Below are 230,686 nucleotides of genomic sequence, written 5' to 3'. Positions count from 1 at the left end.
ATTGATGTAAATGTGGAAAACAGCCTCGGTTCCACACCGATTATTTTAGCCTGTGAAAAAAACTCAGATCATCGTATTTTACAAACATTATTGGAAAAAAAGCCGTACCTGGGCCCGAACAAAAATGGTGAAACTGCACTTTCCCATAGCGTTAACAACAACAATCTGAAAACCACTGAAATATTAATATATAACGGCGCGGCACCTGTTGACACGATGCATAGTGATGGAAAGGACAGCATATTTTACCTTTCTTTCACAAATGCCTCCGATCAGATTAGTATTTTGTTATTGAGTTGTTTGACAGACATAAATCAAAAAATATCCAAAGCCGAGGCCCGTGTGCTGCATCTTGCTGCTTTAACAGGCAAAGATGACATCATTACTTACCTGATAGATAGGCGCAAAGCCTCTAAATCCTTGACCAATAAATACGGTTCCATGGCAGTTCATTATGCAGCGCATGCCAATAACGCAACAACATTGCGCAGATTAATCGATCATGGATGCACCCTGTTTGTAGGAAAAGGAAAAATAGAAAAAGACTTCTGGAAAAAGAAAATAATTAATGGTCGTCATACCCAAAAAATAGACTTTACCAGGGCAAATAAATCAAACGGAGAAGAATTATTTTATAAGGGTGGCACACCTTTGGAAATTTTTGAAGGTGATAAAGTACAGATGATAAACTATGAGGAGAAACATGGAATTAAAAACAAAGGAAAAGATACAAAAGCAACAACAATATTCCAGAAATTAGTACAAAAATTACAATTACTGCCTACAGAAAAACCTGAAACAACAACCGAAGTTGTTGCTTCCACAGACACTACACCAAGTGCGCTACCTGCACCTGAACAGCCTATACCGGGCACGGATCATTCTGGCTTTGCCAACACACATAGAAGTGGTGATGAAACAAACAGGAATCCTGAAAATATCGATCCGGACGACGTCTGCGGGGCATCAGCACTAGCAACTATAACGCAGGCACCACTTAGCCGTGACGATTTCAATATAACGTACTATGATGCGTGCGTGGCAGGTGATTTAGACACTATCAAACGCCTGAAACAAACTCAGCCCCAATTAATGATTGACTCTCTGAGAGATCCACATGATCCAGATGTATTAATTCATCCCTTGCTTCTGGCTGCCTTAAATAATCAGTGGGCAGTGTTAGAATTGCTTTGTAAGCTGGACGGTATTCATATTAACGCTCGCATGAGAAATGGTGATACCGCTCTTAGTCTGGCTGTTCGCATGAACAACCAGGACGCCATACTTTTTCTCTGCCAACAACCTGGCATTGATGTCAATGTGTCAGATTCCAAACGTAATACCCCTATTACTACTGCATGTGAGTTAAATTTGAACGATCAGGTTATAGATGCATTATTATCGAATCTGAAGCCGGGCCGGATTAGTTACGCACAAACCGCACTTTATTCCAGTGTTAAAAACAATAATATTAACACTACTGAAAAATTATTGAATGCTGGAGCCGTCTCGGACATACGTTGTAAATACGCAACACATTCTTTGCTTTATTTTTCTTTCACACATGCCAACGATGATATCAGTAAATTGTTATTGAAAAATATGTCCAACATAAATAAAACAATATCTGTTAATGGTACCTGCGCGCTTCATTTGATATGTTATCTGGGCAAACATACACTTATCTCGTACCTGATAAATGATCTTGGTGCGGCAAAATTCATAGAGACTAATCTACGTGCCAGGCCTGTCCATTATGCAGCGCACAAAAACAATCAAGAAACACTGATTGAATTAATCAAACACGGATGCACCTTGAAGGAAGGTCGGGGAAAAATAGAAGATGAGTTCTGGCCACAGAGCCAGGGAGCAATGTGCGCTGGGGGGAAATACATACCTCCAATAATAAATTATAAGAAATACAATAAATCAAATGGGGAGGATTTACACAGCCGTGGTGGTACACCTTCAGAATTTTATGGGAAAGGTATAAATGAGTTAAAAGATTTTGAGGTATCGCTGAATATAAACATAAAGGATGAAAAGAAGAAGGATCGAAAAAGAATGGAAGAAAAAAACATAATATAAAACAGGAAAAATAAGAAAAGCGTTAAAACACCGCACGACTGCATGGGTGCTGCTTAGGGTGGACATTAGGCTTATCCCTCCATTTTCAATGGCTTTTGAATGGAACCACGAAGGACACAAAGAGCACGAAGGAAATAAAATCTCTTCTTTGTGTTCTTCGTGTCCTTCGTGGTTCCATCTTTAACTGTGCAAAGAGAACTGATACTATCTACACTATCGTGCAATATTGGATCTATTGATCGCCATGCCACCCCCTGCTGCCGATATTGCCAGAATCATCGACAGCCAGTCTTGATGTATGGGGGAGCCCACCTGGCAGGTTCTCCTGGCACAAAGTGAAAAGCTGGCATAAAATCATTTTCGATGATTGCATTCAGCCCCCTTTTATGGTTTCTGCTAATTTTCCAATGCTCGTTTCCATAACCAATACCCTGAATCAACTGATATAAAATAGATTTAATTTGTGCATTCTCAAAAGCCCGTAAATCCCGGATATGGTGCATAATTAGCGCGCCTGTATTACGCCAACATGTTATGATTTTTTAATAAGATGCAATCACTCTTTATTGGGACTAAATAGTCACATTGAATAATCAAGAGCAAGGCACAAATGATACCAAAATATCACCCTGTTTTATTCCAGAGGCCATTATTGTCCGAAAGCACTGAAAACCTGGATGAGAAAATAACTGATTACGTTGCTTTCCCTAATGGTGATTTTAGAACACTGGCAGAAATTAAAATGGATCAACCTGTCAGCTACATCAAAATGAAAACCCAGTTTCTGACTGACATTGGCAAGCTAAAGCATTTGACACAGCGTTTAATCAGCAATGAATTTGATGATCAAATTGATACCTTTCACACAAAGATTGCAGAGGACCTGAAAAGTGATGATAAAAAACCTCACAGCCTGATATCGTTCAAGGATACACGCTATTATCTCCATAAAATAATTACTCGAACTGAGCGGTTTCTTGAGCTGGAAGCGAAAAATCCTGATGATGCTGATAAATTATCTTTAAATAGAGACAGTTTTTGCACTTTGTTTCATGAGATTCTTTCAGGGATAGACTATTGTCTTGGGGGCAATGGTACCCGCCTTCAAAGTGGATTTACCAGCATCGAGAACTCCCGTGACCCGCAAAAGGTTCTGTTGCAGATTCGACACGGGTTACTGGATTATGGCATTAAATTATTTCTGATAAATGAGCGTGCCAATGATAAGGATATATTTCGATTAGGGAATGAAGTACACACGCACAGTGAACTTTACAATTTAGTCTGTAAACAGTTTGGTTTGGAACCCCTTAAAGATTTTGGTCACAATGTCAATCTCAATGATAAGATAGAAATGATTAATCGACTTGAACTTATCCTGCCATCCCTGATGCCGGAGTTCGACATACTTAATAAACTGACAGATGTATTTTACCAGGACTTAGTATCCTCTTTAAAAAAGCGAAATAAAGAACACTGGCTAACCCGTCCTGTTTTTATCTCAGAATTGAAGGATGAAATTATTGATGGAATTAAAGAGGATTTTATAACCCCAATAAATCTTCGGTTCAAAACCAATAATAAAAACAGGCTCGGCCTATGGACAATCATCAAATCCTGCAGTGATGGGAGCTATGAATTTTCAGAGAGTCGGGAGCGATTTCAGGTATGGTTAATCGATAATTATTTAAATCATACTCCTGCCGCGAACGTACTCACTATGGTTGGTAAGAAAAATAAAGCACATTCTTCCCGGTTTTTTTCGAAGAAAAATAGAGATAACACACCACTTTTCTACATTGGCTCGAAGGATAATCTCTATTTTTGGGTTTTTAAATCAGAAACTCCTCTTATACAGTATGCCAACTGCAACCTGGAATGGAATAACCATCAAACACTGACTCTGAGTCATTTAACAACAGCTGATTTTTATAGCTTACCAAATGAAGTACGTTTCAATCTTTTTCAATTTGCTTTGAACAACTCCAATAAATCAAGTGATTTTTTTGAGTTTTTCTTTAATAAAATTGCAGCTGAAAAATGGGACAAAATGGTTGAATCTGCCCCTGAAATAAAGGAGATCATGTTCGAAAAATTTACTAAAATCATGAACGACGATAAAGCGGTCCTCCGGGGGTTAACCGATTATTTACCACACCTGCCCAAGGAATCCCTTAAAGAGTATGCCAGTAATTTCTTCACCGACTTATTACATCGGGCATTTAAACTGCAACAAGTTGGTGTCATTGACTTTTTACTAACACATGGTTTGCACAATAGTTCAACCAGGTTTATTAAAGCTGAATTCCAGAAAGTCTTGTTTTCAACATTACAGTCTGACTCAGAAAAATTTAAAATACTCTGCAAACATCCTGTTATTGACTTCAACTCAAAAAATGAACAAGGTCAAACGCTGTTAATGATAGCGGCAAAATATGGCAAAACAGAGCAGCTAAAACTATTTCTGGCAAAGAAAGGAAGTAAAGTGAATGTGCAGGACATGAATGGCTATACCGCACTCTCTCTGGCTGCAGCAAATGGGCAAATGGAGTGTCTGACGTTACTTCTGACCCGTGACGATATCAAACTGAATCTGGAGTCCAATGACGGTTGGACCGCATTAAAGCTCGCTGCAAAACACGGGCGAACTGACTGTCTGAAGATGCTTCTGAAACAGCAAAAAATTAATGTAGACCTGCGTTTCAAGAATAGCTGGACGCCATTAATGGCGGCAGCAAGATGCGGTCATGGGGACTGTGTAAAGGCATTGCTTGACCATGATGCGTCGTCGATCAATGAACAAAACAGGGAGGGTTATACGGCGTTGATGCTGGCGGTAATTAAAGGGGATGAACGTTGTGTCTCGTTATTATTCCAACTATCCGATAGTGGCATCAATACAACCAACACAAACGATAACACTGCATGGGTTCATCTGCGTAATATTTTTGGGGTAACGCTCGCAATGCTGGCGGCAAAATATGGCAATATTTATTGCCTGAAAGCAATTCTGGAGAAAAAAATCATTGATGTGGACGAGGTAGAAAATAACGGCAAAACTGCACTCATGCTGGCTGCGGCATTTGGGCAAACGGAGTGCCTGGAATTACTTCTGGCACAGGAAGGAATTGACGTTAACAAGCAGAAAAACAACCTCAAGACTGCTCTCATCATGGCGGCAAAACGTGGGCGAACGAAGTGCCTGAAAATACTTCTGGCACACCAAAAAATTGATGTGAATTGTCGGGCCAGACATGGTGTTACTGCACTCATGCTGGCTGCACAACTCGGGCATACCCAGAGCCTGATAGCACTTTTGAAACATAAAGACATCAAAGTGAATGCGCGGGACATCAGAGGCTGGACCGCATTAATGTACGCAGCAAGAAACGGGAAAACGGACTGTTTGCTGGCGCTTTTGAAAAAACAGGGAATTGACGCAAACCTGCCTGACATTAATGGCTGGACGCCATTAATGTCGGCAGCAAGAAATGGTCATGGGGACTGGGTTGAGGCGTTGCTTGTACATGACCCTTCGTCGATCAATGCCCGAAACAAAGATGGCGCTACGGCTTTGATGATGGCAGCAGATGGTGGGGATGAACGTTGTGCCATGTTATTACTCAAACAACCGAATATAGACATCAACACAACAGATAAATACGGTAAAACCGCATGGCAGTGTGCGCAGTCCAATAATGTAGCAGAGTGTCAACCATGGCAACAATTTCAACGGATCCTGGATGCAGTAATCAGTGGTAATTTGACATCACTGACTGAACTGCTGAATTTTGCCGGAGCATTGATCCATGTTCGTAATAAACAAGGGTTAACACTGGCAATGGTGGCCGCAAAAAATGGCCAGATTGATTGCCTCAAAGCAATTCTGGCGATGAACGTCATTAACGTGAACGAGAGGGATAAAACGGGCACAACTGCACTCATGCATGCTGCAGAATATGGGCAAACGAATTGTCTGGAAGAGCTTCTGAGAGAGGAAAAAATTGATCCGAATGCCCAGTCCAATACCGGTTGGACCGCATTAATGCACGCAGCAAGGAACGGGAAAACGGACTGTTTGCTGGCGCTTTTGAAAAAACAGGGAATTGACGCAAACTTGCCAGACATTGATGGCTGGACGCCATTAATGTCGGCAGCAAGATACGGTCATGGGGACTGTGTTGAGGCATTGCTTGTACATGACCCTTCGTCAATCAATACACAAAAGAATCACGGCTACACGGCTTTGATGCTGGCAGTATTTGCAGGCGAATCAGGTTGTATCAGGTGTTTACTTTCACATCCTGACATCAAAATTGATAGTAAAGTACTGGACCTGGCTAAACAGAAAAATGATTCGGAAAGTTATCAGCTAATGGTTAATCATAAGCCTGAATCCAGTTGAGTCTGTCTATGAAGATTTTGAGGCATCGCTGAATATAAACATGAAGGAAGAAGGACCAAAAAAGTATGGAAGAAAATCATAATATAAAACAGGAAAAATAAGACAAGCGTTAAAACGCCGCACGACTGCATAGATGCTGGATCAGTTGCCGGGAGTGACCGGTCATCTGGTCAGGCAATACGTTTTCATTTGATTAACTGATTATGACGGCAACACAAAACTCCCGGGAGGCTCTATACAAAGAGAACTGATATTATCTACACTATCGTACGATATTGGATCTATTGATTGCCATGCCAACCCCCGCTTCTCTGGAAATACAGGCATTTTTACAACACCTCTGGCTTGAACGAGGGCTCAGCAAAAATACCCGTGAAGCTTACCAACGGGACCTGCTGCTCTTCTCTGAGTGGCTGCAAAAGCACACACAAAACGTCGGCAAGCTATTACTCTCAGCCAGCGAGGAGGACCTTCGCCGGTTTCTGGGCTGGCGTTATGAGCAGGGTTATCACCCACGATCAACTGCCCGGCAAATCTCCAGCCTGAGAGCCTTCTACCGTTACCTGCTGCAATCTGAACAGATCACCACTGACATTACGGCCAATATTGACATGCCCCGCCAGGGCAAGGCATTGCCAAAAACATTGTCAGAAGAAGAGGTAGAGTCACTGCTCAGCAGCCCGGATACCGATACCGCCATTGGTCTTCGTGATCGTGCCATGCTTGAGATCCTCTATGCCTGCGGCCTGAGAATCTCAGAACTGGTCAACCTGAAGATGGACAATATTAATCTCAGACAGGGAGTGCTCCGCATTATCGGTAAAGGCCGGAAGGAACGGCTGGTCCCCATGGGCCAGAATGCCATTGCATGGCTGCAGCAATATATACGACAGGCAAGAGGTGATCTGCTGAACCAGTATGACAGCCGAACCCTGTTTCCGGGTCGTCAGGGGCGTCCAATGACCCGGCAGGCCTTCTGGCATCGGATCAAGCGCTACAATACGATTGCTGGTATCACCACCGACGTTTCTCCCCATGTCCTTCGACATGCTTTTGCCACCCACCTTCTAAACCATGGTGCAGATCTTCGAGTGGTCCAGCTGCTGCTTGGCCATAGCGATCTGTCCACCACCCAGATCTATACCCATATTGCCAACCACAGGCTGTCAGAACTGCTCCGTGAACATCATCCCAGGGGGTAATCTGGCCGTCTGTTCACTATTTTTTAGAACTCTCCACCCGATAACCGTGTCCAGGCGATACAACAGGAAGAAATAACGCTAGACTATCTTGTTTTAACCAGCGCTTCTCTCCAATGCTGGAACGGCTTGCCGATAGCCCCTGAGATGTCCGGGCTTATCTTGTGAATCTATAAAGGAATCAGTATGTCTAAATTCTCTGCGCTTCTGTTAACGGCCATGATGACCACAAGCGCTGGCTGGTCTGTGGCCGTCCATGCAGAGGCTTCCGGCAAGGACAGTGCCGTTCAGGGCCCCGAGACCCTGATTGAACGTCAGCTGAAAAAACTTGATGCCGCCGTTCCCATTGAGTCGATCACCAAAAGCCCGATGCCCGGCATCTACAAAGTGATGCTCAAAGGTGGCTTTGTGATCTACAGCAGCGAAAGCGGGCAGTATTTTATTAAAGGCGATCTGTTGGAAGTTCGCGGTAACCAGCTGGTTAACCTGACGGAAGAGGTGAAAAGCCAGCAAAACGCCAGGCTGCTGAAAGCCCTGAACAAAGAAGATATGGTGATTTTTGCACCGACAGGTGAAACCAAAGGTGTTGTGTATGCCTTCACGGATGTCGACTGTGGCTACTGCCGCAAACTGCACCGGGAAGTCGACCAGCTGAATGCGCTGGGTATTGAACTGCGCTATCTTGCCTTCCCCCGGGGTGGCCAGCAATCGCCAGTGCATGGCAAGATGACCGATGCCTGGTGTTCAGTAGACCGCAAACAGGCATTAACCGACCTGAAAACCGGCAAGTCCATCAGTGCAGAAATTCAAGGTGATAAGGCAGCGTGCAGTTCTGTCATTGATAACCACTACAACCTGGGTGTCCAGATGGGCATTAACGGCACTCCGGCCATGGTGTTGGAAAATGGTCAGGTTATTCCGGGCTATCGCCCTGCTGCCGATATTGCCAGAATCATCAACAGTCAGTCTTGATGTTTAGGGGAGCCTGTCTGGCAGGGTCTTTTGGCACAAACTGAACCCCTGCTTTGGCCATTACAGATAGATCATTTTCTTTGTCATTCCACCATCAACCACGATATTGGCACCGTTGATGAAGTCATTCTCTTCATGGGTCAGAAACAGACAGGTATTAACAATATCCCGTGGCTTACCCACTCTCCCCGATGGATGCTGACGGTGATCCTGCCCGGTCAGCTGATCATAATCTTCAGTTTGAATCCAGCCAGGACTGATGGCATTCACGGTAATGAACGTTTGTGCCAGCGATATGGCCAGCGTATTGGTCAGCGACACCAGGCCGCCTTTGGACGCGCCATAGGCCTCCCAGCCGGGTTCATTCTGGTGCCAGCGGGTAGACGCAATATTGATAATACGACCGTACTGCTTATCGCTATGGTGCCTGATAAACTCTCTGGCACAGTTAAAGCTGCCGCTCAGATTAACATCAATCACCCTGGAAAACTCGGCAGCAGTAAGTTCAGTCACCGGCTTATTAAACTGGCTTATGGCACCATTATTAATCAGGATATGTGCAGTGCCATATTGGCGAACAATGTTGTCAAAGGCTGCTTCAATCATCTCCGGTTTTCCCAGGTCAACGCTGTAGAAAGCCATATCACCCGTTGCCGGTTGATGCAGGTCGAAGCCAACCACAGTAGCCCCCTGCTCCCTGTAAGCCCTGGCAAGGGCATTGCCAATACCCTGACTGGCACCTGTGACAATAACGACTTTATCTGAGTACATACCGTGAGACATCCGTTATAAGTAGTTAAGAAAATGAAATCATATTTTCTGGCCAACTACTTAGATAGCTGAAAAGCTGGCATAAAATCATTTTCCAATGATAGCATTCAGCCCCCTTTTATGGTGCCTACTTATTTTCCAATGCACGTTTCCATTAATGAGCACCTTAAAAACTCTGGCCTGCGCGAAACTGCTCACAGATGTTGATCAGCAAAAGCAGCAACTGAGCACGGAGTCCATGATTGAAAAGGCATTACTGGTCACTTACTCACCGGTCACCGAACCCCGCGAGCGTGGAAATAATTCTATTAAATGATAACTCATTGAAAAAATCACTTATGATTTAGAGTGACTAAAATTTGTATATCCTCAAAAACCCGTACATCTTGAATATGCTTCATAATCAGTGTACCTGAATCACAAAAATTATGTTACGATTTTGTTTCATACCAGGCATGACTTTTTGACAAGATACAATTACGCTTTGTCAGGACTGAACTGTTACATTAAATAATCAATAGGAAACAACAAATGATATCAACGTATCACCCTATTTTATTTCGGAGGCCATTAATCTCAGAAAGTACTGAAAACCTGAATAAAGAAGCAACTGATTACGTTACCTTCCCTGCTGGAGATTTTAGAAAGCTGGAAGATGTTAAAATAAATGAACCTGTCATATACCTCGAAATGAAAACTCAGTTTATGGGTGACATTATCAATCTGAAGGCTTTGACACAGCGTATAATCAGCAATGAATTTGATGAGAAAATTGATACCTTTCACACAAAGATTTCAAATGATCTGAATGATGATGATAAAAAACCTGACAGCCTAGTATCATTCAAGGATACTCGTTATTATCTCCATAATATCATTCATCGAACTGAACGATTTCTTGAGCTGGAAGCAGAAAATCCTGATGATGCTGATAAATTGTCTTTCAACAGAGACAGCTTTTGCACTTTATTTTATGAGTTTCTCGAAGGGATAGACAATTGCCTTGGGGGCAATGGTGCCCGCATTCAAAGTGCATTTACCAGCATCGAGAACTCCCGCGACCCACAAAAGGTGCTATTGCAGATTCGACACGGGTTACTGGATTATTGCATCAAATCATTTCTAATAAAAGAGCGTGCCGGTAATGAGAATGCATTTTTAATAGGGGATGAAGTACACACGCACAGTGTACTTTACAATTTATTCTGTAATCGGTTTGATTTGCCCCCCCTTAAAGATTATGGTCACAATGTAAAGATCGATGATTTGACAGATATGATTGGACGACTTGAACTTATCCTGCCATCCCTGATGCCAGAGTTCAAAATACTCAATAAACTGACAGATGTGTTTTACCAGGACTTATTATCCTCTTTAAAAAAGCGAAATAAAGAAGACTGGCTAACCCGTCCTGTTCTCAGCTCAGAATTTAAGCATGAAATCACTGATGGAATTAAAGAGGATTTTATAACCCCAATAAATCTCAGGTTCAAAACCAGTGATAAAAGCGGGCTTAGCCTGGGTACAATCATCAAAACCTGCGATAATGGGAGCCATGAATTTTCAAAGAGTCGGGAGCGATTTCAGGTATGGTTAATCGATAATTATTTGAATCATACTCCTAGTGCGAACGTACTCACTATGATTGGCAAGAAAAATGACGAAGTTTCTTCCCGGTTTTTTTCGAAGAAACGTAAAGATACAGTTACAGATACAGATGAAGCACCATCTTCCTACATTGGCTCGAAGGATAATCTTTATTTTTGGGTCTTTAAATCAGAGACTCCTCTCATACAGAATGCCAACTGCAGCCTGGATTGGGATAACCATCAAACATTGACTCTGAGTCATTTAAAAACAGTTGATTTTGATAAATTACCCAATGAAGCACGTTTCAATCTTTTTCAATATGCTTTGAACAACGCCAACAAACCAAGTGATTTTTTTGAGTTTTTCCTTGATAAAACTGTATCGGAAAAATGGAACAAAACGGTTAAATCTGACCCTCAAATAAAGGAGATTATGTTAGAAAAAATCATTAATACCCTGAACGATGATGCAGCAGGGTCAACCGGCTTTTTACCGAATCTGCCTGCGAGATCTCTTAGAAAGTATGCCAATACTTTCTTCACCGACTTATTACACCGGGCATTTAAACTGAAACAGGCTGGCATCATTAACTTTTTACTAAAACATGGTTTACACAAGAGTTCAACCAGGTTTATTACGACTGAATTCAAGAAATTCTTGTTTTCAGCGGTACAGTCTGACTCAGAAAAATTTAAAACACTCTGTAAACACCCTGTTATTGACTTCAACTCAAAAAATAAAAAAGGTCAAACGCTGTTAATGATAGCTGCAAAATATGGAAAAACAGAGCACCTGAGGCTACTTCTGGCAAAGAAAGGAATTAAAGTGAACTTGCAGGACAAGATTGGCGATACCGCACTTATTCTGGCTGCAGAAAATGGGCGATTGGAGTGCCTGACAGCACTTCTGACAGAGCAAACAATTAATGTAGGCCTGCGTAACAAGAAGCACTGGACGCCATTATTGGTGGCAGCAAGATACGGCCATGGGGACTGCGTAGAGAAATTGTTTGACCATGGTGCGTCGTCGATCGATGAAAAAAACAAGGCAGGCTATACATCGTTGATGCTGGCGGTCATTGGAGGGAATGAACGCTGCGTCTCGTTTTTATTCCAGAAATTCGATAGCGGCAGCAATACAACCAATAAAAAAGATAACACTGCATGGGTTCATCTGCGTAATGGATTTGGGAAAACGCTGGTAATGCTGGCCGCAAAACATGGCAATATTTATTGCCTGAAAGCAATTCTGGAGAAAAAAATCATTGACGTGAACGAGGCAGATAATGACGGCAAAACTGCACTCATGCTTGCTGTAGAAAATGGGCAAACGGAGTGCCTGGAACTACTTCTGGAACAGGAAGGAATTGACGTTAACAAGCGGAACAATAAATACGAGTCGGCTCTCATCATGGCTGCAAAAAATGGGGACGAGGAGTCCCTGAAACTACTGCTGGCACACGAAAGTATTGATGTGAATGGTTATGCCAATTGGGGTGTTACTGCACTCATGCTGGCTGCACAAAACGGGCATACGGGCAGCCTGAAATTACTTTTGAAACATAAAAACATCAAACCGAATGAGTGGAGCATGACCGGTTATACCGCATTAATGTACGCAGCAACAAACGGTAATACGGACTGTTTGCTGGCGCTTCTGAAAATACCGGAAATTGACGCAAACCTGACTGACAGTCGTGGCTGGACGGCATTAATGCTGGCAGCAAAAAACGGTCATGGAGACTGTGTGGAGGCGTTGCTTCTGCATGATCCTTCGTCGATCAATGCACAACAAAAGGGATTCTATACGGCTTTGATGCTGGCAGCAGAAGGAAAGGATGAACGTTGTGCCACGTTATTACTCAAACAACCCAATATAGACATCAATGCAAGAAGTTTTTACTTTAAAACCGCATTGCAGATTGCGGAGGACAATAATTTAGCAGAGCGTCAACCATGGCAAAAATTTCAACAGATCCTGAATGCAACAAGCAGTGGTAATTTGACATTACTGACTGAACTGCTGAATTTTGCCAAAGCATTGATCCATGTTCGTAATACAAAAGGGTTAACACTGGCAATGGTGGCCGTAAAAAATGGCCAGATTGATTGCCTCAAAGCAATTCTGGCAATGAAAGTCCTTAAGGTGGACGAGAGGGATAATAATGGCAAAACTGCACTCATGCATGCTGCAGAAAAAGGGCAAACGCAGTGTCTGGAAGAGCTTCTGACACAGAAGGAAATCGACCCGAATGCGCAATCGAATGCAGGTCGGACGGCAATATTCTACGCAGCAAGTAATGGGCGATTGGACTGTCTGAAGGTGCTTCTGAAACACCCGGGAATTAAATCAGACCTGCCTGAAAATGATTCGGAAATTTCTCAGCTAATCGTTAATCATAAGCCAAATCCAAATGAGTCTGTCCTTCATCAGCAGGTCGATGTCCAATAATAAATAAGTAGATGACTAAGGAGCTGTCCTGAAATAACTTCGATATTTCTACAGACGCCACCCGCTACCCGCCGCCCGCTTCCCGAAAAGCTGGAACCACTTGTGCTTTGCGGGCAGCGGGTGGCAGGAAACGGGCGGCGGTATTTTCCCGGACTCAATAAAATTATGAAGTTATTCCGGGACAATTCCTTGATGAAATCCTATTTTCTGACACATCAGGGCTCCCCCCCCCGACTTCGGGTAACAAGCCGGAACTTATTTCCATGGTGATTGTTCTAAGCAATCTGACACCAATCAGGACAGATGACAAGTTACCATGCAACCACTTAATGCCGATGGTTACCCAGCCTTGCTACAAGCTGGTGCTGCTGGAACCTCAGGAACTTCGGATAAGGTAGACGACACCGCTTCACCCACATATGTAAAACAGATTCCCCGTAGCTCTGGCTCCGACGATCCGGGCGTATTCGGCAGCACCGGGTTACAGCCCCCCCATGATCATAATCGCTCTGTGAACGTGCAACCCGCAGTCAAGACGGACGGACTGACTGCAGGAACCGCTGACAGCAGTGATGCAGTCGTACACTGCACCGGCGCTACCAGCAGGGTTCCGCTGAATTGTGCAGTTGAGTGCGGGGATATCAAGATGGTGGCATGGCTGCTGCAAAATGGCACCGAGGTTGATGGCCGCAACGAAGGCTTGCGGAAGCAGCGTAAAGCCCGCAGATTCCCCGGCAGAGAGGGGTTCACCCCATTAACCCGGGCCGCCATGCATGGGTCAGTGGACATTGCGAGGTTACTGCTGAAGTCCGGGGCAGATGTTGACCACTGGGATGCCAAAGGCATGACACCACTGGCCACGGCTGCAGCCCGGGGTAACATTGAACTTATGCAGCTGTTGCTTGATTACCAGGCGGATATTAACGGCAATACCACAGGCTGGCGGACTCCCCTGACCCAGGCTGCCAGAATGGGGCAGGTCAAGGCGATAAGTCTGTTGCTGGCCCATGGGGCGGATATTAACAGCTTTGCCCGCAGAGGCGTAACGCCTCTGACTCAGGCTACCAAGAATGGCCATATCGAAAGCGTTCGACTGTTGCTGACTATGGGAGCCGACGCTGATAGTAATGATTCTGTATGGTGGCCGCCACTGTGCAGGGCAGCGAGCAAGGGAGATATTGAGATTGCCCGGCTACTGGTGAGTCATGGAGCCAACGTTAATTGTTTTTACGGCGGCTATTACAGGTCGGGTGCCCTTAGCGCAGCTGTCTGTTATAGCCATGTCGAGGTGGTGGAGCTGTTGCTGAAACATGGCGCACAGTGGCAAGGCCCGGCAAACGAGAGTGGTCTTCTTAGAATAGCTGTTGATAATGGTGACATCGAAACCGTAAAATTGTTGTTGAAGTATAATGCGGATAATGTTAACGGCAGTAGATTCAGTATCTATTCACCACTGCGAGGGGCAATCAATCGGGGATATATTGAGTTAGCCAAACTTCTGTTACAAGCCGGTGCTGATCCTGATTGCAATGCCCCAAGTAGTGGCCTTCTCCCCAGCCTTCTGGCCACAGCGGCTGATTTCGGACAAATTGAACTGGTTAAACTGCTGTTGCAATCCGGTGCCGATGCTCACAGCCTTACCTGCGGGGAACTTACGCCCTTAACGCTGGCGGCGTCGGCAGGGCATGACCAGGTCGTGCAGTTATTGTTGCTGCATCAGGCGGACGTTCATAGTCGTGCCAAGGGTAATGGTGCCCCCTTGACGCGGGCGGCAGCGGCAGGACATTACAAGGTGGTGCAGTTATTGTTGCAACATAAGGCGGATGTCCATAGTCATACCTCTGGTGATTGGACTCCTTTGACTCAGGCGGCGGATGCAGGACATGACCAGGTGGTGGAATTATTGTTGCAGCATAAGGCGGATGCTAATAGTCATTCCTCTGCCCGTGGTACTCCTTTATATCGGGCGGCTTATGCAGGACATGGCAAGGTGGTGGAATTATTGTTGCAGCATAAGGCGGATGCTAATAGTCATTCCTCTGCCCTTGGTACTCCTTTATATCAGGCGGCTTATGCAGGACATGACAAGGTGGTGGAATTATTGTTGCAGCATAAGGCGGATGTTCATGGTCATACCTCTGGTTATTTCACTCCTTTGACGAGGGCGGCTTTTGCAGGAAATTACCGGTTGGTGCTGTTGTTGTTGCGGCATAATGCGGATGTTCATAGTCATGGAGTTGGAGATGGTACTCCTCTGTTCTGGGCCAACCAGAGAGGATACTGGAAAATTGCTTTTGAACTGCTCTACTACGGAGCCTGTCCGGAAAGAAGCCAGGCTCCGCATGTTATCCACACAGTCACCCGGAAATTTGGCTACAACCCCCGGGAAACCCCTCTCAGTCTGGAAAGTTTGTGCAAGAGGCGTTTGGATGATGTGTTTGATAAACGAACAATATCTTCTTTGGATATGCCTTATTTATTGAAAAACGAACTAATTAAGGAAAAATTTTTCCCATAAACACGACACGCCATTACTCTGGCCCAATGCCTTACTAGGAGCCTGTCCGAGAATAGACTGCCCTACCGGCAACTGCTCCTGCGTTGCTCTAGCTCCTGCATCCATGCAGTCGTGCGGTGGCAGCAAATTGGTCTAAAATTTCGTTTTGTTCGGCAAATAGCCCCGCTATTCACCTCACAAAACGAAATTTTTATCCTCAATTTTCTGCCATCCTCGCTACGGGGTCGCCTAGACGGGCGCTATTCTCAGACAGCCTCCTAGACAGCAGTCTCATGGTTTGGACGAATCGGCAGAGGTACCAGCATTTTCTGCATTTTTATCCCCCCTTTGTCATTGTATCCCCTGAAGCGCTTCCGAATGACCACGGCAAATCCTCTTTTTGCAAGTACTCTTTTTGCCCGAGGTGATTTCAGGGTTTCCTGGGTTAATGTGCCGAGGCTCATAGGTATCCCCTTCAATTGCAGTCGTTGCACCTCTTGAGCGATGGCACCTTGTGTTTCCATACTTAATAAACTGAAACCCTGGCGACACTGCATCTTTTCCAGACGGGTCATCCCTGTTGGCACTCTGACTTGCCTGAGATCATGGAAGCTATTGTGGATGCCACGGGTAACCCCCTTTCGGCAATTAGTTTTGCAACCTTTATGGTCAGAGCTTTTACAGGTGTGAATGCCTGCACGGCTGGCAATATAGCGCCGGACATTATCGTCCAGATATTTTTCCATGTTCTTTAGTGGCAAGGGCGTCAGTTCAAATTTCTCGGTGATCGTTGCTTCATCAGGTTCAAGCTGGTAAGTCTGGACATAGGAATCCGGCCGACAGTCTTCACGCTTATTGCCAGTAACCTGTAGCAGATCAGCGGCACCGTGCATGGCGGCTTCCAGTTGCCGTTGAAAGTCGGGTTTCAGGGCAGGGTCATTGGTGAAATCTCTGGTTACCTGCGACGGCAGATCCAAAAGCGAGGCGTCAAAGTGGCCAGGCTGCTGACGGTCTTCGAAGGATCCCGGGAACGAGGCGTCAATCCCGGTGCATCGGATAAAATCCATACGGTCAGCAAAGCGCAGTACATGCAGATAACGCCGAACCGATGACGACAGACCCTGGTCGCTCTTGCCATGTACGTCATCTTCCTTGCGAGACAGTGCCTCGCCAATCTCCTTCAGACACTGTTGTGGATACTGCCCCTGAAGATCCCGTTTGAAATAGCCAGCCGCCCTGGCTTCTTCATCTCGCTTGGGGACATCTTCCGCTGCGGCGTCATGATAGATGATCGCCAGCGACAGCAGGTTCTTTTCAGATTCAGAGAAATGCATCTGATGGAATTTCTCCAGCAGCTCGATATACCACAACAGATTGTTCCGGGCCCGCAATACATGGCAGCAGTTGTGATCCGGCTTCCATACCCCAGGCAGTGTGCCACTGCCAAGGCATTTGATAACTCGCTCTGGACCGGGCCGTCGGTAATAGTGCTGTAATATTCTCAGAATGGTCTCTTCGTTATCTTTGGCATTGGGCAGAACCGGTGGCTGGCTGAAGGCGTCAACGATAAACTGCAACTCCGTTGGTTGCGTCAGGGATGCAGTCTGGGCAGACTGACAGCCGGTAAGGCCGAGAGACTTTTGCAGTTCGACGATTTCTTGTTGCCCTTTTTTGATATTTTCTGGCCACTGCTGATAAAAGGGCTCTTGATCTCGACGTTCCCAGAGTTCTTTAACCCAGTAAATATAATCATCTGCGCAAAGCGTTCCCAGGGATTTTTTAATGCTTTTGGCACTGGTGTTTGCTATTGATTTTCTCACAGCGCCAAGTGTTTGATCATCAGGTACACCATAATAAAACAGGGCTAATAAATTATCCTTAAAGTGCTTATAGCAATAATATCTCTGAAAAGGTTCCCGAAGTGTGACAATAAACACTTCCTGCAGTTGTGCTGCATTGAAACTCTGACAACGTTTATGAAACTGCAGCATAACAACCGGATGATTGAAAGAGCGGTGACCAATCAGAAAAGACATAGTAGACCATAAGTGACCCTTGTAGGGTATTCCCAATGCCTCAAAATGACAGCAAAGTCTTATTGAATAAAGTTGCCCCAGAACGTTCAGGCCGGTTTTCCAACTAATAGACAACACTCCGCGTCTGACCAGATCACTGGCTAATTGGAAAACTCTATTTTCCTCGTCAGCTGTCTCTCTTGAATCCTGGCGTTCATCATGATCATCCGACAACTTGTAATCATTTCTGTACCATAATATTTCAGCTGACTGGATCAGCAAATCAAGTATTGTCTGATATTCCCCCCGGTAAAAAAACTTTGTTTGAACAGGAGCATTCCGCTCTAATAATTTCCAAATCCGGCCTATTAATTCCCGTAAGTGTTCACGACTGAAGTCCGGGCTCTCTGCCAGTGTTATAATATCCTGAAATGGATGCTGCAGCGTTGGCAGATGGTGTTGATTGAGGGTTTTAGCTTTTAACGGCATAGGCAGAAGATTCAACATCCCCCTGAAGGCATCTTCAGAAATGTTATGGGATAACGCAAAATTACCAAGCTTGGCCTCATTAAGTGCTAAATGATCAGTACTGAGTTCATCCTCAAAATAAACCTCTGCTGAACCGCTTTGCTGGGAATAAACCATCCAGGGCAACGAATCAATGCCAAAAACCTCTTCTAACTGGTGTTTATCCTGCAAATGTTCGGTAATGCTGTTGCCAGTGGCCTCTTTTACCGTGAGATAGCACTTGATTTGTGATTTTATGTACCCGGTGGTTAGCCATTCTGGATAACATGTTAAATTTTCATTATCTTTTTCTTTGAATTCAGGCGGTTTGAATGTGCCTTTCCCGCGCAGCTGACCTGATGAAGATTGCTTATAAACAGTACAGAGCCGTGTAGCTCTCTCCTTCATTTTCTCCCGCAGTGAACTGTGGTCAGGAAGACATTTAACAGGCAGTTCGTCTGGCTTTAAGGCATTGTTCTGTAATCTGGATGTTCCGGCATTTTTCTTATAAACAGCCAGAGTACCGGGGTTTATAATGCCAACGGTGGCATGGTGCGATCTTAACATCAATGGCACATCTTCCATAATCAGGATGACGGGTCTTGGCGCTTTTGGTAACTCATCGTTATGATCAAGATAAGCCGACTCTTTTTTGAATCTTGCATGAGCTGATTCCCCGTGACACATCCAGATCTGTCGAGCACCCAACGTGCCTGCCTTGAAAGCACCCAGCAATTCCTGCTTTATCTGCTCTTTGCTACCCGGGGAATGACGAGTTTCATTGTTTGAATGTTTGCCTGGTTGCACCGGGCAACTCTCAGGGCTCTTAAACGATGCTGTTGAGAATGAATGTGCTGTATTGGGTAATGAATTCATGGTGATGATACATAGAATAATCAGAATGTCAGAGTGATGACGAAAGTGAGTTTATAACCGGCAATACCTGACCCAATTTTTTATCAAGAAAGTCCCTCTATTTCTGTAAAAACGCAGCCTTTGGAAAATCGTTGTTACTTTTCCTGTTAGACCACGGGAAACATTCCCTTGTTCAACTCCAGAGACTCTATTCCCGCTCTAATATCCTGACGCTGACTTTTCATTAATTGTTCACACAGTTTTTTATTACCTAACCAATATTCTCTAAAATTCATCACACACCTGATTTCATCTTCTCCTGTGCGATCAGTATTTGTCTGATTAAATGGTGATGACAAATCACTTATACGCTTAAAAATAATTTTCACTGAATTAATAATTTGTTTGTGCAGCATTTCAGCATAACCAAGGCGCTGCTCTCTCAGGCAGACATCTTCTTCCGGATTATGGCGAGGATCACTGCAAGAGTAGCCGGGAGAGGATAACCTGGGTAATCCGGCAGCGGGTTTCGAACCATAACGATACCAGCTTTCAGGCAGGCAACGAGCTTCATCAGCAAATGCCTGAGCCAGGTCATACAATTTGCTTATTTTAGTAAATGATTGCTCCGGTGTAATACCTTTAAATGTCATTTCATTTAAAAGAGAATTTAAATATTGTGACAACTCTTCTGCCCTGGGAGAGTTTTCCAGGTGAGGTCCGGCAGTATAATCAAACATTTCCTGACTTACCGGAATCGCTAATGGAATGGAGACCTGCCATTCACTTATGCGCTTGGCAATACGCTCTCCGAGATGGACATCCAGATGTTGAACAAAGTTATCTCTGGCTACTTCTACATTTCTGGCAACAGTGTCAGTAAAGGCTCTTATGGCAGAATATACGACACAGGTATCTTCCCGGTAACCTTCATACTGAAACCAGAACGCATCACTGCAGGATAGCCTTACACCTGAATCTGCCAGAACAATACTCATGACTGAGAAGCAACCATTTTCATATATAAAATATGTAGGTGATTCGACAGTGCTTTGTACCGAAAGGTTCAAAATTCTGAGAATATCCTGACAGAGATCATTGATGTTGACTCAATGACTGCACTTTTCAGGTATTAATGCAAAAAAGTAGAATGGATCTCTTATCCTATAATGTCGGATAAACAAAATATGGGAGTCAAATAAATGGCCGAGTCATTCTTCGAACAACAAAATGTGCTTGGACTGATACTGGAAACCTGCTGTAAGGACCCTGTTACCGGCTTTTTTCGGGACGGTTTCTGCCATACCCACCCCGATGACAAAGGGGGGCATTCGGTGTGTGCTCACATGACGGATGAATTTCTGCAATACTCGCTGTCCAGGGGCAATGACCTGATCACCCCCCGGGAGGAATGGGACTTTCCCGGGCTCAGGGCCGGTGACCGATGGTGCCTGTGTGCAACACGATGGCAAGAAGCATTGGCAAACAATGTAGCACCTCCTGTTTATGTCCGGGCGACCCATATCAATACACTGAAGGTGATTGAGCTGACTGTTTTGAAGCAATTTGCCATTGATATCAGCTAAGTCGCTGTCCTGAAATAACTTCGATATTTCTACAGATGCTACCCGCTACCCGCCGCCCGCTTCCCGAAAAGCTGGAACCTCTTATGCTTTTGCGGGCAGCGGGCAGCAGGCAGCAGGCAGCAGGCAGCGGTATTTTCCCGAACTCAATAAAATGATGAAGTTATTCCGGGACAATTCCTAAACGACGCTGGCGATCTCGCCTGGTTTCCTCAGCATTTTATCTATGTCGCCTATATGAGTTTCTTCATCTGCAATCAAACGGCGGGCATACTCTTCAACCACCACCAGTTTATCTTTCTCAGCAAGTTCCAATAGATCATAATAGTACTTGACCCCCTGCTTCTCAAAATCCAGAGATTCCATCAGGATGTCGTGAATATCATGTTTTGAGGTTTCCAAAAGCCCACCGATGCCAAGGGATGGGTGCTCGCCGAGATAAGTGATCATTTCTCCCGCTTCATAGGCATGATTCAGCGTTTCTGTTGCTGCTGAACGAAACCATCCAACAATGGGAATCCTGCTATAGCCAAACACCATAAAGCTGTAGTGACTGTATCGTACAACCCCTGCCAGCTCATGCTCCAGAATCTGGTTCAACTTGACCACTACGGCCTGATGCTCAGTGGACATAAACACCTCATCTCAAGGTTATATTTGAGCATGAAAGTATAGTCAGAATTATCAGTGAAACAGTCAGGATGATATTTCACCAATTCAAGAACCTAATAATCATTTTGAGGTCCAAGGCGATGTTTAAAGTCCAGCTGTTCAGGGTTTCATTCTGAAAGCAACCAGATCGACCTCCTCCCCCTCAAAGCCTGCTGGCCGGATTGACCAGGCAGCCGGTTCACGTCGGCCGCCCAACCACTCCGGAAGCACCTTTAACGGCAAAAAAGTCTCAAACCAGCCGTCTCAAAGTAAAGCCTCCATCCCGGATATAAGCAAACAGATTGAAGACAGCTTTTGGCAGAATAAACAGTTACAAAGTCATAAAATTACCACGGCTGACGTGCTTAAAGCCTATAGAAATGAAAGTTCGACGATAAGAAGCGGCTTCTTCCTGCAAAAGCTCTGCTTGAAGAACATTTTACACAACGATCGCAAAGTTACCCCGGATCAGGTCATTCAAGAGTATAGCCAGAAGCCTGATCGGCATAATAAGTACCAGGTAGCAATAGCCCGCTTCAGAGCGGAATGTTGCCTGAGAGTTTTGCCATTGCATGGCCAGCCGGTCACACCGGAGCAAGTGATCAGGGGTTATCAGGCAGTCAGGGCAACACTGGAGCTGGCGCGCTTTAAGGAAGAATGTTGCCTGAGAGGGCTTACTTTGAATGAACGACAAGTCACACCGGAAGCGGTAATCAGGGATTTTCAGGCAGTGGGAGCAACTCTTGAGCTGGCGCTCTTCAAAGCAGAGTGTTGCCTGAGAAACCTGGCGTTGAATGGCCAGCTGCTGACACCGGATGAGGTGGTGCAGGATTTCCCGGATAGTCCGGAGGGGCAACTCGGGCTAATGCGCTTTAAGGAAGACTGTTGCCTGAAGTGCCTGTCGTTGAATGGCCAGCAGGTCACACCGGATTCAGTGATTAAGGGGTATCAGACAGCCAGGAAACAACTGGAGCTGGCGCGTTTCAAGGAAGAATGCTGTCTGAGGGGGTTGCTGTTGAATGACCAGCAGGTCACACCGGATGCAGTGCTGAAAGATTATCAGACCGCCAAAGCGACACTGGAGCTGGCACGCTTCAAAGCGGAATGTTGCCTCAGGGGCTTGATTTTGCATGGTCAACAGGTCTCACCGGATTCAGTCGTTAAGGATTTTCAGGCCACCAGGGCAAGACTGGAGCTGGCTCGCTTTAAACAACAATGTTGTCTGAGGGGACTGCTGTTAAAAGGCCAGAAGGTCATACCGGATTCAGTGGTAAAGGATTTCCCGGACAGTCCAGAAGGCAAACTGGGAATAACGCGCTTCAAAGCGGAATGTTGCCTGAAAGGCCTGGTGTTGAATGGCCAGCAAATCTCACTGGAGGCGGTGATTAAGGACTTTCAGGAGAGTCAGGAGGACAAACTGGGGGTCGCACATTTCAAAGCAGAATGTTGCCTGAGGGGTCTGATGTTGAAGGGCCGACAGATCAAAGCGGAAACAGTGGTCAAGTGTTTTCCGGGCAGTCTGGAAGGCAAACTGGGGGCCGCACGTTTCCAAGCGGAATGTTGCCTGAGGGGGCTGATGTTGCATGGCCGACAGGTCACAGCGGATATGGTGGTCAAGTGTTTCCCGGGGAGTCCGGCAGGCAAACTGGGGATAGCGCGCTTCAAGGAACAATGTTGCCTGAGGGGCCTGGCATTAGATGGTCAGAACGTAACACCGGATGCGGTGGTTCAGCATTTCCTCGATAGTCCGGATCGCAAAATGGGGGTAGCCCGCTTCAAAGCGGAATGTTGTCTGAGAGGTTTGCCGTTAAATGGTCAGCAGGTCACACCGGAGGCCGTGGTTAACGATTATCAGGCCGCCAGGGCAACACTTGCGCTGGGACGTTTCAAAGCGGAATGCTGCCTGAGGGGGCTGCCGTTGAATGGCCAGCAGGTCACACCGGAGGCGGTGGTTAACGATTATCAGGCCGCCAACGCCACACTGGAGCTGACGCGCTTCAGAGAACAATGTTGTCTCAGGGGTATGTTGCTGAATGGCCAGCCGGTCAGACCAGAGGGCGTGGTTAAGGATTATGAGCGTGGTGGCTGGTTGCTCGAAAGAGCTATTTTTTATACTCAGCTGACATTGAGCGCCAGGGAATTGAATGGCCACTATCTGGATAGCCGGGAAGTATTGGCAGCGTTTAATGAAGCTCCCGGAGATTATTCTGCAAAGCAAGCCAGGTATCTGATTCAAAGGCTGAGGACAACTCAGCAATTCGATGAAACCAGCGAAACCCGGAGTACACTTCAAGAGGCCTGGCACATCTTAAACAATGTAATGGTCAAAGACGATGAGCATCATCGACTCCAATGTATAGTGAAGTTCATGGCCATGCAGCATGGGCTGCCAATTGATCATCAGAGTGTATCAGCAGAACAGGTATTACAATCCATCAACATGCTGCGGCGCTCATTTCAGAATTCACGACTGTATTTCTTCTTCCTGACATACTGTTATATCACGGGACAGTCCATTGATGGACGGAAGGTCACTAAGCATCAGGCCCTGGAGTGTCTTCAGAGCTTTCCAGCCGCAAGCAGGCTGCGCCACGCTTTAGACTGCTGGTTCGCACAATACTGCTGTGACGCCCGTACAATGGATGAGTTACTGTTCGATGGCCACAAGCACTCAGCTAACCGTGCCATTGTGGGTCAAACCCTGAAACAACGGTTAACAACAGGTGACACCGGCTTTTTGCCCAAGCAGGTTTCGCGGTTTACTGCGCTTACCCTGAAAACCCTGGAGATTATTCAGGAAATCAACGATTCTTATACCCATCCACCCATGCTGATTACCGGTTCTTACGCACGCTTTTTACAGAACCTCTGCTCATCATTTAATGATATTGACATTATCTGCACGCAGGAAGCCTCTGCCAGAACACTCTTTGACAGGCTGCTGGCACTGAACACCGACAGTGATTCTGAAATCCCCAAAAACATCATTATCTGGCCAATCCGGGGGTGTCGGGCGATTAAACTGCCACACGCCTACAATATTCAATTTAATGACGGTGATTTGGGGATGAAAGCCATGGTACTTCAGGTCAGCATCGACGCCAGAGCAGCCCATGAACAGGCCGTACAATTGCCCGTGCACGTTCCTGGCGTCAAAAGACCGGTATGGTGCCTGTCGTTTGCTGAAGAAACCCGATTACTGAACGATACGCTGGAATATCTCGCTAATAACCTTGACTTGCTGACAGAACAATTGCAAAAAGGATCGGAATACCTGCCACGAACCATTCTGTTTAATCTTCCTCAAAACCCTGAAGAGCGTATTTATGGTTTGTTTATGCGCTGCCTGCTGAGCCTGAATAAAGCCCGGCAGTTTATCGCTCTGCAAGAAGCCCAATCCAAACAATCTGACGGCCAGAACAATCACCTTCAGGAACATCGCCTGCCTGTGCTGACTGCAACGCTGCAAATAAAATTGACCTGCCATGCTTGCCGTAAGGATTTTGAACATAGAATTAACGACTGGCTGACGACAACACATCATGCTAATGATTATGAGCTCAAGAGGAAGGACTTTATCAAAACACTACTGGCAATAATAAATATTGAAAGAACTTATAAACCTGAAACAGTTAATCAGATTGAAAGCCATTAACCACACAATCAATCCTGTTTAACTCATCAGTTTTTATTTAATTTTTTTCAAATCACTCAATATCATCTAATAATTAATTTCAGTAATTACAGATGTTCATCTCAGAAAATAATTGATGAGTAAGGATCCAGTCGAGTTATGAATAATATTGGCAACGGTAGTTATACCTGCAACCCCGGTTCTGCAACAAATCAGCAGGATACCGGAGCAGTTGATGAATCCGCAAGAGCAATGCTGGGGCACCATAGTGTTGGTTATAATAATCCCCCTCAGACCCATTTACCCCATGCACCTTCACCCGAAGCTGAGACGGTTTTTAAATTTACAGATGTAGTGACTGGTGACACCCACATAGCAAAAGATTTTTCAGAGCTGTTAAGTTACGATCAACTGCTTTTAAAGCTAAGGGACTCTGCTGGTGAAATTTATGTCCACCATAGGAAGCCCGTAGAGGAAATCGCTAAAGATATTCGCTCAAATGATTATCTGAAGTGGTTACTATTATCAGTTAACAATATTGAGGAAATTCCTGTTGCCCGGGAAGCTTCACTTATTGCCGACAGGGATATATCTATTAGTGGTTTTGATGTGGAAGATAGCAGTGGATCTGATACGGACACAGCCCCTGAGAGACCATTTAACGAAGCGATGAGTAATCACACAAACAGGGCGCAGACATTTAACAATAGTAACTGGAGAAATGTAAGACGTTCGTCTGTTTTTTCCTCTGCTGTCTCTAATCAGGATATTTCTGCCAGCGGTTTTTATTCACTCAAAGATGGGGAGCTGGTGCGATGTTTTTCATGTGGTGGTTGTCTGCAAAACTGGAAGAGAGATGAAACGCCAGATGATTTACATGCCCAGAAGTTTCCAAAGTGCCAGTTTATCCGAAAGAAGTTAGGTGCTGAATTGGTTAATACCATTCAAGAGGCCCTTACCACTGAACAAAAAAATGTCGTAGCCATGACTATTCCCGGATCTCGACATTTATACAGTCAACCTATCGGTGGGCAGAGTAATCACCAAGTGGCAGGCTCCAGCGATGACTTAACACGTTTTCCTGCCTCTTCATCCTCCAGAACAGCCCGATCCAGAGCCCGGTCCAGGGCCCGATCTTGGGCCCGATCTTGGGCAGAAACATCCAGAACAGAAAGATCCAGGTCCAGGCACAGACCCGATGCCAGCTCAAGCTCAAGTTCCAGCTCTATATCGGGATACAGGTCTGACTCTAGTTCTGGTACTTCATCACCAGTATCCTGGCTTGATCAAGAGCATCCTGCACATTACAGAACATATAATCAACCTGCAGATATAAATCTGTCGCTTAACGAAGCCAAAGCAAGGCTGGTAAATATTTTCAGCCCAGTTCAAATACAGAAACTTCACATCCTTGAAGATAAGGTCAAAAGTGCAAACGGTTCAGAGCGTTTACACCTGGGTGATGTATACAAAGAAATACTCAATAATCTGCTGAAAAAACCAGAGCTCATTGGCGAGATTATCGGAATAATTGAAAGTATGTCATCCGAAGATTGCGAGGACCATACTGCGGAAGTTTGTGACCTGATAAAAGTAAGATTCAAGGCGGCAACACTGACGGAGGGTGTGTGTGATCAAGATAACAGCATTAACTGGTTTTCATTGCTTGGTAAAGCCAAACTACTTATTCATGAGGAACAACTGATCAGCGTCCTGGGCAGGCACAACCTCCTTGGAGGTAATGAATCCACTGAAATCAGAGCGTATGTAAAAAACCGGTTTGCGAGAGAAATTTGTGATTTTTCTGAAAATCATATTCAACAATATTTCCCAGAACAGGGCCGTAGTGTTGTCAATGCTATCAGGGGGCAATATGCAAGATTACAATATGATTTTATTCAGGCAATAAACAACAAAAGCCTGTTAAAAAATTATTTGATAAATTTATGCAAGGATGAAATATTTTTTTCGTTTATCAAATCCCATGATGAAGAATTATCACAATGGTTAGCAAAGGAAAATAGCAACTTTGATGGGTTAGTGGATCATTATGATCAAAACCATGCAGGGAGTACCAGTTCCAATGAATATACCTATGTCACCTCATTAAACAGGCTCAGGGAAACCAAGGATCTTGTTGATTCAGTGGCACTAAATCAGTTTTTTGAGTCAAAGATTGATGAACAATGGGATGCACTGGCTTATGCGACCCAACCGTCAACTTACTAGTATCTGATCTTTTGTAAACAACTGAATTATTGAAAGATTATTTATCATAGGAACCTTTCTAAAAAGAGGATGTCTTAATACATAATTCAATCATTCTATAATTCAATGTATTACTATCATCAATTACCCGATGTCGATATTGATCTTGATGGGCTTTTTGCAAGACCATCAGATCAACCGCTTCAGACAGGCACAAATGAACAACAGTCGACGTACCAGGGTATGTCTGTTAAAGCATCTATTGCACCGTTGCCTCTATATCATGATCAACCAGGTAAACAAGACAATAACACCGGCTCCGCTAACTTTTGGGATGGATATAACATTGCACCTCTAGCACATGTCAGTCCTTCAGACTTTTTCAGAACTGATATTACTGATGATCTGAAATCAGTTCTTGATATATATCTACCTTGTGATTCTGATAATGCACGCGCTAATGATCCGCTATCATCAATACCGGACATCCATCTTCTGTATCAGTTATGCTTGCCAGAGAATGAGCCTGAGACTGAGGAGCCAATACCATCGAGCTATTTGAATCCTGACTATCAATTGACTAATCCTCCTGTCGTACACCCCAGCCAACAAAGTCTACTAAATGTCACCGCAGCCAACCCGCTTAACCGGAACCAGACGTCAATGGATAACCATACACGACCGGCAGAAGCAACGGATGACGGTAACAGTTCAATAGTCAAGGGTAAAAAGAAGCGCTATCAGAGTAATCCCAATTACACAAAGCGCCAAAGGGAGCGCTACCAGAATAATCCAGATTATGCAGAGTACAAAAGGATGCTCCAAAGGGAACGCTACCGGAATGATCCCGATTATGCAGAGCGCCAAAAAAAACGGCGAAAGGAACGTTATAAAGATCCCGACTATGCAAGGCGCATGAGGGAGCGACATAACAATCAAGGAAGAAAACGCTACAGAAATAATCCAGCTTATGCAGAAAGTGAAAGGGAAAGGCAAAGAGTGATTAGAAAAAACAAATTAATTAAAGCTCCACAAACAAGCCACGAGTGCGAAGGAGCAAAGAAACTGTATGAACACTGACCAGGCAGAGGCTCTATCATGGATAGACTTTATTTTACTGGTCAGGTAAATACGACTCCTGATCACTTTTCGTATTTTCAAGGTGCTGCTTCTTCTGAACCTGGCACATCAGGTCGAGCCTTTTCCCGTGACGTTGAGGAAGCAGCCACTAGTCTCTATATTATGAGTAAAGACGGAACCACTGAAAACCACCTTCAGCAGCCTGCAATTCCTTTTCATAATCCGTTTGATGATCCCCGGTTTGAGAAAAGATCGATAGTCATCATTGATAACCTTACCAGGAAAGATCAGGTTCTTGATTTTTCCATTAGACGAAAACTCCAGAGTAGTGATCCCACATATATTTATGACATGGATTTACCTCAAACAGCCTCACAATGCTTATTATGTGTTGATAATAACCTTCATCAACCAGCCTACAATACTGATTGGGCGTTTGTTAATAATCATTTTATGCCAGCAACACCAGCGACAATCGTTCCACCTGCATTAGATAGGTCATTGCAAAGCGATACTGCTAACGCAGAGAGCAGAAGAGTGCGTACCAGTACGCGCGAAAGGGCGCGCTATCACAATAATCCTGCTTACGCAGAGAGCAAAAGACTGCGCAACAATGCGCGCGAAAGGGCGCGCTATCATAATGATCCTGCCTATGCTGCGCGCAAAAGAGAGTACAGCAGGATGTTCAGAAGGGAGCGCTTACAGAATAATCCTGCTCACGCAGAGAGCATAAGAGTGCGCAACAATGCACGCGAAAGGGAGCGCTATCAGAATGATCCTGTCTATGCCAGGCACAAAAACGAGCGCAACAAGCTGCGCAGAAGGATTCGCTTACAGAATGATCCTGCTTACGCAGAGCGCCTGAGAGAGCTTGACAGGGATCGCAAAAGAACTCGCTACCAGAATGATCCTGCTTACGCACAGCGCGAAAGAGAACGCAAAAGGGAGGTTCAGAGAAAATCCCGCTTACGCAAGAGAGTGAAAGAGAGTACCACAAGAATCGCTACCACAATGAGCCCGATTTTGCAGAGCGCCAGAGCCAGAGAAAGTGCCAAAGAAAACGCTATTGGCATACTCCCTCTTAACCCAGTCCCCTGGCACCATATACCCGGGACAGTCAAAATTACCATTTTCTAACTTGAACTTTGATGAGAAAGAATAGTCTTAAGGTGGTGTTCAATAATTCAATAGTTCGATGTACAGCCCTTCTTCTTATGCGTCAGCTCGATTAAATGCAGCCTGTGGTCATTTACTTTACCTTCATGATTCTACTTTTTCTGAATCAGCAGCAATAGGCAGGGCCTTCTGCCGTGATGTTACAGAGGCGTCTAATATTCTATCTGTTATGCGTGGCGGTCAAACTGCTGAAGACTATCTTAAGTATCCAGCTGTGCCTTTTTATAATCCCTGGTTTGAAAAAAAACCAGCAGTAATCGTTGCCAGCTGTCGTGATAAAAATCAATCAGTTGACTTAATACCTGGCAGTAAATTTCAAAATAAGGCTCCCCCCCCCTGCATACATTCCCGGTAATGAACGTTTTTCAATCCAGTCTCTTTTAGGTTTAAGGCAATCAACCAATCAAAGCATATCAGTTGTTAATAGCAGTCATCATCAATCTGAAGAAATTTCCACTCATGTTTACAACACACAAGTTCGTACCGCTACTATTTCCGGGTCGGTTGAAAAGGCTGAGATAAGTAAACCTCAACCAACTACACATTCAACTCAGGCTACCACTGAAGATATTTTTCTGTTGCCAAATAAACAGGCCAAAGCCAAATATGATCTTTCCAACAGAAGAATAAAATACGAAATGTCTGATAAAGGCAAGAAGACCCGGGCCAAATACCGTGCTTCAGATAAGGGTAAAAGAGTCAGTGCAAAAGCCAGGGCCAAATACGAAGCAACCGATAAGGGCAAAGCAGCCAGAGCAAAGGCCAGGGCCAATTACAAAGAATCCGGTAAAGGCAAGGAAGCCAGGGCCAAATACGAAGCATCCGAGAAAGGCAAGCAAGCCAGGGCCAAATACGAAGCATCCGAGAAAGGCAGGCAAACCAGGGCCAGGAGGGCCATCATTAACCACAATAGAGGCAAGGCAAAAAACAGGATAGCCCTGATCTGTGATCCAATAGCTCAATGGACAGAGCAAACCCGGGTACAAAATTTATTTCCGGATATTCCCGGGTAAGATGAGTTAACCCGTTAAATCTAGCTATCCACTCACTTGCTCATTGAGAAGTTTTTTAGTGGATATAATGTGATTATTATTAATAAATGTATTGACGGTGATAAACCTATGCAAGATTCCTCATTTATTGTTATAAGACAATTTATTAAAAGAGTGTGCAGCGAGACTTACAAAACTGCCATTATGGAAACTATGCCTTGATTCGGATTTCCGGGTTTAGCAGGCATACGATGGCAGCCTGGATTGCCCGGGATGCCTGTTTTTTTGATCCCAATTTTGGTGAATTCTATTTTTCAGATAAAAATGCTTTTATCAACTGGTTTCCATATTTTTTCTTGCATCACCTTACAGCCTTCCTTTTTTTGGTCTGGCTGAGAGCTATCAGAACTTATTTTATGCCCTGGGAGCCTGTCGGACTTAAGCGTCCGCCCAGGATTATGTTTTCGCCAAAAGCACCTGAACCTTTTTCTTATCGCAAGACTGAGGACCCAGAACCTGATATTGCCCTAACCGTATTCTGCCTGCGGATAGCACAGGGGCCTCAAGAAGATATCCCGGTATTTCGGCGTAACATTTTAAAGTCGTACAATTCATCAGCAAATAACCGTAATTGTACAAACTGTTTATTGTATTCTTTGTCTTCAGTTTATGCCAAAGGCTTCTACTGTTTACGCTGACATGTATGGTACATGACATATCATTGGTCATAACCTGCCTTCCCAGCAGTAATCCTCTGCCAAGAAGGTTGCTGGTCTTGTAACCCAGGCGCCAACACTGATCTTCATTTAACGTATAATGCGACAAATTCCCCCAACGCACTTTAACCGGCAGATTAAAGTAGAACGATAGCATCCTGCTCAGGTCGCCAATATAAGTGGTCTTTACTTTCAGAATCGAATGGAATCGTAATAAAGTAAGGTTAGTGAATACCCTGTCGGTGGATTGTGATAACCCGTTGATATCTAAAAAAGACCCGGGCCATTTGCCCAGTTGATGGATACGCTCAAGCATCATCGGCAGTGAAGCGTATTGATCTATTGAAAAGCGTTTTTCAAGAATTGTACGATTAAATAATTCAATAAAATTAAAAAGACTGGTTTTTTGTTGTTCAATGTAAACCTGTCGCAATGCATCTTGAAAGTAATGGGGCATAATGCCTTTGGGACCGGTCAGACAGGGAAGGTTTGCCATCACAACCGTCTCGTTGTCGGTGGCATTCAGGGCGAATACTTCCTGATCAGACTGATGCCCATACAAAGAGGTCACTATTTTTGGCAGCTTCCCATCGATAGCCAGCAATATCCTGAGAACCTGGCGAAACTCAAATCTTTCAGACTGTTTGAATAGCGTGCTTTGGATAGTGTCAGTCATCAGTCAGCACCGGGAAATTCAGGGTCTTTATGCCAGCATCAGAACCTGACTTTACATGCGCTATCATACGACTATGGGTACCCATTGGCCGCCAGAAATTGAGTACATGGCACAGCAGGTTTAACAACAGCGTTGCAGGAAAAGCGGTTAATTCCTGACGGTTCAGGGTTATATGAAAACAGCAGCCCTGACTGACAAAGTGGCGGTTGTCTATGATGGTGGGCCGAAGGTCATGTGACACTTCCAGCGACTCAATACTCCGCACTATTTGGCCTGAATTCCCCGAACCCGGCTGAATAAATAATTCAAGCAAGTGTTGTAATTTACTGGCCTCATTCCTGTGGATTCTGAAACTGCGTATATTCAGCTGCAGGGCTGAGAGCAAATCCCAGCTGGCTCCCGCAGACAGCAAACCATCCACATACACCCCGGAAGTATCATTCAACAAACGAATAGCGCAAGGCAAAGATACATTGATCCCTCTGACTTTAGCCGTAACCGGCAACTGGCTGGCCTGCGGGTCATAGCAAAGGCATTTTACTGCCAGCAATCTCCTGTCAGGATGATTATGCTGCCCTGTGTCTATGAACTGTAGATAGTCGGTGTCCTGATCACTGCTGAACTGCCAGCTCACGTCTGAACGGACCTGTGCAAAGCTGGAGTGAAACAACGCTGAAAGTTCAACAGGCTGTTCCGGCTCGGTGATATCGGTGACTGACAGTATTTCCCGTATCCGTGCATGATGGTGCAGTGGCCCCATGGATAGCGGCGTATCATGGGTTTCATGGTTGATTTTGACCGGATTGGTATAACCCTCAAACAGGTTAACCACTGGAGTACAGCCCAGCAGCAGATGATCCAGCCCGATATTATCGGTACTGTGCTCAATCTCATCATCCAGTAACCAGAGAATATCCAGTGTTGTACTGCGGATTTTTTCGGCATAACCGGTGAGATCGAGATGCAGAAAGCGGAAAAGTTCCGGTGCCTGAAAAAAATTCATCAACAGCAGATGGCTGTCGGAAAGACCGGGATCCGTTGGTAATATACGGCAATCGCCACCAAACATCGGCCAGGATAATCGCTCCACGGGTATGGCGATCACCTGCTGGTCAAAGCAGATCAGAATACGTTTCAATGAACTGACCAGGGTATCGAGAAACTCATCGGCCCTTAAAGCGTTCGGGTTGGCGTAAAACTCTATGCCCTGCCCAAGGTATTCTCCCAGGCCAGTGGACAAATCATTGCTGGCAATGGAAATCTTCAGGGCTGAACGTACCTCCGGTAATAACGCCATAACCTCTTCCGGAAATGGCGCTGAAAGGCTTTCAATGCCGTTTATATTGGCCGGTATCAGGTACTGGTTTCTGCAGGTTTGAAACTGGTATTTACCCTGTTTATCCGTAAGCTCAAAGAATGACCCTTGCTCAAGGGTTGTTGCTTCCTTTAATGTGCCAGTAGCAAAGGTCAGAATACCCAGTGCCGGTACCGGCTTGAGAAAATCCGAATAAAACAGCTGGTAAATCTGTTGACAAACGGACTCATAACCGTCGTCCAGGCGAATCTGAAGATCCGTACAGAGCCAGGCAACCCCCTCAAGAAGACGGGATATATCCGGATCTGATGGGTAACCCTCGTTCAAATCCAGTTGTCGTGCGGTCTCTGGCTGTTCACTGGCAAACGCCCGGAGCTTAACCCTGAGTTTGTGTAACTCCTGTTCGTAACGCCTGTTCTGCAGACTCAACTTATGTGTAGATGGCATGGGTAACTAACCCTGAATTGAATATTCTGCTGGTAACGATCGAACAGCGCCCCTTCGATAAAAAAGCTCAGTAGATTCTGTCCATAATCTACATGCACCGTTACCCAGTCCAGGCGTGGTTCAAAGATAAGAATGCGCTGCCAGAGCGTTTGCCGCAGGCGAAGGTTATCGATCAGGTGAGTCTGACAGCACGGTATGCCAAAACCGGCAAGGCCGGTTTGCCCGGGCCCGGATTCATTGCGGCCGGACAGCATTGAGTTTCCGGGAGGAGCCCGGGTTGATAACAGCGTCACTATGGTGTAGACGACAGCGCCACGGATACTGTCATGCTCATCAGGGGTGGTCATATTAATAAACTTTTCGAACATGATTACCTCCGCACTATCCGGCGGTGTGATGTGACAGAAAATCGTCAGACTCCGTTGACAGTTGCAAGTGAATTCTTAATGCATCCAGGGTAAATCCCGGCGGCAAGTGCGGGAGCAGTTCCAGCGTTGCCAGAAATACTCCCGGCTTGTCTTCTACCTCCTGAACCGGGACCCTGCCCATTTCAGAGGCGAAACCGCCAGCAGGGAAAGATCCCTGATTTCTGAGGGGCTGCAGTATTGGTCAAGCCACCGTTGCAGGTCATGGGCATACTCCACAACCTGATGGGTCGAGCCTACCCGCTCACGGGCTTTTACTTTCAGATAATGCCCAAAGCGACAGACAATCAGCAAAGGCGGCAGAAACTGGCAGTACTCCTTACCCGGGAGTACCCCGGCCATGGACATGGAAAAAAAACCCGTTCTATGGTCAAGCCAGCCACTACCCAGCGGCATGATGCCCAGTCTGGTGAAGGTCGATTCCACCGCTTCAGTCAGCCGGACTTCAGCCATGGTCCCCGGCTGATCGGGCAGTAGAGCCCCGCACCTGACCCCCTCCCCCCAGGCCTGCAAACCGGAAAACCAGCCATGCTCACCAAACTCCCTGACCACCAGGGCAAGTAGCGCATAACCACTATGACACCAGGCAGCCCCGGTGCGAGGTAGATAAACCTTGTCGTCAGCCCCCCGGTCACTGCCGGTAGTAAAGCGAGGCCAGGTAACGGCAAGAAAAACGGCAGACGCCTGTTCTCTGATGGCCCTGAACCCCTCATAATCGGCAAATGTACCCACCCTTTCCAACCTTGATGCACAACTGGATAGCGCAGGGTTGTCACATTGCCACTGGTTGCCCATGCCAATAACAACAGGACAGAGAGACAGTTCTCCCAACTCAGACAGTTTGCCGACAAGCTCTGCCTGCTCAGAGGGGATCTGGTTGAAAAACTCAAAACGATAGTCTGCCATCAACAAACCAAAAGGCTCCCCTCCCAGCATACATAGCCCTTCCCGGTACACCTTCTGATAGAGCAGGGTTTGTGACAGACTACCCGACGATTGCAGGTTATTGCGCAACTCGGCCTGAGATAAATCCATGACCTTGACTTTAGTGCCATCGCCATCCTGCTGTTGCCGGACCAGCCAGGACAAACCGGCCCAGGTTGCCTTGAGTTCTGTATAGGCGACAGAGTCAATAACGACCTGAACCTGGCAATGCAACAGATCATCAATCGCTGCAACCAGGCGCAGGATGTTGATTTCCAGTGTGCCCATATCAGTCATGGCTCTTTTCGTATCGCAGACTGCTGATTGCATAAATCAGGCTGGAATCCTCCTGTGGCAGGGCTTGGCAATATTTAGCCAGCAGTTTCCTGAAGGCATTGTATATCAAGGCCTTTGGCCAATTTTCATGGCAGAGCAATCTGTAACCCGAAAAGAACCAGCAGGTTTCATTACTGATGAGATCTGAGATTCGGCCTATATTCATGGTCAGTGCTGGCGATAGCTAATTATAGCCACCAAGGATAGTTCAGCAGTTCGGAATTCGAAAAGAGCCCATCGAAATTATTTCAGGACAATTCCCAAGGCCTGCCCATCCCCCCTTGATTCTATTCTCCCCGATTCTACTTGCAAAACTCTGAACTTTCTTATAAACGACATTGTTTGTGCATAAAGAAAGAGCTGGCCCTGATTTTTTTCTTTTTGAACACATTCAAATTTCAAGAACTGGCACTGATTTCTAAAAAAAAGCTCCTTTAATAGTAGGAGCTTCGGTTTTTTTTGGTAACGGGTATCAGTCAGGATTATTCCGGTTGTGATCGCTGATTAAAACGTTTGTCCATCTCAGCTACTTTATCAAGCCGTCCCAGTCTGTACCGAGTTCATTTATTTCACGGGCTGGTTCCTGCACAGGAACACTCTGCCTGTTCATTCGTTCCCGGATTCCCTTAATACCCTGTGATACCGAGTTGACCGCAGCGCTTGCCAGTTCTTTACCACGGGTAAATGGTTTCATCGCCAGCTCCTTACCACGCAACCCATCCTGGTAACCAGTAACCCATTGATAGGTTGAATAGCCGGCAATCCCCAATCCGCCCGCTGCCAGAAGGGAACCTGTGGTAATTCCCATCGTAGCGGCTGTTGTCGCTGTAGCGGCATTGCTGCCGTCCATGTCGGCAATCATTCCTTCATCGCCAACACTCTTGTGCCCGATGCCGTGGTGTACCCCGGTGTCGGCAACCATTCCTCCAACGCCAAGACTCCTTCGCCCGCGGTGGTGTGCCCCGGTGTCGGCACTGTCGACCGTGCTGTTCACTACCGTGGGGTTGTCAACTATTCCTCCATAGTTAACCTGCCCAGCCCCGAAGTCGGCGCGTGCATTTTTACCCGAGGTTTTGACCGTGCAGTACTCCGCCGTGGTGTTGACAACCGTTCCTCTATTGTTAACCTCCCCCCCCCCCCGATGCCAGCGTGTGCGTACTCACCCGAGGTGCTGACATGGCTATCTACCGCCCTGGTGTTGGCAACCTCTCCTCTATAGTCAACAAATCCCACCCCGATGGCGGCGTATGCTTCCGTTTCCGTGGTATTGACCGTGCAGCCCACCGCCTCGGTGTCGGCAACCTTTCCTCCATCGAAAACCACTCCCCCCCCGATGCCGGCGAAGGCATTTTTACCCGTGGTGTTGACCATGCTGTTCTCCGCCATGGTGTTGGCAACCGATCCGCTGGTGACAACCTTGCCCCCTCCGATGCCGGCGTATGCATTCTCACCCGCGGTTTTGACCGTGCAGCCCTGCGCTGCGGTGTTGCCAACCTTTCCTGTAACATACCCCCCCCCCCGATGCCGGCGTATGCCTGGTCTTCTGTGGTTTTGACCGTGCTGCCCACCGCCCTGGTGTTGCCAACCTTTCCTCCAAAGTAAACATTCCCCCCCCCCCGATACCGGCGTATGCACTCTCACCCGAGGTTTCCACCGTGCTATCCACCGCCGTGGTGTTGGCAACCGTTCCCAGATCGGAAACCTGGCCCCCTCCGATGCCGGCGTATGCATTGTCACCCGAGGTTTTGACCGTGCTATCTACCGCCGTGGTGTTGGCAACCGTTGCTTTAGCTTTAACCAGCCCTCCCCCGATGCCGGCGTATGCATTCTCACCCGAGGTATTGACCGTGCTGTTCTCCGCCGTGGTGTTGCCAACCATTCCTCCAGCGACAACGTTTCCACCCCCGATGCCCGCGTATGCATATTCACCCAGGGTTTTGACCGTGCTGTTCACCGCTTTGGTATTGGCAACCGTTCCTCTAACTTCCCCACCCCCAATGCCGGCGTAAACTTTGTCACCCGAGGTACTGACATGGCTATCTACCGCCTTGGTGTTGACAACCGTTCCTTCAATGTCAACCATCCCCCCTCCGATGCCGACGTATGCATTCTCACCCGAGGTATTGACCGTGCTGTTCCTCGCCGTGGTGTTGGCAACCGTTGCTTTAGCTTCAACCAGCCCGCCCCCGATGCCGGCGCATCCTCCAATGATACCCGAGGTTCTGACATGGCTATCTACCGCCCTGGTGTTAGCAACCGTGCCGCCAATATTAACCTCCCCCCGCCGATGCCGGCGTGTGCAGCGTTACCCGAGGTTGTGACATTGCTGTTCTCCGCCGTGGTGTTGGCAACCCTTCCTCCCGCTTTAACCTGCCCTCCCCCGATGGCGGCACCTGAAAGGACACCCGAGGTTTCGACCGTGCTGTTCACCGCCCTGGTATTGGCAACCGTTCCTTTAACCAGCCCGCCCCCGATGCCGGCGCATGCATTGACACCCGAGCTTGAGGTTTCGACCCTGCTGTTCACCGCCGTGGTGTTGGTAACCATCCCTTCAACCTGTCCTCCCCCAATGCCGGCGTATGCATATTCACCCAGGGTTTCGACCCTGCTGTCGACCGCCGTGGTACCGGCAACCTTTCCGCCAATATCAACCTGTCCTGCCCCGATGCCGGCATCTGACCCCCAACTCAAGGTCTTGACCGTGCTGTTCACCGCCAGGGTGTCGGTAACCGTCCCTTTAACCAGTCCCGCCCCGATGCCCGCCTCGGCACTGTATTGCGAGGTTTCGACCCTGCTGTTCACTGCGGTGGTGTCGGCAACCGTTCCTCCGACACCAACCCTTCCCGCCCCGATGCCGGCGTTTGAATACCAATCAGAGGTTTTGATCGTGCTGTTCACTGCGGTGGTGTTGGCAACCGTGCCGTCATCGAAAACCTCCCCCCCCCCGATGCCGGCGGGTGCATTCCTGCCCAAGGTTGAAATATGTGCATTTTCGGCCAGGATATCCCTGACTGTGCCATTAACTTTACAGGCCACCAGACCTGTGGGCCCCTCGGAGTTTATATGGGCACCGGTAAAGTGAAGCTTGCTAACGGTGCCTTGGTGCAGCTTTTTAACAAAACAGTCAGTCAGGTTGTCGATCCTGTGATAATCGCCATCGTACTCGCCGGTGAATGGGTCGGTATCACTGCCAATGGATTGATAGTCTTTAGTGACAACAATATCCGCTGTCTGTTGATAGGTACCGTCCAGTGGATAGGCGGGATGTCGGCCAATCTTGTCCAGGGTTTTTGCATCATTAATCTTTATGGGTGTTGGCACTGTGGCGGCATTTTCCGGGCAAGCATTACTGTTCGGAAAATCCAGCGCATCCAGAAATTCAGTTCTCGAAGAGCAATTGGCTGTTAACACACGTAGGTCTGCTTTTTGGCAAAGAAGCTGATCATTGGAGATAGATCCAGAATTCTCTTTAATGCCATTGACATAGCTGTTCACCGCCGTGGTGTTGGCAACCGTTCCTCTAACGTCTCCACCCCCGATGCCGGCGTCTGCATCTGTACCCGAGGTTTCGACCCTGCTGTTCACCGCCGTGGTGTTGGCAACCGTTCCTTCGACCCAAACAATCCCCCCCCCCGATGCCGGCGTCTGCATGTGTACCAGAGGTTGCGACCGTGCTGTTCACCGCCGTGGTGTTGGCAACCGTTCCTTCGTCCCAAACAACCCCCCCCCCCCCCCAATGCCGGCGAGTGCATTTTTACCCGAGGTTTCGACCCTGCTGTTCACCGCCGTGGTGTTGGCAACCGTTCCTTCGACCCAAACAATCCCCCCCCCCCGATGCCGGCGAGTGCATTTTCACCCGAGGTTTCGACCCTGCTGTTCACTGCCGTGGTGTTGGCAACCGTTCCAAAAACGACCCCCCCCCCCCGATGCCGGCGTGTACATTTTCACCCGAGGTTTCGACCTTGCTGTTCACTGCCGTGGTGTTGGCAACCGTTCCAAAAACGCTCCCCCCCCCGATGCCGGCGTGTGCATTTTCACCCGAGGTTTCGACCCTGCTGTTCACCGCCATGGTGTTGGCAACCGTTCCTTCGTCCCAAACAATCCCCCCCCCCGATGCCGGCATGTGCCAGGGTACCCGAGGTTTCGACCGTGCTGTTCACCGCCGTGGTGTTGGCAACCGTTCCTGAAACGTCCCCCCCCCCCCCGATGCCGGCGTCTGCAGCTGTACCCGAGGTTTTGACCGTGCTGTTCACCGCCTTGGTGTGGGCAACCATTCCTCTAACGTCTCCACCCCCGATGCCGGCGTCTGCATTTGTACCCGAGGTTTCGACCGTGCTGTTCACCGCCGTGGTGTTGGCAACCGTTCCTTCGACCCAAACAATCCCCCCCCCCCGATGCCGGCGAGTGCATTTTCACCCGAGGTTTCGACCCTGCTGTTCACCGCCGTGGTGTTGGCAACCGTTCCTTCGACCCAAACAATCCCCCCCCCCGATGCCGGCGAGTGCATTTGTACCCGAGGTTTCGACCGTGCTGTTCACTGCCGTGGTGTTGGCAACCGTTCCAAAAACGCTCCCCCCCCCCGATGCCGGCGTGTGCATTTTCACCCGAGGTTTCGACCCTGCTGTTCACTGCCGAGGTGTTGGCAACTGTTCCAAAAACGCCCCCTCCCCCGATGCCGGCGAGTGCATTTTCACCCGAGGTTGCGACCGTGCTGTTCACCGCCGTGGTGTTGGTAACCATTCCTCCACCGCCAACCAAGCCCGCCCCAATGCCGGCGTATGCATTGTCACCCGAAGTGGAAATATGCACATTCTCGGCCCAGATATCACTGACTGTGCCATTCGCAGTACAGGCTGCCACTCCGGTCGTCTTCGTTGAATTTATATGGGTATCAGTAAAGCCAAGGCGACTGATGTTGCCTTGTTTCAGAGTATCAACTAAACAGTCAGACAGGCCGCTGATGGTACGGCGCTGCCCATCGTACTCCCCGGTGAATGGATGGGTAGCATTGCCAATGGATTGATAGTCTTTAGTGACAACAATATCCGCTGTCTGTTGATAGGTACCGTCCAGTGGATAGTCGGGATGTCGGCCAATCTTGCTCAGGGTTTCTGTATCATTAATCTTTATGGGTGTTGATGCTGTAGCGGCTGTTGATGCTGTAGTGGGTGTTGACTCTTTAGCGGCTGTTGATACTGTAGCGTCTGTTGACGCTGAAGTGCCATTTACCGGGCAAGCATCATTATACGTAAAACCCGAATCCTGAAATTCAGTTCTGATAGAGCAATTGGCTGTTAACACTCGTGGGTCTGCATTTTGGCAACGAAGATGATAATCAGAGATAGAGGAATAATTCTGTGGTGCGCCATTGACCTTACTGTCCACCGCCGTGGTATAGGAAACGCTTCCTCCTTTATCAACTTGCCCCCCCCCCCGATGTCGGCAAGACCATCATAACCCCAGGCTCTGACATCACTGTCCACCGCCGTGGTATAGGAAACGCTTCCTCCTTTATCAACTTGCCCCCCCCCCGATGCCGGCGTTGGCTATATGGGTGGTTTCGACCGTGCAGTCCACCGCCGTGGTGTGTTCAACCTTTCCTGCTACTCTCCCCCCCCCGATGCCGGCGTTTGACTTATATCCATAGCTTTTGACCTTGCAATTCACTGCCGTGGTATGGTGAACGGTTCCTCCTTTGTCCACCCTCCCACCCCCGATGCCGACGTTTGAGTTGTCATATTCGCTTGTGACCGAGCAACCCACCGCCGTGATATTGGCAACACATCCTCCTTTTCTAACCACCGCCGCCCCGATGCCGACGTCATCATCTTTAAAAGACAAGGCCTTAATATGAATATTTTTGGCCCATATATCATTGACAATGCCTTTCTTCTCGACGTAACAGGCTGCTATCCCAGCTGCCCTTCGATTTATCTCGCCATCGGTAAAGCCAAGGTTACTGATTCTGCCTTCCAGAACGTAAACAAGACAGTCACTCAGGCCTTTGATGGTATTGCACCCCCCATCGTACTTACCGGTGAATGTAGGTATGCTGCCACGACCAATGGCTTTAAAGCCTCCAGAGATATCTATATCCCCCGTCTGATGGTATGTACCATTCATTGGAAAGTCATCAGACTGACCAATCATTCTCAGGTCTTTTGCATCCTTTATGGGAATTGAATCACCGGCACTGTCATTCGAATTGGCATACTGAAAAGAACTGGCCAGCGTGCCAAGTGCAAGCAATCCCTTGGCTCCCTGACTCCCTTGATAGCGGGCTGTGGATGGCTGTTGAAGGGATACATCTTTCGAGCCGGGTTCTTTTTCCTGAGCCTCTTCCCGGGTTTCTTTTGATGTCTGTGGTAATTCCGGTTTTGCATCCGGCCCGGGCAAACCGCTCCCGAACCAGGCATTGGCCATATCTTTCGCCATGAAAAGGATGGAACTCGACGGCACGATAGTTGTTGTGGCCAGTCGCAAAAGATCTTTCACTGCTTTGCGGGAATTGAAACTGAGGCAAGGGTCTTCCATTGGAATCAATGATTTCACAAATGCTTTAGAAACAGCAACGCCATGGCCGAGCCAGGAATATTCGGCACCATTCCCTGAACATTGGGAAGCGCTGTCGCAAATTGGTTGCTGAATTGATTGCTGAATGGGTTGCTGATTGAATTGCTGAATCATAAACAGGGCTCCTGATGTTGTAGTAGTGCATAACAGTACATTAGAAAGTGCACGAAAAATGACGACGCACTCCCTTGTTCGTTTATGCAGTGACGTAAAAGTTCCCGGGTTATGTTTTTTTTGGCTCTTTTCGGGTTACAGACTGCTCTGCAATGAAAATTGGCCAAAGGCCATGATATACGATGCCTTCAGGAAACTGCTGGCTAAATATTGCCAAGCCATGCCACAGGAGGATTCCAGCCTGATTTATGACATCAGCAGTCTGCAATACGAAAAGAGCCTGACTGTTTTTTCAGCTGGCTTCAGCCTGGTCGCTACGGAAATCATCAAACTCTCTCTCCATTTGCCTTGTCACTGCCTGTTGCCACTGACCGGTTGTCGTTTTGCCCTTAAGCTTCTGCAAACTCGCCCTTGCTATCTGGGAGACCAGCTCATCCTTTAATCGGGCATCACTGACCCGGTCGCCAAATATCTGCGGGAATTGTCTGCTGACCAGTGACTTGATGGTTGCGTAGCTGCTGAGAATTTCGGTGATACGTTGCTGATTGAACTGATGCAGTCTAACTGGCTTCGGTAGCGCCTTGCCCCTGGTGTTGATCAGTTGGGCCCGGTCACTGGCACTGGTGCGCACTGGCAATAGTGTTATCACCAGCTGATTGAGACGCTGGGCCTCATCCGGATGGGGCTCAATGCCCTGGCGCTGGATCAGTGCTGCTGTTTTTATCCGTTCCATGGCTTCTGCCGGTGCCTCAAACCGGGCGTTATACAGATGGGTAAACAGTTGCCAGGCTCTCTGATCAAGTTGGAAGGTTTGCCAATCGGGGGGCTGCCTGTCCGACGGTTGATCCGAGCCTGCCGGGATAGGCGATGGTGTCTGTGTAGCGACGGCAACATCGTCCTCCAACCGGGCCAGGGGTTCAGCATAATGGTCAAGCCCCAGATAATCGGGGCTGCTGGCCAACGACTTCAGCAGCTCCAGTTGCCTGGCCGGTGCCAGTTTCATAAAGCGGGACTGGGTTTGATGGTAACGACCGGAGGCCAGTCCTTTGACCAGTGGCATGTCGGTAGGTGGTGTGATCTTGATACTTTTACTAAACGACAGTCGCTGTTTGAAACGTGTAGCCAGTGAGGACCTGGTGCTGGCCTGTGAACCTTGCTCCAGCCCAAGCCATTGGCTGAATCGAGTGGCCCAGCTCTTCGGCTGGTGATTCTTCAGTTGTGCTACCTGGTCAATAATCTTTTTGGACAGATGTTGTGGTATATCGTCATTTATTGTCTGTTCAGCCAGTCGGCTTGCAGCCATAGCCTTTAACATGACACTCGCCAGTTGCCTGGTTGCACCGTGGTCGATGGTTTGGCCCGTTGATGGATCATAGAAAAGTGGTGTGCCAGGTGCCTGGCTAGTGCCGCGCAGGGAGCCGTCAGCCCGGAATATATTGTCAGGTTTCTGGTGTTGTATGCCCAATGTCGTTGAGGTGAGAACGCTTGATAGAAAGTTTTCCGTTGCCTTGCCAGCGGATGCTTCAGGCAGGGTCTGGATAATGGCCAGGTTAATCAGATCGTCCTGGTCGCACTGTGTATTGACCTTTTTATCCAGGGTGGCCAGATCGTTGGCCAGGGCCGTGAGTTCTGTCCGCAGTTGTCTGGCCAGAGCCAGGCTGTTAGTCAGCAGCTGCATACCCGGTGACTGGTCAAGTGAGGTGGCGTTCTTTCCTGGGGTTCCTGGTGCCATGGTGTGGTTAAGGTGTATGGGACGATCGCTGATTTTTGCAGCCAGCATGTTAGCCAGCGTCAGGTTGTCGGTGAGTGGATAGTTCGTCGGTGTTATGGCTCTTGAGGCAGTTTGGCTATTGCTGCTGGGGGTACTGGCTATGGCCGATGGTGTGCTGGTTTTGCCCGGGTCAGGCTGGACACTGGTCATGCCGTGGGATGGGGGAGTTGGAGCGGTATTACCTTGCAGTTTCCTGACAGGATTTATGTCGGGTTGCTGGATATTCTCAAGAAACAGGGCTTGCTCCTGTTGCAAGATACGGATTAATAACTGTTGGTTGTGGTGCCTGTGTTGCCGGTCAATGATATCACTGCTCAGTTTTTTCGCTTTCTCCGCTGGCTCAGGTTTTTCCTGTGGTCGGGAGTTCCCGGTTTCCGGCGTCGTCTGCTGTTCCTGGCCAGTTTTTCCATGCAGAATTTGGCTCAGGTCGTTCAAAAAACGATCAAAGCCGTCAGGATTGGCTGACTGTGGTTGCTCCTCTATGGCTTTGAGCAGATGATCTGTGTTCACGGAGGCCGTTGCAGGAGGGGTATAAACACCAGACGAAAGTCGTATGATGGCGGCACGGTCCAGAGGTTGCTGGTTGCTACAGCCCAGGTCTGACAGCATCTGCTGGCGTATATTGCTGAACGTGGCATACATTGTCCGGAACTCGGAAATGACCCTGTCGCTGATGATGGACTGGGGAGTACGGTGATTTTTTTCACTGATTGCAGCCGGGGTCAGATGCTTCATAAACTTGTGAGCATTTTCATAAATATTCAGGAACTTGTTGCTGAATTGTTGATTCAGTTGGTGCAATGATTCCCTCGGAAGAATCCCTTTTCCCAAACAGTCTAATGGTTGCCCCTCGGTTGCTGGTGCCTGGCGGACCTTGTTGCGGGTATCGGCATAGATTTTGGCCATGTTTTTATTGAATCGTGAATGGATCGTTTTGCATTTGTCTGTGAATGATTTGATGGATAGCCGTAGCCGTTGGTTGTTAACGGATTCCGTCTTTGGCAAAGGCGTAGCATTTGTTGTTGCCGTGGCCGTTGTGTTTTCGGTCGGGTTTGTACGATTGGAAATACTGGCGGTTTGCTCTTGCGGTGTGCTGACAGGTGTCGTTGTTGTGGTGGTGGTTGTCTTTTCGACTGCCGTGCCTGTTGATGCAGGCGTCAATGATGGAGAAGCTGCTGAGCTATCCGTGGAACCAGAAGTGACTGTCTGAGCGGTGGTGTCGTGGATTGTTAATGCTGCCTGACTTGATTGCCCGGCCTGTGCAGCGGTTGAGATGGTTGTTGAGGTTGGAGACGCCGTTGTGCTGTCAGAGATGCCAGGGTCACCTCCTGTTGCGGTGGTTGCAGATGATAATGCTGGTTGCCCGGTTGTCGATTGAAGTATTGCTGTTTTATCAATTGCCGCCTGAGTTATAGCGGTTGCTGGCGATTTTGTTGATGGAATTGTTTCTGTTGCCGTTGAAGTTTCTGTCAGCGGTGAAGCAGTCGTTGTGCTATCCGAAATGCCAGAAGTCATTGTTTGACTGGTGATATCAGACGTTGATCGTGCTTTTTCCTGAGTAATTGCCTGAGTAATTGATTGTCGCGTTGTTGTCTGTTCGGTTGTCATGCCTGTTGATGCAGGCGTCATTGATGAAGAAGCAGCTGAGCTATCCGTGGAACCAGAAGTGACTGTCTGAGAGGTGGTGTCGTGGATTGTTGTTGCTGCCTGACTTGATTGCCTGGCCTGTGCAGCGGTTGAGGTGGTTGTTGAGGTTGGAGACGCCGTTGTGCTGTCAGAGATGCCAGGGTCACCTCCTGTTACGGTGGTTACAGATGATAATGCTGGTTGCCCGGTTGTTGATTGAAGTATTGCTGTTTTATCAATTGTCGCCTGATTTGTAACAGCTGTTGGTGTTTTTGTGAATGGAGTTGTTCCTGTGGCCGTGGAAGTTTCTGTCAGCGGTGAAGCTGTAGTTGTGCTGCCCAAAATGGCAGAAGTCATTTTTTGACTTGTGGTATCAGATGTTGAACGTGTTTTTTCCTGAGTAGTTGCCTGAGTAATTGATTGTTGTGTTGTGGTCTGTTCGGCTGTCGTGCCTGTTGATGCAGGCGTCATTGATGGAGAAGCGGCTGAGCTATCTCTGGAACCAGAAATAACTGTCTGCTTGGCCGTGCCGAGGGGTGCTGATTGTTTTGATTGTCTGGCCTGTACAGCGGTTGATCCGTCTGTTGAGGTTGGTGAGGCCGTTGTGTGCTCAGATATACCCGAGTTGACTTCTGCCGTGATGGTTTCGGATGTTGCTGATGCTATTTGTTGGGCTATCGATGGATGTATTGATTTTTCATTAATTGTCGTCTGAGTTGTTGTGGCCGAAGCGGATGATGTTAATGATGAACCTGTTCCTGCGGGTGATGAGGCTTGTGCCAGCGTTGCAGCAGCCATCGTGTTATCTGGAATACCGGAAGTTCCTTGCAGTCCCGGGCTAACAGACGTTGATTGTGCTTTTTCCTGAGTTAATGATTGTTGCGCTGTTGTTTGTTCGGTAGCCGAGCCTGTTGATGCAGGCGTCAATGAAGCAGCTGAGCTATCTCTGAAACCAGAGGTAGCTGTCTGTGTGTTGGTGCCGAAGGTCGGTGTCGTAGTCTGGCTTAATTGTCTGATTGTTGCAGCGGTTGAGATGGTTGTTAAGGTTGGAGACGCCGTTGTGCTGTCAGAGATGCCAGGGTCACCTCCTGTTGCGGCGGTTGCAGATGATAATGCTGGTTGCCCGGTTGTTGATTGAAGTATTGCTGTTTTATCAATTGTCGCCTGATTTGTAACAGCTGTTGGTGTTTTTGTGAATGGAGTTGTTCCTGTGGCCGTGGAAGTTTCTGTCAGCGGTGAAGCTGTAGTTGTGCTGCCCAAAATGGCAGAAGTCATTTTTTGACTGGTGGTATCAGATGTTGAACGTGCTTTTTCCTGAGTAGTTGCCTGAGTAATTGATTGTTGTGTTGTCGTCTGTTCGGCTGTCGTGCCTGTTGATGCAGGCGTCATTGATGGAGAAGCGGCTGAGCTATCTCTGGAACCAGAAATAACTGTCTGCTTGGCCGTGCCGAGGGGTGCTGATTGTTTTGATTGTCTGGCCTGTGCAGCGGTTGATCCGTCTGTTGAGGTTGGTGAGGCCGTTGTGTGCTCAGATATACCCGAGTTGACTTCTGCCGTGATGGTTTCGGATGTTGCTGATGCTATTTGTCGGTCTGTCGATGGATGTATTGATTTTTCATTAATTGTCGTCTGAGTTGTTGTGGCCGAAGCGGATGATGTTAATGATGAACCTGTTCCTGCTCCTGCGGGTGATGAGGCTTGTGCCAGCGTTGCAGCAGCCATCGTGTTATCCGGAATACCGGAAGTTCCTTGCAGTCCCGGGCTAACAGACGTTGATTGTGCTTTTTCCTGAGTTAATGATTGTTGCGCTGTTGTTTGTTCAGTAGCTGAGCCTGTTGATGCAGGCGTCAATGATGGAGAAGCTGCTGAGCTTTTTCCGAAGCTGGAAGTAGCTGTCTGCGTGGTGGTCTCGAGGGTTGGTGTTGCCGCCTGGCTTGATTGCCTGGTTTGAGCAGCGGCTGACATTGTTGTTGAGGTTGGAGCAGCCGTTGTGCTATCCGTAAAACCGGAAGTTCCCTGTAGTCCTGTATTAGACTTTGATTGTGTTTTTTCTTGAGTTATTGATTGTTGCGCTGTTGTTTGTTCGGTAGCCGAGCCTGTTGATGCAGGCGTCAATGAAGCAGCTGAGCTATCTCTGAAACCAGAGGTAGCTGTCTGTGTGTTGGTGCCGAAGGTCGGTGTCGTAGTCTGGCTTAATTGTCTGGTTGTTGCAGCGGTTGAGATGGTTGTTGAGGTTGGAGACGCCGTTGTGCTGTCAGAGATGCCAGGGTCACCTCCTGTTGCGGCGGTTGCAGATGATAATGCTGCCTGCCCGGTTGTCGTTTTAAGTATTGCTGTTTTATCAATTGTCGCCTGAGTTATAGCGGTTGCTGGCGATTGTGTTGATTGAGTTGTTTCTGTGGGCGTTGAAGTTTCTGTCAGCGGTGAAGCAGTCGTTGTGCTATCCGAAATGCCAGAAGTCATTGTTTGACTGGTGATATCAGACGTTGATCGTGCTTTTTCCTGAGTAGTTGCCTGAGTAATTGATTGTCGCGTTGTGGTCTGTTCGGCTGTCGTGCCTGTTGATGCAGGCGTCATTGATGAAGAAGCAGCCGAGCTATCCGTGGAACCAGAAGTGACTGTCTGAGCGGTGGTGCCGTGGATTGTTGTTGCTGCCTGACTTGATTGCCTGGCCTGTGCAGCGGTTGAGATGGTTGCTGAGGTTGGAGACGCCGTTGTGCTGTCAGAGATGCCAGGGTCACCTCCTGTTGCAGTGGTTGCAGATGATAATGCTGCCTGCCCGGTTGTCGATTGAAGTATTGCGGTTTTATCAATTGTCGCCTGAGTTGTAGCGGTTGCTGTCAATTTTGTTGATTGAGTTGTTTCTGTGGCCGTTGACGTTTCTGTCAGCGGTGAAGCTATAGTTGTGCTGCCCGAAATGCCAGAAGTCATTTTTTGACTGGTGGTATCAGATGTTGAACGTGCTTTTTCCTGAGTAGTAATTGCCTGAGGAATTGATTGTTTTGTTGTGGTCTGTTCGGCCGTCGTGCCTGTTGATGCAGGCGTCATTGATGGAGAAGCGGCTGAGCTATCTCTGGAACCAGAAATAACTGACTGCTTGGCCGTGTCGGGGGGGGGCTGATTGTTTTGATTGCCTGGCCTGTGCAGCGGTTGATCCGTCTGTTGAGGTTGGTGAGGCCGTTGTGCTGTCAGGTATACCGGAGTTGACTTCTGCCGTGATGGTTTCGGATGTTGCTGATGCTATTTGTCGGGCTGTCGATGGATGTTTTGATTTTTCATTAATTGTCGTCTGAGTTGTTGTACCTGAAGCTGATGACGTCACTGATGGACTTGTTCCTATGACCGTTGAAGTTTCTGAAGGTGGTGACGCAGCAGTTGCGCCATTTAAAATATCAGAGGTACTTTTCTTCGCTTCCTGCGTGATAGCCTCAGGGGTTGAAGTGGCTATTGGTTGGTTTGTTGATTCAGCAGCCTGTGTTGTCGCTGGTGCAGAACTTGTAAAATCGGCGGCACTTTGGGAACTGTCATCATCTCCTGTCTTTGGGATAGTGCCAGCAGTATCAGTCTTACTGGTTGATGGCTCTGTGCTGGTTGATGGCTCTCTGGTTATTACAGTTGTTAATGTCCCTGTTGGTTGGTCAACACTGGTTGCATCGTCTGGAACAGTGGCAATACCTGCATTTATATTGTTGCTGTTTGCGGTGCTTGATGACGTCACTGGTTTGGTTGTTGGCTGTATCGTGGTGTGCTCTGCAGCGATTGCCTTTTTTATTGGTGGTTGGTTTGGTTTTGCTGTTGAGCCATGGGAGACTTGCTTTTCAGAGTGTTTTTTATGATTTTTTTCGATCGCTTTTTTTATGGCCTCGTACAACTTTTTAAGTGTTTTGGCTGCTTTATTTAACCCGACAACACCTGCTCCAATGCTTCCTCCAACTTCACCAGCTACTTCACCTGCTTCACTAGCTGCTCCAGCTGCTCCAGCTCCACCACCGCCTCCACCGCCACCAGTTTCACCATCAGTTTCAACAGGATCATTTTCGCCGTCTTCCAGTTTACAGCTGCCAACCGAGCGTGTGCATCTGGCGGCCTGCTTTCCTTTGCCAGCTTTCTTTCCAACCTTTTTAAGGGTTTTTTCCGCGACTTCTTCTCCAGTTTCTTCTCCGCCTTTTTCTCCAGCTTTCTCTCCAAATTCCTCCCCGAATTCCTCACCTGCGTTCTCACCTGCGTTTTGAGATAGCCGGTTAAAGATTCTGTCTGCAGCATCCTCGCCGACCTCAGTGGCCCTTGCCAGTTTTGACAGTAGTGACAGGCATCCGGGGGAGCAGTGGAATAAGAATGATCCTACTGCTAGTGCGGCAGTACCGCCGATCCCGCCACCGATTATCCCACCAATAGTACTACCGGATACACCGCTGCTGTCCTGGCTTTCGGATGCTCCATGGGCACCGCCGGGTTGGGCTGCACCGGCCTGCGCTCCAACGGCACTAGCGCCCGGCTCTGGGTCAAGCATGCGGAAGTCTCTTTCACCAGCCAGCTTGAACCGCTCTCCGTCAGTGATGGTGTCCAGGTTAGTGGTTGCCTGTGCCGCACCTTGTGGTTCTGATTGAGCATCGGCATCAGCGGTTTTTTTCGGGGCGGAGGGCAAGTGTTTGGCGATGTCATTCAGTGTGGTGACAACGTGGGCATTCATCAGCCTGATGTTGGTTGAGTATTCAGCTGCATTCGGATACATTTCCAGGGCGGTAAGGACTTCCCGCATCAGATAAACCATGGGCATTTGCTTAATTTCTGCCAGTGTTTCTGACTCTGATGATGACAGGGATTTCAGGTTGATGTGCAGACGTTTCCCGGTGGCAGCATTTTTGACGGTTTCAAGGTATTTTTTCGTCAGGGCTTTGATTCTTTCCTTGTCAAGTGCTTCGAGTTCGTAGGGGCGGTGGGTCATTATATCTTTAAGAGTTAGTGCTGAATCCTGGATCAGTTCAAGGTTTTCAAACTCAATGTTTTCAAACGGGCTCAGGATATCCCTGGTAAGAGGACAGAAACCTGTACCTGGAATGGGGACAGCATCTACCGTGGGGGGGGGCCAGTGGTATCTTATAATGATCGGAAAAACGCTCTAGTACCATTAGTATGTTCCTTTGTAGCTGATTCAGATCATTACCAGTAACCGTTATCACACCGACTTGAACATCCTGAACTGTGAGCCTGAAGACATTGTCGCTTTTGCTAAAAGCTAAGTAAAAGATATGATTAGAAGCAGGTGCAACCCCAAACTGGACCAATTCAGTACCAAGGCTGTCAACATCAACCTGGTGAAGCAGTTTCTTGATCAGATCACTTATTGAATTGAATCCGCGCGATGTGATTTCAAGCTCGTTATCTACTGCAACCCTCACTGTTTGTGCTTTTTTGTAGGCTTGGGCAATATATAAGCTGTCAGCATTCAGCCCCAATGAAGCTGGATGATTCTTTAGTGAAGATGGAGTCTTGAGATATAATACATCCTGCAAGGTTATTCTGATCTGGACTGGGAGCCGAGTATAACCGGTACCAAACAATATTGACTCTGCCAGACTAGTCAATGAAGTTGAGTACTTCCCATTTTGGCCTGCTATGGCTGTGGACAGTACATCCGCGAAACAATATCCCAGTTTCTTATCGTAAGCCAGGGCCAGGGCATCATGAGCAATCGCTTGATAAAAGATCTTATCCAAATCGACCAAGGCAGCTGCCTTATTGGCCAGTGATTGCAATTTATCCAGAGTGGCATCTAACGCTTTGAATTCTACTAAAAATTCATGATAAGGGTTGTTTGATTCGTAGCCTTCCAGGATATTCTTTATTTTGTTGTACAGTATATTAACCTTGAAGGTAATTTGGCCAGCTTGGTAGAAATCTTTGTCTTTGATAGCCTTGTCAATGTATTGGCTGTACTTTTCCAGCCCTGACTTAATCGTTTCTTTATTTTTCATCAATTCGAACATCTCTTCGAATTCTTTTAATTCAGGCTCCTTAGTGATGTTTTTACCTTCATACATAGCTTTGGTGAAGGTATCACGCATTTGCCTGAAGCCTTGGAAGAATTTTTTCATCTCTTTCTTCATTGGTTCTTCCTCAAATTCATCAAGCAGCCTTTCGAACTTAAATTTAATGCCCTTAATTTCCTCTTCTGTAAGTTCTCTTCTGGTTCTTTTTCTTTTCGTGTCATCCTGGTCATGGCTCGGGAGATAACTCTTTATTTGGTCAGCGAGCTGTTTCAGTTTATTGTCATAACGCCCGGCGACGGCAGGAAAGGATTTTTTAATAGCCCTGGTGAAGGAAGAAACAATGAGTACCAGATTGAATAATTCATACATTGTCACCCTTGCTTCAATAGCTGATATTAACTCGGACAAAGCAATCATTGGGTGTGGCCGCTGATTGTCACGGATGTGCGGCAATGGACCATCCGGGCGTTTACCGATGATTGTTTCGGGCTGCTGAGCTATCTCGGTGATATTCCCCCAGGAATTTTCGCCGGTTGCTATGGGCCTGTTTTGTTGGTAGTACTCCAGCTCGTCTCTCAGCGACGCCATTAACGTGATTTTCACACTTTTGGAAAGCAACTCCCCCAGTGGCGGCAGGGCAGTCGTCGGTGTAAGTGGACTTGTTGTGTTGGTCGCCTGAGTTGTGTTTACCGACTGGGCTGTAGCCGTTGCTGAACTGTCGTTAACCGTTGTATGTGTTGGTATTGAGGGGGTGAAAGTACTGGTATGGTCAGCAGTTGATAAGATGGGTGATGAGACCGTGCTGTCAGTGGTTGAGCCAGACGGTAGTCCTGTGGTTTGTGGGTTGACATCGGTGGTTGTGGAGTTTTCAGATAATGGTGTGAGTGGTTTGTTAGCAATGGAATTTGTCTCAATGCTATTGCTGTGATTTTTTTCAGGTGCAGGCTTAATGAAAAGTTTATCATGAGCACGATACTGTAGGTATTCAGTTAATTTCTTTTGCATATTTTCTATCTTGCCTTCCAGAACCTTGGTTTCTGCCTGGTTTTTATTAATCAGTTTCTGGAAATCTGGCTCGACACTTGTTCGATAAGATAGGAATTTCTTTTTGGTTGATTGTTCGGATAAATCTTTTTGAGTGGCATCAGCAGTGTAGGCATTCGGATAAGTAGCTGATGTTGGTGCTATCTGGTTATTCATTACCTGTTACCTTTGTATTAGTCAGTTGTTGTAGAACAATGTATTGGCCAGTGTCTTATGATTTTTACAGGCAGACTAACGGATAAGTCAGACGCTATTATTTTTTGTAATAATTCAGTTTCAAGTAAAGGCATATTGTTGTGATTTTGAACAGCTCTAAATAGTGAATGGTAAATTTCTATTAAACACTGGGAGATTAATATAGTCAGGGTTGTTAATCCGATTGAAAAAAAATAGTCTTATATTCGTCAGTTTTATTAAAAGACGATTCTCTCAAACTTTTCTATTGGGTTTGCCACAATTTGATACATCAGCTTTATTAACAAGCTGGTCTTTAGAATCATTACTAATATTTTTGATAACCATCAGGCGATGGTTTTCACTACTGTTTTGATTCTTCTTGCCAGCCCTTTCTTCAAACCCTCTATATCGACCTTCCAGGCAGGTAATATTGATGCGTAGCTGTGGAGTTTCATTCAGGAATATCTCAGGCGACAGAGTTTCAGGTGGTTCTGGAACCGTAGCTATGGAAAGTTATGGAAGCTTTTTTTTACGAAGAGGGTATGGCGGCCACGGTTCTCAGCGACGCAGTAAGCTCTTCCATTTGCAGCCAGGGCCTGAGATTGGCAACCACAAAATAACTGCCAGGCTTGCCTCTTTGTTCTACTACCGATACCTGCGACTCCCTGAGGGGGCATCTTGCCCTGGCTTCATTACCAATGGCATTGGGGTTAGTGTACTGGCCAATCCAGTTTTTCAGCTGCTTTTCAACGTCTTCAGCGGTCAAATTGGAACCGATATAATCACGTCCCATCACTTTCAGATAATGGGCAATCCGGCTGCAGGCCATAACATAGGGCAGCCGGGCGGATATTGCAGCATTGGCTGTGGTTTCCGGCTCAACAAAAGTCTGCGGTTTCTGGGCCGTTTGCGCGCCCAGAAATACGGCAAAGTTCTGCCCTTTATAATGCACCAACGGCAGGAAACCGAGGTCACTGAGCTCCTTCTCCCGTTCATCGGTAAGATTGACCTCGGCAGGACAATACTGAAGACGATCACCTGACAACGATTGATAGGTAAAGTTGGGCAGGTTCTCTACCCTGCCACCATTATCAACGCCACGAATGGCGGTACACCAGCCAAACTGGCTAAATGCCCTGGTCATATTCAACGCCAGTTCATAGGCGGCGTTGGTCCAGACAAAGTCCCGTTCATGGTCCAGTTGAACAATGCCTTCCTCGCTGCGGGTCAGCTCCTCAAAATTAAATCGGGTTGCCGGGTTGGTCTCGGCCCCGTAGGGGAGCCGGGCCAGTACACGGGGCATGGTCAAGGTAACAAAGCGGGCATCATCACAGCTTCTGAAAGCATTCCAGGCACCATAGAGTGGATCATCAAAACCTGTGGCCACAGGCCTGCCTTCTGCCAGGGCAACAAAAGAAGGTAATTCAAACATCCCGGAGGGGGCAGCCGCTATAAACGGACAGTGGCTGGCGGCGGCGACTTCCGCAAGATAACGGAGCAGCGTAATATCCTGATCGCTGTAGCTGAAATACATATCGCCCACCAGCAGGCCATAAGGCTCACCGCCGGCCGTACCGAACTCCTGCTGATAGAAGTTATTAAACAGTGGGCTGCGATCAACTGCGGGGGCATTCTCAAATTGCGTTAGCAACTCTTGCTGAGAAGCATCCAAGAGTTTTATCTTCAGGCTGGTACCGAGTTCTGAGTTACGTACCAGCTTTTTCAGGCCCAGCCAACTGCCCTCCAGACGGCGATACTCAGGATCTGCCATTACAGAAGACAGTTGACGTGAAACAAGGGCATCAATATTGGCAACCGCATCGTTGATGGTATGGGTCAGGTTACCCATCCACTTCAGGTGCCCTTCTCTGAATTGAATAACAAGATTGATGATTAGAGACTTCAGGTCATCCGCATTGCTCTGGCCCCGGTTTTCCTGAAGGGTTAATAAAACACCGTTGGCAAAAACATCCGGAAGATTTGTTTCTGTGAGGTTAGCTTCAACATCACTCATGACAGTCAACTACTCCTTACTAATATCCAGCTCATCGGCCAGTTTTTGCATCAAATCATTATTGCTGATCACTTGTCTCAGTGTTTTTTCCAGATCCCGACAGCGGTCCGACTTGCCAAGTAGCGACATCAACTGATTTCTGGCAGTAACCAGGTCATTCAGAACAGGCACCTGTTGTACGATATTGTCGGGCTCAAAATCTTCCATAGCACTAAAAGAGAGATCGCAGGCAATTGGGGCACCATCCTCTTCTAGTTTATTTTCTACTGAAAGACTGAGTTCAGGACCCAGCTTTGACATGATCAAATCAAAATTATCCTGATCTACCCGGATAAACTGGCGGTCTTCAATGGCATCTTTTCGATCATCAGGGCGGTGACCTGAGAGATCGGCAATAACCCCGACCACAAATGGCAGTTCACGGGTTTGGGTTGATCCACTCACATCAACATCGTATGTGATACTGACACGATTTTTATGAATACGTTTATGTTGGGAATTTTGAGGCATTTTTTTGATCCTCACCAATTTCAGGTAGTTTTTTGCAATGATTTCTATAAATTTTAACAACGGACACAGTTGATTAACTTGTTACAGTAGATTCTGCCGATGCTGATTTAACGTTATAAGTAATCAACCCGCCTGGTGTTAATTCACCACTGGCCGATTCAAACCAGTGTTTTATATGGAACATGCTATAGGTGATGTGATACTGGACCGTCGGTGTGCCATCATCACCGGACATACTGAAATAACTGAGCCGACTTTCCTCAAGGGTCACCTGCAGGTAGACTTCAGGCCCCTGATTTGCCACCCTTTCAGGCTTTGTGCCAATCAGAAATAACTTCTTTCCCTCACTTGAAGGTGCCAGTAACAGGGATAATATGTTTTCATAGGCTCCGCAGAGTGTTTTATTGAGCCTGAATTCGTGCATCATACAATTACCACTTTCCATATTACTGTGGTCGCCAACATCCATGCCTATTGATCGGGAAGCTCCCCAGCTGAACGACGATATGGCAAACCAGCCTTCCTTTGGCAAACCATCACCACCAGTGAATTTTTCCAATGTTGACGCCCCTTTTGGAGTTTGTCCGTCAATATTCATATAAAAAGTGGCCATGGTAGTTTTCCCGGGAATGTAGAAAATTGATAGTATGTAGCACCGGCTGTATTTAAAAAGGTCAGCCAGACATCCAACGGCTAAAGGCAGCTCTGCTAATACAAATAGCAGAAGACCTGGTTTTTCAATTTCTCATAAGATTAACCCTCGTTTTTTTCTCCAATTGACAGGGTATCAACCATACCGAGCCGCCGACTGATATCCTGATACAGTTCCTGCTGCTCACCGGTCATTTTTAAAAGCAGCTCAGGAAAACTGAGATCCAGCCAGTTCAACGCCGTTTCCAGTTGCCAGGAAACCGGGCTATGGGGTTCGGTCCGGCGAAAAAAGGTCAGCAGCTCCTGAATGGTGAGTCTGGCACTATCACGATTCAGGACTTTTGATGCCAAAGGTGAGACTGACATACTACCATCACACGTACTATCTGATGTTTGCAGACCGTCTGTGATTTCTTGCGCAACGGGCTGCGAGTCTGGAATACATTGATTGAGCACCAGAATGGCGTCATTAATAACCGATCTGATTTTCTCAAGATGTATTATTTGGCCAAAACGTTTGAAATGCCCCGGAAGCTTCTCCCATGATTCAGCAAGAGACTGGAGGCTATTCAATATTTCAGTAGAAAATCGGTCAGGTGTTTCATATCCCTGGCTAATTGCCTTAATGTCTTTCAAGGAGTGGTTATTCAATAGTTCCGTTTCCAGCAGGGGGGCCAAAAACAGCGGCTCTTTACTCTCATCTGAGATCATGGAAGCAAGGCGACCCAGAGATTCACAAAAAGACTCTTTAATATCGCTACTACAATCGGTGGGCACCTGTTCAAGACACAGATCAAGCAGAAGGAAAGAAAAGCTGAAAGACTGCCATGGTGATTCAAGAGTGTACAGGCCAGAATACGCCAGCCAGCCAAACCATTCCGGTGACCACAACGCATTGCTCTTCGTTTCACCTAACAGCCACTGATGACACTCCTGCCAGGCGCTGAACAGACTCTTTCTGAGGTTGATCGCGGCTTCAGCATCAGGCTCTTGCAACCAGGCCCTGGAAACCGAATTAGCCTCCGCAATCAATTTGCGGAGAAACCTGTATTGCTCAGTACCGTGTAACAGGGGGGGTACGAATGAATCTGCAAAGTGAGAACTAAGGGATAGATATAGATTCTCATTCAAAATAATCATAATCAAAGTACATCAGAGATAACTGTTTAACGGAATAACATATATTCCAGTTCAACAAAACCTTGAAGAAGTTTAGTTAGACGAACATTGAAGGCTATTTCCTTTCCAGCCGGACCGATTCAATCCGACAACTCAGAATCTAGATCAATTTCAAAAAAAACACTTAACTTTTTATGCTATATACAGCATTTATTAATTAGTTTTTTTTATTTTCATTTTTTAAAAAAATAACTAGGATCCCATGGCTAAATATTTCTGTATTAAAAAATATATAAGACAATGAAAATGAGAAAAAATGAATAGTAACTTTACACCAGACAATAGACGTCTTATCGCTGAAGATATTGCAGGAAACAAGTATATTGCCACAAAACTGCAAGTCAGTGAAAAACTGTGTGAACTGTTTACGGTTCGGGCAACGGTGTTCACCAGCGGAAGCTTTGATGAACACAGCTTTATTAACAAACCTTTAACTATCAGCTATAGATCGGGCTTTGAAACACAGCTAACAACACGTTTTATTGTCAATGGCTACGTAAAAGAGCTTTGCAAGTATTCAAGGGAACGAGGAGATACCTTATGGGAGATAGAACTATGCCCTTGGCTGTATAGACTCAGCACCAGAAAAAACTGTCGTATTTTTCAAAACATGAATGCCTACGAAATCATTGATCAGATCTGTTCTGAGTATGAATTCGATACATCGATCCGTTTTTCTGATTTCAATGATATCGAGTCTCGAACAATTTGCGTACAGTACCTGGAAACTGATCTTGAATTTTTGTCCCGACTCCTTAGTGAAGAGGGTAAGTGCTACTATTTTGCCCACGACTTTGGCAGCCATACCATGGTTGTTGGTTCCAACCATGAGGCCTTTACCCGGATCGATGAGCCGGTTGAATATGGCGAACAGGCCAGCGATAAAATCAAAAGCCTGCGAAGCTGCACTCCGGTTTTCCACACCCATTACAGCTGTAAAACTGTTGTCGCCGGTTATAACCGCGAGCAGGCCGAGGCCATCATCAGTTCTGCTGCCCAGGCCAAAACAGGCTCGGTTACAGCGCCTTCCACGGAGGCGATGCTCTGGGATTCCCGGGTTGATCAGAGATCAACTGCTGATCAGGCAGCCCTGAATTTTGCCAATCGTTTATCCAGCCATCGTCTTAGCTGTAAAAGTTCACAATCCGGGTTTCGTATTGGCACCAGGTTTGAAATCAGCTGTCATCCGGATTCTAGTCAGCAGGGAGAGTATTATATTGATCAAATCTCTCACCAGTTTCACTGCAACGTCAATGAACAGTCCAGGAATAAGCAAAAGGAGTATGAAAACACCTTTACCTGTATCAATATTGACTCCCCTTTTGTTCCCCCAGCCCTCAACAAAAACAGAATTCCAGGCATACAGACCGCCTTGGTTTCCGGGCCTGACAGCAAAGAAATTTATCATAATGACCAGGGTGATATAAAAGTCCGTTTTCATTGGGACAGTTCAGGAACGACAAAAGGCGATCAATGCTTCTGCTGGGTTCCAGTGGCTCAATCATTGGCAGGTTCTGGTTTCGGAAGTTTTATGTTGCCCCGTGTCGGACAGGAAGTGGTCGTCAGTTTTATTGATGGAGATCCCGATCAACCTGTAGTGGTAGGTTGTCTGTTTAATGGTCTCAATAAAAGACCTTACAGTGAAGGGCATTTTACCGGCTTCAAAACACTTTCTATGCCCAAGGGTGCTGAAGGTCACGAAGTCAGGCTGGATGATAGCAAAGATCAGGAGGAGTTTTACATAAGGAGCCAGAGAGACATGTTACTGGAAGTTGTCAACGATCTGGTCTCCTCTGTTGCGGGTAATCAGACAATGAATATTGAAAAGAGCCTGAAACTGGTATCCGGTGCTGACATCAATATTGCATCCGAGGCTAATGCCAGTTATTCCTCTGATTCTGACACCACTATCAAGGGACAGAAGATCAATATATCAGGCAGTTCAGGTATCACTCTGGCCTGTGGTAACAGTGAAATCAGTATCAGCCCTTCAGATGTCACCATAAAATCGCCCAGCATTGCTATCGAGGCGGATGTCTCAACAACAATAAATGGCAAGATGGTTAACATTAAAGGAGAACTGGCTGCCCTGCGTGGAGAGATGGTTGAAATAGCAGGGAAAATAGTGACGACCAGTGGTGATGCCTGTGTGAATTTAAAAAGCGACGGTGTGTTAATCATTAATGGCAAGTTAACAATGGTCAATTGAGATTATGAGTGCTTTGTTGTTCGATGACCTGACCAGACTTTTGCAGGTGTACAATTTTAATGAGCACCTTGTGCAGCAGGCACAAAAAGTAACAAGCCCGGATCAACTGCTGACCAGCCTGTTGACAGAACAGGCTTACAGTGACTCTGTCGTATTTCTGGCCCACTGTTTCAAGAAAGAATATTCCATCTCATGGGGTTACCTCTGTCTGGTGCATACGCCTGTCTTATGGAGCAGGCAAGAGGCAAATGTTCTTGAAGGAATAGATTCATGGTTAAAGACACCTGTGGAAAAGCACCGCCGGTCCCACGAAAAAGATTTACATCATCTTGGCGTAAAATCCCCGGTAGCCTGGCTGGGACAGGCAATATTCTGGAGTGGCGGCAGTATTACGCCTGAAGATGCGCCTGCTGTTGACCCCAGTCCTTCGTTGTTTCGCCAGGCGGTATCCGGAGCTGTGCAACTGGCGGCACTGGTCGAGGATGCCATGCATACCAGTACACTCTTCCCGCGATTTATCAACCTTGGGATCAAGCTGATTGGGGGTATGCATAAAGATGACTTACTCACTCTCTCGCCGGAGGACGATAATTTATGATGCCCGCCGCCCGTGTTCTTGATATGCACATGTGCCCGATGCAGAGCCCCGCAGTACCTCCAATTCCTCATGTGGGTGGGCCGGTGTTGCCAGCACCTTCGGTGCCCACTGTATTGATTGGTGGTATGCCTTCGGCTGGTGCCGGTCAGCAATGCCTGTGTGTTGGACCACCGGATTCCATCGTCGGCTGCAGCAAGTCGGTTCTGGTCAATAAAATGCCACAGGCCAGGATGGGCGATTCCACTGCGCACGGTGGGGTTATCGCCATGGGGTGTCCTACTGTTCTGATAGGGGCTTGAGTGTTGTGATCATGTTTCAACAGGGAGAAGAGATGATTAGATATGCCATGAAGATGCTGTTGATTTTGCTTTGTACAACACCTGTTGGTTGCTCCAGTGGATTAACATCAAGCGGGTTAACAGCGAAAGAAGCCATTACGATCAACATTACAGCCAGTGAAATATTAAACCCATATTTGGGCAATGAACAAAATCCCTTATTTATTCAGGTCGTTCAGCTCAAACAGATTGATCGCTTTCAATCACTGGATTTCATCTCTTTATACCAGGATATAGAAAATTCACTTGGGAAAGACCTTATCTACCTTGAACAATCTTTCCCAATAAAACCGGGAACCACTGTAACAAAATCCATTAAACCTGAAATGGGCACAAATTTTATCGGACTCCTTTATTTTTTCAGCAACTTTGAACAGGCGACTACCCGTCACTGGCTAGCAACCCAGCCCGGCAAGAAACAATGTTTTGATGTTTTCTTCAATAACAATAAAGGGGTTTTAGAACGCTGCAAATAAGCAGCACAATTGCTTGTATTTCACTTTATCGTTGGTATATGAGGGCTATTATAGTGAAACCCTATCCTGTGTGCTGGCTTGAAGGTGCTTTTATGACTCCCCAGCACTTTCAACAGCAAAACCGGTTTACCCAGTACCTGGCAGGACAGTATTTCCAATTGATGAACCCGGCCTGTTTTGGCTTCACGGCATTGGAAATTGACGTCGAATCGCTGAAATCCGGTAGATTCCGCATCAATTATGCCAGTGGCATATTGCCTGACTGCACCCCTTTCCTTCTGGACGAACCTTTAACCGCCACACCTTCATCAGCCACCAGCGATGCGATAGTGACTCTCGTCTTGCCAATAACCCGTGATGGCTGTTCTGAAGTTGGGGATTCAGCCCAGCATCGCTACCGGTTCCATGGGCAGTCTCTGGTTGACAGTGTCAACCCAAATGCCCCCGTCGCCCATGTCGATATGGCTCTGCCAAATTTCCAGTTAATGATTGGCAATGAGGCCATGGAAAGTTATGTGAGTCTTAATGTGGCCCGGATTTCTTATATTGATGGTAATGGTGCCATTTGCCTGGATAGCAGCTTTATTCCTTCTGCCATTAATTTGCAAATATCCCGGGTGGTCATGGATAAAGTCGAGCATCTTTTTAACAGAATCCAGCAGATGGCCAGTGCCGTTGCTTTCAGGATCAATAGTGGCAGGCAGTTTAAAAGCGAGCACATATTATTACAGGATCGTTTATGGAGCATGTATTTCAGTCAGTGGCAAGCACGTTTGGCCGTGATGATGACCCGCCCTCATCTGCTTCCCCGGGAGCTTTATCAAGAACTTTTTTCCATGGCCGGTGGACTATCCGGCCTGACAGGTTACGAAATTCCCAAACCCAAAACGCTCCATCAGGATTCATTGGGCGATGTGTTACCTGAAATATTTGAACAGCTTATCAATGCCATGGATGTTGTCTCCCGTGACACGGTCATGGAAGTCCCCCTGGATCACTCTGATTTTCCCATGGAGAGAATCCTCACCGCCGCTATTCCCGCAGCACTGGGCTCTAATGTCCAGTGCGTGCTTTCTTTTGACATTTCCGGTGCTGACTCCGGTTGGTTAATGGCGAATATACCGCGGTTTATTACAGTAGCCCCGCAGGACCGGATTCAATCTCTGTTAAAAGCCGCCATATCAGGACTCAAGCTGACGCCACTGGCCACGCCCCCCATTGAGTTATGTTTGCCGAATTGCCAGACTTTTGTCGTTGATCTCAGCGATCCGTTGATCAGGGACTGCTCTCACTTCGCCCTGCATTTTGATAAACAGCTGGGTGACCCGGAAGTCAGGTTATTCATGATTCAAACGCTTTGAGAAGAACCTTATATGTCTGATCCGGTCGCTAATCCTGAGAATAATAGTTCAACTTATGGCCAACTCCAATCACCGGGAGATGGGCTTGCCCCTGTAACAGGTATGATACCCGTTGATACCGGTAACCGTCTTGTAGACGGCGCATTACCACTGCTTACCCTGATCAATGGGATTCAGCGGCTTGAGCCACCGGAGAGTATTTCTGCCTTCTACCATAATATCCAACAGCAACTGCAAAACTACGAAAATGAGGTTCAGCATCCGGATACCCGACAAGCTCTGCTGATTCTGGCCGCGACGCTGGATGAACTCATTATGGCGACCTCCTGGGGAACCGGTTTCTGGCTTCAGGAAACCTTATGTAGCCGTTTATTCAATAGAAGGGATGCTGGTAGATATGTCTTCGAGATAATTGATGAGAGCCTCAAAGGGGCTGACCAACACATGGATCTGTTATTTCTCTCATTTCTCTGTTTCAAATCCGGCTTTAGTGGCCATTTCAATGAGGGCAGACAGGAAGAACTGAACTCACTACTGGTAAAACTCTACCACCTGTTTATCAAACAGGGTTTATTGCAAAAAATAAAGCTGGAGACCAGCAACATTCAACAGGAATTTCAGCCATTACGATCTTTCCCCTATCGACGAACACTGTTGTGTTTTCTGGGGGCATTGATGTTCCTGTTTATTATCGGTGGCATTTTAATCTATGAACAAAAAGATATTGCCATCATCACACTTGAAGATACCGAAAATGTAACAAATCAACCGACTGACGGTTACCAATTAACTACAAAGGACAAGGTTTATGAACTCTTATTTAATAAGAATAATTAAGCTAACGTGCTTAATTGTGGGAGTGGTGTCTTTATTTCCATTGGCTTTGCTGGCGTTGCTGCTGAAATGGATGGTCACACTTTACTGCCTGGTAGCTGTCAGTATTATTTTTCTTTGTACAGCATTCTGTTTTACCCTGCTTCAGAAACGCAGAGAACAGGATGAGCGTGCCACACAGAGCTATATATCGGCATTCATCAGCAAACATATTTCCCGTACTAATCGCTATCGCCGCCCATTATTCCTGGTCTTTTCTGATAACAACACTGCCCTGGATCAGCTTTTCCTGACCATGGGACTTGAGCTATTCATGCCACGAATTGCCGGGGAAAAGCTTATCGAGGGCTGGCACGGTAAAGACTGCCTGTTGCTCCATGTCAAAAAACTCAACGAACTGGCAGAAAGCAACCATTTCTGGAATACCATGCTTGCCATGGTCAAGAACAGACGACCACGACAGCCTTTTAATGGCATTCTGCTGGATTTACCACTGGCTACTCTCTCCATGAGCCCTGAAAAGCAGGAGGCCTACCTTGATTGTATCTGCCGATACAGCAATCAGGCGGCTGTAGCTGCACAGCAAAAGCTGCCAACCCTGTTCATGTTCTCCGGTATTCGCCAGTTACCCGGGTATGACAGCTTTTGTAAAAGCCTGCACAGGGATGAGCTTACCTGCTCGTTAGGCGCTATACGACCAGAAGACAGCACCGAAAAAATAGTTCTCTGGTTTAACTCATCCTGGCAAAAGCTGTTGCAACAGCTTTACTTCCGCCAGTCAGATTTCATTGGTCTGATATACAACACCCAACACGCAAACGACAGCCTGGAAATACTGTTTCAACTATCAACATTTGGCAGTCAGATTCAGCCGCTTATCGTCCGTTTTTCAGAAGACCCTGCTGACCAACAGGCTGGATGTTGCCGGCTATTTTATCTGCCCACCGAGCAATCCCGACGACAACAACCGTTATGACTGCGCAGCCACCTATTGTCACTCCCTGTTTTCTTCCGGTAACCGACAGAAGTTCGACACCATCAGTTCTGAGTATCACAGTTCATTCCTGCAGAATATTTTCCAACAGTTTCTGCTCCCTCTTGCCAACCGCGCTGGCATGAATAAAAAAGCACACTACTTTTATCGCTTTGTCGGCCTGAGTAGTTACGGCTTTTGTTGCCTGTTGCTGTGTCTTTCCGGTTGGTGGTTATATCGCAATTTCACGGCTGGAAAAGAGCTGACCAACCAGACCAGACAGGTACTGCTGGCTTACAAAGCCAACACTGATCTGCTGGTGCGAGACCGGGGCCGTATCAGCTCCTTGCCTGACACGCTGGCAAAGCTCAATTCTCTGGCAGACTTATTGACCGGGTACCAGCAAACACCCCGCATGTTAGTGGCCAGTCGTCGAAGTCTCCAACCGTTACAGGAAATGCTGAGGAGTTATTATTATCAACAGTTAAAGTTGAGACTGTCGCCTTATCTGATTACCGCGTTAGCCAAATCGCTGGACTTGCAGATTCAAAAAAGAAACACGGTGCCGGTTTTTGAAAATCTGCGGCTTTATATGATGCTATTTGACTCATCCCAAATGGTAACCCATGAATTAATCAACAACACCCTGCCTCTTCTGGCACAACCGGCGGGCTTAAACCAGCCGTTTACTGAACAACTTGAGCAGCGTCTGACAGATTACCTGACCCTGCCAGATTATATCCATTACCAGCCGGACCCTGCGTTAATACAGAGAGCACAAAAACAGCTACAAGGCATGACAGCCAGCATTTTGATCTACAATCGCCTGAAGGTATTGCCTGATTTCAAACAGTCCATTGCTATTGCCAACCTGATGGGACCTCATTTCAGTCATGTATTTGAAGTTAGTAATGCCCCCTCCTGCAGCAAATACCACCCGTTACTGTTCACATCCAACAGCTGGAACAATAAACAGTTACACCATGATGCACCACTGATCATCAACAGCATTCAGGATACCCTGAAAATACAGGGAGAATCTGCCCCGATCTCCACAGCATTAGCCGTGAACACCCTGGACTCAGTCAGAAAACTTTTTGCCCAGGAATACATTACTCACTGGCATCAGTTATTGAACTGCATACATATACGTCGATCGTCGACCATAAACGAGCTTACCGATATTGTCTCTTTGCTGGCGTTGCTGGGTGTTTCCCCATTAACCGATGTTCTGGGTGCCGTTAAAGAGCACACCAGGTTCCAGACAGCGGCAGAAACCAATGACCCCGGTAGTGAGGATGGTTTTAGCAGTGAAGGAAAGAATATTCTGCGGACCTATAACCAACTCGGTGGCTCCGCCGGTCATAATCAACTGCTGTCACTGGCATTTACGGATTATCACCGCCTGGTTGACGAAAACAGTAACGGGGAATTTTTCCGCAACCTGCACAAACACCTGGAAGAAATTCTTGAAAACCTGATCCACCTTCGCAGTGCTGATAACCCCACCGTGATTGCTTTCAAACAGGTTCGTCAGCTGCTTAACGGGCATCACCCGGTGCTGGCTCTTACCTTGCTGGCTGAAGGGCAGCCGGTGGCCGTCCGGCAATGGATTAAACAGCTGGTTTCACAATGGGGCAATGTCTATTTCCGGCTGGCTAAACAATATATAGAGAATCAGTGGTTAACCGAGTTGGTGTCCCCATGGCACCAGACCATTGTTGGCCGGTTCCCGGTTTATGGCAATGGCTCACTGCAAATAGAGCCTGATGCATTTCAAGCGGCTTTCGGCCCGGGAGGCTGGATAGATAATTTTTATTCGTCCTATCTGAAGCCTTTTCAAGTCAACGCCAATCGGCTTCAACTTTTAGAGCATCAGGATTTCCGCCTTAGCCCTGAACTACAGGTATTCTTTAACCATGCCCGGGTGATTAGACGCTTCTTTTTCAATGACACCGGGACCATGGCTGATAATTCAATCAATATTCGGGTATTTTCCTTAAGTTCAGATTCAACCCATTACCAGCTGGACGATGGGTACAAAAAAATAATTTACAATCATGGCCCATCGTTATGGCAGAAAAGTATTTATCGAATGAATGACGATGACCGAATACTGAGTTCATCATTCCATGATGTGACTCAACAGCAGGCAGCCAAAACCTACTCTGGCCCATGGGCGTGGCTCAGGTTCATTCGTGAATCGGCCGGGGAGAAAAATGGTGACACGGTTATCCTGCACCATAAACAGGATAATTATGAATCTTCAATAGAGCTTCAATCTGCTTCCAACAAAAATCTTGAAGCCCTGCTCTCCAGTTTTAAGCGTATTACCCTACCTAAAGCTGTTTTTGGTGTTTGATAATATTTTCAGCAAGCTCTTTATGCTTGACCAGGATAGGTCTGGCTCAGATCGTAGATACCGTGACAGAGATTTATCAGGACGTCGCAGAAGATGCACGAATGACTTGGGGCTGGGACTTTCACTGGCTAAAGCCGTAGCTGGTCTGCATCATGGCTCAATTGCCCTGAGTGACTGCATGCCCGGACTGGGAGTCAAGGTGTCCATACCGGTTAATGAATCATCTGCTGCTTTGCAGGCTGCGTAAGAAAGCTGTCGGTTGGATAACAGTTAATGTTATCCCCGAATCAGGGCAATGTTTTCCTGAATGGTTACAAGCCCCGGCATTACCGGGGGTGATCAACGATCATGATGAATCGGTTCATCACTAACCCGACAGGTCCTGTATACACTTCTGTGCTGATAACCAGGCTCCCTCAACCCTGCCACCCGCACACCAGGCACCAATGACCGCAAGCCGCTGACGTTCATCCAAAAGATAAGGTTGATCAAAGGTTACTGGCTTAATATTGGCATAGCGCCAGTAATGTCGATATTCTGCTGTTTTCTCAAGTCCGGTAGCCATTATTGTCTGCAGCCAGTTAAAACCTGTCTGACCAATGTCCACTGTCGTTTCTTTACCCTGTTGTTCAGACCACTCTGGCGAGAAATGCAACATCCAGACATCGTCAACATCCGGCGCTTTCCTGAAACCGGGTCGGCTGGATAACCGCGAAGCCCAGCGGACCGTTTCATCCCCAAAGATACCCTGCACATCTGCTGGAATTATCCCCCGGGTAGCAAGGCCTGCTGCCCAGCAGGGTTGATGGACGGCCTCAGGTACAAGAGCCATCACATCAGAACAGCTATCAAGCAGGGTACGGCTTTGCTCGGCAGGACTACTGACAATCAACCAGTCGAAGCCGGAAAAAGCGCACCATCGGCAGACAACAGCCGCCACCCTTCCCGTCTCTTTTCCACCTTCGAGATGTGACACTGGAAGTTAATGGCAATGTTGCTGCTCAAACAATAAACCAGCTGGTTCATTAATGGGGAACCAATGTAGCGCACCGTTTCATCCGGTGACGGTGTTAATGTTCCCCGTGCAACACAGTAGGGTGAAAAGTCCCAGACCTTTACAGCAGATGCTTGCAGCCAGAGCTCTACCTGTTTCTGAAACCCCGGATCCCTGGCGGTAAAGTACTGGGCACCTATATCCAGCTTGCCCCATGCTTCCCGTCGATTGGCTAAGCGCCCACCCAATCCGCGACTTTTCTCAAAAACAGTCACTTCATGCCCCAATTCCGCCAACAGACTTGCGGCCTTTATCCCGGAAAGTCCGGCTCCAATCAGTGCAACTTTCATGGGTATGCCTCGTTACTTATCATCCGGCCCTCTCAACGAAAAGTGAATGCCATGAATACCATTTCTTTCTGGCAAGCAGATTGCGGAAAAATTTGCAAAGTTGCAACCCACCTCTACGTGGAGGCCGCATAAATAGATGTAAAATGTACTGATAACGGTTCCCGAGGTGATCCGCGGGTTTGATGGTCATCAGAAAAGAGCAGCTGAGGGTACCGGATGACCCGGCTCGACCCTTGCTCAATGAATTGAAAATGAGGCAACCGGATTTAGTAACTCCAGACCAATAACAGAGATAACTGTCAATAAAGCATACCTGACGTAATTGTTAAGTCATAGTTAGTACCTGACCAGTCAAATAAACCAAACAACCTTTATTTATTCATTTTCCTCACCAACAATAAGATCACTTCATTCAAAAACATTTTATCCAGGTGTATATATGAAAAGTTTATTGATCATCGGTCTGGCATTTGGTCTGGCTGCCTGCTCTGATTCAAAGCAAAGAGAAGGCACGATTAACAGAGACAAAGAATCATCACCACTTTCTGAAAACCCCAGCCGGGAAAAGACCAAAAAGACAGAAGAAAATCGTTCATTTTCAAACACCTATACAGAACATAAAGCCAAACCTATATCCTATAAATCATCGAATTTTGCCACATCAGGTTCAGATATAAACGACCTTTCTTATAGCCTTGGCTATTACACCGTCAACCAAAATGACACTCTGATGAAAATTGCATTTGAGATATACGGTGATTATGAACAATGGATAGTCATTAAGAATGCCAATTCCGAAAAAATTGATCCTGAAAATGTAATAAAACAAGGAGTAACATTAACTTTTCCAGAACCAACGGATAAATTTGTTCAAAGCAAAAAAGGGGATCCATACCTGATAAAGCGTGGAGATACGTTAGCATCCATTGCCAGAAATACTTATGGTTCAAGCCGTCACTGGAAAGCCATCTGGAAGAACAACACGCGTTTGATAAAAGATCCGGATAAAATCTTTGCCGGATTCACAATATATTTGCCGGTTATCACCGACTAAACAGGCCTCGTCCCCATGTTCTGAAACAGGTCATTGACGTCACCATCAATGACCTCTCTGCCACTACCTCCCGCCTCCACATTCGTGAGAGGCTGAATTTTCAGGTTTTTACCTCACAACTGCTTATAGTTATAGCCAATTTTCATTCCTGATTAACACAAATACTAAATGAACTGTGTTTGATAAGAACTTTTACCAGAGAGAGAGGTCTTAAGAAGTAATTCAGCAATTCAATAATTCAATGAATTTCCAATATACGTCATCTTTATTCAACCCTGCTTTTTTTGATCTTTATACCAGATCATCAGGTTTAGAGCAGAATTTTCAATTTTACGGTGGCAGACAACAACCGGCGTACCATGGTATGTCTGTTCAGAGGGTGGATGATCCTTTTCCTGTTTACCTCAATCAATCAGCTATACATCATTATGGCGCTGGCTTTTCCGGGTTATTAAAGGAATATGAGATTGCACCTGTGGCATCAGCCAATCCAGCAGGCTCTTCCGGAATGGATATGTCTGAGATACCACCACCAGCTCTTGAGAAATATGCACCCCGGGATTATCGCAATCAACCCGTTAATGGTGCCCTGCCACCAATACCAAACATCCACTTTACTCTGCCGTTATTCCCAGTAAAAAGTTCGCCTGGGATCAGGGAACCAACACCAGCGCACCACTACAATCCATGTTACTGGCTAACTCGTCCTCCTGTCGTATTCTTTAATCCACAAGATTCAGGACCCGTTACTGTAGTTCGCTCGCTAAACCTGAACCAGGCAACTCAGACAGAAGAAATGACGGATGGTAGCTCTTCAATCATTGAGCACCAAAGGGTACCCCGCCAAGAGCCCACTTACGCAAAGCGCAAGTGTCCGTACTCAACGTATCGCTACCAGACTGATCACGAGTATGCAGCGCGCCAAAGGAAGCGCCAGAAGGAGCGCTACCATAATGATCCCGAATACGCAGAGCGCGTAAAGAAGCGTCAAAGAGATCGTTCACGGGAGCTTCTCAAAGATCCCGCTTACCGTGAACGCCAAAGGATCATCAACAAGAAGTACCGTATGAAACGCAAAAAAATAATAGAGAGTATGGCAGGAACCCAGTTTGCCCAGAACATCAAGGTTAACACAACCAGCCAATCCCCGGGATAACTTCCCATCAGTCCACTTTTCGGACCACCTTGAAGTTATCCCACGCTTGAGAAGTTGGCATCACTTCCAGAGTGTTGATATTGATATGCGCTGGCTGTTGAGCAATCCAGAAAATGATATCTGCAATGTCTTCCGGACGAAGTGGGTTAACTCCTTGATAAATACTGTCACTTTTCGCCTGATCCCCTTTAAAACGAACCAGTGAAAACTCGGTTTCACACATGCCTGGCTCAAGACTGGTCACACGTACGCCGCTGCCAGCCAGGTCACAGCGAAGATTACGGGAGAACTGGGCAACAAATGCCTTACTGCCTCCATAGACATGGCTACCAGGATACGCCCAGTTAGCAGCCACAGAAGCCAGGTTAATAATGGCAGCTTTGGGTTGTTCACGTAGAATGGGCAACAACTTATGGGTGACATTCACCAAACCGGTCACGTTGGTATCAATCATGGTATGCCAGTCTTCCAGGCTGGCTTCCCACGCAGGACCAGCACCCAGCGCAAGTCCGGCATTATTGACCAGAACCTCAATATTGCGAAATTCATCAGGCAGTGAATCCACCATGTCTGATACTGCACGGGCATCGCGAACGTCCAGAGTGACACTGTGAACCGGTACTTCAGGCGTCAACTCTTCCGCCAGTGCCAGCAGCCGTTCTGAACGGCGACCAGTGATTATCAGGGAGTGGCCATGTTGAGCAAATAACCGGGCACTGGCCAGACCAAAACCGGAGGTTGCTCCTGTGATCAAAACGGTGGGCAAACTCATTCTGCATAACTCCATTTCATTTCTTCAGTTGCAGTTTATCAGTTATCAAAGCATCACATAAAATGAAAAAGTTCTATGCCTTCCTGTATCATTGGGGTCATAAAAAATCACTTTGAGACACCCCACCTGCTTTTTAAATCTCAAGCCCTCACAAAATACGGCATCGCCACAGATCCTCCAACTTTTTGCCCCTCTGGCAAGCAGGAGTCCTACACATCGGTCTCGACCTTCACTGATGGCCCAGTCCAGGGGCGTAAAACCCATTGAATCGATGACATTGATATTCACCTCCGGGTTAGTGAGCAGCAACTTCAAGCTACCAGCCTGGCCCATTTGGGCAGCTGAACTCAGGGGGGTTTTGCCAAAATCATTTTTGGCATTGACAAGCACTTTGCTGTTTTTAAGTAACGCTTGCACACTAAGGGTCTTATCCCCTTCAGCAGCGACGTGCAACGGTGTTTCGCCGCAAGAATTGGAGGCGTTGACATTCACTTTACTGTGAGTGAGCAGTTCATCCAGGATATCGCTTCTGTTCTCTATGGCTGCCAGGTGCAGAGGCGTGTGGCCTACCTGCGCGATGGCATTGACATTCACCGCTTCAGTATTGAGCAGTACCCTCAGGCTTTTGACGCTTCCTCTTCTGGCAGCGCAGTGCAGGGGGGTTTCGTTGAGGGTATTAATGGCATTAACCCTTGCCCCGAACTCGATTAGTAGTTGCAGGCAGTCGCTGCTATCGGTATAAGCAGCCAGGTGAGCGGGCGTACCAAGGGAAAGACCGACGACATTGACATCCGCCTGGCAGTTAATCAGTCGTTGCGCGCAGCCGACGTTATCGTTTATGCAGGCCCGATGCAAGGGAGTGTAGCCGCTCTCATTAACGGCATTAACCTTTGCACCGAAATCAATCAGTAGTTGCAGGTAATCCGCTTTGCCCACGAAGGCGGTTATATGCAGGGGCGTTTGGCCCATCTCATTAGTAACGTTGACATTGACACCCGCCTCGCACAATCGTTTAAAGCCTGCATAATTTTCTGCCTCCAAAGCGATAAAAAGCAAGTGGCCATATTCATGTATGTTGCCAACACGATCACTGTTTATTGTCAGACTCTGTTCGAGGGCTTGCATATCTCCGGTGCGAAGGGCGCTTTCCAGTGCCGGGATACCAGACGATGGCCCGGATTGACGGGGAAGCGACGACCGGGGTTGCTGATGAGATTCGACACAGCCCCGTTGATTCAGTTTGGAGGGCTCCTGATCCGCGGTATGGTCAAGATGAAGCTGCCATCCATCCTGACCAGACATTTCGACCCGCGACCAGGAAGCACATTGCCCTGGTGGGGTGGAAACATCTTCGCTCTGGCGGATATTAAACGAAGGGTTGTTGATGTTAGTCCTGACACTCTCCATTTTCACACCTCTGTTCGCGATTCGCGGTTTGGTATGGGGGTCCTCTTGGACAACAAACAAAGGAGAAAATTCCATCATGATGAGTGACTTTACAGAGACAACATCAGCATGGGTTCTACTGCAGAAGCATGAGTAAGGGGCTTGTTGCAGTTAAGAAAAACCTATCTATAGTTACTCGAGCCTATTCAAAATAAGTAAGTTCTGTTGTGAATGATCGATACTCCATCTCCCGGGCCGCTGACCATTTAGGGGTATCCCCTCCTACTCTGCGTCGCTGGGAGGCTTGTGGAAAACTCGTGCCTGAGCTTACTGCCGGTGGACAACGACGTTACAGTGCCAGTCAGTTAATGACGCAACAGACTCCACAGGTACAGCGCAAAACGGTAGCTTACAGTCGGGTTTCCAGTCATGACCAGAAAAAAGACCTGGCGAAGGATGTTCTGGAGATTATCGCTGTGTTTTCTGCCCGCCTCTACGGCAGTCGCAAAAACCAGCAGCTGATGGAGAAATTGACCAAAGTTGTAGAGGATGCCGGGTAGCCATGAGCGAAAAAGCAGCCATGAGCGAAAAAGACTCGTTTCTGACTGACAGCCTGTCACTGACCTTTCAGACCCGCCTGAACGTCTCCACTGCTCAGAATGGCACCCTGTCTGCTATCGCCGGGCTGATGTCGTCCATCGAACGTGGGTTATATGTCCAATGGCGTAAGGGACAATCACTGGCTTCCCTGAAAAACAAGACCATTGCCCGCTACCAGATTCCTGCCCGGTACTTTAATGCAGCGAAAGCCAGCCTTGAGGGTAAGATTCGCTCAGTCATATCCAACCTGGCAAACAGTGAAGACAGTTATCAGCGTCGCATCAAGGCAAAGCATCGGCACATAGAGAAACAGACAAAGACACTGAACAAAGAAGAAAATCCTCAAAAACGCGCTCAACTGCGCTTTGGCCTGCACCAGTCTAAACGACGTCTGTCAACCTTAAAGGTTTGCCTGTTTCGTATACGGCAGAGGTTGAAAAGCAATGACCCTGCTATCTGCTTTGGCTCCAAAGTCCTGTTTAAAAAACAGTTCCTCCTGGAGAAAAACGGCTATTGTGGCCATAGCGAGTGGCAACAGGACTGGCAGGATGTCCGGCAATCACAGTTTTTTATCGTGGGCAGCAAGGATGAGTCCCATGGCTGCCAGCTGTGTGCCCTGACTCAAGCCAAAGACGGCACCCTATCTGCTCGTTTGCGAGTACCAGATGCTTTGGCCAGTGAACACGGCCAATACCTTGAGCTGACCAATATTCACTTTGCCTATGGCGGTGACACGATCAATGCAGCACTTCAAAACAACCGGCGACGGCAGACGTTGGGCTTGAAGGCAGGTCGGGCTCAATTTGGCGACCTTTATAAACACTATGGTCAGGCACTGTCCTTTCGGTTTGCCCGCGATGATAAGAAGGGGTGGAGGTTGCTGGTGACAACGGCAGCGATACGGGGTCGCCCGTGTACCTGCCCGGAAGCCGGTGCCATGGGGCTGGATATCAATTCCGACCACCTGGCCCTGGCGTTGATTGACCGCCATGGCAACCCGCTGAACAAATGGACCATTCCCTGTCACACCTTTGGCAAAACCTCAGAGCAACGTCAGGCGGTGATTGGTGATGCCTGCAAACAAGTGATTGAACTGGCAAAAAAGGCCGGAGTACCACTGGTGATGGAACACCTGTCGTTCCGGAAAAAGAAAGACGAGCTGGAAAAGAGTCACTCAGCCCGTTATGCCCGGATGCTGTCCGGACTGGCATACGACCAGATTCATAAGACACTGGTCAGTCGTGCGTACCGTGAAGGCGTGGAATTGGCCAGGGTCAACCCGGCTTACACGTCGGTAATAGGTCGAACAAAATTCAGTGGCCAGTATGGCCTGTCGGTGCACCATGGCGCAGCCGTGGATAGCCCGACGTTATTTCCGGTTTTCTGAGCGATTGCCCCCCAAGGATGGGGGAAATCCCACCAAGCGCCGGGAGCGCGACTGGGAGCCCCGTGGTCCCACTGCCTGGCTATGGGATGATAGGGCGGGCCATGTCGCCTTGCAGTTACCAGAGGATAACGGCAAGCACGTATGGACTCGCTGGGCGATTCTGCGCGGGAAACTGGCAACGGCTCTTGCAGAGCGACCAAAGCGATTGAAGCATCCACCGGCCTTGTCGGCGACGACAGGGCTGCGTGAGGGAGAGAGCGGTGTTGTTTTCGATGCGGCGCTCCCGTTTTAACTTTGGTCTGTCGGTGAGATTCCGACACGTGAATCGTCAGTAGTACTGCTCGGCTGGCGTCTTGCGAAAAATACTCAGGTTTAGATAACTTTGAATAGGTTTGAGTAAGTTTTTAGGAGCGGTGTTGCTATAAATATTGCCTATAAAAAAAGCCGGGCTCAAAGAGCACCGGCCTTTACTTCATTAAAGCCAGGGTTTAGCCACCGAAATCATCCAGCAGGATGTTTTCAGGCTCTACGCCCTGATCTTCCAGCATCTTAATAACAGCTGCGTTCATCATGGGTGGGCCACACATGTAGAACTCGCAATCTTCCGGAGCCGGATGATCCTTCAGGTAGTTATCAAACAGAACCTGATGGATAAAGCCGGTGTAGCCGGTCCAGTTATCTTCTGGCAGCGGATCGGACAGTGCCAGGTGCCAGCTGAAGTTCTCATTCTCTTCAGCCAGTTTGTCGAACTCTTCCACGTAGAAGGCTTCACGCAGGGAGCGGGCACCGTACCAGAAAGAGATCTTCCGGGTAGAAGACAGACGCTTCAGCTGGTCAAAGATGTGCGAACGCATGGGTGCCATACCCGCACCACCACCGACAAAGACCATTTCATTGTCGGTCTCTTTGGCGAAGAACTCACCAAAAGGTCCGTACACGGTCATCTTGTCGCCGGGCTTCAGGTTGAAGACGAACGAAGACATCTTGCCAGGCGCAAAATCAGTACCCGGAGGTGGTGAAGCAATACGGATATTGAACTTCAGCAGGCCTTTTTCTTCCGGATAGTTGGCCATGGAGTAGGCACGGATGGTCTCTTCATTCACCTTGGAAACGTACTGCCACTGGTTAAACTTATCCCAGTCACCACGGTACTCTTCGCCGATATCGAAGTTTTTGTACTCGACGGTATGAGGAGGACATTCCAGCTGGACGTAACCACCGGCACGGAATTTAACGTCTTCCCCTTCTGGCAGTTTCAGTACCAGTTCCTTGATGAAGGTGGCTACGTTGTCATTGGAAACAACTTCACATTCCCACTTCTTGACGCCGAAGAGTTCTTCTTCAACTTCAATTTCCATGTCCTGCTTAACCGCCACCTGGCAGGAAAGACGCCAGCCTTCCTTCTCTTCCCGCTTGGTGAAGTGAGAGCGCTCGGTTGGCAGCATTTCACCACCACCGGACAGCACCTTACACTTACACTGCGCGCAGGTACCACCGCCACCACAGGCGGAGGGCAGGAATACCCCGGCACCGGACAGGGTGTTGAGCAGCTTGCCACCGGCAGCCGTGGTTACGGCCTTGCCGGGATCTTCATTAATCCCGATGGTCACGTCACCCATACTCACCAGTTTCGAACGGGCGGCGAGGATAACCAACACCAGCGCCAGTACGATAATGGTAAACATGGCAACGCCATAGATAATATTTAAATCCATATCGTCCCAATCCCCCTTACAGCTGTACGCCAGAGAAAGACAGGAAGCCCAGGGACATCAAACCAACGGTAATGAAGGTAATGCCCAGACCTCTCAGCCCTGCAGGTACATCACTGTACTTGAGCTTTTCACGAATGCCCGCCAGTGCAGCAATAGCCAGAGCCCAGCCCACACCAGCACCGAAACCATAAACCACGGATTCACCGAGGTTGTAGTCACGCTGAACCATGAACAGTGACGCACCCATGATAGCGCAGTTTACGGTAATCAGTGGCAGAAACACGCCCAGCGCGTTGTACAGAGCAGGTACAAATTTATCCAGGAACATTTCCAGGATCTGTACCAGGGCAGCGATAACACCGATATAGGTGATCAGGCCCAGGAAACTCAGGTCAACACCGGCAACCAGCGCCCCGTCTTTCAGGATGTTCTGGTAAATGACATTGTTAATGGGCACGGTGATGGTCAGTACGGCAACCACCGCAACCCCCAGACCCAGAGCAGTTTTCACCTGCTTGGATACGGCCAGGAAGGTACACATCCCCAGGAAGAAAGCCAGCGCCATGTTTTCCACGAACACTGCTTTCACAAATAGCGAAATAAAATGTTCCATGACTTAGTGCGCCTCACTGAATTTGGTATTAGGTGCAATCTTGAATTCCACCTCTTCAACCTGGTCTGTCTTCCAGCTGCGAATCGCCCAGATCAGCAGACCGATCAGGAAGAAGGCACTGGGTGCCAGCAGCATCAGGCCATTGGGAACATACCAGCCACCGTTGTTTACGGTTGCGAAGATTTCCATACCAAACAGGTTGCCCGCACCAAACAGCTCACGGAAGAAAGCAACAATGATCAGCACACAGCCATAGCCCAGGCCGTTACCAAAGCCGTCCAGGGCTGACAGCGTTGGACCGTTCTTCATGGCGAAGGCTTCCGCACGACCCATGACGATACAGTTGGTAATGATCAGGCCAACGAATACCGACAACTGCTTGGAGATGTCGTAAGCGTAGGCTTTCAGGATCTGGTCAACCACAATGACCAGCGAGGCGATAACCGTCATCTGACAGATAATACGGATGCTGTTGGGAATGTGGTTACGGATCAGGGAAACCGCCAGGTTGGAACAGGTGGTTACCCCGATAACCGCCAGTGCCATGACCAGGCTGACCTGCATGCTGGTGGTGACCGCCAGCGCCGAACAGATACCCAGAATCTGCAGGGTAATAGGGTTATTCTTAACAACCGGTTCCAGCAGGATATCTTTGGTCTTCACAGACATTATGCATTCCCCGCTTTCAGATTATTCAGGAACAGTTTAAAACCGGCATCGGACAACCAGAACTTGATCAGGTTGCTGACCCCGTTGGCAGTCAACGTCGCGCCCGCCAGGCCATCAATCTGGTTTACCGCGCCCGGGTTGGTTGCATCAACGCCACCTTTGATGACGTGCAGCGCTACCTTGCCATCAACACTGTAGATTTCCTTGCCAACCCAGCGAGATTTCCAGACCGGGTTGCTGACTTCACCGCCCAGTCCGGGGGTTTCCGCCTGCTCAAAGAATCCGAAACCTTTCACGGTGTTCAGGTTGTTTTCCAGCGCCAGGAATCCGTACATGGTAGACCACAGGCCACGGCCATGAACCGGCAGGATCAGGGTCTGCATCTGGCCATCCTGCTCCACCAGGTAGACCTTGGCAATATCAGCCTGACGGGAAATACCGGCGATGTCAGCACTGCCCAGGGCTCTGGAAGTTTTGGCATCTTTGGCGGCAGTACGCTGATCGTACTGATCAACGGTCAGGCCATTGGCTTCATCAACAAACTTGCCGGTTTTCAGATCCACCAGCCGTGGTTGGATCTGCTGGTACAGCTCAGCAATTTCAGCGGGACTAAGCGCCCTGGCATCACTGCTCAGACCGGCGATATCCAGGATGTTACGCTGAACGTCCAGCTTGATGTTCCGGTCCTGAACCGGCTTCAGGAATACTGCTGCCATGGATACCAGCACCGAACAGATCAGTGACAGCACCACCGTGACCAGCAGCGTCTTTTTAATCGTATCGTTTCCCATCAGGCCCGAGCCTCCCGACGCTTGATATTGGCCTCTACCACAAAGTGGTCAATCAGCGGCGCAAACAGGTTGGCAAACAGAATGGCCAGCATCATCCCTTCCGGATACGCAGGGTTGACCACTCGAATCAGGACAACCATGACACCAATCAGCGCACCGTAGAACCAGCGTCCCTGGTTAGTCATGGACGCCGATACCGGATCCGTGGTCATGAAGATCAGACCGAAGGCAAATCCACCCAGGACCATGTGCCAGTACCAGGGCATATGGAACATGTAATTGGTGTCAGAACCGATCATGTTGAACAGGGTAGACAGGGCAATCATACCGATCATGGTACCCGCGACAATTCTCCAGGAAGCAATACCGGAAAACAGCAGAACCGCACCACCGATAAAGATAGCCAGTGTCGATGTCTCGCCCACAGAACCCTGCATCACGCCAACAAACGCTTGAATCCAGCTGATGGACTGTTGCAAGGCTTCCATACCGCCCTGCTGGGTAACGCTCAACATGGTGGCACCGGAGAAGCCGTCAGCCGCAGTCCATACCAGGTCACCGGAAATCTGCGCCGGATAAGCGAAGAACAGGAACGCACGCCCAGTCAGCGCCGGGTTCAGGAAGTTCTTGCCCGTACCGCCGAATACTTCCTTACCGATAACGACACCGAAGGAGATACCCAGGGCTACCTGCCAGAGCGGGATGGAGGGTGGCACAATCAGGGCAAACAGCACAGAGGTAACGAAGAAACCTTCATTCACTTCATGCTTACGGATAATGGCAAACAGCACTTCCCAGAAACCACCGACAAAGAAAGTGACTGCGTAGATGGGCAGAAAGTGAACAGCACCATAGATCAGGTTATCCAGGATACTGGCAGGATCATTACCGGCCAGCATGGCAATCAGCATACCGTGCCAGTCAGCCGGGACAGTGCCCAGACCATTGGCAATGGCCGTGTTTGCCTGATAACCCACGTTCCACATACCGAAGAACATGGCCGGGAAGGTACATAACCAGACCAGCCCCATCATGCGCTTCAGATCAACCGCATCACGCACGTGGCTGGTGTTATGGGTTTTGTCCAGCGGTGTATAGAACAGCGTGTCAGCGGCTTCATACAGCGCATAGAATTTTTCGTATTTACCGCCCTTGACAAAATGGGGTTCCATCGAGTCAAGGAGATTTCTTAATGGCTTCACTGATTACCCCTCCAGCTCAATACGGGTCAGGTTGTCACGCAGCAGGGGGCCGTACTCATACTTACCCGCACAAACGAATGTGCAGAGAGCCAGGTCTTCTTCTTCCAGCTCAAGGGCACCCAGTTTCTGAGCGGTCTCGGTGTCGCCGACAATAATGGCACGAAGCAGCTGAGTCGCCAGGATATCCAGAGGCATCATCTGCTCGTAGTTGCCTACGGGTACCATCGCACGCTCACCACCGTTTGTCGTTGTGGTGAAGTTAAACAGGCGGCTCTTGCTCAGGCCGGAGGTCATAACACGCAGAATGGAGAAGCGATCCACCATTGGGTTAACCCAGCCCAGGAACAGACGCTCGTCACTCTCTTCCAAAACGGAAACCTGATTATGGTAACGTCCCAGGTAAGCAAATGGACCGTTGGCTGTGCGACCGCCAAATACCGATCCAGAAATAATACGGTTGGTGGCAGGCTTCAGTTCACCGGCAGTGATTTCATCGGTAGAGGCACCCAGGCGGGTACGAACCAGGCGTGGCTTGTCAACCTGAGGCCCTGCCAGAGAGACAACACGATCCGTGAACAGCTTACCAGTGGTAAACAGTTTACCGACGGCAATAACATCCTGATAACCCACCTGCCAAACCGTTTTGGTGGCAGAAACCGGGTCCAGAAAGTGGATATGGGTACCTGGCAGGCCGGCGGGATGGGGGCCAGCAAACTCTTCGCTGTTGGCAATGCCCGCAGGAATGTTGGCACCCGGAGCCTTGCACAGGAAAATCTTGCCGCCACTGAGTTTACCCAGGATATTGATACCCTGTTCAAACGCCTCGGCCTGCTCCCTGATCACCACTTCCGGATTGGCAGCCAGCGGGTGAGTATCAATCGCCGTGATAAAGATGGACACCGGGCGGGTTCCCAATACGGGTACCTTGCTGAACGGACGGGTGCGCAGGGCAGTCCAGAGACCGGATTCATTCAGCAGCGCTTCCACCTGTTCAGCGGTCAGACCCGCCAGTTCTTCAGGTTTGAAGGCCGTGAAGGTCTCTTCTTCTTCCTGGCCATCGACATCGATCACCACGGATTGCAACACCCGTTTTTCACCACGGTTAATTGCTGAAACTGTACCGCCAGCCAATGCTGTGTACCGGATACCCGGTGTCTTTTTATCGGTAAAGAGCAGTTGCCCTTTCTTAACTCGATCTCCCACAGCAACCGCCATCGTAGGCTTCATACCTACATAATCAAAGCCAATCACGGCAACAGAGCGCACTGCCCTGCCTGCCGAGATACTTTGTTCAGGCGATCCTGAGATCGGGAGATCCAGCCCCTGTTTGATTTTGATCATACCTTTCGCCTAATCAATCAAGTTGAGGTCAGGAGTAACCCGTCTCTCCGGTGACCTGGAACTGTCGTAACGAATTAAGGAAGCAATGCTCATTGAGTCTTCCCTGACGAAAAACACAAAAAAACAAAGCTCCCGGTAACCAGAACACTGGCCGGGGCACTGCACACTATGGTCAGTAAACAACTTGAGAAAGGGGGAGCAAACACGCCGGGCAAGGCAAAACCCTGAGGCCGAAAGCATCAGGGTCAGGCAGCAGAAGCTGATAGCAACCCCCCTTTTTCAAGGTTACTGCTGCGCAGTTTTATTCCCGGAAAGCAATCTGGCAATCCGATCAGACACAGAAAAAACTCCGCTGAAAATCAGCCGAATTCTGATGGGCATCCAGATGGACAAGCATCGTAACTGTAGAACTTGTGTTCTTTATAATTAGCCGAAGCATGATCGGAAATTCCGTATCTGAGCCTAAATCCGCAACATCACCGATGAAAATGGTGACGCAATTATAAAGAGACTGGAGGTGATATGCCATACTGGCAGGGAGGATATTTTTACCAATACCTATAAGAAATAACCAACAAATACCCTAATCGCCAGAGTTTTTCTCGCTCTTCCCTGGCAGAGAAAACAGCGAGAAATCCCGGCCAACTCACCCTTCGATCATGCAAAACCTGATAAATAATTTTTCCTTTATAGTATTAAATTACACGACTATGGAATAACAATCAGCTTGCCCGGCTAAACAGCCGATAGAAATTGTCAGACGTTTTTTCTCCAAGCTCCTCAGGTGTCACTCCTTTCAGCTCAGCAATAAATCGTGCCACGTCAGCAACGAACCTTGGCTCATTCGACTTGCCCCGATGGGGGACCGGTGCCAGATAGGGAGAGTCTGTTTCAATCAGCAAACGATCCATAGGTAAATAGTCAACCACCGCCCGCAACGCAGAGGCATTGCGAAAGGTCACAATACCCGATATGGAAATGTAGTAATTCAGGTCCAATGCCGCTTTTGCCATCTCAAGAGACTCGGTAAAGCAGTGCAGTACCCCGGCAGACTCTCTGGAACCGTATTCACGGAGAAAGTCCAGAGTATCTTCCCGGGCATCGCGGGTATGCACCACCACCGGCAACGCCAGTTCTGCGGCCAGTTCAAGATGGTTAATAAAGGACTGCCGCTGAACCGCCTGAGCCCCTTCGGTGGTGGCGTAGTAGTAATCAAGCCCTGTTTCACCGATAGCAACCACTTTTTTATGGTTGGCCAGTGAGCGCACGGCGTCGATATCAGGCACAACCTCCTTGCAGTCCAGGGGATGAACGCCAACCGAGGCATAGACATCCTCATAGCGCTCCGCCAGTGATACTACTTCCGGACCATTGGCCAGATCGATGCCAATACAGAGCATACGATCCACACCCGCCGCCCTGGCTGCCTCTACTGCAAGGTCAAGATTCCCCTCATAAGCACTCAAATCAAGACGATCGAGATGACAATGGGAGTCAATAAACATTCTTCTCTCCTGAAAGCTCAACCATGACAAGGTTGAACTTTTCAATTCACCTCAGTTTGTCAAGCCTTACGTCAATACAAAAAAAACCACTGCGGCGATGCTGAAGCGATGACAAAAGCAACTTCGCGGCCCAGCATACGTTTTTTCCTGTTAAAGCATCAGAGCATTAGAATATCATAAACCCACTTCTGCTTTTCCCACGTTTTTTTAGGCAAGACTGAATTGTGAAAGTTAACTCCACATTATTGATTCTGCTGCTGATGATCATGTTTCCACAGATTGTCGAAACGATCTATAGCCCGGCGCTGGGATCTATTGTCGATGCTTTTTCAGTGAGCTCGGTCCAGGCCGCCCAGACTCTCTCTGTTTATTTTTCTTCTTTCGCAATAGGTGTTGCGGTTTGGGGCATCATTGCTGATAAATGGGGCAGAAGACCTTCAATGTTAGCCGGCCTATTGATTTATGGATTGGCAACTTGCATAGCAATGTTAACCGATAGTTTCACCATATTAATGTTTGCAAGAGCGATGAGTGCTTTTGGCATTGCTGTTGGTTCGGTGATCACACAAACCATGTTGCGGGATCTCTACACCGGAGTCGAACTGGGTAAAGTTTTCAGCCTTATCAGTATGGGAATTGCACTAAGTCGGATTATCGGCATGCTTTTTGGCGGGCAACTTACTCAAATGGGCGGTTATCAGTACGTTTTTGCTGCTTTGTCTTTTTCCGCATTCCTGTTATTTGTGCTGAATAGTGCGAAACTTCCCGAAACACGACCAGAAAGAGTAAAATCGGTAAACCTTGTGTTGCTTGCCAGGCGTCTCTATTCCGATTCACATATATGGCACTCAGCACTGCTGGTAGCACTATACAATGTTGCTCTGTTTTCTTATTACCAGCTTGGCAGCTTCACGTTTCATCAACTTGGCCGCAGTGTTGAGGAATTTGGCCACAGTGGTTTAATCCTGAGTATTGGAACCTTGCTGGGCAGCTACTTAAATAAAAGACTGCTGGAGAGAGATATTAGTCAGCATAAATTATTATGGCTGGCTAATGGCTTTCTTCTATTCGGTGCATTGGGTGTATACCTTTTAATTTCCACTATCTGGTTCCTGATACCAATGCTGCTGGTCGTCATGGCTTTTGGGATTGCCATGCCTAACGTTATAAGCTCAGCACTACAGCAATATCAGGATAATCTCGGTAGCGCTGGAGCACTTTTTGGCTTACTGTATTATCTGATCATCGGCAGTGGTTTGATGCTGGCAGGCATTGTTCAGGATCTTGGTCTGGTTTTGCCAGGAGTCGCTATCTTAATTTCGCTGGTGATGCTATCTCAAAGCCGAAGTTATTTTCATACATAATTGTGGCCGAAAGCGAATCGGCCATAAGCATTAATGAATCAAACAGGCTCTTGTAAAACGGGGCGGATCATAATAAGCCGCCTGCGTAAGACTACTCACAATGTGTTGGTATGGCGGTCCGAAGACAAGGCACCGGCGATATGCTTCTCAATTTTACTGCGGACACTGTCAGTCGGATCATTAAATTGAATACCGATCCCTGCCTGTCGGCCACCCTGGGCTCCCATTGGCGTCACCCAAACCACCTTCCCCGGCACAGGAATCTTCTCCGGCTCATCCATCAGCGTCAGACGAATAAACACGTCATCTCCGAGGTTGTAATGTTTGTGGGTTGGCACAAACAGTCCGCCGCCACTGATAAACGGCATATACGCTTCATAGAGTGATGCCGTGTCCCGTATGGTCAGAGACATCAGTCCCTGCATCCCTTTCCCCATGACAACCCTCTCCTTTTTTCCTGAATTCAAATTCTGAACGGGTTTGAAACCCGATTTATATCACCAGCTCAAGATAATCGCTGAACACACCTTCCATCAACATCTGACTGTTCAGGTTAGCGCCCTCAAGCAACTGCTGTCGCTGTTGCATGATCTTATCGCGCAATACCAGCAGATCAGCCGCTGCCACTTTGTTAGCCATATAGTCCAGCATTCTCATCAAATCACGATTCCGAACACAGCTTTCATCGGCCGCCAGTTTCAGTTTTACAGCATCATCCAGCCAGCTGCCCATCCAGGCCAGCAGTTCAACCAGGTTACCCGTATGCCACTCTTTCGCCATTTCTACAGGAGTCAGATTCCCCCGAAACAGTTCAGGCATAGCATTAAACAAACGTCCTCGAACTGCCAGCGTATCATGATCAAACATTGCCCTGGCGGTCATGGGCGAACCTGATGAAAGGGTCAACAACTGATCCACCACCAGAGGATCGGCAATATGATCCGATAACCAGGCTTTTGCCTGCGCAGTATCCGGCACAGTAAAAGACACCATCTGACAACGGCTGCGGATGGTCGGCAACATATCTCCGGAGCGGGCACTGACCAGAATAAAGAGAGTATCACCGCCGGGCTCTTCCAGACTTTTCAGCAATGCATTGGCGGCATTAACATTCATCGCTTCCGCCGGGTTAATAACGATGACCCTGCGCCCCCCCTGCTGAGCGGTTTTACGGGCAAACTCATTGACCTGACGAACCTGGTCAATCTTGATTGGCTTGCCTGTCGCCTCAGGCTGAACCACCAGCAGGTCAGGATGAGTTCCCGCCTTTACCAGCTCACAGCTCTTGCAATGACCACAGGCGTACTCACCACTGTTTTGATGACAAAGCACACGAGTGGCCAAAGCCCTGGCAAAATAACCCTTACCAACCCCAGGCACCCCCTTCAACAACAGGGCATGGGAAAGCAGGCCTGCCTGCATTCGCTGAACCAGTGGTTGCCACTGAGCCCCGTGCCAGGGTAACGGCTTTGACAAGAAGTGACCCACCATATCAGTTGATTCAGAACTCAATTAATCCAACCCTTATCCTTGGCCGTGGAGCTATTAACTCCCAAGCCGACGCTGCAAAGCCTTGATGATATGTGCTTCAACTTCTGGAATCGACTGACTGCCATCAATAACAACGTACTGATCAGGAAAACGCTCAGCCCTTGCCAGATAGACAGTGCGAACGCGGTGAAAGAACTCGATCGCTTCCTGCTCAATCCGATCCAGAGCCCCACCCTGCTCAATAGCCCGACCTTTCGCCCTTGCCAGGCCAAGTTCCGGCTCAATATCCAGAAGCAACGTCATATCGGGCCGGCGATCTCCCTGCACCAGCTGCTCCAGTACCGCGATACGCTGCTCATCGATACCACGACCACCACCCTGATAGGCATAAGTTGCATCGGTAAACCGGTCACAAACCACCACCTTGCCCTCAGCCAGTGCAGGTTCGACACGCTGACTGAGATTCTGGCTGCGCGCGGCAAAGACCATCAACAGTTCGGTAGTATCTGTCACCGTCTCTTGGTGTTCGGCCAGCACCAGGTTTCTCAGCTGTTCAGCCAATGGCGTGCCACCTGGCTCCCGGGTTTCTACAACATCATGGCCATTAGCCTTTAACCATTGCAGAACAACCCCTTTGGCGGTGGTTTTACCGGCACCTTCACAGCCTTCAATCGTCAGAAAAAAACCCATCAATCTCTCAATTTCATTAGTATTGCTATTGCACCGTAGAACGATAATCTTTCCGCCGTTCCGTAATCTGATACTTCCTGACGGCTCGATTGTGCTCAGCCAGCGTTTTGGAAAAGTGGTGAGTACCATCGCCACGGGCAACAAAATAAAGCGTTTCGCCATTGGACGGATTCAGTGCCGCCTGAATGGCCTCACGTCCAACCGTCGCTATCGGGGTTGGCGGCAGACCATGAATCACATAGGTGTTATAGGCGGTACGTTCCCGCAGCATACGACGATTCAATTCACCCTGGTAACGATCACCCATACCGTAGATAACGGTCGGATCGGTCTGCAGTCGCATCCTTTTTTCCAGACGTCGGATAAAAACACCGGCAATATCAGGCCGTTCTGATGGCACACCTGTCTCTTTCTCAATAATCGACGCCATAATCAAGGCTTCGTAGGGGGGATGTATACGGCAGGTTTTCGGCCTTTTGATCCCACTCATCCGCAAGCACGGATTGCAGCCTTTGATGGGCTCTTTGCAGAATTGACGCCACCGGCGTCCCCGCTTCAAAGCTGTAGGTATCCGCATAGAACAACCCTTCCAGGTTATCGGTCTGCGGCACATCCCCGGGCAACGCCCCCATCACCGCAGGCAGTTTGTTCAGCTCTACCGGAGCGGTCAGTTTCGGGTGGCTATTCAAGTCTGTGAGCAACTCTTTTAATGTCCAGCCTTCCACCAGGGTCGCGCTGAAGTAATGAACATCGCCAGTAACAAACTTGTGCAACAGCTGCCGATAGGTGGTACCGGGAGCAATCAGGTATTCCCCGGCATGAAGGTCCGCAGCAACCCCCTTGACCCGGGCAAAGACCTTAAACATATCAGGATATTGAATCAGCCGGTCTGCCGCCAGTCGCTGCACCACACGTCCCAGCGAGTCGCCCGTAACAATGACGAACCCGGCTTCACTGGTTACCGGCACCTGCTGATCACCATACCAGCGCAGACCATACCAGCCAGCTACAAGACCTGCCAGGACCAGAAACAGAGCCAACAGCAAACCACCGAACAGGGTCAGCAGCAACTTCCTAAGCATTGAATTCTTCCAGTACACAATCTCGAATTTGGACAGTCAGTGGGCCAATCTCCCACTCCCTTCCCTCGTATTCAATCACAGGCCAGACACCGTTGACACTGTTGCAGAGAAAGACTTCCGCAACATCCAGCCCCCGGGGTACGGACTGCTCTTTAACCGTCATCCCACGATGACGGGCAAACTCAATGATAAAATCGCGACAAACCCCCGCCACACCCTGGAATGACAGATCCGGAGTCACCAGGGCTCCTTCATGGGTCACAACAAACAGATTACTCATGGTGCCTTCAACCAGGTTGCCCGCAAAGTCACACAGCAGACCTTCGTCGTAAGCATCGCCCTGCCATTCACTTCTGGCCAGCACCTGCTCCAGACGATTCAGATGCTTCAGACCTGCCAGGTCACTTCGCCCAAGACGCATCTGACAAAGCTTTACCCGTGCCCCATGCACTCCGGGATCACGGGGCCTTGACGGCAGCGGGTGGAGTGACAGAATCCGACGCGAAGAGAGACAACCCTCTGGATTATAGCCGCGTCCACCGCTGCCCCGGGTGATCATAACCTTCAGCACACCGTCACCGGCCTGGTTATCCAACAGAAAGGCATCCACCTCTTCAAGCAATCGCTCAATATCCACGGCAATACCCAGCTGCTGGCAAGAGCGTTGCAGGCGATGCCAATGGTAGTCAGCCAGCGTTGGCTTACCACCGGCAATCCGAACCGTTTCAAATAAGCCATCCCCGTAGGCCAGCCCACGGTCTGAAACCGGCAGGACACTTTCAGGCACTCCATTCACCCAGACTGGATACTCACTCACCCGGAACCCCCTCTTAGCTGTCTAATCTGGAAAATGCCAGGGTTACATTGGTACCACCAAAGCCAAAAGAGTTGGAAAGCACATGATCCATCTGCATTTTCCTGGCATGGTGTGGCACATAATCAAGATCACAGCCTTCGCCGGGCTGATCCAGATTGATGGTCGGGGGAATCACACCTTCAACCAGGGATTTGATACTGAATACCGCTTCCACCGCCCCGGCAGCCCCCAGCAAATGACCGGTCATGGATTTGGTGGAACTGACCGCCAGACGCGCGGCGTGGGCACCAAACACCTGATGAATCGCCCGTGTTTCAGCCACATCCCCTGCCGGTGTGGACGTGCCGTGGGCATTAATATACGACACATTTTCAGGTGCCAGACCGGCATCTTCAAGGGCTGAAATCATGGCACGCGCAGCACCACGACCATCTTCTGGCGGCGACGTCATATGCCAGGCATCACCACTCATGCCAACACCACTGAGCTCAGCATATATCCTGGCGCCACGGTTAACCGCATGTTCGTACTCTTCCAGCACCAGAATACCGGCTCCATCGCCCAGGACAAAACCATCACGATCCACATCCCACGGGCGGCTGGCTTTTTCAGGCTCATGGTTACGGGTAGAGAGCGCACGGGCTGCGGCAAAACCGGTCATGCCCAGCGCAGACGACCCTTTTTCGGCACCACCCGCCACCATCAGATCGGCATCACCATAAGCAATGGTTCTTGCGGCAAGAGCAATGGCATGGCTGCCGGTAGCGCAGGCTGTAGAGGTGGCAAAGTTGGGTCCCTGGAGATTGTATTTCATGGAAACCCAGCCTGCCGCCATATTGACGATGGCAGCGGGAATAAAAAACGGGGATATTCGACGGGGGCCGCTGTTCAGCAGTGTAGAGTGGTTCTGTTCAATAGACGTCAAACCACCGATACCTGAGCCGATCGCCACACCATATCGGTGCGCACAGTGATCATCAATCACCAGGCCGGAGTCAGCCATGGCCTCGGCAGCAGCGGCTACACCGTATTGAATAAAGACATCCATTTTACGGGCATCTTTCTTATCGATAACACCGTCAGGATCAAAACCTTTGACCGCGCCACAGATAGATACACTGAAGCCTTCCGTATCAAGGTGGGAGATTGCCTCAATACCACTGCGCCCCGCTAACAGGGCAGACCAGCTGTCATGGACATTATTGCCCACCGGGGTTATTGCCCCCATGCCTGTTACAACAACCCTTCTACGCATTCGCTGCGATAACCATTCTGTATTTTTTTCTTCCGACAAGACTGACTCTCCTGCTGACCTGTCGTCCAGATTTAATGAACCGTCATTCACATCAAAGCATCGCCACAGCAGCCTGACTATGAAAAAACGACAACAACACGATGACAACGTCATCATGCAGCCAGCTTTTACCGCGATAGCGAGCAGACTGCCATAAACAACAAAAGCCGCAGACCATCGTCATGCGGCTTTCGAGTGACACAATTTGGAGATACTTTCGCTAAAGAAGATGTATCGAAAAAGCGTGTCACAAAGATACAGTTGTGCAAATCAAGGCAGAATCAGGAGTGTGCAACAACGTAGTCAATTGCTTCCTGAACAGTGGTGATTTTCTCAGCCTCTTCATCAGGAATCTCGGTTTCGAATTCCTCTTCCAACGCCATCACCAACTCAACAGTATCCAGAGAGTCCGCGCCAAGATCCTCTACGAATGACGCACTGTTAGTGACTTCGTCTTCCTTCACGCCAAGCTGTTCGCAAACAATCTTCTTAACGCGCTCTTCAATGGTGCTCATACCTTGTTGTGCTCCTATCGATATTCGGTGCAGCCTGAGGCTACAGGTGAACTAGTGTATATGGTCAATTATGGGAATTTCAAGCCAGTTCATGGAAAACCGGTGACTATCCACGCAAATTGACAACAGATTTAACAAAACCCCAAAACCTAACCCATCAGAACAGGGCTTGCCTCGCCCTGCTCATAACTACAGGTTCCGGCAAAGGAGGATTAATTCATGTACATGCCGCCATTGACATGCAAGGTCTCACCAGTGATATACCCGGCAGGCTCACTGACCAGAAATGCAACAGCAGCGGCAATTTCTTCCGGCTGACCCAACCGGGCCAGGGGAATCTGGCCAAGCAGGAAGGACTGCTGCTCTTCAGGCAGCGCCCTGGTCATATCGGTTTCGATAAAGCCCGGAGCAACGGTGTTCACGGTAATGCTTCTTGAACCGACTTCACGGGCCATCGCCCTGGTGAAGCCTTCAATACCGGCCTTGGCTGCCGCATAATTCGCCTGCCCCTGGTTACCCATGGAACCAACGACAGAGCTGATATTCACTATCCGCCCCCAGCGTGCTTTAGTCATGCCACGCAGGACAGCCTTACTCATCCGGAAGATGGAACTGAGATTGGTATCAATAACGTCATCCCACTCCTCCTCCTTCATGCGCATCAGGATATTATCACGGGTGATGCCGGCATTGTTGATCAGAATCAACGGTACGCCATATTCTGCGCAGATCACCTTGAGCACCGCCTGACATTCATCCGCTGAGGTTACGTTCAGGGCCATGCCCTGACCTTGAATGCCTTCCGCCTGCAAAGCGTCAGTAATGGCCGCCGCACCGGACTCAGACGTTGCCGTGCCAATCACAATGGCTCCGGCTTTCCCCAGGGCAAATGCTATGGCTTTGCCAATACCACGACTGGCACCGGTAACCAGGGCAACCTTCCCCTTCAGACCCGCTCCTGCAATGGACTGTTCCAGCTCTCTTTCAGCAGTCATTTCCCGCCTGTTCCTTATTGGTTAGCTTCTGCCAGCATCTGAGCCATAGCGTCAGCAGACTCCAGCGTAGCAATGGGCGCACGTCGTGCAATACGTTTATTCAGTCCAGCCAGTACTTTCCCGGGGCCGCATTCAGCAAACCGGCCAACACCAGCGGCCATCATGGTTTCCACAGACTCAACCCAGCGAACCGGACTGTACAGCTGCGCCACCAGATTCGCCTTAAGCTGAGCCGGATCAGAACAGACACTGGCAGAAACATTCTGCACCACCGGAATCACCGGCTCGATCAACTCAATATCGTCCAACGCTTTGTGGAGGCGCTCGGCAGCAGGCTTCATCAGGGCACAATGGGAAGGAACACTGACTGGCAGCTCAATCGCCCTTTTGGCACCCGCTGCTTTGGCAGACTCAATGGCACGTTTAACTGCAGCAACCTGACCGGCAATCACCACCTGACCGGGGGCATTGAAATTGACCGCCTCGACCACTTCATCACCTGCCGCCTTCTCACAGGCAGCCACCACATCCGCATCATCAAGGCCAATAATAGCAGCCATGGCTCCTGCACCGGAGGCAACTGCTTCCTGCATAAACAGTCCACGCAGACGAACCAGACTGACGGCGTCGGCAAAATTCATCGCGTCGGCACACACCAGGGCCGAATATTCACCCAGGCTGTGCCCGGCCATCATCGACGGCGCTTCACCCTGACGCTCACACCAGAGACGCCAGAGAGCGACGCTGGATACCAGCAGTGCAGGCTGGGTATTCTCCGTCTGATTCAGCACCTCAGCAGGCCCCTCAGAAACCATGTTCAGGAGATCAAAACCAAGCACCCCGGTGGCTTCAGCAAACGTTGCCTGCACCACTGGTTCGGAAAGATAGTCAGCCATCATGCCAACTTGTTGGGACCCTTGTCCTGGAAAGACAAAAGCAAGCTTATCCGTCATTGCAACCCGCTCTTTCGCTTGGCTCTCTTGTTACCGAGAGGCCTGAAATTCAATTGAATACGAAGCGAACCTCTCGGTACAACCGCACCAGTTAATGCAGTCAGCCCGGAGACCAGATACGCTTCCCAGTAAAAATCCGGGGCAATTATAGGAAAAATAGACAACAAGGTAAGTAAATTTATGTTTCCAATAACAAAAAAGAACCAAAAACGATTATAAGCACAGAATAATTAACACAAAATATTATAGATACCATTACCTGCAAATCCCGTAAAGCTTCCGACCTAGAGTTGCGATTGATCATTATTAGAGGCTCAGCCCTGAAAATAAGCTAAACAGGGCAGCTGCGATGATTCACTTGGCAACTTATTTATCCTGAGTATTCGCTCAGAAACGATCAGCGAAAAATTCCAGACAAACCGCATCGCCAAATAATGATAACAATGCCTTGCACACCATAGGCCTCAGAAAGGATTATGAACGTTCCAGCAACATCCGGTTTCGCGCCTGTCATTGAACATCATGATGTTACACACCCTTCAGCCAATAAAGCAGAAGCGCCAAAGGAATCAGTGAAGGGTGTTTTTGTTCAACGAACAATACCCGTCAGCCATATATGCTGCACCCCCGGCAATCCCCACCATCAGGAAAACGGCAGGCCTGTCACCTGCTATGAGATCTCCAGCCACCCGGCCAGCACCACAATGACCAATCCTCTCCAGGCTCCCGGGGTTCAGCAGACGCCGGGCTTACCATCATTTCTGGAATGGCTCAAAGAGAACCATACAGAAACACTCTATAACTGCCTTGCCCATCGACTGGCGAACAATACAACCTGTTTTACCGAGGCAATAGATCAGCTACCAGACCCGGAAAACCAACAGTCGGTTTTTGAGGCAGTAACCCTGTTGTTATTTCAGGGTCGGTGATTATGTCACCAACTATTTCGGATCATATCTTCCAGGGATGACTTTCAATCATCATTAACCCTCATAACGGAAAACCCAATGGACACTCAATCATATCCATCAACAACATCCACCATGATCAACGGCAATTCATTTCAGGCTTCATCACCCAACCGATTTGCTCCGCCAGCAAAAAGCCGGGAAAAAAATGGTAACTTCCAGTCCCACAACGTAGATATCCCTGCACCCGACAAAACAACCAAAAAAATTAATACCGCTTCCTCACCAGCCCCTGAAAACCCGGTAAATTTCGAAAACAACGAAGTTTGTCACGCAATCAGGGAGTTAATGGAACGAAAATTGAGGGGAGAAACATTATCCGGTAATGAAACCAGAATGGTTAAACTTGCCAAAGAATTATTAACCATCCATGAAGGTTTAAAATATATTCCTGAAGTCCTCCCCGCTAACGACACGTCAACGCCATATACCCATAAAACCGACCCGGCAGCGACCTCGCCACACCACACCACACCACCGCCATTGATAAAGCAGTGACTACCGATCAAACCAATACCTCTGTCGCGCCTGCTGATACGACGGAAAACCCCGAAGCCACAGCCACAACTGCAACCACAAAAAACGTCAGCACCACCAACACTGAACTGCCCCATGCTGTCCAATCCACATCTGCATTCACGCCGGGGACAGCCACAGAAACCGTAGCCACATCAACCTCAAACACAACGACCATATCAACCACCGCTGTCAGCCCAACCACGCCACTGCCATCATTGCAGGCGCTGGTAGCTGACAGTGTGGAGTTCACCCTGATGGCAGGGCTCAAGGAGAGCCTTCTGTCCTACCAGGCGCAACACCCAAAAGTGAATCTGGCCAAACTCATCTCAGGAATTGATCAAGAGTTAGACCTTCTTCAGGTTTTCAGCCTGCTGATCACCGCTACGGCTTTTACCAGAACCATCAAAAAATCCAATCCTTTCGCTGCCAAGCAATATGAAAAGATTATTAAGAACACCCTGACTGAACTGAAAAAAAACATTGACCCCACCCAAAGCCCCCATGCCAGGCATCGAAGATCTCCTCTATCGGAGATGGCAAAAATGTTGTTAAAGAGTCTTCATGAATTTGAAAAAGCACCAATGAATGATGAAATGAGAGTTTTTTTTAAAGGCTTTGAACAAGAACGTGGTCTTTTTACAGAACTCATGCGTACACTGCCAGAAACACTTGGAAGTGAATTCCAGGAACTGTTCAACCAGGTAAAATCTCCCGGGTCCATTCTGGTAGCGATGGACAAATATGAAAATACAATTAAGCCTCTACTGGATGCAGGAAAATTTGGTGAAGTTGGTAAATTAGCATTTAAGGTCAACGTTCTTTACAGCTATGGAAAGAAATTTGTCCAGTCCGGTGAATATACAAATAAAAAAACAATAGAAGATCCCTATCAAGATTTTTTGGATAAAATTGATAGATTCAAAAACCTCCATATTGATGGCCTTGAGGAGCTTGCTTTTGGTGCTGATGATATTTCAGCTTCAATTCCGCTGGATGAAATAGTTCGCTATGCCTACATATACGACCCTCTGCGCTTGCAACGACTGATAGAGCGAGATGGTGAAGGCATTTGTTACGGGGACACTGTCAGCCTGAGCATAGCAGATCTCTATGAAAAAATACCCAATTCACTGCTAAGCATGGCAGAAGGAATATTGTTCGGCAGCGATTACTCGAAATACGCCCTTGACGTAAAAAGAATCATACAACATCTCTCATTTTCCAACATTACCAAGGATGTACCCAATGAACTAAAAGCATTAGGACTGGCAGAGGACAGTGTTTGGGTACAAGATATGGTGACAATATTGAATTATGTCAGAAAGAACTTCCAACAAGGATATCAAACTCCCAATTTTAATTCCCTCAAAGACCTGATCAACCAATTAATACCTGATGACGACCTTGCCACTGATCTTATCCAATATTTTGTCAGACCAGAAGATTGTCACGTCACTTACTTTTCAATCAGGAAAACGCCATATCTATACAAGCTAACCGTTCATGATATAAATACCGGGCTAACAGTCGTTACCGGAATCACACTTCAAGAGCTGAAAGACGCAATACCCAAGGCTCTGAAAGCCTATGCCAAAACTTATAAAATACCGTTAACTTCTGCAACCGGAGAAACACTGGAAAATGTGGGCTTTACCAAAGTGACATCCCAGCGATTGGCTCCATTAGAAAACCTGGTACCATTTCCAGACTCGACATTAACGATTAAGGAAGTCCTGACTAATCCGGTTATGCAACTGCAGAAAATTGATGTAAAAAATACCGAGGAAATGATTAAGGACTACCTGCAGGAAGTTAACAAGGCGGAAAATCGCAAACGGCTCAAATTCCCCAAAAAGTCCCCAAAACATTCCCAGGCATCCGCTACACCTGAAAATGCCATCACAACCAAAGATCCGGCTATTTCACAAATGCGTGAGGTGCTGACCGTTCTGCTTAAAGATACCTCCGCCCCAGTGCCTGACAATATTAAAGAACTCAATGCCCACCTCGTTAAAGTACTCAACACTATCTCCAAACATCTGAATGACCCTAAACCTCAATCATCCCAAGGTGCCGACAGTAGCGGCAGCCAGGCATCGATGCCCGCCAATCCCAGCGCCAGTGATTTGATTAAACTGGGCATCAAGCATGACTTTCTTGAGCTACTGGAACCTGAGATCCAGGGCCTCGGCATTGAGGCTGTTGACCCGCAGCCAGGCCCCTCTGACCCGGCCCACAATCCTGCCCAACACCACAAACCCTTGAGAAAACTCAGCCCCGGAGAAAACGTCGGTGTTGGCTTTGGCGCTTTTGGACTGGCAGTTGGGGGGGCTCTGGGATTTTTCGAAAAGGCGTGTCCCGGCTGCCTGTCAGAAATGGCCAGTGAGTTCGGCACGAGGAATAGCGAGAGTGCTGCCGACAGGATAGCCAACGCCCTTAATCGAGGATCTCAACAGACAGGCGAGGAAACCGGGGAGGAACTCGGGGAGGAGGTTGAAAATAAAGTTGGAGACAATGCCCTTGAAGAGGCTGAAAAGAAAGCAGCAAAAAAACTGGCAAAAAAGGCCGCAAGAAAAGCTGCACAGAAAGCCGGTGAAAAAGCGGCAAAAGAGGCCGTTAGATGCCGACGTTCGCCCGGCAGCTGTAACCAGGTAGAAGGCGAAAGTGAAGGAGGCGAGACAGGAGGTGAAGTTGCAGGCGAGACAGGTGGTGAAGTTGCGGGTGGAGCCGGAGCAGGTGCTGGAGCAGGCGCTGGGGCGGCAAGTGTCGGCGACAGTGCCTCTGACGGGGCAGTCCTTGGTGGTGGTACTGTCATATTAAGTAAAGCAGGCAAGGTATTAGGAAAGTTGGTAAAGGCCATAGCAGACGGTATCAACAAACACAAAAACAAACACAAAAAAGATGCAAAACAGCCTGAAAGGCAAACCTCCCGAGGCTCAGCAGCAGGACCGGCAATCGCTGTAGGAGTCGCACAAGTTGTAGAAGACCTCGCGCAGCAGCTAACAACTGAACAGACGACGACACTGGCAAGCACCACTTCCACCACCGGACAGCAGCCATCTGCCCGCCGCTCTTCTACCAGGAGAGACACAACCAATTCTGCAACCACCCAATCATCCGCAGCAACAACTGAAAGTGCGGCCAAAGCAAGAGTTACAACTTCAGCAAGCATCACTGAAGAGAACACTACCAGACAACAGCCTTCTACCCACCAATCCTCTACTGAAGGTGATACAACCACTTCATCCCAGCCAACCACGACAACAACCAGAGATACGGCCAAAGCAGGAGCCACAAGACCGGCAAGCACCTCGGGTGGGACCGCCACCGGACAACAGGCCCATTCCTATCGATCAACTGATAGCGATACAACTACTTCAGCAACTACTTCAGCAACCACGCAATCAGCCACATCAACAACAAAAGATTCCACCAGTACCGCCACTACAACATCGTCTAGCACAACAGGGCAGCCCACCATCGGACAGACGTCATCTACTCATCAATCTGCCACTCAAAGTGAAACAACCACTTCTTCAATTACCCAGCCAGCCACTGCAACAACAGGCAGTATAACTAAAGCACGAGTTACAACATCGGCCAGCACCACAGATCCGTCCACTACAGGCCAGACGTCATCTGCCCATCGTTCTTTTACCGAGAGTGACACAACCACGTCATCAACTACCCGGCCAAACACGGCAGAAACTTCTGAAGGTGTGACCAAAGCAAGAGCCACAACATCACCAGGCACCACGGGTGAGACCACCACCAGACAGCAGGTCTCTTCCCATCAATCCACTGATAGCTATACAACCACTTCACCAACCACGCAATCAGCCATATCAACAACAAAGGAAACCACCAGCACCGGAACCACAACATCGGCAGGCACCAAAGGCCAGTCAACCACCGGACAGCAGGTATCTTCCCATCAATCCATTGATAGCGATACGACCACATCACCAACTACGCAATCAGCCATATCAACAATAAAGGAGACCTCCAGCACCGAAAACACAACATCGGCAGGCACCAAAGGCCAGTCAACCACGGAACAGCCGTCACCTACCCGTCGTTATTCTACCGAAAGTGACACAGCCACTTCATCAACTACCCAGCCAGCCACGACAACAAGTGAGGGTACGACCAAAGCAAAAGCCACAACGCCAGCAAACCCCACTGGAAAGACCATCAACGGCCAACGGTCATCTTCACATCACTCTTTCATAGAAAGTGACACAACCACTTCGCCAACTACCACTGAAAGGGCTGACAGCAAAGCCCCAACTTCAACCAACACCAACAGCAAGTCTCCCACTGAAAACAATACACAACAGCAGTCGCTGTTCCCCCGGCTGGTCAAGGCATTTTCTGACAGGAACGAACAGATAACAGGTCTGTTTAATAGCTCCATCAGCGAAACCTCTGAACAGGCCCTGGAGCGAATTCACCAGTTAACCACTGCCAATAAGGAAAAAAAGAGTATCCAGACCCGAGTTATTCTCGGAGATACCCTCAACGCCCTGAATGATGTATTTGCTAAGGGATTCCTGAATACTTACAAGCATGCCCACAGAACACTGAAGGCGTTACGTTCTGCTCCGGCGGATAATGACCATCAACTCCCGGCAGCCCGAACGATCATCACCGATGCCCTGACCAGTACCTTTCAGCAGATGTATGCCTCACTGAACGACCAGCGTCTGCAGTTATTTATTGATGCTGGCTATATCGATCCGGAAAAACTGAGCCGGAACGAAATTCTGAAACTCCGTGCAGCTGGTTCCGGCCCGGAAGGAAAAGAAACCCTGCACCCGACCAATTTGCTCAAGGCCATCAACGATGCTCAACAACAGGCATCATCGGATGCATCCAATAAGTTTGGCCAATTCCTTGCGGATCTCGCCATATTCCTGCAAGGCACCAGCAAAGTTGACGAATTGGAACAGCAGGAAAGAGAGTCCGGTACTACCAGCCCGATTTTGCAGTAAAGCAAAAATATTTGGTCGTCTATTGCAAAATTCGGCAGCAAAACGATCAGTAGCGATGTCGTCGGCAAACAGTCCTCCCCCTACAACCAAGAACTACTGTGGTCGGTTATGAAACAAGAGAAAGAACTGTTTATTAACGATGTTCAGGCTCTGCATAAGCGGGATAAAGGTCACTTTAAGGATGAAGTTTCGCCGAGTGAGGCAGGGCCTAATGTGCTGTATAATCCCCGCACCTTTCTTGACGTTGTCAAATGTCCGGATAACTATCGCATAGTGCTGGACAATGATAACGCTTCACCAAACCTGGGGACGTCTGAGCCAACCACTGAACCCCCTTTACACCACAGAAGAAAACGCAGAGATATTGACCAGCCCATACCACACTTAACCTCGTCGGCCACCCGGCAAACAGGCATGCTGGATAACATCAAAGAGGGACTTGGCAGGCTGCTTGGTTATATCGGGCCCATGTCGTCAGCACCAGTGGCGACCTCTTCCACACAGACAAGGATCACTGAACAGGCGACGTTCCATAATGGCAATAGCCGCTCCAATCAGGCACCCGGAGTAGCCAACAATCCCCAGTACAACGCCAACGCCAGCCTGACCCTGGCAACCCTGCTCGCCGCCAAACTCAATGGACGGAAATTACCGTCTGGCAAGGACACAGAACCCACTTCTGAGCGACAGGAGCTGCTGAGCCAGGCACCGGGCATGCAATTATTATCCGACAGCCTGGCAATAGCTCCGCAGCTGCACAGTGAAGTGGCTGCTTTTATCCATCACCTGAACAGCAATAGCGACCCGGTTGCCAGCCAGTGGAACCGGGATGATCTGGTCAATATGGCCATCCTTCTGGCCACACCGACAACACCAGCAAAAATACCGGCCAGGGTGACAGAGAACTTTTTACAGCAAGCGCTCACCTCATCGGCCATTGGTATACGCCATGAGCACCCGGATAATATCTTCAGTGCCGAGGGTATGGTCCGGGGGACAGGAACCAATAAGGGGCAGTCACAGTCGGTTTTCCATAACCAGGCAACGGGTGAAACAACCGCCAGGGGGCCCGCCATGGGGCTGGCACAAGCGATGTTGCAAGCGATGGCCAGCAATCGCCTGGCCGGTTATTCGGCGGACAACCAGTTACCTGACTCCCTGAGTCGACAGATCATCCAGCAAGCGGTTCAGTTGCAACAGCGACAGAACCAAAATAGTGCCATCCAACCCTGGAAGCTGACCGACCATAAAAATGACGTCACTGATATAAAGGGCATGATTGAGCAGCGATTAATTCCTGAGTCTGCCCGGCAACCGGAAAAAGCACTGCATAACCCATTGATTAATGCCCTCGCCAGGGGACAGTACGAACCCGGCAGACAACTGTTTATGCAGCACTCCCTGCAACATCAGCTGGCAATGGTGCATGAGCTGGCGGGACTGCCTGATTATCTGGGGGTGGATTATTTTGCCGAACAACTGGCGCAACTGGAGTCTGATCTGCAAAAAGCAACCAGCAGCAAAACCGCAGCCAATGACGAGATAACGGACCTTCAGTCGTTTGCCCTCAGCCAGAGAGCCTGGCAACTGTTCAACAACCTGTACGATGCCAAAGTTGCCGTGCCCAAAGAAGCCATGAACCGGGTAAAAATTCAGGCCATGATCAACCGCCGAGGTCTGATAGAACCCGGAGAAACCAGGCAGCTCCAGGAACTGGTGCTGGCTTTGCTGCCCCGACAGGCCAGTGCCAGTGATCATGCCAAACTGACCATCAAGGCGGATCAGGCCATCCCGTCACCGGCCAAACTCCATAAATACCAGCACGAACGGATTGCCAGCATCATCAGTAGTTATTCAGCCCTCAAGGCATTTGTTGCCAAACAGTTCCCACGGGTATTTGACCATGCACCTATTGATCCGGAGTTGAAGAATGAGCTGATCAACCAGATAGCACGGGTTAGCCTGTACGCATTAAAAGGGAAGATCACCGACGAGAGCTGGAAGGCTGTGGTCATGGAAATGCTAAAGCAGGAGTACAAAGAGTTTATTGAATGAGATATCTGTGGGATGGGAGTTGCAATACTCCCTTGTTTGTTAATCCGTAGAGGGTATCACTGAACGATACCCTTACTCCCCTCCCAGCATTAATTCTATCTCTTCTGCCAACCGCCCGGGAACATCGCTGTCCACTTCCCTGACGGCCTCACCGATAGCCCGGAAAAAACCTTCTTCATCGGAGTGTCCGTGACTTTTGACCACAATCCCCTGCAGCCCGAGAAAACTGGCACCATTGTATACTACCGGATCAATGCTTTTATAGATTTTGCGCATGACCGGCGCAATCAGCAGAGAGAAAGCGACGCCAGGAGCGTCTGCTGAAAAGCGGCAACCAGGCTGTCACGGATTAAACCGGCAACCCCCTCTCCGGTTTTCAGGGCAATATTGCCAACAAAACCGTCGCAGACCACCACATCCGCGCCACCGGCAAACACATCATTCCCTTCGATATAACCGATGTAGTTCAAACGACCATCTTCTTTCAATAGCCGATTTGCCAGCTTTACCTGTTCATTCCCTTTGATATCCTCAGTGCCGACGTTCAGCAACCCTATCCTCGGAGCAGTGATACCCCTGACAGTAGCGGCCAGCAAAGACCCCATCACGGCAAACTGGTAAAGACTGTTGGCAGAACAGTCCACATTGGCCCCCATATCCAGCAGCAGAACACTGCCACCGGCACAGGGAATAGCTCCGGCAATGGCGGGACGGTCAATCCCCACAAAGGTTTTCAGGGCAAATCGACCCATGGCCATCAGAGCACCCGTATTCCCCGAGCTGACACAGGCAGCCGCATGGCCGTCAGCCACCTGCTCAAGGGCAACCCACATGGAGCTGTCTTCTTTGGATCTCAGTGCAAAAGAGGGTTTTTCATCCATGCCGATGGTCTTGCCAGCATGAATAACCGTAAGACGGGACTGATCGAAAGCAATAGAAGAGAGATGACCGGTAATCAGCTGCTGATCACCTACCAGGGAAAGATGAAGATCCGGATAAGCATCCAGGGCTCGGAGGGCAGCCCGGATACGAGAACGGGGACTTTCGTCCCCGCTCATAACATCAAGCGCTATTCTCCGTCCTGGAGCTGCTGACCGTCCTGGCATGGTACGGCTCACTCGCCGACTTTACCTTCAAGCACTTTGCGGCCACGGTAGAAGCCGTCAGCAGTCATGTGGTGACGACGATGAGTTTCGCCGGAAGTCGCATCAACAGACAGCTGAGAAGCAGTCAGACTGTCGTGGGAACGGCGCATGTCACGCTTGGAACGGGTTTTACGGTTTTGCTGAACAGCCATGTGTCAACTCTCCTAAATTCTTTGCCTGGAACTCTATTTGGGTTCGGTAGTACTTTTATCCTGATCAGCTTTCAGACTAGCCAGAACACTGAACGGGTTACGACGCTTTTCTCTTCCGCTGCCCGGGCAGCGGAAGCCTCAGCCTCTTCATCAGATTCAGTAGTAAAGTTCTGCTGAACCTGGCAGGCTTCAGGCGGATGATAAGCCACGATAGGAAGGCTCAACAGAAGCTCTTCCTCCAACAGGGGCACTAACTCCATCGGCTCCTCCTGGAGCATCAGGGGTTCATAACCCTCTGGCAGGGACCGGGCCTGCTCATCGGTCAATACACCCATCAGGTTGAGGTCTGAACGCACGGGAAGTTCTGCTACATCAAGGCAGCGCTGACAAATCATGTTAAGATTCGCCTCAACATGCCCCTCAAGAACCACTCGGTGATCTTCGCTCATATAGAAATGAAGAAAGACCTTCACCTCGCCCTGATCGTCAGCGAGACTGGCCACCAGTCGATCAAACTGTTTAAGCGCCAGCGAACCTTCAAACTGTAACCCCTGACGCGCGAGTTTCCGCGGATCAACGGTTTTTGGTAATTGGCCTGATAACATAAGCGCGCAATCATAGGGCGATGCCCCTTTGCTGTCAAACATCCTTTTCAGGTGAGGTTTATCAGAATTTCAACTATTTCATGAATAACATGCCTGAAGACTGTATTTTTCACAACCTGCTGCCGGATGGCGCAGGCGGGTTTTACAAAAATTCGTAACCATGCATACTGTGCTCGACTATCCGCACCCTTTGCCCGCATCACCTGCACAACATAAAAGATGAATATATTGTTAGCCTCAGGCTCACCCTATCGAAAAAGCCTGCTTGAACGACTCAACCTGACCTTCAGCCAGGCCTCACCGGACATTGACGAAACTCCTGAACCCGGAGAGAGCGCCAGGGAGCTGGCTATCAGGCTTTCCCTGGAAAAGGCCCTGATACTGGCCGATCAGTATCCGGACACCCTGATTATTGCCTCCGACCAAACCGCCGCACTGGACAATCGAATTCTAGGCAAACCCGGAACCCGGGAACAAGCCATTCAACAGCTGTCCAGCTGCAGCGGCAGACAGGTGGTTTTCCACACCGGACTTTGTCTACTGAACACCGCGACAGCAGAGCATCAGCTGACCTGTGTGGATTACACCGTCTGGTTCCGAACACTGTCCAGCACACAGATTGCCTCCTATATAGATGCAGAGAGTCCGCTGGACTGCGCTGGCAGCTTCAAATGTGAAGGACTGGGCATAACCCTGTTCAAGAAAATGGCTGGCGATGACCCTGACAGTCTGGTTGGACTGCCACTGATCACCCTGACCACCATGCTGATGAATGAAGGGATTTACCCTTTGGGAAGGTAAATACACCGGGTCTTGCACAGCAGACCCGGTGATCAAATTACATTAACTGAAAACCATCACCCAGGGCTTCCACCAGGGTGGCGCTGACCCCAGCCCCAAAATCCCGGGCAAATTTTTCCAATGGTGAGAGGCGGAAGGTGTAATCAACAATATCCTCTTCACCCACCACTTCACGGGCCACATAACCGGCACTGCCCAGACCATCAATCAGCCCCAGTGTTTTGGCCTGTTCACCAGACCAGACCATACCTGAAAAGATATCCGATCGATCAGCCAGTCGATCACCCCGCCCGGTTTTTACCGCAGTAATAAACTGCTGGTGAATAGTATCCAGCGACGCTTGCCATTCGACCGCAGCTTCACGGTCCACGGACTGGAATGGATCAAGGAATGCCTTATTTTCACCGGAGGTATAGGTTCTGCGGGTAACCCCCAGTTTCTCCATCGCCCCGACAAAACCAAAACCAGAGGAAATAACACCGATAGACCCTACCAGACTGGCCTTGTCAGCGTAAATTTCATCAGCAGCAGCGGCAATGTAGTAGCCGCCAGACGCACCAATATCCATAATGACCGCGTAAAGAGGCGTATCCTTATGCCGTTCGCGCAGCCTGAGAATTTCATCATAGATATAGCCAGATTGAACAGGGCTACCACCCGGGCTGTTAATTCTCAAAATCACCGCTTTAGTGCCCGAATCCTCAAAGGCTGAACGCAATCCCGACACCACGACATCTGCATTTACATCGCCACCACCAATCTGGCCATCAATCTCCACCAGCGCCGTATGCTCACCGGTGCCATCACTGATCACTACATCATTGATATTGGTCGCGTTATAAATGACAGCAACGGAGAAAAACAACCAGCCAAAGGTCAGCAGTTTAAAAAATATACCCCATCGCCGGGAACGTTGCTGCTCCAGCAGCGCGCCTTTGGCCAGGGCATCCACCAGATCCCAGGCTCGATTACTGTCCAGGCTATCCTGCGCCTCAGACGAGGACTCCCGCCACTTGTCTTGCATAATCACCCCTTAAACAGGTTCACTCAAAAACGATCATATTTATCAATTCTTCGGTCCAGCATCCAGCCCTTGCAAAGCTGATATCACCTCAACCAGGTCGTCCGGCAAAGGTGCTTCAACCTTCAAGCGCTTACCATCCAGCAGGTCAAATTCGATACTGGCGGCATGCAGGAACAGCCTTTTAAGACCAAACTGCTTCTGGGACTGATTATCTGAATCCATACCGTATTTTTCATCCCCGGCAATGGGATGCCCCGCGTGCAGACAGTGAACCCGAATCTGATGGGTCCGCCCAGTGATGGGATAAGCCTCAACCAGGGTCATATTTGGAAAACGGTTCAGCACCCGAAACGCCGTTCGGGATTTTTTGCCATCCACATGCACCCGGACCATCCGCTCTCCTGAGCTCAGCACGTTCTTCAGCAGCGGCGCATTGACCAGCTGCTTTCTCGCTGGCCACTTGCCCACCACCAGCGCATGATACAGCTTTTCAACTTTTTCTTTCTGCTGCAACTGGTTATGCAGATGACGCAGCATACTGCGGCGCTTGGCAATCACCAGACAACCCGAGGTATCCCGGTCCAGGCGATGCACCAGTTCCAGCGTGCGGTTATCCGGCCGTAGCTGGCGAAGTGCTTCAATCACGCCATAAGACAGACCACTCCCGCCATGCACAGCAAGCCCGGACGGTTTGTTGATGATCAGCAGCAGATCATCTTCATAAAGAACCGCTTTTTCCAATTGAGCGATCACACTGTCAGCGGGCCTTACCGGAGCCACCCTTTCGGCCAGCCTGACCGGAGGAATACGAACAACATCGTTCAATTCAAGGCGATAATCTGCGCTTACCCGCTTTTTATTGACCCGTACCTCACCCTTGCGAACGATACGATACACCCTGGTCTTGGGCACACCTTTAAGAACCCGCAACAGAAAATTATCAACACGCTGACCCGCCGCATCTTCATCAATGGTCATAAAGTTAACATTTGCTTGTTTCAATCGTCTAACCACATATCTGTTTATGCCAAGTTGCCGCCCCGCAAGCTCTACCTTAACCGGTTGAGATAAAAAGACTTTCAGGGATTACCGCGATTTTCTTTCAGGCAATGTTATCAGCTTTGTGTCATTTGAAGCACTTACAGATTACTGATATAGTTGTGGCACTGCCTTGTAACTATCCGAAGAGGCAGTTCGATTTACGAAGTCTGAGCATGACCCGAAAGGGATAGCATCACTTAAATTCCGCTAACCGGGCCGAAAATAAACTGGAGCTACATTTACCCGATGAACAAGTCCGGGCCAGGTAACTCCGGGAATAGCCGCTCAGGCAGACATCATGGCAGATGAACCAGTTGCATCCCTCCCTGAGGGCATGAGTTCCTGCCATGGTGCTGAACGATTAAAGACCACGGCCACAGCCGTGATAGATAAACAGTGCCACCCAAGAACAGAGGTTGCGCTCCCGATACCAGGGATGAAGAACAGCGGACGGGTCATATGCTAGTGACAGGCTCAGTGATACCTGTAAACGTATCCACCACCAGCCAGAAGCGCCCGATCAACGCATCTCCCCACTATGCATCCGGTCAACATACGGATGCAGATTGCTATATCGTTACAGCCTTACCCTTGAATAAGCCCGGCTGTAAGTCTGATAGTTGGTTACCACCGACCACACCGCTCTCCTGCGGTTGTTGGCCTGTGTACACTCGGGTAGCACCGGAGAGTTTGTACAGAAGCTGAAGGAAACCAGTTGCACTGCCAGCCACCGCGAATACGTCAGGTGGCAGGCCGGGCGCTTCCGGAAAGACGATGGATTGCCCGTCAACCCAATGAATGCGCTGGATTTACCGAATGTCACGAACAACTTTTCGCCACCAACATCTGCTTAGGGTAGCCATTAGCAATTTGGTACTCTATGAAGAGAATGTTGATCAATGCAACCCAGCAAGAAGAGCTGAGGGTTGCACTCGTCGATGGGCAGCGCCTGTTCGATCTGGATATCGAATCCGGAGCCCGTGAACAGAAGAAAGCCAACATCTACAAAGCAAAAATCACCCGTGTCGAGCCCAGCCTGGAAGCCGCGTTTGTGGACTTTGGTGCAGAGCGACACGGCTTCCTGCCGTTAAAGAGATCTCCCGGGAATACTTCGTCGGCCATACTGGTGGTCGTCCCAACATCAAGGATGTCATCAAGGAAGGCACCGAGGTTATCGTTCAGGTCGATAAGGAAGAGCGTGGCAACAAAGGTGCCGCCCTGACCACACTGGTCAGCCTGGCTGGCCGCTACCTGGTGCTGATGCCCAATAACCCACGGGCCGGTGGCATCTCACGCCGTATTGAAGGCGATGAGCGCGCTGAACTGCGTGAGGCCATGAGCAAGCTGGACATCCCTGCCGAAATGGGCGTCATCGTTCGCACAGCCGGCCTTGGCCGTTCCACAGAAGACCTTCAGTGGGATCTGGACTATCTCCTGCAACTCTGGAACTCCATCAAGGATGCTGCCGATAAAAATCCCGCACCATTTTTGATCTACCAGGAAAGCAATGTCATTATCCGCGCTATCCGCGACTATCTGCGCCAGGATGTTGGTGAAGTACTGATCGACAAAACCCAGGTTTATCAAGAAGCCCTGGATTTTGTTAAACAGGTCATGCCCCAGTACCAGAACAAGATCAAGCTGTACAAAGACAGCGTCCCCCTGTTCAACCGCTTCCAGATTGAAAGCCAGATCGAGACCGCCTTTCAGCGTGAAGTCAAACTGCCATCCGGCGGCTCCATTGTTATTGACCCAACAGAAGCCCTGGTATCCATTGATATCAACTCCGCCCGTGCAACCCGTGGTGGCGATATCGAAGAAACCGCTTACAACACCAACCTCGAAGCGGCGGATGAGATTGCCCGCCAGCTGCGCCTGCGGGATATTGGTGGCCTGATTGTTATCGACTTCATCGATATGGGCAGCAACCGGAATCAGCGGGAAGTAGAGAACCGCATTCGTCAGGCGCTGTCGGTTGATCGTGCCCGCGTTCAAACCAGCCGTATCTCCCGCTTTGGCCTGCTGGAAATGTCCCGTCAGCGTCTGCGCCCATCACTGGGTGAAACCAGTGGCGTGGTCTGCCCTCGCTGCTCAGGCCAAGGCACGATTCGGGATATTGAGTCTCTGGCCCTGTCTATTCTGCGCCTGATGGAAGAAGAGGCCATGAAGGACAAGACGTGCGAAATTCGCGCACAGGTTCCTGTGCCGGTGGCGGCATTTCTGCTGAATGAAAAGCGCAAAATGATCGCCAAGATCGAGAAGCGCCATGATGCCCGCATCATTGTTATTCCAAATGCCAATCTGGAAACCCCTCATTATGATGTCCAGCGCCTCCGTGACGACAATCTTCAGGATCGTGAGAGCAGCTACGAAATCATCCTGGAGGGCGAAGACGCCAGCCCGGAAGAGCTGACCACAGCCACCAGGCCTCAGCCCAGACAACAGGCCGCCGTGCGCAATGTTGCCCCGGCACAGCCTGCACCGGCCATTAAAGCGCCTGAAGCAAAACCCGGGTTTATTGGCAGCCTGCTGAAGTCCATCAGCAGCCTCTTCAACCCGGAAAATGATGACGAAAAATCCGCTGGCCAGGACAAACCCACCCAGCAACGTCAACCGGCACGTCGTGACAGTCCAGCTGGCCAAAACAGGAAAAAGACCCGAACTGACTCCCAGCGCCGCGACAGGCAGGACAGCAACCGTCCTCAGAAAGAGCGCAAAAAGAGTCAGCAGGAACGTTCAGACAACCGCTCCGGCAGCCAGGAAAACCGCTTTGAAAGGCAGGAAAGACGCCAGCGTGACAAGCCGGAAGTAGCGGAACAACGGGAACCCAGACAGGAACGCCGCCAGGACCAGGAACCAGAACAAGGCTCCGGTGATCGTCGACGCCGCCCGAACTCTGCGCCCCGTCGTCGCAACAACCGACAGTCTCAGCGTCAGCAACAGAATGAACCGCAATTACAGCCACTGCTGCCTGAAAGCGCTAAAGGGGCAGTAAATGCGCCTGCTGTTCATGAAACTGCCGCACAGGAAAGCATTCCACAGGAAAAGCGTGCTGACAAAAAAGAGTCATTTGCCAGCATCGAGAAGCCTGAGCTGGAAAGCAGCAAAGCTGCCCCGGAAGCTCCCGCAGCTCCGGCCATGCCAATGGACAAGGCAGAGGAAACCAGCAAGGCTCCTGTCGAAGAGCAAGCCGTTGCCAACACCCCTGAAGCACCGGAAGAAGTGAGACCTCGTCGCTCCAGAAGAGTGAAGAATGACCCTCGCCGTCTCAGGGAAACTCAGCAGTCTGCGCCTCAGGAAGTCAGCGAACCTGAAATCCCTGCTGAGAGCAACTCACCAGCCTATCAACAGCCTTCTGTCGATAAAGAGCCAACAGTTGAGCTTGCAACAGCTGGAGATTCTGAAGCGCAACCGGAAAAATCAGAACAAGCCCCCGTTGAGACCAGCACTCAAGAACGCCAGGCCGACCTGCCCGTTGCCGCCGCAGAAGCAACAGCCGTTGAGCGGGAGAAGGTAACCCCACGCCCTCAGATGACAGAAATGGCAAAAGCCGTTGCCGCTTCCCATAATCTCGACAAGCCAGCGTTTGCAACCATGCCACCCGCTTTCGAGAAACCAGCCGTAGCGGAAGCACAGACTGTCGAGCCCAAGCCGACCATGACCGCCAATGAAGCTGAAGAGATGCTGAAGCAGGCATTAAATCAGTCTGATGAAGACAAGGCCGTTGTTCATGAAAACCAACAGGAGACGCCTGCTGAGGCTGCCCCGGCACCACAACCTTCAGCGACTGAGAGCAAAGTTGTAGAAGCACCACAAGCAACTTCTGATGATGAAACCGTTGAAAGGCCGCGTCGTCGTCGCAGCCGTGCTCACAACGACCCCCGGGCAAAGCGCCAGACTCAGCAGATCGAACTGCCTGTTGAGCCAGAAAGCGAAACTCAGGAAGCTCCGCAGGTGCGCACTGAAGAAAGCAACCTGTAATAAGGGTTGATACAGAACTGAACGGGGTGGTTTCCACCCCGTTTTTTTGCCTTGAAAAACCACCAGAAGGCTCTCCAGTCATAGCGATGGACAATAAATCTCCTCCGAACTCGCACCCACGCAAATTAAAAGAGCCACAACTCGCCACTGATGGAACTTTTATCAATTTCAGAAATCAAAACAAGGAGTAAAACATGTAACTAAAACAACCAAAACAGAGGGAAATTTATGAAAAACAACCTATTCAAGCAGTGGGTAATGGCCAGTTTACTGTGCATTCTATCCTGCTCTGCATTTTCAGACGTTGAATATTCAGGCATCGCTTTCAGCAACGTAGATATCCACGGGCAAGGCACTGAAGCCGACGTTAAACCCGGTGAAACTGTCGGCATCCATGCCCATTACAAATGGCTCTGGCCCCGGGAAGAAGCCAGCATTGTCCAGATTATTGTTGGTATTGATGGCATAGGTGCTCAAACAGCAATTGCCAATGCCATTGTCATTGATGGTCGATATCTTGATCCTCATTACAATGATATCACCGAGCAAGATGTAGACTTTTACATCGTTGCGCCCAACGAACCGGGCACTTACCAGATCCGCTTCCGCTATGCTCAGGCCTACGGTGCCGAGGAGGCCGTTGGAACATGGTGGTACGTTGATCAGGCTCCTACCGACGAAGCAACAATTGGCACTATTACTGTCCGTTAAACGATATGACACGCTAGTAGCCTGTCCGAGAATAGCGCCCGTAGCGAGGATTGCGAGAAATTGAGGATAAAAATTTCTGATTCTGAGGAGAATAGCGGGGCTATTTGACGAAGAAGCAGGAATTTTTAGACCAATTTATCGCAACCGCAGTAGGGCAGTCTATTCTCGGACAGGCTCCTAGTCAGGAGTCCCGGACAACTCATGGGACTTCTGATTGAAAACCTCCCGGAACCGGAATTTGCATCCTCAGATTCACAGGGGCGTTCTGTCATCATCCATATAAAGGCGCGGCTCTCTTTCCAGCTGAACCCCAAACTTTTCATTTACTTTCTGCTGAACCTGCCTGGAGAAAGACAGCACATCCCGACCAGTGGCCCCACCGTGATTCACCAGTACAAGTGCCTGTTTCTGGTAAGTCCCCACACAACCCTCCCGCACTCCTTTCAGCCCGGCCTGATCAATCAGCCAACCAGCGGCCAGTTTCCATTTCTGCCCAAGGGGATAAGCGACGATATTCGGATATTCCTGCTTCAGGCGATCCATCTCTGACGGTGATACCTCCGGGTTTTTGAAAAAGCTGCCAGCATTACCCACCTCAGATGGATCCGGCAACTTTTCCCGGCGAATATCACAAACAGCCCGACTGATATCCATTGCGGAAGGAGCCTGATCGCCCAGACGTCTGGCAAGCAGATCACCTAACTGGCCATAGCCCAGATTGGGTTTTAATGTTGCATCAAGATCCAGGGTCACAGCGATAATAATGTACTGATCACGCTTTTCCCTTTTAAATACCGAATCGCGATAACCAAAGCGGCAACTTTGTCGGTCAAAATACTCAACCTGCCCGGATTCCAGGTTCATCGCCTCCAGCGACACGAAAGAGTCCGTTAACTCAACACCGTAGGCACCAATATTCTGGATAGGCGCAGCGCCAACGTTACCCGGTATCAAAGAGAGGTTTTCCAGTCCATAGGCCTGATTATCCAGAGACCATAAAACAAACTCATGCCAGTTCTCTCCCGCCTCAGCCCTGACCCGAACGCAATCCTGATCACGACTCAACACGGTTTTTCCCTTGAGATTAACGTGCACAACCAGGGCATCAAGAAAATCACCCAGCACCACATTACTGCCACCGCCCAGGGGAATAACGGGCAACTGCTTTTCCCTGGCAAAAGCCAGTGCCGACTGCAATTCAGCAACCGTATTTGCCTCAGCGTAGTATCTGGCAGTAGACGGCAAACCCAGGGTATTTCTCTCAACCAGGGAATAGTTGTCGCAAATCTTAACCGGGAAGTTCATTAATAGTTGATTCAATAGAAATTGGAGACAAAACGGAGATGCTATTTATGGGTTTTCTGCAAATGATCCAGCAACGCAATCCCACCCAGCTCAACCAGATTAAGTACCCGCTCAAACCCTTCGTTACCACCGTAGTAAGGGTCCGGAACTTCAGTGACTGACAGGTCAGCAAAATCAAGAAAAAGCTTCAACTTACAGGCATGTTCCTGCGGGCAGATCTTTTGCAGGTTCTTCAGGTTCTCTCTGTCCATAGCCAGAATATAATCCTGCTCAACAAAATCAGCAGAGGTTACCTTGCGGGAGCGAATAAATGAAAGGTCATAACCGTGATCCGCCGCCTGCTGCATGGAACGGCTGTCTGGTAACCCGCCATCATGCCAGCCACTGGTGCCCGCTGAATCAACTCTGATACAGTCTGACAAGCCAGCTTCCGCCACTTGATGGGCAAACACACCATGGGCAGTGGGTGACCGACAGATATTTCCCAGGCAGACGAACAGTACTTTTGTCATTCTGTTTATGCTCTGACCGTGGTTTCATTGGGCTCAGGACTGTCCAGCTCCTGCTCTCTTTCAAGCAATGCACGAACTGCCAGCAGATCCTGCTCCGTATCGACACCATGGGGCGGCGTTGCCACCGCTTCAGCCACATGAATACGGTAGCCATGCCACATCAGTCGAAGCTGCTCAAGAGACTCCATGCTCTCAATCGGGCTGACACCCCAGTTCACATAATGATTCAGGAGTCCAACCCGATAGGCATAGATGCCAATGTGACGCTGAAAGCAGGCATCTGCCGACACTTTCTTTTCCTCCGTGGCAAAATCGTCCCGCGCCCAGGGAATGGGCGCACGACTGAAATAAAGCGCATACCCCCGGGCATCAGCAACCACCTTGACAATACCGGGATCAAAAATCTGCTCCACCCGGGTCAACGGGCTGGATAACGTAGCAGCCCCTGCCTCAGACGACAGCTGCAGATTTCTGGCCACCTGATTGATCACAGAGGGAGGGATAAGAGGTTCATCACCCTGCACATTGACAATGATTTCATCATCCTTCAGACCATAGATTCTGGCCACTTCCTGCAACCGGTCAGTGCCAGAAGGATGCCCCGGCAGCGTCATGCATACCTCTGCGCCAAAACCTTCAGCCACCTTCAGAATACGCTCATCATCCGTAGCAATGATGACCTTCCGGGCAGCACTGGCCAGTGCCCGCTCATAAACATGCTGCACCATAGGCTTGCCCGCAATATCCGCCAGTGGCTTGCCCGGCAAACGGCTGGAAGCAAATCGGGCAGGTATTACAACGGTGAAGTCAGAGCCTTCAGCCGATAAAGAGCCTTCAGCTGGGAGAGAGCCTTCAGCTGGGAGAGAGCCTTCAGCTGGGAGAGAGCCTTCAGCCGATAAAGAGCCTTCAGCCGATAAAAAGCCTTGTGCCATCAGGACGCCTCATCCAAACGTTCATCAACGGTCAATGTGCGCGCCTCACCTTCGAGCATGACAGGAATACCGTCACGAACCGGATAAGCAAGACCGCAGGGTCTGCAAACCAGTTCCTGACGCTCTTTATTTGGCCGCACCTCCCCTTTACACAGTGGACAGGCCAGAATTTCAAACAGCGTTTTATCCATCATTGTTCCTCAGCCATCAGCCAGCAAATACCGGCTTACGAGCTTCAATCATTGCTACCAGCTGCTCTATACATGAGTCCGATACACGGGTCGTCACCGGCAGATACCAGTGTCGGTGATCGGCAAAACCACTGCATTTAACGGCATCCTTGGCCGTCATAATTACCGGAAGATCGTCGTTAAAACAGATATCTTCCGGTGCAAATACGTGGTGATCAGGATAAGGATGACCAATAACATCGTATCCCAAAGCGCGCAGTGTATTAAAAAAACGCTCCGGATTACCAATTCCCGCAACACCATGAACCCTGGTTTTATCGGGAATTGGTTGCGAAATCCCCGTCATGCTGACCAGCGCCGAAGGTTCAAGGGAAAAACAGTACAGTTTCTCCCGCTCCAGCGTGGTCAGCCCAAGGGAACTTTCTACTTCCTCAGCCTTCGCTGACACAGAAGCATGGTTGGTGTTGACCAGAATCATATCCACCTGGCTCATTCTTTCCGGTGGTTCCCGAAGCGGGCCTGCGGGCAGACACAGTTGGTTGCCAAGCAACCGGTCACCATCGAGAACCAATACTTCAATATGCCGTTGCAGATTATAGTGCTGCAATCCATCATCTGCGATGATCAGATTGCAGTCTGTCTGATCACAGAGATAGCGGGCCGCCTTTACACGATCAACGTCAACAATCAAAGGGACATGCAGCTGTCGGGCGAGCATCACCGGCTCATCCCCTGCCTTTGCCGGGTCTGAATCCGGCCGGACCGACAGGGGCATACCTCTGGTTTTCGCACCAAACCCACGGCTGATAATCCCCGGCCGGTAGCCCCTTCGCTGAAACTCCCGTACGAGGGCAGCAACCAAAGGTGTTTTACCAGTCCCCCCGACCGAAATATTACCCACCACAATGACCGGCACAGGCGAAGACCACCGCGCCGTCTGCAGTAAACGTTGCTTTCTTCTCGCAGCCAGAAAGGAAAATAACCAACTAAGTGGCTTGAGACAGCGGGTCCAGCCACCGGCAGGAGCATACCAGGAGTCTGTGACCGACTGGCTGAAACGGGGCCAGAGCTTCACTGATCAGACTCGGTATCTTTTCGGGTGGTCATGCTCAGGTTGGTAAAACCCAGCTGCCCGGCAGCATCCATTGCCGTAACAACCGCCTGATAAGGCGTATTGGCGTCAGCGGTGATAATCAGGGGAATCTTGCTGTCTCCCTGGCTTACTTTACCCAGTGCCCGCTTGAGCGTATCCAGCTGACCATTGACCAGTCCCTGACCGTCAACGGCAAAATCTCCGGACTTGCTGATGATGATCTCAATCTGCTTTGGCTGCTGCTGCAACACCTCTCCGGAGGATTCCGGCAAGTCAATGGCCAGATGCGTCTCCTTGGTGAAGGTGGTTGAGACCATAAAGAAAATCAGCAGCAGGAATACCACATCAATCAGGGGCGTCAGATTGATCGACACCTCTTCCTGATTTATCTGTCGTCGGAAGTTCATCTTTTCCTGGCCTCACTGCCCAGGGATGAAGGGCCGTTAGCGGATGAAGAGCCCTTGCGATCACCCTGCAGCACTTCCACCAGCTTGATGGCATCCTGCTCCATGGCAACCACCAGTTCATCAATGCGCCGGGTAAAATAGCGGTGGAAAATCAGGGCCGGGATAGCCACGGTAAGACCGGCTGCAGTGGTAATGAGAGCCTTGGAAATCCCGCCAGCAAGTACACCGGCATTACCGGTACCTTCAACCATCAGCACAGTAAAGACATCAATCATACCGATCACGGTTCCCAGCAAACCCAACAGCGGAGTAATCGCGGCAATGGTCCCCAGGGTATTTAGATAACGTTCAAGGTCATGGATCACCTTGCCCGCCTGTTCTTCAATACTCTCCTTCATGATTTCCCGGCCACTGCGGGCATTGGTCAGACCGGCAGCCAGAATTTCTCCCAGGGGCGACCCGGCTTTCAGCTGGTCAAGCTTGCGATTGTCCAATCCATTACTTTTGATCCACCTCCATACTTGAGACAGGGTATTTTTCGGTGCAATGCGTGAGGGTCTCAACGTCCAGAGCCGCTCGAAGATGATTGCCATGGCAATGACTGAAGACAACAGGATAGGCACCATCAGCCAACCACCGGATTTCACCAGTTCGAACACAATAATCTTCCCTTATAATGACAAATTCATGATATCTGGCCCGGTTAATGTCAGGCATATCAGTTCCCGGCCAGTATGACTGTATCACAGAGATTAGCGCCATTTAAGCAGTAACTGATCGCTCTGGCAGAGCGTCAGCGCCACCAGTAACGGGTGTGTGTTTTGCGGTAGGCTGAAACAGTCATATCACCGCTACCGAGCGTAAAGGAAAGTGAGCCGTCCGCAGCGGTATTAAAAATTTTCGCCCCCGAACTTTGCGCACGGGCTAATGTTTCAGCGGCCGGATGACCGAAGCGATTGGCAAAGCCGGAGGAAAAAATAACTGCCCCGGGCTGAACCGCAGAGAGAAAGTCAGAACTACTGGAAAACCGGCTACCATGGTGAGCGGCCACCAGCACACTGGATTCAAGCTCAGTGCCCTGCTCGATTAACCGTTTCTCAACCCGTCCACTAATATCTCCGGGCAGTAAAAGACTGTCTGACTCTGCTGTCACTTTCAGGACACAGGATGCATCATTGCTGCGCCGATATTCACCACCGGCCAGCACCTGAAAATAAACCCCATCCCACTCCCAATGATCTCCGGATTGGCATTTCACCCACTCTTGCTCAAAACCGGGCAGCCTGGTACCACTGATAACCGGTACATTCGGGTATCTGGACAACAGGGATGGCAAACCACCTGAATGATCCTGATCACCATGAGAAATGATAATGCGATCAATTTGGGCCACACCGGATTTGGACAGCGCCGGAAGAATCACGCTCTCTGCCGCTGACAATTTTTCCGAGAATCGGTCACCAGTGTCGTATACCAGAAGGTGCTGACGTGTTCTGATCAATACAGACAACCCTTGCCCTACATCCAAAACAGTGACCTCAGCCTGACCTGCCGGTATCTCCGGTGTTTTCGGGAACAATGAAGGCATCAGCATCACCGGGGCAAGCCAGCGCAAACGCAGAGTTGCCGGAGCAATCAGCAGCAACATACCGGCCACAGCGAACAACAGGTTAAGCCAGGTCAGGGCCTGCTGTGGTGGAATAAGCACCATCAAACCGGACACCCAATGCAGCCCCCATTGAAACCCTGTCACCAGATAATCCAGCCCGGCCATAATGAAACCGGCAGCTTCAGGCAACACAAACTGCACAATGGCGCTGAACAGCAGCAAGGGAACGACCGCAATGCCAATTAATGGAATGGCCAGAAGATTCACCAGGGGAGACAGTGGTGATACCGGCTGACCATTAAACAGTAGCAAAGGCGTCAACAGGGCAAACACCAGCCATTGTGGCTTAAACAGGGTTACCGGCCAGCCAGTCCTCTCCTTTCGGCCAACCATACCGAACAGCAATGCGCCTGCGGCAATAAACGAGTACCAGAATCCATTGCTGGTTATGGCCAGAGGGTCAATGGCAAGCACTGCCGCCAAAGCCAACAACCAAAGTGTGGCGGGAGAGGCTCTGATACCCAGCAAGGGTGCCAGTAATGCAGCAAATGTCATCACCAGGGCCCGCTGCACCGGCACACTGAACCCGGCCAACAGGGCATAAAACAACGCAAACAGCATGCCTGTCAGCGCCTTGACCACGGGTAAGGGTACGCTCCGAAGTGGAATTCCCCCCAATCGCCCAACAATGGTGGCAAGGGAAAAGCCCAACCAGGCCATAAGACCGATATGCAGGCCGGAAATCACCATCAAATGGGTGGTTCCCGTCTCATTCAGCATCTGCCATTGCTGAGTGTTGATTGCGGTTTTATCACCCAGCAGCAGTGCCGAGAAGATCCCTCGGTTGTTATCAGATACCGAGGAGTGCAACCACTCTCTTAAAAGCGCCCTTACCTGATGAAGGCGATATATCCCGGTAACACTATTGTCGAGCAGTGATCCGGACTTCACATACCCCGTGGCCTGTATCCCCTGACGCAGCGCCCAGGCTTCATAATCGAACGCACCCGGACTTGAAAAACCATGGGGCTGTCGCAACCTGACCGTTAACTGCCAGGTCTCTCCAGCCTGAAAATCCGGCGGTTCATACCAGCTGAGCCTGACCTTTTTGGCATACAGAACAGCCCCTGCATGGCTGACTGCGAAATCAAAGCGCGCTGCCATGCCATTGATCACCGGCAGACTGGCAATCTTTCCTTCGATATTGATATCCCGCCCATGTATAGAGCCATCAAGGCGAGTGACAGCGTAATGCGATGCATACCATGAGCTGACAAGAGTACCCGCCAGCAGAGGCAGCAGCCACCAGCGGACCCGGGAAGCTCCGGCTGACGATAATCCCCACAGAAAAATAATGAACAGCGGCAGGCTGATCGACAGCAGTACTGACATGCCAAATGTCAACGAAACAAAACCACTGGCAAGTACGAAGATAAGTAATCCCCTTGCCGGTTTTATGGTCGTGTGCGTGTTATCCACGTAGTCTTGCCTACCATTTCAGTGCATAATCCAGGGCTTTACCTCATTCAAGGCACTGTTCTGCCCTGCCTTGAATGACCGCAATTGTGCTGTGGCATAATCAACCATTCTTTATTTAAAAAAGTGGCATGCTATGGCCGATGAAAATCAGCAAGCATAGATGAATTTCAGTCTGGAAAAGCCAATCCCAAATCGATTGAAGGCAACTGGCAAGACTTCCATACTGGAAAACTGGCAACCTCTGCAAACCATGAACTAAAGTCATAGCTCAGAGCATAATGAGTTGATGTCATGATAGCGGTAAGATAGTGAAAGGATATGGCGAAAAAACTGATTAAAAGGTATTTGCCGGAACCAAAAACCATCAAGGAACATCGCCACCTGCGGTTTCTGGGTTCTGCATTATATGATGCAAACCTGTGGCAACTGAATCGCCGCTCCGCTGCTGCCGCATTTTTTGTCGGCATATTTGTTGCGTTTATTCCCATGCCTTTCCAAATGATTCTGGCGGCATGTCTGGCCATTGTTTTCCGATGCAATCTGCCTCTTTCTGTGGCACTGGTCTGGATAACCAACCCATTGACCATGCCTGCCATATTCTATTTTACATACAAAATTGGCTGTTTTATCCTTCAGACACCGGTAAGTGAAGCTTCCTTTGAACTCACCGTACAAGGTCTGGGTGCCGGACTTGCCCGTGTGTGGAAGCCTCTTTATCTGGGATCGCTGGTATCAGGCGTTGTGCTCGGCTTTATCAGTTACCTGCTGATTCGGGCGGCCTGGCGCTGGAATGTTGTCATCCACTGGCGCCAGAGAAACAAACGTCGCTCCCGACCCGATCCTTTCAACTAACCGCTATTCAAAAGTCTCTAGAGATAACAGCCCCATGCAAAGAAGTTTTCAAAAACGCCAGCCAAAACTGGAAGGTCGTGGTCTGCTTGAAGCTATCAGCACCGATGGCCCTCACAGCGACTGGCTGGGGATGCCGGATTACTATATCCATACCCTGACGGTTGCTGGTGAGGATTACAAATACCTGTCGGCAGACAAGCAACTGGATGTCAACGTTGGTGATACGGTAGTCTTCAGATATCAGGAAGTCGGTAAGACTGAAAACAAGGAAAAGCGCATTGATAAGCGCTCCCTTGGTCTCTACATTGATCCAAGCCAATACCTTCAGGAAACGCCCTGAAGCCTGCCTGCCGGGCCGTCTGACCGGGTAAACCCTGCGTCCGGACGGCTGGTAACTGCCAGCAAAATCACTCTGAATTTGAATATCACCTCTGGCGCATCAAGCCCCTGGCTACCGGGCTATAAACCACTTTTGACTGGTTGACTGAAACCAATTTAAGCAACACGCGGAACTATATGACTCAAAAAGCAGACTAAGTGTTTATTGACGGTGTTTTATGAGTACCTGACAGCAGCAAATCCCTGACAATATAAAATTTCGAAATATCAATTTTAAAAAATAAAAATTCATAACATTTAAATCAATCTGTGGTTGACCAGATTTCCGATAAAAGTGACCATTAACCATGTTATTTAACAGAAAACACACAGGCAGCCATAAGCAAAAGCATACAGGCCCTCGTTATATTAAGTTGATTGCCAGGCTCGCCATTACCATTGCCGTTTTAACCACAAAAATGGCCTACTGCAACATTGAGCATCCGCAAAACAAAAGCCTGAGATACTCCGTCGCCAGGCATGCAGTCCCGATATTAACCGAGACGCTGTTTTCAATTGAGAGGCTTCATGAACAATCACCGATGCTGTCATGGGTGTTTAAAAGCAGCCTGCTACAGGCATTTCAGGCAGCATCGCGAATCAACAATCTGTATATCATCTCTTACCGGGATATCAAGGCACTTAACGATTATGCCAAAACCACTAAACACGGTTATTACGAGTTATCCTTCAAAGGCAAGAGAATTTATTTTATCGCTAATGCAGATATCGCCAATCAGATCATCGCTCTTGAAGGACAAGAGCACAACGTTCATACCCACAGAAGACTGCTGAGTGCGCAAAACTGGTTTCTGCTGGAAAACAATCCTGTAGCTGCAAGGGATATGCATCACCATAGCTATGGAAGCAAGCAGGCAGCACTCTTTCAGCAGGCGTTTGAAAGGCTGCAACAGTTGCCAGATACTTCTGTGTTATTAACAAACCAGCAAACCTCAGACTTCGTATATGGCGAGAAGGCTGCCGATCTGATCAGCAATCTGTTAACCCAGATATATTTTCAAATACTGTTTTCCAGTGTCTCTCCAGAATACCCCGTTAACAGAAACATTCAGCAGCAGGTTAATCAACATTATTACCCGATAAAGCGGCTTTACGACCAGCTTGAAGTGCATACCGGAAAATACGATTTAAAAGCCAATCACTTCATTCATGCCAACAGCTTATTTGCAAAAGATCACCCGTACACCAATATTCAAACATTAGAACAGTTTTACAAAGTGCTCTGTTATTTATATGACGAGCCCCTGATGCCGAGCATTCACTCTGGCAACCACCAGTCCACCAGAGAAACTGTGGCAACAAGAACAGTTGAGCTATTAAGAAAAAATAATGCAGCCGTGCTACCCGTATTTGCCCCCTCCCTGATTCAGGACCTTGAAGAGGTGTCACCAGAGGAAGCCATCAACATTATTTTCAATTTATTATCCTGGATTGATAATTCATTGAACATCAGCAATACAGCGACAAATTTTGTTATTCACATCGCTGAACATCATCAAAACCAGCACCTTATTGATATGCATCAGCTATTCGCTGATGAAGTCCACAACCTGCGCGCCCTGGCAACGCTGTTTCCCAGAAAAGTGAACCGCCCCTTCCGGGTAACAACCAGATCAGAAACAGAAAGCCACCAGATACATTTTCAACCGGATGATATGATACTGATAACCAACGCCATCAAAGGGCACGCCTTTGGCTATGAGCCCAGAAAATGCCCATCAAAGCCCTACAGTGTTTATATTCTTCCTGAGTTTCTCCAGTATTTTTTTGCGAATTATCACGCCCGATATGCTGCTCGCCCCAAGCTGATTCCAGACAGTACAAGCTGGTTCTGGAATAAGCTGAATGTTGCTCCACTAGTTCTGGAACCAACGTTTAATGCAACTGAACAGTAACTTTTCAGGCTGTCTCAGTCACTAACCATGCAAGCTAACCTGAGCCAGATCCATTAACTCACGATTAGCAACGGCAAACATGGCCAGGTCGGCCTGTGGCGCACTGCGTATATCGGCCAGCATATTCTGCCAGCGGGCTACCAGGGCATGGTTATCCATAATCCATTTATCGATGGTTTGCTCAATGGGTACGCCATCCTGCGCCATGGTGATGAGCCCTTCGGATAATTTACGCTGCTGCCAGCTCAGTTCATCCCTGGCGCTGTCCCGTGCCAGAGACTGCCAGTGATTAGTCACTTCCAGTTGCGACAGGGCATTACCATACCAGGTCAGCTCCAGGCGAGAACCTATGGTAAAGAAAGTCCTGATGGCCACCTCCAGGGGAACCCCGGTTTCGTCGGCTACCCTGATCACCGGCAACACACTCAACAGATAACGCTGCCCGGCAACCACCAGAGCCAGCGCCTGTGGAACGCCTTGTGCAACCATACTGTCAACGGCCTTGTCCAACTCTGCCTTTTCTTCTTCACCGAGGGATTCGGTAAAACAGGAGAGGAATTTCTCCACCCTGGGTCCATAATGTTCAACACACTCGGCCGGTATCAGATCCTGACGCTTCAGGCGGATAAACCAGCGGGTAGTTCGCCTCACCAGTTTGATCAATGCGCCCATCATCCGGTACTGCAATGCACTGGAAACCTTATGATCCAATTGCTCAATCATCATCCAGTAACGGGAAACATTAAACACATCACGACTGGCACTGAAGGCACGGGCGATCTCGGCCGATGACGCCCCCGTAGTCATCTGCAGCCGATAAACAAAAGTAATCCCCATCATATCAATCAGATGATTGGCAATCTGGGTAGAGGTAATCTCCTTGCGCAAGCGATGTTTTCTGATCTCCTCCGGGAAGCGGTCCACCAGAATCCGGGGAAAGGCACTGTATAATTCCCGGGTCAGATATCGATCATCAATCACCGTCGAGTTCAGTAACGCTTCTTTCAGGTCAGCTTTACTGTAGGAAATCAACAGAGACAGTTCCGGCCGGGTTAACCCCTGCCCATTAGCGGCCCGTTCGGCCATCGCTTCATTATCCGGCAAAAACTCAATGGTTCTGTCCAGCTTACCCCGTTCCTCAAGGTGCTGCATAAAACGACGATATTCGCCCATTCTTGAGGCAACGTCCGATTCAACTACAGAAATCGCCTGGGTCTGACGGTAGTTATTGGTCAATACCAGGGCGGCCACTTCATCGGTCATGCTTTCCAGCAGCTGGTTTCGCTGTTTAATGGTCATATCGCCATTGGCGACCATATCATTCAGCAGAATCTTGATATTGACCTCGTGATCAGAACAGTCAACGCCACCGGAATTATCGATAAAGTCGGTATTCAAGCCACCGCCCTGCAGCGCATATTCCATACGCCCCAGTTGACTCAGCCCAAGATTCCCCCCTTCCCCGACCACACTGGCCTGAACTTCACAACCATTAATTCTCAGTGGATCATTGGCCTTATCCCCCACGTCGCTGTGGGTTTCGTTCATTGACTTGATGTAGGTACCGATACCGCCATTCCATAACAGATCAACCGGGGCCCGTAACATACAGCGAATCAACTCATTGGGTGGCAGATGACTGGCGGTAATACCAAAGCGATCTTTCATTTCAGGACTGATGGCGATTGACTTTGCCTGGCGGGAAAAAACGCCCCCGCCCTCAGAAATAAGACTGGTGTCGTAGTCTGCCCAGCTGGAACGGGGCAATTCAAACAGACGACGGCGTTCGGCGAAACTCGGATAAACATCCGGATTGGGATCAACAAAAATATGCAGATGGTTGAATGCACCGATTAAAGCAATGGTTTCGGAGCACAGCATACCATTGCCAAAAACATCTCCGCCCATATCGCCAATACCAATGGTAGAGATCACATCCTGCTGGACATGTATCCCTTTTTCCCGGAAGTGCCTCTGCACCGAAACCCAGGCACCTCTGGCGGTAATCCCCATCTTCTTGTGGTCATAACCCACACTGCCCCCGGAAGCAAAGGCATCCCCCAGCCAGAAGTTGTAATCCTGTGCAATGCCGTTGGCGATATCGGAAAACGTTGCCGTGCCTTTATCAGCGGCCACCACCAGATAACTGTCACTGTCGTCATACATCACCACGCCATCCGGATGAACCACGTCACCTTCCACCAGGTTATCGGTGATATCCAGCAGTCCTCTGATAAAGGTTTTATAACAGCGTATCCCCCTCTGCCATTATCGCTTCCCGACTGCCATCAACCGGTAACTGTTTGGGCACAAAACCGCCTTTGGCACCAACGGGGACAATAAGGGCATTTTTCACCTGCTGGGCCTTGACCAGTCCAAGAATTTCCGTTCTGAAATCTTCCACCCGGTCAGACCAGCGCAAACCGCCACGGGCCACCTTGCCCCCTCTCAGGTGAACACCTTCGACAATGGGCGAGTAGACAAAAATTTCATACAGTGGCACCGGTTTGGGAATGTCCGGTATCTCCCTTGCCGCCATTTTCAGGGAGATATACGACTTGGCACTGCCTTCATCATCCTGCTGATAAAAGTTGGTTCGCTGTGTTGCCTTGATCACATCCTGATAACACCGGATAAGCTTGTCTTCACTCAACACTTCCACCTGATCAAGCCCATGGAGAATTTGCTGCTGAATATGCTGCTGGCGGGCAAGCCGCTGGGTTATGGACAGCTTCAGCATGGGGTTGAAGCGAACCTCAAACAACGCCACCAACAACCGGGCAATCTCAATGTTATTGCACAACGTTTCGGCAATATAAGTCTGACTGAAACCGACACGAATCTGCTTCATATAACGGGCATAAGCCCGAAGCATGGCAACCTGCCGCCAACTCAGGCCAGCAGATAATACCAGCCGGTTGAACCGGTCATTTTCCGCCTCCCCGAACCAGATTTTTTCAAACGCTTCCCGGAAGGTGGGACCTACTTTTTGCAGATCAATGGTAATTCGTGAATCGAAACTTAATTGAAAGTCATGGATCCAGATGGTGTCACCGGAAGCGGTGTTAATCAGGTAGGGATACTCACCGAGCACACGCAGACCCAGGTTTTCAATAATTGGAATCTGGTCAGCTAACGGCAGGGGCTCGATAAAATGGTACAGCTTCAGGTGAACCAGCCCGGCGGCATCGTCCAGTGACTGGTAAAATCCCATGGCCAGCGGCCGGTCATTGTCCATTTTTTCAAAATGGCGAATATCCGTCACCGCAGACTGAGGCTTGAACGCTTCCTGATAGGCGGCACTGAACCCATCGGAGAACCTTGCCAGCAGTTTATTCCCTCGCACCTCCCCAAAGGTTTCCAGCACCTCTGTCCTGAGGTCATCATTCCAGGATGATCCCGCGAGCATAATCTCCCGGGTAATCACGTCCAGGTTGTAATCAATCCGCCCTTTCAACTTGAACACGAAATGAACTCTGGCCAGGATCGACTCGGAAAAATAGGTGGTAAACTCGCTGTCTTCTGCCTCCAGCCGGTGACAGAGAATGTTTTCCACCCGCCGACGGAAGCGGGTACTGTAGATATCCCTTGGCACATAGACCAGCGCTGAACAGAATGGTCCGTAGGGGTCCTGGCGGATAAAGACTTTTATCTGTTTCCGCTCCTGCATTCGCAGGATTGACATCGCGGTCTGAAAAAGTTCGTCCTGACTGGTCTGAAACAGTTCATCCCTGGGGAAAATCTCCAGTATCTGCACCAGGTCTTTGCCATGATGGCTTTTGGGGTCCAGACCAGAGCGTTGCAGGATCGCCGACACCTTGTTACGGATATAGGGAATGGCGTAGGGCGTCTTGCGATACACCGGAGAGGTGTAGAGACCAACAATACGTGCCTCACCCACAATGCGCCCCTGCTCATCAAAGCGTCGCACAGTAATAAAGTCAGGATAGGCTGGCCGGTGAACACTGGAGCGGACAGAAGCTTTGGAGAAAGAGAGCCGCTCGGTCAGCTCAAACAGATCATGTTCGATAAAGGGCTCCAGTGACAGCTGACCGGGCTGACCTTCATTAACAGGTTTCAACAACCCAAACAGTGACTCCGACGGTCTTCTCAGACGACGACTGCCTTCATGTTCTGTGACAATCAGTTCCTCGTACCCCAGGAAAGTGAAATTATCATCCAGCAGCCATTCCAGAAAGGCCTGAACCTCATCGTCCTTTTTCAGCAAGCCACCCGGCATCGCCCCCGGCTCTCCGGCCATCGCCGCCAGCCTTTTCACCCGTCCGGTCATTTCATCGAAGTCATCGACAACACGACTGACATCTCTCAGCACCGCATTTAATTGGCTCTCCAGCTGGTCCAGTTGACTCTGGTCTTCACAACGGTCGATTTCGAGATAAACAAAGGCCTCCTGGCAAACAAATTCACCTTCACCCCGTTCATCCCCAAACTGCAAAGTCATGTCTGCGGCACGCCGGGAGTAGAAGACGCCATTGCGCAATAAATGAATGGTCGAGCCATAATCGTTCAGCTTCATCCTGAGCGAGTCCACTACAAAAGGCATATCCCGATGGAGGATTCGGATGACGGTATGGGTTGAGTGCCAGCCGTGCATGTTGTATTCCGGATTGATCACCTCAATGCGCGGCTGGCCCGGATTATGGTATTGAATAAACTTCCAGAATGAGTGAGTAGCGCCCAGCAGTTCCTGCCAGTTGCCGGATACCAGGTCCTCATGGGTATCCAGTGAGTAATACCGATAGACAAACTCATGAAAGCTGTCCAGCTGCTCTACCGGAATATGGGTAGCCAGATCACTGATCAGTTTATCCAGAGTTTCTTCACGCTCCTGACTATTTAACTGCCCCATCCCTGGCCTCTCCATTTTGAATAGATATCTGTTTAAAAATCCATGTACTAGACCATCGGCCTTGGCAAACCTATATTGAAGGGCGCTGTGGAAAATAAGATCTTTAAGCAGTTAACCGTAAAGCATTCGACAAGACACAGGGATGGGACTTATCAATAGCGCAAATGACTTGTAGAATTTCCAGACTGAAAAGTGGTGCCATGCACTCTCTTTAAAGACGCAGACAGATTGCCAGGTTGAAAAAAATGTCATCAAGCCACTGTTTTACCCAATTCAGTCAGCTGAAAAACTACCTCTCCAGCACCATCATTGGCCAGGAACATCTGGTTAACCGCCTGTTAACCACCCTGCTGGCTGACGGACACCTGCTGGTTGAAGGTGCGCCCGGCCTGGCCAAGACCAGAGCCGTTAAAGCACTGTCCGATGGCCTGGATGCCGATTTCCACAGAATCCAGTTTACCCCTGACCTGCTGCCTGCCGATGTCACCGGCACCGACATCTATCTGCCGGAAGATGGCAGCTTCCGGTTTCAGCCCGGCCCGATTTTTCACAACCTGATTCTGGCGGACGAGATCAACCGCGCACCGGCCAAAGTTCAGTCTTCATTATTGGAAGCCATGGCCGAGCGGCAGGTCAGTGTTGGCCAGAAAACCTACCCATTGCCTGAGGTCTTTATGGTGATGGCCACCCAGAACCCCATTGAACAGGAAGGCACTTACCCATTGCCGGAGGCCCAGCTGGATCGCTTTATCATGCATGTCCGGGTGGGCTATCCCGATGTGGCAGCAGAGCGGGCAATTCTGAAACTGGCCAGGGGCGAAGCCATGCAGACACCGGTTGAGCGCCCCCAATCCCCGCTTACCCGGGAAGAAATTCTGCAGGCTCGCCAGGCAGTGCTGGCCGTGCATATGGAGCCATCGGTTGAGGAATACATTGTTCAGTTAATTAATGCCAGCCGCCACCCGGAGCGTTACAGCGATCAACTCTCAGGATGGCTGGATTACGGTGCCAGCCCCAGGGGTACCATTGCCCTTGATCGCTGTGCCCGCGCTTATGCCTGGCTGGATGGCCGTGATTATGTCACCCCTGATGATGTCCAGGCGATCGCTCACGATGTGCTGCGCCATCGCCTGCTGTTGACCTTTGAAGCAGAAGCCGAGGGTAAGGATGCAGACCAGATCATCAACCAGCTATTAGACATCGTTCCCATCGCCTGAACTGATTCACACATGCATATAAAGGGCTATCAGAGACAAGCCATGAGTGGAGCCTACTGTACATTACAGAGCCTGGTTAATCTGCGGTTGTCGGCCAGGGACCTGCCTCTGTTTCGCCAGGGACGCAGCCAGCGGCAGATGCTGGGTAACGCCCGCTCCCCGTTCAAGGGCCGTGGTATCGACTTTGAAGAAGTCAGGGCCTATCAGTTCGGGGATGATATCCGTTCCATCGACTGGCGGGTCACGGCCCGGAGAATGAAGCCGCACACCAAAGTATTTCAGGAGGAGCGGGAGCGGCCGGTGATGATTTTGCTCGACCAGAGCCATGCCATGTTCTTTGGCAGCCAACTGAACTTCAAATCCGTCACTGCGGCGGAAATCTCCGCCCTGATTGCCTGGGCCACCCTTAACCATGGTGACCGGATTGGCGGTGTTATTTTCAATGAACATGAGCTGAATGAAACACGACCAAAGCGTTCCAGAAAAACCCTGATGCACTGGCTTAACCAGACGGAGCGGATGAACCAGAAACTCCGCCTTGCCTCCATAGCCAGTATGGATGCGGAACATGGGCTGGCCAGAACCCTCAGGCACACCCGGCGAGTGGCACACCCCGGCACCCAGATATTTCTGATCAGCGATTTCAGCCATGTTAATAAAGAGTCCGAACAGCATCTGGCTCAGCTGGCCCGGCACAATGAACTGATGGCGATCAAAGTGAACGACCCTCTGGAGCAACACCTGCCAACTCCGGATCAATACCGGATAACCGATGGCATGCACAATCTGTCGGTGAACACCGGCCACCCTCAGCTGCGCCAGCAGTTCCATCAGCAGTATCTGACGCACCATGAACAGCTGAAGCAGATGCTGGCACGGTATCGCATCCCGCTGCTGGAGATTAATTGTGCCACACCCTCCGCGCAGCAGTTGTTGGGGCTGTATGGTGTCAGGACGAACAACAGGGAGCTGGCTCAGTGAAGAGATATTTGGTGGTTAACGCCTGGTTTGAGCTTACGGCAGCACAGAGGACTTAGTTATGGACCTGCAAAATCCTCTGGACCAACTCCGCCCGAACCATCTCCCGGACCCTGTTGGATTATGGCCACCCGCCATTGGCTGGTGGCTTCTGGCGTTGATCGGTATTGCCCTGATGGTTCTGGTTACCGTCTATAGTTGGCGTCGCTGGCAGAAAAACCGTTATCGCTCTGAAGCACTGCTGCAAGCCAGAAAAATTCATGCTGACTATCAGGTTCACCAGTCGCTGCACAGACTGGCCAATGAATCCAATGAACTGTTAAAACGGTTAGCCTTGCACGCGTTTCCTGCAAACAAGGTTGCCGGGCTGAGTGGGGCTTCCTGGTGCCAGTTTCTGGCGGATACCGGTGATATGCCCGACTTCCTCAACCACAGCGCCTTCAATAACCACCGCTATAACCCGCAGACACCGCTAACGCCAACCCACGGCACTCCTGACGAGATGCCAGCAAACGTGTATAAACTCACCCGGCAATGGATAAAGAGACACCATGCTTGAGCTTGAATGGCCCTGGATACTGATTGCCCTGCCCTTACCTCTGCTGGTTTATCGATGGGTCAAACCAGCCAGCAGTAATAATGATGCCGCGCTGTATACCCCTTTTTATGGCAAGCTGTCGTCCATAGTGGGAGAACAACGGGCAGAACAGGAAACGCCTTCTGGCAAACGAATCATTCTACCCGGTGTGATCTGGCTACTGCTGCTTATTGCTGCCAGCAAACCGGTCTGGCTGGGAGACCCCGTTGAGATACAAGACAGTGGTCGTGACCTGATGATGGCCGTTGACCTCTCAGGCAGTATGGAGATCAAAGATATGGTGCTCAATGGCCGTCAGGTTGATCGGCTGAGCGCCACCAAAGCGGTGATGAATGACTTTATCCAGCGCCGCCGTGGCGACCGGCTTGGACTTATCCTGTTTGGCACCCAGGCCTATCTGCAAACGCCGCTGACCTTTGACCGGGAAACGGTCAAAACACTGATGAATGAGTCGGCTATCGGGATGGCGGGCAACAAGACAGCCATCGGCGATGCCCTGGGTCTTACCGTCAAGCATCTTCGTAAGCGCCCCGAAGACAGTCGGGTGCTTATCTTGCTGACCGATGGTGCCAACACCGCCGGAGAGATCTCGCCACTGCAGGCTGCCCAGATTGCCCGGGAAGAAGGCATCAAAATCTACGCCATCGGCCTCGGGGCTGAAGAGATGGTGGAACGCAGTTTCTTTGGCTCCCGCCGGGTTAATCCATCGGCGGACCTGGACGAGCAAACCTTACAGGAAATGGCAGAACTGACAGGCGGTCAGTACTTCCGGGCCCGCAACATTGATGAACTGAATAAGATTTATGCGCTGCTGGATCAGCTTGAACCTGTCGTTCAGGAAGAAGAGGTGTTTCGCCCCAGCAAGAACCTGTTTTTCTGGCCACTGGGGCTGGCGCTGCTGCTAAGCCTGATCCCGGCAATGATAAAGATCAATTTCTCCAGTGCTCTTAACCACTGGCAAGCTGACAAAGGGAAGGCTCACCATGATTGAATTTTTCTCTTTGTTTATAGATCAATTCCATTTTCTCAGACCACTCTGGCTGCTGATGCTACTGCCCTGCATCACCCTGGTGTTCCTGCTCTGGCGACAACATCGGGATCGGGGCAGCTGGTCTAAAGTCATTGCCCCTGCTCTCCTGCCCTGGTTATTGGCAGGAGAGCAGGGGCAACCGGCTCGCTGGCCGCTGATGCTGGTATTGACTGGCTGGGTGATCGCCTCTCTGGCCCTTGCCGGGCCTGCCTGGCAGAAGGAGCCGGTCCCTGTCAGTAAGCATCAACAGCCCTGGGTGGTTGCCGTTGATCTCTCCTATCACATGTACGCGGCGGATCTTTCCCCCAACCGCCTGACCCGGGTTCGGTTCAAGCTGCAGGATCTGTTTAACCAGCGCAGTGAAGGACTCTCTGCCCTGGTCGCCTACGCTGGTTCTGCCCATACCGTAGCGCCACTGACAGACGATAGTCGTACATTAAACAACCTGACCAAAGCCCTTGGCCCTGACATTATGCCCATACAGGGTAATGACCCTGTAGTAGCAGTGCGCCTGGCAAAACAGCTCCTGACTCAGGGCAGCAGTGAGTCCGGCGATATTTTGCTGGTTACGGGCTCCATGACCGCAGCACAGGCGGAGCAGATTTCCAGTCTGCTGCAGAACAGCGGTATCCGTTTATCCATTCTTGGTACCGGAACGGAACAGGGGGCACCGATTCCATTGCCTGATGGCGGTTATCTGAAAAATCAACAGGGAGCCATTGTCGTCCCTCAGCTGGAGCAATCCCGTCTGCAGTCACTGGCCCGGGCCAATGGCGGTGGATACCAGACCATGACCGTTGCAGCTACCGACCTGCAAGCCTTAATGCCAGCAGGCAACACCAATCCACTATTCAGTGAACAGATATTAACTGAGCGTGAGTTTGATCAGTGGTATGACGCCGGTTACTGGTTGGTATGGCTGCTATTACCGGCTGCCCTGCTGGGCTTTCGCCGTGGGTGGTTAGTACTGATCATGGTCTCCCTGTTGCCGGTCCCTCAGGATGCCATGGCATTGAGCTGGAATGACCTTTGGCAGACACGGGATCAGCAGGGGCAGAAGGCGCTTCAGGAGGGGAATCCGGAGCTGGCGGCCAGCCTGTTCAATGATCCGGCCTGGAAAGCGGAAGCCTTGTTCCGGAATCAACAGTTTGAGGAATCTGCAACAACCCTGAACTCTCCTGATGATCAAACGATTGAGCCAATATCAGCTTACAACCTGGGCAATGCACTGGCCAGGGCAGGCAAACTTCAGGAAGCCATTGACGCTTATGATCAGGCATTATCCCAACAACCCGATATGGAGGATGCCAGGTTCAATCGTCATCTGCTTGAACAGTTATTGCAGCAGCAGTCAGACCAATCGCAGCAAAATCAGGAAAACAACAGTCAGCAAAATAACACCCGACAAGAAAGTGGCCAGGGTGAAAATAGCCAACAGCAGTCCCGGAGCGATAATAACCAATCCAGAAACAACAACCGGGATGACGCTGCTCCTGAAAATGACCAGACAGGTGAAAACACCAGTGCGCAGGAATCTTCATCGCAACAGCGCCCGCAGAACAACCCCCCAGTTGATCAGAACCAGCAGCAAGATCAACAACACGCCCAATCTGAACCGTCTGAAGATAAGGACAGTACCAGTCCATCGCAACAATCCGCTCAGGCAGAAAAAAATAAAGTTGATGATAAGGCTCCGGAAACAACGGCCAGCGCTTCGGATGAAGGGAGGGATGAACAGCCACTTTCTCCCGAACAACAGGCTATTGAAAGCTGGTTGAGAACTATTCCTGATGACCCTGGTGGTTTATTACGCAGAAAGTTTCTGCATCAGCAACGCTCTTCGCAACAGCAAAACAGAACGGAGGAGGCATCATGGTAAATCGAAAGTCATTTTATTTGATGTTGACCGCATTGATCAGTCTTTCGGCTTCCATGGTGGCCAATGCCGCATTTACCGCCAGTGTTAACAGAACATCACTGGCCAGCCATGAAACCCTGGAACTCACCCTGCGCACGGATGAAAGTTCCAGTGACGCCCCGGACCTGAAACCCCTGGAGTGGAGTTTTGACATACTGGGCACCCGGCAACAGAACAAGACCAGTATCATTAACGGTAAAAGAGAGTTTACCCGCGACTGGGTGGTTACCCTGGCTCCGAAACAGCAGGGAACCCTGGTGATTCCCCCCCATCCAACTGGGTGACCGGCAATCTGAAGCGGTTACCATCACCGTCAACGATAACCGACCCGATGACCCGACAACGGATACCGGCCCAATCCTGATGAACGCCGAGGTCAGCAGTAACAGTATTTATGTCCAGCAGGAGCTGATCTTCACCCTGACCATTCTCTCCAGAGTCCAGCTGTATGATGATAACCGGCTGAGTGCCCTGGATATCAGTGATGCGTTGATTCAGCAGCTGGGGGAAACACGGAAACTGGATACTATTATTGAGGGTATTCGCTACCGGGGATTTGAGTTGAAGTACTCGATTCATCCCCAATCGGTGGGCGAAATAATCATACCATCACTGACCTTTACCGGGGTGGCGGCCGAGCCCCGGGATCCATTTGGCAGTTTCTTTTCCAGTGGTGGCAAACCCGTACTTGCCCGCTCCAGGGAGATGCAAATTGAGGTAAAACCCAGACCTGAAAACTACCCTGCCAGTGACACCTGGTTACCCGCGCGAAAGGTAACGATTCAGGAGCAATGGAGTCAGCCACCGGACAGTTTGCAGGTGGGGGATGCCATTACCCGAACCATTACCGTCAATGCCGACGGTCTCAGTGCCGCACAACTGCCGCCTATTCTGATGACTCAGCCAAAGGGAGTGAACAGCTACCCGGATAAATCCGGGACAGCAGACCGGGAAACGGCCAATGGTGTTCAAGGGCAGCGCACGGATTCCATAGCCATGATTCCAACCCGCCCCGGAAAAATCACATTGCCCGCGATTGAATACACCTGGTTTGATACAGCAAGTGGCGAGACTAAAACCTCCAGACTGCCTGCAACAGAGATAGAGGTATCCGCCGATCCAAACGCGAATGCCTTAACCGTGGCCTCCCCGACCACATTACCAACAGACCAGCCTGCTGAATGTCCGGATCTTGCAAGCGTTATCAATACAACACCGCTGGAGCCTGCCAGCATCTGGCAGACACCTGTCTTCTGGCAGTGGTTAACCGCTTTTTTTGCACTGTTATGGCTGGTGACCCTGGGGCTCTGGCGGTTCAAATCCGGTGCCGCAACAAAGTCAGATCAACCCATCACTAACATGGGTGGTCGTCATCAATCCGGGAAACACGCCTCTGAAGCAGCAGCATTCCGGCAACTGGAAGCTGCCTGCCTGCAGAACGATGTTCGGTTGACGCTGAGTGAACTGAAAAACTGGTGTCGCATATATCTTAACAACAACCTTAACAACAAGAACCGGACTTCATTGACCGACTGCCTCAACCAGCTTGGCTCACAGGAACTGAGCGAGATCTGCCACCAACTGTCCGCCAGTCTTTATCAAACTCAGGCAGGAGGGGCTGCCACAGCTGCTAAAGAAGAGCAGTTGACCGCATTGCTGGCAGTGTGCAAAAAGCTCAAAGGTACAAAGTCTGGTCGAAAAAAAGATCAGCTGCTCGGTGAGCTGTATCCCGAATAGATCCGCTTAACTTGCTGGGAGCATCCTCTCAGCAAATTCATTTTATGCCATTTTGCCCCTGCCCCAATACATTCTGCCTAACCGTCCAACAATAAATTGCCATCAGGCATATTTAGCAAAAGCCGTCGCTCCCGCCTGACCAACTGAAACTGATCGCAGTTAAAATGGAAATTTTTTCTATAATACAGTGTAAAAAAATCGGGATAAATTAATTAAGAGAACTTTTAGAATGCCATTGCCTCCTATGAACATTGATCAAAGGGTACATTATCCAGGGCTAAAAGTTTCAGGATTGCCTGTCACACCTCATGCCAAACGAGGCAATGAACAAAACCCGGTTCCATTAAATTGTGCAGCTTTGATACCCTGTCGCGCTAATCCATATCCTTTTCAAACTACAGATATTTCTGCAAGGGGCATCCTTCCCGTTTCACCAGTTCCAGTTCAATTTCTGGCGACAACCCAAATGACCGGTCAGCCGGTTGCTGCCGTATATTGTGGAAATCAGCCTGTCATTCCATTGCCGCAACAACAACCGATCAGTATGAACACACTGCCATGGCCAATAGAGCCAGACACTTACAATGCAGCATGCCAGCCATTTTCCGGGCAGAATTTCATGTCAGTACCTTCTGATCAAATGCCAGGCTGGCCACCTGCCTGCCCGGTTGAGAGCCTTACGCATGATAGAGCACTTCACCAGGGGTTTGAGAACAAAACTGCTCAGCCTGAGGCAACCATGGTGAAAGCGGCTAGAGAAAGAGCAATAACAACAAAGGCTAATCTGGATCCGGAAACAAACGAGTTCGTGCCAAAAACATTGCAATGTTCCGAGGAACAGGCATCCCGGAGCGATGACAGACAACCGGCAAACGCTTTTGCCAGCAGCAATGAAAAAGCATGCCCATCCCAACAGCTGCCGACAAAGGATGAAGTACCTGTGGGAGCTATACCACTCCCGCAGGTTACCGGTCCGGAATCTAATGAGGCCGTTGCTGAGTTAACGCCTGCAACAGCCCCGGATTACCCGAAAAGTCCCGGAACATATTTTTCAGTTCAACAAGTCCTGCAACTGGGGCACCCCGGGGCTCCCAGAAAAACACCCTGGGCACTCAGGCTGCTTTACCTGGAATGCTTCGATTTTCATCAGAAAATGCGCAACGATAATTGCTTTGATAAACAGGGGAACAGGATAAAGCTTTCCAGGAGCGAGTTAAAAAAACAACACAAGACACTACAAAACCAGCTGAGGGAAAATAACAGCACAGTAAAACTACCTCCGTTACATAAAATAAAAAAACTGCCATCGACTGATATACTTTTGACCAGGCCAACAAGTTATATTGATATTCACCCCCTGAGCAGTCAATTAAACCGTACCGCAGCTTCATTAGACCCGGATAAGTTTGTCAAGAGGGAAAAAGTAAGAAACAGTCTGGCCGCGCATTTGGCATTTTATAAGTGTTCCGGCAAAGAGATGAACCAGCTGAAAGAGATGGCCAAAACCAAAGAGGCAAGAGGGTACGTGGAAAAACTGGAAACAGATGATCTATGGAATCTGGATTTTACCACCATGTACTACTATCCCTATTTTGACCAAAAGGTTTTTACACTCAAAGCCCCATTCATCAGGTCGGCAGAGACGATTTACTGCCATCCACGTTTGTGCAGTCAACCGTTGCTACAACATGGAAAAAAACTGTTTGATATCAGTGAACAACAACAAGCCCTTAATGAAAGCCATGATAAACAATCAGCCGACATTATCAATACCATCATGTCATTAACAAAAACCCTGAGTATCAAGTTGAACCAACAGGTGGATAACAATACGCCTGCCAAGGCACCAGAAACTTTTTCCAGGCAGTGCATTCAGTGGCATATACAATTTACCTCTGATCTTGTTTACAAAATGATTAAATTGGGTGAGGAGAATACACTCGACATTGGAGAGGCTATTGCTTACTCAATGGATGCTCTGCTTGTGAGTATTAACAAACTGTCTGACTATTCTTCAAAATTTACCGATGAGTTCATAATGCTTACTGAATCACTGTGCCTCTTGCTGCAAAGTCACCCGCTTCAGCATTTACTGGTGCAACAGGACGCACAAGTACCGGGCGACGTTGCAAGGATTTGGCCTAAATATATAGAACAACTGGAAAGTACGACCCTGATGATTCTGGTAAAATCATTGCAGCACCCGGGGCTGTTAAACACCACCATGTGCCTCCTTAAAACGCTATCTGACCATGAAATATTCCGAACGGGACAAGCTGGCAATAACAAAATATCCATGATTCGATTAGCCAGAGTGGCAACAGAGATTACTAATAGTTTATTAACAACACTGACTAATAATTTCCCGGATGACCTTTCGACTCATAATCAATTTATACAACAGCTGAACAGTTGCTGTTCGACACTCAATCAAGTGCATAAAAAAGTCATTCAGAAATCCAACCTTGTTCACACTGAGTCACAAAATCTGGAAGCTTCTATAAAGGCTCTCCATGAAGCGTGTAAAATTCGATTCACTGAAATTGACAAGGTACGCCAGGATTATCTTAATGAATTTGAGAGTGAGAAAAACAGCAATCATGACATATTACGGGAAAATATAAAAAAAAGGGAGCGGGCAAAACAGAAACAGGAAATAAGAAACAAAAGAAAACAGCAGCTTCAACAGGAGATTACCAGAGTAAAATCTGAGCCACAGGAGAAAGAACAACCGGAATCAGATCATGCAAAGCTGGTTAATAGTATGAGTAAGCGACTGCAACTGTTTAATAAAAATCTTGAGTACGGTGAAAATTATGTTAACGAACTGACGACAGTCGATTCTGTGTTTCCTGAAATACAGCAATCCCCCGTATTGGCTGTCTGGGTTTATGGTGATCTTGCCTACAACCTATGTAATAAGTGTACGGATAAATTTAACCGGGCCACACTTTTTGTCGAGAAGTTCGACAAAATGAGAGCCTTCTGTGATGATGCTCTTAAGGAAGCTGCTCAACATCCATGGCAGTACGACGCCCAGTGGCTATATGATAGAAATCCAAATCAGCCAATTAGCATCAGCAGCATCAATTTCCTTACGCGGTTATCTGATCCAGAGCAGATTCAGGTCCTGATCAAACGTGCGTTCACCAGCGCTTCCCTGTATCAGTCAGCCCTTGATCGAGGCAGAGATGCCGCCCATCAACTGACTCAGGATATGATGGTCGGCCTGACAAATGAGGAAAATGATCTGCAAATGTATCACCTGCAGCAAAGGGTAGCGTTTATCATTGAAGAAATGAACGATGTAAAGCAGTACCTGCAAGACCTGCAACCGGTGCCTGACATATCCAATCTTTTAGCTACAAGAAAACAACTTTTTAAAACACTTAAAACAAAAGAGGTTACCAGTGTGCCAGACGGTGGCAAAGCAGATCAGGACAAAGAAGCAAAGAACACCGTTTATAAAGCACTGCTGAAGAAATCAAAAAGGGAGTGGAAAATTGACAGCTCAGTTTGTGATATGCGTAATTCTGCCGAACAGCAGCTTGAGCAAGTCATTAAAGGTTTTACAGAACTTAAAACACAGCTGGGAGTCGTACAATAATCTTTTTCAACTAACCAATATCCGAATTAATAGCCGTAGCCAATCTTTACAGTTGGCTGACGTAAATATCAGATTAGCGGTATCAGGGTTGAACTTTCATAATGAAGGAGTGGTCTCAGGGTGTAATTCAATGGTTCAGTAATGTAATGTACAGGTTTAGCCCGGACTCAACTATCTTTTATGGATCTCCTTGTTTACAGGGGTTGCAAAAAAATCCCTTACTATTACTGGCGGAGGTTTCAAGCTCACAACTCAGTGGGTTCGGTTATCCCGTACAGATACTTGAGCAGTCCCATTCTGGATATTTAAAACAACAAATACCGAATCAGGAGACACCCGGTTCTTCACGTGCTCTGAGTGTTTTTTCAACGTTCCATTTACCTCCCCCTGTACATTCAACAGTTACTTTTTCCCAGCCACCACCACGCTCCATTGCGGCAGTCAGTCCGTTGATCAGGTACACTCAACAACAGGCTCCTGCCAACACTGTTGAGTTTAAAGCAACTGAATCTTCCGGTTACGGCGAACTTCTGCCCCCCACTCCTGATCTGCCCCAGGCACTTAAGACACTAAAAGAGGTGAGTGAGTCCGATAAACGCAAGGCGACCAGAGCCAGATATGCCGCATCCGAAAAAGGCAGGAAGGCCATAGCCAGGGCCAAAGCTAAATATCAGGCATCCAATAAAGGCAAAGAGATCATGGCCAGGGCCAGGGCTAAATACATGGCATCCGATAAAGGCAAAGAGACCTTAGCCAAATACACCGCATCTGATAAACGCAAGACGTCAAAGGCCAAATATGCTGCATCCGAAAAAGGCAGGAAGGCCATAGCCAGGGCCAGGGCTAAATATCAGGCATCCAATAAAGGCAAAGAGATCATGGCCAGGGCCAAGGCTAAATACATGGCATCCGATAAAGGCAAAGAGACCATAGCCAAATACACCGCATCTGATAAACGCAAGACGTCATGGGCTAAATATGCTGCATCCGAAAAAGGCAGGAAGGCCATAGCCAGGGCCAGGGCTAAATACATGGCATCCGATAAAGGCAAAGAGGCCAGCGCCAGAAGGTGGGCCAAATTCGCTGCAAGTGATAAAGGTAAGGCAGACCAGGCCATAAGATATACAAGGACAATAACCTATCGATTGGCTAGAAAACAAGGCTTGAGTGAAGAGTTGGCGAGGGAAAAAGCAGAGCTGGCAGCTGAGGCAAAAAAAGCAGAATTAACATCAGTCCCCCCCCACTTTTCAGTCAACAGACTGAAGGAGCGTTACCAATCCGAAAGCGAAGTCCATCTGATGTAACGCCCTGTTCGTTATGTGAGTTTATTTACTCAACCAAATCTGTGAGATGGTTGGATTGGAATGCAGGCATGTTTCCCTAACCTTCAATTGCACATTAGAATTGGCGACAAATGCTGAAAGCACCATAGATCGGACGATATTGTTTGAAATCACCTCAGCCTGTGAATCATAATCATTGTATAAATCCACCTTTACCAAATCGCTTCGGCAACCATACGGACCAATAGTACGGTCAACTTTGAAGTAAAAAGTTCTGCTTCCCTGGGCATTGGCACCAATACTGATTATCTTCAATCCGGTTTCCGTACCGGCCACAACAGTCGTTGATAAAAGTGAAAACAATAGTCCAAGTACGCTAATTAATACTCGCATTTTTTTTCTCCTTTTCAGTCAACCTTATGGCCGCTATTCAGTGCCTGTGTAGTTGTCCCCATGATTTTACGTCCGAGTAAAATAGAAGGTCTGTATGGATGCAGTACCGCGGACAAGCCTGAAGGGTTATAGTCATCATCCACAGGTTTCTGGTGACCTGTGCCACCGGCATCGCCACAACTGTGATAACAGCAGGGGGTATGTATCCATACGTGGCTATTGCCATCTCCTGCCACGATTGCCACGATTGCCAGGACAGTTACCGCAGTGACAGCTACCCCGGAGAAGATCAATTCAGATCCATGTCTTGGCAGCTCATAGTACAGGCGTGAAATACAGTTGAACGTCTCTCGGGCGGGTTTGATGGTATATTCCAGCAGGCTTTTGTGTGGTTTTCCACGGATCGCATCTGTGGCCATTTTCCCAATACCATAGACAGCACCTCCGGTGGCAGCGAGCCCGGTAACAGCCACAGCGGTAACGTAATAGGCAGCAAAAACACCGCCATTTACCACCGTTGAGGCAATGCGAAATGGCATGGCACAAGCCTTACCAGCAGCTTTGCCGATACTTGACCATACGGAACGACGACTGCTTCCCTCCATGGCAGGAAATTGGGTCTGACTGACATTGGTCGAAACTGGAGCAACACCCGGATAGCTCATAAAACCACCTCCCTGTTGATATAAAAATTAAGGTAATGCTTTATCAGACCCGGAATTTACCAGGGTATTCAGTTTGATTGACTAACAAGACGGTTAGGCATAGTGTCATTCAGCCTGATTAAAATGCCTGAAAATAAATGTAAAGCACCATAAGCACCAGCTGGCGACAATAGAGACAACCAGCGCTGTGAATAACACACTCTGGAGAGTGATAGCCCGATTTGACTCTGGAAAAACCATCACCCTCGACAACAGAAAGGGCTGGCAACCTGATGCCATGCTTATCCGGCAGAAGAACCACATGGCTGAGGGCCAGAAACTTGGCCACATGTTTTCGGGTCTCAGCTGGCAAATCAAGGCTCCAGAAACCCGCATCTGAATATTCTCCCGACGCTTCAGCCTGAGCAATGCTTTGTTTCACCCGGTAAAGGCCAGCGTTATAAGCAGCAATGGTTAACATCCAGTCACTGGTTCTTTTATAGAGGTACTCAATATAGGTCAATGCGGCATCAGTGGCTTTTTCCAGGTCAGTTCTTTCATCACACTTTTTCGACACCTTAAGCCCGTAAGCCCTGGCTGTTCGGGGCATCAACTGCCACAGCCCCATCGCCCGTGCTGATGAACGGGCTTTGAGGTCAAGCTCGCTTTCGATCAGCGGTAGCAGGGCCAGCTCTGCCGGCAGACCTTTTTCCTGAATCTTCCTGTTCAAATAAAATTGATACACCAGGATTCGTTCGGACAGACGGTTAAAATAATATTGGGGAAATGCTTTCAGCTGCTCTTTGACCTTGGCATTGTGATAGTAGGCCATTAACCGAAAACCATGTCGTAACGACTGCCAGCCATCTTTTGGGTCTTGAATGCAGACCGGCCGGTAGGGCTTATCCATTTGACGCTTATCCGTCTCTGCCATGTCCCCCTGTCCATGGCATGGCACAGGAGAAAAGCCCATGAAGACAACAACAGCTGCCAACGCCAGAAAATACCAGCCCGTCCGACAACCCGCTAGAAATGGCCCGTTTTTTACTGCACTTGTATTGCACAAGGGTGTCTCAGGCTGCTTTCCAGACTGAATAAAAACGGTAGTACTAACAGCAGGCTCCAAGCGACGGCTCCAAAGCAAACAATGGCTAACGAAAAACTCTATAGATTGAAACCAGAGATTTAAACTGGGACAAAAAGACAAAGATCATAAAAATATATCGTATTTTACACCGGAAATTCGAAGCACGCTGTTAAAGACCGACCGACAGAATCCCCCCCAGACAACCTTTTACCCCCGGTAAACACTTGGTCAAATGGAATTGAATCGTGATTCGTGAAATTGATATTTTCATCTTCCTGCAATAATTGATGGCTCTTTCAATCAACGCCTCAATTGATAACTTAAGCAGACCAGCATAACGTCGCCCCATTACATTCAGAAAGAATTGATTTTGTATAAACCGGTAATGATATACCGTAAGGTAATAATGTGATTTTTTTGAAAAATTATTGTTATTTGGTTCAACTGGCGTAAAGGCTGTGCCATTATTGATAGGGTTTTTACTTTAATCCTGATACAGGCAAGATCATCCTGGCCAATACGGCATTTCTGGCCAAAAACAACGGAAACTGATATGAAGAAGGTTATTAAAATATCTGCTCTGGCAGCCGCTGTACTCTTGGCAGCAGGCTGTCAGGAAAGACCGCCCAGACTCCTGAAGTTGAGTTAAACACGGATGATCAGAAAGCCGCCTATGCCATTGGTGCCTCTGTTGGTAACTTTGCCAGTCAGACACTGAAGCAGCAGGATGAGCTGGGTGTTGTTCTCGACCGTGCGCTGGTTCAGCAGGGCTTGCTGGACGCCCTTGCCGATCAGGTCAAAATGAACGAGGAAGAAATGGGCGCAGCACTTCGGGCTCATGAGCAGAAGATGAACACCGTCGTTCAGGAGAACGCTACCAAAAAGCGTGAGGAGACCCGTCAAACCGGTGCCAAATACCTGGAAGATAATGCCGTTAAAGAAGGTGTTTCCGTGACTGAGTCCGGTCTGCAATATGAAGTTATCAAGCAGGGAGACGGCCCAAAACCAACCGCAGCGGATACTGTTACCGTTCATTACACCGGTACGCTGACTGATGGCACTGTCTTCGACAGCAGCAAGCAGAGAGGTCAGCCAGCAACGTTCCCCCTGGCAAACGTAATCAAGGGCTGGACTGAGGGTGTTGCCCTGATGTCTGTTGGCTCTGAATATCGCCTGACGATTCCCGCTGAGCTGGCTTACGGCGACCAGGAAGTTGGTTCCATTCCAGCAGGCTCCGTGCTGGTATTTGAGGTTGAGCTGATCAGCATTGAAGGCAAAGAAGAAGCCGCCAGCGAATAAACCACGAAATAAATCCTCAGGCTGGGTACAATAACGGGCAGTACGACGACTGCCCGTTGTTTTTGGTGAAATATGAACCTGATCTCAATTTTAGTACTTTTGTTTATCACCCTGTTTGTTGTGGTTAAGCTGACCGAGCGCCATGGCAAACCGCTGACTAATGAACAGCAGGGCAAGCTTGCCAAAATCGCCATGGTATTAATTTTTGTTATGTTAGTGGCGGCTCTGATCAAATCTCTGATGTGATCAAAATTGAAACAGCTCACCGATGATGACCATCAACAGCAATGCAGGGCTGACCCAGCGGATCAGGAGCTGCCAGGTTTTCAGGGATTTGCCCTGCATGCCCAACTGTTCAATCAGCACTTTTCTTTCCATGATATACCCGCAAAAATAAAGCACCAAAAGCCCAACGGCTGGCAGCATAACCTGGGTAGCAAAGGCGGTATAAAGGTCAAACAACGTTTTGCCATCAACAGCAACCTGCTGCCAGACACTGAAAGAGAGCCCGGGTATTAACCCGACCAGAAATATCATAACACCGGCTATGGTGGCTCCTGTGGCGCGCAAGCCTGAACACAGGCGACTCATCATCACCACCAGCGGCTCCGCCAGATTGACTGCCGATGTCCAAACCGCCATGACCAGAAGAAGAAAGAATAAGGGTAAAACCAGCGAGCCAAAGGGCATTTGAGCCAGGGCAACCGGCAGGGTGATAAACATCAGCCCGGGACCTTCCGCCACCGACAGCCCTTCACTGAATACCACGGCAAAGGTGGCAATACCGACCATCACCGCCACCAGCACATCAAGCAAGGCAACCACCAATACTGCCTTAACCACCGACTGCCTCTCCGGCATATAAGCCCCATAGGCCATCAGACAACAGGCACCAATGGCCAGGGTAAAAAAGGCATGGCCCATTGCCTCCAGCACCACACCGCCGCTGAGGGCCTCAAACCTGATCGCAAACAGGTAATCAAGGGCTGGCGCAAAACCACTGAACTGACTGGCATATATCAGTAGAACCACCAGAATCAGGTACATCAGGGGCATCAGCCAGTTATTCAACCGCTCAATGCCTTTGGAAATGGCTCGACCACTGATGGCCACAGTCATAACAATAAACAGACCGTGATATAAAACCACCTGCCAGGGTGATTCCAGCAGCTGTTGAAAATGTCTCGAAGTCGCTTGAATGCTGTTGGCTGAAAGTCCCCCCGAGAGCGACTGAAAGAAAAAGTGCAGCACCCAGCCGGACACCACACTGTAGAATGAGAGAATCATTGTGGCCGCCAGCGTCCCCATCCAGGCCAGCTTACTCCAGTGCCTGGTATGGCCAGCACTGACCGCCAGCTGGCGCAGACTGCTGGCGGGTGATGCCCGCCCTGCCCGGCCAACCACAACCTCGGCAACCATGACTGGCAACCCCAGCAACACCACAAAAATAATATACAGAAGGAAAAACAGGCTTCCTCCGTTTTCACCGGCTACATAAGGGAAACGCCAGATATTTCCCAAACCGATGGCAGCCCCGGCAATAGCAAAAATAAACGCACGATTGGAAGTGATTCTGTTTTCAGGTGGCATGGACTGTCCATTTTCTAATGGTATGTACTGACCAACAGGTCATTATCAGCATAGACGCAAACGCATACTTATATCATCGGATGGGCTCTGCAGGATTCCAGATCAGGCCTTCTGCGAATCAAATATTGATCCAGATCGATAAACACTCCCCATGGATGCGTCTATGATGGATGCTAAGAAGTAAAGTTCAATGATCCAGGGTCATTCCCGGAGGCATATATGAGAGGCATATATGAGAGGCATATATGAACAGTAGCGAAGTTTTTCATCTCGGCCTGAGCCAGAAGGTTCTGAATGGTGCCACACTGGCCATTGTCCCCGGTGATCCGGAGCGGGTCGAACGTATTGCTGCACTGATGGATAACCCGATCAAGCTGGCCAGCCTCCGGGAGTTCACCTCCTGGCGAGGGGAGCTGGAGGGTCAATCTGTCGTGGTTTGTTCAACCGGTATCGGTGGACCTTCCACATCTATTGCCATAGAAGAGCTGGCACAACTGGGTATCCGGACTTTTCTGAGAGTTGGTACCACGGGCGCCATCCAGCCCCATATCAATGTGGGCGATGTCATTATCACCACCGGTTCCGTCCGCATGGACGGTGCCAGCCGACATTTTGCCCCCATCAACTATCCTGCCGTTGCTGACTTTCAGTGTACCCGGGCACTGGTAGATACCGCTGAACAAGACGGGCTTAACTACTGGACTGGTATTACCGCCTCCAGCGACACCTTCTACCCCGGTCAGGAACGTTATGACACCTTCACCCAGCGGGTCAGAAAAGAGCTACAGGGCTCTATGGCAGAGTGGCAGTCGATGGGAGTGCTTAACTATGAAATGGAGTCTGCAACCCTTCTGACCATGTGTTCTGCCATGGGGCTTAAGGCCGGGTGCGTTGCCGGGGTCATTGTTAACCGTACCTGCAATGAAACGCCAGATACTGAAAAGCTGGCCAGTGTTGAGCCCAACGCGATTAACACCGTGATCGGGGCAGCCAGGAGGCTTCTGGGCAACACGGGCTGAATATTAAACCAGGCCCCGGATGGGCATGGCAATAAGATTGGGAATGATACAACGTTCCGGTGAGACTTCTTTGATACAATCGTTACCAACACCTTTATCCAACGGTCCTGTGGATCGATCCGGAGATGTGCCTCCGACAGATCAACCTCAGGCCAGCTGGAAGCGCTGGGCAGTGTGTATATTCCCAGCGGCTTCCACCCTTGTGTCCGCAGCATTTACCTTGAGTGCGATCTCTTCAGGATGCTTCGTCGCAGCAGCAGTTTTTGGCGTGCTTACCGTCATGTCTGCGGACTGTGCTGTCAATGCCTGTTCACCACACAATACCCTTTCTACCAATCCTTCTACATTTTCCCGTGGTATCGATAGACTGAGCCACCTACTCAGCTGTTTATCTGAAAGCACCTCCAACATTGTCTACAACCAGGGGTACGAAGTTGTCGATGTCCCCGGCGATGGCAACTGTTTTTTCCATGCTGCCCTTGTGTCATCCGTGCAACGCCCCGGCCGGGATGCTCACAGCTTACGTCAACAGGTGTATGAAGAAGCAAGAGAATGGCTACAGAATTACCAAAACAATCATTCACGTTTCAATGAAGACGAAAGCTGCCGGCCTTCTGTGCCGGAAGAAGACCTTTACTTCTATTTAACGAATGATTCTGATCACGACGGCATGACCGGTATGGACGCCATCAAATGTGATGGCAAATGGATGTATACAGTCATCGCCCCCCTGGTTGCCAGAGTGTTGCAAAAGCCAGTCATTACAGTAAATAACAAGGGCACCATTATGAGTGCTGTTGATGCTTATGGTTTCTACTTCCCCGTAACTGACGATCAGCTGAAAAACTTTGATTTAAATGGGATTGGCGACTTTGTATTACTTGAGAACACTGACAATAATCACTTCAGAGGCTGCAGAAAGCGCAACATCATGCCTGAAGCTCAATACAGGAGGGTATCCGAAGATACCATTCCCAAACCACCTGCCGGGCAGATTGCCTCACACGAACCCTTATTTGCCAAGAAAACCCTGAAGCATATCGTTGGCAACCCTTCCCCAGACCTGGCTTAATGTCTGAACGAGAGCTTGTGTAGAAACATCACTCGCCAGCGGCAGAGTATAGACCCTCTCCTGCCGGGCAATGACCTGCTGATCCTGCCCTTCCAGGGACCAGGCCACGTTCATCCGTAACTGCCGGTTCACCAGCGTTATGGACTGAACATCAACAAAGGCGACCACTTCCGGGCGTTTATTGCGGACCCAGGGGCCGGAGCTTATCCAAGTGCCGGAGTGAACCCGTTGACGCAGATTTTGCACCATAGCCTGTGTCAGCAGCTCTGGTAAGGGCTCCCCCCAGTGATCATTCGCAGAGGACTGTAAACGAACACCACCATCGCTCCAGGTAATTGTTTTCTTATCCAGCCAACCGGCAACAGTCACCGGAAAAACCCCCAGTGTAGCGGTGTCCGGCAGCACAGTCTGCTCCTGTGAAACCGTTGCTGCCACCAGCGTATAATCATGATAGTTGGGGTTCCTGGCGGAACAGCCCGAGAGCAATATGATCAGGAAAAAAGCCTTTGCAGCAGCGTTCTGACCCTTAACAAGGTTCAATATACGAAGGTAACGGCTCACCGTACGTCTCCTGACTGTCTACCAAAGATAATCGAATCGGGTTGGCGTTGCAGCAGGTCCGCCAGATCGTCCACCGCCCTGGAAGCACGACTGATGTCTTTTGAACTCTGCGTCAGCTGGTACATCAATGGTGAGTCTGGTGCCAGTGTCTCTTCCGCGGCGGACATGGTCTGCTGGAGTTGCAGCATGGTTTCATTCAACTGCTGCGTGGCACCAGGCAGATGGGTTTTCAGCAATGCGGCCACTTCCCCGGAATCCTGTGACATGGCAGCAAATTCTTTGCGAATGCCCGCCATGCTCGAGGTCATCTCATTGGACATCGCTGCCATACTGACAAATGCCTTATCAACATCATCAATCAGTTTGTTCAGGCGATTATCTCCGGTCAGCCGGGACAGATTATCAAGAACTTCCGTTAAGCTGCTGGCCATTTCCGCAATATTAATGCTCTCAAACCGTTCAATAAACTCTTCAAGGTTATTGGGCACCGTGGGAATCTGTGGATGCTCGGTGGCCACCGGCTGCATTTCCGGAAAAGAGTCAAAGAAATCCACTTCGATATACAGCAATCCGGTCAATACACTCTGCAGTCCAATCTGGGCACTGAGCCCCTGCTGCAGCAACTGTCCCAGCACATCATGGTCACTGCTTTTATCATGCTCACTGATGGCATCCGGGTACATATCAATGGTGACCACATTCAAGACCTTCTGGTGATTGTGATACAACCTGGTCTTGATACTGACTACTTCACCAATTTTCACACCGCGCAGAGTCACGGGAGCACCAACATTCAGGCCTTTGATCGAGCTGTCAAACAGGATCTGATAACGCTGGACAGCCTTCCTGGAAAAACCATCCGCATTAAGAAACAACACCAGGGCAAGCGTCATGGCGATGATCAGGATGACAAAAAGGCCAACGGATACTGACAAGGATTTTCTATTCATAGGCTTCTCTCGGAAAAGCGAGCCTCACTGATTGATTCATTCAGTCTTAATTCATTGAGTCGCTTTGTAAATTCCCCCATTCTTAACACTCACCTCTGGACAGGAACGACCTGACCAGATCGTGTTTACTGTGGTTAAGCATATAGTCGGGAGACCCGGTATCCAGCTGGGTTTTGCTGTTGGCATCGAGGTAGACCCCGTTGCTGCCAATGGCAAAAATACTGGCCAGCTCATGGGTGACAATCACGACCGTGGCACCGGTGGAATCTCTTAATTGCAGAATCAGGTCATCCAGTCGTCTGGCACTGAGAGGGTCCAGTCCAGCCGAGGGTTCATCAAAAAACAGGATATCCGGGTCCAGGGCAATGGCCCTGGCCAGCCCTGCACGCTTACACATACCACCACTGATCCGGGACGGGTAAAAGTCTTCAAAACCGGCCAAACCCACCAGCGCCAGTTTATAACGCACCATATCCTGAATATCTTTGCTGGACAGTGTCGTATACTGTGCCAGTGGCAGGGCAACATTCTCGGCCAGTGTCTTATCACTGAACAACGCGCCCCCCTGATAGGTAACACCCCAGCGTTTACGCATCGCCAACTGTTGCTCCGGGGATGCGGCAAAGTAACTCTGCCCGCCAAACAGGATATCGCCCTCTGCCGGCTGGTAGAGCCCAATCATATGTTTCAGGAGCGTGCTTTTACCGCAGCCACTGCCCCCCATAATGACAAACACATCACCTTTGTTGATCTGAAAATGCAGGTTGGACTGAATCAGGTTACTACCATACTTCATGGTCAAGCCGCGGGCTTCAATCACCACCTCCTGACCTTCCTGTTGCAGTTGCCCCATGCTCAAATTCCCAGGTGATAAAAAAGGATATTCAGCCCGGCATCGGCCACCACCAGATAAATAATGGCGGTCACTACCGCATTGGTCGTCGCCTGACCTACCGCAGCGGAGGAACGACCACAAGCCAGGCCGGCACGACACCCGGCCATGGCAATCATCAGGGCAAACAGAAAGCTCTTGGCAACGCCGGTCATGATATCACCAAAAGAGATCGCATCCTGGAGCTGGTACAGGTACATCAACCAGGTAATATCCATACTGGTAGCCACCAACCCACCCCCGAGCATGCCCAGAATATTACTGTACAGACAGAGCAGAGGAATGGTCAGAATCAGGGCCAGGGTTCTGGGCAACACCAGATAATCCATCGGTTTTATGCCCAGAGTTGTCAATGCATCAATCTCTTCATTAACCTGCATGGTGCCCAGCTGAGCGGCATAGGCGGCACCGGTTCGACCGGACATAATCACCGCCGTCATCAATGCTCCCATCTCACGCACCATGCCAACCCCCACCAGATTGGCGACATACACCTCGGCACCAAACTGGCGGAGCTGAACCACACCCAGGTAAGCAAGAATCATCCCGATCAGGACACTTTGCAGCGTGATAATCGGCAAGGCAGAAGGGCCGGATTGATGGCAAAAGCTGATAATATCTGACCAGCGGGCGGATCCTTTCCGGGACAACCAGCGACTCAGGGACAGTGCCAGTTCGCCAATAAACGCCAACAGCTCCATCGCCTCATCACCCAGGCGGGCAACCCGGTCGACCAGCCGATGCCACAGGGATGGGTTTCTGTCCGGCAGAGCCTTATTGGGCGGTACGGTATTGGCAAGCCTGAACAGATCTCTTACATCCTCAGGCAGGCCACTGAGATCAAGCTGGCAATGGGAAGGCTCCAGCATGCGCTGGCAGGCCAATAGCCAGGCCAGCAGTCTGGAGTCCCACGAGAAGTCATCACCGCTAATAAAGGCAACGGTTTTTAATTGATCATAATCCGGTAAAGCAGAAAGCTGATCCAGGGCGGGCAAAACACCACTAACCGTCCAACTGCCCTGAAGAGTGATCACAACCTTTGGGTCAGACACTTTATCAAAGGTCAGTGTCGCCTGGTTCATGCTGGTTGATGCCTTGAAAAAAGGGTCAATGATAACAGGAAAATACCAACAACAGGCAAGCATGAAAAACACTTACTGACTCACTGTTCTTTCACTACCTCTTACCAAAACGGCTAAAGTGGGAACTATCTACCAGATATGCTTTCTAACAGAGGGATTGTCCAGAAATAGTTAAGAAGATTTCTGAGTTTCAAAGTTACGTTCGTCCTGATTGCCGTGCTTGTCGAAACTATTTCAGGACAGTGCCCGAGGAGGCTATTCTCGGTCAGCCTCCCAGCTCCTACATTCTTGAAGTAACCTCAACCAGGTAATGTTCGCCATTATGAACCAGACATTGAGGGTGATTCACCCATGTGGGTCACAATATCTACAACCCCTGATCCCTACCACACGCTTGTTATGGTTAGGGCGTGAGACGGGGAGTATCGATCCACTCGAAACAAAACTATGTCCCGTTACCACCCTGCCATTGCCTCCCCCCACCTCTTCAGTGTGGACCCCTACCTCTTCAGAGGTAAAAAAAATGGGCACAGCAGCCTTTCATAACCCGCTTGCCGTTCCAGACTACAGTTCCAGACCTGAAGAAAACCCAATATGCGAAGCGTTACTGCAAATAGTGGAAGGCAGAAGGTATATTGATCCATCAGATTCCGATAAACCACCTGCTCCCAGCACTTTAAGGGGAGAGCCCATCTTTGCAAACACCACGCTCTCTGATGGGAAGGGAACTGGCAGGCAAAACGGCTCACTGACGCAAACCGCTTCCTTGTGCAAAAAGGAAAAATTGCAATCAGGTATCATCGTTGCTGGTAAGACGACTGCTGATCAGGCAACTTCAGCCAAAGCACTACCTGAGATACCTTCTGTTAACCACTATGCCATTATCAACACGCTCAGAGCATGGAACGGAAAAGTGATAACCGCTAACTTTGGATATATCAATAAAGAACTTAGCGCAGGTTTTGCCAGCTTTTGCCCCGGGGGAAGTAGACTGCGCATTCAGGTACACTTCAAAAAGGATTTATCAAACAGCGGATTACCGTTGCACACACTGCAAAAAAAGTACGCTATATCAGGTAATTTGTTATTTGATGACAACGCGATGGTAAAGAAAGTTATCTCAATGCCTGCCCGATGCTTTTTGGCAGAAGTGCAGCAGCATACTCCACCCAACCCCATTCATCTTGCTAAAAACAGCATAAAAATTTTTAAAAAAGATTCAACGAGACAACATTTACTACATATTCCCATCTTAACGAAAGGTCAGCAGAAAGTTTACAATACAATTACGTCGCTTTTTAACAAACTGCTCGATACCGATATTGTCAGCCTGAAAGGTACACCCAGAGCGAAATCCACACTTCAGGGGCAGGCATGCTGTCACCTGAAATCCGGCCAATTACTGTTTATCAGCTTTAAAATCCCTGCTACTGAAATAGACCAGAGCGTAGATCCATCGGTTTACCTGGAACAGGGTAAAATTCGTGGCAGATTGAGATACGACCCAAAATGGTTATTCTCGAAAATATCAAATAATTCAACAATACTTCACTCATCACATCCCGGCATCCTGCCAGATGAGAACAAGATTTTTTTTCCTGCCAACACCATTACATTGTATTTTGAAGATCCCTCCCGCTCGTCAACCTCTTAACGAGCAGTCCAGAAAACCGTGCGCCAGCCCGAACCACTCATCTGACCACGGGTAAAGCATTGCTACCAATAGCTCCGGGCACCAAGTGTGTTCCTGAACAGGAACACTCAGTTGAACATCCCGGCAATACTCAGCGTAATTTCCTTAATCTCCTGCACACTGGCAGGTACTACAAGAATGGTATCATCCCCCGCCACACACCCCATAATCCCACCTTTTACGCCAATAGAGTCCAGGAGCCTGGCGATCATCTGGGCAGCACCCGGGCTGGTTTTGATCACAATCATGGACTCATTATGGCTAACGTCTTCTACCAGATCTTTTACCGCAATACTGGAATCCATCTTGCCCAGCTCAGGAGGCAGGCAGTAAACCAGCTCATTCAATGCATTGCGCGCCCGGACCGCACCAAAACGGCTGAGCATGCGCGATACCTTGGACTGACTGATATTGTCAAACCCCTGCTCCTGCAGCAGAGTAACCATCTGGCCCTGGGAGCCGCAGCGCTCTTCTTTAAGCAACTGACGGAAAGAACGAACCAGGGCATCCTGTTTTTGGCTAGTCATAGTCGTCAAATAACCTTCCAGAAAAAATGCTGCTTTCAGGGTTATCCGTTATCGGAAAATTCTGAGTAAGGCAGCATTTTTAATCAATCATATATCCAAAAACCAGCACAACCTTCGATTTTCCACTTGCTGGATGTGTTCGCAGGGTGAGCGTTATAAATTGGCGACAATTATAGACTCTTACCTTTGCAATATGAATTTTTATTCATTTTTTTGTTGATTTTACCCAATCAGTGCTGGACAATTCAGCCATTAATTTCAACCGGCAATAAGAAGATTCAGGCAATGGGCATCGCAGTACAGAGCCTCAGCAAATCCTTTGGTGGCCATCAGGTACTGAGGGACATCAGCTTCAGCATCAGTAAAGGTGAAACAACGGTATTACTGGGTTCCAGCGGAGCAGGAAAGAGTACGCTATTACGCATGCTGAACCTTCTTGAGAGTCCGGATCAGGGCACTCTCAACATAGCCGATATGGAATTCAGTTTTCCACAAAAAAAGCACCAGAAACCATCATCCTCGACTGCATCAGCAAAAGCCTGCCAGCTGCGACGCAAAGTCGGCATGGTTTTCCAGCAGTATCATCTGTGGCCCCATATGACGGTTCTGGAGAACCTGGTGGAAGCCCCTGTTCAACAGGGTATGCCCAAAGCAGGGGCCAGAGACAAGGCCATGGGACTGCTGCAACGGATGGGGCTGGCGGATAAAGCCAACGCCTGGCCCGCTTCCCTGTCCGGTGGCCAGCAGCAGCGGGTAGCCATTGCCCGGGCGCTGATGCTCTCTCCGGAAGTATTATTGTTTGATGAACCCACCGCCGCACTGGACCCGGCCATTACCAATCAGGTGGTGGCCATTATCAACGAGCTGCAGGCGTCTGGCATTACCATGGTGGTGGTCACCCACGAAGTGGACTTTGCCCGGAAAATCGCCAGCCGCGTGGTCTATCTGGAAAACGGGGAAATTGTCGAGGAAGGGACTGCTGAACGATTCACCGCCCCACAAACCCGTGCATTTAAACGTTACCTGCAACATTAATTCAATCTCAACCAGCAACCCATTGCTTGCAAAAACCAGCTCTCATTAAGGAAAGCCCGATGAAAAAAACAATTGCCACTGTTGCCCTGGCCAGTACTGCCTTCGCCTCCCTGTCTTTTTCCGGGATAAGCCAGGCGCAGGACACCATTCGTTTTGGTATGGAGGCGACCTATCCTCCTTTCGAGTTCTTTAATGAACAGAATGAGCTGACGGGTTTTGACGTTGAACTGGCCAATGCCATTTGCGCCGAACTGGATGCCACCTGTGAGTTCAACAACCAGCCGTTTGACAGTTTGATCCCCGGCCTGAAATTCCGTCGCTTTGATGCCGTCATTTCCGGCATGGATATCACCCCGAAACGACTGGAACAGGTCGCCTTTACCCAGCCCTATTATGAAAACTCAGCCATCTTTGTGGCTGGCATCAACAGTGATGTTAAAGAAGCGAAAGATCTGAAGGGTAAAACCGTCGGAGTACAGAATGGCAGTACCCACCAGGCCTATCTGATCGACAAACTGGAAAAACAGGGCGTAAAAATCCGCCCATACGACAGCTATCAGAACGCCTTGCTGGATATGACCAATGGTCGGGTTGATGCCGTGTTTGCCGATACGGCGGTTGCCCGTGAGTGGCTGGTTCAGCAGGGCAAAGATCAATACCAGAGCGTGGGTGAAGAAGTGAAGGATGCCAATTACTTTGGCATCGGCATGGGCATCGCGGCCCGTCAAGGTGGCCCCCTGGTGGAAAAACTGAACACGGCGCTCTCTCAGGTAAAAGAGAGCGGTGTTTACCAGCAGCTGCATGCCAAGTATTTCAACTCTGCACAGGTGAGATAACTGTGGGCCTGACCGCTCTCTTCGCCAAAGCAACCGTGATGACCCTGGGCCTGGCCCTGTCATCACTGGTTCTGGGCCTGTTAATGGCCGTCGCTTTTTCCCTGGCTGAACTCAGCCGCTGCAAACCCCTTGCCCTCACCACCAGCACTCTGGTTGCCATATTGCGTGGGCTACCGGAAATCCTGGTGGTGTTTTTCGTCTACTTTGGCTCAACCCATGCCCTGTTCCTGCTCACGGATGAGTTTATTGAAGTCAGCCCGTTTGTTGCCGGTACCCTTGCCCTGTCGTTAATTTATTCGGCCTACGCCTCACAAACCCTGCGCGGCGCTTTTATGGCGGTCCCCAAAGGACAGACCGAAGCAGCGGTAGCACTGGGGATCAGCCGCAGCCATTGCTTTTTCCGCATTATCCTGCCACAAACCTGGCGTCATGCCCTGCCCGGTCTGGGTAACCAGTGGCTGGTACTGCTGAAAGATACGGCGCTGGTTGCCCTGATTGGTGTCAATGATTTACTGCTCCAGGCCAGGATGACCGCCGCCAGTACCTATGAACCATTTACCTGGTATGGTGTTGCCGCCCTGATTTACCTGGCGATTACCCTGGTCAGCCAGCATATACTGGAACGCATAAAATCCCGATCTAATCGACACCTGACGTCCAGTAACGGCGTGACAGAAATGCCCGTTGACAAACCAGTCAACCCTGGTGAGGCCACCGCATGAATATGGACTATTTACCCGAGCTGCTGAAGGGTCTTGGCACCACACTGGAACTGACCCTGGCCAGCCTGTTTACCGGGCTGGTGCTGGCCATCCTGTTCACTCTGGTGCTTGCCCTGAAAGTGAGGCCGCTGACCTGGCTGGTCAAACTGCAGATTCTGCTGTTTACCGGCACGCCACTGCTGATCCAGATATTTCTGATTTATTACGGTCCGGCTCAGTTTGATGCCATCAGAAACAGCGTTCTCTGGCCCTGGTTAAGCCAACCCTGGTTCTGCGCCATGCTGGCCCTGGCCCTGAACTCAGCCGCCTATTCTACCCTGCTGTTCAAGGGAGCCATTGATGCCGTGCCAAGCAGTGACCGGGAAGCCTGTATGGCGCTGGGCATGACCAACAGACAGGCACTGCTGCGGGTCATCCTGCCCCATGCCGTGCGCCGGGCACTGCCCGCCTATGGCAACGAGGTCATTCTGGTTATGAAAGGTTCGTCCCTGGCCAGTACCATTACCTTGATGGACTTAATGGGCTATGCGGCCAGACTGAACGCACAAACTTACGACACATTAACGGTGTTCACCATGGCTGGCCTGATCTATCTGGCCATGACGGGCGTTTTGACAGTACTGATCCGGTTTATGGAACACAAAGTTCTGGCGTTTAGCCGCTGATTCTTTGGGTAAAACGCCAATTCCGACCAAGCCTGTTTGATTTTTTTGCAGATCCCGGCCTGCTGGCTACACTTGTCGGTGGTCATCCAGGCTCAGGGAATACACGATTGGCGTGTTGCAGGTAAAATATTACGACAACGTCGCACAGCCTGGCTGATAACGTTCATTTATAAAATCGTCAGGCACACCGGATACATAATTGAGCAATGATCAAATTATTGAGCTGTCTGGTACCATTTATCGTTATCATCAGTCATGAGCTGTCCGCCGATGGCAATCAAACTGACATTGAAAGTCATATTGAAAACCAGATTGACAGCATCGACACCTTTTACGGAACCATATCGTTAAAGGCCATGGCAAATGATCAATCCCGGCTACTCTCTTCCCTTCTGGCCCACCCGGCAGTCAACAGGCTGAAACACATCAACCAGTACGGCCCCATACAGATGGTGGACTCACAGGGCAGTAACAATGAACCCTACTCCCGTTACGACCATTCTCTGGGTGTCTTCTATTTACTCAACCGTTTCGGTGCCCCCTTCCCGGAACAGATCAGCGGCCTGCTCCATGACCTGTCCCACAGCACCTTCAGCCATGTGTCTGACTACCTGTTTTCTGACAGTTCAGCAGGCAACCCGGACTATCACGATTCACAGTTCACCAACTTTATTGACAGGCACAGCATTACCCCGATCCTGAACAGACATCACCTGTCGCCTGAAACCGTCCACCCCAAAAAAAATCCCTCGTTTACCCGGCTGGAACGGCCACTGCCAGACCTTGCCGCTGACCGGCTTGATTATATAGTGCAGGGTGCTGCCAGACGGAAAAAGCTCACCAGTCAACAGGTCGAAGCTATCCTGGCAGACCTGTTCTTTGACCCGCTGTCGCAACACTGGTATTCCAACAGCCTGGAATCCGCGCGGCTGACCGCTGATGCCAGTATTGAATTGAACCGGCATATTTTTGTTACCGCCTGGGGAAGGGTTCTCTATCTCTGGACAGCCGATGCCCTGAAACAGCTGGTCAGGGCAGGAGAACTCGGGGCCGATGATCTGTTTTATACCATGGGTGACGATCAGGTCTGGCAGAAAATACACCAAAGCACCTTGCCCGGTGTACGCACATTAGCCGGGCAAATGTTGACCGCCTGGCATAAAGTGCATGAGGTTAGCCATCCCGGGGCAAATACCATAACGTTTGAAAATGTCCGCTGTCGTATTGTTGACCCAAGAGTGGCAACCATCAGTTCCGGCAATACCGTAACCAGTTGGCTGCGTGTTTCCGATATCGACCCTTCATTCAGGGACCGTTACCTTACCGAACTTAAGCGCTGCCAGCTTTTTTATGCTGAGGTCGTGCCATAATTGATGCTTATTCCATGTGTTTCTGCTCAGTGATTTCCGTGAACCGCTTGCCCAGGGACCGGGCAGATGCAATCCAGATGGCGAAGAAACAGAGGACAATCACCGCAACATAGGGCGCGATGGCAGACAGTGACCCCAGCATCACCATCAATATCTGCTGGATCAATGAACCCGTGGATTTTCCGGTGGGATTGCCAATAATATCCACTGCCGCCTTGCCCTTTACCTTCTGCTCAGGCGTCAGGGGGATATAACTCATCTCCTTGGTGGGGTCGAACAAGGCATATTTGGTCGATTTACTCAGAATATTCTGAATAGCCCCCAAAATCACCGTCAGCATTAACGGGGCAATCCCCAGGGAGAGTATCAGGCTTTCAGGCAACCAGTCCCGGAACAGGACAAAACAGAAAAACAGGGACCCGGTGACCAATAGTATGACCGGCGTACACAGCGCCGCGAATGTCCAGCCAAAATACCGGATCACATTATTAGTGAGAAACAGCATCATAAAGATCGTCACCAACCCGGTGCAGGTTGAAAACAGTCCCATAAACTGGTTGTAATTATTCGGGTCCGGAAACTGCATACGGAGCTGATTTTTCCAGGTAACCTCCACCATGTTGATGCACACCCCGTAGCTGATCACCAGCAGGGCAATGCACAGGAGATATCTGGAATGGATGATCATTTTCAGGCTGTCGCGCAGGGACAGGCTCAGTTTTTCATTGGCTGGCTCATGGGCACCCAGCTGATGGTATAAGCTGGGATCACTCAGGACGTAACGGTTCATCCACCAGTAAATCAAAATAATCAACGCCCCGCCCAGCGTCAGAACCCCGGTCATCAGATTAAGGGAATACCCCCAGGAATCCACACCTTCAGGCAGGTTCTCCCTGACCCCGGAGGCAATATAGACAAAATAACCTGCCGTGGGCAGCGCCAGATTGCCCATCATGCCAAACAGGGCATAAAACCGTTTTGACTCGGCAATGGTATTGATATGGTTGGCAAATCCCCAGAACAGCATCGACAGGCAGACACTGCCCCACAACTCCGACATGACATAAAACAGGGAGAAGGTCCAATTACGCATCACCGCAATCAACCCCTTGAACCCCGGTGGCAAAACACCTTGCAGATAGTCCGATGTATCATGAAAATGCAGGGTTTCGCGGTTGGGATAGAGCCAGAGCGCAAAGAAAACAAAGAACAGAACAAATGTGGTAATCACCAGGTAAAAAAGTGTATTCCTTCTGACCAGGTTACTCATGCGCGAATAAATCAGGGTGAACCCGATAGCAAAAGGGACATTAACCCAGAGCTTCAGAAATGGGATAATCTCGGCACCGGAACCGGCACCGGTGACCACCAGGGTATCTTTGGTATCCCTGAGAATCGTATAGTTAAAAAGAATAAGGTAGAACATCAAAATCATGGGGATCAGCTTTTTCAGCTCATGACTGTGAACCGGCCAGAACCGTTCCCGCCATTTGCTGAACTCAGGATCAGAACTCATTCAGAAACCTCCGAAACAAACAACGTCACCCCTTTTTAATACGGTAATACGGCCTAACAAAAGCCGAAGAAACAAACACGGAAGTCCACTATCAGTCTGAAAACCTGCTCATGAGCCAGATGCAGCCCATTACCGGAGGGGAGGCTGTCAAAGAGAATTGACTCCCTGACCTCTCTGTTCAACCCTGAAACAACAATAGAAAAATAATGGTTATTTCATTTAATTACCAGTTTCAAAAAAAGAACGAAATAAAAAACTTTATAAGTTGTTACATTCGGACAAACAAAACAACAAAACTCTAAATTCAGGAGAAAAAACTCCCAATGAATCATCGTTCGCTCTTATAAAAAAATCCCTTATAAAAAAAATCAAACCATAAATAACAAATATTTATCACTACCAGGCGCATTACAGCCTATTTTGATTGGTTAGATATTTATCACTCCGGTTTCTTATCTCAATGAAAACAGGTTATTGCTACTACCGTATTTTTCTTATATTTTTATGCCTGTTAATGGCAAGTCTTCTGCCATATTCCGGTACTAGCGTCTTTGCAGCGGTTCATCAGGCTGAAACTGACCGGCAGAAGCAAGCGCAGCAAAGCAAAAACGGGGAGGTCAGCCGTCTGGTGAACACGCTGAAAACGGCGGTTGCCTGGGGCCTGGTGCCATTAAGTTCAGAAATTGCCCTGAACATCAGCAAAAATTACTTAAAACAGCATAATTACACCTTTCTCCAAACCTTACTGAAAATCCACGGCAGTAATATCCGGCGCTCAACCAGCCAGCATCTGACCGACAATCTCAGCGCCCGGCTGGAGAGCCTCAGTTACAAAACGCTGTCGGACGAACATCTGAAAAAGCAGACCGATGATCTGCAAACCGATCTCCTGTTCCGTTCGCTGTTTACCTTTTCCATTCTCAGCATGAATGCCCAGAAAGCGAGAAAAACCTATTTCCGCCTGCAGGACATTCTGGACAACATCGCCTCCACCGCCAGACTCGCTTTGACTGATGGCGATTATGACCGGGCCAGTGCCATGATTGCCCTCGCCGTACAGACCATGGTTTACATTCACCCCGAAGCCCGGGCCAGTGACGGGGCTGACAGCATCAGCACCCATTTCAATTACCATATTGACTGGTCCGATATTCCGGAGTTTCGCAACGACATCCAGCGCCATCTCCGGACTATGGATCCACTGGTCCGGCGCTCAACATTGATTAACCTGCGTTACTGCGATCTCCTGAACCAGTGGCAGATCAGTTATCAGGACTGCAGCGACTTTGAAAACGGTGCCATAGAGGAACTGGAGGGCATGGCCATCATGGCCGAAAAGGGAACCAGGCCCGGGGTCATCCAGTCCGTTCTCAAGGGGGTTCCTGAGCACTACATCAGAAACGCCATTTTCATTATGGGGGTCTCTGTACCGGCGGTACTGCTCCATTTCCTGGACAAAAAGAAGACACCGGTTGTCTACACCGTGGTGGACCATTTTGCCAGGGTAACCGGTATGGCAACCACCAAAGCAAACATTGAACGGTTCTCCTCCAATTCCCGCCGCAGCCTGGAAAACTGGGGGGCCATTGATACCGGCAAAGGCAGTTCGACATCGCCCACCGGGGAATTCGCCAACCATTACTTCAACACTCTGCAAAAAAATGCCACCGCCATTCTGGCCGAACAGCCCAACTTTGCCCGCTCCAATGCCCAGCGCGCCCTGGAGGCCCTGGTGGTCAACCTGGCAGAAGCTTTCAACCTGCAGAGGGTCGATGACGACCAGGCCAGTGCCGGTTTGTTGGCCGCTGCGCTGGTTCAGCATTATCGGGAGAACGTTGAAGTTACCAATGATGACAGCCTGATCCGTTCTACCCTGCTGGCCTTCCGGCCACTGTATCATCAAGAACTGATTCCTGAAGTCGTGGCAGCCCTGGAAATACTGGAACCTGAATACAAAACAAGTTCAAAGGTGAGGCGTTGGTATCAGCAGCAACTGACCACCTGGTTCAGGCTTTCCTCCCCGGATGGCTCAGCACAGGATCTGCCGGAATTCCCCGACATACCATGGATCAGCCAGATTCCCCAAATGCCTTCCGGGAAACCACGGCCACGGGCCCCGAGCAAATCCTGGTATCAGAGCTACCTTCCGGACAAGGAAACCATATCCACGATCACCATCCAGGGTACTGCCCTGGGCTATTCAATACTGGTGGCCATCCTTGAGCCCCTGACTGTCAAGCGGCTAGTGGCTGGCAATCCTCCCTACTGGAATCTGGCGTCTTACTATCTGTTGACCTCCATGTTCGAATTTGGCCTGCGTTCCCTGGGTGAACCGGCCATTGTGCACCTGCAAACGGTGATCAAAAACGGGATTGGCAGCACCACGGGCATTCTGTCGTCAGAGGATAAACAAATCCAGGACGAGCTGGCCACCAAAGTCAATGCCCTTAATCGCAAGCTCAGCATTGAAGCCCAGACCAGCCGCTCATACCGTGCCACACTGGAAGGCCTGCTCACCCGTTACTGGAGCCTGTCCAGTCATCTGCTGGCTCACCCGGAACATTATCCACAGTCCCGGGCGGCGGCCACACTGGCCCTGGCTGCTTATACCCAGCGTTATTTTCACGCCGAATTTACGGAAGACAACCTGGTGATGAAAACCCTGGCAGTAGCACGACTGAAGCCAGCCTTTGAGATACTCAGGGAGCAGGGTGACATTGAACACTTTACCCGGCAGGTTTTCGCTGCCCTGAAAGCCCTGGATCCGGCATTCGCCAAACAGGACATCAGCAATATCTACCTGAAAATGCTGCAAGGCTGGGGCCTTAAACATGACATACAGACGACAGCCAAATCACAAGATGTGCTGGACACCTGGGCATCTTATGGTGATTACCTGCTGGCCGCCGTAGGATTCTCAACCCAGGCCATGGTGAAAGCACTGGTCCATGACGAAAAAACGGTGGATGTGATCAGCCAGTCGATGGCGCATTTTTTTGTCAATATTTTTGAATATGGCACTACTGACTCATTAAGAAAGAAGATTTATGCCTGGTCCCGGCTGAAGATGCTCAATGTCGTCTCCTTCTACCCGGAGGAAGAGATGATTGGTGTCAATTTTGCCAACCAGGAAATGACCGACTCTTTCGCCGCCAGAAATTCTATTTTGGCAAACCGGAACTGGATATGCGGACGCAACTGATCCAGATCATTACCTCTATCGCCAACAGCTATTATCAGGCAATCATAGCGATCGATGCTGACCGCCAGAGTGATAATGTGATCGATCAGGAAACGCTGGATAATGTGGAAAATCTGGTGGCCCTCACCGTTCTCCGGCTGGTTCTGTTTGCGCCGGACCTGGCAGCCGATGACCTGTATATCCTGCAATCGATCAGCATACTTTCCCTGCCCATCAGGGATGAGCTGCTTGCCATACGTGATCCAATCATTGCCAAAATAAAAACAGCCCTTGATGCACTGAAGGTTGATGACAAAAGCGTGATAGAAGACTGTAAGAATAAAGCTATATTGATTATCGATAACTGGCTTCAGCCGCCTTTGCAGAGTACCTTCACGGACATTGCAACTGAATAACACCTTGTTTTGCTGCGGTGCCCCTGCGGTCAGCCTGTTTTTTTGTTTGAGCCCCGGTTTTTCCTGACAAGCCACAACGAAAAAACGTAAGTTGTTTATTAAGTAGCTAACCACTTTCCATATTCGGCACTCTTACTTAAAAAATGGTTCACCCAATGTTCACCAGCGATCTGTCTACCGAATCAACTCTCAGCCCCAACATTACCCGGCATAGCCTGAATGGCCTGCCCATTCTGAAAATTCAGAGCCATGAATGTGAGGCGGCAATATCCCTCCACGGGGGCCATCTGCTGCAGTTCAAACCGACCGGGCATCAGGATGTTATCTGGCTCAGCAAGAAAGCAATCTTCTCACCAGGCAAAGCGATACGTGGTGGCGTTCCTGTCTGCTGGCCCTGGTTTGGCCCGGTCAGTGCGCCTTCACACGGGTTTGCCCGAATCAGCCCCTGGCAGTTGCTGGATCACGGGGAAAATGAACAGACCGTTACCATTCGCCTGAAACTCTGTACCTCCGAACAGACCCGAGAGATCTGGCCCCATGATTTCAGTGCCGTTCTCACCTTTACCCTGGGAGCAACCCTGCGCATAGACCTGGAAATGATCAACACCGGTGAGCGCCCCTGGCAATGGAGTGGTGCTTTGCACAGCTACTTCAATATAGCCGCAACCACCGAAACCTGGATTACCGGTGCCGGCACTTCCTACCTTGATAGCCTGCAAAATGGTCTGCCTTGCAACACCTCAGAAGCCCTGATCATCAATCAACCCATTGACCGGATTTATACCGCCCCGGATGCTACCATCGCCATCCATGACCGGGGTAATCAACGCATTATCCATGTTGTTAATGCCGGTCATAACTCCGCCGTTATCTGGAATCCATGGAAAGAAACCAGCAGAAATATGGGTGATATGAACGACGATGGTTATGAAACAATGGTTTGCGTTGAGGCAACCCGCTATGCGAAGGACCTGGCGTCGGGTGCATTGTTAATGCCCGGTGAAAAAAATATATTGAGCACTGAAATCAGTGTTACTTCTGATAAGTAACCATCCGAAAAGTGAAACCTTATTCAGAGTATTTCCCGGATTGAGCGCTATGTGGTTTCCGGCATTAAGGTATCGTGGGAACCGGTAGGCGATCAGGAGTCAGGGCAACGACCCACCGATAATAATTCTGCTTTTTTTGCATTTGCTGCTGACTCTCCTTTTTTCCTCGCTTCTTTTTCACTAAAGCCTTTTTTTAGCGCTACTCTATAGGCGTTTGACTTGGCATTTGATATGGCCCTGGTCACCTTGCCTTTAACAGTTGCGATGTATTTGGCATCGTTTTTGGCTCTGACCGCCTTGCCTATATCGGATGCGAAGTATTTAGCTCTGGTCGCCTTGCCTTTATCGGATGCGAGGTATTTGGCTCTGGTCGCCTTGCCTTTAACAGTTGCGGCGTATTTGGCATCTGTTTTGGTTCTGGCCGCCTGGCCTTTCCCGCACTCACAGTAAGCCTTTTGGGCAGCCCTTCCTTTCTCAGTCTCACGGTAAGTCTTCTTGGCAGACCTTCTTTTCCCTGGCGCAAAAGAACCCTTCATTTCATCGGTCTGCTGGTGAGCTACTGAGAGCGTGAGAGGCTGAGGTTCAACAGAACTGGACGATTCAGGCGCGTTAAACTCAGTGGTTTTCGTTGTAATTTGCTCATGTGTGTCCTTAATTAAAGGATCAATCATAGCAACGGGACGTGATGATGGCTGAGAAAAACTCAACAATGAATTGCTCAGGGAAAATTTTTGAACTATTGGCTGAACGTTTGTCAAGGTTAAATCTGTGCATGCAAAGTCGTCATAAACAGGTTCACGGAAAAAATCACAAGATAAAACCTGGTCAAGGTCTTCCAGATCCAGAAAAAGTTTAGGTAACACTGACTCATTTTCAGGGGATGGTAATAGAGAAATTGAAAAATCATCAAGCGAGCGAAGAGAAGATGGCATGCCCTGATTCATCGTACCCTCCCTTAAATATTCATAATCTAATGAATGACCTGTCTGGACAGAACAGCCCGTCACACCTGGCCATGAACTGGAAGAGCCAGAGGGTACTGAAGGTGATTCTGAAGGCTTCTGTAAACAGGAAGAAGCAGAAAAGAAGTTTGAACCAGCGTTACATCTGTCCATTGGATTATTTCATTATAGAATTATTGAAATACCGCTTGAGACTGTTCCTGGATGATAAAAGTTCCTCTTTGACCCCAAAAGTAGATTCAGTGTCAGCGATTTATAAAAAACAGATGACCAACTACCAAAATAAGCTCTCATTATGAAATAAACTTCTACAGGAGTTAAATATATGAACCCTATAATTGAGCTTGCATCCTGTACAAAAGCTGTAAGTGACATCGCACTACCATACAACCTTATCTTAGAAGCCAGGTTTAAAGGCTATAGGATAAGCGTTGTGCCCAAAGTATCCGACATATCATATATCCGGGAATATTTTCATTCCAAAAATCTAAAAGTCTCACCTATTAAAGGTGCGAAGAAAGCATTAAAAAAAACAGATATCACTAAAAATTTCAACAAAAGAGTTATTGAACTTATTGATATCAGTGCTGCCACTACAGCTGCTTATCTGTCATTTAAACTTAATCATGAATCAATATCTATTGAAATCTTATCGGTGAAAAAATCCTATCAAGGTAATGGACTTGGAAAGTTGTTGATGAAATCCATTATTGAAGTTGCTACGTCCAGGAAAGTCCCTGACATAGTCTTGAATAGTGACTACGATACTATTTCATTTTATGAGAAATTTGGCTTTGAAAAAGTTAAAACAGGAGAATCAGAACCACTGATGAAATTAGCAACACCTGTGCGAGATTATTTACGGCAACAGAGCCTGGAACACTATCATCTGATCTGCCTGGATAAGCAGTTATTATCACTAATTCCATATAAAAAGGTTTAAGAAAACCGACACTGGATCTTCATACACCTCATACTGCGCCAGATCGGACTTTGATCCCCACTGCCAGAATAACCGTCATAATGCACATTTCTTGATCCATCATGGAAATGTACTTTTTTATACCGCTGCCGCTGCCAGTATCATCTCTACTGCACTGTCCGACATGGCATCAATGGAGTTTCTATCCAGATAAATACCATCATTCAATAAGCGACTCATACCGTGCAACATGCTCCAGCTCACCTGGGCAAGGCGCAGACCATCCATATCTTTCGAAAACTTACCCTTGTCCTGCCAGCTGCGGATCAGATCAACATAGTGCTGAAAGCAGGCAAAAGAGGCCGCTCTCAGACTCTCGGTTGGTTCACCATTTTTCCAGACCGGACGACCGAACATCAGGTCATACTCCTCTGGATACTTCCAGGAAAGATCCAGATAGGCATGGACAAAAGCCTTTAACCAACCATTCATGCCCCCTGACTGCTCATGCATCTGTTGTGCAAAGTGTGCCTGCCACTTCTCAAACCCCTGCTCAGCGATGGCACAGAGCAGCGCATTCTTATCTTTAAAATGATGATAAGCCGCCGTTCTGGAGACCCCTACCCGCTCCGCCAGCGCGCGCATGGAAATGCCATCCACCCCCTGCTCCCCGATCATCCGGGTTGCCTCTTCAAGCAGCTCCTGGTGAAGGTTGCCGTGGTGGTAGGATTTTCTGCCAGTCATATATCGTTTAATGCCCGTGCGCTGTCTGATACAAAAGGGTGCAGTCCAGAGACAATACAAATTATCTTGACAGTGTCAAAATACCATTTTATCTTGACAGCGTCTAGCCCGGATATTTCATAAACGTGCTCCCGCTCTCGCTTGTCCTTTGTCGCTCTAAGGGAGTTTTGCTCGGTCGACCGTACTCCCCGGTACGGCGCTCCCTCACAAAATCCCTTAGAGCGACAAAATCCTGCGCGAGATTCGGGGCAGTTTATGAAATACCCGGGCTTGATGAGGCGTCGAATCACAAGAAGGATTATAAAAATGACTACCCCCTACCCACATCTTCTGGCACCGCTGGATCTGGGTTTCACTACACTGAAAAACCGGGTTTTGATGGGCTCCATGCATACTGGCCTGGAAGAACGACCCAACGGTTTTGAACGACTGGCGGCTTATTTTGCCGAACGCGCAGCCGGCGGTGTGGGACTCATTGTGACCGGCGGTATTGCGCCGAACCAGGAGAGCGGGGGTATGCCGGGTGCCTCCACCATGGAAACCATGAATGATGTAAAGCACCACCAGTTGGTGACAGGTGCCGTACATAAGGCTGGCGGAAAAATCTGTATGCAGATCCTGCATACCGGCCGTTATGCCTACCACCCAAAATGCATTGCTCCCAGTGCCATTCAGGCACCTATCAATCCTTTCACACCTAAAGAACTGACCTCCGAAGAGGTGGATGAGCAGATCGAGAGCTTTGTCCTCTCTGCGGCCCTGGCAAAAGAGGCAGGCTATGATGGCGTGGAAATCATGGGGTCTGAAGGGTACTTCATCAACCAGTTCATTGCCAATCGTACCAACCAGCGACAGGACGAATGGGGTGGAGAATACCGTCAGCGCATTCGCCTGCCGGTAGCCATGGTGAGACAGACCCGGGAAAGAGTAGGCCCGGACTTCATCATTATTTACCGCCTCTCCATGCTGGATCTGGTTGAAGGCGGCAGTAGCTGGGATGAAATTGTTGAACTGGCCAAAGAGATTGAGCAGGCGGGTGCCACCATTCTTAATACCGGCATTGGCTGGCACGAGGCCCGTGTCCCCACCATCGCGACAATGGTGCCAAGAGCGGCCTTTACCTGGGTAACGGCAAAAATTCGTAACGAAATTAGTATTCCGGTCATCACCTCCAACCGGATCAACATGCCGGAAACCGCAGAAGAAGTTCTGGCCCGCGGTGATGCCGACATGGTGTCCATGGCCCGCCCTATGCTGGCAGATGCCGAATGGGTGAACAAGGCGGCGGAAGGCAGAACCGATGAAATCAATACCTGCATTGGCTGTAACCAGGCCTGCCTTGATCATGTCTTTTATATGAAACCCGTCAGCTGTCTGGTAAACCCCAGAGCATGCCATGAAACCGAGCTGAACTATCTGCCAACCAGTAAACCCAAGAAGCTGGCCGTGGTGGGCGCAGGTCCTGCTGGCATGGCATTTGCCGCCACAGCCGCCTATCGTGGTCACAACGTCACACTGTATGATGCGGCAGACAAAATTGGTGGACAGTTCAATATCGCGAGAACCGTACCCGGCAAGGAAGAGTTTGAAGAGACCCTGCGCTACTTCAAACGACAGATCGAGTTGACCGGCGTCGAGCTGAAGCTCAACCACAGAGTAACGGCAGAAGAGTTGGAAAACAGTGACTTTGACGAAGTCATCGTCGCCACGGGTATCACCCCCAGAACTCTGGAGCTGGAAGGTATTGATCACGCCAAGGTGCTGAGTTATCTGGATGTGTTCAAAGGAGCACCTGTGGGCAACAAGGTAGCCGTTATCGGCGCTGGCGGTATCGGTTTTGATTTATGCGAACTGATTACCCAGGAAGGCCCATCCAGCAGCCTTGATATTCCAGCCTTTATGAAAGAGTGGGGCGTGGATATGACCCTGGAAAATCGCGGTGGCCTGCTGACCGAAAGTGAGCACCCAAAATCCTCCAGAGAAGTCTTTCTGCTGCAGAGGAAAAAGAGCAAGCCCGGTAAAAACCTCGGCAAAACCACCGGCTGGATTCACCGCTCATCACTGGCTAACCGGGGGGTGCGCATGGTTTCAGCCTGTGAGTACCATAAGGTGGATGATCAGGGTCTGCACCTGTCCATTGCCGGGGAGCCTCAGGTGCTGGATGTGGATAGCGTCGTTATCTGCGCAGGCCAGGAGCCCATGCGCGAACTCGCTGATAGCATCAGCAGCAAGACTGTGCACCTGATTGGCGGAGCGGATGTGGCTGCTGAGCTGGATGCCAAGCGGGCAATCAACCAGGGCTGCCGACTTGCCGCTGACATTTGATACTGCCACTTAACCAGTAAAGGGGGTTCGCCCCCCTTTATCATTCCGGCCTCAGGTAAACCTGGCCCGAATTGCATAAATATTGAATAATTTGTAGTGGGGAGGAACTTTTATAAAAAAGTGTGGTCTTAATCTGTAATTCTCTAATTTGATAATTCAATGGATCACTATAATAAATTACCGTCCTTCCATATTGCGTTTTCCGGACTCAATTTGAATTCGGTTCAACAAACGTACCAGCATGACAAAAATGAACAGCATTCCACCTATCAAGGTATCCCTGTCCAGACACTGACATATCCTTTTCCTGTTTATGTCAGACCAGAATCAACGGAATCTTCCGAGTCTGGTGAAGCTCTGCCCCTTCCCAATGAAGGGGCATGCACTTCTGGATTGGACAAAACGAGCAAAACCAAACACGCCGCACCCGATAAAAGCAAGGAAAGCAAAGACAAATGCATTGCAAAAGCCAGGCATAGGGCGGCCCAGGCCAGATACGCTGCATCCAAAAAAGGCCAGGCAAACAGAGCCAGATACCTTGCATCTGATAATTGTAAGGTGAGCCAGGCCAAATACACCGCATCCAAAAAAGGCAAGGCGGTGAGGGCCATATACAATGCATCCGATCAGGGCAAGGCAAGCAAGGCCAAATACGATGCATCCGAAAAGGGCCTGGCAACCATAGCCAGATACAATGCATCCGATAGTCGCAAGGCGAGCCAGGCCAAATACAGAGCATCCGAAAAGGGCCAGGCGGCCAAGGCCAGAAAACTGGCCAGATACGCCTTATCCAGGGAAAAAAGGATTTCCCAGTCGATAAAAAATAGCGGTCTTGAAATATATTTAAATGCTACAATTCCTCAATGCACAGTTCACCAATCATAAATGATGTTTCTTTTTGTCCGAGCACTTGCGATTCGATACGGTGGCAAGATTTAACTCCCAGCCCAGCTGCACCTTCAATTCATGAGCCAGGCATATCTGGTCATTCCGTGCAACCGGTATTTGATAACACCATTCCTTTATATCTTACCAAGGATACAACATACCAGATTATATTAACCCCTCAACGCTCTTTAACTGAATTTTCTATTTCTCATATTTCACCTGATATTGATGATTTATTTCCTGAATTATCACAGACCACTGACAATCAATTTTTATTTAATTCTGATAACAAACCTATCAATGAGGAATTGACAACCATTGATTCAACATCATTAAATCAATGCCAATTATCTCATAATTTAATATCTTCGAAACCACCCCCCTCCCTTAACCAATTAACCTATACAGGGGCTTACAAAAATATAATTTCAGACATGACAACATATGAAGTTTGGAGAATAAATAATAGAAAGAAATTAAATAGAACATCTGCAAAAAGAAGCCGAGACAATATAGTAAACCATATACAAGAAATGGAATCAAAGCTGAATTCACAACAAATCGCATCAATCAAGTCAATTTGTAGAAAAAACATCAACAACATTAAAGAATTTGATACAATTAGAGATTATCTTGAGCGCAACCAGAAAAACAACAAACTGGTAAAAAAACACGGCATTGAAAAATTATCCAATTTAATAATGGATACTAAAAGAATAACAATCAATTCAATTGACATAAAGGATTTAAATAGATTTAAACTTTTAAAAAGGAAGGCTAGAAATTTATACTCTTCAACAAAATCAAGACTTTTCAAATCTGAATACATAAAAAAATTGGAATCTGCTACTAAAGCCAATCCCACTCCCACCCCTGGATTTCAAACCCCAGGCTAAAAGAGCTGCCTGGTTTCATCCGTTAAATCCTTTCCCTCATAGATTCAATCACCAATAATCCGACGAGCACCATTCTTCATAATTGCAAATTGTCGAATTTTACATTACCACGGCTAATAAATATAGTTAAAATTTATTCTTATTTGATTTATAATCAGGTAAATTATTTAAGGAAGGAACTTTTATAAAAAGAGATGATCAAGGGTTACATTTCAATAATGCAATAATTCAATGACTTAATGGATATTCGTGCTCATTTCGTTCAGTCAAGTACAGTTTCAGGTAGCTTTCATAACTTACCTGGACCAGGCTCATCAGTCCAAGCCTATTCCCGTGATGTTAGAGAAGCTGACAATGTTCTGCGTACCATCCGTTGCCATGAAACCACTGGAGACGACCATCAGCAGACAGTGGTGCCTTTTCACAATCCATTTAATGATCCACGGTTTGAAAAAAGGTCAATAGTCATCGTTAACAGCCATACTAAAAAAGATCGACAACCTGACGTAACCGTTAGAAATAAAAGCTATGACAATCATTCTGGCACCTCATATGAGTTTGGCAATCAACCTTTTTCGATCCAGTCTATTTTAGGTTTAGAGCAGGCAGCTTCACAAAACCCACAGGTTTTGTATAACAATCTTCATCAACCTGCAGAAATTTTTAATACAACAGAACCAGTTATGATTATTCAACCTCAACTGGCAACGAACTCATCCAGTGCTTCCACGGTCAAAAGTACTCTTCAGGTGTCTGATGCCAGAGTTAAATGCGAAGCGTCCGATAAACGCAAGGAGGCCAAAGCCAGGGCTTCAGCTAAATACAGGGCATCCGAAAAATACAGGCAGGCCAGTGCCAGATTAGAAGCATCCCCTAAACGAAAGGCATACAAAGCCCAATACAACAGATCCGCTCAAGCCAAGAAGGCCAGAGCCAATTACGCAGCATCCCCTAGAGGCAAGGAGACCAGAGCCAGAGCCAGTGCTAAATACCAAGCATCCCGTAAAGGCAAGGAGACCAGAGCCAGAGCCAGAGCTAAATACGAAGCATCCCGTAAAGGCAAGGAGACCAGAGCCAGAGCCAGAGCCAAATACGAAGCATCCAATAAACACAAGGAGACCAGAATCAAAATAGATACAAGATCAAATCCATCTTTCCCTGAGTAACTGGTCAGCTTTCAAAGAGCTTTGCATTGCTATCAGGAATAGACGTAAAAAATTACTACTCCAGGTTGACATAAGTATTGAATGTGTATCAGGGATGAACTTTTATCACGAATATCAGTCTTAAGTTATAATTTAGTAATTTAATAATTCAATGAACTACTACAACAGCATACCTTCACACACCCCTGCTTTTTCTGGCTTTTATTTCGACTCTTTAAATTTAATAGAACAACCTTATCCTGTTGAACCACTGTCGATCTATCAAGGCAGGCCTGTTATCAGGCTGGACAATCCTTTTCCTGTTTACCATAGCCAATCAGCCGAGCTCCCGAATAATGAAAATTTTTTAAGATTATTGACTGAACATAATATTGACTTTCAATTAATTCATGACACGGCAAACCTCCTCAGAACTGATCTTGATGAGATACCCCAATCAGTTCTTGATGAATATGTACCATACCATCCTGCTTATGAAGGAACTAATATTCCACCATCATCAATAACAGAGGCATGCTTATCGGGGAGTGTGCCTGAAATCAGGGAGCCAACTACAATGAGCTATTGGAATCCAGATTATCAATTATTCAACCCCCAAGATTTTCAGCCTATTGCTGTAGTTAACACACCAAACCTGATCCAAACGACAATTGTCCCTCTCCAACAGACAGAAGAAATAACTGAGGGTAACGCTGCAATAATTAAGCACCAAACTGAACTTCGCGAAAAGGCTGCTTTCCAGCCCTATAATTTTCCTCCACGGCAGCACAACCGGGAAGACCCTGATTACGCCGAGTACCAAAAACTTCTCAATGGTCCCACTTGCATAGAGCACCAAAGGAGCCGTGACCAGAATGATCCGGCTTATGCTGCGCGCCAGAGGCAGGGCCAAAGGAGCCGCTATAAGACGATTCGCAAAGACCATTCTTTCCGTGAGCGTGAAAGGGAGCGTATAAGGCAGCTTCGCCGGAACCCTGAATACGCTGAACGCGAAAGGGTGCTCCGAAGCGAGCGCTACAATAATGATAAGGTTTATGCAGCCCGCGAAAGGGCACGCCAAAGGGCACAATACAAGAATGATCACGATTTTGCAGAACGCCGCAAGAAGAAACAAAGGGAGTATCAAAGGAAGCGCTACCATAATGATCCCGATTTTGCAGCATACAAAAGGGAGCGCCAAAGGAACTACCATAGAGCGCGCAAAGAAACAGCAAAAAAGGAAGTGTAACCAGGATAATCATTCTTACCCTGGTATCGCCCTGGGTGATTACCAGCTGCAGGTTAAACCTTCAAACAGTTACCCCCCTGCTGTGCATCAACGATAATACCGTTCAACCAATCAGAAAGGTCCGGGGGGATTTCTGAGTTGGTTTTCAAGGGCTCTAATGTGTAGACATGCCTGTCTTAATATCTGTAGTTTTGTTAATGATTTGCCAGCCGCTCCGGGAATTTTATTTTTAAGTGCCTCATAGGCATCGTTCATTCTACTGACACGTTGCCTTTCTCTAAGGCTAGCTATTCGCTTCTGCTGATCAATAGCGGCCTGCGCGCTTTCACTTGTGGTGAGATCAATATATTCCCCTTCCGTTGGTGTGAAATAAAGGTTCAGGTGATCAACTTGATGAACATAGAACTGTTTGAACGTTGTCTCTTTATTTGTATGATTGGCAGGATTTATTCCTACAGCGCCAGATGATTCATCTGGTGGCATCTGATCTGGCTGCATTGGTATTGTATTAATATGCATCTGATTTATTACCTTCTTCATTTTGAATAATGAATATAGCAAAAGTACTCACCAGCACCTTTTAAGCTCATGTTTATGGTGCCGTCCCGGCTTTGGTAAGTAGAAAGACGACACTTTACCAAAACTCAAGGCGCTGGCATGGTAACTTCAGAAACCTCAAAGTTATCGAAGTACGCTGTACGTGCATACGCTGTTTTCAGGAATAGGCCAATACGGCTTCTGTCTACTGCGAAGCCATAAGATGTCAGCTTCTGCATGCCATTACCATCCAACAGGTCATAGAAGAACGTGTACCTGTCAACCCCGGTGCCATTACCATTTTCAATCACTTCCATTCGCAGTTTGACCTTGCCAGTAGCATGGGCACTGACGTTAATAAGCGGGTTGTTGGTACCAAGGCCTTGAAGGTTAATAAGTCCATCACGGCCACTCCAATAGTCCAGGCCATAGGAAAATACCGGGTGTGCACCATCTTCATCCGCATAGACAGTAAGGCCTGCAATTTGACGATTTTGTGCGGTGTTCAGTTCGAGCTCTGTTTCCACTGCCCAGGACTCAGAGGCGGGTGCTGTAAAATAAGCAATAGGGCCATTGTTACGTGCCTTCCACATATCCGTGTTGCCCGTTGTGGTAATGTCGAGACGATCATTAACCAGCAATTCCCGCAAAAAGGGAAAAAATAAAGATTTTCCCTTAATTGTCTCATTACTTTTTTGGACACAAACAAAAAACTCAGCACAAAATCTGATCCATAGGTTAACTTAAATTCACTGAAGAAAATGGGTTATTATTTGGTAACTATGCCGTATCAGGGAATAAACTCCGGATGCTGATCATTTTCCGTTTTGGCTGTTCACTTGGTTTCACTCGCTTGCCTTTCGGTTTTGGTTCAGGTGTACCCTGCAAGATCAGCCCCTTCATGAATAACACCCAGGAACTAACCACAAAAATCTCAAAAAAATTCCTCTGCTTTTCCCAAAAAATCTTTTTCCGCTTGTTAGCCTTCAGCGCTTCATTAAATAATGGGCAGGAAAGCTCAACAATTTGATCAATCAGAAAGGCAAGAAACATCAGACAGGCAAAGTTGCTTGCCAGATTCTCTTCACCATGACCATAGTTATGCTCAAGACTGTAACCCAAATTCTTCAGTGTATTGAACGTTTCATTTTCAATTAACCACCGTGCGCGTCCTCCTCGCATGATTTTCATGCAACACATATGGTTGTGAATGGGCAGGCTGGTTACCCAGCTATTGCAGTACTTTATTTTTCCATCCGAATCCGTTTCCACATAGTCGACATAATTGACCATAAAATCAGGATGTGACTTATTGAGTGGAACATCGTTTACGTAGCGAAACGAATGCCGGTGACCCCGTTTGTCGGTATAAGTGAACCGACGGACTTTGCCTTCCCGGTCCAGATCATCAACGGCTTCCAGCAAAGCCTCATGATCACTGTCCTTGGCAACAGTGATAAAATTGTGACCATAAGACCGGATGAGTTTAAGGGTTGGCCCCTTGGAATAGAGACCATCTAAACCCAGTACCAATTTCAGGTGGTAGTGTTCCCTGGAGAGATCTTCCAGAATGCGTTCAAGGGCACGCACTTCACAGTCATTTTTGGAAGCATCTTTTTGTTGAGTAATAGGTTCTGGCATTAACGGCAGAACTGTTTTCAATCCTGGCTTTACAAGACAGATCGCGGATAACTGATGATAGAAAACAGTTGTTTTTTTAGGATTGTCGGCGTTTTTTGTGCAACAGTTTTTACAATTGATACTCTTTGACGTAAAAGTTTGTGTGCCATCAATGGGAGCCAGGTAGCCCTCTTTAAAATATTGAAAATGTTTCAATTTCCCACGACGCTGACAATAAGCAAAAAGGGCGAGAAACAGTGGTCGAATATGCTTTGTCTTAACGTGATCAATTATTGATCTCAGATAGGTATCACAGGGTATATTTTGAACATGATATAAACTCTTGGCGTTTTCCTTGATAGTGGGCTGTTCACGTTTGTCATCGCAGGCCAGTAACGATGGATTTTTGTTATGAAAAACAGCAAGGGCATACATAAACAAATCGGAAATGGAAAAATTTGATGAGCGCCCTTTTTGTGAGCGAGGATCGGGAATCTCTTGAACTTGTTCAAAGACAAGATCAATGAGGTCAGTAGTAACCGAATGATTATGAGAGGTAGGCATAGGATACTGTGTTGCTATTTTGCCAAAAGCATCATCTATTTTAGACTGCGTAGCTGAAATTGTCCTGTAAGCTTCCAGACCTTGGGAACAGCGGGCTTTCAGTCGTTGTGGGAATTACTGATCATTAACCTCATCGATGGTAATAGAAGCCAGTGAGCTATCAGGGATATCCGCAGATAAGCCAGAGTCGGTCAGCGTAGCGCCTGCAAAAGACGTCGAATGAGTAGTAAGCAGCGGCAGCCCCACAGTGTTGCCAATTGAAATGGTAAAGGTCTGTTCAGAAGAGTAGCCGTGCTCATCGGTTGCACTGGCAACGAGGCTGTATGAAGGTTTCAGGTCAAAGTCCAAAGCTGCTATTAGGGTCACAGTACCATCAGGGGCAACTGCGAAATGACTGAGTCCATCACCGCCCACTGCAGAATAGATGACGGTTGTGTCGCCACGGTTGGCATCCGTTGCAGTGAGCGTCGTAACGACAGTGTTGACCGCCGTATCCTCCATTACCAGAAAAGCATTGCTGGTGAATTTCGGAGCCTGCTCAACCTGGTAATTCAAGTCAAAGAACGTTTCCTGACCCCGGTCGTCGACAACCTTGAGGTTTATGGTCTGTGCGTCCGCATTCGTTACACCCTCATTAGAGTAAACCTGACCACTACCATGAACGTTCAAACCCGCTGAAAAGGCACCACCCCATGGCCCATAAGTACCAGTGGCGGTATTTTTCTGGAAGACGAGGAGTTCACCTCCCTCAGGATCGCTATAGTATTGGCTGAGATCAAAAGGTCCAAAGGGTTTACTTCCCTCAATCGTACCAAGGTCAATGGTTGACTGAGTGACCACCGGAGCCTGGTTGGTATGAGCCACATAGCCAGAAGCCACTTTTCGGAAGCTGGAGGTATCGCCCCGGTTACGGCTGGCGTCAGCCATAATGGCATCCACTCGCCAGAAAACCTGGTCGGTGTCGTTAACCGTCTGTACAACTTCAGTAGGGCTGCCTGTCCAGGCAGCTGCCAAGCCACTGTCCGGGTTATCAACATCCGTTTTGTTTGAACTGACAAAGAGTTCATAACCTGCCGCACCGTGCACGCTTGTCCAGTCAAATCGAACATCTCCCGCAGCAACAATACCGTTATAAGCAGGCGCAATCGGGACCGGTTGAGTCCGTTGATAATTGGCAGCAACCTGAGCGTCATTCAGGGCATAGTTAAAACTTTGAATCTCATCGATGAGACCGTTAAAGCCCTTGCCGAAAGTCAGACTGTTAAAGTTATAGGTATAGCCCACGTGGGGGGGCGGAATCGATGAGCTGACCATCGAAGAAGAGCTTGTTGATACCGCCATATTCATGGACCATGGTTACCTGATGCCAGGTCCCTGTTGCAATGTCTACAGCCCCTTCATTGGTGTATTTGGCGTCGATTTCATTCCATTCTATGGCACCGGCCAATTGTGAAGATGGCCAGTGCATTTTTATGCCAGTACCATGGTTGACGATATCAATGTTGAGTGACTCCTTATCATAAGAACCATGGAGTAAATTAACGTTAGAACTGATCGCCTGGGCGGAATTAAACCAAAAAGAGAGTGTCATGCTGTGATGGCGTGCAGAGGGTATTACATCATTGCCGATCACCAGGCCATGGGGGTCGATAGATGTGTCGTACGCCTTGCCACTGACGCCACCGGAAACGACCGCTGCCTCATTGACTGCCGCTTTCGCGCCACCAGAACCCAGTGTCTGTGATTGACCTGAAACAACATGGTCGAAGTCGATTAGACCATCGACGTGAGGTGTTCGTTTAAAGAAATTGAATTTCCGGGTTGTGGTATAACCACCGGTTTCCTTGATATAGATATGAGCGACTGACTGACCTTCATCAAGGTTCACGGCGGCAGTATTCGCTGTAGCAGTGACAGTGATCGTTTCACCTGCTGCCAGTGAAGCAGATGTCCTGTCAAGGCTTAACCACGGACTGTCTGCTTGAATTGACAGAGTCTGACTTACATCTGTGTTGTTGGTAATGTCGTATTCCTGATGTGGTAATTTGCCATTACCATCCCAGTCATAGACGACTTCCTGCGTCGGGCGGGCGATGATCGGGTACGTTGGCTTCATCGCCTGTGGAATCACCTGGACGGACGGATCGCCATTGAGTGTCCAGAGAATATCACTTCCTGTGAGACTCCGATGCCCATCACACATTCTATGCCAATGTGCCAGTCCCATAGGCTCACCTTTGGTGAAAATATCGAAGCGGCTATGACGGTAGAACGGTTCACCAATACCATTATTTTTGCCAAGTGACGCCACCGGGCGAGTCCCTCCCATGACACCAATGGATCCATAACGCAACTGTGAGGCACAAAGGTTATTGTCGAAACCAACTTCACAGGCTTCACAGGAGCCGATCTCGGATAAGTACGGGTGGACATTGTTACCATGGTTGCGTGAGAGATCGACACTGAGGCCGCCTTGTGTCCAGGTGGGTGTACCATGGCCACCGGTACGGATATAGCCAATATCGTAGTTGGTCAGGAAGTGGTCATTCTGCCACTGTTGGAAATCCGTCGGCACGTGACCATCGCCAACAACGCCTCCGCGAACCCGATACTCAACGCCTGCAAATTCGTAGAGAGCAGCATTGATATTCCAGGTTGTGTCGTTGATATCCGGTCTGTAGCGCCAGGTGGTATCGGCCTCGTTTTCGTAGTCGATAAACTTCTGCAAAATCGCATCCACATCACTGTACTTACCAAACTGACTGCCTTCACCCGCCACCTGGATACGCCCAACGAGGACACTCCACTGCCCTGAATGCCCTTTACCCCAATCGCCATTACTGTAGAGAACGCCATCGCCATCGGCATCAATCGTTTCATTCACCAGGTCCACGTAGTAATGGTCGGTAGCCGCTACCCCATAGGTATATTCGTACCAATCTTTAACTTCACCCGCATCGACTTTAGCTTGGCGTTCAAAGCGTGAGATACCGCCTTTGGCAATGGCCATCGGCACATCGCCCTGGTAAATATCGGGATCACCGACCATAAGGACATACAGAATATCCTTGCTCTGATAGTTATTACGCAGCCAGGTACGTATGTTATCCGCCGCATAGGCACCATGACCGCCACCGTGATCCTTTTCAGTGACAACATATACGGTAAAGCCGAGGGCTTCTTTATGGGCGATAAAGTCATTTAACTTTGTCAGATTTTTTCTAAGCTTCTCGGTGGTTACAATTGCATAACCTTTACGGTTAAGACGGACATCATCCACATCTTTCATTGGCGATGGCGTGTCGAAGTTACCATTGCCGGTATACCATTGGGCTCCGAGCATTAAAGGGGGCCTCTTCGTCTCCCATGTCTGGCCGAGGGGATTCCACCACCGCTGGATCGTGCCCGGAGTCAGGACGATACGATAAACTTCCATCAAACTGTCATTGTAGTCATCCAAACCTTGTAAAAATGCTTTGTGCTCTCCTTCGCCGGGCGTAGCCGTGCCCAATTTGATACTGGTTAAGTCGCCACTTGTCTGGGGTAGAGTGAATTGAAGGGTTTCCGGACCAATTTGTAACTGAACGCTCTTGCCTTCAGAGCTGGCAGGGACATTTCTGAGCAAAAGGTTTACATCGTAAGAAATGTTCTCCAGACCTTTGATTGTCCATTCTGCTTGAGAACCAGCGGAACTTCCGCTGAACAACAAGTACTTTGCGCTTGCTTCCCAGGTGATACCTGCCCCCAGTTTGGCGTCCCAGCCGCGCAGGGTGACCACACCTGCGGCGTTAGGCTGAGGGTTGCCTTTGGGAATATCTGCAAAAGTGAGCTGTAGGGATAGTAGAGATATCAATAGAACCAGCCACACCTGTCGTTTAGCCATTGTTTCTCGCAGGCTGGTAGCGGGGTCCCGGTAAATGTTGAAAGCCGGGGTCACGAAAGCTGGGGGCAGGTCTTTCATGGTTCACAACTCTGGTCGTTTACGGTGATAAGAGAAAAAGGCGGCAAAAAGAGGAGGCGGGAAACGGTGGCAGGTCTTTGCATAAAAGCAAAATTCAAGTCCTGCCTCAGAAACGTTCTTAGTATAACAAACAGAGTCACCCTCTGTTTGAATGATTAGGCTAAAAAGGGTGTTCCGGAACGTCAGCCGCACCCGGAAGCGTTCAAACTCCGGAGGCAGCTGGGATGATAAGTCGATTAAGCAGGATCAAAACAATCGGTTCAGCCCATCCAGGGCAGCAACACGGTAGGCTTCCGCCATGGTCGGATAGTTAAATGTGGTATTCAGGAAATAACGGAGTGAATTGGCCTTGCCCTCTTGCCGCATCACCGCCTGACCGATATGGATAATCTCCGAAGCCTGGTCACCAAAACAGTGAATGCCCAACACTTCCTGGGTATCCCGGTGGAAAAGAATCTTCAGCATGCCAACCACCTCGCCAGTGATTTGCGCCCTGGCCAGCCTGGAGAAAAACGCCTTGCCCACTTCATAGGGAATGGCATCTGCCGTCAGTTCTTCTTCGGTGCAACCCACCGAGCTGATTTCCGGGATGGTGTAGATTCCCGTAGGCACTTCATTGACAAAGTGCCAGTCCTCACTGTTACAGAGGTGTGCTGCCGCCGAGCGTCCCTGGTCATAAGCGGCACTGGCCAGACTGGGCCAGCCAATGACGTCACCCGCCGCATAAATATGGGGTAATGAGGTCTGATAGCTTTCATTAACACTTAACTGGCCACGGCCATCGGGCTTAAGGCCGATCATTTCCAGCCCCATTGCCTGGGTATTGCCTGTCCGGCCATTGGCCCAGAGCAACATGTCGGCCTTGAGTTTCTTGCCCGACTTGAGGTGCAGCACCACGCAATCATCCATGGTCTCAAGTTTCTGGAACTCTTCATTATGGCGAATAATGACGTTCATTTTGCGCAGCTGATAGCTCAGGGCATCGGAAATCTCTTTATCAAGAAACGACAACAGCCGCTCACGGGTATCAATCAAATCCACCAGCACGCCCAGACCAGAGAATATCGAGGCATATTCAGAGCCGATAACACCGGCACCGTAGATAATCATGCGTCGGGGCGTAGAGGACAGCTCCAGGATGGTATCGCTATCAAAAACCCTGGGATGGTGGAAGTCGACACCGGGTGGGTGGTAGGGACGGGACCCGGTGGCAATCAGAAAGTTGGACCCGAACAGACGTTCCGTATTCCCGCTGGGCTCAGTCACCTCCAGAGTGTGCTCATCAATAAAGACACCACGGCCAAAGTAGAGATCAATGCGATTCCGGGCATAGTACATGGTACGGGACTGCACCTGCTTCTGAATCACCGATTCCGCCCTTTTCAATACTTTGGGAAAGCTGAACCAGCGGGGATCACCAATCTCACGAAACATGGAGTTGGTATTGAAATCCATGATCTGTTTGACAGAGTGGCGCAGAGCCTTGGATGGAATCGTACCCAGATGAGTACAGCTGCCACCGACAAAGTTAAACTGCTCAACGACAGCGACCTTTTTACCAAGCTTGACGGCATTCATGGCCGCCCCCTCACCCGCAGGCCCCGACCCAAGGATGACCAAATCGTATTTACTGACACCCATTTATTCGATTCCCCCGGTTCCAAAACATTATCCGTTTATTCTTTTTTACAGCTTATACTTTGAGTGTCCAAAAGCTTTACACCAGAAGGCTGTCACTGGTGTCGACAACCAACAAAACACAAGCGTAACCAGAAACGATTACGCCTTTTCACTCTGATTTGCAGCCGTCGCGTCATAAAACAGGTCATCATTCACCTCGGAAAGAGGATCTGTTTTGTCGCCGCCGCCACAAATGACACAGCTGTCCTTCAGGCCAAGATTACTAAGGCCACCACAGGAGCCTTTAATCGGCTTATTGGCAAAAATCACACCCACTGCCATAGCCGCAATGAGTACCAGAAAAGTACAAAATGTAATCAGCATAATGGTCATGACTGATTCCTCCATTATTTACCATGAAAGGGTTCAGGTGATACACGGAACCTGTTTATAGAAGCGCTATTTCCCGCTCAAGGTGGTTCATGGCTGTTGAACCAGGTAAGGCTTAAAGGCCTCACTGGTTACCGTTGCAAATCCTTCATCCGTATAATAGGCAAAACGTGCCGCAATACCCAGCCTGTTCGCCAGTTCCAGTCCTTTCTCATCCCCCAGCACCATAAACATGGTGGCCAGGGCATCGGCTCGGGCCGAGGTATCGGCAATGACAGCCACTTCCGCTACCCGCTTGGCTTCAGGCCAGCCGGTAACGGGATTAATGGTATGTGAGTAACGCTTGCCATCGACTTCAAAAAAATTCAGATAATCACCAGAGGTTGCCAGTGCCTTGTCCAGAGGCTCAACCAATGCTGATACGCCGTTTTTTCCCATTTCAGGACCGATCACCGCCAATCGCCAGGGGGTGCCATTCGGCTTGACACCCTGAACCAGCACTTCGCCACCCACCTCTACCATAAAGTCATCAATACCCTGAGCCCTGAGAGCCGCTGCCGCCTGATCAACACCATAGCCCTTGGCGATGGAACTCAGATCAACAAACAACGCCTTTTCACGGGTCAGGGTTGAGCCTTCAGGATCCGCTTTCAGACTCTGATAACCAACCTTGGCCAGGGCTTCCTGAATAGCGGTTGCCTCGGGAATATGGCCCGGATACTGGTCCTCTATCCATTTAACAAACTCCGGAGCATTGGCCAGTGGGTGGGAGTCACTATCCTCGTGACTGTCGTTGACGGCAACCCATTGTGTCGGGCCAAAGCCCCACAGGTTCACCAGGGGGCCTACGGTAATATCGTAGGCTCCATCCGACAGATCAGAAATCGCCCTGGCTTGCTGAACCAGCTGAACAATATCACTGGACAGTTTAAATGGCTCCCCTATAGGGGCCCGGTTAAACTGCATCAGCTCAGAGTCAGGCTTATAGGTTGACATCCGTTGATCCACATCAGCCAGAGCATCCTGAACTACAGCAGACACATCCTTTACCGGATGACTGAACAGAGTCGCTACATAACTGACGTTATAGGTCGTTCCCATAACCTGTCCCTGAAAGCTATTCAGCCTGGGCCGCGTACTCAACACCAGAAATACCGCCACCAGCACAATGATGGCAGGTATCAATGATCGCTTCAGAGATCGGGAAAGCAAGTGGAGCTCCTAATAGATAGTGGTTCAATAGGGCGTGGGTCAATCTCAGGCAGTTCTCTTAACACCGTGCGGGCAAGGATAACTACCTTATGTCGGTGCGCTGGAAAAGATGCTCTGAGAAAGCTCCCGGCTGAAAGTCTGGCCGGATTCTAGCACCTGCCTGTGGGATAATCATCAGGGATTAAACGGAACGATTCGGGCTGTTACTTAGGAGGCTGACCAAGAATAGACTGCCCTACTGCGGTGGCAGCAAATTGGTCTAAAAATTCGCTTTTGTTCGGCAAATAGCCCCGCTATTCACCTCACAAAACCGAATTTTTATCCTCAATTTTCTGCCATCCTCGCTACGGGCGCTATTCTCGGTCAGCCTCCTAGTCTGCAAGATTCAAGGCCTGTAACTGTTTTTTTTTGGTTTCGCTATACTATTTAGCGCAATTAAAAAAAAGTTTTTTTATAAGCAGGGAAAGGGAATGGCGGGTTTAGAGGGAGTCAATCGGCAGAATCATGCGTCGCTGTTTGGTTCTGTCAAAAGTCGTATAAAAAAAATTGGAGCAGCTTTTAATCGTACCGTTGCTCCCAATAAGGCAACCAAACATATTCATCAACAAGCATCTGGCCGCCCCCCAAAAAATCTGTTCACATGCGTGGAGCAAAGACGGTTTCTCCACAAAATCATGTCAATCCAACCGCATCATCATCAAAATCCAAAAGAACTCAATTACCACAACGCCAGAAAGCATCCGGTGAAGGAGCTGCACTGTACAAAAATAAAAAGTACCGCCGCCTGGTTTCCAGGGAGCGGGTAACCGCTCAATTTCAGCAGCCCCAGCAGGTCTCCAGAGACATATTGAATGCAGCCTGGTCTGCTCATAATCAGGGTAAAACCCCCTGGGGAAAAAACCATGCACTACTGGTAAAAGGCGGTCAGCTTGGTCAGGTCAGCAACCATATTTCTCTGCACAGTCAAGCCATTAAGCAACCATTGGCAACCAACAAAGGTGAAATTGAGCAGCAGGGCAGGCAGGTCATTGATAATTTGCAGAAAGGTTTTAACGAGCTGAGCCAGCTGCTTAATCAGCAAGGCGGAATCATGCATCCAACAGAATTCCAACAACTGAACGGGTTATTGCGAACCTTTCACAATGAACAGAAGCTGATGCTTCAGGTTATGGATGATCCGGGAGTTGCCAGTGTTGCAGGCTCACTGGATCTGACTCAGGCTATGGAGCTTAAACGACTTGGATACGACCTGACGCCTACTATGGTCAAGCATTTCAGCTCCTTTAACGATAGCCAACTGATACGGGGGTCTGATCAAAATTTTGGTTCAGGTGCTATTCACTCAGTGACTAAACTCCAGTTTCAGACCAGCACCGGGGTGGTCGAAAAATCTTTAAAGGTGATGACCCTGTTGATCCTTGCCCATTTGATTCCATTACTGGCGCAAAAAACTATCTTGATAAAAGCAAACCAAGATTTGCCACACGCAACTTTGCAGCAGCAAAATTTGACAACCTGCTGGGAACCGGACTGATGCCTGAGATGGAGCTGACGGTGCACGACGGACAAGTCGGCGTACTGATGGATGTGGCCAAAGGTGTCAAGCCTTACGACCAAAGTACTAACCAATATAACTGGACCCCGGTTGAAGACGATAGCCAGCCTCAAAAAGCAGCAAAGATTCAGGAACAGCTCAACAGTGCAGAATGGCTTGATGGAATCTGTGCCCAGCAGGATCGTCATCCAGGCAACCTGTTTATCGATCCGGAAGACGGTAAGGTTACGCTGATTGATAATGACATGGGTTTCTACCCTGGCCTCCATCAGGTACGCACCCCTTCAAAGCCCGGAGGATTTCGCCGGTTTGCAGGAAGTACCGCAGGGTTACCTTCGGTGATTGATGCCAGAGTCTATGAGAAACTGATGTCAATCACCCCGGCGCAGATTCACCAGCAAATGGATGGATTGATAACCCGAGAGGAAGCAAAGTCTACGGTCAGCCGTGTGAAAGAACTGCAGAGCCATGCCTCCATGCTGGCAAGCAATGGCCGGGTTATTGAGAATTGGCAACAATGGAGAGATCCGTCCACAGGATTGAATGCTGCGCAATTCCAGCGCCACCATGCACCCGACAGCTATCTATTATCCGTCCAGGGACAATCACAAGGTTTATAGTTATGTTTGAGCACGAAGCGGGCCGTAACTGTTATCAATCGGCTGTTGCACTCCTGACCAGCGAGGGGCTGCCCTGTCCACCGTTACATCACAAATTTATCGGTAAACTTCAGCAAATCCCCCATTCACCGCTGTTCACGACAGCTCCATCCCTGCCCGACCCCTATCATTTCCAGTTCTATCTGAACCAGTTACTAACTGGTCAGTGCCCAAGCATGGTCGTCTTTGGCGTATCCGGTCATGGTTTTGCTTCCAGAGCAATGCACTACTACATGATTGATCAACACATTGCAGTGCTGTTTCAGGATGGTCTACCGGAAACGCCGGAAGGCTGGCAGGAAAAACAGATTGTGGACTATGACCTCACCAGCCAGCTTTACATTGCCTGTCAGGACTCTGTAGCAACCAATCATCTGGCATCCGATGAAAAGCTGGTTATCTGTCGTTCATTCTTTCAACCCGGACAGTGGGGTATCATCAAGCAGTCCGGAGAGAAAGTGAAATGGGAAATGGCCGCCAACCCACTGGAAGCAGCTGCTGACTGGCTAACTGGCAAACAGGTTTAATGTTCAGGTAAAAAATCACACTCCAGTGCATAACCGGTATCATATATGGTCCGCCCCAAAAGCTGGGGTCTTGCATCTTGAACTTCCTCCCAACATCGCCGCCCCATCAACCAACTGAGAAAGAAGCACTCCTCTCCCGCAGGCTGCTTTCTATAACTCATCAAGCAACTCATTTAAACGTGCTGGTAAGTCCATACTGCTGTGCAAAATAGACAGGACGTATAAAACTTCCGATTGCGCACCATCGGAGGATTTTACAAATACATAGTGCTTCTTATAACGCAAAAAACTGACGCCACTGATGATGCTCTCCGGTAGCGCTTTCAGTAGAGCGTGGTTTCTGGCGACGCTGGTTAAATATTGATGCAGTCCATCAATGTAAAGATCGGCCTGTTTTTCTCCCCAATGTTTATAGGTAAAGAGCCAGATTTCTTCCTGCTGAGCAATGGCTACCGGGTGAAAGCGGTAGAGTTCGCTCACTCATCACCTCCGGAATTGTTCAGTCTCTTTCTGGCTCTTGCCTTGATGTCATCAGCGTTGAATGATTGAAACTCGTCTTCCGGTGTATTCAAGATGGGCTCCAGATGCCCTTTTAACCATTTGGCCGACCGCTCTTGCTGGCGTTTGTCGTTGCGGATCAGGTCCCTCAGATAGTCGCTGGCGCTTGAGTATTCGCCTTGTTTAACCTGCTGGGCAACCCAGTCTCTGAGCTGGTCGGGTAATGAAATATTGAGTGTGGCCATAATTGTCTCCTTTATCATCTTATGACTGAATATTAGCAGATATTGGCAAAATTTGGCATTTTGGCAGGAGAGGACTTACATGCAACTTGTTACCATCACCATCAGCTCGCTGTGAAAATTTGTTCCTTATTGAAAACTTGTTTATTGATGTGAGAGGAAGGTATTGTTACGCTTGCCGTCAGGAATTCAGTGATCTGGTCAAAACCCGTTAATAACCCATTGATGCCTGGTTTCAGGCTGGTTTCTATTAATGGCTCTTATGACCATCTTTCTTTTTGATAAATAACAAAAAAATAGCCCTGAAAGCAGATATCACAAAAATATACCAACAAATGGAGTCATGGCGATGAGCTTAAGTATTCTCGATTTGTTCAAGATTGGTGTAGGGCCTTCCTCATCCCATACTGTGGGTCCAATGGTAGCCGCCAACCGCTTCCTTGACGCCCTGCTCCAACAGGGGCAGCTTGAGAATACCCGTCAGATTCGTATTGAGCTCTACGGTTCCCTGGCCATGACCGGTGCAGGCCATGCCACCGACACGGCCGTGATGCTGGGCCTTATGGGCGAAAAACCGGACCAGCTCGATCCTGACCAGGCTCCGGCATTGATCAACAATGTCCGCAGCACCGGTGAGTTGATACTTGCTGGCCAATATCCGATTCCTTTCGTTGAAGATCAACACCTTCACTTTTTGCATGGTCACTCCCTTGCCAAGCACCCTAACGGTATGACCCTGAGAGCCTTTGATGCAGCAGGCCTCGAGCTTTTTCATGACAATTATTACTCCGTGGGCGGAGGGTTCGTACTGAATGAAGAGGAAACCGAGCAGACGACTTCGGCAACGGACATTCAGGTCCCCTTTCCGTTCAATAACGCCCAGGACCTTCTGGATATCGGAGACAGAACCGGACTCTCCATCGGTGAAATTGTCCTGGAGAATGAACAACATCTGGGAAGATCTGACCAGATCCAACCAGCGTTGCTGAATATCTGGCGGGTAATGGACCGCTGCATCAACCGTGGCTGTGAGCAGACCGGGGTACTTCCTGGTGGTCTGAACGTCAATCGTCGTGCACATCAGCTGCACCAGGAACTGTTGAACCGCCCGGAAGACCAGCAGGATCACCTGGAAGTCATGGACTGGGTCAACCTGTTTGCCATCGCCGTCAATGAAGAGAACGCCGTTGGTGGTCGTGTCGTTACCGCGCCAACCAATGGTGCAGCCGGTGTTATTCCGGCGGTTCTTGCCTATTACGATCGTTTTGTTCCGGGTAGCAGTGAAGCGGGTATTGTGACCTTTCTGGCCACCGCTGCTGCCATTGGCATGCTCTATAAAAAGAACGCCTCAATCTCGGCCGCCGAAGTGGGTTGTCAGGGGGAAATCGGGGTGGCCTGTTCCATGGCGGCAGGCGCTCTGTGCGCCGTCATGGGCGGCAATAACCGCCAGATTGAAAATGCCGCTGAAATAGGCATGGAGCACAACCTGGGCCTGACCTGTGACCCGATAGCCGGTCTGGTACAGGTTCCCTGTATTGAGCGCAATACCATGGGCGCTGTCAAGGCCATCAATGCGGCCCGCCTGGCCCTGAAAGGTGACGGGCAGCACCGGGTATCCCTTGATGACGTCATTGAAACCATGCGTCAGACGGGGCTGGATATGCAGGATAAATACAAAGAGACTGCCACCGGTGGCTTGGCTGTTAATGTCGTGATGTGCTGAAACCCGAACCGAAAACAACATTTGTCTTTTATTTCCACTACTGACCTTTGTCTTTAACAACAAATCCGTCAGTTCAAAAAATTTTTATTAAAATAACGTAATAGTGACAACAGGACGACAACATGGCCGTTGAACACACTTCTACTCTGCCGACACTGGCAGAACTGGAACATAACGATGCCTTTACCCATCGTCACACAGGCTCTGACCAGCAAGAGCAGCAGGCCATGCTGGCAAGTCTCGGGCTTAAATCGCTGGCAGAGCTGATCAATGACACCGTTCCGGGCAGCATCCGGTTAAATCGGGAGTTAGCACTGCCTGCGGGAAAAACAGAGCAGCAGGCACTGGCCGGGCTCTATGACCTGGCCCGGCAAAATACAGTGAATAAGTCGTACATTGGCATGGGCTATTACAACACCGAAGTGCCCAATGTCATTCTGCGTAATCTGCTGGAAAACCCCGGCTGGTATACCGCCTATACCCCTTATCAGCCCGAAATCTCCCAGGGCCGGTTGGAAATGCTGCTGAACTTCCAGCAGATGGTTATGGACCTCACGGGTATGGAAGTTGCCAATGCCTCCCTTCTGGATGAAGCAACTGCCGCTGCCGAAGCCATGACCCTCTGCCTGCGCAGCGTGGGACGCAGCAAGGCGGCCTCACAAACATTCTTTGTGGCCGATGACGTGCACCCACAAACCATTGATGTGATGAAAACCCGTGCCGACTGGCTGGGCATCAACGTTATTGTTGGCAACCCCCATACCGAGCTGGGCAATCACGATGTATTTGGTGTGCAGCTTCAGTATCCGGGCACCTACGGTAACATCACAGATGTTGAGAGCATTGCCACCATGGCCCGGCAACAGGGTGCCATGGTTTCAGTAGCCACGGATCTGCTGGCCCTGACATTACTGAAATCCCCCGGGGAACTTGGCGCTGATATTGTTCTGGGTAACAGCCAGCGCTTTGGCGTGCCCATGGGCTTTGGCGGCCCCCACGCTGCCTTTTTTGCCACCACCGGTAAACTGAAACGCTCAATCCCCGGCCGGGTTATCGGGGTATCCAAAGACAGCCGTGGCAATACCGCCCTGCGTATGGCCATGCAGACCCGTGAGCAGCATATTCGCCGGGAAAAAGCCACCTCCAATATCTGTACCGCCCAGGCTCTGTTGGCCAACATGGCGGCCGCTTATGGGGTCTACCACGGTCCGGAAGGGTTAAAAACCATTGCAGAACGCGTACACCGCCTGACCCGAATCCTTCATCATGGACTCACTGAAATGGGTTTCCAGTGCAACCAAACCTTCTTTGATACCCTGACCTTCAAGGTAGGCAGTGAGCAGGAAACCATTATCCAGCGGGCGCTGAAATATGGTTGTAACCTGCGCCGAATCGGTTCTGACCGCCTGGGTGTCAGCCTTGATGAAACCACCCGCTCTGAAGACATTATTGAACTGTTCAATATCTTTATGGGTGACGGCAAAGAGCTGAATATTGCCTCCATTGACCGTCAGATCTCGGCCAATAACAGTCAGCTGTCTCATACCCGGAGCAGCATCGGACTCGCACCGGAACTGCGACGTTCAGACAGCATCCTGAGTCACCCGGTATTCAACAGCCATCACTCAGAAACCGATATGATGCGTTATCTGAAGCGTCTGGAAAACAGGGATTACTCACTGGTTCATGGCATGATTCCACTGGGTTCATGCACCATGAAGCTCAATGCTGCGGCAGAAATGCTGCCGGTTTCCTGGCCGGAATTTTCCAGTATTCACCCCTTCACCCCCAAAGACCAGGTGCCGGGTTACCTGACCATGATCCGACAACTGGAACAGGCTCTGGTGGAGATTACCGGTTATGACGCCATCTCCATGCAGCCAAACTCCGGAGCCCAGGGGGAATATACAGGCCTGCTGGCTATCCGTAATTATCAACGGGCAAACCGGCAGGAGCACCGCGATGTTTGCCTGATCCCCTCTTCCGCTCACGGCACCAATCCCGCTTCAGCGGCGATGCTCGGCATGAAAATTGTGATTGTCGCCTGTGATGATAGCGGTAACGTGGATGTCAATGACCTGAGAGCCAAAGCTGAAGAGTACAGTGACCGGCTCTGTGCCCTGATGGTCACCTACCCTTCCACCCACGGGGTCTACGAAGAAGAGATTCGCACCATCTGCCAGATCATTCATGATCATGGCGGCCAGGTCTATATGGACGGTGCCAATATGAACGCCATGGTTGGTGTCTCCCGCCCGGGCGATATCGGCTCCGATGTCTCCCATCTCAATCTGCACAAGACCTTTGCCATTCCCCACGGTGGTGGCGGTCCGGGTATGGGCCCCATTGGCGTCAAGAGCCATCTGGCCCCTTACCTGCCTAACCATTCGATAAGCCCGGTCGAAGGCCACAATGAAAGCATTGGCGCTGTATCTGCTGCGCCTTACGGCAGCGCATCCATACTTCCCATCAGCTGGATGTACATCACCATGCTCGGCAGCCGGGGTCTACGGGAGTCAACAGAGCTGGCCATCCTGCATGCCAACTACATGGCAAAACGGCTGGGTGATCATTACCCGATTCTCTACCAGGGCAGAAACAACCGCGTTGCCCACGAATGCATCCTTGATATTCGTCCAACCAAAGAAGCCTGCGGTATTACCGAGGAAGATATTGCCAAACGCCTGATGGATTATGGTTTCCACGCCCCGACCATGTCTTTCCCCGTGGCCGGGACCCTGATGATCGAGCCAACCGAGTCCGAATCCAGGGAAGAAATAGACCGCTTTATTGCTGCGATGATCTCAATCAAGCAGGAAATTGATCAGGTCGCCAACGGCACATGGCCAAAGGACAACAACCCTCTGGTCAACGCCCCCCATACCATGGCAGACCTGGCGGAAGATGAATGGCAACGCCCATACAGCAGGAAGGTCGCGGCGTTTCCATCAGCTGCCGGTCATAAGTCGAAATACTGGCCTGCGGCCAATCGCATCGACAACGTTTTTGGCGACCGCAATTTTATCTGTTCATGCCCCGGCATTGATAATTATCAATAAATGGAGATGAGGTATGTCTGAAGCGTCTTCTGAAAGCCTGAAAAGAACCCCGTTATATGGTCTTCATCTGGCCCGGGGAGCAAAAATAGTGCCTTTTGCCGGTTATGAAATGCCGGTGCAGTACCCATCCGGGGTTAAGAATGAGCATATCCATACACGCAGTAAGGCCGGGCTTTTTGATGTCTCCCATATGGGGCAGCTGAAACTGTCCGGTGAAGGGGCTGACTATTTCCTGGAATCCCTGGTGCCGGTTGATATTGCAGACCTTGCCATTGGCAGGCAGCGTTACGCCCTGTTTACCGATGAGGCTGGGGGTATCCTTGATGACCTGATGGTCACCCGTTACCACGACTGCCTCTACCTGGTGGTTAATGCGGCATGCAAGGCGCAGGATATTCAGCATATCCGGTCCAGACTGCCGGAAGGTATCAAGCTGGACGTTCTCGATGACCGGGCACTGCTTGCTCTTCAGGGACCCATGGCCGCAGAGGTTATGGCAAAGGTTGTTCCTGAGGTGGCTGAACTGGTCTTTATGGACTCCCGCCAGCTATCCATCGATGGGGCACCCTGTTTTATCAGCCGTTCCGGGTATACCGGGGAAGATGGCTTTGAGATTTCCATCCCGGAAAAAGACGCTGAACGCATCACCCGGCTACTGCTCGACCATCCGGAGGTTGAATTAATTGGTTTGGGTGCCAGAGACTCCCTCCGACTGGAATCGGGCCTCTGTCTCTACGGCCATGATATGGATGTCAATACCACCCCTATTGAAGCGAGCCTGATGTGGGCCATCAGTAAAAATCGTCGTCATGACGGTAAGCGGGCAGGCGGTTTCCCCGGAGCCGAAAAAATTCTGCAGCAGATTGAGACCCGACAGGTGGCCACCAAACGCATTGGTTTGGTTGGCAGTAGTCGAGCCCCGGTTCGTGAAGGGGCAGAACTGGTTGATGATCTCGGTCATCCTATTGGCCGGGTAACCTCCGGCACCTTTGGCCCAACGGTTGGGGCACCGGTTGCGATGGCTCTGATCAACGCTGATTATGCGGCATTGGGAACAGGAGTGTATGCACTGGTCAGAGGTAAAAAGTTGCCAATGACCGTCAGTAAAATGCCATTTATCGAACAGCGTTATTATCGGGGCTGATTGATATCTCATAATGATTGCCAACTGACATATGGCAGTTGGCAGCTTTGTTGATTTATTATCCCCTCTGGTTCCCATATCAATATCACCATCCTCATTTCTATCGTTAGCCAATGCAATGAGTATCACTAACCCTTGGTATTTAATAAAAAATCAATGAGATAGGTCTTTTCCGGGGTAGAAAGTTAATATTTATTACGAAATAATGCATAATCAACCTAAACAGAGTGTAATCAACAGCTAGCAAACCTACTGGCTGCGATATGCACTGATTCATTTAGACCACGACCACGCTCCTGACTCATTTATTTGCTGGGCAGGAAATTTGAGGTTTTTGAATCATACTTTCGTACATGGCTGAGTTTGAGGAGCCAGGGGCTTGTTATGAAGCAGTTTACAGCCGTAAAAAAGAGAGAGACCAGCCTGCGTCACTGGTTAACGTTTTTAATTCCATCACTGATGGGTCTGTTGCTATTTGTCACTCCGGTCAGTATTAATGATGAATTTACCATTCCTGTGGCCCTTCTGGCCGGCGGGTTAAAAGCGCTGCTCAAAGACCAGCTGACCACCATCATTACCATTATTGTGTGCTTTACCGGATGCATCACCATCATTACCAAGCTGTTTCAGCCACAAGCAATAATGACGCGCCCATTTCTTAACTCTCTGTTTGATATCACCCCACTCTGGTGCCTGGTAAGGGTTGCTGGCATGGTCTTTGTGCTTTCCAGCTTTTTCGAGTTTGGTCCGCAAGCCATCTGGTCAGGAGCCACTGGCGGCATGGTTTTGAATGACCTGATGCCGACCCTGTTCTCGGTCTTTATCTTTGCCGGACTTTTGCTGCCACTATTAATGAACTTTGGCTTGCTGGAGCTGCTGGGCACCCTGATGACACGCATAATGCGACCAGTATTCAACCTGCCCGGCCGTTCAGCTATTGACTGTATTGCCTCATGGCTGGGGGATGGCAGCGTTGGTATCCTGATGACCAGCAAGCAATATGAAACCTCCTATTATACTCAGCGTGAAGCTGCGGTGATCGGTACCACTTTCTCTGTTGTGTCAATTACCTTTTCACTGGTGGTGATTGCCCAGGTGGGTCTGGAACACATGTTTACCCGCTTCTACCTGACCGTCTGCTTTGCCGGGCTGGTTGCCGCTTTTATCGTCCCCAAGCTGCCTCCCCTGTCCAGAAAAAAAGACGTGTTCATCTGCGGCAAAACCCGCAGTGATGATGATGAAATTATTCCTCAGGGTACCAGTGCTTTTGCCTGGGGTCTGGAGCAGGCACTGGAGAAAGCCGCAAAAATCACCAATCCCATGAAGATCATTCAGGATGGTGGCAAGAACGCCATCGATATGGTGTTTGGGGTACTGCCAGTGGTGATGGGCATTGGTACCATTGCTCTGATCATTGCCGAATACACCCCGGTCTTCCAGTATCTGGGCATGCCTTTTCTGCCGCTGCTGGAGTGGTTGCAGATTCCTGAAGCCCAGGCGGCCTCAACCACCATGATGGTGGGCTTCACCGATATGTTCGTGCCCTCTATCCTGGCGGCATCCATTGACAATGATATGACCCGGTTTGTAATTGCGGCATTATCCCTGACTCAGCTGATTTACCTGTCTGAGGTGGGTGCTTTGCTCCTGGGAAGCAAGATTCCGGTCACCTTGTTTGAGCTATTTATTATTTTTATTCTAAGAACGCTGGTCACACTGCCCGTTATTGCCGGGATTGCCCACCTTATCTTCTGACATCGAAAAATGAGCCTCAGCCTACTGAGGCTCAGGTCCGAATCATTTAATCAGCCTGGCGACATCACGAAACTGTGGTGCGTCGGCAGATTTCATCAGTTCAAACAGCGCCATTTCAACGGTTGTCAGATCAGCCCCCAAGGCTGACATTTTATCCAGAGCCACCTCTTTGCTCTGTAATGTTCTTGATGAAACCCCATCAACCAGCACTTCTACCTCATAGCCTCCGGCAAGAAGGTCCATCGCCGTCTGATATACGCAGATATGGGTCTCTATGCCGGTCAACAACACCTGTCTGCCACCGGTCTGTTCCAGTGCTGACATAAAAGCAGGCTCACCACAGGCACTGAAGGATGTTTTTCTCACCGGGCTGAAGTCCGATAACTCATCAGCCAGTTCAGGAATGGTGCCCCCCAGCTTTTCCGGAACCTGCTCCAGCCAGATAATCGGCACATCAAGCAATCTGGCCCCTTTAACCATGGTCACAATATTATCAAAGAGTGACTCATGTTCATGCATCAGAGTGGCCAGCTTGCCCTGAACATCGACAACCACGAGCACTGTCGTATCAAGATTTAACATACCTGTTCCCCCTGCCACTTAGATCAATATTATTTTTTGAAACCAGGAGCCTGTCGGACTTAAGCGTCCGTAGCGAGGATTGCGAGAAATTGAGGATAAAAATTTCTGCTTCTGAGGAGAATAGCGGGGCTATTTGACGAAGAAGCAGGAATTTTTAGACCAATTTATCGCAACCGCAGTAGGACAGTCTTAAGTCCGACAGGCTCCTAGATAATAACCGGAGCCAGCAGAAAACCAAAAACCACACAAAGCAGGATGCAGATCACTCCAGGTACAAAGAAAGGATGATTAAACACCATCTTGCCGATACGGGTAGAACCTGTTTCATCCATCTCGACCGCTGCAAGCAAGGTAGGGTAAGTTGGCAAAACAAACAGGGCACTCACGGCAGCAAATGACGCAATAGCGGTCACCGGGTCAACAATCATCAGGGCGGCTGGCATCAGAGCCCGGGTCGTTGCGGCCTGGGAATACAGTAACATGGACGCCAGAAACAGTGCCAGGGCAAGCAGCCAGGGATAGTGATCAAGAATATCCCCGGCGGTCTCCTGAACATTCTCAAGATGGGCACCAACAAATGTATTACCCAGCCAGGCAACGCCCAAAACACAGATACATGCACTCATACCCGACTTGAAAGTCTGGGCATTCAGAATGTGATTGGTATCTATATGGGTAACCAGGGTAATCAGGCACGCTGCACTGAGCATAAAGGCAAAAATAGCGCTGTCTCTGGGCAGTACGGGATTGTCAATAACACCCACCTTATCGCTGACCAACGTCGCATATACCACCACCGCCAGGATGCTCAGGCCAAAAATCAGCACGGACATCCTTGCGCCGGGCTTTATTCGATTATCCACAACCTCTGCAGGTTGAATCAGCCCTTCAGAAAGCTTGTGCAGATACACTTCATCCTTGTGCAGTTCACAGCCAAGGTAATTACACACCAGCGACGTCAACATCACGGCAACAAATGTGGTAGGAATGCAAATCAGGAGCAGATCCAGATAATCAACACCAAAGGGTTCCAGCATACCGCTGAATACCACCACAGCTGCGGAGACCGGAGAGGCGGTAATGGCGACCTGAGAGGCAATCACCGAAATACTCAGAGGTCGGGATGGGCGAATACCATTCTCACGGGCAACAGCGGCAATAACCGGCAATGTTGAATAAGCCGTATGGCCTGTGCCAGCCAGCAACGTCATAAAGTAAGTGATAGCCGGAGCCAGGAACGTCACGTACTGCGGCCGCCTTCTAAGCAATTTATCCGCAATAAATACCAGATAATCCAGCCCGCCAGCGACCTGCATGGCTGCCACAGCACCAATGACAGACATGATGATAAGGATCACATCCACCGGAATGGTGCCAGGATTCATCCCAAGCCCCAGGGTAAGCACGACAACCCCGACAGCACCGGCAAAACCAATACCAATGCTGCCCAACCGGGCTCCCAGGAAAATAAATGCCAGAACAATGATCAACTGCAACCAGGTCATGCCAAATCCCCTGAGAAATTAATCTTAAGTCAATGGATAGATAATTTAAGATAGCCTGAAAACGGCAAAAGACGTTTCAACACCGGTCAGGTGATGCTCAGAATCAGAACCGAAACAACCATCAGGAGAGGCATTACAACTCGTCCGGGGGAGGGAACTTGATACTGTGCATGGTATCTTCAATGTCAGACTCCCACATTGAGGGAACCACCCAGGACGTCAGAAAAACAGTGGCCATCAGGCCGGCTGTGAGCGGGAAGTAATTATTAATACCAAACTGCCCCATCAGCAGATAAGAAACGGAAGGGGTACCAATAAATGCCAGCCCGGGCACGAACCAGGAAAACAACCTGCGCGTGGTGAAGGTAATGACCTCACTTTTAGAGCGAACGGATGCCTCCGCTGCCAGGCACAGGTTTTCGGTGTAAACCCGGAATGTGGTAACATTCGGTACCTGTTTGACCACCTTTTTACGCACCGTTCTGGTTCTCTCCCTGGGAGTCATTCTGTCACCCCGTGCCCCCCATACATAAGTGTCAGGATGCTGATAATAAATTTCGGTTTCATCTTCCTCTTCAACAACCTCAATATCTTTGCTGCCACCTTCGTGTAACATCACTTCACAATAATTCCAGGCGATGGGAACAGGCCCCATGGAAAAATACCCTTTCCTGTCCACCCTGATAATCTGACCACTTCTGAATGCACTGCGCTTTGATATGGTTTTATTCCAGTGATGCAGAAACGTTCGGTCAGACTCCTCATACCGACCTGTTCGTTGGAAAAAATCCGTCTCTTCAAATTCGACAACTTGATAGACGTCAGTTACCAGCTCCTTTGTTGCATAATAGAAATTGTACAGGGACGAAAACAGTGAATTTTCTTCATCCCATATCTCCAGCCTCGGCATAAAAGGTTTTACAACATCAATAACAATCAGTTCATTTTTGTGTTCCTCTGACATTTTGGTTCCCACTTCTGCCGTCTCTGCCCCGAGGCGTTCCACCAGAACGGGATTATTATGATATTTATTGTCGGTAATGCCCGGACTGCGCACCTCAGAGCCCAGTTTAAAATCAGCAACAACATTCTTTACAACCCAGCCATAAGGCACGCCTGCAATAGCATAAGGCCAGTTTGTAGTCCCGGTATCTTCATTCAAAATATTATCAAAGGTACCGAGCATGACACTGTCCATATACCTCATATAGTGTTTACCACGGCGCACCGGATCTAACACGTGATGGTTGAAGACATCCTGATACTCCGAAGCAAAGTTGATAAAAGGACGGATCAGGAGGTCCATCATCAGGTCATTAAACAGGTAGTTACTATTATCAATGATCGACATGTATAGAGAGGTTGCCTTCTTATTTCTGGATCGAATCAGATCCTGGTAATATTCACTGTCTGTATTTTGTTTCTCGGGTTCATTGCTGGCTTCATTTTCTTCAGCATCATCATCCAGATCTTCCACAGTTAAATCGTCTTCATCATCAAGATCTTCCTCAATTAAATCATCTTCACCATCCAGATCTTCCTCAATTAAATCATCTTCACCATCCAGATCTCCCTCAATTAAATCGTCTTCATCATCCTGATCTTCCTCAATTAAATCTTCATCATCCAGATACATTAATGATTCTGAGATATTTTCAGTATGCTCATCTACGCCGGCCGTGGTATTAATGGCCAGCAAACTGAACATAAGAACAATTAAAAATGAGAAATCATGAACAACTCGATTCTGCCTCATCATACTCCCCGGAAAGCATTTTATTCTTTTCAGGCATATCACCATTCAATAATGAAAGACAATTTCATCACTTAAAAAAAGATAAATAATGTAATCAAATCGTAATAATCCGATTCACAAAAATCTTCAGCCCTTATGGGACAACAAACACGTAAATTTGTTCCATTAAAAAGTCCAAAGGCCGAAAAATACTGAGACACCTGTGCTGGGTGCAAACATTGAGTGGACGACAGCAGTAGTTATGTGCGTGAAAAAAATTTGCTGATAGAATGTCCCGACACGTTTAATAACAAGGCAAGAGGTCGATGGAAGCCACTAATCTTACCCCGGCTCCAGTGTGGAGAAGAGCTGCGGCAATGTTGTACGATTCTCTGTTAATCCTGGCTCTGTTGTTTATGGCCGGTTTTATTAATCTGTTCATCCAGATACAGATTTTCGGTGATGAGCAACTGAAAACCATGACTGAAGAGGGCTACCAGCTTGGAGGCCCCTTTTCTACGCCGCCCTGCTGGTCATCATTTACGGCTTCTTTGGCTTTTTCTGGACCCGGTCAGGACAAACCCTTGGCATGCAGGCCTGGAGAATAAAAGTGGTCAGCAGCGACAATCATTTGATCAGCCCATGGCAAAGCGTGATCCGTTTTCTGATTGCCATTCCTGCTCTGTCGCTTGCGGGTATCGGGCTTCTCTGGGCACTGATCGATCATCAGCGGCGAAGCTGGCAGGACCTGGCATCGTCATCCAGAGTTATTCTTCTGGAAAAACCGGTAAAGAAAACCTGACAACAGTCTTCTAATATCTCAGTGCAGCTTCATAAATAAGAGGCACTGGATACACTACCAGCATTAATATTTACAGACGACTGTTCACTGCTGCCTGCCGCCCGATACACATATACCGAAACATTTATTGGTATTTTTACCTATCCGGCATTAAAATGAAACCATCGTCATTCACCGACGACGGTGTACCAACAAGACTATCGATGGCTTTTCATAGCAGATAGGCTTTCAGCAGGCAGTAAAAAGGGAGACTCCAGTATGAACACTTGGCTATTTGAACAGGTTGTATCTCAACTGGCGGAAGTCTTTCGTCGTTTATCAGGAAATCCGGAATCTTTCCACCACTCAGATCAACTGGAAGAGTGCAGGCTCTACTGCCCGGTCACACGAACCCCACAAAAGCCTGTAAGAAGAACTCCCGGGCACCCTTTCCAACTATAATCTCCATCCCCATCGTTCCCACGCTCTGCGTGGGAACGCATAAGGAAGCCTAAAGGATGCGAACAATCTCCGTTCACCCTGAGCGGAGTTAAAGGGTGATTGGCACAGCCTTTATTCAGGGCATGGAGCCTACGCCCTTTAACCCTTTATGCAGCCCGCCTTAACATCGCCGCACCCGCCAGCAGGCAGATGACGACTGGAATCATTACCGATAATACCGGCGGGAACCCGAATACCAGGCTGGATGGTCCCATCAGGTTCTGAACGATCATAAAGACAATGCCGGTGATCACCCCGGAGAAGATCCGCAACCCCATACTGACCGAACGCAAAGGACCAAAGACAAAAGAGATGCCGACAATAACCAGGGAGAGTATGGATAACGGCTGAAGCAGCTTGGTCCACAGTGCCAGATCATACTCTCCGGCATCCAGCCCCTGTGCTTTCAAGTACTTCGTATACGTGAGCAGGCCGGATATGGGTAATGCTTCAGGTTTGACCACCACCACTTTCAACAGTGTTGTTGTCAGGCTGGTATCCCAGGGTTCAACCAGACTCTGCTCAGTAATAAACTGCTCATTCTTACGACGTATGGTGGTGACATCCTCCAGCAGCCAATGATCACCCTGATAGATTCCCCGTTTGGCAAAAGCGCTTTCCTGAAGCTTCATCTCATCATCAAAAACATAACGACTCACGCCGTAAAGCACGCCGTTTGGCTCGACCGCATTGAAGTACATAAATTCACGGCCTTCACGATGCCAGAAGCCTTCTCCGGTGTATGTGCCATCAGCGGAGCGGGCTATCGCTTTTCTGGTCTCGCCAACCTGCTCGGCCATGGGGGCAGATATTCGCCAAGCATCAATCCGGTCATAATCATGACCAGGGTGGGCTTCATGACTGCCCCCAGAATACGCCACAGTGAAATACCAGCGGCCCTCATAACCACCAGCTCACTGCTGGACGCCATGGAGCCCAGCCCCATAAGGCAGCCAACCAGCGCCGACACGGGAATCAGCTCGTACAGTTTTTTGGGTATCATCAACAGGGTATACATCAAAGCGTCCAGCGACTGATAGTTGCCCCTGACATCATCCAGCTGCCCCAGAAAAGCAAACAACGCTTCCAGAAATACCAGAATCAGCAGGACAGTCACCGTTGCCCCCAGAACATTTCTGGATATATAACGATCCAGCTTACGCATTTCCAGCCCTCCGGCGCGCCAGCCAGAGTTTACCCGGCTCAACAAGGTACAACAGCAAAGCAATCAGCAAGAAAAGAATATGAATCGGCCACAGGCCAATATCCGGCGACAGTCGTCCATCCTCAACCGCGCCACGGCCACTCATTAACAAAGCCAGATACAGCAGATACAGCAATATTCCGGGCAACAGCTTCACATAACGCCCCTGTCTGGGATTGACCCGGGCCAGGGGCAATGCCATCAGCACCACGATGGGTATTAACAGTGGCAAAGAGATCCGCCATTGCAGCTCAGCACGATGGCCCGGGGTGTCGGACGCCAAAAGTGTCGCGGTTGGCAGGGCCTGCTCCTTGCTGATCTCTTTTCCGGAGCGGCGCTCTTCCATACGAAGGCCGTAATGTTCAAAGGCAATTTCCCGCAGAGGCAATGCACCGGGCGTCAGGTCATAGCGGTAACCATCATCCAATATCAGATAGCGCTGTCCACCCTCTGCTGCATTGACTTCAAGGTTTGCCGTTTGCGCCAGCAGCAAGGTCATCGAACCGGTGTTCTTGCTATCCCCGTTACGGTTGGCGATAAAAACCCTGTTCATCTGTTGCCGGTCGTCGGTTAACGTCTCTGCGTAGGTCACGCGCTGCCAGCCAAACTTCTGGAAACGTCCGGAAACCAGGGTATCAAACTCAGTCAGAGCGTCCTGCTCGACAAAAATGCTTTCAACTTTCTGTATTCCCCAGGGGGCAACCACCAGGCTTAACAGCGCAACCACCAGCATAACCCCGGCCGCAGGCACCATGGTTATGCCTAACAGTTGATGATGGCTGAGACCGCAGGCGCTGAGTACCGTCATTTCGTTATCAACATACAGCCTGCCATAGGCAAGAATAATGCCCAGGAAAAGCCCCAGGGGCAGTATCATGACCAGAAACTCCGGGATCCGGTAACCCATGATGGCAAAGAGAAAATCCGCTTTCAGCGTCCCGGTTGCCGCCTGTGCCAGATAGTTCACAAAGCGTCCACTCATGATAATGAGCAATACGACAGACGTCACTGCTAACATAACCTGCAGCATCTGTCTGGACAGGTAACGAAATATGATTAAAGGCATGCCTTGGTGAAATTCATCAAATCAAAACGAACAATTATACGTCAGTCGCCTTAAAAAACCGGTATAATCCCGGCCTGTCTGACAGAATCGTAGAATAAACATACAATTAACCCAATGACTTCTACGTTCTGATAGCCGTCTGGATAGTGCCTGAATATCCCATATCCGGACTAAAGCGTCTGGTTGAAATGGCTTAACCGTATTATTATCCATGAAATCGGATAACTTGTCCCCTTGGAGAGACCATGGAATTTGTTGTTAAGAGTGGTGCTGCAGAAAAACAGAAAACTGCCTGCCTTATTTTGGGCGTCCACAAGAAAACGCTTCCCCCCTCTGCGACAGCCTTAGACTCGTTAACCGAGGGGTATCTTGCCGACCTGCTCAAACGTGGCGATCTGGATTTCAAGCCCGGCCACTCACTGATGCTTCTGCACAGCCGACATGCGCCGGTTGAGCGTCTGCTGCTGCTGGCCATGGGTGAAAATGATAAGCCATTAACAGAAGCCGGGTTTAACAAACTGACGGTCAACCTGGCCAGCCAATTGAAATCGCTGAATGCCAGGGAAGCAAGCATTGCCATCGAAGATATCAACGTCGAGGGCAAGTCGCTGCACTGGATCACCCGTCAGTTGGTTGAAGCGATTGAATATGCGTTTTATCAGTTCAGCCAGTTTAAAAACGACACCGGCAAAAGCCCGGTTATGAAGAAGCTGACTCTGCTGGCGGACCGTAAAAATGCCGAAGAAGTGAAAGCCGGTCTGGCCCAGGGGCACGCCATTGGTAATGGTCGGAATGTGGCCCGAACCCTGGGCAACCTGCCAGGCAATATCTGCCATCCAACCTACCTTGCCGATGAAGCCAAAGCATTGGCGAAACAGCATGCCAAACTGACCACCAAGGTGCTCGATGAAAAACAGATGTCTGACCTTGGCATGAGTTCCCTGCTCTCCGTCAGTGCCGGTTCCGAACAGGAAGCCCGGTTGATCTGTATGGAGTTCAAAAATGGCAAACGCGGTGCCAAACCTCTCGTTCTGCTGGGTAAAGGGATCACCTTTGATACCGGTGGTATCTCCCTCAAACCCGGTGCCGCCATGGATGAAATGAAGTTTGATATGTGCGGTGCCGCCAGTGTATTCGGCGTCATGAATGCCATTATTGAGCTGGATCTGCCCATTAATGTTATTGGCATGGTGGCTGCGGCAGAAAACATGCCCAGCGGCAAGGCCACCCGCCCGGGGGATATCGTAACGTCCATGTCCGGCAAGACCATTGAAATTCTCAATACCGATGCCGAAGGTCGTCTGGTGCTTTGTGATGCCCTCACCTACGCAGAACGTTACAAGCCGGAAGCGGTGATCGATATTGCCACCCTGACGGGTGCCTGCGTCGTTGCCCTGGGCCATCACACCACCGGCCTGCTCAGTAATAATGAACCGCTGGCTGAAGAGCTGATCAGTGCCTCCAAAGAAGCCATGGACCGGGCATGGCAGCTGCCGATGGGTGAAGAGTATACTCGCCAGCTGGACAGCAACTTTGCCGATATGGCCAATATTGGAGGCCCTGCTGCGGGTACCATTACCGCTGCCTGCTTCCTGGCTAAATTTGCCGAAGCCTACCCCTGGGCGCACCTGGATATCGCCGGAACTGCCTGGCAATCAGGCAAGGAAAAAGGGGCTACCGGTCGTCCAGTGCCCATGCTGGTACAATACCTGCTGAATAAAATCTGATTGTTACCAGTACTGATGACAGGCCCTGAACGATCAGGGCCTTTTTGTTTGCTCAGATTAGTTTATGATTTCCCCATGACCAGAGTGACTTTCTACCTCCTTAACAGCAATCCTGACAATAACGGGCAAAACGAACAGCAGTTTGCCTGTCGCCTTATCGACAAAGCATGGCGTGGAGGCCTGCCCATGCATATCCATACAGCGGATGAAGGCAGCTGCCAGTCCATGGATCAACTGCTCTGGTCATGGCGTGAGGATAGCTTTCTTCCCCATGGGATTATTTCACCCATCCAGGGCAATACCCCGGAAAGTGTACTGTTGGCCAGAGAGTCTCCCATCACCCTGGGGTTTGACCACCCTGCCGTGGCGTCAAAGCGGTTGCTGATTAATCTCAGCCCTGAGGTTCCTCCATTCTTCAAAGACTTTGCCCGCGTTTGTGAAGTCGTGGTTCAGAACCCGGACCAGAAAGCGGTTTCCAGGGCGAAGTTCCGGGCCTATCGTCAGGCGGGTTTAGAGCCAGAAGTACACAATATGTAGTCCCTTTCCCCCATTGCCGCAGATACCGTTCACCCATAGTTTGTCTATCCTTTTTAATAAGAAAGCAGGCATACATCGCTTTCAAATAAAAATTCTCTAACCATTGAACGGTAAAATAATGATGAAAACATTGAACGCAATGCTGGTCAGTCTGGCGCTGGCTGTACCGGCCACCAGTCAGGCTATGGATATTTATGCTTTTGCCCGGGGTGGGGCGGCTTATACGGTGATTAAAGATACTGAGGCTGTCAATCCTTTCATTGCACTGTCTGGTGCACCCTCTGACAATAACCCTGCCACTTTCCAAGGCAGCATGGGGATAGCCAATCTGAATAACGATCACAGCGTTGCTGTTGGAGCATTTGGTGCCGGACTGGTATTTAGCCCTAATTTCCGTCTGGAGCTTGAAGGGTCTTATCAGAAAGAGTCAGACTATCAGATTGATGTTTCTCTGGGCTATCGGTTAACAGGAGGAGGCCCATTCAATGCGACACTTCTTGGTACCGCATATAACAACATCAGTATTGAATCTGAAGTATATATGCTTAAGGCCTATTTCGACCTGCCACTCAATAAACATGTAGTCCCCTACCTTATGGCTGGCGCAGGATATGCAAAAAACAAGGCATCCGGTGTACAGACCTTTTCAGCAAATGCGAACTGGAATGAAAAATGGGATGACCACAGCAGCAATGAAATAGCCTGGACAGTAGGTACAGGCGTTTCCTACATATTCAGTAAACACCTTGCCCTGGATCTTGGGGTAGAACATCGCAACCTCGGAGACTGGAAGCTGAAAAATCTGCCAGCTACTGGTGACGAGTCCCTCAAGGGCAAGCTGGAATCCACCACACTGCTGATGGGCTTGCGCTACCACTTCTAACTATCCCACGATGATATTTCTGCACAGGCCGCAGCAAGCTCCTGTGCAATACTACTCCCTTTAGAACATCTTCTTTAAGACAAGCCAGGCCAATAAAAGCCAAACTCCCGTCTATAATCATCGTGGCATGCTGAATTTCGGTCATCCCCGTAGTGCAATTTAAGAGGATTCCGCTAATATAGCGCGCTTTTTGGTACATCGGTCATAATCTTCAGGCAAAACACTGCGGGGAAGCGTATGATTGAGATGGCCCGAGTAGACTGAGAACCTGCTGTTCGATACAGAGGCTTTCTCACCGTAAACCATTTTCAAAATACAGTCCGCCGGTCCATCTCCGGCCTACGCACCGCCCGGGCGGTAACGTATAATGGCGGTCTGTCAGTCAGGCAAGGTTAGTAGTCAAATATGACGAGTTTCGTTTCTGGGCAACGCTGGATTAGTGATACTGAGACCGAACAGGGGCTGGGCACTGTGCTCACCTTTGACAGTCGAATGGTCACCCTGCTGTTTCCTGCCACCGGGGAAACCCGGCTTTACTCAATAAACAACTGCCCTCTGACCCGCGTTGAGTTCAACCCCGGAGATCGTGTCGAAAGCCACGAGGGCTGGATTATGCTGGTCACCGAGGTGATTGAGAAAGATGGCCTGCTGACCTACTGCGGAACCCTCCCTGACGGAGAAACACGACAGCTGCCAGAAGCCGAGCTGGGCAACCATATTCGCTTCAACAAGCCACAGGACCGGATGCTGGCGGGTCAGATTGACCAGAACAGCAACTTTACCCTGCGTTACAAGACACTCCAGTATAACTACGGTCTGCGCAAGTCCCCGATGCGTGGCCTGATTGGCCCACGCACCAGCCTGATTCCCCACCAGCTGCATATTGCCCGGGAGGTATCCCAGCGTCATGCGCCACGGGTTATGCTGGCCGACGAAGTGGGCATGGGTAAAACCATTGAAGCCGGCCTGATACTGCACCAGCAACTGATTACCGGCCGTGCCAGCCGGGTGCTGATTCTCTTGCCGGAAAGCCTGGTACACCAGTGGCTGGTGGAGATGCTGCGCCGTTTCAACCTGCGTTTCAGTGTCTTTGACGAAGAGCGCTGCCGCCAGTCTCCGGATGAAAACCCGTTCAATACCGAGCAGCTGATTATCAGCAGCATCGGCTTTCTCTGCCATGATGACGAGCGCCGCAAACAGGCATTGGAAGCAGACTTCGACCTGTTGATTGTGGATGAAGCCCATCACCTTATCTGGTCTGAAGAGGAGACCAATGCGGAATACCGCTGTGTTGAAGCGCTGTCCCTGCAGATTCCGGGACTCCTGCTGCTGACCGCGACGCCGGAGCAGATGGGTGCCAAAAGCCACTTTGCCCATCTGCGTCTGCTGGACCCGGACCGTTTCCATGATCTTGCCGCCTTTGCCGCCGAAGAAAGCCGTTATGAGCCGGTGGCAGAGGCGGTTCAGGAACTTTTGAACAATGACAATCAGAAACTCCCTGCCAAGGCAAGGGACCATCTGATCAGTTTCCTTGGAAAAGACAGCAAGTCGCTGATTGATATCCTTGACCAGGGTGATGAAGAGGCTCGAAACACGGCCCGAACCCAGCTGCTGCGCCGCCTGCTGGATCGTCATGGTACCGGCCGTGTGATGTTTCGTAATACCCGGGCAGCCGTTGGCGGATTCTCTGGTCGAGCAGCCCAGGGCTACCCCCAGGTGCTGCCGGAGCTGTACGAAATCGCCCTGGAAGAAGAGTCCAACTACCGCCATAACCTTTATCCGGAGCTGGCTTATCAGGCCCAGATCCGTGTCGATGATATGGATCCCTGGTGGAAAGTCGACCCCCGGGTAGACTGGCTGATAAACCTGCTGAAACTGCTGAAGAAAGAGAAAGTACTGGTTATCTGTGCCAATGCCAATACGGCACTGGACCTGGAAAATGCCCTGCGCATACTGTCCGGCATTCCGGCAGCGGTTTTCCACGAAAACATGAGCATTATTGAGCGGGATCGTGCTGCGGCCTTCTTTGCCGAAGGAGAGCATGGTGCCCAGGTACTGGTGTGTTCAGAAATTGGCAGTGAAGGCCGTAACTTCCAGTTCGCTCACCATCTGGTGCTGTTTGACCTGCCCGAACATCCCGACCTGCTGGAACAACGTATTGGCCGACTGGATCGTATTGGCCAGACTGAAGCCATCAAGATTCACGTGCCCTATCTCTCTGGTACCGGTCAGGAGGCACTGTTCCACTGGTACCAGCTGGGATTGAACGCCTTTGCCGATACCTGCCCTGCCGGTAGCATGGTGCAGATGCAACTGGGTGAAGCGCTGTTGCCTTATCTGCAACCGGGCAGCCAGGCCTCCACAGAAGCCATGGATACCCTGCTCAACCAGGCAGCCCAATTGAACCGGCAACAGATGGAGCACCTTCATAAAGGCAGAGACCGACTGCTGGAGCTGAACTCCCGGGGCCTGATCTCCAATGAAGATATGATCAACGACATCGAAGAGCAGGAACAGCCAAGACAGCTCAAGCGGTTTATGGAGAAGTTGTTCGAAGGCTTTGGTGTTGAGGCGGAAGACTATTCCAAACACTGTCTGGTGATTCGCCCGGGCAGCCACATGATCACCACCTTCCCCGGCCTGCCGGATGATGGCATGACCGTCACCTTTGACCGGGACATGGCACTGTCCAGAGAAGACATGCACTTCCTGACCTGGGAGCATCCCATCGTTGCCGAAGGCATGGATATGGTGCTGACCAGCGAGCTGGGGAATACCTCTGTGGCTTTGCTCAAAAACAAAGCCCTGAAGCCCGGCACCATGCTGCTGGAAGCGATTTACGTGGTAGAAACCAGCGCCGACCGAACTCTGCAGCTGGACCGCTACCTGCCAGCCACCCCGATTCGCTGTCTGATCGACCCGGGGTTCAATGACCTGTCCGAAAAAGTGGCGTTTGATACCCTGAACGCCCAGCTTCAGCCTTTGAAACGGGGTGTTGCCAAAAAACTGGTGAATGCCCAGCGGGCCCCCTTTCTGGCCATGCTGGATAAAGCCGAAGGGTATGCCAAAGATCGGGTACAACCCATTGTTAATCAGGCCTGCCAGAACCTGCTGACCGATGTCACTGAAGAGATCAAACGACTGGCGGCGCTTAAAGTCGTTAACCCGAACGTCCGTGGTGAAGAGATTGAATATCTGAAAAACCGCGCAGCCCTGGGGCATCAGGCACTGCAGAAAGCGGTTCTTCGACTGGATGCGCTACGAATCATGATTGCCGGTTAATATTTTTCTGTTGGCTTCTATCTGACTTTTTACTCAGTCTGAGGGTGCCGCCTGCCGCCCGCACAAACGTTTCCGGCTTTTCCGGTGGCGGGCAGCAATAGTCAACATTATTAAAAATGACAGCTCTTAGATGCTGTCTATTTCCACCAGTCTCTCAATTAACCGTACCCAGCCGGCTTTTTCATTTCTGCATACTTTTTGATAGTGTCGCAGAAGTCTTTTGTAATTTCTCCAAGAGGCTCATTGTGTGGGGTAAATTGATAATAATCAAATAACAGCTGCATTGTTTTCAGGAAAACTAACAAGTTATCACTGCCAATAAAATCTTTAAGAATACAATCACTCATGTGAGAACGAAAAGTTTCGCGCAATGCAGCACTATTAGATGAATATTGTAATAAAATATCAATCTTGTGATAATCTTTTTTTCCATCCTCATGCTGTAGTTTTTGTATTTCCTTCAGAAGGAAAATTGCATTTTCCTTCTCGCTGGAATTGTGATCAAGTCCTTCTGATTTATCAAGTAACGGATCAACCAATCCCTCACTAAGAATTTTAACTGAGTTGTGCCATGCATCCAGTTGCCGTTTCGTTTCCTCTGCAAACTCACTACCTCCATAAAATGTATCACAATCCTCGTTAGTCTTTTTGAGAATATCCTTTCCAAAATCATTCAATTTTGGTGAAAAGATGTTCAACTCCCTTTTTCTTACGGATGGAGGAAGTTCACTATCGTGATAATAGCCTATAAAAGCAGTTAGCCTGGCGTTAAAGTCATCTACCAAACTATTCAAATGAGTGATTAACTCAAAGCTTTTATGATTAGCAATCAGTTTCTCCATCGGACTTATCGTTACAGCCCTGGTCTCAGAGGAATTTTCAGCAAGGGTCGTCACCCCTCGTTCTCTAAAGGTTTTTTCTTGAAAGCTCGACATTTCATCAGGGAACTCATTATTTATAAATCTCAACATTCCTTGAATAGCTTCGCTGCATTTGCCTTTGTCAGACATCTTTAACGCCTTGACATTGTTTTGAAAGGCTTGAGAAACAGTAACAGTTACTAAAGCTGAGCTGTCAGACGCCGTCTGAACTGTGCGGATATTGGAGGCATACTGATTTCTGCCGGTAGTAGTTGCAGTATACATGTTAGTATTACCATATTTTTGTGAGTTAAAAGATATTCAGGATTGACCATAAGATGCAGTCATGCCGGATTTTTCTCTCAGGAAAAGACTGTCGGCGAATATGCTTTTTCAGTTGAGCCCAACACTTCATGGGCCTGACGTTCCGAATTACGGTTTCTGTTGCCAGATACTTCAGCCGTTCAAAGCAGGCCAGTACAGAACCTTCCAGGCTCCACGAATCCACTTCCTTCACCAGTTACTGAATTAATAATCGAACCCAGTCGGCTTCTTCATTGCTGCATATATTTGGATAGATTCACAGAGCTCATCTGTAATTTCACCAAGAGGCCCTTCGAATGGTATAAAATGATAATAATCAAATAACCGCTGCAGGGTTTTCTGGAATACCTTCAGGTTACCACTACCAATGAAATCCGTAAGAATTAAATCACTCAAGCGGGAACAAATATTTTCGCGCGGTACTTTTGTAGTTAAATATCTTAATATACCATCAATCTTGAAATAATCATTTTTCCCAACATCTTGCTTTAGACTTTGTATATCATGCAGAGTGGCAAGTGCTTTATCCTTCTCTCTGGAATTGTGATCGGGTCCCTCTGGATTATTAAATAACGGATCAAGCAGTCCATGAATAAGAATTTTTACCGAGTTATGCCATGCAACAAGTTTCCGCTGCGTTTCCACAACGACTTTACTATCCGCATGGCCTGCTTCACAATTTTGGTTCGTCCTTTTGTGAATATCCTTACCAAAATCTTCCAATTGTTTTGAAAACCTTCTCGAACTATGTTCTCTCAAGTATGAAGAAATTTCACTATCTTCTGAATAATTTATGAAATGTTTTAAATGAGTGTTAAATTCTTTCACCATACTATTCAAATCAGTAATTAATTCAGGGCAGTTATGATCAGCAACTAATTTTTCCAACGGTCTTATCGATACAGCCCCGGTCTCAGAGGAGTTTTCAGCAAGGGTTATCCTTCGTTTATCCAAGGTTTCTTGAAATTTCGGCAGTTCATTAGGGAACTGATCATGTATAAACATCAACGTTTCTTGAATAGTTTTGCTGCGTATTTCCTCAGACAACGACGTGATATGGGCTTTAAAGGATTGGGAAACGGCAGCAGTTATTAATGCTGAGCTGCCAGACGGCGGCTGGGCAGTGTGGGTAGATGAGGCAAACTTATAGTCGGTAGTTGCAGGAAACATGTTAGTGTTCTCATACTTTTATGAGTTAAAAGATATTAAGGAATGACCATAAGATACAGTCAATGCCGGACTTTTTCTCAGGAAAAGCCTGTCAATAACGTACTTAATTTTTCCACCCTGCCTGCTTTGAACAAGTGGCAGTGCCTGATTTAGTCAGACTCATTCCAAACGGAGATCAGTAATTATTTCATTACGATCTTTTTGACCAGCAGCCTTGGGATAAGTTCCAACTTTTCATACGATCAGTCAAAATACCTATGTGACTCAACCAATTCCCTCGTGATCAGGTTGCGAATTCCCTCTACAAACTTTACAAGGACTTTCTTGCCAGATGTATACCACCATACTGTCGTTAGCCCGTGTTTGTTTCCAGTATGGATGTTCAAATCACATGGCCCAACCCTTTTACCAACAGGCCGGGCAGTGGTTAAACTTTAAAAAATCAAGCTCTGCCCATGCGCATCAGAATTTCTTCTTTAGCCTGCAGACGCTCCAGCGCTTTCTGCTCTTCCTCTTTCTGACGCATCAGCTCATTAAACTCCATGCGCGCCTGCTGGGCCAACTCAGAAGCAGCCTGCCGCTTCTCATTGGCCTCAATGGCAACCCGGGTTAATCGCTCAACTTCCTCCAGCAATGGGGCAGGTGCATCCCCCAGATCAGACCCCGTTGCACCACGAGCCATAGCCTCCCGGCGAATCTGCTTTTTCAGTGCAGCCAGCGCTTCATGGGCCTGGCGCTCTGCAATTACGGCGTCTGTCGCCTGATCTTTCAGCTGTTCAAAGCGGGCCAGTGCAGAACCTTCCAGGCTCCATGGGTCCACTTCCGGCAGTTCTTCAATATTGATGGTGGGTTCTTCGTAGCCTTCCTGGCGGGAGATATCCAGCATGGTGGCTTTCACCGCAGAAATCATCAACATCACCGCAATCACCAGCAGCGGCAGACCACCGACAATTGCTGCCGTCTGCAAGGTGGCCAAACCACCCATAAACATCAGCACAGAAGGCATCAGTGACAAAGTGAAAGCCCAGAACAGGCGGTTCCAGCGCATGGGGTCTTCAGTCACATTAGTCTGGACAACTGACGCGAGAATAAAGGAGATGGAGTCAAAGGTAGTCGCAGTGAAGATAATACAGAGCAATGTGAACAATACGATAACCACGTAACTGAACGGCAGCTGTTCAAGCACACTGAATATAGCGGTTGTTGGGCCTTCAGTATTGAGAATACCCACAACATCCAGTTGACCGGAAAGCTGCAGGGACAGACCAAAGTTACCCAGTACGATAAAGTACACCGCACACCCCAGGGAGCCACAGAAAATCGCACCGCCGACCATCTGTTTAATGGTTCGCCCTTTGGAAATACGGGCTACGAACAGTCCCATACTGGGTGCATATACCAACCACCAGGCCCAGTAGAAGATGGTCCAGTCCTGAGGGAAGTGGGTATCTTCAAAGGTGCCATAACCACCGAAAGGTTCTGCCCAGGTGGCCATGACGAAGAAGTTGGACAGCATCCGCCCAATGGAGTCCAGACCCGTCTCCACCATAAACAGCGTAGGCCCCACCACCAGGACAAAAGCCAGCAGACCCAGGGCTCCCCAGAAGTTGATATTGCTCAACAGCTTGATACCACCGTCCATTCCCTTGTACGAGGAATAGGCGAACAGTGCCGTACACACCATCAATACCCCAATCTGGGTGCCATTGGTGGATGGAATACCGGTCAGGTAGGTAATGCCCTCATTGATCAAAGGTGCCGCCAGACCCAGCGTGGTGGCAGCACCACCGAGCAGGCCAAAAATAAACAGCACGTCAATCACCTTGCCCAGAGGTCCTTTACTGCGGGCTTCTCCCAGCACCGGCATCAGGGCAGCTGATACCTTCAGAACCGGGTTTTTGCGCACATGAAAAAAGTAGGCAATAGGAATGGCCGGAATCATGTAAATGCACCAGGCAACAGGCCCCCAGTGGAAGATACCGTAAGTGGCCGCCCAGCGAACCGCCTCTTCACTGCCCGAGGCCAGCTGAAAAGGCGGTGACTGATAATAGTAAGCCCACTCAATACAACCCCAGTAGAGAATACTGGCACCGATACCACCACAGAACAGCATGGCCGCCCAGGAGGTGGTCGAATACTCCGGCTGGTCATTGGCATCCCCCAGCTTGATCTGGCCAATATCGGAAAATACCACGTAGGCCATAAACACCACGGCGGCCAGGCCCAGGCCCAGGTAAAGCACCCCCATTGTGTCCGTCATAAAGGTTTTTGCGATGGCAATCCAGTGAGCGCCCTCATCCGGAAACAGTGCCAGCGGTATAACCACCGAGATCAACAAAATAACCGCACCAAAAAAGGTCGGCTTATCAACAAGCTTAAAATGCTCTTCCATAATCTTTGGTCTTCAATAATGAACAGCCGTTGCAGCTGCGAAAACAATAGTTATCAACTTTAAACAAAAAGGGACGTTAATTTTTTTGGCTACATGTTCATGGTAAACATCCTGCCTGATATGCCATTCAAACCGGTCATTTATGCACCGGAGTTTCCGAAGAGATAATAAGCATAAAGACCTACAAAATCTACGGAAATATCCATTATTGAGCATATTGGATAGTTTCTGACACTCGCCTCCTGTCGGGGAAAGAATCGGTCTATCCCAACAAGAGTACAACTGTTCAGCCTGGTAGTCTGCCTTACCGACAGTAATCTGGAATTATGTAATTATTTTATTATGTTCAGGGAACCCTCCTGTTTTTATTTTGTCCTACCAGATAAACAAGTAACGGTATGACTTATGATTCCTACCACTTCTTCTCTTACATCTTCGTTCATTGCCAGTACTGGCCAGTCGCCAACAGAGCCGAACCAGCCAGAATCTATCTCTGGTGATTCTGTTGAGCTAAAGCTGTCCTCTGATGATGATTTTTATCTTTTATATAGTGACAAGTATCAGCTTATGAAAAAAAACAAACAATTTCTTGCTCAACTGAGGACATTTTTGTTTGATCAAAATATGAGTAATGATGATAAAGTTATGAACTTACAGATGCTTTTTCCTCCAGTCGACCAGAGTGGGGATGATGTAAGTTTTGATCAATTACGTGAGAATATGGATTTACTTTTTCGCAATACTTTCAAGCAAGCTCAACAGCGAGCCATGAATTATGGCCTTAAGCCATAAATAAATTGTGACAAAAGAAATGACCATTGAACGACGGGTTCTATATGATCAGGGAAGTGCTGAAGGCTTTATTGAATATAAGAGCAGCGTCTATCCAGCTGCCGCCCTCTGCAAGAACACGGGAAACGCTATTTCTGACCAAGGGTATTCCGGACACTCAATCAGTGAGCATTCAGGGCCGTCAGCCCCGATAGAAGTCCGTCTCACCCTCAGGGCGATTTTTAAACCGCCGATGAAGCCACATATACTGCTCAGGATGCTTACGAATTTGCTGCTCGACAAACTGGTTAACCTGCAGCGCATCCTGAAAGTCGTCACCGGAAGGAATCCCTTCCAGGGCACAATGCAATTGAACCCGGTAGCCTTTGGCGTCAGCCAGCCGGGTCACCGTCATGGGAATCACTTTCGCCCTGCCCGCTTTGGCAAGGCGTGAGGTACTGGTAATAGTCGCTGCGGGAATACCGAAGAAAGGCACATAGAGTCCATTTTTGATGCCATAGTCCTGGTCAGGAGAGTACCAGACGGTTCTGCCCGACTTTAATGAGCGCAGCATGCCACGAACATCCTTCCTTCTCAGCAACTGGCTGCCGGGATCAAAACGGTGTCTTAAACGACGCTGAACGTATTCAAAGACCGGATTCCCATGCTCTCGATAGGTGGCATCCACGCTGTGGCGCTGGGTAATCAGGCGACCTGCCAGCTCTATGGTAGTGAAATGCATAACCATCAGGAGGGTGCCATCATCAGACTCCAGGTTTTCCAGGCCCTGATAAGAAACGATCTTATCCAACCTGTCGGCAGGCCACCACCAGGCGATGGTAACCTCCATGACACCAATGCCGACTGACTCAAAGTTTTCCTTCAGCAGTGCCTCTCTTTCAGCCTGGCTCAAGTCAGGAAAACACTTCTCCAGATTCACCCGGGCAACATGAACACGGTAACCCGCTACATGGTAAATGATACGTCCAAGCCATCGTCCCAGTTGGAGAAGCCAGCGATAAGGCAATAGCGAAGGAATAACGGTAAGCCCGATCACCAGCCAGGTAAGCCAGTACTTCGGGTGCAGATAGGCCCGGCGAAAGACGTCGTCTGCACGGGCATCAGCCTGCTTGTTAACATCAGGGTTTTGCGACATATAGGTTAATTCAATACTTGTATCTGAACGTTGAGTTCTCTACGCTACATTCTGTTGTATAAAAAGCTGACCATTTAATCTGCTGACTCTTGTCATACAAAGTCGTTATACAAAATCAGAGTTGTACTTTATGACCCTTCAACTGCAAACCGGTACTGCAGCTTTCAAGATGACCGGTGGTATTTATACACTGACTACTCTTGAATTGCATTCTACCAATCCTGCGGATATCACCAATCAGCTGGAGAACATGACGCGCAAGGCACCCAAGTTTTTCCAGCAGACACCTGTCATCATCGCCTTCGACCAACTCAGCCCGGAACAACCACCGATTGATCTTTACCAACTGCGCCATAGCCTGCAACAGTTTGGCCTGATCCTGATTGCTGTTCGCGGCGGCCAGGAAAGCCATAAACAGGACGCCATGATGGCAGGCATTCCCTGGCTCCCGTCACCAAGGCAACGGAACCGGTCAGAAGAAAATTCTGCTGCTCATGTGGAAAGCCATGTTGAAACCAATGTGGTCATCATGCAGAAATCCCACACCGCCAGTCCCGCTGCAGCAGAGAGTGCCAACCAGACGCAAACATCACCAGTCATTCATAAGACCACGCTTATAGAACATCCGATCCGCTCTGGTCAGCAGGTCTATGCCGAGGGCGATCTGGTCATTACCAGCCCGGTCAGTTCCGGTGCAGAACTTCTGGCCGCCGGTAATATACACGTCTATGGTCCATTACGCGGCCGGGCCCTGGCCGGGGTCAATGGTAATACTGACGCCCGTATTTTCTGTCTGCAGTTTGAAGCTGAACTCATTTCCATCAACGGTCAGTATAAAATGCCCTCAGCAGCCAGTAACAGTGATCCCCTTTGGGGCGGTAGTGTTATTGTATCCCTCGAGGCACAAAGCTTGCACATAAAGAAACTTTAAGAAATACTGGACAATAGTTCAGTTCTTGATTTATGACAGGATTTCACCTTGGCTCGTATTATTGTTGTGACTTCTGGAAAAGGTGGTGTTGGAAAAACCACCACCAGTGCTTCCATTGCAACAGGATTGGCTCTTAAAGGTCATCGGACAGTTGTCATTGACTTTGATGTAGGCCTCAGAAACCTGGATCTCCTGATGGGCTGCGAGCGTCGTGTCGTGTACGACTTTGTCAACGTAATTAACGGCGAGGCCGAGCTGCATCAGGCGCTGATCAGAGACAAGCGCACAGAAAACCTGTCCATTCTGCCAGCATCCCAAACCCGGGACAAAGAAGCCCTTACCCATGCAGGGGTCGAAAAAGTCCTGAACCAGCTGGCAAAAGACTTTGAATACATCATCTGTGACTCTCCGGCAGGTATCGAACACGGTGCCCTGATGGCCCTCTACTTTGCCGATGAAGCCATTATTACCACAAACCCTGAAGTGTCGTCCGTCCGGGACTCTGACCGTATCCTGGGTATTTTGCAAAGCAAGTCCCGTCGTGCAGTCGAAAACCTTGAACCCGTCAAAGAGCATCTACTGGTAACCCGCTACAATCCTGAGCGGGTGACGCGGGGCGAAATGCTCAATATTCAGGATGTCGAGGAAATTCTGGCGATACCGCTGATTGGCGTAATTCCCGAGTCCACCTCAGTCTTGAAAGCCTCCAACCAGGGGGTACCCGTCGTATGCAATACCGACAGTGATGCCGGTCAGGCATACAACGATGTGGTAGCGCGCTTCCTTGGGGAAGACATACCACACCGTTTTCTCGAACCCGTCAAAAAAGGGTTCTTACAGCGCATGTTCGGAGGAATAGGATGAGTCTTATGCAGCTATTCCGCTCACGCAAAGAAGATAACAGCGCCGCGATTGCCAAGGAAAGGCTGCAGATCATAGTAGCCCATGAACGAAGCAGCCGAAGTGGGCGTGATTTTCTGCCAGCCATGGAGCGGGATATTCTTCAGGTTATTCAAAAATATATAGAGGTCCAGCAGGAGTGTATTGACATCAAGCTGGACTCTCAGGATGGTTGTTCTATCCTCGAGGTCAATGTACAGCTGCCGAACTAGTGCAGAAAAGTGCTAATACCCGCACACCCAGTTCATCCTGAGCTTGTTAGAGGATGGTGCCACCGTACTTCGACAAACTCAGCACAAACGGTATGGGTATCAACGCCTGGCCACACTTGGAGCTTGACCGAGAATAGATTGCCGTACAGCAGTTGCCACGTAGGGCAGTCTATTCCTGGACAACTTGATCCCCCGTAAAATGAAGTCAAACATATTTTTTGTGAGATCACTACCTATCGCTTCAACCCGGTCAAAAACCCAAAAGCCATTTCCGAGCTAGCCAACCGGCAGTAATGAGCGAACAGTTGACAATACCTTTAGTCACTATTTTTTGGGGCAGATTATGATTGTGATAGTTTTGAGTGCCAAGCCTGCCGAAAAATACAGACATTACATCATCACTGACTTCTGATGCATATCGTTTGGCGAGGGTACAAGCAAGATCAGCAGCTACAACACTGGCATTACAGCGGGCCAGCTCCCCAGGACTGGTTGCAAAAAAAAATCCACCATATACAAGTATGCACGCCAACACCGTTCGATTGTACAGGGTTTTGTAGAATTGATCCTTCAATGCACTGGTAAAACTGCCGTCAGGAGTCTCTTTTGGTAGAAAAAAATTTTGCCTGCACATGGGGCAACGTGTGTTCTTTTCTCGCCATTCGATAATGCATGAACGACCGAAGGCGTGCCCACACTTCAGGGTAGATAATGCATGGTCAGGCTCCTGGGAAAAATCCTCAAAGCAAATGAGGCAAGGGTTTTCAGCAGAGGTTTGAGGGAGCATGCTTATTTCATTCATTTCGGTAAATTCATTCGTATTATTCTTTTTAGACAGAGCAATCAACAACAAGTTCATACAGCCACTTACTTTAGTGGGCTCAGGCAGCATTATCCAATCCTGCTACAGGTCAGTTTCAACAATGAAATAAAACCTAACTTTGTAGTAAGATCACCGCTTACATTGCAAGGTAGCGCCATGAGCAAAGAACACTTTAATCAGGAGCTTATCCAGTTCCTCAATGCTTCTCCGACCCCTTATCATGCAGTAGCCACCATGGTGGCCAAACTACAGAAAGCGGGCTTCCAGCCATTGAGTGAGTCCGAATCCTGGTCTCTCAAAGAGGGCGGAAAATATTACGTAACCCGCAACGGATCATCCATCATTGCCTTTACCATGGGCAAACCTGAGCTGGGTGCCAGAATGGTAGGAGCGCATACCGACTCGCCCTGCCTGAAAGTAAAACCTCAGCCAGAGTTAAATAAGCACAGCTATTTTCAGCTGGGTGTTGAAGTTTATGGTGGCGTCCTGTTAAACCCATGGTTTGACCGTGACCTCTCCCTCGCTGGCCGTGTCCAATACCTCAACGATCAGCAACAGCTTTGCCAGCAACTGATCAATTTTGAGCGTGCAGTCGCCATTATCCCCAGCCTGGCTATTCACCTGGACCGCGAGGCCAATAGTGGCCGTGCCGTCAATCCACAAACCGATATCCCACCGATCCTTTTTCAACTGGCCGATGGCGAAAACGTCGATTTCCGTGAACGGCTGAAACAAGAGCTGATACGTCAAGGGCACAGCGACTGTCAGCAAGTGATGGAATACGACCTCTCTTTCTATGACACCCAAAATGCTGCCGTTATTGGCCTGAACGGTGACTTTATCGCCGGTGCCCGCCTGGATAATCTGCTCAGCTGCTATGTTGGCCTGGAGTCTTTGCTCAATCATCCGCCATCAGACACCACAGCCCTGTTGGTATGCAATGACCATGAAGAGGTGGGCAGTGTCTCAACCACCGGAGCCCAGGGGCCTTTCCTGAAGAGCGTACTGGAAAGAATGTATGGCACCGGTGAGGCACTGACCCGGGCCATGAACCGCTCCATGTTGATTTCAACGGATAATGCCCACGGCATCCACCCCAACTATGCCAGCAAGCATGACGAGCATCACGCACCGAAACTGAATCATGGGGCAGTCATCAAAGTCAACGCCAACCAGCGTTATGCCACCAATGATGAAACTTCAGCCCTTTACCGCACCCTTTGCCAGGCCAGCGGCAGCAAAGTTCAGCACTTTGTTACCCGTACCGATATGGCCTGTGGCAGCACCATTGGCCCACTGACTGCCGGCGTGCTGGGCGTACGCACACTGGATCTCGGGCTGCCAACCTTCGCCATGCACTCAATCAGAGAGCTGGCCGGGAGTGAGGACGCCTTTGAACTCAGCAAAACCCTGGCCCATTTTATGACCCTGGCCAAACTGCCATTCACTGAATAATTAATCATCAGCTGGCTCTTGAACGAGAGCCAGCAAACTTCTCCGGACATCTCGTTTTATTGGCAAAACACAACGCGAGGCCCCGTCATACGTACAATTTCAGACTCCAATTATCCGGCCGATATTGCTAACCTCGATCATGTCATCAGACCAGCCAACATTGCAGGCAACCCCATGAAACCCGAAGCCAACAACCGGCCAACACTGCGCTCAACCTCAAACTCCAGGAACGCTTTTTCACTTCATCGCAGTACGATTAATTCGGTCAAGCCGTTGCTAAAGGCTTCTGCAACATTGCCTGCGGCAAAGTCATTTGATGAGACTGGCGGCTATATCAAAGGTTATAATTGACCTTACCCCACCTTGAAACCACTGCATATTATGGACACAGTCGATAATTCACCTGTGTCCCACCATTTCTATACTGCGAACTCCGCATACAGCTCTCCGGCCAAATGAATCATTGATTTTTTCCAATAGCCTTGATGGAATAGCACTTATTCAAACATTTTACCGGCCAGGTAATTGCCTGATTTACCTGAGCTGTTCAGAATATGAAAGCTCAACGGCTGTCATCCACCATGTGACTGTATTATGCTGTATTCATCCTTACAGGATATTCAAGAGTTCAAGATCCTGAGCGATGACTTGAGTAATGGAAAGAGTCTTATCCGTTAGGTTAGCCAGGAAGGCACACTTCAACAGACAGAATGACACGGAGCTAACGCCTCTATGATATCGAAACTGCAGCCAGCCAAAAGAATGAGGCTGTTCTTTTCAGCGCTGCTTTTCACAGCACTTCTCTCAGGCAATCTCGCTCAGGCCGTCGATAAGGACATCAGCCAGCCAGTACCCACCCTGACACCCAACCTGCAACAGGCCATTGCCAGCGTTCATGTGGTACAACTGCTGTCAAGAAGCCACTACCGGAAAATCCCCCTTGACCAGAGCAATATGGAAAAGGTGTTTGATCGCTATCTTGATCGACTGGACCCGAACCGCAGCTTCTTCCTGCAGGCAGATATCCAGGATTTTGAGCCCTATCGGAAAAAACTGGGAGACTCTCTGAAAAGCGGTGACCTCAATCCCGCCTTCGCCATCTTCAACCGCTACCGTGAGCGGGCGGAGAACGCGCACGCTTCATGCTTAAACAGCTAGAACTGGGCATTAACAACCTGAACCTCAGGAAAAATGAAGAGCTGGTGATTGAGCGCAAGGATGAACCCTGGCTTACCAGCAAGCAAGCCCAGCAACGGCTTTGGATCAAGCAGTTTAAAGACAGCGTATTAAGCCAGAAGCTGAACAATAAAACCGACGAAGAAATTATCAATCAGTTGCGCCGAAGAAACACCAACCTGCTGCGCAGGCTGCACCAGAGCAAAAGCGAAGATGCCTTTCAGACCTACATCAACGCCTTCGCTGGTATTTACGACCCTCATACCCAGTACTTCTCCCCCCAGACGGCGGAGAACTTTGATATCAACATGAGCCTCTCTCTTGAAGGGATTGGTGCCGTACTCTCTGCTGAGGATGAATACACCAGGGTAGTCAGTGTTGTCCCCGGCGGCCCAGCAGAGAAAGCCGGGCAGCTGAAACCCGGTGATAAGATCGTCAGCGTTGGCCAGGGCAAAAAAGGCAACCTGGAAGATGTGGTGGGCATGCGTCTGGATGATGTGGTCAAATTAATTCGCGGAGCCAAACACACCCTGGTTCGCCTGGAGATTATTCCCGGCAGTAGCAATGACAGCAGCACCCGGGTTTATGAGATTGTCCGGGACCGGGTCAAACTGGAAGAGCAGGATGCTGCCAGTAAAATCATTGAAGTGCCCATGAACGGCAAGACCAGCCGTATCGGTGTGATCGAGTTACCCACCTTTTATATCGACTTCAAGGCTGCCCAGGCCGGTGACCCCGACTATAAAAGCACCACCCGTGACGTTCCGCAGGCTCCTGGAAAAATTAAAGAAAGAGAAAGTGGATGGCCTGATTATCGATCTTCGCGGTAATGGGGGCGGTTCACTGCAAGAAGCCAATGAGTTGACCGGACTATTTATCGACAAAGGGCCTACCGTTGTCGTCCGCAATAACCGGGGTCGCGCTGAGCGACAGGAAGACCCAGACTCAGAGCAGCTCTACCATGGCCCCATGGTGGTGATGATTGACCGCCTCAGCGCTTCCGCTTCTGAAATCTTTGCCGGGGCCATGCAGGACTACGGCCGGGCGCTGATCGTTGGCAGCCAGAGTTACGGCAAAGGTACCGTGCAAAGCATCCAGCCACTGAACCACGGGCAGCTGAAACTGACGCTGGCCAAATTCTACCGGATTTCCGGCCAGAGCACCCAGAATCGTGGCGTTATTCCCGATATCATCTTCCCTTCCCTCTACGATGGCCGGGATATTGGTGAGGACACGCTGCCGGATGCCCTGCCGTGGGACAATATCTCACCGGTATCCTACAGACCTTACGCCAACTTAAGTCCTTACCTGCCGGAGCTGCAGAAAAAGCATGAATTCCGCACCCGTAAAAATGCGGATTTTGTTTACCTCCATGAGATGAAGGACTATTTCGAACATTATGAAAATCAGAAAAAGGTTTCCCTGAATCAGGAAAGACGACAACTGGAGCTGCAAACCATGCGCAGCCAGCGACTGGCCATTGAAAATCGCCTGCGAAAATCCAGAGGTCTGGCATTGCTGAACAACCTGGATGAGCTGGAGGAGATCAACAACCAGGAACAGGAGCAGAAGAAAAAAGATAAAGAGCCTGATGCCTTCCTGAAGGAAGCGGGTGTCATCCTGACCGATATGGTGAAAGCCAGCAACAATAAGCGACTCTTTACCCGTCGTTCCGGCTAAAAGTCAGCATTGATTCACATGCCCGCTCTTGCGGGCTTTTTAATGCCAAGCACAATCCCCCCCCTTGCGCCAACATAGCTGTTGCCTCTCCTGAATTTAAAAACCTGAACAGCCAGTGAGTGATCAATGGCCCGCTATTCAGAAGAGCCCATCATGCAAAAGATGATGCCACCCAATAATGACGGGTTTGAAAATTATTATGCAGTAAAAATTCCAACACACTACACTAGCTCCTGCATCCATGCAGTCGTGCGGCGTTATAACTCCGGTCACATAGCTAACCGGGAATAGACTGCCCACTTAGCCAGAAATATACAATTCCATTTGGCGAACTGCTTATCTGATCAGTCCTTTGACATCAGGTTTCAGGAAAATAACAAACGGGGTGGTGAAAGTGAGCTTGACAGCCGGGTCCGCTTTAGAGTCAGCGGCATGCAAAGAGGATAAAGCAATGTCAGGCGTTTTTTCCGCACACGAAGCCATCATGGAAATGTTGGTTCTGCAATCTGAACGGGATACGGCAAAGGGCCTGAAAACGGCAATCCTGGCATCAGGGTACCCGGGGTCACCACTGGCCGAAGTGGATTCGACGCTGAGAAAAAACCATGAAAGACTGCAACGCCACCGAATTCATTATCTGCCAGGTGTTAACGAGGAACTGAGTGCTACCGCTTTGATGGGCTCCCAGATGGCTGCCCTGTACCCGGGAAATGATTATGATGGGATCCTGGGGCTGTGGTTTGGGAAGTCTCCCGGTGCCGATCGCTCCGGTGATGCCTTCAGGCACGGAAACTACGCCGGTGTCAGCGAATACGGAGGCGTTCTGGTTCTGGTGGGAGATGATGCCACCTGCTCATCATCGGCACTGCCTTCATGTTCAATTACTACCTTATATGACAGTTGTATGCCGGTATTGTGTCCGGGAAATCTCCGGGAACTGATTGAATTTGGACTTTTCGGCTTTGAGCTGTCCCGTTATTCCGGCCTCTGGGTTGGGATAAAAGTGTCGTCTGTTATCGGTGGTTTAAGCGAAACCCTGGATTTTTCCATGCCTTTTCCGGTTATCAGCAAACCTGAGCCCGGAAACCCTGAACAGCTATTGGTACCGAGAGTCATATCCAAATTGTTGCCTCCCGGGACCATGCGTGTGGAACGTGACATTCATACTCACCGCGAAGCGAATGCCATCGCTATGGCGGCGGTCAACGACCTGAACTCTATCACTTGCTGTGCTGAAGAAAAGGCCAGGCTGGGCATCCTGGCTGCCGGGGAAACCTACTATCACCTGATGGCCGCGCTTGCACTGCTAGGCCTGAAGCAACAGGATCTCCAACAGTACGGCATTCGGCTGCTAAAGTTGGGTATGGTCTATCCATTGGATCCGGACATCATTATTCGCTTTGCCAATGGCCTGGAACGACTTGTAGTGATTGAAGAGAAACGGGGGTTTATTGAGTCAGGGGTAAAGTCCATTCTTTATTCCGAGTCAAATAGCCCTGTCGTTTGTGGTAAGCAGGATGAATACGGAGCCTGTCTATTTCCCCCCTGGGGAGGGCTGGATGCAGAAACTATTGCCGTTGCCCTTGAACCCTACCTGCAGTTATGGAGTACCGCCAATACCTGTCTATCGCCTGTCGTGAGGTCGGATTATGTCGGGCAGGGGCCACAGAGATTACCCTATTTTTGTCCCGGTTGCCCCCACAGCCGTTCTACCCGGTTGCCTGCAAATGCCCTGACTGGCCTCGGTGTTGGTTGTCATGGTATCCAGGCCTTGCATTCAAACGACATTGGAAGCATGACCCAGATGGGAGGAGAGGGTGTCCAGCTGGTTGGTATGTCTCCATTTCTGAATATCCCGCACCAGTTCCAGAATATAGGCGATGGTACATTTTTTCACTCTGGCTCCCTGGCGATAAGACAGGCCGTTGTGGCCAATAGCAATATTACCTTCAAGCTGCTTTATAACAGCGCTATTGCCATGACAGACAGTCCGTTGCCGAAAGAAAATATCTCGACCCCTGTGCTGGTGATGATGCTCTATGCTGAGGGAGTCAGGCAGGTAGCAGTGGTCAGTGATGATATCCGGCGCTATCAGGACCAGCTGGATCAACGCACAATGGTTGGAATGGCTGACGATCTGGCTACTGTCCAGACTCGGTTAAGTCGTATCAAGGGGGTTACGGTGCTTATTTATGATCGTACCTGTGCCCTGGCCAGACGAAGAGATCGGCAAAACAATAACACGCCGCAGGACTATGTATACATTAACCAGCAGTTGTGTGAAGGCTGCGACCAGTGTGTGCTTGAGTCAGGTTGTCTTAGCCTGCTGCCCGAGGACACGGAATTTGGCCAGAAACTGAAAGTGGATCAGACCAGCTGCAACCAAGACCTGGCCTGCGTAAAAGCGCTTTGCCCTGCATTGGTGACCATTAAAAATGGTTGTCGAACGACGTTTACATCTTCGCCCCTGACCCGTGATATCCAGATCGCTCTGCCCGATCCCATAGCAAAAAGCGGTACCACCAACCTGTATATTACCGGCATGGGCGGCACCGGGGTGACCTCCATGGGGCAAATTCTGGCCAGCGCCGCATCAACCGATGGTAAATTCGTCTCTCTGGTCAATAAAAAGGGGCTAAGCCAGAGGGCAGGAGTGGTTGGCTCACATTTGAAGATTTCCGAGGCTCCCGGTATCAGCAGCCCAATCATTGTTCCGGGCAGTGCGGACGCTTATATTGTGCTGGATGTATGGTCTGCTTTAGAGGCTGACTCATTAAAGTTGACCTGCGTTGACAAGACCGTTGCCGTGATATCTACGGCCAGGTTTTCATCGCTTAATTTACACAACAATGTATTGATAGATAAAATGACGATTGCTGATGCTGTGGATGCCATACAGGAAAACACTGATCGAGAGCGTAATGTCTGTTTCGATTTTTGTGAACTGGCTGAGCTGGCATTTAACCGCAGAGAGTTGGCAAATGTTATTATCCTTGGGACTGCATACCAGCGGGGGAATTATCCCATTAGCCAGATCATCCCTGGAATCGGCTATTGTTGCGGCCCTCGGTGATGGTATTGCTGTCCGACAGGCATTTTTGCTCGGGCGAAAGCTGTGTCTTGACCCGGATGCACTGTTCAAATCGGTTGCATCTGTGAAGGGTACAGCCAGCAATATTTATGACCGCTTCTTGTTGCGTATCAGGGAGTTGGAAGATTATCAGGATATTCATTACGCCAGAAAATATCAGGATTTTGTGCGCCGGGTGTTGGCTGTTGATGAATCAATGGGGCACACGGAACTCAGTACGGCGGTGATTCTGAATTTATACCAATTGATGGCCAGCAAGGACGAATATGAAGTGGCCCGTCTTTACCTTAAACCAGACTTTCAGACTGGAGTGAAGCGAATGTTTGGCCACAATGCAGAACTTTCCTACCACTTTGCCCTGCCCTTTAGCCAAAAGAAATTTCAACTGCCATCATGGGGTAAATGGTTCCTTAAATTACTAAGATATTGTCGTTTTTTGCGAGGTTCCCGGTTTGATATTTTTGCCTATAGCAATATTCGCAAACTGGAAAAAGAGGCACTGGCGCAATATCAGTCTATTATTAACCAACATTTAGACTTTATCACCCATGACAACTATAAGGTTATGGTTGAATTCGCCCAATTACCTGAACAGATTCAGGGGTATGGCCAGGTAAAAATAAACACCATCACCGCATTCCTGAAGAAAGCGGAACGTTTTGGTTTTGTCAGTCGAGAAAGAATACCGACACGACACTGGGGCTCCTAAACAGGAAAATAATATATTTTTAATTGATTATCTGACAGTAATTAATAAGTGACTTATATTGGAGTGTCGTTGTTCAGGGAAAAGGCAAACTGGAAGATACCACTGATTCTTGTGCCAACCATGGTGTGAATTTGCCTTGGTTAATAACGGGCATGGGGGATATGTTTAATGTGCGAGTTTCTTAATGGTCAGTTTTCTGCCGGTTTGGTCGCCATGGGGGGTTATCTGCCTGGTAAAAATATCAGGGAAAGAGACGCTTCCCAGTTGCCCGCCTATCTTGCCAAGCAGACTCGCCTGCACCATGATTATTTAAAACCCATCTCGGAAAATGGCTTGCTGCCGGGAACCGTAGAAACGAATTATGACGGGTGGCAAAGTCAGCCATGGTATAAGGCCTGGTTTGATCGTCTGCCGGATAAAAAGAAGAGTAATCCGTTTGCAGGGATTGAAACTCGTTGCCGGGTACCGGTAGACCCAGAATCCAGAGCTAACGCTATCCGGCCCCATCTGATGCTATCTTCTGATGCCGAGACTTTGGCCGGTGCGCTTGCTCTGTACAATGCAGGAATGGATCAGAGCATGGTTGACTTGCTGATGGTCAGTTCCCTTGTGCCGGACCGGCATGTTCCCCTGAATGCTTCACTGGTTCAACATAAACTCAAGCTGCCCAACGCTGGTGCCTATAACATTGATACCTGTTGTTCCTCGTTTATTACCATGCTGGAAATGGCAGTACTCTACGTGCGTTGTGGTTTGAAGCGCAATGTGATGATTATTGGCAGTGCTATTGATTCACATATTAGCGATAAATCCAATTACTACAGTCCGAATACCGGCGATGCGGCGGTCGCCGGTATTGTATCCAGGGTGGACGAGGGATACGGGTATATTAGCTCACACTCCATCAGCCAGGGAGCTCGCCATGCTGCCATTGTCTTTCAGCGTCGTCGGCCCAGGCTGTCTGCCATTACCTCGCAGGGGCCCGATTTTGAACAGGAATTTGTTACCTTCAACGACCCGTCACTCTGCAAGGAAATAGCCGAAAATTGCCGGGATGACATAGTGACTGTTGTTGATGGAGCCTTGGGCAAGGCCAACTATAGCCGTGAGGATATTGATTTTCTTGTTGCCCATCAACCTGTTCACTGGGCGGGCAATGCCTGGCGAGAGGCGCTCGGTATTCCTGCCGGTAAATACCATGAAACATTCCGGCATTACGGGAATATCGCCGTGGCGTCGGTAGCAGTTAATCTCCTGGATGCGCTGGAAAAAGGGAAAGTGAATTGCGGTGATAATGTTGTGATGGTGTCGTCAGGTGTCGGTGAAAACCATGGCGCTTTATTACAAAAAATCTCACCCCGTCTTTTGCAAGTCAATGGTTTGTGAGCATCGCTTTGTTAATCAACTTGATGTTGGATGAGATATTTATGGCTGTTAATATCCTTGGCGTGGGTGCCTATTTACCAGAGAATACTGTCAGTAATAATGAGTTTGATTACAAATCCAGGGGTGTGACTGATGAGTGGCTGCTAAGCGCGGGAATCAAAAACAGGCGATTTGCCAGTCGTCATACTGATTATATTGATCTGGCTTACCGTGCCTCGCTCAGAGCCATTACCCAGGCGAGCATATCTGTTGACAATATTGGCTTACTGATTTTGGTTGCCAGCACTATTAATGCCGAATGCATTATCCCGACAGGTATCGCTGAATTAAAAGACAGGCTGAAACTCGGAAATTGCTTATATCTGCATATGCTGGAATCTTGTAATGGTGTCATCCAGGCAATGGAGTTTGGGGCTTATGCAATCGAATCCGGACAGACTGACAATGTATTGATTGTCTCCAGTGAGACATTTTCCAAACTACAGGACGATACATCTGAAGCATCCATGAAAATTGCCATGAGTATGGGGGATGGCGCAGGAGCGATTATTTTAGGCGCAGATGGTCAACAAAATGGCCGGATTGCAGCACATATCACCAGTGATTCCAGGTTTCAAAGTGGCCTGGTCATGCAGGTTAATGAAAACATTAAAGACAACAGGGCCAGTAATAAAATCAGTTTCAGGTTCAGAGAATTGATGTCGATGCCTGAACCCCTTAAGCCTGAAGGTGTTTTTGATAAGCTAAAGATTTTCTCGACTGAAATGATATCGGATGTAATCAATAAGGCGTTGGCAAAAGCAGGTTTGAGTGATCATGAGATTGATTTTTTTATTCTTCATCAACCAAACAGAGTATTTCTTGAATCCTGGAAGGAAGCACTGGGTATTCAACAGAATAAGACGGTAGATACTTTAGAAGAATATGGAAATGTATCCTCCGCTTCGGTATTGATCAACCTGACGATGGCGTGTCAGCTCAATAAGATACGTTCAGGTGATACCATAGTAATGGCTTCTGTGGGGGAAAATAGTGCAGGTTGCAGTATCTGGACATGGAATAATGATAAAAAGCCTGAAAATTATTTACTTAATAAACAGCCAATGACGTTTGCAGGGCAGTTAATTAACTCAAGAAATTATACAACTAATGAATTGTGGGAAAGATTTATCTTGCCTGACTCGGAAGTTGCCCGCAAGCCCGGTGAGTTTTTCACTCAGCATGTTGCTAACACGGCGGTTTTTGAACAGGTTTCCACTGTTGATGCATTTGACTATGTCAGCGATATCAGGAAACTGGAAGAGTGGACGATGTCCATACAAAATCTGCGGATTGCCAAAGATGATATCTATGAGGGAGATGAGTCATTGGCACCTGCTGGCAGGGTCTTTTTACGTTGTCTTGCTTGCCGGGAAGAGTATCGAATCAATTGGCTGGTAGGGCATGACAACCCTGATGATCTTTGGATGAATTACCAGTGTCAGTTGTTGGATGCTCAACCGTTGTTTGGCAGGCCTGGTTCTGTCTTGTTATGGATAACTTATGGCCATGCCCGGTTTTTAAATGATCCTTTGTATGCAAAAGCGTTTGGCTTAATGTATAGCGCCCATAATATTGAAATTAATAATTTAAAGAAAATTCTCGAAGATAGATATGCCAAATAATCAAGAAGTATCCCAGGAGACTACAGGCGTTATGAGGGTTCCGGATAAACGTGGCAGCGTCGTTCTTATCACTGGCGGTACATCAGGAATAGGAAGGGCAACAGCCCTTGCTTTTGCCAGAAACAACTCAACGGTGCTGGTCTGTGGCAGGCGTGAGGATGCCGGGGAACAAACGGTTGATGCCATTCGTCGTCTGGGCGGTAACGGAACGTTTATTCGGGCGGATGTTTCCGATCCGGATGAGGTTCGGACAATGTTTGCTGTTATCCGTGACCAGTACGGAACCCTCGACTGTGCCTTCAATAATGCTGGCAACCATTGTATTCCCAAGCCGCTGACAGATACCTCCACGGCAAGCTGGAATGCGACTATTGCTACGCATCTGACCGGAACCTGGCTGTGCATGAAACATGAACTGGTCATGATGAGCGCCTGTAGTCGGGGTGTGATTATCAATATGTCATCAGTTGCAGGCTTGGCGGGGACGTCGGGGTTGTCCGCTTATACCGCTGCCAAACATGGGGTGATTGGTTTAACAAAAGTGGCGGCACTGGAATATGCCACAGAGGGAATTCGGGTCAATGCGCTGGCCCCGGGTGGGATCTTGACCAATGTGACGGCCTCGTTGTCAGATAACTGTCGTCAGGCACTGGCCGACTTTCATCCGCTAAAGAGACTTGGAACACCTGATGAGGTTGCGAATGCGGTGGTGTGGTTATGCTCAGATGAGGCGTCGTTCATTACTGGCAACATCTTTACTATTGATGGTGGCGTTACTGCCGGTTATACACCCTTGTAGCTAGAACAGTTTTTTGCCAATTTTATTTTGTATGCTGTGGCAATGATGTTGCCATAGCGTGTCAGATACACAGGTGTAATCTTCTTCAGATAAGGCAGTTTCCAGTTGTGACAGTGCATGATGAATAACGATCGATTCCGAGAATGGGTTCGCTAGTAAATCTTTCAGCTCTGAATGCTGACGGAAAGTGTAGATCTGATGATAAATGCTGACAATATCCCCGGGATGACAAGCTCTGGTTATAGTCATCACCGGTTCTGAAGTTGTCTTGTCCTCCTGCATATTGGTATATACCTGGTCTGCAATAACACAAAGCCGTAAATTACCAAGGCGTTTCAAATCCTGAAAGCTCAGTTCGCCTTGTTTAACCGGGAATTCATAACCTTTCAATGTACCTATTGGATCATTAACGGATGAATATAGCAGCGATTGGCCAAGTCTCAGAAAATAAAGAGCTGAAAGAGGAACGCTATAAATATCAGTAAAAGAATACTGCATAGTATGCGCTATGGTTTTATGGCCGTTTTCATCCAAAAAGTTATAAATGGCTATCGCCATCAGGCAAATATGGTTTCTGTATGATTGGTCAAGCTTGCTATTGTTGGCAAGATTATAAATTTCCTGAATAAACACAGTCGTGTGTTTTTTCAAATTTTTATAATAAATTGCTTCCATTGCTAAAACATCAGGATTTTTTAATCGATTAATCTGATACCTGGTCAACAAAGCCGATATTTTTGTCTTATCCATGCTGGATAGCAACACCATTTCACTGAATTCTTCCAGCTTGTTAACGCTATTACTATACATGTCGTCTAATTCAGAAGGCGTGATAAGACGCCTTGCCAGATCCGTGAAAAGTACATCAGCTACGCCATCGGACCGGGGATCAATTTTCAGGTTGTCCTGTTGCAGGTCGCCGGGGTCAAGTACAGATGCGGATCTTTCCCCAAACGCTGCACCTTTGGCAGCAGCCGTATTAAGTGAAGCATCTTGCTGGTTGTCAGGACCAGGGATGAAGTTAGCTAATGTCGATGACAACTCTGAAAAAGTATCCATTACCGATATACAACCGTCATTCAGCACCTGAATAAGAGTTTATCATTAATGTCTTTTGCCCGATTAATGATTTATTCCAACATCCCCCAGAACTTCCGCAAGACTGGACCGGGAAAGCTGCCCCTGCAACTGCCCATCGTCATCAACAACGGGGAGGGGAAAGTCGGTGTCCAGGGTATCGGGAATAACGGACTCCAGTATTGAGTCTGCCTGAATAGTCGGCACCGTCTCAATCAATATCGAGGTGACCTTCTTGTGGCTCCCCTTCTGCACGGCCTGCTCAAGGGTCTGCTGAAGAATCACCCCCTGATAGCCATCATCATTAACGTAATAGCCAAAGTCTTCAGAGGTCTTTTTCATCTGACTCAAGGCTTCATCAATGGTTTCCGCGGTAATGCGGCAGGCCGGAGGTTTCATCACCGTTTCTACGGTCAATGCCCGGGCACGGTTAACATCCTTAACAAACGCTTCCACATAATCCGTGGCCGGATTCAACAGAATATCTTCCGGAGCCCCCTGCTGAACCAGCTCACCATCTTTCAGAATGGCAATGCGATCACCCAGCCTCAGCGCTTCATCCAGGTCATGGGTAATAAAAACAATGGTTTTCTGGAGCTTACTCTGCAAGCCGATTAACTGATCCTGCATCTCACTGCGAATCAGTGGATCCAGGGCGGAGAAAGCTTCGTCCATCAATAGAATTTCCGCATCGGTACACAGCGCCCTGGCCAGACCAACCCTCTGCTGCTGCCCGCCCGACAACTGGGAGGGGTATTGCTGCTCATAGCCAGCCAGCCCCACGGTATCCAGCCATTGTTCCGCTTTCTTCAGTCGCTCGGCTTTGCCAACACCCTGAACCGACAGACCATAGGCAACATTGTCTATGACCGTCCGGTGAGGCATCAGACCAAAACGCTGAAAGACCATGGACATCTTCTGACGTCGAAAGCTTTCCAGCTCTTTGGCGGAAAACCGGGTAATATCGGTGCCATCCACCAGGATCTCCCCCTCAGTGGGATCAATCAAACGGTTAAAATGGCGAATCAAGGTGGATTTACCGGATCCGGAAAGCCCCATAATCACAAAAATCTCACCTGCCTTGACGTCCAGGTTGATATCCCTGAGCCCAAGCGTATGCCCGGTATCAGCCAGAATCTGATCTTTGGATTCCCCCTGATGAACCCGGGACATGACCTTGTCAGGCTGTTTCCCGAATAATTTGTACAGGCCACGAATCTGGATCAGAGGTTTTGTCTTGTCACTGTTATGCATGCTCAGCGCCTCCCAGATGTTTCTGGGTTCTGCGGGCATAAGCCTGAGAAACCCGGTCAAAGATGATCGCCAGCGCAACAATGGCAAGACCATTGAGCAGCCCCAGGGTGAAATACTGATTGGTAATGGATTTCAGTACCGGCTGCCCCAGGCCCTTCACGCCAATCATGGAAGCGATCACCACCATGGCCAGCGCCATCATTATGGTCTGGTTAATACCGGCCATAATGGTAGGCATTGCCAGTGGCAGCTGTACCCCCCACAACCGTTGCCACGGGCTGGCACCATAAGCGGTAGCGGCTTCCAATACCTCTTTATCCACCAGCCGAATCCCCAGGTTGGTCAGTCGAATAACCGGTGGAATAGCATAAATAACCACCGCGATCACACCGGGAATCTTGCCAATCCCCAGCAACATCACCACCGGAATCAGATAAACAAATGCCGGCATGGTCTGCATGATATCCAGCATCGGCGTTACCAGCTTCTGCACCCGGTCAGAACGGGCCATGGCGATACCGATTGGAATGCCCAGCACCAGAGAGAGCAAAGTGCATACCGTGATAACACTGAGGGTTCTCATGGTATTTTCCCACATACCAAAATAACCAATGGTCAACAGGGAACAGACAACACCCAGGCACAGCTTCCAGGAACGGCTGGCGCCGTAGGCCAAACCGGTGATAGCCGCCAGTATCAGTAACCAGGGAGAGCTGATCAGCAGGTTTTCAAACCAGACAAGAAAAGAGAGTAACGGGTCAAAAAACGACTCAATCAAATCGCCATGTTCCCGGGAAAATTCCCGGTAGGCACCATCCAGAGTCTTTCGCAAAGCGATCAGGTCACTGCGTTCCATATCCGGGAACTCAGTAACCCAGGATTCCTTAGCCATACACTTCAGCCTTTATTATGGGTGATTGGCACAGTATTCAGAGTATGGAGTTTACGCCTTTCGACTCCGCTCAAGACGAACGGAGTTTGGAGGTCAATAAATAAACCCATCCAGTGGTGACTTTAGAGAGCCGCAAGCTCTTGCTTTACTTTTGCCACCACATCAGCAGGCAACCACTGGGACCAGACGGACTCATAGTTGGTCAGGAAATGCTCCATGGCGATTTCACCATCCGCCTGGTTTTCTTCCATCCAGGCCAACAGCTCATTCATCTGCTGATTGGTAAACGAGCGCCCTGCCAGGTACTTATAGGCTGCCGGTGCTTTAACCGCGAAACGTTCGGTGGTAATGGTATTGACCGGTGATGGCGGATACATAGTAACTTTCGGAGACTCACAATCTTCTTTGGTGGTACAGTTGATGAATTCATCAACATCAACACCGGAACCGAAATCTACCTTGACCATTTCATACTTGCCCAGTACCGCCGAGGGTGCCCAGTAATAGCCAAACCAGGCCTCTTCCCGCTCATAGGCTTTGGCAATAGCGCCGGACATACCGGCACCGGAACCCGGGTCAACCAGGTCGAACCCATGTTCTTCCAGCTCCAGTGCCCTGAACAAGTTGCCAGAATTAATCTGGCAGTTCCAGCCCGCCGGGCAACCGTAAAAAGCGGACAGGCTGGAATCTTCCGGATGCTTGAAGATGGCTGCCTTCCCTTTAATACCCTTGATGGTTTTCAGCTCAGGGTCTTTTTCTACCATGTATTTCGGTACCCAGAACCCTTCCTCACCGCCTTCTGACAGCGAGTTGCCAGCATAGCGAAGGCGCTTTTCCTCAACACCTTTATCGAAAGCCTGCCTCATGGAGTTACTCCACATTTCCGGCGCGATATCCGGCTCTCCTTTTTCAACCATGGAGGTACCTGTCGCCATGGTGTCGCCGGGCACCAGCTCCACATTACAGCCAAAGACATTCTCAAGAATAAATTGATCAACGTGAGCTATCAGCGTTGCCGAGTTCCAGTTCATATCGGCGACAGTGACATCACCGCATTCATCAGCGGACACAGAGGCAGCAAAAGGGAGGGAAGCAGCCAGTAAGGCAGCGGCAGACAATGTTCTTTTTAGCATGTGCAATCCTGTTTTTATTAATCCGTTTCTGATACCGGGCAGTGCCTTCCTGGCTCTATGGTGTAGAAAGGGATTAAAAATTTCTGCTCCTGCGGTTTTCCGTACGCCGATTTACAGCAGAAATTTTAAGCCCATTTTCCAGCGCCGAACACTTAACTGTACTTTCCCGTATATCAACTGGTGCACTAACTTACACTTCTAATGATTAGATTTCAAATTACTTTCATCAACACCCCAGAGAAAAAGACCAAAAATCAAACAGCTAAGGTTCTGTC

At 49.0% G+C, this 230,686-nt stretch carries 187 protein-coding genes and 5 pseudogenes (2 of these 192 only partly in view); 95 read left to right on the top strand and 97 right to left on the bottom strand.

Annotation, left to right across the window (positions count from 1 at the left end; translation table 11 throughout):
* From O3276_RS24675 to O3276_RS24660, 4 genes are all read left to right on the top strand, one after another.
* On the top strand, positions 1-2,088 hold the 3' portion of the coding sequence (locus O3276_RS24675) for an ankyrin repeat domain-containing protein (protein WP_269673682.1). It extends 849 nt beyond the left edge of the window; 2,088 of the gene's 2,937 nt are visible here — the last part of the coding sequence; its start codon lies off the left edge, out of view; the stop codon is at positions 2,086-2,088.
* Between the two features lie 652 nt (positions 2,089-2,740).
* On the top strand, positions 2,741-6,493 hold the full coding sequence (locus O3276_RS24670; protein ID WP_269673681.1) for an ankyrin repeat domain-containing protein: 3,753 nt from the start codon (positions 2,741-2,743) through the stop codon (positions 6,491-6,493).
* 293 nt (positions 6,494-6,786) lie between these two features.
* On the top strand, positions 6,787-7,695 hold the full coding sequence (gene xerD, locus O3276_RS24665) for a site-specific tyrosine recombinase XerD (protein ID WP_269673680.1): 909 nt from the start codon (positions 6,787-6,789) through the stop codon (positions 7,693-7,695).
* A gap of 183 nt (positions 7,696-7,878) precedes the next feature.
* A complete protein-coding gene (locus O3276_RS24660) occupies positions 7,879-8,664 on the top strand; it encodes a thioredoxin fold domain-containing protein (protein ID WP_269673679.1) in 786 nt (261 codons plus the stop codon).
* A 60-nt stretch (positions 8,665-8,724) separates the two neighbouring features.
* On the opposite strand, the gene O3276_RS24655 is transcribed toward O3276_RS24660, so the two are convergent.
* Positions 8,725-9,435 (bottom strand): SDR family NAD(P)-dependent oxidoreductase, encoded by a 711-nt coding sequence (locus tag O3276_RS24655; protein ID WP_269673678.1) that lies wholly within the window; start codon positions 9,433-9,435, stop codon positions 8,725-8,727.
* 157 nt (positions 9,436-9,592) lie between these two features.
* Here O3276_RS24655 and O3276_RS24650 point away from each other — a divergent pair, with 157 nt between their 5' ends.
* From O3276_RS24650 to O3276_RS24640, 3 genes are all read left to right on the top strand, one after another.
* On the top strand, positions 9,593-9,751 hold the full coding sequence (locus O3276_RS24650; protein WP_269673677.1) for a hypothetical protein: 159 nt from the start codon (positions 9,593-9,595) through the stop codon (positions 9,749-9,751).
* Positions 9,752-9,966: 215 nt separating this feature from the next.
* Positions 9,967-13,476 (top strand): ankyrin repeat domain-containing protein, encoded by a 3,510-nt coding sequence (locus tag O3276_RS24645; RefSeq protein ID WP_269673676.1) that lies wholly within the window; start codon positions 9,967-9,969, stop codon positions 13,474-13,476.
* 316 nt (positions 13,477-13,792) lie between these two features.
* Positions 13,793-15,994, top strand: coding sequence for an ankyrin repeat domain-containing protein (locus O3276_RS24640; protein WP_269673675.1), 2,202 nt, complete (start codon positions 13,793-13,795; stop codon positions 15,992-15,994).
* A 257-nt stretch (positions 15,995-16,251) separates the two neighbouring features.
* Here O3276_RS24640 and O3276_RS24635 read toward each other — a convergent pair whose 3' ends face one another.
* The gene (locus tag O3276_RS24635) at positions 16,252-19,371 is read right to left on the bottom strand and encodes a hypothetical protein (protein WP_269673674.1); all 3,120 of its coding nucleotides are present in this window, start codon (positions 19,369-19,371) and stop codon (positions 16,252-16,254) included.
* A 146-nt stretch (positions 19,372-19,517) separates the two neighbouring features.
* Positions 19,518-20,420, bottom strand: coding sequence for a hypothetical protein (locus O3276_RS24630; RefSeq protein ID WP_269673673.1), 903 nt, complete (start codon positions 20,418-20,420; stop codon positions 19,518-19,520).
* Between the two features lie 132 nt (positions 20,421-20,552).
* Here O3276_RS24630 and O3276_RS24625 point away from each other — a divergent pair, with 132 nt between their 5' ends.
* Positions 20,553-20,936, top strand: coding sequence for a DUF2237 family protein (locus tag O3276_RS24625; RefSeq protein ID WP_269673672.1), 384 nt, complete (start codon positions 20,553-20,555; stop codon positions 20,934-20,936).
* A gap of 177 nt (positions 20,937-21,113) precedes the next feature.
* On the opposite strand, the gene O3276_RS24620 is transcribed toward O3276_RS24625, so the two are convergent.
* Entirely contained in the window at positions 21,114-21,566 is a 453-nt protein-coding gene (locus tag O3276_RS24620) for a ferritin-like domain-containing protein (protein WP_101748767.1), read from the bottom strand.
* A gap of 445 nt (positions 21,567-22,011) precedes the next feature.
* Between O3276_RS24620 and O3276_RS24615 the strand changes: the two genes are divergently transcribed.
* From O3276_RS24615 to O3276_RS26005, 7 genes and pseudogenes are all read left to right on the top strand, one after another.
* Positions 22,012-25,239, top strand: coding sequence for a hypothetical protein (locus O3276_RS24615; RefSeq protein ID WP_269673671.1), 3,228 nt, complete (start codon positions 22,012-22,014; stop codon positions 25,237-25,239).
* Between the two features lie 138 nt (positions 25,240-25,377).
* Positions 25,378-27,447 (top strand): baculoviral IAP repeat-containing protein, encoded by a 2,070-nt coding sequence (locus O3276_RS24610; RefSeq protein WP_269673670.1) that lies wholly within the window; start codon positions 25,378-25,380, stop codon positions 27,445-27,447.
* A 105-nt stretch (positions 27,448-27,552) separates the two neighbouring features.
* Positions 27,553-28,506 carry a hypothetical protein gene (locus O3276_RS24605; RefSeq protein WP_269673669.1) on the top strand — a complete coding sequence of 318 codons (954 nt, stop codon included), beginning with the start codon at positions 27,553-27,555 and terminating at the stop codon, positions 28,504-28,506.
* A gap of 18 nt (positions 28,507-28,524) precedes the next feature.
* The gene (locus O3276_RS24600; RefSeq protein WP_269673668.1) at positions 28,525-29,643 is read left to right on the top strand and encodes a putative RNA-binding protein; all 1,119 of its coding nucleotides are present in this window, start codon (positions 28,525-28,527) and stop codon (positions 29,641-29,643) included.
* Positions 29,644-29,701: 58 nt separating this feature from the next.
* Positions 29,702-30,037 (top strand): hypothetical protein, encoded by a 336-nt coding sequence (locus tag O3276_RS24595; protein ID WP_269673667.1) that lies wholly within the window; start codon positions 29,702-29,704, stop codon positions 30,035-30,037.
* Between the two features lie 283 nt (positions 30,038-30,320).
* The gene (locus O3276_RS24590; RefSeq protein ID WP_269673666.1) at positions 30,321-30,695 is read left to right on the top strand and encodes a hypothetical protein; all 375 of its coding nucleotides are present in this window, start codon (positions 30,321-30,323) and stop codon (positions 30,693-30,695) included.
* Positions 30,696-30,850: 155 nt separating this feature from the next.
* A pseudogene (locus tag O3276_RS26005) lies at positions 30,851-31,018 on the top strand (YopT-type cysteine protease domain-containing protein); the annotation flags it as partial.
* Positions 31,019-31,130: 112 nt separating this feature from the next.
* Here O3276_RS26005 and O3276_RS24585 read toward each other — a convergent pair.
* The 19 genes from O3276_RS24585 to O3276_RS24495 form a co-directional block, all read right to left on the bottom strand.
* Positions 31,131-32,066, bottom strand: a complete 936-nt coding sequence (locus tag O3276_RS24585; protein WP_269673665.1) for a type VI secretion system baseplate subunit TssG — start codon at positions 32,064-32,066, stop codon at positions 31,131-31,133.
* Entirely contained in the window at positions 32,059-33,828 is a 1,770-nt protein-coding gene (locus O3276_RS24580) for a type VI secretion system baseplate subunit TssF (RefSeq protein ID WP_269673664.1), read from the bottom strand. The genes O3276_RS24585 and O3276_RS24580 overlap by 8 nt, the downstream gene beginning before the upstream one ends.
* Positions 33,807-34,196, bottom strand: coding sequence for a GPW/gp25 family protein (locus tag O3276_RS24575; protein ID WP_269673663.1), 390 nt, complete (start codon positions 34,194-34,196; stop codon positions 33,807-33,809). The genes O3276_RS24580 and O3276_RS24575 overlap by 22 nt, the downstream gene beginning before the upstream one ends.
* Before the next feature lie 153 nt (positions 34,197-34,349).
* Positions 34,350-35,474 carry a type VI secretion system contractile sheath domain-containing protein gene (locus tag O3276_RS24570; protein ID WP_269673662.1) on the bottom strand — a complete coding sequence of 375 codons (1,125 nt, stop codon included), beginning with the start codon at positions 35,472-35,474 and terminating at the stop codon, positions 34,350-34,352.
* 565 nt (positions 35,475-36,039) lie between these two features.
* Positions 36,040-36,507 (bottom strand): hypothetical protein, encoded by a 468-nt coding sequence (locus O3276_RS24565; RefSeq protein ID WP_269673661.1) that lies wholly within the window; start codon positions 36,505-36,507, stop codon positions 36,040-36,042.
* A gap of 17 nt (positions 36,508-36,524) precedes the next feature.
* Positions 36,525-36,899, bottom strand: coding sequence for a hypothetical protein (locus O3276_RS24560; protein WP_269673660.1), 375 nt, complete (start codon positions 36,897-36,899; stop codon positions 36,525-36,527).
* A gap of 61 nt (positions 36,900-36,960) precedes the next feature.
* Positions 36,961-37,596, bottom strand: coding sequence for a hypothetical protein (locus O3276_RS24555; protein ID WP_269673659.1), 636 nt, complete (start codon positions 37,594-37,596; stop codon positions 36,961-36,963).
* 152 nt (positions 37,597-37,748) lie between these two features.
* On the bottom strand, positions 37,749-39,164 hold the full coding sequence (locus O3276_RS24550; RefSeq protein WP_269673658.1) for a hypothetical protein: 1,416 nt from the start codon (positions 39,162-39,164) through the stop codon (positions 37,749-37,751).
* 226 nt (positions 39,165-39,390) lie between these two features.
* Positions 39,391-39,636 carry a hypothetical protein gene (locus tag O3276_RS24545; protein ID WP_269673657.1) on the bottom strand — a complete coding sequence of 82 codons (246 nt, stop codon included), beginning with the start codon at positions 39,634-39,636 and terminating at the stop codon, positions 39,391-39,393.
* Positions 39,548-39,787, bottom strand: coding sequence for a hypothetical protein (locus O3276_RS24540; RefSeq protein WP_269673656.1), 240 nt, complete (start codon positions 39,785-39,787; stop codon positions 39,548-39,550). Before O3276_RS24540 ends, O3276_RS24545 begins: the two co-directional genes overlap by 89 nt.
* A 163-nt stretch (positions 39,788-39,950) precedes the next feature.
* Positions 39,951-40,814 carry a M26 family metallopeptidase gene (locus O3276_RS24535; RefSeq protein ID WP_269673655.1) on the bottom strand — a complete coding sequence of 288 codons (864 nt, stop codon included), beginning with the start codon at positions 40,812-40,814 and terminating at the stop codon, positions 39,951-39,953.
* Between the two features lie 213 nt (positions 40,815-41,027).
* Positions 41,028-42,200: a hypothetical protein gene (locus tag O3276_RS24530; RefSeq protein WP_269673654.1), complete on the bottom strand. Its 1,173-nt coding sequence runs from the start codon at positions 42,198-42,200 to the stop codon at positions 41,028-41,030.
* 292 nt (positions 42,201-42,492) lie between these two features.
* Positions 42,493-48,645 (bottom strand): hypothetical protein, encoded by a 6,153-nt coding sequence (locus tag O3276_RS24525; RefSeq protein WP_269673653.1) that lies wholly within the window; start codon positions 48,643-48,645, stop codon positions 42,493-42,495.
* 19 nt (positions 48,646-48,664) lie between these two features.
* On the bottom strand, positions 48,665-50,542 hold the full coding sequence (locus O3276_RS24520; RefSeq protein ID WP_269673652.1) for a hypothetical protein: 1,878 nt from the start codon (positions 50,540-50,542) through the stop codon (positions 48,665-48,667).
* A gap of 61 nt (positions 50,543-50,603) precedes the next feature.
* On the bottom strand, positions 50,604-52,787 hold the full coding sequence (locus O3276_RS24515) for a hypothetical protein (protein WP_269673651.1): 2,184 nt from the start codon (positions 52,785-52,787) through the stop codon (positions 50,604-50,606).
* A 550-nt stretch (positions 52,788-53,337) separates the two neighbouring features.
* Positions 53,338-54,822, bottom strand: a complete 1,485-nt coding sequence (gene tssC / locus O3276_RS24510; RefSeq protein ID WP_269673650.1) for a type VI secretion system contractile sheath large subunit — start codon at positions 54,820-54,822, stop codon at positions 53,338-53,340.
* A gap of 9 nt (positions 54,823-54,831) precedes the next feature.
* Positions 54,832-55,332, bottom strand: a complete 501-nt coding sequence (tssB, locus tag O3276_RS24505) for a type VI secretion system contractile sheath small subunit (RefSeq protein ID WP_269673649.1) — start codon at positions 55,330-55,332, stop codon at positions 54,832-54,834.
* A gap of 73 nt (positions 55,333-55,405) precedes the next feature.
* Entirely contained in the window at positions 55,406-55,945 is a 540-nt protein-coding gene (locus O3276_RS24500; RefSeq protein WP_269673648.1) for a type VI secretion system tube protein Hcp, read from the bottom strand.
* A 140-nt stretch (positions 55,946-56,085) separates the two neighbouring features.
* Positions 56,086-57,015 (bottom strand): hypothetical protein, encoded by a 930-nt coding sequence (locus tag O3276_RS24495; RefSeq protein WP_269673647.1) that lies wholly within the window; start codon positions 57,013-57,015, stop codon positions 56,086-56,088.
* A 403-nt stretch (positions 57,016-57,418) separates the two neighbouring features.
* On the opposite strand from O3276_RS24495, the gene O3276_RS24490 reads away from it, so the two are divergent.
* The 9 genes from O3276_RS24490 (at position 57,419) to O3276_RS24450 (ending at position 66,560) form a co-directional block, all read left to right on the top strand.
* Positions 57,419-59,371 (top strand): type VI secretion system Vgr family protein, encoded by a 1,953-nt coding sequence (locus tag O3276_RS24490; RefSeq protein ID WP_269673646.1) that lies wholly within the window; start codon positions 57,419-57,421, stop codon positions 59,369-59,371.
* A gap of 4 nt (positions 59,372-59,375) precedes the next feature.
* The gene (locus O3276_RS24485) at positions 59,376-59,969 is read left to right on the top strand and encodes a DUF6931 family protein (RefSeq protein ID WP_269673645.1); all 594 of its coding nucleotides are present in this window, start codon (positions 59,376-59,378) and stop codon (positions 59,967-59,969) included.
* Positions 59,966-60,268: a PAAR domain-containing contractile injection system baseplate protein gene (locus O3276_RS24480; RefSeq protein ID WP_269673644.1), complete on the top strand. Its 303-nt coding sequence runs from the start codon at positions 59,966-59,968 to the stop codon at positions 60,266-60,268. The genes O3276_RS24485 and O3276_RS24480 overlap by 4 nt, the downstream gene beginning before the upstream one ends.
* Before the next feature lie 5 nt (positions 60,269-60,273).
* Positions 60,274-60,783 (top strand): type VI secretion system lipoprotein TssJ, encoded by a 510-nt coding sequence (tssJ, locus tag O3276_RS24475; RefSeq protein WP_269676050.1) that lies wholly within the window; start codon positions 60,274-60,276, stop codon positions 60,781-60,783.
* Positions 60,784-60,836: 53 nt separating this feature from the next.
* Positions 60,837-62,144 carry a type VI secretion system baseplate subunit TssK gene (gene tssK / locus O3276_RS24470; RefSeq protein ID WP_269673643.1) on the top strand — a complete coding sequence of 436 codons (1,308 nt, stop codon included), beginning with the start codon at positions 60,837-60,839 and terminating at the stop codon, positions 62,142-62,144.
* Between the two features lie 12 nt (positions 62,145-62,156).
* Positions 62,157-62,981 (top strand): type IVB secretion system protein IcmH/DotU, encoded by an 825-nt coding sequence (gene icmH / locus O3276_RS24465; RefSeq protein WP_269673642.1) that lies wholly within the window; start codon positions 62,157-62,159, stop codon positions 62,979-62,981.
* Positions 62,982-63,006: 25 nt separating this feature from the next.
* A complete protein-coding gene (locus tag O3276_RS24460) occupies positions 63,007-63,954 on the top strand; it encodes a type VI secretion protein IcmF/TssM N-terminal domain-containing protein (protein ID WP_269673641.1) in 948 nt (315 codons plus the stop codon).
* Between the two features lie 139 nt (positions 63,955-64,093).
* A complete protein-coding gene (locus tag O3276_RS24455; protein WP_269676049.1) occupies positions 64,094-66,313 on the top strand; it encodes an ImcF-related family protein in 2,220 nt (739 codons plus the stop codon).
* A gap of 22 nt (positions 66,314-66,335) precedes the next feature.
* The gene (locus O3276_RS24450; RefSeq protein WP_269673640.1) at positions 66,336-66,560 is read left to right on the top strand and encodes a histidine kinase; all 225 of its coding nucleotides are present in this window, start codon (positions 66,336-66,338) and stop codon (positions 66,558-66,560) included.
* 120 nt (positions 66,561-66,680) lie between these two features.
* On the opposite strand, the gene O3276_RS24445 is transcribed toward O3276_RS24450, so the two are convergent.
* A complete protein-coding gene (locus O3276_RS24445) occupies positions 66,681-67,253 on the bottom strand; it encodes an NAD(P)/FAD-dependent oxidoreductase (protein ID WP_269673639.1) in 573 nt (190 codons plus the stop codon).
* Positions 67,202-67,657, bottom strand: coding sequence for an NAD(P)-binding protein (locus O3276_RS24440; protein ID WP_269673638.1), 456 nt, complete (start codon positions 67,655-67,657; stop codon positions 67,202-67,204). The genes O3276_RS24445 and O3276_RS24440 overlap by 52 nt, the downstream gene beginning before the upstream one ends.
* Positions 67,658-68,096: 439 nt before the next feature.
* Here O3276_RS24440 and O3276_RS24435 point away from each other — a divergent pair, with 439 nt between their 5' ends.
* Positions 68,097-68,711 (top strand): LysM peptidoglycan-binding domain-containing protein, encoded by a 615-nt coding sequence (locus O3276_RS24435; protein WP_269673637.1) that lies wholly within the window; start codon positions 68,097-68,099, stop codon positions 68,709-68,711.
* 364 nt (positions 68,712-69,075) lie between these two features.
* Positions 69,076-69,867: a hypothetical protein gene (locus O3276_RS24430; RefSeq protein WP_269673636.1), complete on the top strand. Its 792-nt coding sequence runs from the start codon at positions 69,076-69,078 to the stop codon at positions 69,865-69,867.
* Between the two features lie 7 nt (positions 69,868-69,874).
* Here the strand turns inward: O3276_RS24430 and O3276_RS24425 are convergent, their stop codons facing one another.
* Together O3276_RS24425 and O3276_RS24420 are read right to left on the bottom strand one after the other, a co-directional pair.
* Positions 69,875-70,639 carry an SDR family oxidoreductase gene (locus tag O3276_RS24425; RefSeq protein WP_269673635.1) on the bottom strand — a complete coding sequence of 255 codons (765 nt, stop codon included), beginning with the start codon at positions 70,637-70,639 and terminating at the stop codon, positions 69,875-69,877.
* 45 nt (positions 70,640-70,684) lie between these two features.
* Positions 70,685-72,046 carry an ankyrin repeat domain-containing protein gene (locus O3276_RS24420; protein ID WP_269673634.1) on the bottom strand — a complete coding sequence of 454 codons (1,362 nt, stop codon included), beginning with the start codon at positions 72,044-72,046 and terminating at the stop codon, positions 70,685-70,687.
* Between the two features lie 206 nt (positions 72,047-72,252).
* Here O3276_RS24420 and O3276_RS24415 point away from each other — a divergent pair, with 206 nt between their 5' ends.
* From O3276_RS24415 to O3276_RS24405, 3 genes are read left to right on the top strand one after another with little or no spacing between them, the layout of a single operon-like run.
* A complete protein-coding gene (locus O3276_RS24415) occupies positions 72,253-72,585 on the top strand; it encodes a MerR family DNA-binding transcriptional regulator (protein ID WP_269673633.1) in 333 nt (110 codons plus the stop codon).
* A gap of 2 nt (positions 72,586-72,587) precedes the next feature.
* Positions 72,588-74,012: an IS200/IS605 family accessory protein TnpB-related protein gene (locus O3276_RS24410; protein WP_269673632.1), complete on the top strand. Its 1,425-nt coding sequence runs from the start codon at positions 72,588-72,590 to the stop codon at positions 74,010-74,012.
* The gene (locus tag O3276_RS24405) at positions 73,969-74,304 is read left to right on the top strand and encodes a hypothetical protein (protein WP_269673631.1); all 336 of its coding nucleotides are present in this window, start codon (positions 73,969-73,971) and stop codon (positions 74,302-74,304) included. Before O3276_RS24410 ends, O3276_RS24405 begins: the two co-directional genes overlap by 44 nt.
* A gap of 196 nt (positions 74,305-74,500) precedes the next feature.
* On the opposite strand, the gene nqrF is transcribed toward O3276_RS24405, so the two are convergent.
* From nqrF to O3276_RS24370, 7 genes are all read right to left on the bottom strand, one after another.
* Positions 74,501-75,727 carry an NADH:ubiquinone reductase (Na(+)-transporting) subunit F gene (nqrF, locus tag O3276_RS24400; RefSeq protein WP_269673630.1) on the bottom strand — a complete coding sequence of 409 codons (1,227 nt, stop codon included), beginning with the start codon at positions 75,725-75,727 and terminating at the stop codon, positions 74,501-74,503.
* A 16-nt stretch (positions 75,728-75,743) separates the two neighbouring features.
* Entirely contained in the window at positions 75,744-76,340 is a 597-nt protein-coding gene (nqrE, locus tag O3276_RS24395; protein ID WP_209200877.1) for an NADH:ubiquinone reductase (Na(+)-transporting) subunit E, read from the bottom strand.
* Positions 76,341-76,343: 3 nt separating this feature from the next.
* Complete coding sequence (locus O3276_RS24390; protein WP_269673629.1) at positions 76,344-77,009, bottom strand: NADH:ubiquinone reductase (Na(+)-transporting) subunit D; 666 nt, start codon at positions 77,007-77,009, stop codon at positions 76,344-76,346.
* On the bottom strand, positions 77,009-77,800 hold the full coding sequence (locus O3276_RS24385; RefSeq protein WP_269673628.1) for a Na(+)-translocating NADH-quinone reductase subunit C: 792 nt from the start codon (positions 77,798-77,800) through the stop codon (positions 77,009-77,011). Before O3276_RS24385 ends, O3276_RS24390 begins: the two co-directional genes overlap by 1 nt.
* The gene (locus O3276_RS24380; protein ID WP_101749066.1) at positions 77,800-78,972 is read right to left on the bottom strand and encodes an NADH:ubiquinone reductase (Na(+)-transporting) subunit B; all 1,173 of its coding nucleotides are present in this window, start codon (positions 78,970-78,972) and stop codon (positions 77,800-77,802) included. Before O3276_RS24380 ends, O3276_RS24385 begins: the two co-directional genes overlap by 1 nt.
* A 33-nt stretch (positions 78,973-79,005) precedes the next feature.
* The gene (locus tag O3276_RS24375) at positions 79,006-80,343 is read right to left on the bottom strand and encodes a Na(+)-translocating NADH-quinone reductase subunit A (RefSeq protein WP_269673627.1); all 1,338 of its coding nucleotides are present in this window, start codon (positions 80,341-80,343) and stop codon (positions 79,006-79,008) included.
* A 722-nt stretch (positions 80,344-81,065) separates the two neighbouring features.
* The gene (locus O3276_RS24370) at positions 81,066-81,848 is read right to left on the bottom strand and encodes a TatD family hydrolase (RefSeq protein ID WP_269673626.1); all 783 of its coding nucleotides are present in this window, start codon (positions 81,846-81,848) and stop codon (positions 81,066-81,068) included.
* 224 nt (positions 81,849-82,072) lie between these two features.
* On the opposite strand from O3276_RS24370, the gene O3276_RS24365 reads away from it, so the two are divergent.
* Positions 82,073-83,212: a multidrug effflux MFS transporter gene (locus O3276_RS24365; RefSeq protein WP_269673625.1), complete on the top strand. Its 1,140-nt coding sequence runs from the start codon at positions 82,073-82,075 to the stop codon at positions 83,210-83,212.
* 95 nt (positions 83,213-83,307) lie between these two features.
* Here the strand turns inward: O3276_RS24365 and O3276_RS24360 are convergent, their stop codons facing one another.
* The 10 genes from O3276_RS24360 to fabD all read right to left on the bottom strand — a co-directional run bounded on the left by O3276_RS24360 (position 83,308) and on the right by fabD (position 91,049).
* Positions 83,308-83,649, bottom strand: a complete 342-nt coding sequence (locus O3276_RS24360; protein WP_163372408.1) for a PilZ domain-containing protein — start codon at positions 83,647-83,649, stop codon at positions 83,308-83,310.
* 55 nt (positions 83,650-83,704) lie between these two features.
* Positions 83,705-84,688 (bottom strand): DNA polymerase III subunit delta', encoded by a 984-nt coding sequence (locus O3276_RS24355; protein WP_269673624.1) that lies wholly within the window; start codon positions 84,686-84,688, stop codon positions 83,705-83,707.
* A gap of 69 nt (positions 84,689-84,757) precedes the next feature.
* On the bottom strand, positions 84,758-85,393 hold the full coding sequence (gene tmk / locus O3276_RS24350) for a dTMP kinase (protein WP_269673623.1): 636 nt from the start codon (positions 85,391-85,393) through the stop codon (positions 84,758-84,760).
* Between the two features lie 25 nt (positions 85,394-85,418).
* The gene (mltG, locus tag O3276_RS24345) at positions 85,419-85,823 is read right to left on the bottom strand and encodes an endolytic transglycosylase MltG (RefSeq protein WP_269673622.1); all 405 of its coding nucleotides are present in this window, start codon (positions 85,821-85,823) and stop codon (positions 85,419-85,421) included.
* The gene (locus O3276_RS24340; protein WP_269673621.1) at positions 85,807-86,475 is read right to left on the bottom strand and encodes an endolytic transglycosylase MltG; all 669 of its coding nucleotides are present in this window, start codon (positions 86,473-86,475) and stop codon (positions 85,807-85,809) included. Before O3276_RS24340 ends, mltG begins: the two co-directional genes overlap by 17 nt.
* Positions 86,468-87,292: an aminodeoxychorismate lyase gene (gene pabC, locus O3276_RS24335; protein WP_269673620.1), complete on the bottom strand. Its 825-nt coding sequence runs from the start codon at positions 87,290-87,292 to the stop codon at positions 86,468-86,470. The genes O3276_RS24340 and pabC overlap by 8 nt, the downstream gene beginning before the upstream one ends.
* A gap of 13 nt (positions 87,293-87,305) precedes the next feature.
* A complete protein-coding gene (gene fabF, locus O3276_RS24330) occupies positions 87,306-88,547 on the bottom strand; it encodes a beta-ketoacyl-ACP synthase II (RefSeq protein WP_269673619.1) in 1,242 nt (413 codons plus the stop codon).
* 320 nt (positions 88,548-88,867) lie between these two features.
* Positions 88,868-89,101: an acyl carrier protein gene (acpP, locus tag O3276_RS24325; RefSeq protein ID WP_020582918.1), complete on the bottom strand. Its 234-nt coding sequence runs from the start codon at positions 89,099-89,101 to the stop codon at positions 88,868-88,870.
* Between the two features lie 212 nt (positions 89,102-89,313).
* Positions 89,314-90,096 (bottom strand): 3-oxoacyl-ACP reductase FabG, encoded by a 783-nt coding sequence (fabG, locus tag O3276_RS24320; RefSeq protein WP_269673618.1) that lies wholly within the window; start codon positions 90,094-90,096, stop codon positions 89,314-89,316.
* 14 nt (positions 90,097-90,110) lie between these two features.
* A complete protein-coding gene (fabD, locus tag O3276_RS24315; RefSeq protein WP_269673617.1) occupies positions 90,111-91,049 on the bottom strand; it encodes an ACP S-malonyltransferase in 939 nt (312 codons plus the stop codon).
* A gap of 476 nt (positions 91,050-91,525) precedes the next feature.
* Between fabD and O3276_RS24310 the strand changes: the two genes are divergently transcribed.
* The 4 genes from O3276_RS24310 to O3276_RS24295 all read left to right on the top strand — a co-directional run bounded on the left by O3276_RS24310 (position 91,526) and on the right by O3276_RS24295 (position 99,585).
* Positions 91,526-91,978, top strand: coding sequence for a hypothetical protein (locus O3276_RS24310; RefSeq protein WP_269673616.1), 453 nt, complete (start codon positions 91,526-91,528; stop codon positions 91,976-91,978).
* Between the two features lie 78 nt (positions 91,979-92,056).
* On the top strand, positions 92,057-92,515 hold the full coding sequence (locus tag O3276_RS24305) for a hypothetical protein (protein ID WP_269673615.1): 459 nt from the start codon (positions 92,057-92,059) through the stop codon (positions 92,513-92,515).
* Entirely contained in the window at positions 92,512-97,530 is a 5,019-nt protein-coding gene (locus O3276_RS24300) for a hypothetical protein (RefSeq protein WP_269673614.1), read from the top strand. Before O3276_RS24305 ends, O3276_RS24300 begins: the two co-directional genes overlap by 4 nt.
* Positions 97,531-97,638: 108 nt before the next feature.
* Positions 97,639-99,585, top strand: coding sequence for a hypothetical protein (locus O3276_RS24295; RefSeq protein ID WP_269673613.1), 1,947 nt, complete (start codon positions 97,639-97,641; stop codon positions 99,583-99,585).
* Positions 99,586-99,657: 72 nt separating this feature from the next.
* On the opposite strand, the pseudogene plsX reads toward O3276_RS24295, so the two are convergent.
* The 3 genes and pseudogenes from plsX to O3276_RS24280 all read right to left on the bottom strand — a co-directional run bounded on the left by plsX (position 99,658) and on the right by O3276_RS24280 (position 101,487).
* A pseudogene (plsX, locus tag O3276_RS24290) lies at positions 99,658-100,643 on the bottom strand (phosphate acyltransferase PlsX).
* A 56-nt stretch (positions 100,644-100,699) separates the two neighbouring features.
* The gene (gene rpmF / locus O3276_RS24285; RefSeq protein ID WP_209276529.1) at positions 100,700-100,882 is read right to left on the bottom strand and encodes a 50S ribosomal protein L32; all 183 of its coding nucleotides are present in this window, start codon (positions 100,880-100,882) and stop codon (positions 100,700-100,702) included.
* 71 nt (positions 100,883-100,953) lie between these two features.
* Positions 100,954-101,487 carry a YceD family protein gene (locus O3276_RS24280; RefSeq protein ID WP_269673612.1) on the bottom strand — a complete coding sequence of 178 codons (534 nt, stop codon included), beginning with the start codon at positions 101,485-101,487 and terminating at the stop codon, positions 100,954-100,956.
* 219 nt (positions 101,488-101,706) lie between these two features.
* On the opposite strand from O3276_RS24280, the gene O3276_RS24275 reads away from it, so the two are divergent.
* On the top strand, positions 101,707-102,288 hold the full coding sequence (locus O3276_RS24275) for a Maf family protein (RefSeq protein WP_269673611.1): 582 nt from the start codon (positions 101,707-101,709) through the stop codon (positions 102,286-102,288).
* A gap of 37 nt (positions 102,289-102,325) precedes the next feature.
* On the opposite strand, the gene O3276_RS24270 is transcribed toward O3276_RS24275, so the two are convergent.
* Both O3276_RS24270 and rluC read right to left on the bottom strand, forming a co-directional pair.
* A complete protein-coding gene (locus O3276_RS24270; RefSeq protein WP_269673610.1) occupies positions 102,326-103,312 on the bottom strand; it encodes a S49 family peptidase in 987 nt (328 codons plus the stop codon).
* A gap of 42 nt (positions 103,313-103,354) precedes the next feature.
* Positions 103,355-104,314, bottom strand: coding sequence for a 23S rRNA pseudouridine(955/2504/2580) synthase RluC (gene rluC / locus O3276_RS24265; RefSeq protein ID WP_269673609.1), 960 nt, complete (start codon positions 104,312-104,314; stop codon positions 103,355-103,357).
* Between the two features lie 919 nt (positions 104,315-105,233).
* Between rluC and rne the strand changes: the two are divergent.
* Positions 105,234-106,700: pseudogene (rne, locus tag O3276_RS26000) on the top strand (ribonuclease E); the annotation flags it as partial.
* A 1,862-nt stretch (positions 106,701-108,562) separates the two neighbouring features.
* Entirely contained in the window at positions 108,563-109,045 is a 483-nt protein-coding gene (locus tag O3276_RS24255) for a hypothetical protein (protein WP_269673608.1), read from the top strand.
* 252 nt (positions 109,046-109,297) lie between these two features.
* Here O3276_RS24255 and murB read toward each other — a convergent pair whose 3' ends face one another.
* From murB to O3276_RS24215, 8 genes are all read right to left on the bottom strand, one after another.
* Positions 109,298-110,350, bottom strand: coding sequence for a UDP-N-acetylmuramate dehydrogenase (murB, locus tag O3276_RS24250; RefSeq protein WP_269673607.1), 1,053 nt, complete (start codon positions 110,348-110,350; stop codon positions 109,298-109,300).
* 41 nt (positions 110,351-110,391) lie between these two features.
* Positions 110,392-110,862 (bottom strand): low molecular weight protein-tyrosine-phosphatase, encoded by a 471-nt coding sequence (locus tag O3276_RS24245; RefSeq protein WP_269673606.1) that lies wholly within the window; start codon positions 110,860-110,862, stop codon positions 110,392-110,394.
* 5 nt (positions 110,863-110,867) lie between these two features.
* The gene (gene kdsB / locus O3276_RS24240) at positions 110,868-111,794 is read right to left on the bottom strand and encodes a 3-deoxy-manno-octulosonate cytidylyltransferase (RefSeq protein WP_269673605.1); all 927 of its coding nucleotides are present in this window, start codon (positions 111,792-111,794) and stop codon (positions 110,868-110,870) included.
* Positions 111,794-111,985 (bottom strand): Trm112 family protein, encoded by a 192-nt coding sequence (locus tag O3276_RS24235; RefSeq protein WP_066015636.1) that lies wholly within the window; start codon positions 111,983-111,985, stop codon positions 111,794-111,796. Before O3276_RS24235 ends, kdsB begins: the two co-directional genes overlap by 1 nt.
* A 16-nt stretch (positions 111,986-112,001) precedes the next feature.
* A complete protein-coding gene (lpxK, locus tag O3276_RS24230) occupies positions 112,002-113,060 on the bottom strand; it encodes a tetraacyldisaccharide 4'-kinase (RefSeq protein WP_269673604.1) in 1,059 nt (352 codons plus the stop codon).
* Positions 113,057-113,485: an ExbD/TolR family protein gene (locus O3276_RS24225; RefSeq protein WP_163372422.1), complete on the bottom strand. Its 429-nt coding sequence runs from the start codon at positions 113,483-113,485 to the stop codon at positions 113,057-113,059. The genes lpxK and O3276_RS24225 overlap by 4 nt, the downstream gene beginning before the upstream one ends.
* Positions 113,482-114,144: a flagellar polar localization protein PocA gene (locus O3276_RS24220; RefSeq protein WP_269673603.1), complete on the bottom strand. Its 663-nt coding sequence runs from the start codon at positions 114,142-114,144 to the stop codon at positions 113,482-113,484. Before O3276_RS24220 ends, O3276_RS24225 begins: the two co-directional genes overlap by 4 nt.
* Before the next feature lie 134 nt (positions 114,145-114,278).
* Entirely contained in the window at positions 114,279-116,573 is a 2,295-nt protein-coding gene (locus tag O3276_RS24215; protein ID WP_269673602.1) for a DNA internalization-related competence protein ComEC/Rec2, read from the bottom strand.
* A 318-nt stretch (positions 116,574-116,891) separates the two neighbouring features.
* On the opposite strand from O3276_RS24215, the gene O3276_RS24210 reads away from it, so the two are divergent.
* From O3276_RS24210 to O3276_RS24200, 3 genes are all read left to right on the top strand, one after another.
* Positions 116,892-117,425, top strand: a complete 534-nt coding sequence (locus O3276_RS24210; RefSeq protein ID WP_209200847.1) for a DUF2062 domain-containing protein — start codon at positions 116,892-116,894, stop codon at positions 117,423-117,425.
* A gap of 34 nt (positions 117,426-117,459) precedes the next feature.
* On the top strand, positions 117,460-117,765 hold the full coding sequence (locus O3276_RS24205) for a hypothetical protein (protein WP_101745623.1): 306 nt from the start codon (positions 117,460-117,462) through the stop codon (positions 117,763-117,765).
* 346 nt (positions 117,766-118,111) lie between these two features.
* Complete coding sequence (locus O3276_RS24200; protein WP_269673601.1) at positions 118,112-119,719, top strand: cytochrome P450 family protein; 1,608 nt, start codon at positions 118,112-118,114, stop codon at positions 119,717-119,719.
* Between the two features lie 21 nt (positions 119,720-119,740).
* On the opposite strand, the gene O3276_RS24195 is transcribed toward O3276_RS24200, so the two are convergent.
* Both O3276_RS24195 and O3276_RS24190 read right to left on the bottom strand, forming a co-directional pair.
* Positions 119,741-121,924: an NAD-glutamate dehydrogenase domain-containing protein gene (locus tag O3276_RS24195; protein ID WP_332328300.1), complete on the bottom strand. Its 2,184-nt coding sequence runs from the start codon at positions 121,922-121,924 to the stop codon at positions 119,741-119,743.
* Between the two features lie 37 nt (positions 121,925-121,961).
* A complete protein-coding gene (locus O3276_RS24190; RefSeq protein WP_269673599.1) occupies positions 121,962-124,589 on the bottom strand; it encodes an NAD-glutamate dehydrogenase domain-containing protein in 2,628 nt (875 codons plus the stop codon).
* A 245-nt stretch (positions 124,590-124,834) separates the two neighbouring features.
* On the opposite strand from O3276_RS24190, the gene O3276_RS24185 reads away from it, so the two are divergent.
* The 9 genes from O3276_RS24185 (at position 124,835) to O3276_RS24145 (ending at position 136,978) form a co-directional block, all read left to right on the top strand.
* Entirely contained in the window at positions 124,835-125,806 is a 972-nt protein-coding gene (locus O3276_RS24185; protein ID WP_269673598.1) for an AAA family ATPase, read from the top strand.
* Positions 125,807-125,848: 42 nt separating this feature from the next.
* Positions 125,849-126,787, top strand: coding sequence for a DUF58 domain-containing protein (locus tag O3276_RS24180; protein WP_269673597.1), 939 nt, complete (start codon positions 125,849-125,851; stop codon positions 126,785-126,787).
* A gap of 58 nt (positions 126,788-126,845) precedes the next feature.
* Positions 126,846-127,343 carry a DUF4381 domain-containing protein gene (locus tag O3276_RS24175; protein WP_269673596.1) on the top strand — a complete coding sequence of 166 codons (498 nt, stop codon included), beginning with the start codon at positions 126,846-126,848 and terminating at the stop codon, positions 127,341-127,343.
* The gene (locus O3276_RS24170) at positions 127,336-128,373 is read left to right on the top strand and encodes a vWA domain-containing protein (protein WP_269673595.1); all 1,038 of its coding nucleotides are present in this window, start codon (positions 127,336-127,338) and stop codon (positions 128,371-128,373) included. The genes O3276_RS24175 and O3276_RS24170 overlap by 8 nt, the downstream gene beginning before the upstream one ends.
* On the top strand, positions 128,366-130,291 hold the full coding sequence (locus tag O3276_RS24165) for a VWA domain-containing protein (RefSeq protein WP_269673594.1): 1,926 nt from the start codon (positions 128,366-128,368) through the stop codon (positions 130,289-130,291). The genes O3276_RS24170 and O3276_RS24165 overlap by 8 nt, the downstream gene beginning before the upstream one ends.
* Positions 130,285-130,614, top strand: a complete 330-nt coding sequence (locus O3276_RS24160) for a BatD family protein (RefSeq protein WP_269673593.1) — start codon at positions 130,285-130,287, stop codon at positions 130,612-130,614. Before O3276_RS24165 ends, O3276_RS24160 begins: the two co-directional genes overlap by 7 nt.
* Positions 130,615-130,693: 79 nt before the next feature.
* Positions 130,694-132,067 (top strand): BatD family protein, encoded by a 1,374-nt coding sequence (locus tag O3276_RS24155; protein WP_269673592.1) that lies wholly within the window; start codon positions 130,694-130,696, stop codon positions 132,065-132,067.
* Between the two features lie 619 nt (positions 132,068-132,686).
* Positions 132,687-135,674 carry a hypothetical protein gene (locus O3276_RS24150; RefSeq protein ID WP_269673591.1) on the top strand — a complete coding sequence of 996 codons (2,988 nt, stop codon included), beginning with the start codon at positions 132,687-132,689 and terminating at the stop codon, positions 135,672-135,674.
* Between the two features lie 449 nt (positions 135,675-136,123).
* Positions 136,124-136,978 carry a hypothetical protein gene (locus tag O3276_RS24145; protein WP_269673590.1) on the top strand — a complete coding sequence of 285 codons (855 nt, stop codon included), beginning with the start codon at positions 136,124-136,126 and terminating at the stop codon, positions 136,976-136,978.
* Positions 136,979-136,999: 21 nt separating this feature from the next.
* Here O3276_RS24145 and O3276_RS24140 read toward each other — a convergent pair whose 3' ends face one another.
* The 3 genes from O3276_RS24140 to O3276_RS24130 all read right to left on the bottom strand — a co-directional run bounded on the left by O3276_RS24140 (position 137,000) and on the right by O3276_RS24130 (position 138,928).
* Entirely contained in the window at positions 137,000-137,350 is a 351-nt protein-coding gene (locus O3276_RS24140; protein WP_269673589.1) for a hypothetical protein, read from the bottom strand.
* A 14-nt stretch (positions 137,351-137,364) separates the two neighbouring features.
* On the bottom strand, positions 137,365-138,015 hold the full coding sequence (locus O3276_RS24135; RefSeq protein WP_269673588.1) for a hypothetical protein: 651 nt from the start codon (positions 138,013-138,015) through the stop codon (positions 137,365-137,367).
* Between the two features lie 118 nt (positions 138,016-138,133).
* A complete protein-coding gene (locus tag O3276_RS24130) occupies positions 138,134-138,928 on the bottom strand; it encodes a lytic transglycosylase domain-containing protein (RefSeq protein ID WP_269673587.1) in 795 nt (264 codons plus the stop codon).
* A gap of 726 nt (positions 138,929-139,654) precedes the next feature.
* Here O3276_RS24130 and O3276_RS24125 point away from each other — a divergent pair.
* Both O3276_RS24125 and O3276_RS24120 read left to right on the top strand, forming a co-directional pair.
* Positions 139,655-140,380, top strand: coding sequence for a BamJ family beta-barrel-assembly machinery protein (locus O3276_RS24125; protein ID WP_332328298.1), 726 nt, complete (start codon positions 139,655-139,657; stop codon positions 140,378-140,380).
* 72 nt (positions 140,381-140,452) lie between these two features.
* Positions 140,453-140,626, top strand: a complete 174-nt coding sequence (locus O3276_RS24120; protein WP_209203657.1) for a hypothetical protein — start codon at positions 140,453-140,455, stop codon at positions 140,624-140,626.
* Here O3276_RS24120 and O3276_RS24115 read toward each other — a convergent pair whose 3' ends face one another.
* Positions 140,627-141,970, bottom strand: coding sequence for a sodium-dependent transporter (locus O3276_RS24115; RefSeq protein ID WP_269673586.1), 1,344 nt, complete (start codon positions 141,968-141,970; stop codon positions 140,627-140,629).
* Between the two features lie 245 nt (positions 141,971-142,215).
* Here O3276_RS24115 and udp point away from each other — a divergent pair, with 245 nt between their 5' ends.
* Both udp and O3276_RS24105 read left to right on the top strand, forming a co-directional pair.
* Positions 142,216-142,989: a uridine phosphorylase gene (gene udp / locus O3276_RS24110; RefSeq protein WP_269673585.1), complete on the top strand. Its 774-nt coding sequence runs from the start codon at positions 142,216-142,218 to the stop codon at positions 142,987-142,989.
* Between the two features lie 43 nt (positions 142,990-143,032).
* Positions 143,033-144,061 carry a hypothetical protein gene (locus tag O3276_RS24105; RefSeq protein WP_269673584.1) on the top strand — a complete coding sequence of 343 codons (1,029 nt, stop codon included), beginning with the start codon at positions 143,033-143,035 and terminating at the stop codon, positions 144,059-144,061.
* Here O3276_RS24105 and O3276_RS24100 read toward each other — a convergent pair.
* The 4 genes from O3276_RS24100 to O3276_RS24085 form a co-directional block, all read right to left on the bottom strand.
* The gene (locus O3276_RS24100; RefSeq protein ID WP_269673583.1) at positions 144,002-144,622 is read right to left on the bottom strand and encodes a PqiC family protein; all 621 of its coding nucleotides are present in this window, start codon (positions 144,620-144,622) and stop codon (positions 144,002-144,004) included. The genes O3276_RS24105 and O3276_RS24100 overlap by 60 nt on opposite strands.
* Complete coding sequence (locus O3276_RS24095; protein WP_269673582.1) at positions 144,619-145,572, bottom strand: MlaD family protein; 954 nt, start codon at positions 145,570-145,572, stop codon at positions 144,619-144,621. Before O3276_RS24095 ends, O3276_RS24100 begins: the two co-directional genes overlap by 4 nt.
* An 82-nt stretch (positions 145,573-145,654) precedes the next feature.
* The gene (locus tag O3276_RS24090) at positions 145,655-146,425 is read right to left on the bottom strand and encodes an ABC transporter ATP-binding protein (protein WP_269673581.1); all 771 of its coding nucleotides are present in this window, start codon (positions 146,423-146,425) and stop codon (positions 145,655-145,657) included.
* Between the two features lie 2 nt (positions 146,426-146,427).
* Positions 146,428-147,546, bottom strand: coding sequence for an ABC transporter permease (locus O3276_RS24085; protein WP_269673580.1), 1,119 nt, complete (start codon positions 147,544-147,546; stop codon positions 146,428-146,430).
* 523 nt (positions 147,547-148,069) lie between these two features.
* On the opposite strand from O3276_RS24085, the gene O3276_RS24080 reads away from it, so the two are divergent.
* A complete protein-coding gene (locus tag O3276_RS24080; RefSeq protein WP_269673579.1) occupies positions 148,070-149,200 on the top strand; it encodes a hypothetical protein in 1,131 nt (376 codons plus the stop codon).
* 107 nt (positions 149,201-149,307) lie between these two features.
* Here O3276_RS24080 and argR read toward each other — a convergent pair whose 3' ends face one another.
* On the bottom strand, positions 149,308-149,766 hold the full coding sequence (gene argR, locus O3276_RS24075) for a transcriptional regulator ArgR (RefSeq protein ID WP_101745646.1): 459 nt from the start codon (positions 149,764-149,766) through the stop codon (positions 149,308-149,310).
* Between the two features lie 213 nt (positions 149,767-149,979).
* On the opposite strand from argR, the gene O3276_RS24070 reads away from it, so the two are divergent.
* The 5 genes from O3276_RS24070 (at position 149,980) to O3276_RS24050 (ending at position 154,394) form a co-directional block, all read left to right on the top strand.
* A complete protein-coding gene (locus O3276_RS24070) occupies positions 149,980-150,801 on the top strand; it encodes an ATP-binding cassette domain-containing protein (protein ID WP_332328158.1) in 822 nt (273 codons plus the stop codon).
* Positions 150,802-150,860: 59 nt separating this feature from the next.
* Positions 150,861-151,637 (top strand): transporter substrate-binding domain-containing protein, encoded by a 777-nt coding sequence (locus O3276_RS24065; RefSeq protein ID WP_269673578.1) that lies wholly within the window; start codon positions 150,861-150,863, stop codon positions 151,635-151,637.
* A 2-nt stretch (positions 151,638-151,639) separates the two neighbouring features.
* The gene (artQ, locus tag O3276_RS24060; protein ID WP_269673577.1) at positions 151,640-152,359 is read left to right on the top strand and encodes an arginine ABC transporter permease ArtQ; all 720 of its coding nucleotides are present in this window, start codon (positions 151,640-151,642) and stop codon (positions 152,357-152,359) included.
* Positions 152,356-153,024, top strand: coding sequence for an arginine ABC transporter permease ArtM (gene artM, locus O3276_RS24055; RefSeq protein ID WP_269673576.1), 669 nt, complete (start codon positions 152,356-152,358; stop codon positions 153,022-153,024). Before artQ ends, artM begins: the two co-directional genes overlap by 4 nt.
* 206 nt (positions 153,025-153,230) lie before the next feature.
* Positions 153,231-154,394, top strand: coding sequence for an HD domain-containing protein (locus O3276_RS24050; RefSeq protein WP_269673575.1), 1,164 nt, complete (start codon positions 153,231-153,233; stop codon positions 154,392-154,394).
* 7 nt (positions 154,395-154,401) lie between these two features.
* On the opposite strand, the gene O3276_RS24045 is transcribed toward O3276_RS24050, so the two are convergent.
* Positions 154,402-155,910, bottom strand: a complete 1,509-nt coding sequence (locus O3276_RS24045; RefSeq protein WP_269673574.1) for an NTP/NDP exchange transporter — start codon at positions 155,908-155,910, stop codon at positions 154,402-154,404.
* A gap of 514 nt (positions 155,911-156,424) precedes the next feature.
* Between O3276_RS24045 and O3276_RS24040 the strand changes: the two genes are divergently transcribed.
* From O3276_RS24040 to O3276_RS24030, 3 genes are all read left to right on the top strand, one after another.
* On the top strand, positions 156,425-159,112 hold the full coding sequence (locus O3276_RS24040; RefSeq protein ID WP_269673573.1) for a hypothetical protein: 2,688 nt from the start codon (positions 156,425-156,427) through the stop codon (positions 159,110-159,112).
* Entirely contained in the window at positions 159,097-159,507 is a 411-nt protein-coding gene (locus O3276_RS24035; protein WP_269673572.1) for a hypothetical protein, read from the top strand. Before O3276_RS24040 ends, O3276_RS24035 begins: the two co-directional genes overlap by 16 nt.
* A gap of 155 nt (positions 159,508-159,662) precedes the next feature.
* Positions 159,663-160,556 (top strand): D-hexose-6-phosphate mutarotase, encoded by an 894-nt coding sequence (locus O3276_RS24030; RefSeq protein ID WP_269673571.1) that lies wholly within the window; start codon positions 159,663-159,665, stop codon positions 160,554-160,556.
* Between the two features lie 92 nt (positions 160,557-160,648).
* Here the strand turns inward: O3276_RS24030 and O3276_RS24025 are convergent, their stop codons facing one another.
* The gene (locus O3276_RS24025; protein ID WP_269673570.1) at positions 160,649-161,500 is read right to left on the bottom strand and encodes a hypothetical protein; all 852 of its coding nucleotides are present in this window, start codon (positions 161,498-161,500) and stop codon (positions 160,649-160,651) included.
* Between the two features lie 343 nt (positions 161,501-161,843).
* Between O3276_RS24025 and O3276_RS24020 the strand changes: the two genes are divergently transcribed.
* Complete coding sequence (locus O3276_RS24020) at positions 161,844-162,461, top strand: GNAT family N-acetyltransferase (protein ID WP_269673569.1); 618 nt, start codon at positions 161,844-161,846, stop codon at positions 162,459-162,461.
* A gap of 117 nt (positions 162,462-162,578) precedes the next feature.
* Here O3276_RS24020 and O3276_RS24015 read toward each other — a convergent pair whose 3' ends face one another.
* The gene (locus tag O3276_RS24015) at positions 162,579-163,184 is read right to left on the bottom strand and encodes a TetR/AcrR family transcriptional regulator (RefSeq protein ID WP_269673568.1); all 606 of its coding nucleotides are present in this window, start codon (positions 163,182-163,184) and stop codon (positions 162,579-162,581) included.
* 306 nt (positions 163,185-163,490) lie between these two features.
* Between O3276_RS24015 and O3276_RS24010 the strand changes: the two genes are divergently transcribed.
* On the top strand, positions 163,491-165,509 hold the full coding sequence (locus O3276_RS24010) for an NADPH-dependent 2,4-dienoyl-CoA reductase (protein ID WP_269673567.1): 2,019 nt from the start codon (positions 163,491-163,493) through the stop codon (positions 165,507-165,509).
* A 311-nt stretch (positions 165,510-165,820) separates the two neighbouring features.
* On the opposite strand, the gene O3276_RS24005 is transcribed toward O3276_RS24010, so the two are convergent.
* Positions 165,821-166,120, bottom strand: coding sequence for a hypothetical protein (locus tag O3276_RS24005; RefSeq protein WP_269673566.1), 300 nt, complete (start codon positions 166,118-166,120; stop codon positions 165,821-165,823).
* A gap of 252 nt (positions 166,121-166,372) precedes the next feature.
* Between O3276_RS24005 and O3276_RS24000 the strand changes: the two genes are divergently transcribed.
* The 3 genes from O3276_RS24000 to O3276_RS23990 all read left to right on the top strand — a co-directional run bounded on the left by O3276_RS24000 (position 166,373) and on the right by O3276_RS23990 (position 169,687).
* The gene (locus O3276_RS24000; protein WP_269673565.1) at positions 166,373-167,293 is read left to right on the top strand and encodes a bZIP transcription factor; all 921 of its coding nucleotides are present in this window, start codon (positions 166,373-166,375) and stop codon (positions 167,291-167,293) included.
* 683 nt (positions 167,294-167,976) lie between these two features.
* On the top strand, positions 167,977-168,459 hold the full coding sequence (locus tag O3276_RS23995) for a hypothetical protein (protein ID WP_269673564.1): 483 nt from the start codon (positions 167,977-167,979) through the stop codon (positions 168,457-168,459).
* Positions 168,460-168,610: 151 nt separating this feature from the next.
* Positions 168,611-169,687: a hypothetical protein gene (locus O3276_RS23990; protein WP_269673563.1), complete on the top strand. Its 1,077-nt coding sequence runs from the start codon at positions 168,611-168,613 to the stop codon at positions 169,685-169,687.
* A 111-nt stretch (positions 169,688-169,798) separates the two neighbouring features.
* Here the strand turns inward: O3276_RS23990 and O3276_RS23985 are convergent, their stop codons facing one another.
* The 8 genes from O3276_RS23985 to O3276_RS23950 form a co-directional block, all read right to left on the bottom strand.
* Positions 169,799-170,206, bottom strand: coding sequence for a basic helix-loop-helix domain-containing protein (locus tag O3276_RS23985; protein WP_269673562.1), 408 nt, complete (start codon positions 170,204-170,206; stop codon positions 169,799-169,801).
* Positions 170,207-170,331: 125 nt separating this feature from the next.
* Positions 170,332-170,817 (bottom strand): hypothetical protein, encoded by a 486-nt coding sequence (locus tag O3276_RS23980; RefSeq protein WP_269673561.1) that lies wholly within the window; start codon positions 170,815-170,817, stop codon positions 170,332-170,334.
* 187 nt (positions 170,818-171,004) lie between these two features.
* A complete protein-coding gene (locus tag O3276_RS23975; protein ID WP_269673235.1) occupies positions 171,005-172,408 on the bottom strand; it encodes a hypothetical protein in 1,404 nt (467 codons plus the stop codon).
* A gap of 114 nt (positions 172,409-172,522) precedes the next feature.
* On the bottom strand, positions 172,523-173,722 hold the full coding sequence (locus O3276_RS23970; RefSeq protein ID WP_269673560.1) for a cadherin repeat domain-containing protein: 1,200 nt from the start codon (positions 173,720-173,722) through the stop codon (positions 172,523-172,525).
* Complete coding sequence (locus O3276_RS23965; protein WP_269673559.1) at positions 173,676-176,369, bottom strand: LamG-like jellyroll fold domain-containing protein; 2,694 nt, start codon at positions 176,367-176,369, stop codon at positions 173,676-173,678. The genes O3276_RS23970 and O3276_RS23965 overlap by 47 nt, the downstream gene beginning before the upstream one ends.
* A 246-nt stretch (positions 176,370-176,615) precedes the next feature.
* Entirely contained in the window at positions 176,616-178,010 is a 1,395-nt protein-coding gene (gene sthA / locus O3276_RS23960; RefSeq protein WP_269673558.1) for a Si-specific NAD(P)(+) transhydrogenase, read from the bottom strand.
* A gap of 138 nt (positions 178,011-178,148) precedes the next feature.
* A complete protein-coding gene (gene nqrM / locus O3276_RS23955; RefSeq protein WP_269673557.1) occupies positions 178,149-178,382 on the bottom strand; it encodes a (Na+)-NQR maturation NqrM in 234 nt (77 codons plus the stop codon).
* A gap of 87 nt (positions 178,383-178,469) precedes the next feature.
* Positions 178,470-179,591, bottom strand: a complete 1,122-nt coding sequence (locus tag O3276_RS23950) for an FAD:protein FMN transferase (protein WP_269673556.1) — start codon at positions 179,589-179,591, stop codon at positions 178,470-178,472.
* A 640-nt stretch (positions 179,592-180,231) separates the two neighbouring features.
* Here O3276_RS23950 and O3276_RS23945 point away from each other — a divergent pair.
* Genes O3276_RS23945 through O3276_RS23935 form a run of 3 tightly spaced genes read left to right on the top strand, consistent with a single transcriptional unit; the run spans position 180,232 to position 182,332 of the window.
* The gene (locus tag O3276_RS23945; protein WP_269673555.1) at positions 180,232-181,125 is read left to right on the top strand and encodes a hypothetical protein; all 894 of its coding nucleotides are present in this window, start codon (positions 180,232-180,234) and stop codon (positions 181,123-181,125) included.
* Positions 181,125-181,766 (top strand): hypothetical protein, encoded by a 642-nt coding sequence (locus tag O3276_RS23940; RefSeq protein WP_269673554.1) that lies wholly within the window; start codon positions 181,125-181,127, stop codon positions 181,764-181,766. The genes O3276_RS23945 and O3276_RS23940 overlap by 1 nt, the downstream gene beginning before the upstream one ends.
* A 2-nt stretch (positions 181,767-181,768) precedes the next feature.
* Positions 181,769-182,332 (top strand): hypothetical protein, encoded by a 564-nt coding sequence (locus O3276_RS23935; protein WP_101745668.1) that lies wholly within the window; start codon positions 181,769-181,771, stop codon positions 182,330-182,332.
* A gap of 150 nt (positions 182,333-182,482) precedes the next feature.
* Here the strand turns inward: O3276_RS23935 and O3276_RS23930 are convergent, their stop codons facing one another.
* Positions 182,483-182,812, bottom strand: coding sequence for a type II toxin-antitoxin system RelE/ParE family toxin (locus O3276_RS23930; RefSeq protein WP_269673553.1), 330 nt, complete (start codon positions 182,810-182,812; stop codon positions 182,483-182,485).
* Positions 182,809-183,075 carry a type II toxin-antitoxin system ParD family antitoxin gene (locus O3276_RS23925; RefSeq protein ID WP_269673552.1) on the bottom strand — a complete coding sequence of 89 codons (267 nt, stop codon included), beginning with the start codon at positions 183,073-183,075 and terminating at the stop codon, positions 182,809-182,811. The genes O3276_RS23930 and O3276_RS23925 overlap by 4 nt, the downstream gene beginning before the upstream one ends.
* 346 nt (positions 183,076-183,421) lie before the next feature.
* Here O3276_RS23925 and O3276_RS23920 point away from each other — a divergent pair, with 346 nt between their 5' ends.
* From O3276_RS23920 to O3276_RS23905, 4 genes are all read left to right on the top strand, one after another.
* A complete protein-coding gene (locus O3276_RS23920; RefSeq protein WP_269673551.1) occupies positions 183,422-184,795 on the top strand; it encodes an L-serine ammonia-lyase in 1,374 nt (457 codons plus the stop codon).
* Between the two features lie 122 nt (positions 184,796-184,917).
* Entirely contained in the window at positions 184,918-187,854 is a 2,937-nt protein-coding gene (gene gcvP, locus O3276_RS23915; protein ID WP_269673550.1) for an aminomethyl-transferring glycine dehydrogenase, read from the top strand.
* A gap of 13 nt (positions 187,855-187,867) precedes the next feature.
* Entirely contained in the window at positions 187,868-188,998 is a 1,131-nt protein-coding gene (gene gcvT, locus O3276_RS23910; protein WP_269673549.1) for a glycine cleavage system aminomethyltransferase GcvT, read from the top strand.
* Positions 188,999-189,382: 384 nt separating this feature from the next.
* On the top strand, positions 189,383-190,753 hold the full coding sequence (locus O3276_RS23905; RefSeq protein ID WP_269673548.1) for a YjiH family protein: 1,371 nt from the start codon (positions 189,383-189,385) through the stop codon (positions 190,751-190,753).
* Between the two features lie 42 nt (positions 190,754-190,795).
* Here the strand turns inward: O3276_RS23905 and O3276_RS23900 are convergent, their stop codons facing one another.
* The 3 genes from O3276_RS23900 to O3276_RS23890 form a co-directional block, all read right to left on the bottom strand.
* Positions 190,796-191,335 carry a hydrolase gene (locus tag O3276_RS23900; protein ID WP_269673547.1) on the bottom strand — a complete coding sequence of 180 codons (540 nt, stop codon included), beginning with the start codon at positions 191,333-191,335 and terminating at the stop codon, positions 190,796-190,798.
* A 206-nt stretch (positions 191,336-191,541) separates the two neighbouring features.
* Complete coding sequence (locus tag O3276_RS23895) at positions 191,542-192,840, bottom strand: anaerobic C4-dicarboxylate transporter (RefSeq protein ID WP_269673546.1); 1,299 nt, start codon at positions 192,838-192,840, stop codon at positions 191,542-191,544.
* A 133-nt stretch (positions 192,841-192,973) separates the two neighbouring features.
* Positions 192,974-194,548, bottom strand: coding sequence for a hypothetical protein (locus tag O3276_RS23890; RefSeq protein ID WP_269673545.1), 1,575 nt, complete (start codon positions 194,546-194,548; stop codon positions 192,974-192,976).
* Between the two features lie 353 nt (positions 194,549-194,901).
* Here O3276_RS23890 and O3276_RS23885 point away from each other — a divergent pair, with 353 nt between their 5' ends.
* From O3276_RS23885 to O3276_RS23875, 3 genes are all read left to right on the top strand, one after another.
* The gene (locus O3276_RS23885; RefSeq protein WP_269673544.1) at positions 194,902-195,183 is read left to right on the top strand and encodes an RDD family protein; all 282 of its coding nucleotides are present in this window, start codon (positions 194,902-194,904) and stop codon (positions 195,181-195,183) included.
* Complete coding sequence (locus O3276_RS23880; protein ID WP_332328297.1) at positions 195,102-195,377, top strand: RDD family protein; 276 nt, start codon at positions 195,102-195,104, stop codon at positions 195,375-195,377. Before O3276_RS23885 ends, O3276_RS23880 begins: the two co-directional genes overlap by 82 nt.
* A 258-nt stretch (positions 195,378-195,635) precedes the next feature.
* Positions 195,636-195,818: a hypothetical protein gene (locus O3276_RS23875; protein WP_269673543.1), complete on the top strand. Its 183-nt coding sequence runs from the start codon at positions 195,636-195,638 to the stop codon at positions 195,816-195,818.
* Positions 195,819-195,964: 146 nt separating this feature from the next.
* On the opposite strand, the pseudogene lptG reads toward O3276_RS23875, so the two are convergent.
* Both lptG and lptF read right to left on the bottom strand, forming a co-directional pair.
* Positions 195,965-197,022 (bottom strand): annotated as a pseudogene (gene lptG, locus O3276_RS23870) (LPS export ABC transporter permease LptG).
* Positions 197,015-198,127, bottom strand: coding sequence for an LPS export ABC transporter permease LptF (gene lptF / locus O3276_RS23865; protein ID WP_269673542.1), 1,113 nt, complete (start codon positions 198,125-198,127; stop codon positions 197,015-197,017). Before lptF ends, lptG begins: the two are co-directional and overlap by 8 nt.
* A gap of 245 nt (positions 198,128-198,372) precedes the next feature.
* Here lptF and O3276_RS23860 point away from each other — a divergent pair, with 245 nt between their 5' ends.
* The 4 genes from O3276_RS23860 (at position 198,373) to rapA (ending at position 204,556) form a co-directional block, all read left to right on the top strand.
* Complete coding sequence (locus O3276_RS23860) at positions 198,373-199,854, top strand: leucyl aminopeptidase (protein ID WP_269673541.1); 1,482 nt, start codon at positions 198,373-198,375, stop codon at positions 199,852-199,854.
* Between the two features lie 75 nt (positions 199,855-199,929).
* Entirely contained in the window at positions 199,930-200,391 is a 462-nt protein-coding gene (locus O3276_RS23855) for a DNA polymerase III subunit chi (protein ID WP_269673540.1), read from the top strand.
* A 118-nt stretch (positions 200,392-200,509) separates the two neighbouring features.
* Entirely contained in the window at positions 200,510-201,274 is a 765-nt protein-coding gene (locus O3276_RS23850; protein ID WP_269673539.1) for an outer membrane protein, read from the top strand.
* A gap of 405 nt (positions 201,275-201,679) precedes the next feature.
* Positions 201,680-204,556: an RNA polymerase-associated protein RapA gene (rapA, locus tag O3276_RS23845; RefSeq protein WP_269673538.1), complete on the top strand. Its 2,877-nt coding sequence runs from the start codon at positions 201,680-201,682 to the stop codon at positions 204,554-204,556.
* A gap of 158 nt (positions 204,557-204,714) precedes the next feature.
* Here the strand turns inward: rapA and O3276_RS23840 are convergent, their stop codons facing one another.
* From O3276_RS23840 to O3276_RS23830, 3 genes are all read right to left on the bottom strand, one after another.
* Positions 204,715-205,701, bottom strand: coding sequence for a hypothetical protein (locus O3276_RS23840; protein WP_269673537.1), 987 nt, complete (start codon positions 205,699-205,701; stop codon positions 204,715-204,717).
* Between the two features lie 243 nt (positions 205,702-205,944).
* Entirely contained in the window at positions 205,945-206,910 is a 966-nt protein-coding gene (locus O3276_RS23835; RefSeq protein WP_269673536.1) for a hypothetical protein, read from the bottom strand.
* A gap of 442 nt (positions 206,911-207,352) precedes the next feature.
* The gene (locus O3276_RS23830; protein WP_269673535.1) at positions 207,353-209,302 is read right to left on the bottom strand and encodes a BCCT family transporter; all 1,950 of its coding nucleotides are present in this window, start codon (positions 209,300-209,302) and stop codon (positions 207,353-207,355) included.
* A 405-nt stretch (positions 209,303-209,707) separates the two neighbouring features.
* On the opposite strand from O3276_RS23830, the gene O3276_RS23825 reads away from it, so the two are divergent.
* Positions 209,708-210,094: a hypothetical protein gene (locus tag O3276_RS23825; protein WP_269673534.1), complete on the top strand. Its 387-nt coding sequence runs from the start codon at positions 209,708-209,710 to the stop codon at positions 210,092-210,094.
* 181 nt (positions 210,095-210,275) lie between these two features.
* Here O3276_RS23825 and lpxL read toward each other — a convergent pair whose 3' ends face one another.
* Complete coding sequence (gene lpxL / locus O3276_RS23820) at positions 210,276-211,229, bottom strand: LpxL/LpxP family Kdo(2)-lipid IV(A) lauroyl/palmitoleoyl acyltransferase (protein ID WP_269673533.1); 954 nt, start codon at positions 211,227-211,229, stop codon at positions 210,276-210,278.
* Positions 211,230-211,359: 130 nt separating this feature from the next.
* Between lpxL and minC the strand changes: the two genes are divergently transcribed.
* The 3 genes from minC to minE are packed head-to-tail and all read left to right on the top strand — an operon-like array spanning position 211,360 to position 213,272.
* Positions 211,360-212,160 (top strand): septum site-determining protein MinC, encoded by an 801-nt coding sequence (gene minC, locus O3276_RS23815; RefSeq protein WP_269673532.1) that lies wholly within the window; start codon positions 211,360-211,362, stop codon positions 212,158-212,160.
* Between the two features lie 48 nt (positions 212,161-212,208).
* Complete coding sequence (gene minD, locus O3276_RS23810) at positions 212,209-213,024, top strand: septum site-determining protein MinD (protein WP_209202445.1); 816 nt, start codon at positions 212,209-212,211, stop codon at positions 213,022-213,024.
* Positions 213,021-213,272: a cell division topological specificity factor MinE gene (gene minE, locus O3276_RS23805; RefSeq protein WP_209202447.1), complete on the top strand. Its 252-nt coding sequence runs from the start codon at positions 213,021-213,023 to the stop codon at positions 213,270-213,272. The genes minD and minE overlap by 4 nt, the downstream gene beginning before the upstream one ends.
* Before the next feature lie 250 nt (positions 213,273-213,522).
* Here the strand turns inward: minE and O3276_RS23800 are convergent, their stop codons facing one another.
* A complete protein-coding gene (locus O3276_RS23800; protein WP_269673531.1) occupies positions 213,523-214,164 on the bottom strand; it encodes an RING finger domain-containing protein in 642 nt (213 codons plus the stop codon).
* 87 nt (positions 214,165-214,251) lie between these two features.
* Here O3276_RS23800 and O3276_RS23795 point away from each other — a divergent pair, with 87 nt between their 5' ends.
* From O3276_RS23795 to O3276_RS23750, 10 genes and pseudogenes are all read left to right on the top strand, one after another.
* Positions 214,252-215,550, top strand: coding sequence for a M18 family aminopeptidase (locus O3276_RS23795; RefSeq protein ID WP_269673530.1), 1,299 nt, complete (start codon positions 214,252-214,254; stop codon positions 215,548-215,550).
* A gap of 18 nt (positions 215,551-215,568) precedes the next feature.
* Positions 215,569-215,901 carry a hypothetical protein gene (locus tag O3276_RS23790; RefSeq protein WP_269673529.1) on the top strand — a complete coding sequence of 111 codons (333 nt, stop codon included), beginning with the start codon at positions 215,569-215,571 and terminating at the stop codon, positions 215,899-215,901.
* A 381-nt stretch (positions 215,902-216,282) separates the two neighbouring features.
* Positions 216,283-216,950 (top strand): annotated as a pseudogene (locus tag O3276_RS25995) (carboxy terminal-processing peptidase); the annotation flags it as partial.
* An 84-nt stretch (positions 216,951-217,034) separates the two neighbouring features.
* Positions 217,035-217,556, top strand: a complete 522-nt coding sequence (locus tag O3276_RS25990) for a PDZ domain-containing protein (protein ID WP_442876613.1) — start codon at positions 217,035-217,037, stop codon at positions 217,554-217,556.
* Positions 217,525-218,406 (top strand): carboxy terminal-processing peptidase, encoded by an 882-nt coding sequence (locus tag O3276_RS23775; RefSeq protein WP_269673526.1) that lies wholly within the window; start codon positions 217,525-217,527, stop codon positions 218,404-218,406. The genes O3276_RS25990 and O3276_RS23775 overlap by 32 nt, the downstream gene beginning before the upstream one ends.
* Before the next feature lie 451 nt (positions 218,407-218,857).
* Positions 218,858-221,479: an indolepyruvate ferredoxin oxidoreductase family protein gene (locus tag O3276_RS23770; RefSeq protein ID WP_269673525.1), complete on the top strand. Its 2,622-nt coding sequence runs from the start codon at positions 218,858-218,860 to the stop codon at positions 221,477-221,479.
* On the top strand, positions 221,388-222,206 hold the full coding sequence (locus tag O3276_RS23765) for a DUF6537 domain-containing protein (RefSeq protein WP_269673524.1): 819 nt from the start codon (positions 221,388-221,390) through the stop codon (positions 222,204-222,206). Before O3276_RS23770 ends, O3276_RS23765 begins: the two co-directional genes overlap by 92 nt.
* 168 nt (positions 222,207-222,374) lie before the next feature.
* Positions 222,375-223,592: a 3-oxoacyl-ACP synthase III family protein gene (locus O3276_RS23760; RefSeq protein ID WP_269673523.1), complete on the top strand. Its 1,218-nt coding sequence runs from the start codon at positions 222,375-222,377 to the stop codon at positions 223,590-223,592.
* Positions 223,589-225,256: a 3-oxoacyl-ACP synthase III family protein gene (locus tag O3276_RS23755; RefSeq protein ID WP_269673522.1), complete on the top strand. Its 1,668-nt coding sequence runs from the start codon at positions 223,589-223,591 to the stop codon at positions 225,254-225,256. Before O3276_RS23760 ends, O3276_RS23755 begins: the two co-directional genes overlap by 4 nt.
* Positions 225,246-226,055 (top strand): SDR family NAD(P)-dependent oxidoreductase, encoded by an 810-nt coding sequence (locus O3276_RS23750; RefSeq protein ID WP_269673521.1) that lies wholly within the window; start codon positions 225,246-225,248, stop codon positions 226,053-226,055. The genes O3276_RS23755 and O3276_RS23750 overlap by 11 nt, the downstream gene beginning before the upstream one ends.
* Here the strand turns inward: O3276_RS23750 and O3276_RS23745 are convergent, their stop codons facing one another.
* The 5 genes from O3276_RS23745 to O3276_RS23725 form a co-directional block, all read right to left on the bottom strand.
* Positions 226,056-227,114: a hypothetical protein gene (locus O3276_RS23745; RefSeq protein WP_269673520.1), complete on the bottom strand. Its 1,059-nt coding sequence runs from the start codon at positions 227,112-227,114 to the stop codon at positions 226,056-226,058. It lies immediately after the preceding gene.
* 63 nt (positions 227,115-227,177) lie between these two features.
* Positions 227,178-228,386: a quaternary amine ABC transporter ATP-binding protein gene (locus O3276_RS23740; RefSeq protein WP_269673519.1), complete on the bottom strand. Its 1,209-nt coding sequence runs from the start codon at positions 228,384-228,386 to the stop codon at positions 227,178-227,180.
* A complete protein-coding gene (locus O3276_RS23735; protein ID WP_269673518.1) occupies positions 228,379-229,278 on the bottom strand; it encodes an ABC transporter permease in 900 nt (299 codons plus the stop codon). The genes O3276_RS23740 and O3276_RS23735 overlap by 8 nt, the downstream gene beginning before the upstream one ends.
* A 122-nt stretch (positions 229,279-229,400) precedes the next feature.
* A complete protein-coding gene (locus tag O3276_RS23730; protein WP_269673517.1) occupies positions 229,401-230,411 on the bottom strand; it encodes an ABC transporter substrate-binding protein in 1,011 nt (336 codons plus the stop codon).
* Positions 230,412-230,673: 262 nt separating this feature from the next.
* Positions 230,674-230,686 carry the final stretch of a MarR family winged helix-turn-helix transcriptional regulator gene (locus O3276_RS23725; RefSeq protein ID WP_269673516.1) on the bottom strand. The gene runs 467 nt beyond the window's last position, so only the last 13 of its 480 coding nucleotides appear in the window; its start codon lies off the right edge, out of view; the stop codon is at positions 230,674-230,676.

Origin of the sequence: Endozoicomonas sp. GU-1, assembly GCF_027366395.1 — a bacterium.
Taxonomy (GTDB): domain Bacteria; phylum Pseudomonadota; class Gammaproteobacteria; order Pseudomonadales; family Endozoicomonadaceae; genus Endozoicomonas.
The sequence above is the reverse complement of the archived record's forward strand: the minus strand, read 5'-3'. Positions and strand labels throughout refer to the sequence as shown.

What these genes read in the sequence shown, in the direction of transcription:
- xerD (WP_269673680.1), top strand. Translation starts at nt 6,787, where the DNA reads ATGCCAACCCCCGCTTCTCTGGAAATACAGGCATTTTTACAACACCTC.
- O3276_RS24660 (WP_269673679.1), top strand. Translation starts at nt 7,879, where the DNA reads ATGTCTAAATTCTCTGCGCTTCTGTTAACGGCCATGATGACCACAAGC.
- O3276_RS24655 (WP_269673678.1), bottom strand. Translation starts at nt 9,435, where the DNA reads ATGTACTCAGATAAAGTCGTTATTGTCACAGGTGCCAGTCAGGGTATT.
- O3276_RS24650 (WP_269673677.1), top strand. Translation starts at nt 9,593, where the DNA reads ATGAGCACCTTAAAAACTCTGGCCTGCGCGAAACTGCTCACAGATGTT.
- O3276_RS24645 (WP_269673676.1), top strand. Translation starts at nt 9,967, where the DNA reads ATGATATCAACGTATCACCCTATTTTATTTCGGAGGCCATTAATCTCA.
- O3276_RS24640 (WP_269673675.1), top strand. Translation starts at nt 13,793, where the DNA reads ATGCAACCACTTAATGCCGATGGTTACCCAGCCTTGCTACAAGCTGGT.
- O3276_RS24635 (WP_269673674.1), bottom strand. Translation starts at nt 19,371, where the DNA reads ATGAATTCATTACCCAATACAGCACATTCATTCTCAACAGCATCGTTT.
- O3276_RS24625 (WP_269673672.1), top strand. Translation starts at nt 20,553, where the DNA reads ATGGCCGAGTCATTCTTCGAACAACAAAATGTGCTTGGACTGATACTG.
- O3276_RS24620 (WP_101748767.1), bottom strand. Translation starts at nt 21,566, where the DNA reads ATGTCCACTGAGCATCAGGCCGTAGTGGTCAAGTTGAACCAGATTCTG.
- O3276_RS24610 (WP_269673670.1), top strand. Translation starts at nt 25,378, where the DNA reads ATGAATAATATTGGCAACGGTAGTTATACCTGCAACCCCGGTTCTGCA.
- O3276_RS24605 (WP_269673669.1), top strand. Translation starts at nt 27,553, where the DNA reads ATGTATTACTATCATCAATTACCCGATGTCGATATTGATCTTGATGGG.
- O3276_RS24600 (WP_269673668.1), top strand. Translation starts at nt 28,525, where the DNA reads ATGGATAGACTTTATTTTACTGGTCAGGTAAATACGACTCCTGATCAC.
- O3276_RS24595 (WP_269673667.1), top strand. Translation starts at nt 29,702, where the DNA reads ATGTACAGCCCTTCTTCTTATGCGTCAGCTCGATTAAATGCAGCCTGT.
- O3276_RS24590 (WP_269673666.1), top strand. Translation starts at nt 30,321, where the DNA reads ATGTCTGATAAAGGCAAGAAGACCCGGGCCAAATACCGTGCTTCAGAT.
- O3276_RS24585 (WP_269673665.1), bottom strand. Translation starts at nt 32,066, where the DNA reads ATGACTGACACTATCCAAAGCACGCTATTCAAACAGTCTGAAAGATTT.
- O3276_RS24580 (WP_269673664.1), bottom strand. Translation starts at nt 33,828, where the DNA reads ATGCCATCTACACATAAGTTGAGTCTGCAGAACAGGCGTTACGAACAG.
- O3276_RS24575 (WP_269673663.1), bottom strand. Translation starts at nt 34,196, where the DNA reads ATGTTCGAAAAGTTTATTAATATGACCACCCCTGATGAGCATGACAGT.
- O3276_RS24570 (WP_269673662.1), bottom strand. Translation starts at nt 35,474, where the DNA reads ATGACTGATATGGGCACACTGGAAATCAACATCCTGCGCCTGGTTGCA.
- O3276_RS24560 (WP_269673660.1), bottom strand. Translation starts at nt 36,899, where the DNA reads ATGGCGGAGAACAGCATGGTCAACACCACGGGTAAAAATGCCTTCGCC.
- O3276_RS24555 (WP_269673659.1), bottom strand. Translation starts at nt 37,596, where the DNA reads ATGGTTGACATTGAAGGAACGGTTGTCAACACCAAGGCGGTAGATAGC.
- O3276_RS24550 (WP_269673658.1), bottom strand. Translation starts at nt 39,164, where the DNA reads ATGCAGACGCCGGCATCGGGGGGGGGGATTGTTTGGGTCGAAGGAACG.
- O3276_RS24545 (WP_269673657.1), bottom strand. Translation starts at nt 39,636, where the DNA reads ATGCCGGCATCGGGGGGGGGGATTGTTTGGGACGAAGGAACGGTTGCC.
- O3276_RS24540 (WP_269673656.1), bottom strand. Translation starts at nt 39,787, where the DNA reads ATGGTTGCCCACACCAAGGCGGTGAACAGCACGGTCAAAACCTCGGGT.
- O3276_RS24530 (WP_269673654.1), bottom strand. Translation starts at nt 42,200, where the DNA reads ATGATTCAGCAATTCAATCAGCAACCCATTCAGCAATCAATTCAGCAA.
- O3276_RS24525 (WP_269673653.1), bottom strand. Translation starts at nt 48,645, where the DNA reads ATGACGCCTGCATCAACAGGCACGACGGCCGAACAGACCACAACAAAA.
- O3276_RS24520 (WP_269673652.1), bottom strand. Translation starts at nt 50,542, where the DNA reads ATGACCCACCGCCCCTACGAACTCGAAGCACTTGACAAGGAAAGAATC.
- O3276_RS24515 (WP_269673651.1), bottom strand. Translation starts at nt 52,787, where the DNA reads ATGAATAACCAGATAGCACCAACATCAGCTACTTATCCGAATGCCTAC.
- tssC (WP_269673650.1), bottom strand. Translation starts at nt 54,822, where the DNA reads ATGAGTGATGTTGAAGCTAACCTCACAGAAACAAATCTTCCGGATGTT.
- tssB (WP_269673649.1), bottom strand. Translation starts at nt 55,332, where the DNA reads ATGCCTCAAAATTCCCAACATAAACGTATTCATAAAAATCGTGTCAGT.
- O3276_RS24500 (WP_269673648.1), bottom strand. Translation starts at nt 55,945, where the DNA reads ATGGCCACTTTTTATATGAATATTGACGGACAAACTCCAAAAGGGGCG.
- O3276_RS24490 (WP_269673646.1), top strand. Translation starts at nt 57,419, where the DNA reads ATGAATAGTAACTTTACACCAGACAATAGACGTCTTATCGCTGAAGAT.
- O3276_RS24485 (WP_269673645.1), top strand. Translation starts at nt 59,376, where the DNA reads ATGAGTGCTTTGTTGTTCGATGACCTGACCAGACTTTTGCAGGTGTAC.
- O3276_RS24480 (WP_269673644.1), top strand. Translation starts at nt 59,966, where the DNA reads ATGATGCCCGCCGCCCGTGTTCTTGATATGCACATGTGCCCGATGCAG.
- icmH (WP_269673642.1), top strand. Translation starts at nt 62,157, where the DNA reads ATGTCTGATCCGGTCGCTAATCCTGAGAATAATAGTTCAACTTATGGC.
- O3276_RS24455 (WP_269676049.1), top strand. Translation starts at nt 64,094, where the DNA reads ATGAATAAAAAAGCACACTACTTTTATCGCTTTGTCGGCCTGAGTAGT.
- O3276_RS24450 (WP_269673640.1), top strand. Translation starts at nt 66,336, where the DNA reads ATGCTTGACCAGGATAGGTCTGGCTCAGATCGTAGATACCGTGACAGA.
- O3276_RS24440 (WP_269673638.1), bottom strand. Translation starts at nt 67,657, where the DNA reads ATGAAAGTTGCACTGATTGGAGCCGGACTTTCCGGGATAAAGGCCGCA.
- O3276_RS24435 (WP_269673637.1), top strand. Translation starts at nt 68,097, where the DNA reads ATGAAAAGTTTATTGATCATCGGTCTGGCATTTGGTCTGGCTGCCTGC.
- O3276_RS24430 (WP_269673636.1), top strand. Translation starts at nt 69,076, where the DNA reads ATGTCTGTTCAGAGGGTGGATGATCCTTTTCCTGTTTACCTCAATCAA.
- O3276_RS24425 (WP_269673635.1), bottom strand. Translation starts at nt 70,639, where the DNA reads ATGAGTTTGCCCACCGTTTTGATCACAGGAGCAACCTCCGGTTTTGGT.
- O3276_RS24420 (WP_269673634.1), bottom strand. Translation starts at nt 72,046, where the DNA reads ATGGAGAGTGTCAGGACTAACATCAACAACCCTTCGTTTAATATCCGC.
- O3276_RS24410 (WP_269673632.1), top strand. Translation starts at nt 72,588, where the DNA reads ATGAGCGAAAAAGCAGCCATGAGCGAAAAAGACTCGTTTCTGACTGAC.
- O3276_RS24405 (WP_269673631.1), top strand. Translation starts at nt 73,969, where the DNA reads ATGGCGCAGCCGTGGATAGCCCGACGTTATTTCCGGTTTTCTGAGCGA.
- nqrF (WP_269673630.1), bottom strand. Translation starts at nt 75,727, where the DNA reads ATGGATTTAAATATTATCTATGGCGTTGCCATGTTTACCATTATCGTA.
- nqrE (WP_209200877.1), bottom strand. Translation starts at nt 76,340, where the DNA reads ATGGAACATTTTATTTCGCTATTTGTGAAAGCAGTGTTCGTGGAAAAC.
- O3276_RS24390 (WP_269673629.1), bottom strand. Translation starts at nt 77,009, where the DNA reads ATGTCTGTGAAGACCAAAGATATCCTGCTGGAACCGGTTGTTAAGAAT.
- O3276_RS24385 (WP_269673628.1), bottom strand. Translation starts at nt 77,800, where the DNA reads ATGGGAAACGATACGATTAAAAAGACGCTGCTGGTCACGGTGGTGCTG.
- O3276_RS24380 (WP_101749066.1), bottom strand. Translation starts at nt 78,972, where the DNA reads ATGGAACCCCATTTTGTCAAGGGCGGTAAATACGAAAAATTCTATGCG.
- O3276_RS24375 (WP_269673627.1), bottom strand. Translation starts at nt 80,343, where the DNA reads ATGATCAAAATCAAACAGGGGCTGGATCTCCCGATCTCAGGATCGCCT.
- O3276_RS24370 (WP_269673626.1), bottom strand. Translation starts at nt 81,848, where the DNA reads ATGTTTATTGACTCCCATTGTCATCTCGATCGTCTTGATTTGAGTGCT.
- O3276_RS24360 (WP_163372408.1), bottom strand. Translation starts at nt 83,649, where the DNA reads ATGGGGAAAGGGATGCAGGGACTGATGTCTCTGACCATACGGGACACG.
- tmk (WP_269673623.1), bottom strand. Translation starts at nt 85,393, where the DNA reads ATGGGTTTTTTTCTGACGATTGAAGGCTGTGAAGGTGCCGGTAAAACC.
- mltG (WP_269673622.1), bottom strand. Translation starts at nt 85,823, where the DNA reads ATGGCGTCGATTATTGAGAAAGAGACAGGTGTGCCATCAGAACGGCCT.
- O3276_RS24340 (WP_269673621.1), bottom strand. Translation starts at nt 86,475, where the DNA reads ATGCTTAGGAAGTTGCTGCTGACCCTGTTCGGTGGTTTGCTGTTGGCT.
- fabF (WP_269673619.1), bottom strand. Translation starts at nt 88,547, where the DNA reads ATGCGTAGAAGGGTTGTTGTAACAGGCATGGGGGCAATAACCCCGGTG.
- acpP (WP_020582918.1), bottom strand. Translation starts at nt 89,101, where the DNA reads ATGAGCACCATTGAAGAGCGCGTTAAGAAGATTGTTTGCGAACAGCTT.
- fabG (WP_269673618.1), bottom strand. Translation starts at nt 90,096, where the DNA reads ATGACTGCTGAAAGAGAGCTGGAACAGTCCATTGCAGGAGCGGGTCTG.
- fabD (WP_269673617.1), bottom strand. Translation starts at nt 91,049, where the DNA reads ATGACGGATAAGCTTGCTTTTGTCTTTCCAGGACAAGGGTCCCAACAA.
- O3276_RS24310 (WP_269673616.1), top strand. Translation starts at nt 91,526, where the DNA reads ATGAACGTTCCAGCAACATCCGGTTTCGCGCCTGTCATTGAACATCAT.
- O3276_RS24305 (WP_269673615.1), top strand. Translation starts at nt 92,057, where the DNA reads ATGGACACTCAATCATATCCATCAACAACATCCACCATGATCAACGGC.
- O3276_RS24295 (WP_269673613.1), top strand. Translation starts at nt 97,639, where the DNA reads ATGAAACAAGAGAAAGAACTGTTTATTAACGATGTTCAGGCTCTGCAT.
- rpmF (WP_209276529.1), bottom strand. Translation starts at nt 100,882, where the DNA reads ATGGCTGTTCAGCAAAACCGTAAAACCCGTTCCAAGCGTGACATGCGC.
- O3276_RS24280 (WP_269673612.1), bottom strand. Translation starts at nt 101,487, where the DNA reads ATGTTATCAGGCCAATTACCAAAAACCGTTGATCCGCGGAAACTCGCG.
- O3276_RS24275 (WP_269673611.1), top strand. Translation starts at nt 101,707, where the DNA reads ATGAATATATTGTTAGCCTCAGGCTCACCCTATCGAAAAAGCCTGCTT.
- O3276_RS24270 (WP_269673610.1), bottom strand. Translation starts at nt 103,312, where the DNA reads ATGCAAGACAAGTGGCGGGAGTCCTCGTCTGAGGCGCAGGATAGCCTG.
- O3276_RS24255 (WP_269673608.1), top strand. Translation starts at nt 108,563, where the DNA reads ATGAAAAACAACCTATTCAAGCAGTGGGTAATGGCCAGTTTACTGTGC.
- murB (WP_269673607.1), bottom strand. Translation starts at nt 110,350, where the DNA reads ATGAACTTCCCGGTTAAGATTTGCGACAACTATTCCCTGGTTGAGAGA.
- O3276_RS24245 (WP_269673606.1), bottom strand. Translation starts at nt 110,862, where the DNA reads ATGACAAAAGTACTGTTCGTCTGCCTGGGAAATATCTGTCGGTCACCC.
- kdsB (WP_269673605.1), bottom strand. Translation starts at nt 111,794, where the DNA reads ATGGCACAAGGCTTTTTATCGGCTGAAGGCTCTTTATCGGCTGAAGGC.
- O3276_RS24235 (WP_066015636.1), bottom strand. Translation starts at nt 111,985, where the DNA reads ATGGATAAAACGCTGTTTGAAATTCTGGCCTGTCCACTGTGTAAAGGG.
- O3276_RS24225 (WP_163372422.1), bottom strand. Translation starts at nt 113,485, where the DNA reads ATGAACTTCCGACGACAGATAAATCAGGAAGAGGTGTCGATCAATCTG.
- O3276_RS24210 (WP_209200847.1), top strand. Translation starts at nt 116,892, where the DNA reads ATGGCGAAAAAACTGATTAAAAGGTATTTGCCGGAACCAAAAACCATC.
- O3276_RS24205 (WP_101745623.1), top strand. Translation starts at nt 117,460, where the DNA reads ATGCAAAGAAGTTTTCAAAAACGCCAGCCAAAACTGGAAGGTCGTGGT.
- O3276_RS24200 (WP_269673601.1), top strand. Translation starts at nt 118,112, where the DNA reads ATGTTATTTAACAGAAAACACACAGGCAGCCATAAGCAAAAGCATACA.
- O3276_RS24190 (WP_269673599.1), bottom strand. Translation starts at nt 124,589, where the DNA reads ATGGGGCAGTTAAATAGTCAGGAGCGTGAAGAAACTCTGGATAAACTG.
- O3276_RS24185 (WP_269673598.1), top strand. Translation starts at nt 124,835, where the DNA reads ATGTCATCAAGCCACTGTTTTACCCAATTCAGTCAGCTGAAAAACTAC.
- O3276_RS24180 (WP_269673597.1), top strand. Translation starts at nt 125,849, where the DNA reads ATGAGTGGAGCCTACTGTACATTACAGAGCCTGGTTAATCTGCGGTTG.
- O3276_RS24175 (WP_269673596.1), top strand. Translation starts at nt 126,846, where the DNA reads ATGGACCTGCAAAATCCTCTGGACCAACTCCGCCCGAACCATCTCCCG.
- O3276_RS24170 (WP_269673595.1), top strand. Translation starts at nt 127,336, where the DNA reads ATGCTTGAGCTTGAATGGCCCTGGATACTGATTGCCCTGCCCTTACCT.
- O3276_RS24165 (WP_269673594.1), top strand. Translation starts at nt 128,366, where the DNA reads ATGATTGAATTTTTCTCTTTGTTTATAGATCAATTCCATTTTCTCAGA.
- O3276_RS24160 (WP_269673593.1), top strand. Translation starts at nt 130,285, where the DNA reads ATGGTAAATCGAAAGTCATTTTATTTGATGTTGACCGCATTGATCAGT.
- O3276_RS24155 (WP_269673592.1), top strand. Translation starts at nt 130,694, where the DNA reads ATGAACGCCGAGGTCAGCAGTAACAGTATTTATGTCCAGCAGGAGCTG.
- O3276_RS24150 (WP_269673591.1), top strand. Translation starts at nt 132,687, where the DNA reads ATGTCAGTACCTTCTGATCAAATGCCAGGCTGGCCACCTGCCTGCCCG.
- O3276_RS24140 (WP_269673589.1), bottom strand. Translation starts at nt 137,350, where the DNA reads ATGCGAGTATTAATTAGCGTACTTGGACTATTGTTTTCACTTTTATCA.
- O3276_RS24135 (WP_269673588.1), bottom strand. Translation starts at nt 138,015, where the DNA reads ATGAGCTATCCGGGTGTTGCTCCAGTTTCGACCAATGTCAGTCAGACC.
- O3276_RS24130 (WP_269673587.1), bottom strand. Translation starts at nt 138,928, where the DNA reads ATGGCAGAGACGGATAAGCGTCAAATGGATAAGCCCTACCGGCCGGTC.
- O3276_RS24120 (WP_209203657.1), top strand. Translation starts at nt 140,453, where the DNA reads ATGAACCTGATCTCAATTTTAGTACTTTTGTTTATCACCCTGTTTGTT.
- O3276_RS24115 (WP_269673586.1), bottom strand. Translation starts at nt 141,970, where the DNA reads ATGCCACCTGAAAACAGAATCACTTCCAATCGTGCGTTTATTTTTGCT.
- udp (WP_269673585.1), top strand. Translation starts at nt 142,216, where the DNA reads ATGAACAGTAGCGAAGTTTTTCATCTCGGCCTGAGCCAGAAGGTTCTG.
- O3276_RS24105 (WP_269673584.1), top strand. Translation starts at nt 143,033, where the DNA reads ATGATACAACGTTCCGGTGAGACTTCTTTGATACAATCGTTACCAACA.
- O3276_RS24095 (WP_269673582.1), bottom strand. Translation starts at nt 145,572, where the DNA reads ATGAATAGAAAATCCTTGTCAGTATCCGTTGGCCTTTTTGTCATCCTG.
- O3276_RS24090 (WP_269673581.1), bottom strand. Translation starts at nt 146,425, where the DNA reads ATGGGGCAACTGCAACAGGAAGGTCAGGAGGTGGTGATTGAAGCCCGC.
- O3276_RS24085 (WP_269673580.1), bottom strand. Translation starts at nt 147,546, where the DNA reads ATGAACCAGGCGACACTGACCTTTGATAAAGTGTCTGACCCAAAGGTT.
- O3276_RS24080 (WP_269673579.1), top strand. Translation starts at nt 148,070, where the DNA reads ATGGGCACAGCAGCCTTTCATAACCCGCTTGCCGTTCCAGACTACAGT.
- argR (WP_101745646.1), bottom strand. Translation starts at nt 149,766, where the DNA reads ATGACTAGCCAAAAACAGGATGCCCTGGTTCGTTCTTTCCGTCAGTTG.
- O3276_RS24065 (WP_269673578.1), top strand. Translation starts at nt 150,861, where the DNA reads ATGAAAAAAACAATTGCCACTGTTGCCCTGGCCAGTACTGCCTTCGCC.
- artM (WP_269673576.1), top strand. Translation starts at nt 152,356, where the DNA reads ATGAATATGGACTATTTACCCGAGCTGCTGAAGGGTCTTGGCACCACA.
- O3276_RS24050 (WP_269673575.1), top strand. Translation starts at nt 153,231, where the DNA reads ATGATCAAATTATTGAGCTGTCTGGTACCATTTATCGTTATCATCAGT.
- O3276_RS24045 (WP_269673574.1), bottom strand. Translation starts at nt 155,910, where the DNA reads ATGAGTTCTGATCCTGAGTTCAGCAAATGGCGGGAACGGTTCTGGCCG.
- O3276_RS24040 (WP_269673573.1), top strand. Translation starts at nt 156,425, where the DNA reads ATGGCAAGTCTTCTGCCATATTCCGGTACTAGCGTCTTTGCAGCGGTT.
- O3276_RS24035 (WP_269673572.1), top strand. Translation starts at nt 159,097, where the DNA reads ATGCGGACGCAACTGATCCAGATCATTACCTCTATCGCCAACAGCTAT.
- O3276_RS24030 (WP_269673571.1), top strand. Translation starts at nt 159,663, where the DNA reads ATGTTCACCAGCGATCTGTCTACCGAATCAACTCTCAGCCCCAACATT.
- O3276_RS24025 (WP_269673570.1), bottom strand. Translation starts at nt 161,500, where the DNA reads ATGAATCAGGGCATGCCATCTTCTCTTCGCTCGCTTGATGATTTTTCA.
- O3276_RS24020 (WP_269673569.1), top strand. Translation starts at nt 161,844, where the DNA reads ATGAACCCTATAATTGAGCTTGCATCCTGTACAAAAGCTGTAAGTGAC.
- O3276_RS24015 (WP_269673568.1), bottom strand. Translation starts at nt 163,184, where the DNA reads ATGACTGGCAGAAAATCCTACCACCACGGCAACCTTCACCAGGAGCTG.
- O3276_RS24010 (WP_269673567.1), top strand. Translation starts at nt 163,491, where the DNA reads ATGACTACCCCCTACCCACATCTTCTGGCACCGCTGGATCTGGGTTTC.
- O3276_RS24005 (WP_269673566.1), bottom strand. Translation starts at nt 166,120, where the DNA reads ATGGCCCTCACCGCCTTGCCTTTTTTGGATGCGGTGTATTTGGCCTGG.
- O3276_RS24000 (WP_269673565.1), top strand. Translation starts at nt 166,373, where the DNA reads ATGCACAGTTCACCAATCATAAATGATGTTTCTTTTTGTCCGAGCACT.
- O3276_RS23995 (WP_269673564.1), top strand. Translation starts at nt 167,977, where the DNA reads ATGATTATTCAACCTCAACTGGCAACGAACTCATCCAGTGCTTCCACG.
- O3276_RS23990 (WP_269673563.1), top strand. Translation starts at nt 168,611, where the DNA reads ATGAACTACTACAACAGCATACCTTCACACACCCCTGCTTTTTCTGGC.
- O3276_RS23985 (WP_269673562.1), bottom strand. Translation starts at nt 170,206, where the DNA reads ATGCATATTAATACAATACCAATGCAGCCAGATCAGATGCCACCAGAT.
- O3276_RS23980 (WP_269673561.1), bottom strand. Translation starts at nt 170,817, where the DNA reads ATGTGGAAGGCACGTAACAATGGCCCTATTGCTTATTTTACAGCACCC.
- O3276_RS23975 (WP_269673235.1), bottom strand. Translation starts at nt 172,408, where the DNA reads ATGCCTACCTCTCATAATCATTCGGTTACTACTGACCTCATTGATCTT.
- O3276_RS23970 (WP_269673560.1), bottom strand. Translation starts at nt 173,722, where the DNA reads ATGGTCAGCTCATCGATTCCGCCCCCCCACGTGGGCTATACCTATAAC.
- O3276_RS23965 (WP_269673559.1), bottom strand. Translation starts at nt 176,369, where the DNA reads ATGAAAGACCTGCCCCCAGCTTTCGTGACCCCGGCTTTCAACATTTAC.
- sthA (WP_269673558.1), bottom strand. Translation starts at nt 178,010, where the DNA reads ATGGGTGTCAGTAAATACGATTTGGTCATCCTTGGGTCGGGGCCTGCG.
- nqrM (WP_269673557.1), bottom strand. Translation starts at nt 178,382, where the DNA reads ATGACCATTATGCTGATTACATTTTGTACTTTTCTGGTACTCATTGCG.
- O3276_RS23945 (WP_269673555.1), top strand. Translation starts at nt 180,232, where the DNA reads ATGCGTGGAGCAAAGACGGTTTCTCCACAAAATCATGTCAATCCAACC.
- O3276_RS23940 (WP_269673554.1), top strand. Translation starts at nt 181,125, where the DNA reads ATGCCTGAGATGGAGCTGACGGTGCACGACGGACAAGTCGGCGTACTG.
- O3276_RS23935 (WP_101745668.1), top strand. Translation starts at nt 181,769, where the DNA reads ATGTTTGAGCACGAAGCGGGCCGTAACTGTTATCAATCGGCTGTTGCA.
- O3276_RS23925 (WP_269673552.1), bottom strand. Translation starts at nt 183,075, where the DNA reads ATGGCCACACTCAATATTTCATTACCCGACCAGCTCAGAGACTGGGTT.
- O3276_RS23920 (WP_269673551.1), top strand. Translation starts at nt 183,422, where the DNA reads ATGAGCTTAAGTATTCTCGATTTGTTCAAGATTGGTGTAGGGCCTTCC.
- gcvP (WP_269673550.1), top strand. Translation starts at nt 184,918, where the DNA reads ATGGCCGTTGAACACACTTCTACTCTGCCGACACTGGCAGAACTGGAA.
- gcvT (WP_269673549.1), top strand. Translation starts at nt 187,868, where the DNA reads ATGTCTGAAGCGTCTTCTGAAAGCCTGAAAAGAACCCCGTTATATGGT.
- O3276_RS23905 (WP_269673548.1), top strand. Translation starts at nt 189,383, where the DNA reads ATGAAGCAGTTTACAGCCGTAAAAAAGAGAGAGACCAGCCTGCGTCAC.
- O3276_RS23900 (WP_269673547.1), bottom strand. Translation starts at nt 191,335, where the DNA reads ATGTTAAATCTTGATACGACAGTGCTCGTGGTTGTCGATGTTCAGGGC.
- O3276_RS23895 (WP_269673546.1), bottom strand. Translation starts at nt 192,840, where the DNA reads ATGACCTGGTTGCAGTTGATCATTGTTCTGGCATTTATTTTCCTGGGA.
- O3276_RS23890 (WP_269673545.1), bottom strand. Translation starts at nt 194,548, where the DNA reads ATGTTCAGTTTGCTGGCCATTAATACCACGGCCGGCGTAGATGAGCAT.
- O3276_RS23885 (WP_269673544.1), top strand. Translation starts at nt 194,902, where the DNA reads ATGGAAGCCACTAATCTTACCCCGGCTCCAGTGTGGAGAAGAGCTGCG.
- O3276_RS23875 (WP_269673543.1), top strand. Translation starts at nt 195,636, where the DNA reads ATGAACACTTGGCTATTTGAACAGGTTGTATCTCAACTGGCGGAAGTC.
- lptF (WP_269673542.1), bottom strand. Translation starts at nt 198,127, where the DNA reads ATGCCTTTAATCATATTTCGTTACCTGTCCAGACAGATGCTGCAGGTT.
- O3276_RS23860 (WP_269673541.1), top strand. Translation starts at nt 198,373, where the DNA reads ATGGAATTTGTTGTTAAGAGTGGTGCTGCAGAAAAACAGAAAACTGCC.
- O3276_RS23855 (WP_269673540.1), top strand. Translation starts at nt 199,930, where the DNA reads ATGACCAGAGTGACTTTCTACCTCCTTAACAGCAATCCTGACAATAAC.
- O3276_RS23850 (WP_269673539.1), top strand. Translation starts at nt 200,510, where the DNA reads ATGATGAAAACATTGAACGCAATGCTGGTCAGTCTGGCGCTGGCTGTA.
- rapA (WP_269673538.1), top strand. Translation starts at nt 201,680, where the DNA reads ATGACGAGTTTCGTTTCTGGGCAACGCTGGATTAGTGATACTGAGACC.
- O3276_RS23840 (WP_269673537.1), bottom strand. Translation starts at nt 205,701, where the DNA reads ATGTATACTGCAACTACTACCGGCAGAAATCAGTATGCCTCCAATATC.
- O3276_RS23835 (WP_269673536.1), bottom strand. Translation starts at nt 206,910, where the DNA reads ATGTTTCCTGCAACTACCGACTATAAGTTTGCCTCATCTACCCACACT.
- O3276_RS23830 (WP_269673535.1), bottom strand. Translation starts at nt 209,302, where the DNA reads ATGGAAGAGCATTTTAAGCTTGTTGATAAGCCGACCTTTTTTGGTGCG.
- O3276_RS23825 (WP_269673534.1), top strand. Translation starts at nt 209,708, where the DNA reads ATGATTCCTACCACTTCTTCTCTTACATCTTCGTTCATTGCCAGTACT.
- lpxL (WP_269673533.1), bottom strand. Translation starts at nt 211,229, where the DNA reads ATGTCGCAAAACCCTGATGTTAACAAGCAGGCTGATGCCCGTGCAGAC.
- minC (WP_269673532.1), top strand. Translation starts at nt 211,360, where the DNA reads ATGACCCTTCAACTGCAAACCGGTACTGCAGCTTTCAAGATGACCGGT.
- minE (WP_209202447.1), top strand. Translation starts at nt 213,021, where the DNA reads ATGAGTCTTATGCAGCTATTCCGCTCACGCAAAGAAGATAACAGCGCC.
- O3276_RS23800 (WP_269673531.1), bottom strand. Translation starts at nt 214,164, where the DNA reads ATGCTGCCTGAGCCCACTAAAGTAAGTGGCTGTATGAACTTGTTGTTG.
- O3276_RS23795 (WP_269673530.1), top strand. Translation starts at nt 214,252, where the DNA reads ATGAGCAAAGAACACTTTAATCAGGAGCTTATCCAGTTCCTCAATGCT.
- O3276_RS25990 (WP_442876613.1), top strand. Translation starts at nt 217,035, where the DNA reads ATGAGCCTCTCTCTTGAAGGGATTGGTGCCGTACTCTCTGCTGAGGAT.
- O3276_RS23770 (WP_269673525.1), top strand. Translation starts at nt 218,858, where the DNA reads ATGTCAGGCGTTTTTTCCGCACACGAAGCCATCATGGAAATGTTGGTT.
- O3276_RS23765 (WP_269673524.1), top strand. Translation starts at nt 221,388, where the DNA reads ATGTTATTATCCTTGGGACTGCATACCAGCGGGGGAATTATCCCATTA.
- O3276_RS23760 (WP_269673523.1), top strand. Translation starts at nt 222,375, where the DNA reads ATGTGCGAGTTTCTTAATGGTCAGTTTTCTGCCGGTTTGGTCGCCATG.
- O3276_RS23750 (WP_269673521.1), top strand. Translation starts at nt 225,246, where the DNA reads ATGCCAAATAATCAAGAAGTATCCCAGGAGACTACAGGCGTTATGAGG.
- O3276_RS23745 (WP_269673520.1), bottom strand. Translation starts at nt 227,114, where the DNA reads ATGGATACTTTTTCAGAGTTGTCATCGACATTAGCTAACTTCATCCCT.
- O3276_RS23740 (WP_269673519.1), bottom strand. Translation starts at nt 228,386, where the DNA reads ATGCATAACAGTGACAAGACAAAACCTCTGATCCAGATTCGTGGCCTG.
- O3276_RS23735 (WP_269673518.1), bottom strand. Translation starts at nt 229,278, where the DNA reads ATGGCTAAGGAATCCTGGGTTACTGAGTTCCCGGATATGGAACGCAGT.
- O3276_RS23730 (WP_269673517.1), bottom strand. Translation starts at nt 230,411, where the DNA reads ATGCTAAAAAGAACATTGTCTGCCGCTGCCTTACTGGCTGCTTCCCTC.